Annotated in this window: 208 protein-coding genes, 2 tRNA genes and 2 riboswitches (2 of these 212 running past the window's edge); of the genes, 112 read left to right on the plus strand and 98 right to left on the minus strand. The window is 66.0% G+C overall.

The window, feature by feature from the left end; translation table 11 throughout:
• The 10 genes from NMB40_RS19290 to NMB40_RS19335 form a co-directional block, all read right to left on the minus strand.
• Positions 1-720 carry the beginning of a PAS domain S-box protein gene (locus NMB40_RS19290; protein WP_494359509.1) on the minus strand. It extends 1,260 nt beyond the left edge of the window, so 720 of the gene's 1,980 nt are visible here — the first part of the coding sequence; its start codon is at positions 718-720; the stop codon falls past the left edge of the window.
• Positions 717-1,436 carry a response regulator transcription factor gene (locus tag NMB40_RS19295; RefSeq protein WP_494359510.1) on the minus strand — a complete coding sequence of 240 codons (720 nt, stop codon included), beginning with the start codon at positions 1,434-1,436 and terminating at the stop codon, positions 717-719. Before NMB40_RS19295 ends, NMB40_RS19290 begins: the two co-directional genes overlap by 4 nt.
• A 114-nt stretch (positions 1,437-1,550) precedes the next feature.
• Positions 1,551-2,246, minus strand: a complete 696-nt coding sequence (locus NMB40_RS19300) for a VIT1/CCC1 transporter family protein (protein ID WP_494359511.1) — start codon at positions 2,244-2,246, stop codon at positions 1,551-1,553.
• A gap of 269 nt (positions 2,247-2,515) precedes the next feature.
• Positions 2,516-3,883, minus strand: a complete 1,368-nt coding sequence (locus NMB40_RS19305) for an ATP-binding protein (protein WP_494361104.1) — start codon at positions 3,881-3,883, stop codon at positions 2,516-2,518.
• A gap of 17 nt (positions 3,884-3,900) precedes the next feature.
• Positions 3,901-4,575, minus strand: a complete 675-nt coding sequence (locus NMB40_RS19310; protein ID WP_494359512.1) for a response regulator — start codon at positions 4,573-4,575, stop codon at positions 3,901-3,903.
• Between the two features lie 24 nt (positions 4,576-4,599).
• Positions 4,600-5,268 carry a tetratricopeptide repeat protein gene (locus NMB40_RS19315; protein ID WP_494359513.1) on the minus strand — a complete coding sequence of 223 codons (669 nt, stop codon included), beginning with the start codon at positions 5,266-5,268 and terminating at the stop codon, positions 4,600-4,602.
• Positions 5,249-6,085, minus strand: a complete 837-nt coding sequence (locus tag NMB40_RS19320; protein WP_494359514.1) for an SDR family oxidoreductase — start codon at positions 6,083-6,085, stop codon at positions 5,249-5,251. The genes NMB40_RS19315 and NMB40_RS19320 overlap by 20 nt, the downstream gene beginning before the upstream one ends.
• Positions 6,085-6,759 carry an iron-containing redox enzyme family protein gene (locus NMB40_RS19325; RefSeq protein WP_494359515.1) on the minus strand — a complete coding sequence of 225 codons (675 nt, stop codon included), beginning with the start codon at positions 6,757-6,759 and terminating at the stop codon, positions 6,085-6,087. Before NMB40_RS19325 ends, NMB40_RS19320 begins: the two co-directional genes overlap by 1 nt.
• Positions 6,756-8,252, minus strand: a complete 1,497-nt coding sequence (locus tag NMB40_RS19330) for an AMP-binding protein (protein ID WP_494359516.1) — start codon at positions 8,250-8,252, stop codon at positions 6,756-6,758. Before NMB40_RS19330 ends, NMB40_RS19325 begins: the two co-directional genes overlap by 4 nt.
• Positions 8,249-8,920, minus strand: a complete 672-nt coding sequence (locus NMB40_RS19335; RefSeq protein ID WP_494359517.1) for a thermostable hemolysin — start codon at positions 8,918-8,920, stop codon at positions 8,249-8,251. The genes NMB40_RS19330 and NMB40_RS19335 overlap by 4 nt, the downstream gene beginning before the upstream one ends.
• Before the next feature lie 427 nt (positions 8,921-9,347).
• Here NMB40_RS19335 and NMB40_RS19340 point away from each other — a divergent pair, with 427 nt between their 5' ends.
• The 3 genes from NMB40_RS19340 to NMB40_RS19350 all read left to right on the plus strand — a co-directional run bounded on the left by NMB40_RS19340 (position 9,348) and on the right by NMB40_RS19350 (position 12,349).
• Positions 9,348-10,253: a hypothetical protein gene (locus NMB40_RS19340; protein ID WP_494359518.1), complete on the plus strand. Its 906-nt coding sequence runs from the start codon at positions 9,348-9,350 to the stop codon at positions 10,251-10,253.
• Positions 10,250-11,929 carry a hypothetical protein gene (locus tag NMB40_RS19345; protein WP_494359519.1) on the plus strand — a complete coding sequence of 560 codons (1,680 nt, stop codon included), beginning with the start codon at positions 10,250-10,252 and terminating at the stop codon, positions 11,927-11,929. Before NMB40_RS19340 ends, NMB40_RS19345 begins: the two co-directional genes overlap by 4 nt.
• 327 nt (positions 11,930-12,256) lie before the next feature.
• Positions 12,257-12,349, plus strand: a tRNA-Ile gene (locus tag NMB40_RS19350).
• A 248-nt stretch (positions 12,350-12,597) separates the two neighbouring features.
• Here NMB40_RS19350 and NMB40_RS19355 read toward each other — a convergent pair.
• The 7 genes from NMB40_RS19355 to NMB40_RS19385 all read right to left on the minus strand — a co-directional run bounded on the left by NMB40_RS19355 (position 12,598) and on the right by NMB40_RS19385 (position 20,592).
• Positions 12,598-13,902 (minus strand): TniQ family protein, encoded by a 1,305-nt coding sequence (locus tag NMB40_RS19355; RefSeq protein WP_482994475.1) that lies wholly within the window; start codon positions 13,900-13,902, stop codon positions 12,598-12,600.
• A 7-nt stretch (positions 13,903-13,909) separates the two neighbouring features.
• The gene (locus NMB40_RS19360) at positions 13,910-14,884 is read right to left on the minus strand and encodes a hypothetical protein (RefSeq protein ID WP_494359520.1); all 975 of its coding nucleotides are present in this window, start codon (positions 14,882-14,884) and stop codon (positions 13,910-13,912) included.
• 3 nt (positions 14,885-14,887) lie between these two features.
• Entirely contained in the window at positions 14,888-16,492 is a 1,605-nt protein-coding gene (locus NMB40_RS19365) for a hypothetical protein (RefSeq protein WP_494359521.1), read from the minus strand.
• A 1,136-nt stretch (positions 16,493-17,628) separates the two neighbouring features.
• Positions 17,629-18,189 carry a hypothetical protein gene (locus NMB40_RS19370; protein WP_494359522.1) on the minus strand — a complete coding sequence of 187 codons (561 nt, stop codon included), beginning with the start codon at positions 18,187-18,189 and terminating at the stop codon, positions 17,629-17,631.
• A gap of 697 nt (positions 18,190-18,886) precedes the next feature.
• Positions 18,887-19,054, minus strand: a complete 168-nt coding sequence (locus NMB40_RS19375; protein WP_494359523.1) for an alpha/beta fold hydrolase — start codon at positions 19,052-19,054, stop codon at positions 18,887-18,889.
• Positions 19,012-19,815 (minus strand): alpha/beta fold hydrolase, encoded by an 804-nt coding sequence (locus NMB40_RS19380; RefSeq protein ID WP_494359524.1) that lies wholly within the window; start codon positions 19,813-19,815, stop codon positions 19,012-19,014. The genes NMB40_RS19375 and NMB40_RS19380 overlap by 43 nt, the downstream gene beginning before the upstream one ends.
• A gap of 27 nt (positions 19,816-19,842) precedes the next feature.
• On the minus strand, positions 19,843-20,592 hold the full coding sequence (locus NMB40_RS19385; RefSeq protein WP_494359525.1) for an SDR family oxidoreductase: 750 nt from the start codon (positions 20,590-20,592) through the stop codon (positions 19,843-19,845).
• A 104-nt stretch (positions 20,593-20,696) separates the two neighbouring features.
• On the opposite strand from NMB40_RS19385, the gene NMB40_RS19390 reads away from it, so the two are divergent.
• The gene (locus NMB40_RS19390) at positions 20,697-21,611 is read left to right on the plus strand and encodes a LysR family transcriptional regulator (protein ID WP_494359526.1); all 915 of its coding nucleotides are present in this window, start codon (positions 20,697-20,699) and stop codon (positions 21,609-21,611) included.
• Here NMB40_RS19390 and NMB40_RS19395 read toward each other — a convergent pair.
• The gene (locus NMB40_RS19395) at positions 21,604-22,491 is read right to left on the minus strand and encodes an alpha/beta hydrolase (protein ID WP_494359527.1); all 888 of its coding nucleotides are present in this window, start codon (positions 22,489-22,491) and stop codon (positions 21,604-21,606) included. The two genes, NMB40_RS19390 and NMB40_RS19395, sit on opposite strands and share 8 nt — an antisense overlap.
• Positions 22,492-22,683: 192 nt before the next feature.
• Between NMB40_RS19395 and NMB40_RS19400 the strand changes: the two genes are divergently transcribed.
• Positions 22,684-23,217: a hypothetical protein gene (locus NMB40_RS19400; protein WP_494359528.1), complete on the plus strand. Its 534-nt coding sequence runs from the start codon at positions 22,684-22,686 to the stop codon at positions 23,215-23,217.
• On the opposite strand, the gene NMB40_RS19405 is transcribed toward NMB40_RS19400, so the two are convergent.
• The 3 genes from NMB40_RS19405 to NMB40_RS19415 form a co-directional block, all read right to left on the minus strand.
• A complete protein-coding gene (locus NMB40_RS19405; protein WP_494359529.1) occupies positions 23,214-23,822 on the minus strand; it encodes a response regulator in 609 nt (202 codons plus the stop codon). The two genes, NMB40_RS19400 and NMB40_RS19405, sit on opposite strands and share 4 nt — an antisense overlap.
• 77 nt (positions 23,823-23,899) lie before the next feature.
• The gene (locus NMB40_RS19410) at positions 23,900-24,196 is read right to left on the minus strand and encodes a hypothetical protein (protein ID WP_494359530.1); all 297 of its coding nucleotides are present in this window, start codon (positions 24,194-24,196) and stop codon (positions 23,900-23,902) included.
• Between the two features lie 268 nt (positions 24,197-24,464).
• Positions 24,465-25,040 (minus strand): DUF6624 domain-containing protein, encoded by a 576-nt coding sequence (locus NMB40_RS19415; protein ID WP_494359531.1) that lies wholly within the window; start codon positions 25,038-25,040, stop codon positions 24,465-24,467.
• Between the two features lie 183 nt (positions 25,041-25,223).
• On the opposite strand from NMB40_RS19415, the gene NMB40_RS19420 reads away from it, so the two are divergent.
• The 5 genes from NMB40_RS19420 to NMB40_RS19440 all read left to right on the plus strand — a co-directional run bounded on the left by NMB40_RS19420 (position 25,224) and on the right by NMB40_RS19440 (position 34,668).
• Complete coding sequence (locus tag NMB40_RS19420) at positions 25,224-25,856, plus strand: TetR/AcrR family transcriptional regulator C-terminal domain-containing protein (RefSeq protein ID WP_448141659.1); 633 nt, start codon at positions 25,224-25,226, stop codon at positions 25,854-25,856.
• Between the two features lie 44 nt (positions 25,857-25,900).
• Positions 25,901-26,998: an efflux RND transporter periplasmic adaptor subunit gene (locus NMB40_RS19425; protein ID WP_494359532.1), complete on the plus strand. Its 1,098-nt coding sequence runs from the start codon at positions 25,901-25,903 to the stop codon at positions 26,996-26,998.
• Positions 26,995-30,060 carry an efflux RND transporter permease subunit gene (locus NMB40_RS19430; RefSeq protein ID WP_494359533.1) on the plus strand — a complete coding sequence of 1,022 codons (3,066 nt, stop codon included), beginning with the start codon at positions 26,995-26,997 and terminating at the stop codon, positions 30,058-30,060. The genes NMB40_RS19425 and NMB40_RS19430 overlap by 4 nt, the downstream gene beginning before the upstream one ends.
• A gap of 106 nt (positions 30,061-30,166) precedes the next feature.
• On the plus strand, positions 30,167-32,527 hold the full coding sequence (locus NMB40_RS19435) for a TonB-dependent receptor (protein WP_494359534.1): 2,361 nt from the start codon (positions 30,167-30,169) through the stop codon (positions 32,525-32,527).
• Between the two features lie 17 nt (positions 32,528-32,544).
• Positions 32,545-34,668, plus strand: coding sequence for a phosphocholine-specific phospholipase C (locus NMB40_RS19440; RefSeq protein ID WP_494359535.1), 2,124 nt, complete (start codon positions 32,545-32,547; stop codon positions 34,666-34,668).
• A gap of 4 nt (positions 34,669-34,672) precedes the next feature.
• Here NMB40_RS19440 and NMB40_RS19445 read toward each other — a convergent pair whose 3' ends face one another.
• The 6 genes from NMB40_RS19445 to NMB40_RS19470 all read right to left on the minus strand — a co-directional run bounded on the left by NMB40_RS19445 (position 34,673) and on the right by NMB40_RS19470 (position 40,348).
• Positions 34,673-35,092: a VOC family protein gene (locus tag NMB40_RS19445; RefSeq protein WP_448141664.1), complete on the minus strand. Its 420-nt coding sequence runs from the start codon at positions 35,090-35,092 to the stop codon at positions 34,673-34,675.
• Positions 35,089-35,559 (minus strand): helix-turn-helix transcriptional regulator, encoded by a 471-nt coding sequence (locus tag NMB40_RS19450; protein WP_448141665.1) that lies wholly within the window; start codon positions 35,557-35,559, stop codon positions 35,089-35,091. The genes NMB40_RS19445 and NMB40_RS19450 overlap by 4 nt, the downstream gene beginning before the upstream one ends.
• Positions 35,560-35,569: 10 nt before the next feature.
• The gene (pnuC, locus tag NMB40_RS19455; RefSeq protein WP_282244552.1) at positions 35,570-36,142 is read right to left on the minus strand and encodes a nicotinamide riboside transporter PnuC; all 573 of its coding nucleotides are present in this window, start codon (positions 36,140-36,142) and stop codon (positions 35,570-35,572) included.
• An 8-nt stretch (positions 36,143-36,150) separates the two neighbouring features.
• Positions 36,151-38,322 (minus strand): TonB-dependent receptor, encoded by a 2,172-nt coding sequence (locus tag NMB40_RS19460; protein WP_494359536.1) that lies wholly within the window; start codon positions 38,320-38,322, stop codon positions 36,151-36,153.
• 67 nt (positions 38,323-38,389) lie between these two features.
• A riboswitch (TPP riboswitch) is annotated at positions 38,390-38,485 on the minus strand.
• 41 nt (positions 38,486-38,526) lie between these two features.
• Positions 38,527-39,663 carry a phosphotransferase enzyme family protein gene (locus tag NMB40_RS19465; RefSeq protein ID WP_494359537.1) on the minus strand — a complete coding sequence of 379 codons (1,137 nt, stop codon included), beginning with the start codon at positions 39,661-39,663 and terminating at the stop codon, positions 38,527-38,529.
• A 46-nt stretch (positions 39,664-39,709) separates the two neighbouring features.
• A complete protein-coding gene (locus NMB40_RS19470) occupies positions 39,710-40,348 on the minus strand; it encodes a response regulator (RefSeq protein WP_494359538.1) in 639 nt (212 codons plus the stop codon).
• Positions 40,349-40,426: 78 nt separating this feature from the next.
• Between NMB40_RS19470 and NMB40_RS19475 the strand changes: the two genes are divergently transcribed.
• Positions 40,427-44,008, plus strand: coding sequence for an ATP-binding protein (locus NMB40_RS19475; protein WP_494359539.1), 3,582 nt, complete (start codon positions 40,427-40,429; stop codon positions 44,006-44,008).
• Here NMB40_RS19475 and NMB40_RS19480 read toward each other — a convergent pair whose 3' ends face one another.
• A complete protein-coding gene (locus NMB40_RS19480) occupies positions 44,009-44,398 on the minus strand; it encodes a c-type cytochrome (protein ID WP_448141669.1) in 390 nt (129 codons plus the stop codon).
• Positions 44,398-46,074, minus strand: a complete 1,677-nt coding sequence (locus NMB40_RS19485) for an electron transfer flavoprotein-ubiquinone oxidoreductase (protein ID WP_494359540.1) — start codon at positions 46,072-46,074, stop codon at positions 44,398-44,400. Before NMB40_RS19485 ends, NMB40_RS19480 begins: the two co-directional genes overlap by 1 nt.
• Positions 46,075-46,364: 290 nt before the next feature.
• Here NMB40_RS19485 and NMB40_RS19490 point away from each other — a divergent pair, with 290 nt between their 5' ends.
• A complete protein-coding gene (locus tag NMB40_RS19490) occupies positions 46,365-47,528 on the plus strand; it encodes an acyl-CoA dehydrogenase family protein (RefSeq protein ID WP_282244542.1) in 1,164 nt (387 codons plus the stop codon).
• A 94-nt stretch (positions 47,529-47,622) separates the two neighbouring features.
• Here the strand turns inward: NMB40_RS19490 and trmL are convergent, their stop codons facing one another.
• Entirely contained in the window at positions 47,623-48,102 is a 480-nt protein-coding gene (gene trmL / locus NMB40_RS19495; RefSeq protein WP_494359541.1) for a tRNA (uridine(34)/cytosine(34)/5-carboxymethylaminomethyluridine(34)-2'-O)-methyltransferase TrmL, read from the minus strand.
• A gap of 57 nt (positions 48,103-48,159) precedes the next feature.
• Positions 48,160-48,630, minus strand: a complete 471-nt coding sequence (locus NMB40_RS19500; RefSeq protein ID WP_282244539.1) for an XAC0231 family protein — start codon at positions 48,628-48,630, stop codon at positions 48,160-48,162.
• A 406-nt stretch (positions 48,631-49,036) separates the two neighbouring features.
• Between NMB40_RS19500 and NMB40_RS19505 the strand changes: the two genes are divergently transcribed.
• The 4 genes from NMB40_RS19505 (at position 49,037) to NMB40_RS19520 (ending at position 54,403) form a co-directional block, all read left to right on the plus strand.
• Positions 49,037-51,880, plus strand: a complete 2,844-nt coding sequence (locus NMB40_RS19505) for a M16 family metallopeptidase (RefSeq protein WP_494359542.1) — start codon at positions 49,037-49,039, stop codon at positions 51,878-51,880.
• A 104-nt stretch (positions 51,881-51,984) separates the two neighbouring features.
• On the plus strand, positions 51,985-52,302 hold the full coding sequence (locus NMB40_RS19510) for a DUF4156 domain-containing protein (RefSeq protein ID WP_093535545.1): 318 nt from the start codon (positions 51,985-51,987) through the stop codon (positions 52,300-52,302).
• A 113-nt stretch (positions 52,303-52,415) separates the two neighbouring features.
• Positions 52,416-53,432: a 3-oxoacyl-ACP synthase III gene (locus NMB40_RS19515; RefSeq protein WP_282244530.1), complete on the plus strand. Its 1,017-nt coding sequence runs from the start codon at positions 52,416-52,418 to the stop codon at positions 53,430-53,432.
• Between the two features lie 80 nt (positions 53,433-53,512).
• Entirely contained in the window at positions 53,513-54,403 is an 891-nt protein-coding gene (locus NMB40_RS19520) for an alpha/beta fold hydrolase (RefSeq protein ID WP_494359543.1), read from the plus strand.
• Between the two features lie 8 nt (positions 54,404-54,411).
• On the opposite strand, the gene NMB40_RS19525 is transcribed toward NMB40_RS19520, so the two are convergent.
• A complete protein-coding gene (locus NMB40_RS19525) occupies positions 54,412-54,789 on the minus strand; it encodes a YkgJ family cysteine cluster protein (protein WP_068848335.1) in 378 nt (125 codons plus the stop codon).
• 117 nt (positions 54,790-54,906) lie between these two features.
• Here NMB40_RS19525 and oleC point away from each other — a divergent pair, with 117 nt between their 5' ends.
• The 6 genes from oleC (at position 54,907) to NMB40_RS19555 (ending at position 60,993) form a co-directional block, all read left to right on the plus strand.
• Positions 54,907-56,562, plus strand: coding sequence for an olefin beta-lactone synthetase (oleC, locus tag NMB40_RS19530; RefSeq protein WP_494359544.1), 1,656 nt, complete (start codon positions 54,907-54,909; stop codon positions 56,560-56,562).
• Positions 56,559-57,569 (plus strand): 2-alkyl-3-oxoalkanoate reductase, encoded by a 1,011-nt coding sequence (oleD, locus tag NMB40_RS19535; RefSeq protein ID WP_494359545.1) that lies wholly within the window; start codon positions 56,559-56,561, stop codon positions 57,567-57,569. The genes oleC and oleD overlap by 4 nt, the downstream gene beginning before the upstream one ends.
• 61 nt (positions 57,570-57,630) lie before the next feature.
• Positions 57,631-57,786, plus strand: coding sequence for a DUF1328 domain-containing protein (locus NMB40_RS19540; protein WP_068854496.1), 156 nt, complete (start codon positions 57,631-57,633; stop codon positions 57,784-57,786).
• A 176-nt stretch (positions 57,787-57,962) separates the two neighbouring features.
• Positions 57,963-58,604 (plus strand): ubiquinone biosynthesis accessory factor UbiJ, encoded by a 642-nt coding sequence (locus NMB40_RS19545; RefSeq protein WP_494359546.1) that lies wholly within the window; start codon positions 57,963-57,965, stop codon positions 58,602-58,604.
• On the plus strand, positions 58,601-60,259 hold the full coding sequence (ubiB, locus tag NMB40_RS19550; protein WP_448141677.1) for a ubiquinone biosynthesis regulatory protein kinase UbiB: 1,659 nt from the start codon (positions 58,601-58,603) through the stop codon (positions 60,257-60,259). The genes NMB40_RS19545 and ubiB overlap by 4 nt, the downstream gene beginning before the upstream one ends.
• Before the next feature lie 11 nt (positions 60,260-60,270).
• On the plus strand, positions 60,271-60,993 hold the full coding sequence (locus tag NMB40_RS19555) for a pseudouridine synthase (protein ID WP_494361105.1): 723 nt from the start codon (positions 60,271-60,273) through the stop codon (positions 60,991-60,993).
• 44 nt (positions 60,994-61,037) lie between these two features.
• On the opposite strand, the gene NMB40_RS19560 is transcribed toward NMB40_RS19555, so the two are convergent.
• Positions 61,038-61,601, minus strand: coding sequence for a DUF2059 domain-containing protein (locus NMB40_RS19560; protein ID WP_494359547.1), 564 nt, complete (start codon positions 61,599-61,601; stop codon positions 61,038-61,040).
• Positions 61,602-61,791: 190 nt separating this feature from the next.
• On the opposite strand from NMB40_RS19560, the gene arfB reads away from it, so the two are divergent.
• From arfB to dcp, 3 genes are all read left to right on the plus strand, one after another.
• Positions 61,792-62,223, plus strand: a complete 432-nt coding sequence (gene arfB, locus NMB40_RS19565) for an alternative ribosome rescue aminoacyl-tRNA hydrolase ArfB (RefSeq protein WP_093535185.1) — start codon at positions 61,792-61,794, stop codon at positions 62,221-62,223.
• 46 nt (positions 62,224-62,269) lie between these two features.
• Complete coding sequence (locus NMB40_RS19570) at positions 62,270-62,830, plus strand: lysophospholipid acyltransferase family protein (RefSeq protein WP_282246608.1); 561 nt, start codon at positions 62,270-62,272, stop codon at positions 62,828-62,830.
• Positions 62,831-62,935: 105 nt separating this feature from the next.
• Positions 62,936-65,092 (plus strand): peptidyl-dipeptidase Dcp, encoded by a 2,157-nt coding sequence (dcp, locus tag NMB40_RS19575; protein WP_494359548.1) that lies wholly within the window; start codon positions 62,936-62,938, stop codon positions 65,090-65,092.
• Positions 65,093-65,181: 89 nt separating this feature from the next.
• Here dcp and NMB40_RS19580 read toward each other — a convergent pair whose 3' ends face one another.
• Entirely contained in the window at positions 65,182-65,625 is a 444-nt protein-coding gene (locus tag NMB40_RS19580) for a 3-dehydroquinate dehydratase (protein ID WP_494359549.1), read from the minus strand.
• 3 nt (positions 65,626-65,628) lie between these two features.
• Positions 65,629-66,033: a hypothetical protein gene (locus tag NMB40_RS19585; protein WP_494359550.1), complete on the minus strand. Its 405-nt coding sequence runs from the start codon at positions 66,031-66,033 to the stop codon at positions 65,629-65,631.
• A 171-nt stretch (positions 66,034-66,204) separates the two neighbouring features.
• Between NMB40_RS19585 and lepB the strand changes: the two genes are divergently transcribed.
• Positions 66,205-66,831, plus strand: coding sequence for a signal peptidase I (gene lepB / locus NMB40_RS19590; RefSeq protein ID WP_494359551.1), 627 nt, complete (start codon positions 66,205-66,207; stop codon positions 66,829-66,831).
• A gap of 120 nt (positions 66,832-66,951) precedes the next feature.
• Positions 66,952-68,223: an MFS transporter gene (locus NMB40_RS19595; RefSeq protein WP_494359552.1), complete on the plus strand. Its 1,272-nt coding sequence runs from the start codon at positions 66,952-66,954 to the stop codon at positions 68,221-68,223.
• Here the strand turns inward: NMB40_RS19595 and NMB40_RS19600 are convergent.
• Together NMB40_RS19600 and NMB40_RS19605 are read right to left on the minus strand one after the other, a co-directional pair.
• Positions 68,213-69,118, minus strand: a complete 906-nt coding sequence (locus tag NMB40_RS19600; RefSeq protein WP_282246596.1) for a LysR substrate-binding domain-containing protein — start codon at positions 69,116-69,118, stop codon at positions 68,213-68,215. The genes NMB40_RS19595 and NMB40_RS19600 overlap by 11 nt on opposite strands.
• A gap of 9 nt (positions 69,119-69,127) precedes the next feature.
• Complete coding sequence (locus tag NMB40_RS19605) at positions 69,128-70,096, minus strand: LysR family transcriptional regulator (RefSeq protein WP_320458358.1); 969 nt, start codon at positions 70,094-70,096, stop codon at positions 69,128-69,130.
• Between the two features lie 106 nt (positions 70,097-70,202).
• On the opposite strand from NMB40_RS19605, the gene aceB reads away from it, so the two are divergent.
• The 4 genes from aceB (at position 70,203) to NMB40_RS19625 (ending at position 76,981) form a co-directional block, all read left to right on the plus strand.
• Positions 70,203-71,852, plus strand: coding sequence for a malate synthase A (aceB, locus tag NMB40_RS19610; protein ID WP_494359553.1), 1,650 nt, complete (start codon positions 70,203-70,205; stop codon positions 71,850-71,852).
• Positions 71,853-71,871: 19 nt separating this feature from the next.
• Positions 71,872-73,155 carry an isocitrate lyase gene (aceA, locus tag NMB40_RS19615; protein WP_494359554.1) on the plus strand — a complete coding sequence of 428 codons (1,284 nt, stop codon included), beginning with the start codon at positions 71,872-71,874 and terminating at the stop codon, positions 73,153-73,155.
• A gap of 274 nt (positions 73,156-73,429) precedes the next feature.
• Positions 73,430-74,473: a GGDEF domain-containing protein gene (locus NMB40_RS19620; protein WP_494359555.1), complete on the plus strand. Its 1,044-nt coding sequence runs from the start codon at positions 73,430-73,432 to the stop codon at positions 74,471-74,473.
• A gap of 12 nt (positions 74,474-74,485) precedes the next feature.
• On the plus strand, positions 74,486-76,981 hold the full coding sequence (locus NMB40_RS19625; protein WP_494359556.1) for a putative peptide modification system cyclase: 2,496 nt from the start codon (positions 74,486-74,488) through the stop codon (positions 76,979-76,981).
• Between the two features lie 4 nt (positions 76,982-76,985).
• Here the strand turns inward: NMB40_RS19625 and NMB40_RS19630 are convergent, their stop codons facing one another.
• Positions 76,986-77,288 carry an NHLP-related RiPP peptide gene (locus tag NMB40_RS19630; RefSeq protein WP_494359557.1) on the minus strand — a complete coding sequence of 101 codons (303 nt, stop codon included), beginning with the start codon at positions 77,286-77,288 and terminating at the stop codon, positions 76,986-76,988.
• Between the two features lie 139 nt (positions 77,289-77,427).
• On the opposite strand from NMB40_RS19630, the gene NMB40_RS19635 reads away from it, so the two are divergent.
• Both NMB40_RS19635 and NMB40_RS19640 read left to right on the plus strand, forming a co-directional pair.
• Positions 77,428-78,591 (plus strand): putative peptide maturation dehydrogenase, encoded by a 1,164-nt coding sequence (locus NMB40_RS19635; protein WP_494359558.1) that lies wholly within the window; start codon positions 77,428-77,430, stop codon positions 78,589-78,591.
• Entirely contained in the window at positions 78,588-80,435 is a 1,848-nt protein-coding gene (locus NMB40_RS19640) for a putative peptide modification system cyclase (protein WP_494359559.1), read from the plus strand. The genes NMB40_RS19635 and NMB40_RS19640 overlap by 4 nt, the downstream gene beginning before the upstream one ends.
• A gap of 45 nt (positions 80,436-80,480) precedes the next feature.
• Here NMB40_RS19640 and NMB40_RS19645 read toward each other — a convergent pair whose 3' ends face one another.
• Genes NMB40_RS19645 through NMB40_RS19655 form a run of 3 tightly spaced genes read right to left on the minus strand, consistent with a single transcriptional unit; the run spans position 80,481 to position 85,280 of the window.
• A complete protein-coding gene (locus NMB40_RS19645) occupies positions 80,481-82,463 on the minus strand; it encodes an acetyl/propionyl/methylcrotonyl-CoA carboxylase subunit alpha (protein ID WP_494359560.1) in 1,983 nt (660 codons plus the stop codon).
• Positions 82,464-82,495: 32 nt separating this feature from the next.
• Positions 82,496-84,106 (minus strand): carboxyl transferase domain-containing protein, encoded by a 1,611-nt coding sequence (locus NMB40_RS19650; RefSeq protein ID WP_448141691.1) that lies wholly within the window; start codon positions 84,104-84,106, stop codon positions 82,496-82,498.
• A gap of 10 nt (positions 84,107-84,116) precedes the next feature.
• The gene (locus NMB40_RS19655; protein ID WP_068848392.1) at positions 84,117-85,280 is read right to left on the minus strand and encodes an isovaleryl-CoA dehydrogenase; all 1,164 of its coding nucleotides are present in this window, start codon (positions 85,278-85,280) and stop codon (positions 84,117-84,119) included.
• A gap of 102 nt (positions 85,281-85,382) precedes the next feature.
• Between NMB40_RS19655 and NMB40_RS19660 the strand changes: the two genes are divergently transcribed.
• The 3 genes from NMB40_RS19660 to NMB40_RS19670 all read left to right on the plus strand — a co-directional run bounded on the left by NMB40_RS19660 (position 85,383) and on the right by NMB40_RS19670 (position 88,379).
• Entirely contained in the window at positions 85,383-85,997 is a 615-nt protein-coding gene (locus tag NMB40_RS19660; protein ID WP_494359561.1) for a TetR/AcrR family transcriptional regulator, read from the plus strand.
• A gap of 105 nt (positions 85,998-86,102) precedes the next feature.
• A complete protein-coding gene (locus tag NMB40_RS19665) occupies positions 86,103-86,621 on the plus strand; it encodes a c-type cytochrome (protein WP_068848396.1) in 519 nt (172 codons plus the stop codon).
• Between the two features lie 318 nt (positions 86,622-86,939).
• Complete coding sequence (locus tag NMB40_RS19670) at positions 86,940-88,379, plus strand: ExeM/NucH family extracellular endonuclease (RefSeq protein ID WP_494359562.1); 1,440 nt, start codon at positions 86,940-86,942, stop codon at positions 88,377-88,379.
• 127 nt (positions 88,380-88,506) lie between these two features.
• On the opposite strand, the gene NMB40_RS19675 is transcribed toward NMB40_RS19670, so the two are convergent.
• Positions 88,507-89,364 carry an EamA/RhaT family transporter gene (locus NMB40_RS19675; RefSeq protein WP_494359563.1) on the minus strand — a complete coding sequence of 286 codons (858 nt, stop codon included), beginning with the start codon at positions 89,362-89,364 and terminating at the stop codon, positions 88,507-88,509.
• Between the two features lie 55 nt (positions 89,365-89,419).
• On the opposite strand from NMB40_RS19675, the gene NMB40_RS19680 reads away from it, so the two are divergent.
• The 7 genes from NMB40_RS19680 (at position 89,420) to NMB40_RS19710 (ending at position 97,976) form a co-directional block, all read left to right on the plus strand.
• Positions 89,420-90,094: an alpha/beta hydrolase gene (locus NMB40_RS19680; RefSeq protein ID WP_494359564.1), complete on the plus strand. Its 675-nt coding sequence runs from the start codon at positions 89,420-89,422 to the stop codon at positions 90,092-90,094.
• The gene (gene zapE, locus NMB40_RS19685) at positions 90,091-91,191 is read left to right on the plus strand and encodes a cell division protein ZapE (RefSeq protein ID WP_494359565.1); all 1,101 of its coding nucleotides are present in this window, start codon (positions 90,091-90,093) and stop codon (positions 91,189-91,191) included. The genes NMB40_RS19680 and zapE overlap by 4 nt, the downstream gene beginning before the upstream one ends.
• A 532-nt stretch (positions 91,192-91,723) precedes the next feature.
• On the plus strand, positions 91,724-94,108 hold the full coding sequence (locus NMB40_RS19690) for a ribonucleoside-diphosphate reductase subunit alpha (protein ID WP_494359566.1): 2,385 nt from the start codon (positions 91,724-91,726) through the stop codon (positions 94,106-94,108).
• Between the two features lie 126 nt (positions 94,109-94,234).
• The gene (locus NMB40_RS19695) at positions 94,235-95,254 is read left to right on the plus strand and encodes a ribonucleotide-diphosphate reductase subunit beta (RefSeq protein ID WP_282248382.1); all 1,020 of its coding nucleotides are present in this window, start codon (positions 94,235-94,237) and stop codon (positions 95,252-95,254) included.
• 105 nt (positions 95,255-95,359) lie between these two features.
• Positions 95,360-95,773, plus strand: a complete 414-nt coding sequence (locus NMB40_RS19700; RefSeq protein WP_068848408.1) for an acyl-CoA thioesterase — start codon at positions 95,360-95,362, stop codon at positions 95,771-95,773.
• 48 nt (positions 95,774-95,821) lie between these two features.
• Positions 95,822-96,643, plus strand: coding sequence for an NAD-dependent protein deacetylase (locus NMB40_RS19705; RefSeq protein WP_494359567.1), 822 nt, complete (start codon positions 95,822-95,824; stop codon positions 96,641-96,643).
• 226 nt (positions 96,644-96,869) lie between these two features.
• Positions 96,870-97,976, plus strand: a complete 1,107-nt coding sequence (locus tag NMB40_RS19710; RefSeq protein WP_494359568.1) for an NADH:flavin oxidoreductase/NADH oxidase — start codon at positions 96,870-96,872, stop codon at positions 97,974-97,976.
• Between the two features lie 65 nt (positions 97,977-98,041).
• Here NMB40_RS19710 and NMB40_RS19715 read toward each other — a convergent pair whose 3' ends face one another.
• Positions 98,042-98,968 (minus strand): LysR family transcriptional regulator, encoded by a 927-nt coding sequence (locus NMB40_RS19715; protein WP_494359569.1) that lies wholly within the window; start codon positions 98,966-98,968, stop codon positions 98,042-98,044.
• A gap of 135 nt (positions 98,969-99,103) precedes the next feature.
• Here NMB40_RS19715 and NMB40_RS19720 point away from each other — a divergent pair, with 135 nt between their 5' ends.
• From NMB40_RS19720 to NMB40_RS19735, 4 genes are all read left to right on the plus strand, one after another.
• A complete protein-coding gene (locus NMB40_RS19720; protein ID WP_494359570.1) occupies positions 99,104-99,373 on the plus strand; it encodes a DUF2798 domain-containing protein in 270 nt (89 codons plus the stop codon).
• Positions 99,374-99,490: 117 nt separating this feature from the next.
• Positions 99,491-99,943: a hypothetical protein gene (locus NMB40_RS19725; protein WP_494359571.1), complete on the plus strand. Its 453-nt coding sequence runs from the start codon at positions 99,491-99,493 to the stop codon at positions 99,941-99,943.
• 56 nt (positions 99,944-99,999) lie between these two features.
• Positions 100,000-100,851 carry a formyltetrahydrofolate deformylase gene (purU, locus tag NMB40_RS19730; RefSeq protein WP_494359572.1) on the plus strand — a complete coding sequence of 284 codons (852 nt, stop codon included), beginning with the start codon at positions 100,000-100,002 and terminating at the stop codon, positions 100,849-100,851.
• Between the two features lie 162 nt (positions 100,852-101,013).
• Entirely contained in the window at positions 101,014-101,652 is a 639-nt protein-coding gene (locus NMB40_RS19735; protein ID WP_494359573.1) for a LysE family translocator, read from the plus strand.
• 88 nt (positions 101,653-101,740) lie between these two features.
• Here the strand turns inward: NMB40_RS19735 and NMB40_RS19740 are convergent, their stop codons facing one another.
• The 5 genes from NMB40_RS19740 to NMB40_RS19760 all read right to left on the minus strand — a co-directional run bounded on the left by NMB40_RS19740 (position 101,741) and on the right by NMB40_RS19760 (position 108,008).
• A complete protein-coding gene (locus tag NMB40_RS19740; RefSeq protein ID WP_494359574.1) occupies positions 101,741-102,058 on the minus strand; it encodes a SymE family type I addiction module toxin in 318 nt (105 codons plus the stop codon).
• A 638-nt stretch (positions 102,059-102,696) separates the two neighbouring features.
• The gene (locus NMB40_RS19745; RefSeq protein WP_494359575.1) at positions 102,697-104,466 is read right to left on the minus strand and encodes a hypothetical protein; all 1,770 of its coding nucleotides are present in this window, start codon (positions 104,464-104,466) and stop codon (positions 102,697-102,699) included.
• Between the two features lie 417 nt (positions 104,467-104,883).
• Positions 104,884-106,170 (minus strand): hypothetical protein, encoded by a 1,287-nt coding sequence (locus NMB40_RS19750; protein ID WP_494359576.1) that lies wholly within the window; start codon positions 106,168-106,170, stop codon positions 104,884-104,886.
• 909 nt (positions 106,171-107,079) lie between these two features.
• Complete coding sequence (locus NMB40_RS19755) at positions 107,080-107,511, minus strand: cupin domain-containing protein (protein ID WP_494359577.1); 432 nt, start codon at positions 107,509-107,511, stop codon at positions 107,080-107,082.
• Complete coding sequence (locus NMB40_RS19760; RefSeq protein ID WP_494359578.1) at positions 107,508-108,008, minus strand: carboxymuconolactone decarboxylase family protein; 501 nt, start codon at positions 108,006-108,008, stop codon at positions 107,508-107,510. Before NMB40_RS19760 ends, NMB40_RS19755 begins: the two co-directional genes overlap by 4 nt.
• Positions 108,009-108,316: 308 nt before the next feature.
• On the opposite strand from NMB40_RS19760, the gene NMB40_RS19765 reads away from it, so the two are divergent.
• On the plus strand, positions 108,317-108,856 hold the full coding sequence (locus tag NMB40_RS19765) for an NMCC_0638 family (lipo)protein (protein ID WP_494359579.1): 540 nt from the start codon (positions 108,317-108,319) through the stop codon (positions 108,854-108,856).
• Between the two features lie 108 nt (positions 108,857-108,964).
• Here the strand turns inward: NMB40_RS19765 and NMB40_RS19770 are convergent, their stop codons facing one another.
• Entirely contained in the window at positions 108,965-109,972 is a 1,008-nt protein-coding gene (locus tag NMB40_RS19770) for an alpha/beta hydrolase (protein ID WP_494359580.1), read from the minus strand.
• A gap of 25 nt (positions 109,973-109,997) precedes the next feature.
• Entirely contained in the window at positions 109,998-110,894 is an 897-nt protein-coding gene (locus NMB40_RS19775; protein WP_494359581.1) for an AraC family transcriptional regulator, read from the minus strand.
• Between the two features lie 138 nt (positions 110,895-111,032).
• Here NMB40_RS19775 and NMB40_RS19780 point away from each other — a divergent pair, with 138 nt between their 5' ends.
• The 5 genes from NMB40_RS19780 to NMB40_RS19800 all read left to right on the plus strand — a co-directional run bounded on the left by NMB40_RS19780 (position 111,033) and on the right by NMB40_RS19800 (position 113,716).
• A complete protein-coding gene (locus NMB40_RS19780; RefSeq protein ID WP_494359582.1) occupies positions 111,033-111,776 on the plus strand; it encodes an SDR family NAD(P)-dependent oxidoreductase in 744 nt (247 codons plus the stop codon).
• 19 nt (positions 111,777-111,795) lie between these two features.
• On the plus strand, positions 111,796-112,200 hold the full coding sequence (locus NMB40_RS19785; protein WP_494359583.1) for a VOC family protein: 405 nt from the start codon (positions 111,796-111,798) through the stop codon (positions 112,198-112,200).
• Between the two features lie 150 nt (positions 112,201-112,350).
• Entirely contained in the window at positions 112,351-112,647 is a 297-nt protein-coding gene (locus NMB40_RS19790) for a hypothetical protein (RefSeq protein WP_494359584.1), read from the plus strand.
• A gap of 137 nt (positions 112,648-112,784) precedes the next feature.
• A complete protein-coding gene (locus NMB40_RS19795; protein WP_494359585.1) occupies positions 112,785-113,210 on the plus strand; it encodes a hypothetical protein in 426 nt (141 codons plus the stop codon).
• 47 nt (positions 113,211-113,257) lie between these two features.
• Positions 113,258-113,716, plus strand: coding sequence for a hypothetical protein (locus NMB40_RS19800; RefSeq protein ID WP_494359586.1), 459 nt, complete (start codon positions 113,258-113,260; stop codon positions 113,714-113,716).
• A 44-nt stretch (positions 113,717-113,760) separates the two neighbouring features.
• Here the strand turns inward: NMB40_RS19800 and NMB40_RS19805 are convergent, their stop codons facing one another.
• Positions 113,761-114,657: a LysR family transcriptional regulator gene (locus NMB40_RS19805; RefSeq protein ID WP_494359587.1), complete on the minus strand. Its 897-nt coding sequence runs from the start codon at positions 114,655-114,657 to the stop codon at positions 113,761-113,763.
• A 97-nt stretch (positions 114,658-114,754) separates the two neighbouring features.
• Here NMB40_RS19805 and NMB40_RS19810 point away from each other — a divergent pair, with 97 nt between their 5' ends.
• The 3 genes from NMB40_RS19810 to NMB40_RS19820 all read left to right on the plus strand — a co-directional run bounded on the left by NMB40_RS19810 (position 114,755) and on the right by NMB40_RS19820 (position 122,765).
• Positions 114,755-115,624: an SDR family oxidoreductase gene (locus NMB40_RS19810; protein WP_494359588.1), complete on the plus strand. Its 870-nt coding sequence runs from the start codon at positions 114,755-114,757 to the stop codon at positions 115,622-115,624.
• 215 nt (positions 115,625-115,839) lie between these two features.
• Positions 115,840-122,076 carry an autotransporter-associated beta strand repeat-containing protein gene (locus NMB40_RS19815; RefSeq protein WP_494359589.1) on the plus strand — a complete coding sequence of 2,079 codons (6,237 nt, stop codon included), beginning with the start codon at positions 115,840-115,842 and terminating at the stop codon, positions 122,074-122,076.
• A gap of 191 nt (positions 122,077-122,267) precedes the next feature.
• Positions 122,268-122,765 carry a hypothetical protein gene (locus NMB40_RS19820; RefSeq protein ID WP_494359590.1) on the plus strand — a complete coding sequence of 166 codons (498 nt, stop codon included), beginning with the start codon at positions 122,268-122,270 and terminating at the stop codon, positions 122,763-122,765.
• A gap of 404 nt (positions 122,766-123,169) precedes the next feature.
• Here NMB40_RS19820 and NMB40_RS19825 read toward each other — a convergent pair whose 3' ends face one another.
• Together NMB40_RS19825 and NMB40_RS19830 are read right to left on the minus strand one after the other, a co-directional pair.
• A complete protein-coding gene (locus tag NMB40_RS19825; RefSeq protein WP_494359591.1) occupies positions 123,170-123,484 on the minus strand; it encodes an alpha/beta hydrolase in 315 nt (104 codons plus the stop codon).
• A 281-nt stretch (positions 123,485-123,765) separates the two neighbouring features.
• The gene (locus tag NMB40_RS19830; RefSeq protein ID WP_494359592.1) at positions 123,766-125,265 is read right to left on the minus strand and encodes a Shedu immune nuclease family protein; all 1,500 of its coding nucleotides are present in this window, start codon (positions 125,263-125,265) and stop codon (positions 123,766-123,768) included.
• Positions 125,266-125,860: 595 nt separating this feature from the next.
• Here NMB40_RS19830 and NMB40_RS19835 point away from each other — a divergent pair.
• The gene (locus NMB40_RS19835) at positions 125,861-126,676 is read left to right on the plus strand and encodes a DUF2971 domain-containing protein (protein ID WP_494359593.1); all 816 of its coding nucleotides are present in this window, start codon (positions 125,861-125,863) and stop codon (positions 126,674-126,676) included.
• Between the two features lie 389 nt (positions 126,677-127,065).
• Here NMB40_RS19835 and pncA read toward each other — a convergent pair whose 3' ends face one another.
• The 5 genes from pncA to NMB40_RS19860 form a co-directional block, all read right to left on the minus strand.
• Complete coding sequence (gene pncA, locus NMB40_RS19840; RefSeq protein ID WP_494359594.1) at positions 127,066-127,692, minus strand: bifunctional nicotinamidase/pyrazinamidase; 627 nt, start codon at positions 127,690-127,692, stop codon at positions 127,066-127,068.
• 55 nt (positions 127,693-127,747) lie between these two features.
• Positions 127,748-128,419 (minus strand): epoxyqueuosine reductase QueH, encoded by a 672-nt coding sequence (locus NMB40_RS19845; RefSeq protein ID WP_494359595.1) that lies wholly within the window; start codon positions 128,417-128,419, stop codon positions 127,748-127,750.
• A 66-nt stretch (positions 128,420-128,485) separates the two neighbouring features.
• Positions 128,486-130,783 carry a 5-methyltetrahydropteroyltriglutamate--homocysteine S-methyltransferase gene (gene metE / locus NMB40_RS19850; protein WP_494359596.1) on the minus strand — a complete coding sequence of 766 codons (2,298 nt, stop codon included), beginning with the start codon at positions 130,781-130,783 and terminating at the stop codon, positions 128,486-128,488.
• Positions 130,784-130,997: 214 nt separating this feature from the next.
• A riboswitch (cobalamin riboswitch) is annotated at positions 130,998-131,229 on the minus strand.
• 77 nt (positions 131,230-131,306) lie between these two features.
• Positions 131,307-132,794: a hypothetical protein gene (locus tag NMB40_RS19855; protein WP_494359597.1), complete on the minus strand. Its 1,488-nt coding sequence runs from the start codon at positions 132,792-132,794 to the stop codon at positions 131,307-131,309.
• 205 nt (positions 132,795-132,999) lie between these two features.
• Positions 133,000-133,296, minus strand: coding sequence for a HigA family addiction module antitoxin (locus NMB40_RS19860; protein WP_494359598.1), 297 nt, complete (start codon positions 133,294-133,296; stop codon positions 133,000-133,002).
• Positions 133,297-133,427: 131 nt separating this feature from the next.
• On the opposite strand from NMB40_RS19860, the gene NMB40_RS19865 reads away from it, so the two are divergent.
• The 12 genes from NMB40_RS19865 to NMB40_RS19920 all read left to right on the plus strand — a co-directional run bounded on the left by NMB40_RS19865 (position 133,428) and on the right by NMB40_RS19920 (position 144,907).
• Positions 133,428-134,207, plus strand: a complete 780-nt coding sequence (locus NMB40_RS19865; protein WP_494359599.1) for a hypothetical protein — start codon at positions 133,428-133,430, stop codon at positions 134,205-134,207.
• Positions 134,208-134,277: 70 nt separating this feature from the next.
• Complete coding sequence (locus NMB40_RS19870; protein ID WP_448141729.1) at positions 134,278-134,847, plus strand: sigma-70 family RNA polymerase sigma factor; 570 nt, start codon at positions 134,278-134,280, stop codon at positions 134,845-134,847.
• On the plus strand, positions 134,844-135,611 hold the full coding sequence (locus NMB40_RS19875; RefSeq protein ID WP_494359600.1) for an anti-sigma factor: 768 nt from the start codon (positions 134,844-134,846) through the stop codon (positions 135,609-135,611). The genes NMB40_RS19870 and NMB40_RS19875 overlap by 4 nt, the downstream gene beginning before the upstream one ends.
• Before the next feature lie 94 nt (positions 135,612-135,705).
• The gene (locus NMB40_RS19880) at positions 135,706-136,665 is read left to right on the plus strand and encodes an acyl-CoA desaturase (RefSeq protein WP_494359601.1); all 960 of its coding nucleotides are present in this window, start codon (positions 135,706-135,708) and stop codon (positions 136,663-136,665) included.
• A 1-nt stretch (position 136,666) separates the two neighbouring features.
• Positions 136,667-137,947, plus strand: coding sequence for an NAD(P)/FAD-dependent oxidoreductase (locus NMB40_RS19885; RefSeq protein ID WP_494359602.1), 1,281 nt, complete (start codon positions 136,667-136,669; stop codon positions 137,945-137,947).
• Positions 137,944-138,711 (plus strand): DUF1365 domain-containing protein, encoded by a 768-nt coding sequence (locus tag NMB40_RS19890; protein WP_494359603.1) that lies wholly within the window; start codon positions 137,944-137,946, stop codon positions 138,709-138,711. Before NMB40_RS19885 ends, NMB40_RS19890 begins: the two co-directional genes overlap by 4 nt.
• Positions 138,708-139,964 carry a class I SAM-dependent methyltransferase gene (locus NMB40_RS19895; RefSeq protein ID WP_494359604.1) on the plus strand — a complete coding sequence of 419 codons (1,257 nt, stop codon included), beginning with the start codon at positions 138,708-138,710 and terminating at the stop codon, positions 139,962-139,964. The genes NMB40_RS19890 and NMB40_RS19895 overlap by 4 nt, the downstream gene beginning before the upstream one ends.
• 1 nt (position 139,965) lies before the next feature.
• Positions 139,966-140,520, plus strand: a complete 555-nt coding sequence (locus NMB40_RS19900) for a DUF2878 domain-containing protein (protein WP_494359605.1) — start codon at positions 139,966-139,968, stop codon at positions 140,518-140,520.
• Complete coding sequence (locus NMB40_RS19905; protein ID WP_494359606.1) at positions 140,517-141,311, plus strand: DUF1295 domain-containing protein; 795 nt, start codon at positions 140,517-140,519, stop codon at positions 141,309-141,311. Before NMB40_RS19900 ends, NMB40_RS19905 begins: the two co-directional genes overlap by 4 nt.
• Positions 141,308-142,381 (plus strand): SAM-dependent methyltransferase, encoded by a 1,074-nt coding sequence (locus NMB40_RS19910; RefSeq protein WP_494359607.1) that lies wholly within the window; start codon positions 141,308-141,310, stop codon positions 142,379-142,381. The genes NMB40_RS19905 and NMB40_RS19910 overlap by 4 nt, the downstream gene beginning before the upstream one ends.
• A 20-nt stretch (positions 142,382-142,401) precedes the next feature.
• A complete protein-coding gene (locus tag NMB40_RS19915) occupies positions 142,402-142,950 on the plus strand; it encodes a lipocalin family protein (RefSeq protein ID WP_494359608.1) in 549 nt (182 codons plus the stop codon).
• A gap of 73 nt (positions 142,951-143,023) precedes the next feature.
• On the plus strand, positions 143,024-144,907 hold the full coding sequence (locus NMB40_RS19920; RefSeq protein WP_494359609.1) for an RpoH suppressor: 1,884 nt from the start codon (positions 143,024-143,026) through the stop codon (positions 144,905-144,907).
• Between the two features lie 3 nt (positions 144,908-144,910).
• Here the strand turns inward: NMB40_RS19920 and NMB40_RS19925 are convergent, their stop codons facing one another.
• The gene (locus NMB40_RS19925; RefSeq protein ID WP_282247689.1) at positions 144,911-146,281 is read right to left on the minus strand and encodes a helix-turn-helix domain-containing protein; all 1,371 of its coding nucleotides are present in this window, start codon (positions 146,279-146,281) and stop codon (positions 144,911-144,913) included.
• A 113-nt stretch (positions 146,282-146,394) separates the two neighbouring features.
• Between NMB40_RS19925 and NMB40_RS19930 the strand changes: the two genes are divergently transcribed.
• The 5 genes from NMB40_RS19930 to mmsB are packed head-to-tail and all read left to right on the plus strand — an operon-like array spanning position 146,395 to position 151,944.
• On the plus strand, positions 146,395-147,900 hold the full coding sequence (locus NMB40_RS19930) for a CoA-acylating methylmalonate-semialdehyde dehydrogenase (RefSeq protein ID WP_282247688.1): 1,506 nt from the start codon (positions 146,395-146,397) through the stop codon (positions 147,898-147,900).
• A gap of 36 nt (positions 147,901-147,936) precedes the next feature.
• Positions 147,937-149,091 carry an acyl-CoA dehydrogenase family protein gene (locus tag NMB40_RS19935; RefSeq protein WP_494359610.1) on the plus strand — a complete coding sequence of 385 codons (1,155 nt, stop codon included), beginning with the start codon at positions 147,937-147,939 and terminating at the stop codon, positions 149,089-149,091.
• Positions 149,088-149,885: an enoyl-CoA hydratase gene (locus NMB40_RS19940; RefSeq protein WP_448141741.1), complete on the plus strand. Its 798-nt coding sequence runs from the start codon at positions 149,088-149,090 to the stop codon at positions 149,883-149,885. Before NMB40_RS19935 ends, NMB40_RS19940 begins: the two co-directional genes overlap by 4 nt.
• Positions 149,882-151,057 carry an enoyl-CoA hydratase/isomerase family protein gene (locus NMB40_RS19945; RefSeq protein WP_494359611.1) on the plus strand — a complete coding sequence of 392 codons (1,176 nt, stop codon included), beginning with the start codon at positions 149,882-149,884 and terminating at the stop codon, positions 151,055-151,057. Before NMB40_RS19940 ends, NMB40_RS19945 begins: the two co-directional genes overlap by 4 nt.
• Positions 151,054-151,944: a 3-hydroxyisobutyrate dehydrogenase gene (mmsB, locus tag NMB40_RS19950; protein ID WP_217537595.1), complete on the plus strand. Its 891-nt coding sequence runs from the start codon at positions 151,054-151,056 to the stop codon at positions 151,942-151,944. The genes NMB40_RS19945 and mmsB overlap by 4 nt, the downstream gene beginning before the upstream one ends.
• Before the next feature lie 163 nt (positions 151,945-152,107).
• On the opposite strand, the gene NMB40_RS19955 is transcribed toward mmsB, so the two are convergent.
• A complete protein-coding gene (locus tag NMB40_RS19955; RefSeq protein ID WP_494359612.1) occupies positions 152,108-152,533 on the minus strand; it encodes an organic hydroperoxide resistance protein in 426 nt (141 codons plus the stop codon).
• A 112-nt stretch (positions 152,534-152,645) separates the two neighbouring features.
• On the opposite strand from NMB40_RS19955, the gene NMB40_RS19960 reads away from it, so the two are divergent.
• Both NMB40_RS19960 and NMB40_RS19965 read left to right on the plus strand, forming a co-directional pair.
• Positions 152,646-153,464: a cupin domain-containing protein gene (locus NMB40_RS19960; RefSeq protein ID WP_494359613.1), complete on the plus strand. Its 819-nt coding sequence runs from the start codon at positions 152,646-152,648 to the stop codon at positions 153,462-153,464.
• Positions 153,465-153,669: 205 nt separating this feature from the next.
• Positions 153,670-154,311 carry a hypothetical protein gene (locus NMB40_RS19965; RefSeq protein WP_494359614.1) on the plus strand — a complete coding sequence of 214 codons (642 nt, stop codon included), beginning with the start codon at positions 153,670-153,672 and terminating at the stop codon, positions 154,309-154,311.
• An 83-nt stretch (positions 154,312-154,394) separates the two neighbouring features.
• On the opposite strand, the gene NMB40_RS19970 is transcribed toward NMB40_RS19965, so the two are convergent.
• The gene (locus NMB40_RS19970) at positions 154,395-155,351 is read right to left on the minus strand and encodes a cation diffusion facilitator family transporter (protein WP_494361106.1); all 957 of its coding nucleotides are present in this window, start codon (positions 155,349-155,351) and stop codon (positions 154,395-154,397) included.
• Positions 155,352-155,586: 235 nt separating this feature from the next.
• Here NMB40_RS19970 and dusA point away from each other — a divergent pair, with 235 nt between their 5' ends.
• The 4 genes from dusA (at position 155,587) to NMB40_RS19990 (ending at position 159,389) form a co-directional block, all read left to right on the plus strand.
• Positions 155,587-156,600 (plus strand): tRNA dihydrouridine(20/20a) synthase DusA, encoded by a 1,014-nt coding sequence (gene dusA, locus NMB40_RS19975; RefSeq protein ID WP_494359615.1) that lies wholly within the window; start codon positions 155,587-155,589, stop codon positions 156,598-156,600.
• Positions 156,601-156,813: 213 nt separating this feature from the next.
• Positions 156,814-157,185 (plus strand): hypothetical protein, encoded by a 372-nt coding sequence (locus tag NMB40_RS19980; RefSeq protein WP_448141749.1) that lies wholly within the window; start codon positions 156,814-156,816, stop codon positions 157,183-157,185.
• Between the two features lie 72 nt (positions 157,186-157,257).
• On the plus strand, positions 157,258-157,941 hold the full coding sequence (locus NMB40_RS19985; RefSeq protein ID WP_004136763.1) for a response regulator transcription factor: 684 nt from the start codon (positions 157,258-157,260) through the stop codon (positions 157,939-157,941).
• A 23-nt stretch (positions 157,942-157,964) separates the two neighbouring features.
• Positions 157,965-159,389 (plus strand): ATP-binding protein, encoded by a 1,425-nt coding sequence (locus tag NMB40_RS19990; RefSeq protein ID WP_068854505.1) that lies wholly within the window; start codon positions 157,965-157,967, stop codon positions 159,387-159,389.
• Positions 159,390-159,517: 128 nt separating this feature from the next.
• Here the strand turns inward: NMB40_RS19990 and NMB40_RS19995 are convergent, their stop codons facing one another.
• Positions 159,518-160,300 (minus strand): M90 family metallopeptidase, encoded by a 783-nt coding sequence (locus tag NMB40_RS19995; RefSeq protein ID WP_494359616.1) that lies wholly within the window; start codon positions 160,298-160,300, stop codon positions 159,518-159,520.
• Positions 160,267-160,536: a hypothetical protein gene (locus NMB40_RS20000; RefSeq protein WP_494359617.1), complete on the minus strand. Its 270-nt coding sequence runs from the start codon at positions 160,534-160,536 to the stop codon at positions 160,267-160,269. Before NMB40_RS20000 ends, NMB40_RS19995 begins: the two co-directional genes overlap by 34 nt.
• 133 nt (positions 160,537-160,669) lie before the next feature.
• Between NMB40_RS20000 and birA the strand changes: the two genes are divergently transcribed.
• From birA to NMB40_RS20025, 5 genes are all read left to right on the plus strand, one after another.
• Positions 160,670-161,635: a bifunctional biotin--[acetyl-CoA-carboxylase] ligase/biotin operon repressor BirA gene (birA, locus tag NMB40_RS20005; RefSeq protein WP_494359618.1), complete on the plus strand. Its 966-nt coding sequence runs from the start codon at positions 160,670-160,672 to the stop codon at positions 161,633-161,635.
• Entirely contained in the window at positions 161,632-162,369 is a 738-nt protein-coding gene (locus tag NMB40_RS20010; protein ID WP_494359619.1) for a type III pantothenate kinase, read from the plus strand. The genes birA and NMB40_RS20010 overlap by 4 nt, the downstream gene beginning before the upstream one ends.
• A gap of 9 nt (positions 162,370-162,378) precedes the next feature.
• Positions 162,379-163,179: an SPOR domain-containing protein gene (locus NMB40_RS20015; RefSeq protein ID WP_494359620.1), complete on the plus strand. Its 801-nt coding sequence runs from the start codon at positions 162,379-162,381 to the stop codon at positions 163,177-163,179.
• A gap of 39 nt (positions 163,180-163,218) precedes the next feature.
• A tRNA-Thr gene (locus tag NMB40_RS20020) sits at positions 163,219-163,294 on the plus strand.
• 137 nt (positions 163,295-163,431) lie between these two features.
• The gene (locus NMB40_RS20025) at positions 163,432-164,037 is read left to right on the plus strand and encodes a DUF3800 domain-containing protein (RefSeq protein ID WP_494359621.1); all 606 of its coding nucleotides are present in this window, start codon (positions 163,432-163,434) and stop codon (positions 164,035-164,037) included.
• Between the two features lie 304 nt (positions 164,038-164,341).
• Here NMB40_RS20025 and NMB40_RS20030 read toward each other — a convergent pair whose 3' ends face one another.
• From NMB40_RS20030 to NMB40_RS20045, 4 genes are all read right to left on the minus strand, one after another.
• On the minus strand, positions 164,342-164,881 hold the full coding sequence (locus NMB40_RS20030) for a GTP-binding protein (protein WP_068848575.1): 540 nt from the start codon (positions 164,879-164,881) through the stop codon (positions 164,342-164,344).
• The gene (locus NMB40_RS20035) at positions 164,878-165,828 is read right to left on the minus strand and encodes a hypothetical protein (protein ID WP_494359622.1); all 951 of its coding nucleotides are present in this window, start codon (positions 165,826-165,828) and stop codon (positions 164,878-164,880) included. Before NMB40_RS20035 ends, NMB40_RS20030 begins: the two co-directional genes overlap by 4 nt.
• A gap of 76 nt (positions 165,829-165,904) precedes the next feature.
• Complete coding sequence (locus NMB40_RS20040; protein ID WP_068848577.1) at positions 165,905-166,264, minus strand: hypothetical protein; 360 nt, start codon at positions 166,262-166,264, stop codon at positions 165,905-165,907.
• 77 nt (positions 166,265-166,341) lie between these two features.
• Positions 166,342-166,794, minus strand: coding sequence for a roadblock/LC7 domain-containing protein (locus NMB40_RS20045; protein WP_494359623.1), 453 nt, complete (start codon positions 166,792-166,794; stop codon positions 166,342-166,344).
• Positions 166,795-167,104: 310 nt separating this feature from the next.
• Between NMB40_RS20045 and rocF the strand changes: the two genes are divergently transcribed.
• The 3 genes from rocF to NMB40_RS20060 all read left to right on the plus strand — a co-directional run bounded on the left by rocF (position 167,105) and on the right by NMB40_RS20060 (position 168,784).
• Complete coding sequence (gene rocF / locus NMB40_RS20050) at positions 167,105-168,028, plus strand: arginase (RefSeq protein ID WP_494359624.1); 924 nt, start codon at positions 167,105-167,107, stop codon at positions 168,026-168,028.
• A 189-nt stretch (positions 168,029-168,217) separates the two neighbouring features.
• Positions 168,218-168,355 (plus strand): entericidin A/B family lipoprotein, encoded by a 138-nt coding sequence (locus NMB40_RS20055; protein ID WP_068848583.1) that lies wholly within the window; start codon positions 168,218-168,220, stop codon positions 168,353-168,355.
• Positions 168,356-168,562: 207 nt separating this feature from the next.
• Positions 168,563-168,784, plus strand: coding sequence for a CsbD family protein (locus NMB40_RS20060; protein ID WP_068848585.1), 222 nt, complete (start codon positions 168,563-168,565; stop codon positions 168,782-168,784).
• Positions 168,785-168,876: 92 nt separating this feature from the next.
• Here NMB40_RS20060 and NMB40_RS20065 read toward each other — a convergent pair whose 3' ends face one another.
• Entirely contained in the window at positions 168,877-169,704 is an 828-nt protein-coding gene (locus NMB40_RS20065; protein WP_494359625.1) for a hypothetical protein, read from the minus strand.
• Positions 169,705-169,812: 108 nt separating this feature from the next.
• Between NMB40_RS20065 and NMB40_RS20070 the strand changes: the two genes are divergently transcribed.
• The 4 genes from NMB40_RS20070 (at position 169,813) to NMB40_RS20085 (ending at position 174,185) form a co-directional block, all read left to right on the plus strand.
• Complete coding sequence (locus NMB40_RS20070; RefSeq protein ID WP_494359626.1) at positions 169,813-171,102, plus strand: tryptophan--tRNA ligase; 1,290 nt, start codon at positions 169,813-169,815, stop codon at positions 171,100-171,102.
• A gap of 43 nt (positions 171,103-171,145) precedes the next feature.
• Positions 171,146-171,475 carry a hypothetical protein gene (locus NMB40_RS20075; protein ID WP_494359627.1) on the plus strand — a complete coding sequence of 110 codons (330 nt, stop codon included), beginning with the start codon at positions 171,146-171,148 and terminating at the stop codon, positions 171,473-171,475.
• A gap of 39 nt (positions 171,476-171,514) precedes the next feature.
• The gene (locus NMB40_RS20080) at positions 171,515-172,447 is read left to right on the plus strand and encodes an MBL fold metallo-hydrolase (protein ID WP_494359628.1); all 933 of its coding nucleotides are present in this window, start codon (positions 171,515-171,517) and stop codon (positions 172,445-172,447) included.
• Positions 172,448-172,532: 85 nt separating this feature from the next.
• On the plus strand, positions 172,533-174,185 hold the full coding sequence (locus NMB40_RS20085; RefSeq protein ID WP_494361107.1) for a M28 family metallopeptidase: 1,653 nt from the start codon (positions 172,533-172,535) through the stop codon (positions 174,183-174,185).
• Between the two features lie 58 nt (positions 174,186-174,243).
• On the opposite strand, the gene NMB40_RS20090 is transcribed toward NMB40_RS20085, so the two are convergent.
• The gene (locus NMB40_RS20090) at positions 174,244-175,578 is read right to left on the minus strand and encodes an MFS transporter (RefSeq protein ID WP_494359629.1); all 1,335 of its coding nucleotides are present in this window, start codon (positions 175,576-175,578) and stop codon (positions 174,244-174,246) included.
• A gap of 178 nt (positions 175,579-175,756) precedes the next feature.
• On the opposite strand from NMB40_RS20090, the gene yedA reads away from it, so the two are divergent.
• The 3 genes from yedA (at position 175,757) to NMB40_RS20105 (ending at position 178,673) form a co-directional block, all read left to right on the plus strand.
• Positions 175,757-176,659 (plus strand): drug/metabolite exporter YedA, encoded by a 903-nt coding sequence (yedA, locus tag NMB40_RS20095; protein WP_494359630.1) that lies wholly within the window; start codon positions 175,757-175,759, stop codon positions 176,657-176,659.
• A complete protein-coding gene (gene rarD / locus NMB40_RS20100) occupies positions 176,656-177,570 on the plus strand; it encodes an EamA family transporter RarD (RefSeq protein WP_494359631.1) in 915 nt (304 codons plus the stop codon). Before yedA ends, rarD begins: the two co-directional genes overlap by 4 nt.
• Before the next feature lie 251 nt (positions 177,571-177,821).
• Entirely contained in the window at positions 177,822-178,673 is an 852-nt protein-coding gene (locus NMB40_RS20105) for a hypothetical protein (protein WP_494359632.1), read from the plus strand.
• A gap of 65 nt (positions 178,674-178,738) precedes the next feature.
• Here the strand turns inward: NMB40_RS20105 and NMB40_RS20110 are convergent, their stop codons facing one another.
• From NMB40_RS20110 to NMB40_RS20125, 4 genes are all read right to left on the minus strand, one after another.
• Positions 178,739-180,049 carry an ABC transporter permease gene (locus NMB40_RS20110; protein ID WP_494359633.1) on the minus strand — a complete coding sequence of 437 codons (1,311 nt, stop codon included), beginning with the start codon at positions 180,047-180,049 and terminating at the stop codon, positions 178,739-178,741.
• Positions 180,050-180,060: 11 nt separating this feature from the next.
• Positions 180,061-181,218, minus strand: a complete 1,158-nt coding sequence (locus tag NMB40_RS20115) for an ABC transporter permease (RefSeq protein WP_448141764.1) — start codon at positions 181,216-181,218, stop codon at positions 180,061-180,063.
• A gap of 14 nt (positions 181,219-181,232) precedes the next feature.
• Positions 181,233-181,922 (minus strand): ABC transporter ATP-binding protein, encoded by a 690-nt coding sequence (locus NMB40_RS20120; RefSeq protein WP_282246741.1) that lies wholly within the window; start codon positions 181,920-181,922, stop codon positions 181,233-181,235.
• 121 nt (positions 181,923-182,043) lie between these two features.
• Positions 182,044-183,288 (minus strand): efflux RND transporter periplasmic adaptor subunit, encoded by a 1,245-nt coding sequence (locus tag NMB40_RS20125; RefSeq protein ID WP_494359634.1) that lies wholly within the window; start codon positions 183,286-183,288, stop codon positions 182,044-182,046.
• Between the two features lie 330 nt (positions 183,289-183,618).
• Here NMB40_RS20125 and NMB40_RS20130 point away from each other — a divergent pair, with 330 nt between their 5' ends.
• On the plus strand, positions 183,619-184,809 hold the full coding sequence (locus tag NMB40_RS20130) for a sensor histidine kinase (protein ID WP_494359635.1): 1,191 nt from the start codon (positions 183,619-183,621) through the stop codon (positions 184,807-184,809).
• Positions 184,806-185,408 carry a response regulator transcription factor gene (locus NMB40_RS20135; protein WP_282246744.1) on the plus strand — a complete coding sequence of 201 codons (603 nt, stop codon included), beginning with the start codon at positions 184,806-184,808 and terminating at the stop codon, positions 185,406-185,408. The genes NMB40_RS20130 and NMB40_RS20135 overlap by 4 nt, the downstream gene beginning before the upstream one ends.
• A 70-nt stretch (positions 185,409-185,478) precedes the next feature.
• On the opposite strand, the gene NMB40_RS20140 is transcribed toward NMB40_RS20135, so the two are convergent.
• The 9 genes from NMB40_RS20140 to NMB40_RS20180 form a co-directional block, all read right to left on the minus strand.
• The gene (locus NMB40_RS20140) at positions 185,479-186,018 is read right to left on the minus strand and encodes a cytochrome b (protein WP_494359636.1); all 540 of its coding nucleotides are present in this window, start codon (positions 186,016-186,018) and stop codon (positions 185,479-185,481) included.
• On the minus strand, positions 186,015-187,109 hold the full coding sequence (locus tag NMB40_RS20145) for a catalase family peroxidase (protein ID WP_494359637.1): 1,095 nt from the start codon (positions 187,107-187,109) through the stop codon (positions 186,015-186,017). Before NMB40_RS20145 ends, NMB40_RS20140 begins: the two co-directional genes overlap by 4 nt.
• A gap of 137 nt (positions 187,110-187,246) precedes the next feature.
• A complete protein-coding gene (locus tag NMB40_RS20150; protein WP_494359638.1) occupies positions 187,247-188,614 on the minus strand; it encodes a leucyl aminopeptidase family protein in 1,368 nt (455 codons plus the stop codon).
• Positions 188,615-188,637: 23 nt separating this feature from the next.
• The gene (locus tag NMB40_RS20155) at positions 188,638-189,348 is read right to left on the minus strand and encodes an HAD family hydrolase (RefSeq protein ID WP_282246748.1); all 711 of its coding nucleotides are present in this window, start codon (positions 189,346-189,348) and stop codon (positions 188,638-188,640) included.
• 44 nt (positions 189,349-189,392) lie between these two features.
• Complete coding sequence (locus NMB40_RS20160) at positions 189,393-190,493, minus strand: AI-2E family transporter (protein WP_494359639.1); 1,101 nt, start codon at positions 190,491-190,493, stop codon at positions 189,393-189,395.
• Positions 190,494-190,592: 99 nt separating this feature from the next.
• Positions 190,593-191,057: a protein sip-5 gene (locus NMB40_RS20165; RefSeq protein ID WP_494359640.1), complete on the minus strand. Its 465-nt coding sequence runs from the start codon at positions 191,055-191,057 to the stop codon at positions 190,593-190,595.
• Positions 191,054-191,560, minus strand: coding sequence for a phage holin family protein (locus tag NMB40_RS20170; RefSeq protein ID WP_494359641.1), 507 nt, complete (start codon positions 191,558-191,560; stop codon positions 191,054-191,056). Before NMB40_RS20170 ends, NMB40_RS20165 begins: the two co-directional genes overlap by 4 nt.
• Positions 191,561-191,566: 6 nt before the next feature.
• A complete protein-coding gene (locus NMB40_RS20175; RefSeq protein ID WP_494359642.1) occupies positions 191,567-191,929 on the minus strand; it encodes a hypothetical protein in 363 nt (120 codons plus the stop codon).
• A 135-nt stretch (positions 191,930-192,064) separates the two neighbouring features.
• Entirely contained in the window at positions 192,065-193,492 is a 1,428-nt protein-coding gene (locus tag NMB40_RS20180; RefSeq protein WP_282246753.1) for a Do family serine endopeptidase, read from the minus strand.
• A 256-nt stretch (positions 193,493-193,748) separates the two neighbouring features.
• Here NMB40_RS20180 and NMB40_RS20185 point away from each other — a divergent pair, with 256 nt between their 5' ends.
• The 4 genes from NMB40_RS20185 to NMB40_RS20200 all read left to right on the plus strand — a co-directional run bounded on the left by NMB40_RS20185 (position 193,749) and on the right by NMB40_RS20200 (position 199,601).
• Complete coding sequence (locus tag NMB40_RS20185) at positions 193,749-197,030, plus strand: ribonucleotide reductase barrel domain-containing protein (RefSeq protein ID WP_494359643.1); 3,282 nt, start codon at positions 193,749-193,751, stop codon at positions 197,028-197,030.
• Positions 197,031-197,211: 181 nt separating this feature from the next.
• A complete protein-coding gene (locus NMB40_RS20190; protein WP_494359644.1) occupies positions 197,212-198,144 on the plus strand; it encodes a histone in 933 nt (310 codons plus the stop codon).
• A 58-nt stretch (positions 198,145-198,202) separates the two neighbouring features.
• Positions 198,203-198,910, plus strand: coding sequence for a TSCPD domain-containing protein (locus NMB40_RS20195; protein WP_494359645.1), 708 nt, complete (start codon positions 198,203-198,205; stop codon positions 198,908-198,910).
• Positions 198,911-198,920: 10 nt separating this feature from the next.
• A complete protein-coding gene (locus NMB40_RS20200; RefSeq protein WP_494359646.1) occupies positions 198,921-199,601 on the plus strand; it encodes a hypothetical protein in 681 nt (226 codons plus the stop codon).
• A 48-nt stretch (positions 199,602-199,649) separates the two neighbouring features.
• Here the strand turns inward: NMB40_RS20200 and NMB40_RS20205 are convergent, their stop codons facing one another.
• Positions 199,650-200,009 (minus strand): DUF1428 domain-containing protein, encoded by a 360-nt coding sequence (locus tag NMB40_RS20205; protein WP_494359647.1) that lies wholly within the window; start codon positions 200,007-200,009, stop codon positions 199,650-199,652.
• Between the two features lie 712 nt (positions 200,010-200,721).
• Between NMB40_RS20205 and NMB40_RS20210 the strand changes: the two genes are divergently transcribed.
• From NMB40_RS20210 to NMB40_RS20220, 3 genes are all read left to right on the plus strand, one after another.
• Complete coding sequence (locus NMB40_RS20210; RefSeq protein WP_282248374.1) at positions 200,722-201,294, plus strand: OmpO family porin; 573 nt, start codon at positions 200,722-200,724, stop codon at positions 201,292-201,294.
• A 262-nt stretch (positions 201,295-201,556) separates the two neighbouring features.
• Positions 201,557-201,982, plus strand: coding sequence for an NUDIX domain-containing protein (locus NMB40_RS20215; RefSeq protein WP_494359648.1), 426 nt, complete (start codon positions 201,557-201,559; stop codon positions 201,980-201,982).
• A 15-nt stretch (positions 201,983-201,997) separates the two neighbouring features.
• Positions 201,998-202,528, plus strand: a complete 531-nt coding sequence (locus NMB40_RS20220) for a hypothetical protein (RefSeq protein ID WP_494359649.1) — start codon at positions 201,998-202,000, stop codon at positions 202,526-202,528.
• 8 nt (positions 202,529-202,536) lie between these two features.
• Here the strand turns inward: NMB40_RS20220 and NMB40_RS20225 are convergent, their stop codons facing one another.
• Genes NMB40_RS20225 through NMB40_RS20250 form a run of 6 tightly spaced genes read right to left on the minus strand, consistent with a single transcriptional unit; the run spans position 202,537 to position 211,278 of the window.
• Positions 202,537-203,640, minus strand: a complete 1,104-nt coding sequence (locus tag NMB40_RS20225; RefSeq protein ID WP_494359650.1) for a sugar kinase — start codon at positions 203,638-203,640, stop codon at positions 202,537-202,539.
• Positions 203,637-204,818 carry a GDSL-type esterase/lipase family protein gene (locus NMB40_RS20230; RefSeq protein ID WP_494359651.1) on the minus strand — a complete coding sequence of 394 codons (1,182 nt, stop codon included), beginning with the start codon at positions 204,816-204,818 and terminating at the stop codon, positions 203,637-203,639. The genes NMB40_RS20225 and NMB40_RS20230 overlap by 4 nt, the downstream gene beginning before the upstream one ends.
• 29 nt (positions 204,819-204,847) lie before the next feature.
• Positions 204,848-205,603 carry an SDR family NAD(P)-dependent oxidoreductase gene (locus NMB40_RS20235; protein WP_392924373.1) on the minus strand — a complete coding sequence of 252 codons (756 nt, stop codon included), beginning with the start codon at positions 205,601-205,603 and terminating at the stop codon, positions 204,848-204,850.
• A 37-nt stretch (positions 205,604-205,640) separates the two neighbouring features.
• Complete coding sequence (locus tag NMB40_RS20240; RefSeq protein ID WP_448141784.1) at positions 205,641-206,930, minus strand: MFS transporter; 1,290 nt, start codon at positions 206,928-206,930, stop codon at positions 205,641-205,643.
• Positions 206,927-209,164, minus strand: a complete 2,238-nt coding sequence (locus tag NMB40_RS20245; protein WP_494359652.1) for an oligoalginate lyase — start codon at positions 209,162-209,164, stop codon at positions 206,927-206,929. The genes NMB40_RS20240 and NMB40_RS20245 overlap by 4 nt, the downstream gene beginning before the upstream one ends.
• Entirely contained in the window at positions 209,161-211,278 is a 2,118-nt protein-coding gene (locus NMB40_RS20250) for a polysaccharide lyase 6 family protein (protein WP_494359653.1), read from the minus strand. Before NMB40_RS20250 ends, NMB40_RS20245 begins: the two co-directional genes overlap by 4 nt.
• A gap of 481 nt (positions 211,279-211,759) precedes the next feature.
• Here NMB40_RS20250 and NMB40_RS20255 point away from each other — a divergent pair, with 481 nt between their 5' ends.
• Together NMB40_RS20255 and NMB40_RS20260 are read left to right on the plus strand one after the other, a co-directional pair.
• Complete coding sequence (locus tag NMB40_RS20255) at positions 211,760-214,648, plus strand: TonB-dependent receptor (protein WP_494359654.1); 2,889 nt, start codon at positions 211,760-211,762, stop codon at positions 214,646-214,648.
• 43 nt (positions 214,649-214,691) lie between these two features.
• Positions 214,692-215,435: a FadR/GntR family transcriptional regulator gene (locus NMB40_RS20260; protein WP_068854509.1), complete on the plus strand. Its 744-nt coding sequence runs from the start codon at positions 214,692-214,694 to the stop codon at positions 215,433-215,435.
• Between the two features lie 73 nt (positions 215,436-215,508).
• On the opposite strand, the gene NMB40_RS20265 is transcribed toward NMB40_RS20260, so the two are convergent.
• On the minus strand, positions 215,509-215,898 hold the full coding sequence (locus NMB40_RS20265; RefSeq protein ID WP_093534974.1) for a DUF6165 family protein: 390 nt from the start codon (positions 215,896-215,898) through the stop codon (positions 215,509-215,511).
• Between the two features lie 225 nt (positions 215,899-216,123).
• Between NMB40_RS20265 and NMB40_RS20270 the strand changes: the two genes are divergently transcribed.
• Positions 216,124-216,780, plus strand: a complete 657-nt coding sequence (locus NMB40_RS20270; protein WP_494359655.1) for a TorF family putative porin — start codon at positions 216,124-216,126, stop codon at positions 216,778-216,780.
• Positions 216,781-216,814: 34 nt separating this feature from the next.
• Here the strand turns inward: NMB40_RS20270 and NMB40_RS20275 are convergent, their stop codons facing one another.
• Positions 216,815-217,285 (minus strand): YehS family protein, encoded by a 471-nt coding sequence (locus tag NMB40_RS20275; protein WP_448141789.1) that lies wholly within the window; start codon positions 217,283-217,285, stop codon positions 216,815-216,817.
• A 159-nt stretch (positions 217,286-217,444) separates the two neighbouring features.
• Here NMB40_RS20275 and NMB40_RS20280 point away from each other — a divergent pair, with 159 nt between their 5' ends.
• Both NMB40_RS20280 and NMB40_RS20285 read left to right on the plus strand, forming a co-directional pair.
• Positions 217,445-217,939: a hypothetical protein gene (locus NMB40_RS20280; protein WP_448141790.1), complete on the plus strand. Its 495-nt coding sequence runs from the start codon at positions 217,445-217,447 to the stop codon at positions 217,937-217,939.
• A gap of 71 nt (positions 217,940-218,010) precedes the next feature.
• Entirely contained in the window at positions 218,011-218,760 is a 750-nt protein-coding gene (locus tag NMB40_RS20285) for an SDR family NAD(P)-dependent oxidoreductase (protein ID WP_494359656.1), read from the plus strand.
• On the opposite strand, the gene NMB40_RS20290 is transcribed toward NMB40_RS20285, so the two are convergent.
• From NMB40_RS20290 to NMB40_RS20320, 7 genes are all read right to left on the minus strand, one after another.
• Positions 218,761-219,117 carry a VOC family protein gene (locus NMB40_RS20290; RefSeq protein ID WP_494359657.1) on the minus strand — a complete coding sequence of 119 codons (357 nt, stop codon included), beginning with the start codon at positions 219,115-219,117 and terminating at the stop codon, positions 218,761-218,763.
• 144 nt (positions 219,118-219,261) lie between these two features.
• Complete coding sequence (locus NMB40_RS20295; protein WP_282245373.1) at positions 219,262-220,116, minus strand: SPOR domain-containing protein; 855 nt, start codon at positions 220,114-220,116, stop codon at positions 219,262-219,264.
• Positions 220,117-220,134: 18 nt separating this feature from the next.
• Positions 220,135-221,823 (minus strand): arginine--tRNA ligase, encoded by a 1,689-nt coding sequence (argS, locus tag NMB40_RS20300; RefSeq protein WP_494359658.1) that lies wholly within the window; start codon positions 221,821-221,823, stop codon positions 220,135-220,137.
• Between the two features lie 152 nt (positions 221,824-221,975).
• Positions 221,976-222,674: a RadC family protein gene (radC, locus tag NMB40_RS20305; RefSeq protein WP_494359659.1), complete on the minus strand. Its 699-nt coding sequence runs from the start codon at positions 222,672-222,674 to the stop codon at positions 221,976-221,978.
• Between the two features lie 203 nt (positions 222,675-222,877).
• Entirely contained in the window at positions 222,878-223,288 is a 411-nt protein-coding gene (locus tag NMB40_RS20310; protein ID WP_494359660.1) for a hypothetical protein, read from the minus strand.
• Between the two features lie 231 nt (positions 223,289-223,519).
• Positions 223,520-224,920: an ankyrin repeat domain-containing protein gene (locus tag NMB40_RS20315; RefSeq protein WP_494359661.1), complete on the minus strand. Its 1,401-nt coding sequence runs from the start codon at positions 224,918-224,920 to the stop codon at positions 223,520-223,522.
• 186 nt (positions 224,921-225,106) lie between these two features.
• Positions 225,107-225,994, minus strand: coding sequence for an aspartyl protease family protein (locus NMB40_RS20320; RefSeq protein WP_494359662.1), 888 nt, complete (start codon positions 225,992-225,994; stop codon positions 225,107-225,109).
• A 271-nt stretch (positions 225,995-226,265) separates the two neighbouring features.
• Here NMB40_RS20320 and coaBC point away from each other — a divergent pair, with 271 nt between their 5' ends.
• The 3 genes in view from coaBC to NMB40_RS20335 are tightly spaced (at most 14 nt apart) and all read left to right on the plus strand, a layout consistent with a single transcriptional unit that may run on beyond the window.
• Positions 226,266-227,522, plus strand: a complete 1,257-nt coding sequence (coaBC, locus tag NMB40_RS20325) for a bifunctional phosphopantothenoylcysteine decarboxylase/phosphopantothenate--cysteine ligase CoaBC (protein ID WP_282245367.1) — start codon at positions 226,266-226,268, stop codon at positions 227,520-227,522.
• Positions 227,519-227,992 carry a dUTP diphosphatase gene (gene dut, locus NMB40_RS20330; protein WP_448141803.1) on the plus strand — a complete coding sequence of 158 codons (474 nt, stop codon included), beginning with the start codon at positions 227,519-227,521 and terminating at the stop codon, positions 227,990-227,992. The genes coaBC and dut overlap by 4 nt, the downstream gene beginning before the upstream one ends.
• 14 nt (positions 227,993-228,006) lie before the next feature.
• Positions 228,007-228,647 carry the beginning of a phosphomannomutase/phosphoglucomutase gene (locus NMB40_RS20335; protein ID WP_494359663.1) on the plus strand. 1,702 nt of this gene lie beyond the right edge of the window, so only the first 641 of its 2,343 coding nucleotides appear in the window; its start codon is at positions 228,007-228,009; its stop codon lies beyond the right edge, outside the window.

The raw sequence follows: 228,647 nt of genomic DNA on the forward strand, positions 1-228,647 counted from the left end.
CAGCGTTGCTGCACCACACGCAAACCCCTCACCAGCTTCGCCCAGCAGTTCCAGTTGCCGATGATCAAGAATGGTGGCGCGGTCCACTGGAAGCGACGCTTCAATCAGTGCCCAGCGTGACGACAGTATGTGTTCAAGGGCCTCGCGGTTGATCTGTCCGGCAACGCGCACATCCATGGCTTGACCGTCCGACTCAGGAAAGGCCAACGCGACTGCGTCGGCCTGCAGTTCATCGATAAGCATGCCAGGCAGTGAGCGAACAAGCTGTTGCTCGCTGCCCGCGTCCAGTGCCATCTGTCCCAACCGCGCAATGAAGGCATCATAGCTGGCCCGCACCAGGGCTTGCCGAACGCGTTGACTCTCCGAGATATCGCGCACCGACGCCAAGTAGTGTCGTCCGTGTGTGGTGTCGATCGGACTCAACGCGATTTCCACCGGAAACTGCTGACCGTCCGCCTTCTGGCCGACCAGCACCTGATCGGATTGGCCCATCGGTCGGACGCGCGGAGACGACATGTAACCGAGGCGATGCTGGAGATGTCGCTCTCTCGCGTCGGCCGGCATCAGTGCTTCCACGGCGAGGCCAACGAGCCCGTCACCGCCATAACCAAAAAGACGCTCTGCGTTGCCGTTGGCACGGATGATGCGCCCCTCTGCATCCACCAGCAGCAGCGCATCAGGAACGATATCAAACAACTGTGGGAGCATCAGTGCGGTCACGGCGACACGCTGGCAGCCAACCGATAGCCGACGCCTCGGGTCGCCTGGATCAGCTGAGGCTGCGAAGGATCACGTTCGAGCTTGCGCCTTAGTCGGCCGATGTGGACGTCGATAGCACGATCGAACGGGCCCGCATCGCGCCTGTGTAGCGAATTCATCAGCTGATCTCTGCTCTGTACCTTGCCGGCGCCTTGAACCAGCGCGTAAAGCAGGTCGAACTCGGCCGAGGTCAAGCGGATCGCGTTGCCGTTACGGTCAAGCACCACCCGCTCCGAGGCGTTGAGGAGTATCCCATCGAAGCGGAAAGTATCTCTGACTGATGGCGACGGATGCTGTGCACGCCGCAACACCGAATGTATGCGGGCCAGCAGTTCGCGGTAATCAAACGGTTTGGTAACATAGTCATCGGCACCGAGCTCAAGGCCCACGACTCTATCCACCGAGTCACCTCGGCCGGTCACGATGATGACCGGAATCTGACAGGACTGATCTCGCAACATCGTCAGCCCATCCCCATCTGGCAGGCCGAGGTCCAGCAGGATCAGGTCAACCCCCCCTCGGGACAGGCATTGTTCCGCCGCCGCAACGCCTGCGGCAATGTGGCACTCGACGCCGTGATTCTGCAGGAAGCGGGCTGTGAGGCCGGCAATGGCCTCGTCGTCTTCGACCAAGAGGATGCGCGGCCGGGGGATCAGGGGTCGTTCGAGCACTGCCATCGACGCGCCCTTACGGCATAGTTTGGATGATCATACCCTTAGCTGCGACCTGCACGTGGCAAGCCCTTGATTCATCTTTGCGAAGGCTCCACTGCTTCTTCCGGAGGGTCCTGGTCATGGCGCGGTCAGCACCCCAAACCACGCCCCTATGGCGTAGGTGGCCCCCATTGCGATGGCGCCCCAGACCACAACCCGGAGCGCGCCACGCAGTTGGGACGCTCCACCGAGCCGCGCCGCAACAGCCCCGAGCGCGGCCAGGACGCATAGCGTGGTTACGACGACAACTCCCGCCAGGTTGCTATGCGCCAGGGTTGCAGCCAAAAGAACCGGGGGCAGGGCGCCGACGACAAATGATATTGCAGAGGCACCTGCTGCCTGGAGTGGCCTTGCCTTCAGGGCATCGTGAATGCCCAGTTCGTCCCTCAGATGTGCTGACAGCGCGTCATGCGCGGTCAGCTCGCGGGCAACCTCCTCAGCAAGCCGTCGCGTCAACCCTCTCTTTTCGTAGATGGTTGTCAGCTCAAGCAACTCTGCGTCCGGCTGGCTCAGCAGCTCCCCGCGCTCCTTCTCTTCGTCTGCATTTTCCGCATCTGCCTGAGAGCTGACTGAAACGTACTCGCCCGCCGCCATCGAGAGTGCACCGGCGATCAGTCCTGAGAGGCCCGCGACAAGTATCGTTAGAGTTACCGCGCCAGCACCGACCATGGCGACGACCAGGCTGCTGGTCGATATAAGTCCATCATTTGCACCCAATACTCCGGCACGCAACCAGCCGCCGCGTTGACTGCGATGAAATTCTCCGTGGCTCATGACATGTCCTTGGATTGTGTCGAGCTTTTGAAGGTACTCCCAGCCCGCTGAAGGCACTAGGCGTCTATTCGGGCGGTCCCCCCAACATTGGGTTGCGCGGATCAATAATGGTCAGCTTGCAAGTTGTCAGGTTAGATCTCATAGACCTTGTTCAGCAGAACATCTCAAAAATGTTCGTGCACTTGGATGGACGACCGCCTGTGCTATTGCCTGGGGGAGAATTCACTATGCTCTTTGAACCCGCGCCACCAAGGACGCCACCTAGGAGGCTACGCGTTGGTATGCAGTTTCACAGTCACCTTCAACCCGTTGAGGCATTGCGACGTTCCAAGGCTGATCTTCCCGCCGTGCACGTCCAATGTCTCCTGGACGATAGACAGGCCTAATCCGCTGCCCTCCGCGCCACTTCCGATCACACGGTAGAAACGGTCGAAGACGCGGTCCTGCAGGTCCTTGGGAATGCCGGGTCCGGAGTCTTCCACCGTAAGAACGCATTGCTCGCCCGTCTGTTCGGTAGATACCACCACGACCCCATGCTTGGGGGTATACCGTATAGCATTCTCGACGAGGTTGCGAACCAGCAAGCCCAACGAGAACTCGTCGCCGAAGACGTCCGCTTTGTCGAGAACGAGGTTCATGACCTGACTCTTGGAAGCCGCCAAGGCCTTGAGCTCTTCAACCTCGTTGCTCACCAGGGCGTCCAAGCTCAGCTTGCGAAACGTATCCTTGCTGATGTTGCGCTCGGTTCGGCTCAGCGACAGCAGCTGTGATACCAAGCGCTCAACCCGTTCGACCCCTCGGGAAAGCAACCGCTGTGACTCTTGGCGTTCTTCATCAAGCATGGCCAGCCGCGCGTTGTCTGCATGAACCTTCACTGCGCTGATCGGCGTGCGCAGCTCGTGTGCTGCATCGGCGATAAAGCGACGCTCGCGTGCCAAGGCTAGATCAAGCCGCTGCAGAAGCTCGTTTACCGCGCGAACCAGGCCGTGGACCTCCTTTGGGAGCTTCGTGTCATCCAAGGGTGTCATTCGATCGAGGTCACGCTCACCGATTTCGGTGGAGACTTTCTGCAACGAGCGCGTCGCCCAGGCGACCGTCAGCCAGATGACCAAGGCCATCACCGGAAGCGCAATCAACAGCGGCAGCAGCGTGCCGATGGCAATGTCCTCGGCCAGCTCCTGGCGGATGTCCGAGCGCTCGGCAGACTGAAACCAGCGACCCTGTGACGAGCGCAGCGTAAAGGTGCGCCACTGCGCCCCGTCTATGTCGACATCCGCGTAGCCCGGCGACAAGCTCGCCATTGGCGCAGTGGGCGCACTGTCCGATCGAAGGAGCAGGCGACCCTCAGGCGTCCATATCTGAAAGGCCAGCTTGTTCTCGTAGGCATGTCCGTCTTTGAAGGCCAATGCCTCGCCCACGCCCTCAGCGCGCCCGTGCCAACCGCGCAGGACGATCGGATCGCCGGGAAATGCGCTCAGATCGCTGAGCGGCTCGTCCACCAAGCTCAACAGTACCCGTGAGGACTGCACCAGCCGGGCGTCGAACATCTCTCCGGCCTCCTGCAACCCAGCCCGGTAGCTCAGGCCGGCCGCGAGCAGCATGAGCAGGGAGAGCACCCCCAGCAACACGACCAGCAGGCGGCGACGGATGGACGTCATGCAGTTGCATCCGAGGGGTCGCCCAAGGCATAGCCGATCCCCCGCACGGTGCGAATGATGCCGGGATCCAGCTTCCTGCGCAGCTGATGGACATGCACATCCACGGCATTGCTTGCCACGTCCTCATCCCAGCCATACAGGTGCTGTTGGATGGTCTCGCGCCCAAGCGGCCTGCCTTGTTGTTCCATGAGCAGTCTCAGCAGGGCGAACTCCCTGCGGGTCAGGTCCAGTGTGTGCCCTTTCCAGATAGCAGTCAGACGGGCCGGGTCCAGGCTCAGCGCACCCGCTTCCAACGTCGGTTTTGCACGGCCTAGGCTGCGGCGGAGCAGGGCGCGGACGCGGGCAAGCAGCTCGGGGGTGTCGAACGGCTTGCCCAGATAGTCGTCGGCACCCACGTCCAGCCCAAGGGTGCGGTCAGACGCCCGCTCGCGGGCGCTGAGGACCAAAATGGGCACGTTTCCGCCCGCTGCACGAACCTTGCGAATGACGTCGATCCCGTCCAGTCGTGGCAGACCCAGGTCCAGCACAACCAGGTCGATGTCGCCGTCGCCGATGGCGGTCAGCGCGGAGGCACCGTCCTGCACCCAGTCCACGGCGTATGCCGCTCGACGTAGGGCGGTCCGGATACCTTCCCCGAGTGATGCATCGTCTTCGGCGAGCAGGATGCGCATGCAGGCAGTCTCGTTGTCCCGGGCTTACTTGGCAAGGTGGCCCCGGACCTCGTTGAGCTTGGCGGTCGCTTCGGCGCGCCGGCCGGCATCGGCGACTTCCCGGCCGGGGCGGGCAGGTGCAGCAATCGCCTTCTCGAGCGCTGCCCGGGCGCCTTGCCAGTTCTTCTGGTCGCGCAGGAAATCCCCGTAGAAGTAGTTGGCATCGATACCGCTCGGGTCCACGGCCAAGCCCTTCTTGAGCATGGCCGCTGCGGTTTCGTCATTGCCGAATCCCAATGGCCACCCCGGCACCTGGTAGTAAAGGGCTCCCAGGCTGGTGTAGGCCGCACCCTGCAGTGCGTTGGGGTCTATCTTCAGGGCGGCCTCGAAGTCCGCACGTGCCTGTTTCACCAGGCTGAGCGCCCCCATGCCACCTTTCTCGCCGGCGAGGCTGGAGAGGACGATACCCTCCCAGATCAGTGCACCGGCATCACCCGGCTCGGTCTGGCGGGTCTTCGCTGCCTGGCTGGCCAAGGCCTCGAACGCGGTCTGTCGCTGCGGCTTACTGGTCTGATAGTTGATCTGGGCCCAGCGGTCGCGCAACTGGGCGACCGTCATGGGCGTTCCCGGTTCGGCGGCACAGGCAATGCCGACCAACATGACCAACGCGCTGATGAGCAGGATGAACATGGTTTTACCGTGACGTTGCTTCATGGGAGGAGTCCTCGTGGATGGGCTGCGCTTGAGCGGCGTGGCGCCTGATGATGGGAAGCTGGGCACGCAGGCTGCGGTCGACCAGCGCGGGGAACATGCCGTTGATGCGCGCGAACAGCTTTTCCGGCCAGCCGAGCTGGCGGCGCCGGTCGCCTTGGACGATAGCGTGGACAAGCGCAGCGGCGACGGCCTCCGGCGCATCGCTGCCGACCTTGAGCTCGGCATTGAGCGCATCGACGGCAGGCGTATTGAAGGCGGTGCGCGTGGCGCGCGGGGAGAGATACTGGAAGCTCAGGCCGGTGCCGTCGTGTTCCCGTGACAGCGCTTCCATGAGCCCCCGCAGGCCGAACTTGCTGGCGCTGTAGGTGGCGAAGCCGGCGAAGCCAATGCTGCCGAAGGTGGAGCCGATGGCAACAACGCTGGCCTGTTCGTGGCAGCGCAAGACCGGCAACAGGGCGTGGATCAGCAGCGCCGAGCCGACCAGGTTGGTCTGCAGCAGGTTTTCCAGCTCATCGGGGTGCTGGTCTTCAAACAGACCGAACGCGCTCTGGGCGTGGCCCAGCACCAGCATCGAGGGGGAGACATTTGCCTGTCCGATCGCAGCGATCAGGTGGGAGCGGCCTAGTGGCGCGGACAGGTCGGCGACCACGGTGTGCACGCGCCCGGCCGGTAGCGCGGCGGCAAGTGTGGTGAGCCGGCTGCGGTTGCGCCCGACGGCCATGATCGAGGCGCCGGCCTGGACCAACGCGTGGCACAGCGCCACGCCGATGCCGCCACTGGCGCCGGTGACGATGACGGTCCTCCCGGCGAGATTCATCACGCGGCCTCCGCCCAGCGCACGCCGTCCTGACGCAGCGTGCGGAAGATGTCGCCATACAGCACGTAGAAGCGCCGGGCGGCGTGGATGACGGCCTGCTGATCCGCCGGATCGTCCAAGCGCTCCATCAGCCCTTCGAAAAAACCGACATGCTCGATGTCCAGGTCGCCGTGGGACAGCAGGTAGCTGAACGCGTTTCGCGGCAGGTCGAGCGAGGTCTGGATCGTGTTGGCCGCACGGGTCGCCAGCGCCACGCTGGTTCCCTCCAGCACCAACACCATGCCGAAGAAACCGACCGGGTTGCCGCGGTGGATGGTGTCGTAGGCGTAGCTCACCATCAGCTCGGTGGCCAGTGACGGCAGGCTGGCGGCGGCTTGGGCGCGGTCAGCACCGCAGGCCGCAAGGTCGTCCAAGATCCACTCCTGGTGGCCCATCTCTTCTTCGATGTACTCACCAATGGCGGTGCGCAGCCATTCAAGCCGGGCCGGCAGACGCGCCCCGCAGGCCATCAACAGCGGGACGGTGTGCCTGACATGGTGGTAGGCCTGCCCCAGAAAGGCGACGTAATCTTCGCGGGCAATCTGGCCCCCCAGCGCAGACTGGATGATCGGCACGGAGATCAGGGTGGACCGCTCTTGCTGGGTCTGGGCGAGCAGTTCGGAATGGAAACTCATGCGGATACTCCCGTGGAAGGAACGGAGGCGGGACGGCGATAGCTCGCATCGACCTCGGCCTGGAAATGGGACAGGATGGCGTCGCGACGCGGGCGCCCATTGGCGGTGAGCAGCCCGGTACTTGCAGAGAATGGCGCCGGTGCGCGCACGATGCGCGAGACGCGGGCGTAGTCGGGCAAGCCTGCGTTGACCTCGGCTACGGCGCGGGCGAGGGCGGCATCGTCCAGGTCGGCGCGACGCGGAACCAGCACGGCGACGTTGTCGGCCTGTGCTTCGCCCCATACCACCGCCTGGGCCAGGTCTGGATGGGAGAGAAGCTCGCTTTCCACCCATTCCGGCGAGACATTACGACCAAAGGCGGTGATGAAGACATTCTTGCGGCGGCCGGTGACGTGGACGAATCCGTCAGCGTCGACGTGGCCCAGGTCGCCAGTGCGGATGGGACCGTCTGGAAGCGGTTCGGCACCGAGGTAGCCCAGTGCGCGTGCCCCATCGACCTGGATTTCATTGTCGACAATGGCGATACGAGCGTGTGGAAGCACTTTGCCGACGCTGCCATCCCGGCTAGCACCGGGTTGATTGAGGCACACCACCGAGGCACATTCGGTCAGCCCATAGCCTTCGAAGACCGGCAGGGCCAGGGCGCGCGCCCGTGCAAGCAATCCCGGCCCCACGCGCCCGCCGCCGACGGCGATATAGCGCAGCGAGGCGGGCAGGGGAGCACCGCTTTCGGCGACCATCACCACCGCCAGTAACAGCTGAGGCACCAGGATGACGCTCTCCGGCTGATAGCGGTGCAGGCACCGCAACAGCGTCGGCACGTCCAGGCCCGAGGCGCCGGTGTAACCGATCTCCGCCAGCGACGGGAGCGCGATCTGCGCGTCCGAGAGCAGCGTTGCATACAGCCCGGCGACGTTCTCCAGGAGCGTGGAGAGCGGCATCAGGCAGAGGTGGCGGCGCGGCGCAATCGCCGACGACCCTTGCACCAGTGAACTGGCCACCGTAAGCAGCGTGTCGGCCGACAGGCACACGCCCTTCGGGCGGCCAGTCGTGCCGGAGGTGTAGGTCACGCATGCGGTGCCAGTGGGAAGGTCGACCGACGTCGCCGGACAGGTCCGCCACTGGGCGAACGTCCCGCCATCCAGGGTCCCCAGTGCGCCCGTGCTGCCTGTTGGCGCAGGCGCACCGCCGGCGGTGACCACGCATTGGGCGCCGCTGGACTCAAGGGCATGGGAAATCTGTTCAGGGGAAAAGAACGTCGGCAGCGGCACATGCACGCCGCCAAGCTCGCGCACGGCAAGATCCAAGACCAGCCAGTGAATACCGTTGTCCAGCTGGCTTGCGACGCGGTCGATGCCTTGCAGGTCCAGCCGACTAGCCAATCGCAATGCGCGTTGCCGGATCTGCTCATCGCCAATTTCCGCGCTGGAAGTGAGCACACGTGCCTTGCGCCCGCCGAGACCGGCGATCAGGGGAGAGGTCAGTGCGTTCATTGCGCCCCCGCCATGGCTTGCAGAGATGGATGAGGATCCGTCTTGGCGCGCGAATCGCGTTTTCGTGCTTGATGCAAGAACGCACGTCCGGCAGCGACATTCCCGCAGACCAACTTCGGCCGGGCCTGGTAGTAGCTGCCCCACTGGGAGGCATCGCCGGTGAGTCGCTCTGGGCTTGCTTCGCCAAGTTCCACCGTCACCAGATGCAGTCGGTCGAGGGCGTTCCGCAGCTGTTGGGTGGCAGCGAGCAGCACCCAGCGCACGCGTGCGGCATGCAGCATCTCGGTCAACCGGACAATCAGCTCACGGGCTACGCCGGGGGTGGTGGCGGCAAAGTTGCCGATCTCAGCGATGCGGTCGCGGCCCACGTTGGCGATCTCCCGATGCGAGAGGATGGCCTGCACCGGTTCATCGAGATATTGCTCGACAAACAATGGACCTTCGCTGCCCACGCGCATGCCGACCGCCGCCACCAGGTGCCCATGGCTATCCCGGAACGCAAGCAGATGGGGCAGAAACGCGTGCAGGGTGGCACCGTAGCGTTCGCGATATACGTGGGCGATGAACTGCTCCACCTCGCTGCGGCTTGAGTCTTGCGGGCCCACCACCTGCGACGGCGGCAGGATCGACGGGAACTTGACAGCGAGAGAGGTGGGAATCCAGGACATGGCGAGCATGCTGGCCGGCCTGGATTAAGGACCAATTAGCCGTTAGTTAAGCAGTCATTAGCTTTTGGGAAGACTTTCGTTGAGGTGGCCCGATCGGCCTGACAACCTCCAAGCTCTCAGGAGCAAGTGCGTGTGCGCGATGTGCATCTGATCAATCGCTGGCAGCGCGGAGGATTAGAGATGTTTATCGGGGGTAGGGAGTGTGTCCGCTTCTGGCCGAAAGCGGACGCCCCGCAGGGATCGCATCTTTACGTAAGCGAGAGCGTCGGATTCCGACCCATGGCGCACATAGTGGCAGTCAAACCCAATCCAATCCCTTTAGAGACGTGCCTCGCACTTGGGGCGGGAAACGGCGGGCGAAGAGGCTTGACCGTCCATGAGATGATAGGCTAAGTCCTATGCCGTGCTGGTTGCCTTGGAGATGCCTGTGCGAGATGCCGAAGGTCTAGATATCTATCTGCAGCTGGTCGGTGGCGGACGTGCCCCGGACCTGGACGATCAGTTGCTGGCACGCCTCGCACAGCTTGCCCTTCAAACCGTGCAAGATAACGAAAGCGATCAGCTCGGTAGCTACGATATTGACAGTTGTCTGCATGCAGTTGTGCAATCGCCAGTACTTTTTCCGATTGCCCTAGCGCGCTGGCTGGTAGGCGACAGCGATATCCGACTGGGCAAGGCCCTCTTGCATCAGGCCTGCATCGCCCATCTCGCCCAACGTTTCCCGCAATCTTACGATCTAACAAGAGTGTCCGAAGCAGACGCGATCACCACAGCCCGCCGATTGTGTGCGCTCGCCGCTGCCCCGGCAATCTCGCTCGGTTGGACGTTGAGTGCGGCGCGCGAGTTTCCGAACAGCGATGCTGTTTGTATCCAGACAAGGGAGTTACTCGACTACCACATTGATCAGTTGCTTGTCAGTACGGTTGATCTTCTAGCCTCGTCGGATTCAAGCTTTCAGGCCCTCGATGCGTCCGTCGAAGCGCTTCGTAAGGCAAGTGAAGCACTGCGGATCCTCGACGGTCTGCCGCAGCTCAGAGAACTGGGCATGACGGCGGATATGCGCCTCCTGCATTCGTCGCTCAAACGCAATGAGCATCGCGATATCCACCGCCGAGCGGATGAGGCATCCGTGTTCCGTGGTGTATTCCGTGAAGTGAGGCTCAAGTATGCAAACCGTCCAGTGATCGAGGTCCAAGGTGAGGAAGGTACGCAAGAGATGGCAATCCCGATGTTCTCGCACGAGTTCTCGGTCGAGCTGCCGCTTTCAGAACTTACGGATCCGGTGATCGGGCGCTTTCGTCGCAATCGCCTCTGGCAGAGCATTCAGCCGTGAGCTTACAGCTAGTCCTTCAAAACTACATCGGCAGTCTAAAGGAGCGAAATGAGCTCGACGCTCTGCTGCCAGAGCTGCTGATCGGGATGGGACACTCCGTTCTCAGTCGGCCCCAGGTCGGTGTACCGCAGGCGGGTGTTGACATCCTGTCAAGCTACACCGACCCCGAAGGAAATGAACAGCTCTACCTCTTCATCATCAAGTTCGGCGATATCCGTCGGGAGGATCTCTTCACCGGGCAGCAGGCTATTCAGCCGTCTACGCGCGAGGCATGCACCGACTTCGCGCGCAATCGCCTGAGCGAGGGCCAGCGATCACTGCCTAAGCACGTCGTGGTTGTCTCCAGTGGAGTCGTGAAACAAGAAGCAGCCACCGGTTTCGCGGGACTCGCCGACGAGGTCAACGCCCGGCCTGGTTTTACGTTCGATTTCTGGTGCATCGACCAGCTCACGCCGCTGATCGAAAAGCATGTCTTCGACGAGACATTGCTCTTGGGGCATGGCAAGTCCGATCTTCGTGCAGCATTGGCTGGGCTTGAGGACACCCAGGCGTCAGTTCAGCGCTTCATGCACTTCATCGAGAAGGTGTTGGCTACGCCTAGCAGCGAGGCGGCCGATAGCCAGGCCACAAAGCGACGGAAGTTCCTGCGTCGCTGTGCAGCGGCCGCGATGGGCCACGGTGTTCTGGTGGTCTGGGGTGGTACTGAGAGCAACCTTAAGCCCGCAGTCGTCGGAGGGGAGTACTTGGCACTTCGCATGTGGTCGAGCGCAGTCCACTTGGGGCTGATAGGCGACGCTGAGTTCCAAGGCCGTCTCAACGCGACGCTGGAACTTCATGTCCATGCGCTGACGGAATACTTCCACAAGACCCTCCCAGCTCTGAAGAATGCCCGGGCACTCGTGCGTCAGCGACCAAACCCAGTTTTCTATGCCGACGTCGTATTTGAAGAGCTAGGTCGTCTTGCGACGCTTCTGCTGCTCCTCCAGCGAATGGAGAGAGTTGAGGCCCGACGCCGCGTGGTGCTTGGGGACATTGTTGCGGTAATCAGTACCCACTCGATCGCTCTTAGGCCGTTACTGGACGGCCAAGGCATCGACTTGAGTCTCATCTTCGCTGCGTTGATGAAGGAATGCTCCGACGATAACGTGCGGGTAATCCTGCAGGGGGTGGCTCGGCAGTTTCAGCGTGCGGTGTTGGACAGCGAACTCCTACCAGTCGACACGGACCTGCTAGAGGACGCAATTGCGGTCCATTTCACCGGCAAGTCGGGCCAGCGTGACTTCTTCAAAACAACGACGCTTGCCCCGATGCTCGCAACCGTGGCTGCTGTACTGCAGGATGAACCGACGTTAGCCCTTTTGCGAGGCCTTGAGCCCCATCTGTCGGATGTCACCCTTGAGAGATGGTATTCCACCCGGGAGATTGAGACATTTACCGGGTCGGGCCACGGACTTGATTCGATCAGCGTCTCGCGTGTTCTAGCGGGTTTCGAGAGGGACACTGCTGCTGAGCTTCGGGCATCTCTGCGCGCCCCGGAGGGTGCCGGTGATTCCACTCAACTGGGGTGGCATGCGGAGCCATGGACCGCCCTCACGGCCTTGTCGGCGCGCCTGCATCGCCATCCCCTACCAACGTGGTACATCGCCTATTGCAGGGAAGGCAGTCGCATTAACTAGCCTAGTGGCTCGGTCAGCGGCCGTGACTACTAGCGATTCGCCTGAGGAGCTGCCATTTTCTGCAGGTCCGACCCGATTGAAAGGGAGTGATGTCTCCTTTTGGCCGGTAGCAGACATGGCAGCAAGGCGACAGCGCCGGCAGTTCGTCATGCCCAGTGCCGAGGTTGGTGATGGTTCATGCCGCCAGACTATTGAGGAGGTGGAGCGAGGCGTTTTGGCACACTATGGCCAAGGCATGGAGACCAATTCCCTGATATGCTCACCAGATGAGCGTCAAGCCCTCCCAAGAGACTCACTTTCGAATATCGGCGTGATCGCAACGATCACGCCCCCGTAGCTCAATTGGTAGAGCAGCGGATTTATATCCCGTCAGCGCCAGATAAGCGGCAAGTGCCGGTTCGATCCCGGCCGGGGGCACCATTCCGCCACTAACACGCTGACCGGCGGTCATAGAGCGGCAATGCCGGACCTGTTGTCGTCTAAGGGGCAGTGGGCACGTGGAACCAAGCGTTGCCTGGGGCTACCTGGCTCGTCAATGCCGCCACTGTCGGCACCTTCACTACCTCGCAGTGGCCGGCCATCTGTGGGATGAATGCGCCTGGGAACACCCGCAATCCACCAAACGCTGTTTGACTGCCGGATGGCGGCAATTCTCCTCGGTTGGCAACCTAGCCTAGGTGCCGCAGGCAGGATTGCTCAAAGATCCGCTCGAATTCGTTCGTTGAGACTGAGGGGTACCTAAATCGCACGGCAATGCGCATCGCAGTTAGGCAGATTACTGATGTCACTTCGCTGTCCACCTTTTTCAGCGCAACCCTACCGGCTCGTATGGCCTCGTACAGGCCGCCTGACCGGCTCTTGCCATCCAATCTAAGAAGCGCTTCCCTTATCGTTTGAGGAAGCGCAGCTTCAGCTTGCAAGTAATACTTAAATCTACATCGCCGGCCATAGTCCTCATAGGCGTCCCAAGAACTGCCGCCAAGATCGTCCATCATAGAAGTCGGCATGCCGATCCCTCTGGCTATGGCAGATATCTCTGGCACGTATCCATTGGTGAGCAGCCAAGCGCCATCCATTGCAATGCTGTTAATTGCCACCTCTAGCTCAGGTGCCCGAGCTTCGACTCGTAGCGATCTCTGACTACGCCAAGGCGCGAAGAGCGGCACGGCAGCTGCCTCGGACGGCCGCTCAAGGATGTCGACTACACCGACGCCACTGCACGCCGCTAGAATCATCAACCTCCTAAGCGTGAGCGGTTCGCCTCCGACTCGTCGGGATCCAATCTTGAAGGTCGCCTGTTGCGTGGCGGTGCCAGTGCGTTGCTGCGAGAGGCCTTCAAGGAACTCCAGCAGTACGTTGATGCCTACAGCCTCCCTTCCTTGAGTAGAGCAAAATGCGATGAGCTGTTCGCTCTGATGTTGCACCCAGGTGTCATACCGAGTCGCGGCCTCAAAGTTTGGCTGGACAGCAAGACTCGACCGACACCCATGACACTGGCGCCATCTGCATGGGTCCCAGCTCCTCCGCTGAACTGCATGGCAATAGGGACACCTCTCCAGAAGCCTACAACCATGGGTCGGGCAGACCCTACATCCCTCGAGTGTGAATACCAGCGGAAGATAGTGCTTTTGCGTGGAATCGCCAGCGCAAATTGGACACCAACGAATATGTTGAGGGCTGCAACCCTGGAATCCCTTGGAAGCGATCTCGTGCAGACAACGGAAGGTTCCCCTTTTCACTGAAGCCGCGTCCATCAGCACCGAAAGGCGATCCACTGCAACTGCTCCTGCGCACGACAGGCCGTCAAAAGTGGAAGGCCAGTAGTTTCCCTCCGATAGACCTAGGGCTCGATAGATCGATTTCGGGTGACACGCACTTCGCTGTAGTTGGCGTGACAACCAGGAGTGCAGCGACTCGACCATCATTGTATCGAGGCCAATGAGCTCGTCACATGGAAGAGGCCTCCAAGCCATCAGCGCCTCATCCCAACGCTAGCCCACGCGCTTTCGCGCGCATGAGTTCATTCTCAGCAGCAGGGGCGGAGATGCGTTGGAACCTTGATACGGACTCCCATATTTGGGCAATTGAGTCAGGATGCTGTATGCCCCCCCTCAGCGACTCAACTGTGATGCGCTGAGTCCCGTGCTTGCTTGCATCCTCAAGGAGTCGCCTGCATTGACCGATAATTCCGCCGGTTGAGTCATGGATCATCCTGATTTTGCGAAGCACCTGGGCACGGTCGGACTCATAGCCTTCCAGCATTTGGGCAAATACCGAGCAGAAGACGCGTAGCTCCTCATCCGATCCAGCCCCATACGGTGGAAGCCATATCTTTGTCATCCTTCTAGAAAGCTCCACCGATGAGTTCCATAGATCCGGCAGAGTTTCGACGCCTAGCAGCACAATCTTGGTCCCGGTCCTCTCTCCCCAAGACATGAGGTTCTGGAGATGCTGGGCGGGCTTCTTGTCGCGATGGTTCCTCAACAAAGCATTTGCGTGCTCAACCACAAGAACCTCGGTTCGACAAAGTCGGGCGAGGTCAGCGGCGCACGCCCATTCGCCAGCTTCAGTGTTGTTCCTTCCTGCTGCAAGGATGAGCGATGCTGAAAGGACTTCGGCAATCTTCCGAGCTGCCCACGCCGATTCGGAAGGCCCGAACTGCAACCAACTGATGTTTGGAAAGGAGATTTCTCTCCGGATTGAGATTACGAATCCGAGGGAATTGAAGTACGCCTTATCCGGCAACATTGCCATCACTCTTGCAACGGGTGTGACGTTATCCGGCCACATAGATGATGACCCATATAGATCACTACAGACGCGGCCGACTACAGTGCTCTTTCCTACGCCACCTAGCCCCACAAGGGCAACTATGTGTCCTGGATAGACCCTTTCAATAGCATGGCGAAGCTCGGAAGCAGCTGACTCACCCAGTGGATGCTTGAATGACTTCATCGTCTATAGCTCCCCATACTCATCGAGCGTAGGCATCTCCAAATCCGCGTAAGAAGCATTCTCGGAGCTCTCTCCTTCCGAAAGTGCGGACGGGACTGTCATGCCTGATTTCTCATTTGCTGATTGCTCTTCGTTACGTCTCATTGCGCTAAGCCGCTGCCGGGCGAGCTCTTCACGATGCAAACGGTGAATCGCCCTCAGTAGTGGATCGCGGCAGTATTTGGCGATCTGCTCGACAGGGTGTAGATCAAAAATCTGCGCCGCATCGCTCCTTAGGGCTTTGAACCACTGCGCGCCGACCTGCACCCACAGAAGAGACGGGTTGACGCAATCCGCACGGATGTCTGAAGGAGTCCTCGTGCGTAGGAGGTCCTGCATTCTTGAATTAAGGTAGACGCCGTTCGTAGTCCTCACGCCGAGCTGCTCGCTGGCGGTGAACTTAAGCTGCGGCAGCGACGTTGCGATGAGAAAATCATCGTTGTAGTCGCATGGCGATCCGCCGAGACCTAGGCTAGTGAGCCTTGTATCTCGATCCTGTCGGAATGAAATGCCATCTGAGCGATGGCTGTCAGGGAACTCTTCAAATAGATAGCGCTCAACTGCGTCCCATATCCATGGAAGCGCCAGCGCAGCAGTTCGCGCACTCTTGAACCGACCGTCGACTGCTCGACCCATTCGATCATTCAGTGTGTTTCCTTTCAACCAATGCGTGACATCGTTGTTGATATGGTTAATCAGATCCTCTGCTGGCTGATTGAACCTCGCCGCAGCAGTCGGGTTGATGCTGAGCGTGTATCGTCCCAAAGCAAACCCGCGATGCCAAGTCGACTCGTTCTCGGGGCCGCGGTCGCAGTGAACCACGGTAGGCAGCTCCCCATTGCGCTTCACATAGTCACGTAGGAGGATGGCAAGACCCTGTGCTCGAGCCGAGCCTAGGATGAATGCACATGCCAAGGGCATGCCATGTGAATCGCGAGCCACGTATACGGTTCCTCGATCAACCACCGAATGAGCGCCAAGATTCAGTAGCCCTTTCACATCCAGTGGGGTTGCATCTATATGAACTGTATGCTGGGCGAGTGCCGGTGGCTCGGTTCTATCGAATGGATGTGATCGTCGCGCTTGCTTCTGATAGGCGCGCAGCCCCCCAGATCTGAGTGCGCGTTGAGCTGGATCGGTTGCTTTGAACGCTGCGTAGAGCGTGGTCTTGGATACCTGCGTAAGCGATCGTAAGATGCTTTCGTTGAGGTAGGCAGTGTAAGCATGTCCTGGCTTTGGCCACTCGCCTTTACTCCATCGATCTGCGAACTCTGCCACTAGGTTCCTCTGCTCGAGTGACAACCTACTTATGGAGTTGCCACAGTTAGCAAAGTTGGGTACCAGATGGCTTAGCTCAGTTGTTCCACGGCCAGAGCGCAGTGACCGGTTCAGTTCCCGATAGTGTCGAGTCCATTGCTGGGTTCCGTCGCGCATTCTCTCAAGTGTGGTCAACCGCTTAACTGCTCGTTCCCGCGCCTTGCCGCTGCCCGAAAGGAATTCGTCGACCACGTTGGGGTCTTCGCGTGACGACGCCAGGCCATCCATCCAGTGGCGGTCAAGTATTTGCATGGCGGTCTGCTCAGTACCAAGAGGGAGGGTCTCGTCCTCAACACGGCAGCTGGTGAGCGGGGCGTAGAGCTGGCGAGACGCCAACAGATAAATTACATGCTGGATGGTGGCGGATGGCTTGGCTTTAAGGACCGAGGCGGTCGTGCATCTTGTTCCGGGAAGTGCGACAGACAGTAGTTCCTTGCAGATCTCGAGAAAACGCTCAGAGACTGGTGTATCAATTGCCCGGGTGAGCGTCAGAAGATTGGATCTGTATCTACTAGAGTGTTCAGGAGGTGCCCACACTTGGTGACTTAGGCCGCGCTCAATTGCCCAACTACGTGAAGGAACGTGGTGGTACGTGGAGCTTTCGAGCACCCAATCCGTGGCGCCGCCTTCGACTTTTCGCTGAAGCCACTCAAGGGTTTTGCATTCCTCAGCCTGGATTCTGTCCTTGTAGAAGACAAGCAGATCGAGGCTGGCGCTGGAGACATGCCGTCTTCCGCTGGCTGTGATCCTCTGAAACCCGGACGCGGGCACCTGTGTATAGAAGGAAACTATTGCAGGGTCTAGCTCGCACTCTAGCTGCCGAAGTCTTTCGACTGAATGGCTCTCCGAGACTATCGGGCGGCTGCTCTTGCTCGAGTTCGTCAATGAGACGACATTGCGTAGTGCGCCCTTCCCCACAATGCGTGAGGGCGAGCTCAAAATAGCGCGCTCGAGCTCATCCCGGACGTGGTGAGAAATTCCGGCCCGTTCATATACCTCTCGCCGCGCGGCGAGGTCATCCTCAACGGATCTGCTACTGCTCATAGGCCCGCCCTAGTCCCCTTTTTTGAGACTTGACATTTATTTCAGGACGAGCGAGGCTAACTGCGCGAGCCGGTCAAAGCGCGCAATCTAAGGCCCGAGAGCGTCCACTCTCGGGCTTTCTTTTTTTGCCCCACTCAGTTGGATGCTGCGTTCACACATTCTCCCGCGTTAGGTCTATCCAAGACCTTACGCCCGACAATGATCGCGTTCAAGTCACTGTTTTATAAACTTTTATTGTTATATGCGAACGGAGTTGAGCTTGACCGCAAACTCGTGTTCCCACAGTCGCTCGAAGCAGTGCGTGGTCACGTGGCGTGGAAAGTTCCACTACAGTCCAGATTCGCTCATCGTTGGGGCGATCGAGGCGTCCGTTCCATCGCATTGATCGCCCATGGAGGGCATGGCACGCACGAAGTTGAGACCTGCCAAGCCAATCGCAGAGCTTCAGCGTCGACTAGAGCGTGGTGGCGCCTCGCTCGAATTTTGGGATGTGCCTCAAAGTAGGCTTCCACCAGCGTCGCTGTCGCTCTGTCGTTGAGGACCTGCATTCCCAACTTCTCCGGAAGCGGCCCGCACGCGGCGGCTTGAGAGTCAGGCAGGTCGAAGCCCGCGATCACGTACCGCAGAAGCTGAAGGTCGTTGGCATAGTCCGCATAGATCATGGGCGCACATGCAGAGTTTAGGATCTCTCGTAGCCGCATGGTCATAGAGTGGTCCGACAAAGCCGTCGTACCCCTATCCAAGAGTGGATAGACCACGGTACGTACAAAATCAGTGGGATGTGGGGGCAGAAATTCTCTTTCGGCGTACACAAAATCTACGCCATTGTCAGCAACCAATGCGATGCTGACCAGTTCGGAACCCAGATTGTCAGCCCATTCGACATCAAGAAAGAAGCGCGTCATATGATTGCTCCGACGGCAAGATGCATGTTGCTGCGCGTGAAGTGCGCGGGCGCAAGCACCGGGCTGGACTTGACCCTGGAGGGAGTCCTGCTCCGGCGTGGGTAGGAGATGGCCGCTCGAACGACAGGGGCTGCTCCGTCACGCTCAGGTCGGTATTCGGCAGTCGCGTGCTAGCTGGCGCTTGGCGTGCATCTCCAGATCTTAGCAAGTCAAGTCATCGCGTTCTCCGTGGAGACAGGCCCAGACCCATCCCGCTAGTCCATTCACAATGGGCAGCCAGACTCAGGGGAAAATCTGAACTGGTGCGCCTCTGGGCTCGATCAAGCCGTTCAGCATAAATGTTATGGACCGCTGGCCAAACACTCAGCCGCAGCATCTTTGCTGAACGGCCACGGCGCCCCAATAGGACGTGCGCTTTCCGGAAACGGACACCAAAATTGGGGCGCTGCGGGTCAAGTTCGCTTTTCCGTCTAACGAAGACGTGGTCGCTGAGCGGTAGGATCGGTTCCCAAACGATCGCCGATAGTGCCTGTGATCGAATTGACGCATGGGCCCCTGTAACCTCGTCCGTCAGGCACCGCGAGCGTCTCCGATCAGGTTCCTGCCTACGTCGCACGCGGACACCTTACGTGCAGTCGATCGGGATGCGACCCTACCGGCGGCGTCCGGGCACGGCGAGAACGTGGGGTGCCCGCTCCTATTTGTCCAGGAAGGCAACCAATGCCGGAATGGTCTGCTGCGGCGCTTCTTCCATCAGCCAATGGCCGGAGCCTTTGACGATCACGCCTTCCACGTTGGTATCCACCAGCTTGGCCTGGTCGATCAGGAACTGGCCGCCGGCCTTTTCACCGGACAGCACCAGCATCGGCATGTGCACGGGGTCTTGGCGAAGCCCGCAAAGTCCTTGGCATCCTGCTCGAAGTTCTTGAAGTACTCAAAGCCCGCGCGCATGCCGCCGGGGCGTGCGTATTCGGACGCGTAGAACTGCCGATCGGCCTCGGGCACCGAGTGGGTGCGGTCGGCGGCGAAGTCGTTCCAGAAATGCTCGAAGTAGGTGCGCTCGCGGCCATCCACCAGCTTCAGCGGGGTTTCGCCGTAGAAGTGGAAGTGCCACAGATCGCGCAGCAGCCACACGTGGGTCCAGTCGCCCACGCCGGGCAGGAATGCATCCATCAACACGATGCTGTCCACTTCGTCCGGGTACTGGGCGGCGTAGGCGTAAGCCACCATCAGCCCGATGTCATGGCCGACGATCTTGACCTTGGGATAGCCCAGCGACTTCACCAGCGCATGGATGTCCTGCGCCAGCGTCTTCTTGTCATAGCCGCCCTCGGGCTTGGAGGACTGCCCGGCACCGCGCAGGTCGGGCGCGATGACCACATGGCGGCCGGCCAGCTGCGGCATCAACGGGCGCCACATGTGGCTGGTTTCGGCATAACCATGCAGCAGCACCACCGGCGATTCATCGCCCTGGCCGGCCTGCAGGTAATGCAGGGTGACGCCGTTGACGTTGGCGGTGTGGCTCTGGATGGCCGCGCTGCCGGCGGCCTGCGCGGTGGCATGCACGGCCAGCATCAGCACCAGTGCGGTGGCGGCGCGGCGGAACGAACGGGGAAACAGTTTCATGGCGATCTCCTGGAAAGGGGTGCGGCGTTACAGTTGGCTCATGCCACCGTCGGCGATGATTTCGGTGCCGACGATGTAGGCCGATTCGGGCGAGGACAGATGCAGCACGGTGGCGGCGATTTCTTCCGGGGTGCCGAAGCGGCCCAGCGGAATCTGGCTCTGGATCTGTGCGGCGGTGGCATCCAGCGCGGCGGCGTCCAGGCCGAGCTTGGTGTAGATCGGGGTGGCCACCGGGCCCGGGCTGAGCACGTTGACCCGCACGCCGCGCGGCAGCAGTTCGGCCGAGAGCGTCTTCGCCAGCGAAATCACCGCCGCCTTGCTTGCCGCATACACGGAGGTGTTGGGCATGCCGATGCGCGCGTTGATCGAGCCGTTGATGACCACCGACGCGCCCGGGTTGAGCAGCGGCAGCAGTGCCTGCAGCTGGAAGTAGGGGCCCTTGATGTTGGTGTTGAAGATCTGGTCCCACAGCGCTTCGTCCACGTCCGGGTAGGCGGCGAACCTGGCCGCGCCGGCGTTGACGAATACGGCGTCCAAGCGCACCTCGGCGGCGGCCAGGGTCTCGGCCAGGGTGCGGGCGGCGGCGATGTCGCCCGCATCGTTCACCAGCGCCAGGGCCGTGCTGCCCACCGCCGCTGCAGCCTGCTCCAGGGTGGCGGCATCGCGGCCGGTGATGACCACGCGGGCGCCTTCGGCGGCGAAGGCCTTGGCCGCGGCCAGGCCAATGCCGCTGCTGCCGCCGGTGACGAGGACGGTCTTGTTGCTGAAACGGTTCATGCTGATCTCCTTCGATGGTGGCGTTATGCCGTGAGCCCATACTGCGCGGGCGTTCTGCTGTTTCCGTGCCACAATCGCGACGAACTCGTTCGAAGGGATCGAACATGTTGTCTGCCGACGAACTGGCCCTGCTGGAAGCCATCCGCGAGAGCGGCAGCCTGTCGCGTGCTGCGGCCCGCTTGGGCAAGGCGCCGTCCACGGTCTCGCACGCCGCCCGCCAGCTGGAGGCGCGCTTCGATGCCCTGCTGTTCGACCGCCGCCGCTACCGCCTGCAGCTCACCCCGGCCGGCTACCTGCTGGCCCAGGAAGCGGCGCGGCTGATGCTGGACGTGTCCCGGCTTACCCGCCGGGTCAAACAGGTCGCCGGTGGCTGGGAAGACCGGCTGTGGATCGTCACCGACGAAATCCTGGAGTTCGACACGCTGCTGCCGGTCATCCAGGCCTTCGACGCGCTCGGTTCGGGCGTCACCCTGCGCATTACCCATGAAGTGCTCACCGGTACCTGGGACGCGCTTCGCGATGGGCGTGCGGACCTGGTGGTGGGCGCCACCAACGAACCGCCGGTCATCCCCGGCCTGCGCTGGTTCGAACTGGGGGTGATGGAGTGGGTATTCGCGGTGGCGCCGCACCACCCGCTGGCCAAGGCCGCCGAACCGGTGGATGCCTCACTGCTGCTGCAGCATCGCGCGGTGGTGGTGGCCGATACCTCCCGGAAAGTGGACGTGCGCGGCTACGGGGTACTCGGCGGCCAGCCGTCGCTGGCGGTGCCGAGCATGCATGCCAAGATCCGTGCGCAGTGCCAGGGGCTGGGCGTGGGCTGGTTGCCGCGCGAGCGGGTGGTCGGCCTGCTGGCACGCGGTGACCTGGTGGAAAAGCGCATGGCCGATCCGCGCGAACCCAACCTGCTGTACGTGGCCTGGCGCGGTGATCACCAGGGCCGTGCGCTGGATTGGTGGCTGGCGCAGCTCAAGCAGGAGCGGCTCGCGTCGCGGCTGGTGAAGGGCATCGAGGTCACTTGAGACGCTGCTCGATCCACTGCTTGAAGTCGCGCACCACGCCGTCGCGCCCCGCATCGTTGAGCAGGTCATGCGCGTGGTCCTTGTACAGCAGCAGGGTCTTGTCGGCAGAGCCGGCGTTGTCGTTGAACACCTGGCTGCCGGCCGGCACGGTGACCTTGTCGGCGGTGCCATGCGCGATCAGCACCGGCAGGCGCAGCGTGGGGAAGCCACGGCGCAGACGGTCGATACCCACCAGCATCTGCGCCACGGTCAGCGCGGTCTGCTTCTCGGTGGCGATGAGCGGATCGGCATTCAACGCGGCCACCACCTCGGGCAAACGTGAGAATTCCTTGTTGGGCAGCTTGAGCACGCGCAGCTTCGGGAACGGGCCACTCAGCCAGCGCACCAGCGCCAGCACCGGCGCCGGTGCGGGCACCTGGAAGGCGTAGCTTTCGCAGATCAGGCCTGCCAGCTCATCCTGGTGCGCCAACGTGTACGCCGAGGCGATCACGCCGCCGGCGCTGTGCCCGAGCAGGAATACCGGCAGGCCCGGCTCACGTGCACGCGCCACGTCCAGCAGCGATTGCACATCGGCCAGGTAATCGTCGAAGTGCTCCACATGGAAGCGCTCGCCGCTGGATTTGCCGCGCCCGCGCAGGTCCACCGCGTAGACCGCCAACCCCATCGCGATGAACTGCGCGGCGGCCCACTGGTAGTGCCCGCTGTGCGAGTTGAAGCCCGGCACGATCGCCAGCACTGCACGTACCGGCCCGCCCGGGTGCCAGCTGCGGATGAACAGCTCGCGCTCGCCGCCGCTGATGAATTCCTCGCTGCGCGAGGGTCCGGTGCCACGAACGTCGTCGGTCAGGTCATGCAGGCGGGTGGGGGGAACGGTGTTCATGGCGGTTCCTCGTCACGGAGGGAAGGACGACAGGCTCACATGCGGGTGCATGCGGGGCATCGGGCGTTCGGGCGCGCGTCGATGCCCCCACATGGGGGAGTTACGGATACCCCGGGCAGCGCCGGCCACGCCGGGCTTCCGGCGCTATGCTTCGCCCCAGCACGGCACCGCGCCGTGCACCCGGAGAACGCCATGCTCGACCGCCTGGCTGTGCTGGATGAGATCCTGGAGCGCCACGCGCAGGTGCTCCGCCGGGACTTCCATCCCTACCGCAACCACACCTACCGCGTGGCCAATTTCCACTGGTGCATGCTGCCGGGCACGGTGCACGATCTGTACGCGCTGTCGGTGGCCGTGGCGTTCCATGACCTTGGGATCTGGACTGCGGGCACCTTTGATTACCTGGCGCCTTCCGAAGCGCTGGCCAGGCAGTACCTGCTCGAGCAGGACCGGCCGGAACTGGTACCGGTGGTGGTGGCGATGATCAGCGAGCACCACCGGATCTCGCGCGTACCGCCGGACCAGGACCGCCGCATCGAGGCGTTCCGCCGCGCCGACTGGATCGATGTGTCGCTGGGGCTGCTCCGCTTCGACCTGCATCCGGATGACTTCACCCGCGTCGTACAGCGGTTCCCACGGCTGGGCTTCCACCTGCGCCTGGTGCAGTTCTCGCTGCGGCATGGGCTGCGCCATCCGCTGCGGCCGCTGCCGATGATGAAGCGCTAGTCGTCCAGCCGCACCAGTCCACGACGCAGGGCGATATGGATCGCTTCGGTACGGGTGCGTGCACCGATCTTCTCGAAGATGCGCGCCAGGTGTGACTTCACCGTTTCCGACGAGATGCCCAGGTCATTGGCAATGCGCTTGTTCTCCCATCCCTGCGCCAGCGCGGCCAGGATGGACTGCTCGCGCGCGGTCAGCGGCTCCTCGCCGATGTGCTGCGCGATCTCCTCGGAGATCTCCGCCGACAGGCAGCGCTTGCCCTGCGCCACGCGGTGCAGGGCATCCACCAGTTCACGGCGCAGCGAGCTCTTCAGCAGGTAGCCGCAGGCCCCCGCTGCCAGTGCATCGCGCGCATTGGCATCGCCCCGGTAGGTGGTCAGGATCACCACGCGAGCCTGCGGAAACTCCGCGCGCAGGCGGCGGGTCAGTTCGATCCCATCCACACCGGGCATCTGCAGGTCGACCAGTGCGATGTCCGGCAGCAACCGCCGGTACTGTTCGAAGCCGTGGTGTGCATCAGCGGCTTCGCCGACCAGCTCCAGCCCCGGTTCCCCCTCCAGCATGGATGCGATGCCCTGGCGGATCAGGGGATGGTCATCGATGGTCATCGATGGTCAGGGTCATGGCGGGGTCCCGGTAAGGAGTGCACCGTGCATCGTGGCGCTGCCCAACGCAAGCGCTTTCGTCAGCGCCGGAAGCTCCGCCAGCGTGGCAGCCGCACCGCTACCCGGGTGCCGCCGGTGGCCAGTGCCTGCACCGACAGCATCCCGCCGGCCGTGGTGATGCGCTCGAAGCGCACGCCATCGAAGCGGTAAAGGCCCTGTCGCGAACCCAGCCAGAGCAGGCCGTCAGGCGTCTGCGCAAGGGAGAATATCTGCGCCGGCGCGCCATCGTCGGCGGTCCAGCGGTCATGCCGAAGCTGCGAAAGCGCGCGATCGGGCGACAACGCATGGGCCGAAGGCAGCCCGGGTAGCGCAAGCACCAGACAGAACAACAGCCGCCAGCACGCAGCGCCAGCGTGCCGGTTCGTGACGTGCACAGGAGCAGGACGAACCGGAACCCAGGACATATGCGGCAGGCCAATGGGAGTGTGGCGGGTCGCGGCCACCCCGACAGGGCAGCACGCGATGCTGGCGGAGTATGCCACGCGCCCGGCAGCACCGATTCAACGATGCAGCGTGCCCTTGATGCGCGCGTCCTCGCCGTTGACGCTTACCTTGCGGATGCCTTCCGGCAGCGCCGATACCACATCACTGCCTGACACGGCATAGCATTTCACTGGCTATCGCTACGTACTCGGAAAGGGGTCTCATGCCCATCGCTGCCCTTCGTGACTCAACGTGAGGCGCATCTTCAACTTCGTCGGGAAGCCAGGCAGTCCCAAAGCATCCCCCTTGGGTGCCGAATCGCTGAGGGATGTGCGTTCGGTCCCAGAGATAGGCGAACTGCTCGGGATCAACTTCCTTCATCTCAACCAAGGGTTGCATCAACTCCAGGGCTCGGCGCTGGAACCGCGGATTTCGATCAGCATGAAGGGCCAGTAATGCGGCAGCATCGGCTGCTTTCTTGCCGACCGCAGAGATGCGCGGCCAACCCATCGACTTCATGATTTCATTGAGCCGATGGGTGTTCTGTGCGTCAACGCTGAGCACTTCATTCACATCGACCTGTTGTGCGCTCCGCACCTCCTGGTCCCTCAACTCCATCGCCACCAATTCTTCAGCAATTCGACTTTCATCGGAAGGTGCGGCCTGGGCGACTGTACGTCCACCAAAAAACAAGATGCAGAAAGCAAGCAACACATACTTGATGACCTGTCCCAGCACACAGCCTCCTTGCCATCTGATTGCGCGATCAATTCGCCGGTGATCCGACTATAGATTGGACGGGGCACTCCAGGAATTTCGGCGCTTGGACGAAACCCAGCCACGCAGGGTGTGGCTCTACTTGCAGGATCGAGCCTAACACTGTTAGATTCGCCCCCTAACAATGTTAGGTAGAAGCCCCCAGTGCGTCAGCCCATCGCCCGGGACAACATCGTCGGTGCCGCCTTCAAGATCCTCGACGAGGCCGGCATGGAGGGCGTGACCCTGCGCAAGGTGGCCTGCACGCTGGGCATCCGGGCGCCGTCGCTGTACTGGCACTTCAAGAGTAAGCAGGCGCTGGTCGATGCCATGGCCGACGCCATGATCGTGGACGTGGCCCGCCACATCCCCGACGGCCAGCCCTGGCGGCAGACCCTGCTGCAGATCGCCCGCGAGTTCCGGGTTGCGTTCAAGGCCCGCCGCGACGGTGCGCGGGTCTACGCCGGCACCTTCCTGGCCACCGAGAACGTGCTGCGGGTGGGCGAGGCCAGCATCGCCGCGCTGGTTGGCGCCGGTGCGTCGGTGCGGTTCGCCGCGACCGCCTCGATGGATCTGGTGTATTACGCGATGGGCTTTGTGATCGAAGAACAGTCCTGGCCCGGTGACGGCAGCATGGAAGCGCTGGGCGAGGCCTTCATGGCCCTGGCCGAAGCGCGTTTCCCGCACTGCTGGGACGCCCGCGAGGTCTGGAGCGAAGTTGATTTCGACACGCGCTTCGAACAAGGCCTCGGCCTGATGCTGGACGGCATCGAACTGCGCCTTGCGCGCGCCGCTTGACCCCCTTTCCCCTGTTCCCGCTGTTCCGACACGGAAGCTCACTGATGCGCGCCTCACTTTTCCGCTGCACCTCCCTCCTGCTGGTGGCCACGCTGCTGGCCGCCTGCGGCAATAAAGACGACAAGGCAGCCGCCGATGCGGCCGCCGCCTCGGCATTGCCGGTCTCGCTGGCCACCGCCCAGCAGCAGCCCATGGCGCGCACCGTGCTGGTGTCCGGCCCGGTCACCGCGTACGAGGAAATGCAGCTCGGCGTGGAAATCAGCGGCCAGCGCGTGATCGCACTGCCGGTGGACGTGGGCCAGTGGGTCAAGCAGGGACAGGTGCTGCTGCAGCTGGACCACCGCACCCTGGACAGCGAACTGGCGCAGGCCGATGCCTCGCTGAAGCAGGCGCAGGCCTCGCAGGAACTGGCGCGCCTGAACTACGAGCGCAGCGCCAAGCTGGCCGCCCAGCAGCTGATCAGCGAAAGCAGCCTGGACGAGCTGCGCGCTTCGCGGATCAACGCCGAAGCGCAGACCGCCACCGCCCGCGCCGCGCGCGACGCGGCCAGGCTGCGCCGCGACTTCGCCGACCTGCGCGCGCCGGCGGACGGCCTGATCTCCAAGCGCCTGGTGCAGCCCGGCCAGGTGGTCTCGGCCGGTACCGAACTGCTGCGCCTGATCCGTGATGGCCGCCTGGAATGGCGCGCCGAACTGCCCGAAGACCAGCTCACCGGCGTGGCCGTGGGCAACACCGTGGAACTGCCCTACGCCGACGCGGTGGTCAGCGGCCGCATCCGGGCGGTCACCCCGGGCGTGGACGCACAGACCCGCACCGGTACGATCTTCGCCGACCTGCCCGAACCGGGCACGCTCAAGCCGGGCGTTTACGTGGAAGGGCGCATCGTCACCGGCGAAGGCCAGGCGCTGACCATTCCCACCGCCGCCATCGTGCAGCGCGACGGCCACAGCTACGTGTTCACCGTGAACGACAAGCAGCAGGCCGCGCGCCTGCGCGTGCGCACCGGCCAGGCCGTGCAGGGCCGCACCGCGATCCTGGAAGGGCTGAAGGTGGGCGACCGCGTGGTGGTGGATGGCGCCGGCTTCCTGGGTGAAGGCGACCGCGTGCGCGTGGTGGCCGATGCCAAGGCGAGCGCCAAATGAATATTTCCGCCTGGGCGATCAAGCGCCCGTTGCCGGCACTGCTGATCTTCTTCGTGCTGTGCGTGGCCGGCCTGTGGGGCTTCTACCAGCTGCCCGTGGCGCGCTTCCCCGACATCGCATTCCCGATGACGACCGTCACCGTGACCCAGCCGGGCGCTTCGCCCAGCCAGCTGGAGGCCGAGGTCACCCGCAAGGTCGAGGACTCGGTCGCCACGGTCAACAACGTCAAGCGCGTGATCTCCTCGGTCAGCGAGGGCGTCAGCACCACCACCATTGAATTCCAGCTCGAAGCCGACCTGGCCACCGCGCTGGACGATACCCGCGACGCGGTCACCCGCATCCGTACCGACCTGCCGCAGGACATCCAGGAGCCGGTGATCTCCAAGGTGGATATCGGCGGCTCGCTGATGACCTACGCGCTGGTCGCCCCGCACATGACGCCCGACGAGGCCAGCTGGTTCGTCGACCGCGATGTGTCGCGCGCGATGTACGGCGTGCCCGGCGTGGCCCGGGTCACCCGCGTGGGTGGCGTGCAGCGCCAGGTGCGCGTGGACCTGGACCCGAACGCGTTGATCGCGATGGGCATCACCGCCGGTGATGTGTCCCAGCAGCTGGCCCGCATCCAGGTGGAACGTGCCGGTGGCAAGGCCGAGATCGAAGGCGCGCAGCAGACCATCCGCACGCTCGGCACCGTGGGTGACGCGCAGGCACTGCGCGACTACTCCATCGCGTTGCCCGATGGCCGCGCCGTGCGTCTGTCCACCCTGGCCAACGTCACCGATGCTGCCGCCGACCCGACCGAGGCCGCCTTGCTGGACGGCAAGCAGGTAGTGGCGTTCTCGATGTCGCGCACGCGTGGCTCCAGCGAAGTGAAGGTCGAAGCCGGCGTGCACACCGCGCTGGACCAGCTGAAGGCCAGCCACCCGGGCATCGATTTCCGCCTGGTCACCACCGCCATCGATGAAACCCACCGCTCCTACGACTCGTCCATGACGATGCTCTGGGAAGGCGCGCTGCTGGCGCTGCTGGTGGTGTGGCTGTTCCTGCGCGACTGGCGCGCCACCTGGGTATCGGCGTTGGCGCTGCCGCTGTCGATCATCCCCACCTTCGCGGTGATGTACTTCTTCGGCTTCACGCTCAACATCATCACCCTGCTGGCGCTGTCGGTGGTGGTCGGCATCCTGGTGGATGACGCGATCGTGGAAATCGAAAACATCGTGCGCCACCTGCGCATGGGCAAGCCGCCGCTGGAAGCGGCGCGCGAAGCGGCCGGTGAGATCGGCAACGCGGTGATCGCCACCTCGCTGACCCTGGCGGCGGTGTTCGTGCCGGTGGCATTCATGCCCGGCATCGCCGGCAAGTTCTTCCGCGAATTCGGCTGGACCGCCGCCACCGCAGTGTTGTTCTCGCTGCTGGTGGCGCGCCTGCTCACCCCGATGATGGCCGCCTACCTGCTCAAGCCGCATGGCGAAGAGAAGCCCGAATCGAAACTGATGACCTGGTACCTGGGCTGGGTGGACGCCGCGCTGCGCTACCGCGGCCGGACCCTGTGGATCGCCACCGGCCTGTTCGTGGCCTCGCTGGCGCTGGTGCCGTTCATCCCGGCTACCTTCATTCCGCAGTCGGACCTGGGCCGCAGCAACCTCAACCTGGAACTGCCGCCGGGCACCCGCCTGCAGGAAACCGTGGCGGTGGCCGAGCATGCGCGCGCGCTGCTCAAGGACATGCCTGAGCTGAAACAGGTGTACACCGCCGTGGGTGCGGTGCTCGACCTGGGCGACCCCAGCGCCACCGGCGTGGGCGAAGTGCGCAAGGCCACGCTGGTGCTGGACTGGGGCGTGGCCGACGACCGTGACCGCGACCAGCGTGCGCTGGAACGCGACGCCCGCCAGCGCCTGGCGGACCTGCCCGGCGTGCGCGTGAGCTATGTCAGCTCCGAGCCGGGCAACCTGTTGCAGCTGGTGCTCTCCGGCGATGACCCGCAGCGCCTGCAGGAAGCGTCCACCGCACTGGAACGCGACCTGCGCGGCATCCAGGGCCTGGGCAGCGTGACCTCCACCGCCTCGCTGCTGCGCCCGGAACTGCAGATCGTGCCCAACGCCGCACGCGCCGCAGACCTCGGCGTGGCCACCCAGGACATCGCCGAAGCGGCGCGCATCGCCACTGCAGGCGATTACGAGCAGCGCCTGGCCAAGCTCAACCTGCCTGATCGCCAGGTGCCGATCCGCGTCGGCTTCGCCGAAGCCACGCTGGCCAACCCGGCGCTGATCGGGCAGCTGCGCGTGCCCGGCCGCGACGGCCCGGTGCCGTTGGCCGCCGTCGCCGAGATCCGCCAGGGCAGTGGCCCGTCGCAGATCTCGCGCTACCAGCGTCAACGCAACGTGACCCTCACCGCCGAACTCAACGGCCGCCCGCTGGGCGATGTAATGACCGAAGTGCAGGCGTTGCCCAGCGTCAAGCAGCTGCCCCCCGGCGTGACCTTCCTCAACACCGGCGACGCCGAAGTGTTCGTGGAGCTGTTCATCGGCTTCATGCTGGCGATGGCCGCCGGCCTGATCTGCATCTACATGGTGCTGTTGCTGTTGTTCAACCACGCGTTGATGCCGGTCACCATCCTGGCGGCGGTGCCGCTGTGTGCCGGCGGTGCCTTCGGTGCGCTGCTGATCACCCAGAACATGCTGTCGCTGCCGGCGTTGATCGGATTGCTGATGCTGATCGGCATCGCCACCAAGAACTCCATCCTGCTGGTGGATTACGCGGTGATGGCCGAAGACGAGCAGGGCATGAGCCAGCACGATGCGTTGATCGATGCGTGCCGCAAGCGTGCACAGCCGATCATCATGACCACCCTGGCAATGGGCGCCGGCATGATGCCGATCGCACTCGGCTTCGCCGGTGATTCCAGCTTCCGCGCACCGATGGCGATTGCCGTGATCGGCGGCCTGATCACCTCCACGCTGCTCAGCCTGATCGTGATCCCGGCGGCATTCACCGTGATGGATGACCTCGGCGAATGGATGTCGCGGAAGTTCCGCCACCGCTCCACGCACGGCGCGCATTGAGGGAATGACACGTGCGCGCGACGGTACGTCCGTCGCGCGCATGTCATGGGCACGTAACCCCAGCTGCCAATACTGCCGGCCGACCCCACTGCCGCGCCCATGACCGATGTCCACTGCTGGCCGTTATCCCCGCGTCTCGCTGCTCGCCCTGTTGCTGTCTGCTTCCGTACAGGCCATCGCCGCCGAACCGGCACCCGCTGATGACGCGCGCACGCTGGACCAGGTACAGGTCATCGGGCAGGCCACCAGCTTCGCCAAGACCACTGTCAGCCAGGAAACCCTGAAGCGCCAGCAGATCCTGGGCAGCGTCAACAACGCGCTCAATGAACTGCCCGGCGTGGTGGTGAGCGAAGCCGATGCCACCGGCTCCTCGGTCTGGGGTACCCAGATCAGCATGCGCGGCTTCGTGACCAACCGCGACACGCAGCAGATCGGCACCACCATCGATGGCCTGCCCAACGGTGGCTCGGGCTACGGCGGCGGTTCACTGGCCAACCGCTACATCGACACGCTGGACCTGGAGACCATCGAAGTCAGCCAGGGCACGGCGGATATCTCCTCGCGCTCCAACGAAGCGCTGGGCGGCACGCTGAACTTCCTCACCAGCGACCCGCTGCAGGACGCGCGCCTGCGCATGGTCGCCGGTGGCGGCGACAATGACGCGCGCAAGTACGACGTGCGCTATGACACCGGCGTGCTCGGTGGCAACACCCGCGCGTGGATCAGCGCCTCGTCGGCCCGCGTCAACGACTGGATCGACGGCAGCGGCCACGTCAGCAACGATCACCTGGCCGCCAAGTTCATCACCGAGCTCGACCGCTGGACGCTGAGCGGCTACGCCTCGTACAACGATGCCGACGAACCCGAGTACACCAGCGTCACCCCGGAAGCCTTTGCCACCAACCCGGACCGCGACGGCCTCACCGGCACGCTCACCGGCATTCCGTACCTGGACCAGAACTTCCGGTCCGGCTCGCGGGCGCTGCGCGAGAACACCTTTGGCTACCTGCGCGGCGCGTTCGACAGCGGCAACGGCTTCAAGCTGTCGCTCACCGGCTACGCGCACAAGATGGAAGGCCGCGGCGACTGGCTGCCGCCCTACTTGGTGCAGGCGCGCAATGACGGCGCAGGCGCGCCGGAATCGGAATACCTCGGCGGCAGCACCGTGTATGGCGGCAGCGCGCTGGGCCAGTTCTACTTCGTCAATCCCGATGGCAGCGCCGCGCAGATGCGCGCCGGCTGCGTGCCGCGCGCCGGTTTCAGCGCCGAGTACGACCCCAACTGCTACGCACCGGGCGTGCAGGGCGTGCAGTCCTACCGCCATTCGCACTACGACAACGACCGCGCCGGCTTCACCGCCGACGTGGAATGGAAGCAGACCCTGGGCACGGTCGACAACACCGTGCGTGCCGGTGTGTGGCTGGAGCAGTTCGACCGCAGCGTGCGCCGCGACTGGCACCGCCTGCTCAACGTCGGCACCGACATCAGCTTCGACCACCAGCCGTACTGGGTGCAGTTCGAAGACCGCTACAAGACCGACGAGCAGATGTACTACGTGGAGGACGTGGCGCGCTTCGGGTCGTTCAGCGCACGCGTGGGCGTCAAGCAGTTCTTCGTCGACCAGAAGCGCAACCGCGTGATCGGCAGCGCCGAGAACGTGCGCTCGGATTCGAAGTCCGACCCGCTGATCTCCGCCGGCGGCACCTGGACCCTGCCGGTGGAAGGGCTCGAACTGTTCGGCGGCTTCTCGCAGAACTTCGCTGCCATTCCTTCCGGCGTGCTCGGTGAAACCGACGCGCAGCGCTTCTCGCGGGTGGAACCGGAAACCGCCGACAACATCGAGCTGGGCCTGCGCGTAAGCCGCTGGCCCTTGACCGGCTCGCTGACCCTGTACAACATCAAGTTCGACAACCGCATCGTCTACCTGCCCGCGCGGCTGGCCGACGGCATCGATTACCTGGACGAGACCGATGGCGTCTACGAAAACTTTGGTGGCGTGGAAAGCACCGGCCTGGAAGCAGCGCTCGGCTATGGCTGGGACAACGGCTGGCGCATCAACGGTGCCTACACCTACAACCGCTCCAAGTACCTGGGCAGCGGCAACGTGGCGCGCGACACCGAACTGGGCATCGTCGACGGTGCGCAGGTGATCGGCCAGCCCAAGCACGTGCTGGTGGTCTCGGCCGACTGGCAGGGTGACAGCTGGAACTTCGGCCTGTCCGGGCGTTACCTGGGTGAGCGCTACCTGGATGCGGCCAACGACAACCGCCTGCCCTCGGCCACGGTGTTCAACGCCAACATCGGCTTCGACCTGCAGAGCCTGTCGCCGAAGCTGAAGGGCGTGGGCGCCAGCCTCGTGGTCAGCAACCTCACCGACCGCCGTTACCTGGCTGGCGTGGACGGCAGCGACTCGGCCTTCATCGGTGCGCCGCGCACCGTGGGCTTCTCGGTCCGGGTCGACCTGTGAGCCCGGCGCGCCCGCCCTTGCCCGACAGCAGCCGGCGACGGCTGCTGCAGGCGGGGCTGGCCGCAGGCATCGGCGCGCTGATGCCCAGCATCACGCGTGCGGCGGCGATCGCGCCGCATGCGCGGAGCCGCAGCCTCGAGGATGTGCAGCACATCGTGGTGTTCATGCAGGAGAACCGCTCCTTCGACCACTATTTCGGCACGCTGCCCGGCGTGCGCGGCTTCGGCGACCGCTTCGTGGTGCCGGCCGCGCCGCTGGCCGCCGGGCAGCCACGCCGCAACATCTGGTTGCAGCCGAACGCAGCCGGCACCCACGGCATCGCCCCGTTCCCGCTGGATACCGCCGCGCACTTCGGTTACATGCGCGTGGAAGGCACCCCGCACACCTGGCCCGATGCGCAGCGTGCGTGGGACCACGGGCGCATGGCGCACTGGCCGGCGGCCAAGCAGGACCACGCGATGGGCTACTACCGCCGCGATGACATGCCGTTCCAGTTCGCGCTGGCCGAAGCCTTTACCGTGTGCGATGCCTACCACTGCGCGATGCAGGCCGGCACCAATCCGAACCGGCTGTTCCTGTGGACCGGCCACAACGATCCGCACGCACGCGGCGGCGGCCCGGCCGTGGCCAACTCGCACGACAACTTCCCGGAACTGGGCGGCAACCCCGATTCCTACACGTGGACCACCTACGTCGAGCGCCTGCAACGAGCCGGCATCGACTGGCGGATCTACCAGGACATGGCCGACAACTTCACCGACAACCCGCTGGCCGGCTTCGAGCCGTTCCGCCAGGCGTGGCGCGGCGCGCCCGGGCATGACGCGGCGCTGCGCGAGCGCGGGGTCAGCACCCGTGGCCTGGCGCAGCTGCGCGAGGACGTGCTGAAAGGGCAGCTGCCGCAGGTGAGTTTCATCATTGCCGATGCCGCCGGCAGCGAACATCCCGGACCGTCCAGCCCCGCCCAGGGCGCGGCCTATACCGCGCGCGTGCTGGATGCGCTGACGGCGGACCCGGAGGTCTGGAGCCGCACCGCGCTGCTGTTGATGTTCGACGAGAACGATGGCTTCTTCGACCACATGCCGCCGCCTGCGCCGCCGTCGCGTGATCCCGCCGCCACAGGGGGTTGGGCAGGCGCTTCCGCCGTGTCCACCGAGGGCGAATACCACCTGCAGCCGTCGCCAGGCAACGAAAAGGCAGACCCGCTCGACCTGCGTGGCCGCCCCTATGGGCTGGGCCCACGCGTGCCGCTGTACGTGATTTCGCCGTGGAGCCGCGGCGGCTGGGTCGATTCGCAGGTGTACGACCACACCTCGGTGATCCGCCTGATCGAGCGCCGCTTCGGCGTGGCCGCACCCGAACTGTCGCCGTGGCGCCGCGCGGTGTGCGGCGACCTGACCGGTGCCTTCGATTTCACCGCATCCGATACGCGGCCCTTCGTTGCGTCGCTGCCGGCAACCGCTGCCGTTGCCGCGCGCGCAGCGGCCCTGCCCGGGCGCACGATGCCGGCGCTGCCGGCAGACCTTGAACCGGCGAAGCAGGAACCGGGTGTGCGCCCGGCGCGCGCGTTGCCCTACCGCCCGCAGGCGGAGATCGCGCTGGATGCGGACAACACCAAGGTGCAGCTGACCCTGGGGTCCGAAGGCGCCGCCGCGGTACTGCATGTCTACGACCGGCTACGGCTGGAGGCGGTTCCGCGCCGCTACACCGTAGCGCCCGGTGCGCCGCTGCACGATCACTGGCCGATACACGCAGGGGAAGGCTACGACCTGTGGCTGCTGGGCCCGAACGGCTTCCACCGGCAGTTCCGTGGCGAGGCCGCTGCCGCTGCACCGGTGCAGGCGTCCGTGCGCGGGGAGGGCGGGCAGCTGACGCTTCAGCTGCACAACACCGCGGCCACCGCGCAGGCGGTCAGCGTACGCGCCGCCGTCTACGCGGGCCGCATGCCGGAACGCGAGCTGCAGCTGGTGCCGGGGCAGGCCCTGGAGATCCGCTGGAACGCCGCTCCCACCGCCGGCTGGTACGACCTGGAGGTCCAGCAGCCCGGCGTGATGCAGCGCCTGGCCGGGCGCATCGAAGATGGCCGGCCGGGCAGCACCGACCCGGCGCTGGGCACCGGGGCAATGCGCTTCCTGCTCGACTGACGTCTTACGCGCCGGCGGTGGCGGCGCGTTCGATCAGCTTCCAGCCGTTGCCGGACGGATCGCGGAAGCCGGCATCCACCGTGCCGTAGCGCGCCACCGGTTCCTGCATGAATTCCACGCCGGCCGCGCTCAGCCGTTCATAGGTCGCCTGGCAGTCGGCCACGGTCAGTACCAGCGGCGGCATCGCGCCCTTGGCCACCAGCGCATTGAGCGCCTGGGCGGTGGCCGCGTCGTGTACCGGCGGGCCGGGCCGGAACAGGCCCAGCTGGAAGCCGGGCTGGTCCGGGTGCTGCACCGTGAGCCAGCGGTAATCGCCATTGCCGGCATCGGTGTGCACCACGAAGCCCAGCTTGCCGACGTAAAACGCGAGTGCTTCTTCCTGGTCGCGCACATACAGGCCGACCGTTTCAATACCTTGGTTCATGGGACCTCCGTTGTTGGTGGGTCCTTTTTACCGGTCCCGCCGCCCAGCCGCTTCTCCGAAACTGAGGTCTTGAGATCGGGCCGGCTGGCGGCGCGCGCGATGCATTCCGGGGCCTGCGCGGCGGTGCCCGCGGCAAGGCTGGCGCGCAGCTCGCCCGGGCTCTGCCCGGTGATGTCGCGGAAGATCCGCCCGAACGTGCCCAGGCTGTTCCAGCCGGTCTGCAGCGCGATCTCGGTGATCGGCAGGTCGGTGTCGCGGCACAGCGCCACCGCGCGTTCAATGCGCCGCGTAAGCAGGTAGCGGTGCGGCGGCAGCCCGAACGCCTGGCGGAACTGCCGCGCGAAGTAGGCCTCCGATACCGCGCTGACCTGCGCCAGCCGCGCCACCGGCCACGCCTCGTGCGGGGCGCGGTCCATGTGGTCCCTGGCCCGCAGCAGCCGGCGCAGCAGTTCGGGGGTCTGGTTCATCCACGCAAGCCTAGCGCGGTTTCAGTGCCGCCCCGGCATGGCCCGCCGCCGACCAGGCGCGCAGGCCCATCACGGCCAGGCCGACGAACACCAGGTACAGCCCGGCGGTGATATCCAGCGATTTGGCCAGGTACATGCCCACGTAGACCACGTCCACCACGATCCACAGCCACCAGGTGGCCACGTGGCGGCGTGCCTGCCACCACTGCGCCACCAGGCTCAGCGCGGCCAGCATGGCATCCAGCCACGGCAGCGCGGCATCGGTCCAGGTATGCATGGCCGCACCCAGCGCGATGCCGAACACGATGCCCACGGCCAGGTCGCGCAGCAGCTGCCGGCGTGGCAGCGGCACGATCACGATCGCGCCATCCTGCTCGGCATGCCGGTGCCAGCTCAGCCAGCCGTACAGCAGGAAACCACCGAAGGCGACCTGCAGCAGGGTGTCCGAATACAGCCGCGCTTCGATGAACACCACCGCATACAGGCCCACCGCCAGCAGCCCCACCGGCCACGCCAGCACGCGGCGCTGGGCCATCAGCCACACGCCCAGCAGGCTGGCGGCGACGGCGCTCCATTCGAGCATGAGCGCGCTCACAGCCCGAAGGTGACCGACAGCCGCGCCTGGCGCGGTGCACCGGCGAACAGGTAGTAGTCGCCGTAGCTGCTGCCGGTATCACGCCAGTAGAAGCGGTCGAACACGTTGTCCACCGACAGCGTCCAGGTCACCGGGTGCTCGCGCAGCGCGTGCTGGAAGCGCAGGCCGGCATCGAACACCGAATACGAGGGCGCCTTGACGCTGCCATCCACCGTCGCCGCATTGGACGAGGCATAGCGCCAGCCACCGCTCACCGCCAGGCCGGACACGAACGGCAGGGCATAGTCCACGTGCACGGCCGCACGCACCTTGGGCACGTTGACCAGCTGCTGGCCGTCGTAGAACGCGGTGCCGGCATCGCGCGCGCGTGCCTGCAGCACGCTGGCGCTGGCGGTCAGCCCCAGCCGTTCGGTGACCTGGCCATTGGCGGTCAGCTCCAGCCCGGTGTGGGCCTGGGTGCCTTCCTGCACGAAGGTGAAGCCGGCATCGCTGGCATCGGGCTTGGCGTACTGGAACGGCTGGGTGGTGCGGAACACTGCCGCGCCCAGCATCAGGCCGTCGGTGGCGGCGTACTTGACGCCCAGCTCGCGCTGGCGCGACTGCATGGCCGGCAGGAAGGTGCTGCCGTTGGAGGTCCAGAACGGCGCTTCCTGGCCCAGCGACAGGCCTTCCACGTAACTGGCGTACACGTTCAGCTGCTCCGTGGCCTGCCACACCAGCGCGGTCTGCGGCAGGAACTGCGACAGGCGGCTGTGCCGTTCCGGGGTACCGCGCTTGTCGTACGCGCGCTCATCCAGGCGCACGTAGCGGCCGCCGGCCAGCCACTGCCAGTCATCGCCGACGTGCATGCGGTCCAGCGCGAACACCGCGCGCTGCCAGCTGTCCAGGCGCCGCGCGGACGGGCCCGGCTGCAGCGGCGAGGGATCGAACACCGGCACCTGCACGTCGCCGATGTTGGCCGTGCCCACGTACTCGTTGACGTTCTGGCGCTTGTCCACGGTGCGGTGGAACGCGCTCAGCCCCACCGACAGTTCGTGTTCCACCGCGCCGGTGGTGAAGCGGCCGCGCAGTTCGCCGCGTGCCTCGTCATTGCGGCGCACATCGTCGGGGCTGCGGTAATCGTAGATGTCGTAGTCGCCGTTGGGTGCGAAGTAGTTGCCCGGCACGCTGCCATCGGCACAGCCAGCAGCGTAGTAGCAGCCGTACGCAAAGGCGACGTTGTCCTGGATCACCGAGCGGCTGTGGCCCACCGACACCCGCGACTGCCAGGCCGGGCTGAAGTCGTAGGTGTGCAGCGCGGTGAGGTTGGTGCTGTCGATCCCCACCGGCTGCTGCCACGGCTGGTGGCCCAGCATGCGGCTGCGGTCCACGCCGCGCGGCAGTTCGCTGCCGCCCAGCAGCTGGTAACCGGACGCCGAGCGCTGCGCGCTGGTCTGGTAGTTGGCATCCACTTCCAGCTTGCCGCGTTCGCCCATCAGCCAGTCGGCGGCCAGCGAATAGAAATTGCGGCGGCCATCGGCATGCTCGATGTAGGACGAGGTGTCATCCCAGGCGGCGTTGAAGCGCAGCCCGAAGCGCGGGGTCAGCCAGCCGCCCAGGTCCACCGCCGCATAGCGCGAGCCTTCCGAATCGGTGGCCAGGGTGACGTTGCGCACATCCGCGGGACGCTTGCCGACGTAGTTGATGATCCCGCCCGGCGCCATCACGCCAGCGGCCAGACCGGCTTCGCCCTTGAGGATTTCCACCTGCTGCACGTTCTCCAGCGCCAGCCGCTGTTCGCCGGCGATGGCCAGCCCGTTGAAGCGGTAGCCGGTGGCCGGGTCCAGTGAGAAGCCGCGGATGGCGATGTTCTGGTAGTAGCCCACCGGTGCGTAGCTGTCGCCCAGCGAGGCGTCGTGCCGGGCCAGCTCGGACAGGGTGCGCACCTGCAGGCGGTCCAGGAAGGCGCTGTCGAGCACGTTGACCGAGGCCGGGGTGTTCTTCCAGTCGGCGCTGCCGAAGCTGCTCGACGGTGCCAGTGGCGCGGCGGGCTTGCGCGCCTGCACGCGGATGCCGGCCAGGTCGGTGGGCGAGCGCTCGCCTGCGGCGGTGTCGGCGTCACTGGCGTACAGCGGCAGGGCGGCGCAGAGGGCGGCGGTCAACAGCGTGAGGCGGTAGCAGCGGTTCATTCGATTCGTCATCAGCCAGAGGAGACGAAGCGACGGCGCGCAGGCGCACCGGCCCGCAATGGGGGGTGCGCTCGCTGCTCAAGCTCCCTACGCCGGTGCAAACCGGATCAGGTTCCAAGGGACTCTCTCAGCCTGGCAACGCCAGGCACCCCCGCTTCAGTGGCCATTTTCACACCAATCGGCCGCCGTGGCGACCCCGGCGGCTCAGGCAGCGGCGTGCAGCGCGTCCAGCAGGGTCCGGCCGGGGCGGCTGGCGAACCAGTCGGCATGGCCCAGCAGGAACGTGTGGTAGGCCACGTCGGCGTTCGCCGGGGAGCCGGTAACCCCTTGGAAGTACTCCACTTCCGAGAGGGCGAAGTCCAGGTGCACCACCGGCAGCAGGTCGGCCAGCAGGTGTACCTGGGCGGCCGCCAGCGGGCGTACCTGGCGGTAGCCGGCCAGCAGCGCCAGCGCGATATCGGCATGCGCCACCGGGCCCTCGCCGCCGGCATCCAGCCAGGCGATGGCGTTGCGCTCGATCGCGGTGGCCAGGTCGAACAGGGCGCTGGTCGGCGAAGCCAGGCCGAAATCGAAGACGGTGCCGATCGTCGCCGTGGGGCCGTGGCCGTGCCAGAGCAGGTTCGAGACATGCCAGTCGTTGTGCCCCCACAGCACCGGCTCGGCGGCCAGCCGCTCGACCACGGCCGCGTGCCAGGGCAGCACCGCGCGCTGCAGGTCGTGTTCCCAGTGTTGTCGCGACAGGTAGCCGGCCAGCGCGGGGCGGTCGGGAAGCTCGCGCTTCAGCAGCGCCACCGGATCGTGCGCGCGGATCAGGTCGTCGCGCGCCACCAGCAGGTGGGTGCTGCGCTGGGGCGCGTGGTAGCTGGCAGCCGCAGCGTGCAGGCGGGCCAGCATCGCGCCGGCCGTGCGCGCCTGGGCGACATCGTCCAACGGTGTCCATGACGGGCTGTCGCGGTACAGATCGTGGCCATCGCCTTCGGCGTGCAGTTCCCAGGTCCAGTCGCCGTGCGCGATCGCGGTGGCGCCGTCGTGCGCGTGCAGCACCTGCACGACCGGCAGGCCGGCCGCGGCCAGGTGCGCGATGAAGCGATGCTCTTCGGTCAGCACCTCGGCCGTGCGCACACTCACGTGGTGGCGTTTGACGAAGCAGCGCCGCGAACCGCACGCCACCAGGGCTGCAGCGGAGAAGGGGCGCGGGCTGTGCCACAGCACGCGGCACTCCCCGTCCAGTGCAGGGTAGTGGCCGCGCAACCACGCCAGTTCGGTGCCGCTGATCGCCGGCCAGTCTGCAACGACGGCGTCGTTGTCCAGGCCCTGCACGCGGTGATCGGTGTTCATCATGGAAACGTATTTCTTCAGCGGCAGGCCGATGGCCTGTGGGGCAGGTTCAAAGCGGGCTGTCGCGCAGCCAGTCGAACAACTGTGCATCATTCTTCAGGCCGAGCTTGAGCATGGCATCGCCCTTCTGCCGGCTGATGGTGCTCACGCTCTTGTGCAGCTTCGCGGCGATTTCCTTGACGATCAGGCCACTGGCGAGCAGCCGCAGCACTTCCACTTCGCGCGGCGACAACGCGCGTGTGCGTTCATCGCCCAGGCTCTGCGTGCCGATGCGGTCGATGAGGTTCTTCAGCGTGCGGCTCACGTACGGCTGGCCACGGTGCACGGTCTGGATCGCCACCGGCAGTTCCTCCATCGACGAGGTCTTGTCGACCAGTCCCAGTACCCCGGTTCCCACCACCATGCGCAGGATCGCCAGGTTGTTGGAGACGCTCAGCATGAGTACCGGCAGGTCGGGATAGTGACGGCGGACCTGCCCGATCATGGCAAAACCGTCAGGCTGCGCGCCGCCGGGCATGGAGTAATCGGTCACCAGGACATCGCACGGGTTGGCCTTCAATGCGGCCAGAAGCTCGTCCACGCTGCTGGCTTCGGCCACCACATGGCCCACGCCGCTGGTTTCGATCACGGATCGGGTGCCGATGCGGACCACCGGGTGGTCGTCGGCGATGATTATGCGCAAGCTCATGGAATAGTATGGCCGGTAAGGCAGCGGCCCCTCGGGGCACGTCGCGGTGGGCGGATCACTCCTGGGAGAACTGACAGCATGCGTACCTCGGTTGTCCGCTGGCTGGTCGTGCTGGGCCTGGTGATCGCGCTGGGCGCCACCGCCATCGCGGCTCCGGCGCCTGCACCGTCGCTCTCACCGCGCCAGGCTGAATGGATCGACCGGAACCCTACCATCTTACTGGGGCTGTACGACAGCGGCTGGCCACCATTCGAATTCATGCAGAACGGCCGCCCCGATGGACTCGGCTACGACTACCTGATGTTGTTGACCCGGCAGCTCGGCGTGCGTGTGAAGGTGCGGGTGTATCGCGATTGGGCAGACGTGCTGGATGCGGCATGCCGGGGCGAGGTCGACGTGGTGATGAACATCACCCTCACCCCGGACCGCACCCGCTGCATGGTCTACACCGGCTCCTACGCCGATGCGCCACTGGCCCTGGTGGGCCGGGTAGGCGATACCCGCACCTCGAGCGACCCGGACCTGGCCGGGCTGCGCGTGGTCACCGAGCAGGAATTCCTCACCAGCAACCAGGTGCGGGCACGCTTCCCGGCTGCGCGCCAGGTCACCGCGCCCAACACACGTGCGGCGCTGGCGATGGTGGCCCAGGGCAAGGCCGATGTGTACATCGGCAATGCGCACGTCGCCAGTACCCTCATCCGCCAGCAGGGCATTGACGGTATCGCCCTGCTGCGGCCCAGCGACCTGCCGCCCGAACGCCTCCACTTCGGCGTGCCCAACGCCCGCCAGCCGCTGGCCGAAGCCCTCGACAGCGCGCTGTCCACCGTGACCGCCGCGCAGCGCGAGGCGCTGTACAAGCGCTGGCTGCCGCCGCTGCAGTGGTCGGCGCAGTCGCGGCTGATCCTGGGCGAGGCCGAACGCCGCATCCTGGCCACCCCGTTGCGCATGGGCTATGCGCCGAACGGGTCGCCCCTGTCGTTCATCGATGCGGCCGGCGAACCCAGCGGCGTGGCCGGTGACTATCTGCGCCAGCTGCGCATGGTCGGCGCGCAGTTGAACCGCGTGCCGGCGCATGACTGGTTCGAAGTCCGCGAGCAGATGCGCCGGGGCGATGTCGATGTGGTGATGGGCATGCCCAACGACGCGCACTACCTGGGCGATGACTGGGTCTTCAGCCAGCCCTTCATCAGCGTGCCCAACGTGATCGTCACCCCGAACAACAGCCGTTCGGTGCTGGGCCTGGGCGACCTGGACGGGCGCAGCATCCTGCTCTCCGACCCAGAGCGCCTGCGCGGCTACATCCTCCAGTACGCCCCCAAGGCGCGCATCGTGCCGGCGCGCAGCGTGGAGCAGGCACTGTCGCGATTGGCCAACGGCGACGCCGATGCCTACGTAGGAAACCTGGCCATGGTCGACCGCGTGGTGCGCGAGGTGTATCCGGCCAAGCTGCACGTGGCTGCGCCGGCGGGCTTCAGCGACCAGCTGTCGCTGGCGGTCAAACGCCAGTACGCGCCGTTGGCCACCACCTTCGACCGGGTGCTGGCCAACCTCACCCCGCGCGAGCACGCCGCCATCCGGGGCGACTGGCTGCTGGCCGAATACCGCACCGGGCTGGACTGGCGTTCGGTTGCGCGCTGGGCGGTGCCGCTGTCGCTGGTGCTGCTCACCGGCATCATCGTGCATGGCTGGGGCTACTGGCGGCTGCGCCGCGAGGTCGGCATGCGGCGCCGGTTGGAACAGCGGCTGGTGGAAGTGACCGACAACCTGCCGGCGATCGTCTACCAGGCCCGCCGTGACAGCGATGGCCGGGTCACGTTCCCGTACATCACCGGCGACCTGCAGTCGATGTTCGGGGTCAGCACCGCCGAAGTCATCGCCGATGAAACGCGCCTGGTCGACCAGATCGACCCGCGCGACCGCGAGGCGGTCAGCCGCGCGCTGAACGACGCCGCGCGCGATTTCTCCGCGCTGGACATGGAATTCCGCACCAGCCCGCACGGCGTGGTGCGCTGGGTGCGCACCCGCGCATTGCCGTATGCCGCCGAACACGGCGTGGTGCTGTGGAGCGGTTACTGGGTGGACGTGACCGAAGCGCGCGCGCAGGCCGATGCCCTGGCCGCCGCCAAGTCCGACGCCGAACGCGCCACTGCGGCCAAATCCAACTTCCTGGCCACCATGAGCCACGAAATCCGCACCCCGATGAGCGGCGTGCTGGGCATGGTCGAAGCGCTGTCCCACACCGACCTGGATGGCGAGCAGCGGCGCATCATCGCGGTGATCGAGGATTCGGCGCAGATGCTGCGGCAGATCCTGGATGACATCCTCGACTACTCCCGCATCGAAGCCGGCGCGCTGCCGCTGGAGCCGCAGCCGGTGATGCTGCGCAGCCTGCTCGACAACGTGCAGCAGCTGCTGTCGCCACAGGCCTCCAACAAGAACCTGTCGCTCAGCCTGGAGGTCGACCCGGCGGTCGCCCATCAGCACCTCGTCGATGGCATGCGGCTGCGCCAGATCGTGTTCAACCTGCTCAGCAACGCCATCAAGTTCACCAACGAGGGCTCAGTGACCATCGCGTTGAGCGTGGAGCGCGATGATGAGATGGCGCAGGCGCTGCGGCTGACGGTGACCGACACCGGCATCGGCATTTCCCCCGAGCAGCGCGAGCGGCTGTTCAAACCGTTTGCCCAGGCCGACGTGGCGATCACCCGCCACTACGGCGGCACCGGGCTGGGGCTGAGCATCTGCCAGCGCCTGGTGGGGTTGATGCGCGGGCGGCTGGAGATGCACAGCGTGCCGGGCGAAGGAACGCGCGTGGATGTGCTGCTGAGCCTGCCGCTGGTGCCCGGCGAGGAAACCGTGCGCGACGAGCAGCGCCCCGGCGGTGATGTCGACCCGCTGCCGCCGGGGCAGGCGCGGCGCCGGGTGCTGGTGGTCGAAGACCATCCCACCAACCAAGCATTGATGCGCTGGCGGCTGCAGCAGCTGGGCCTGCAGCATGAGCTGGCGGTGGATGGCGAAGCCGCGCTGGCGTTGCTGGCCTCCACGCACTTTGACCTGGTCATCACCGATTGCCGCATGCCGGTGATGGACGGCTACACCCTGACCCGGCACATCCGCGAGCGCGAACGTGGCAGCGGCCAGCGCATGCCGGTGCTGGCGCTCACCGCCAGCGCGCTGGCCGAAGACGTACAGCGCTGCCGCGAGGCCGGCATGGATGACCTGCTGGCCAAGCCGGTGGCGCTGGCCACGCTGCGCCAGGCGCTGCGCCGGTGGCTGCCCTCGGACGATGCGGATGACGCCGCGCGCGAAGCCACGCCGCCGGTGGAAACCGTGCGTGCGGCCGCGCCCACGCGGGCGGCGATCGTGCGCCGCTTCGGTTCCGAACACGTGGCCACGGTGCTGATCGACAGCATGCGCCAGGCCACCGCCGACGACCTGCAGCGCGGCTGGGAAGCGCGCGACATGGGCGACAGCAACACCGCGGTGGAGGTGCTGCATCGCATCGTCGGTGGGCTGGGCACGCTGGGCGCTGAAGCACTGGCCACCCAGGCGCGCGCGCTGATGCAGCGGATCCCGGAACAGGGTCTGGCGGCCAGCGCCGACGACATCCGCGCGTTCGAAGAAGCGTTGCAGCAGTACCTGATCAGCCTGGACGAATGATCAACGCGGCTGTTCCTTCAGGTATTCAATCACCAGCGCCCTTCGCTTTGGGTCAGCGGTCGCATTGACCATTCGCGAGCCCGGCACCACCGCAGCCGGCGAACGCAGGAACGCATCCAGCGTCTGCTCGGTCCAGACCAGGTCCGCGCGCTGCATCGCAGGCGAGTAGGGATAGTTGGCCACGCTGCCCGCACGGCGCCCCAGCACGCCGTGCAGGTTGGGCCCGAAGCGGTGCACGCCGCCCGCATTGACCGTGTGGCAGCCGCCGCAGATCGCGAACGCACGCTGGCGTTCCTGCTGCCGCGCCTGCTCGGGCGTCTGCGGCGTACGCGCGCACGCGCCCAGCAGCAGGCAGCACAGCAGCACCAGCAACCGGCGCGGCAACCGCATTACATCGCCGGGTAGTTCGGCCCGCCGCCACCCTGCGGGGTGACCCACACGATGTTCTGGGTGGGGTCCTTGATGTCGCAGGTCTTGCAGTGCACGCAGTTCTGCGCGTTGATCTGCAGCTGTTCGTGGCCTTCGCTGCCGACGAATTCGTACACCCCGGCGGGGCAGTAGCGCGCTTCCGGCCCGGCGTATTCGGCCAGGTTGACCCGCACCGGCACGCTCGCGTCCTTCAGGGTCAGGTGCGAAGGCTGGTCTTCTTCATGGTTGGTGCTGCTCAGGAACACCGAGCTGAGCCGGTCGAAGGTGAGCACGTTGTCCGGCTTGGGGTACACGATCCGGGTGTGCTGCGATGCCGGTTCCAGGCACTCGTGGTCGGCCTTGCTGTGGCGCAGCGTCCACGGCGGGTTGCGGATGCCCAGCTTGGGCAGCAGCCACTGTTCGATACCGGTCATCAGGGTGGCCACGCTGCGGCCCTTCTTGAACCACTGCTTGAAGTTCTTGGACTGCTTCAGCTCATCGTGCAGCCAGCTGACTTCGAACGCGGCCGGGTAGGCGCTGAGCTCATCGCGCTGGCGGTCCGCTGCCAGCGCATCGAAGGCGGCATCGGCGGCCAGCATGCCGGTCTTGATCGCCGCGTGGCTGCCCTTGATCCGGCTGGCGTTGAGGTAGCCGGCCTCACAGCCGACCAGCGCACCCCCGGGGAACACGGTCTTGGGCAGCGACAGCAGGCCACCGGCGGTGATCGCACGCGCGCCATAGGCGATGCGCTTGCCGCCTTCCAGGTGCTTGCGGATCGACGGGTGGGTCTTGAAGCGCTGGAACTCCTCGAACGGGCTCATCCACGGGTTGCGGTAATCCAGCCCGACCACGAAGCCCACGGCGACCTTGCCGCCATCGGCGTGGTACAGGAAGGAACCGCCGTAGGTATCGCTGTCCAGCGGCCAGCCGGCGGTGTGCACCACCAGGCCCGGCTCATGCTTGGCCGGGTCGATCTGCCACAGCTCCTTGATGCCGATCCCGTACGCCTGCGGGTCCTTGCCGGCATCGAGCTGGAAGCGCGCGATCAGCTGGCGGCCCAGGTGGCCGCGCGAGCCTTCGGCGAAGATCGTGTACTTGGCATGCAGTTCCATGCCGCGTTCGAAGTTGGGGCCGTGCGAGCCATCCTTGCGGATGCCCATGTCGCCGGTGGCCACGCCCATCACCGCGCCGTTCGCGTCGTACAGCACTTCGGCGGCGGCAAAGCCGGGGAAGATCGCCACTTCCAGCGCTTCGGCCTGCTGCGCCAGCCAGCGGGTGACCTCGCCCAGGCTGATGATGTAGTTGCCTTCGTTGTGGAAGCATTCCGGCAGCAGCGCATGTGGGGTGCTGCGCGCGCCGTCCGGGCTGAGGAACAGGAATTCGTCGCGGGTGACCTTCTGTTTCAGCGGCGCGCCGCGTTCGGCCCAGTCCGGGAACAGTTCGGTCAGCGCGCGGGTATCCATGATCGCGCCGGACAGGATGTGCGCGCCGGGTTCGGAGCCCTTCTCCAGCACGCACACCGACAGTTCGCGGCCGGCCTCGATGGCGCGCTGGCGCAGGCGGATCGCGGTGGCCAGGCCGGCAGGGCCGGCGCCGACGATCACCACGTCGAATTCCATGGCTTCACGCGGGGGCAGGGCGGTGGTCTCTTCGCTCATGGGGGTGCGTAACTCGTGGGTAGTGCCGTCCCGGCCGGAGCCGGCGGCGGTTGCCTGGGAATCGCGCGCGACGGGTCACTGCGCAACTGCTGGATCAATGCATCAGGGTACCGGCAGACGCCGTTTCCGCCTAGATCGCCGACGTTGGCTACCGCATGCTGCGTCGCACCAATGCAGGTAGAGCCACGCCCTGCGTGGCTTGGCGGCGGCGTGCTGCGTCCCGCCTTGGCCGCCGTCCGGGCCAGGCATCACAATGGGGGTCCTGCTACTGCCCCGCGACGTCGCCGCCCATGGCCCTCAATCCGTACGATCTGTTCGATGTCCGCTCGCTGCTCACCGAAGAGGAACGCGCGGTGCAGGCCACGGTGGCGCGCTTCACCGACGAGCGCGTGCTGCCGATCATCGGCGACGCCTTCGACCAGGGCCGCTTCCCCGATGAACTGATCCCGGAAATCGCCTCGCTCGGCCTGCTCGGCTCCAGCCTGCCCGAACAGTACGGCGGTGGCGGGCTGAACGCGGTCAGCTACGGACTGATCTGCCAGGAACTGGAGCGGGGCGATTCGGGCCTGCGCAGTTTCGTGTCGGTGCAGAGCTCGCTGTGCATGTACCCGATCTTCGCCTACGGCAGCGAAGAGCAGCGCCTGCGCTGGCTGCCGGACATGGCGGCCGGGCGGGTGATCGGCTGCTTCGGCCTGACCGAAGCCCACGGCGGTTCGGACCCGGCCGCGATGAAGACCCGCGCGGTGCGCGACGGCGGCGACTGGGTGATCAACGGCAGCAAGATGTGGATCACCAGCGGCCCGGTGGCCGATATCGCCATCGTCTGGGCACACACCGAAGACGGCATCCAGGGCTTCGTGCTGGAAAAGGGCATGGCCGGGTTCACCACCCAGGAAATCAAGCACAAGATGAGCCTGCGCGCCTCGCTCACCGGCGCGCTGTTCTTCGACAACGTGCGCGTGCCCGAACGCAACCGGCTGCCCAACGTGCAGGGCTTGAAGGGCCCGCTGGGCTGCCTCAACCAGGCCCGCTACGGCATCAGCTGGGGCCCGATCGGCGCAGCGGTGGCCTGCCTGGACGAGGCGCTGAACTACACCAAGGAACGCGTGCTGTTCGGGCGCCCGGTGGCGGCCACCCAGAGCGCGCAGATCAAGCTGGCCGACATGGCCCGGCGCATCACCACCGCGCAGCTGCTGTCACTGCAGCTGGGGCGGTTGAAGGATGCCGGCCAGCTGCAGCCGCAGCAGGTCAGCCTGGCCAAGTGGAACAACTGCCGCATGGCGATTGATATCGCGCGTGAGTGCCGCGACCTGCTCGGCGGCGCCGGCATCACCACCGAACACGTGGCGATCCGGCATGCGCTGAACCTGGAATCGGTGATCACCTATGAAGGCACCGAGACCGTGCACCAGCTGGTGATCGGCCGGGAACTGACCGGCATCAACGCGTTCTGATGGGGTCCGTGGGACACGCATGGCGTGTCGCTACGCGGTCACCTTCGGCGGGTGGGCGTAGAGACACGCCATGCGTGTCCCAGGCGATCCCACATCAAGCGCCACCAACAAACCCATTCTGTCGCCAGGCTTCGAACATCACCACGGCCACGGTGTTGGACAGGTTCAAACTGCGGTTGTCCGGCTGCATCGGCAGGCGCAGGCGGCGGCCGTGCGGCAACGCATCCAGCACGTCCTGCGGCAGGCCACGGGTTTCCGGGCCGAACAGGAACGCATCGCCGTCTTCGAACTGCTGGGTGTCATAACGCACGCTGCCGCGGGTACTCAGGGCGAACAGGCGCTTTGGGGCTATGGCCTGCAGGGCGGTATCCAGGTCCGGATGCACCTGCAGTCGAGCGTATTCGTGGTAATCCAGGCCGGCGCGCTTGAGCTGCTTGTCGCTCAGGTCGAAACCGAGCGGCTCGATCAGGTGCAGTCGCGCGCCGGTGTTGGCGCAGAGCCGGATCACATTGCCGGTATTCGGGGGAATCTCGGGCTGGAACAACACAACATGGAACGTAGGGGTGGCGGTCATGCGTACATGTTACGCCGCGACCCTGTGGCAGGTATCGACCGCTGGTCGATACCCGGGTTACGGACGGACCAGCACCGAAGCGGTTTCAACCGCGAAGGCCTGCAGGTCGTTCGGCGACGGGCGCACCTGCAGGGTCGGCAGGTTGATGATCACGTCGCGGGCGATCGTGCCGGCCGCCGTGGCCAGGGCACCCATGTAATCGGTGCTGCGGTCGTTCTGCTCGGCAGCCAGGGCTTCGCGCTGTTCGGCGGTCGGGCGGACTTCAACGGCGGCCAGGGTGGTGACGCGCTGGCTGTTGGCCAGTTCGGCACGGTATTCGGCGATCTGGCCGGCGGTCGGGCGGACTTCCACCAGCGCCAGGGTCGGGATGCTGCTGGTGCGTTCCACTTCGGCCTGGGCCAGCTGGTCGGCGGAGGGGCGGACCTGCACGGTCGGCAGGGTGGTGATGGCGGAAGCGGCATGCACGTTCGAAACAAACGCGGAGCCGGCAGCGAGGGCGATGGCAAATGCGATGGTCTTGGTGTTCATGACGGGGCCTGTTTAGTGTTGGTGAGCAGTGGTGTGGTAGTAAGGTAGTACACCGAATCTGGGAGTGCAAGAGAAATTTTCAGATTCCGTGTTGTGTTCAGCGATCAGTCAGCTTGGGTTTGATCGCGTCCTTTCCGCACGTGGATATAAGCAGGGCCCGTGCCAAATTTTAGTTATTGATTTGAAAGGGTTTTATGTGGTCCTAAGAGTGTCCGCTGTCCGGACACCTGTCCGATCCCGGGCTGCGCGACTGTCCGGACAGGGGTTCAGGTGGCGGCAGAAGGCGCCGCGGCGGTCAGCGACGCGCCCGGAAAGTTCCCTGACAAAGGGAGTGACTGTTGGCCGATGCCTTTACCCGTAGTCCCGGGCTAGCATCCCCCTTCACTTTCATGACCAAGGAAACGGAATGACCTCCCAACTTCGACCGCGTGCCGCGCTGCTGGCTGTAGCGCTTTCCGCCGCCCTGGGCAGCTTCGCCCCGGCCCCGGTGATGGCAAGGCCGGCCCAGGTCGCCAAGGTCGACATTCCGTTTGAAGAATTCACCCTGCCCAACGGCCTGCGCGTGGTGGTGCACACCGACCGCAAGGCGCCGATCGTGGCGGTGAACATCTGGTACCACGTGGGCAGCAAGGACGAACCGGCCGGCCGCACCGGCTTTGCGCACCTGTTCGAACACCTGATGTTCCAGGGCAGCGAAAACCACGCCGGCGAATACTTCGAACCGTTCAAGCAGGTCGGCGTGACCGGCCAGAACGGCACCACCAACACCGACCGCACCAACTACTTCGAGAACGTGCCCACCACCGCGCTGGACATGGCCCTGTGGATGGAATCGGACCGCATGGGCCACCTGCTCGGCGCGATCGACCAGGCCGCGCTCGACGAACAGCGCGGCGTGGTGCAGAACGAAAAGCGCCAGGGCGAGAACCAGCCCTATGGGCAGGTGTGGGACAAGCTCACCCGCTCCATGTACCCGGAAGGCCACCCGTACCACCACGGCGTGATCGGGTCGATGAACGACCTCAACGCGGCCTCGCTGGACGACGTCAAGAACTGGTTCCGCACCTGGTACGGTCCCAACAACGCGGTGCTGGTGCTGGCCGGCGACATCGACGTGGCCACCGCCAAGGAAAAGGTCGCCCGTTACTTCGGCGACATCCCGGCCGGCCCGAGCATGGCCCAGCCGGCGGTCAACGTGGCCAAGCGCGAGAAATCCACCCGCGAAACCATGACCGACAAGGTGCCGCAGGCACGCATCTACCGCGTCTGGAACGTCGCCCAGACCGGCACCACCGACATCGACCAGCTGCAGCTGTTCGCGCAGGTACTGGGCGGGGCCAAGTCCTCGCGCCTGGACCAGCGCCTGCTGCACAAGGACCAGCTGGTGGACAACATCAGCGCCGGTGCCTACACCTCGCAGCTGGGTTCCAACTTCGTGATCATGGCGACCGTGAAGCAGGGCGTGGACCCGGCCAAGGTGGAGGCGATCATCGACGAGGAAGTGCGCCGCCTGGTCAAGGATGGCCCCACCGCCGATGAGTTGAGCCGTGGCAAGACCGCCTTCCGCGCCGGCTTCATCCGTGGCATCGAGCGCATCGGCGGGTTCGGCGGCAAGGCCGACGCGCTGGCCGAGTGCGCCGTGTTCGAAGGCGACCCGGGCTGCTTCCGCCGTTCGCTGGCCAACATCGACGCCGCCAGCGCCGCCGACGTGCGCGCCGCCGGCGCCAAGTGGCTGGGCGTGGGCGACCACACCCTGGTGGTGGAACCGGGCGCGCGCGTGGCGCTGCCGGAACTGCCGTCGGCCACCCCCAAGCCGTTCACCGTGCCGGGCGCGGATCCCAAGTTCAGCGCCGGCCCGACCGTAGTGGACCGCAGCACCGGCGTGCCGCAGACCAAGACCTTCCCGGAACTGAAGTTCCCGCAGCTGCACCGCGCCACGTTGAAGAACGGTACCCAGGTGATTCTGGCCGAGCGCCATGACATTCCGGTGGTGCAGTTCAGCTATGAATTCCCCGGGGGTTTCACCGCCGACCAGGGTCGCAAGTCCGGCACCGCCAACTTCACCATGGACCTGATGGGCGAGGGCGCCGGCAAGCTGGGCGCACTGCCGTTCGCCGATGCCGCCGACGCGCTGGGCGCCAGCCTGGGCGCCTCGGCCTCGCTGGACAGCGCCGCCGTCTACCTGTCGGCGCTGAAGGAAAACCTGGCCCCGTCGCTGGCCCTGTACGCGGACATGCTGCGCCAGCCGCGCTTCGACCAGGCCGAGATCGACCGGGTCAAGGCCACCTGGATCGCCGGCATCCAGCAGGAGAAGGTCAACCCGAACGCCTCGGCCATGCGCGTGCTGCCCACCCTGCTGTACGGGGCCGGCCACCCGTACGCCATTCCGTTCACCGGCAGCGGCAACGAAGCCGACATCCAGTCGCTGACCCGCGAGGACCTGGTCGACTTCCACCGCGACTGGCTGCGCCCGGAGCAGGGCACCCTGATCGTGGTCGGTGACACCACCCTGAAGGAAATCGTGCCGCTGCTGGAGCGCCAGCTCGGCGACTGGAAGAGCAGCACCCCGGCCCCGCAGGCCAAGCCGCCGGTGGATGTCGCGCGCCCGGCCAAGGCCCGCGTGTACCTGATCGACCAGCCCGGCGCGGTGCAGGCCAACCTGTTCGCCGGCCAGGTGGTGCCCTCCACCATGGACGCGGGCGCCACCCGCTTCGACATCGCCAATGGCGTGCTCGGCGGCGACTTCACCTCGCGCCTGAACATGAACCTGCGCGAGGAGAAGCACTGGTCCTACGGTGCCCGCACCATGGCCAGCAGCACCCTGGGCCAGCGCCCGTGGATGGCCGTGGCCCCGGTCCAGATCGACAAGACCGCCGAGGCGATGAAGGAGATGCAGAAGGAAATCGCCGATTTCGCCTCCGGTGCCGAAACCATCACGCCGGCCGAGGTCACCCGCATCCGCAACATCCAGAACCTGAGCCTGCCGGGCGCCTACGAGACCGCCAGCGCCGTGCTGGGCACCATCAGCGGCATCGTCCGCTACGAGCGCCCGGACGACTACGTGTTCAAGCGCAAGGCCGAGATCGAAGCGATGACCCCGGCCCAGGTGCAGCAGGCCGCCGCCACGCTGGATCCCAAGACCCTGACCTGGGTGGTGGTGGGCGACCTGAAGCAGACCGAAGCCCCGGTGCGCGCGCTGAACCTGGGCGAGGTGACCATCATCGATGCCGACGGCAAGCCGGTGAAATAACCGCCAAGGGGCGGGCCCCTGGCCCGCCCCCGGGTTGCCTGTGCACCCGCGATTCAGCCTGTTCAGGCAGAATCGCCCCAATGACCTTCACGAGCATCCCCGCCATGCGCCTTCTGCTGCTTTCCGTTCTGACCCTCAGCGCCACTGCCTGCACCTGGGTGCCGATCGAACCGGTGGGCAAGACCGTCCGCGTGCTGCCGTCCGGCCCGGTTCCCACCGGCTGCGTGACCAAGGGCGAGGTGGTGGTCACCGTGAAGGACAAGGTCGGCTTCTACAACCGCAACCCGCTGCGCGTGCAGGAAGAACTGGAAACCCTGGCCCGCAACGAGGCCCCCAGTGCCGGCGCGAATGCGGTCCAGGCCTCGGGCCTTCCGGCCGATGGCAGCCAGCGCTTCGCTGCGTTCCAGTGCCCGCCACGCTGAACCCGTCAGGTCCGGGCCGGTACCATACGCCCGGACGTGAATTCGTAAAGGTGCGGTGAAGGCGCAGGGGGCTTACAATAGCGCCCCCTTTGCCTGAGCCTTGGCGCTAACTGATGCTCTTCAAGAATGTATCGATCGCCGGCCTGGCGCACATCGACGCGCCGCACACGCTGACGTCCAAGGAAATCAACGAACGTCTGCAGCCGACACTGGATCGCCTGGGCATCCGTACCGACGTGCTGGGCGATATCGCCGGCATCCACGCCCGCCGCCTGTGGGACGCGGACATGCTCGCCTCCGACGCCGCGACCCTGGCTGCCCGCAAGGCGCTGGACGACGCCGGCATCGGCGCCGACAAGATCGGCCTGCTGGTCAACACCTCGGTCAGCCGCGACTACCTGGAGCCGTCCACGGCCAGCATCGTCTCGGGCAACCTGGGCGTGAGCGACCAGTGCATGACCTTCGACGTCGCCAATGCCTGCCTGGCCTTCATCAACGGCATGGACATCGCCGCCCGCATGCTGGAACGCGGCGAGATCGACTATGCGCTGATCGTCGATGGCGAAACCGCCAACCTCGTCTACGAGAAGACCCTCGAGCGCATGGCCCTGCCGGGCGTGACCGCCGACGACTTCCGCAACGAGATGGCCGCCCTGACCCTGGGCTGTGGCGCGGCCGCCATGGTCATGGCGCGCACCGAACTGGTGCCCGACGCGCCGCGTTACCGCGGTGGCGTGACCCGCTCGGCCACCGAGTGGAACCAGCTGTGCCGCGGCAACCTGGACCGCATGGTCACCGACACCCGCATGCTGCTGATCGAAGGCATCAAGCTGGCCCAGAAGACCTTCCTGGCCGCCCGCGAAGCATTGGGCTGGGCGGTGGAGGAACTGGACCAGTTCGTCATCCACCAGGTCAGCCAGCCGCACACCGCCGCCTTCATCAAGAACTTCGGCATCGACCCGAAGAAGGTGATGACCATCTTCGGTGAGCACGGCAATATCGGCCCGGCCTCGGTGCCGATCGTGCTGAGCAAGCTCAAGGAGCTGGGCCGCCTGAAGAAGGGCGACCGCATCGCGCTGCTCGGCATCGGTTCGGGCCTGAACTGCTCGATGGCCGAAGTGGTCTGGTAAACCGCCACTTCAGCGCCGCTGCGCGGTTCTTCCCATACTCGAGGGCCGGTTCTACCGGCCCTTTTCACAGGTGCGCTTCCATGCCCAAGCTTCCCGGTTACCCCGCCCATCCCCAGCGCTTCGAAGTCCGCCCCGGCCTGACCATGGGCTACCTCGACGAGGGCCCGCGCGATGGCGAAGTGGTGGTGATGGTCCACGGCAACCCGTCGTGGAGCTACTACTGGCGCACGCTGGTGGCCGGGCTGTCGGACCGCTACCGCTGCATCGTGCCCGACCACATCGGCATGGGCCTGTCGGACAAGCCCGATGACGCGCACTACGAATACACCCTGCAGTCGCGCGTGGACGACCTGGACGCGCTGCTGGCGCACCTGGGCATCACCGGCCCGGTCACCCTGGCCGTGCACGACTGGGGCGGCATGATCGGCTTTGGCTGGGCGCTCTCGCACCATGCGCAGGTCAAGCGCCTGGTGGTGCTCAACACCGCTGCGTTCCCGATGCCGGCGGCCAAGCAGATGCCGTGGCAGATCGCGCTGGGCCGGCACTGGAAGATCGGCGAGTGGATCATCCGCACCTTCAACGCGTTCTCGTCCGGTGCCTCGTGGCTGGGCGTGGAGCGGAAGATGCCGGCCGACGTGCGCCGTGCCTACGTGTCGCCGTACAACAGCTACGCCAACCGGATCAGCACCATCCGCTTCATGCAGGACATTCCGCTGAGCCCGGCCGACAAGGCCTGGTCGCTGCTGGAACGCGCCGGCAAGGCGCTGCCGTCGTTCGCCGACCGCCCGGCCTTCATCGGCTGGGGCCTGCGCGACTTCGTGTTCGACCACCACTTCCTGGCAGGTTTCCAGGCCGCGCTGCCGCAGGCGCAGGTGCACGCGTTCGAGGATGCCGGGCACTACGTGCTGGAAGACAAGCACGAAGTGCTGGTGCCGGAGATCCGCGCGTTCCTGGACGCCAACCCGCTGTAATTTCCGCGTTACGCCGCGTCGGGGTGGTCCGCGCCATCCCGCCAGGCCCAGCTCTCCAGGCTCAGCGCCGGCAGCCCATGGATCGCCCGCGCCTTGTCGCACTGCGGGCTGGCCTTGCCGAACTCCCACGACGCATCCACCTCGCGGCACACGCTGGGGCGGTTGGGGTGGATGCTGCAGCGTGAATACACCCCGATCTCCGCATCCAGCGCCACGCAGCGCACCGGCTTGGAATGGGTGCCGCGCATGCACAGGCGGTGCGGGTCGAGCGGTTCGGTCAGCTGGTGCGGCACGCCGCCGGGGGTGACCTCGTCCGATTCCATCCAGTGAAAGGCCACGCGGTACTGGGTGCAGCAGGCGCCGCACGTCATGCAGGGATGGGACATGGGGGGTACCGGCCGAAAGAGGGTAGATCCACGCCTTGCGTGGATAGACGAAGGGGGCGAATTTTCCACGCCTGCGGCCGCCGCGCAAGAATTTTCTGCAGCGGCGACAATGAACGGATGAACAGCCCGATCAACATCGCCGCGCGCCTGCCCGAACTGGCCCGCGAACGCCCCGACCAGATCGCCATCCGTTGCCCCGGCCGGCCCGGCCCCGGGGGCATGGCGCGCTATGACGTGACCCTGGATTACCGCACGCTGGACGCCCGCAGCGACGCCATGGCCGCCGGCCTGGCCGCCTACGGCATCGGTCGCGGCGTGCGTGCGGTGGTGATGGTGCGGCCCTCGCCGGAGTTCTTCCTGCTGATGTTCGCGCTGTTCAAGAACGGCGCGGTGCCGGTGCTGGTCGACCCGGGCATCGACAAGCGCGCGCTGAAGCAGTGCCTGGACGAGGCCCAGCCGGACGCCTTCATCGGCATCGGCCTGGCCCACGTGGCGCGGCTGGTGCTGCGCTGGTGCCCGTCTGCCACGCGCCTGGTCACGGTCGGCCGCCGCTGGGGCTGGGGTGGCACCACCCTGGACCAGCTGGAAGCACAGGGCGCGCGCCAACCGCAGCCGATGGCCGCCACCGATGGCGAGGATGTCGCCGCCATCCTGTTCACCAGCGGCTCCACCGGCGTGCCCAAGGGCGTGGTCTACCGCCACCGCCATTTCGTCGGCCAGGTGGACCTGCTGCGCTCGGCCTTCGGCATGGAAGCCGGCGGGGTCGACCTGCCCACCTTCCCGCCGTTCGCCCTGTTCGACCCGGCGCTGGGCCTGACCTCGGTCATTCCGGACATGGACCCGACCCGCCCGGCCAAGGCCGACCCGCGCAAGCTGCACGACGCCATCGCCCGCTTCGGCGTGACCCAGCTGTTCGGCTCGCCCGCGCTGATGCGGGTGCTGGCCGACCATGGCCAGCCGCTGCCGGGCGTACGCCGGGTGACCTCGGCCGGCGCGCCGGTGCCGCCGGACGTGGTGGCCCGCATCCGCCGCCTGCTGCCCGACGATGCCCAGTTCTGGACCCCGTATGGCGCCACCGAGTGCCTGCCGGTGGCGGTGATCGAAGGCCGCGAGCTGGAAAGCACCCGCCAGGCCACCGAAGCCGGCGCCGGTACCTGCGTGGGCCGGGTGGTGGCGCCCAACGAAGTGCGCATCATCGCCATCGACGACGCCCCGCTGCCGCAGTGGTCGCAGGCGCGCGAGGTCGCCCAGGGCGTGGTGGGTGAAATCACCGTGGCCGGCCCGACCGCCACCGACAGTTACTTCAACCGCCCGCAGGCCACCGCCGCCGCCAAGATCAGCGAAGCGCGTGCCGACGGCAGCACCCGCGTGGTGCACCGCATGGGCGATGTCGGCTACTTCGATGCCGATGGCCGCCTGTGGTTCTGCGGGCGCAAGACCCAGCGCCTGGAAACCGCGCACGGCCCGCTGTACACCGAACAGGTGGAGCCCGTATTCAACGCGCTGGACGGCGTCGCGCGCACCGCGCTGGTCGGCGTGGGCCCTGCCGGCCGCCAGCTGCCGGTGCTCTGCTATGAACTGCAGCCGGGCACCGCCGATTCGCCGGCGCAGCAGCAGCGGCTGCGTGATGAAGCGGCCGCGCATGCCGGCACGCTGCGCATCGAACGCTTCCTGCTGCACCCCGGCTTCCCGGTCGACATCCGCCACAACGCCAAGATCGGCCGCGAGAAGCTCGCGGTCTGGGCCGCAACCCGAATGGAACAACCCGCATGAAGATCCTTGTCACCGGTGGTGGTGGTTTCCTCGGCCAGGCGCTGTGCCGTGGCCTGGTCGCGCGCGGCCATGAGGTGCTGAGTTTCAACCGCGGCGATTACCCGCCGCTGGCCGCGCTGGGCGTGGGCCAGATCCGCGGCGACCTGGCCGACGCCGACGCCGTGCGCCACGCGGTGGCCGGGGTGGATGCGGTGTTCCACAACGGCGCCAAGGCCGGCGCGTGGGGCAGCTACGAGAGCTACCACCTGGCCAACGTGGTCGGCACCGACAACGTCATCGCCGCCTGCCGCACCCACGGCGTGCGCACGCTGGTGCATACCTCCACGCCCAGCGTCACCCACCGCGCCACCCATCCGGTGGAAGGGCTGGGCGCCGATGAAGTGCCGTATGGCGAGAACTTCCAGGCCCCGTACGCGGCCACCAAGACCCTCGCCGAGCAGCGCGTGCTGGCCGCCAACGACGCCACCCTGGCCACCGTCGCACTGCGCCCACGCCTGATCTGGGGCCCGGGCGACCAGCAGCTGGTGCCGCGCCTGGCCGAACGCGCGCGCGCCGGCCGCCTGCGCTTCGTCGGCGATGGCACCAACCTGGTCGATACCACCTACATCGACAACGCCGCGCTGGCCCACTTCCTGGCCTTCGAACACCTGGCCCCGGGCGCGGCGTGCGCCGGCAAGGCCTACTTCATTTCCAACGGCGAACCGCTGCCGATGCGCGAGCTGCTCAACAAGCTGATGGCCGCCGTCGGCGCGCCGCCGGTGGAGAAGTCGATCAGCTTCAAGACCGCCTACCGCATCGGCGCGGTGGCCGAACGGCTGTGGCCGCTGCTGCGCCTGCGCGGCGAACCGCCGATGACCCGCTTCCTTGCCGAGCAGCTGTGCACGCCGCACTGGTACAGCATGGAACCGGCGCGACGCGACTTCGGCTACGTGCCGCAGGTCAGCATTGACGAAGGACTCACGAGGCTGAAGGCTTCATCACTCGGCGAGGAATCCATCACTTCCTGAACACCGGGGGTTGGTGAAGATGGCAGCACGCCAATCCGGCACGCACGACGCGAGGATCGACATGCTGCACTACGCCGTAATCTTTTTTGTCATCGCCATCATTGCGGCGGTGCTCGGCTTCTCCGGCATCGCCGGCGCTGCCAGCAACATTGCCTGGATCCTGTTTGTGGTGTTCCTGATCCTGGCGATCATTTCGATGTTCCGTAAGCGAGGGTAGTAGCGCAGGATCCTGCGCGCCCCCCTCTCTCCGGGCAACCAGGATCCAGCGCAGTCTCCGACGGCCCGGCGCTCGCAAGAGCGCCGGGCCGTCGTTGCATGGGGACCCCGATAGAGCCACGCCCTGCGTGGCTGCACCGTGCCCGGCCCGCAACCGGGCCGAGGTAGAATGCGTCGATGCCCCGCTCCCTGCTCTCCTCCCTCAAGCCCTTGGCCGGCAATGCGCTGCAGCTTGCGCTCAACCGTACCCTGGCGCTGGATCCCGACACCCGCCGCGCGCTGGTCGCGCTGGATGGCCGCCACATCGCCCTGACCCTGGAATCGCCCGCGCTGGCGATGCGGATCGGCGTGGAGGGCGAGCGCCTCACGGTGGGACCGGTGGACCCGCAGCAGGAGCCGGACCTGGCCGTGCGCAGCACGCTGGGCGGGGTACTGGCGCAACTGCCGTTCCTGGCCAACGCACGCCGTGGCGGCGACGCCCCGGTCGGCCGGGTCAAGGTCTCCGGTGATGCCGAACTGGCGCGCCGCCTTCAGCAGCTGGCCAGCCGTTTCGATCCGGACTGGCAGCAGCCGTTCGTGCGGGTGTTTGGCGAAGTAATGGGCGTGCAGATCGCCAATGCCCTGCGTTCGGCCCTGCAGCATGCGCGCCGTGGCGCGTCCGACCTGGCGCACAGCGCCGCCGATTTTGTCACCGAGGAGTCGCGCGACGTGGTAGCCCGAGCCGAACTGGATGCCTTCCATGACGATGTGGATGTGATGCGCGACGACGTCGAACGCATTGCCGCCCGCGTGCAGCGCCTTGCCCAGGTGCGCGCATGAAGGCCGTGTTCCGCGCCAGCCGCATTGGTCGGGTGATCCTGCGCTACCGCCTCGACGACCTGCTGGAAGGCACCCCGCTGGAAGGCTGGCTGCGCCTGGCCAAGCCGTTCGTGCCGCGCGCCTCGGCCGACATCGCCGTGCAGTCGCGCGGCGCGCGCCTGCGCCTGGCGCTGCAGGACCTCGGCCCGATCTTCGTCAAGTTCGGTCAGATCCTGTCCACCCGCCGCGACCTGATCCCGGCCGACATCGCCAACGAACTCACCCTGCTGCAGGACCGGGTCAAGCCGTTCGATGGCGCCACCGCGCAGCGCATCGTCGAAGCCGCGCTGGGCCGCCCGGTAAGTGAAGCCTTCGCCAGCTTCGACCTGGAACCGCTGGCTTCGGCCTCGATCGCCCAGGTGCACGCGGCCACGCTGGCCGATGGCCGCCAGGTGGTGGTCAAGGTGCTGCGCCCGGATATCGAAAAGCAGATCGACGCCGACATCGCGCTGCTCAAATCGGCCGCCGCGCTGGTCGAACGCACCCACCCGCGCGCCGACAAGATCCGCCCGCGCGAAGTGGTGGCCGAAGTCGAAAACACCCTGGCCGCCGAGCTGGACCTGCAGCGCGAAGGCGCCAATGCCAGCGTCCTGCGCCGCAACTGGGTGGATTCGGACGACCTGTACGTGCCCGAGGTGATCTGGAGCCACACCGCCGAACGCGCGCTCACCCTGGAACGGGTGTGGGGCATCCCGTCGGACGACATCGCCGCGCTGGACAAGGCCGGCATCGACCGCAAGGCGCTCGCGGCCAAGGGCGTGCGCGTGTTCTACACGCAGGTGTTCCGCGACAACTTCTTCCACGCCGATGCGCACGCCGGCAACATCTGGGTCGATGTCGATCCCGCGCGCCGCGACAACCCGCGCTTCATCGCGCTGGATTTCGGCATCATGGGCCAGCTGTCCGAAGAAGATCAGTACTACCTGGCCGAAAACTTCATGGCCATCTTCAACAAGGACTACCGGCGCATGGCCGAGCTCCATGTCGAAGCCGGCTGGATGCCCAACAACGTGCGCATCGATGAACTCGAAGCGGCCGCGCGTTCGGTATGCGAACCGTACTTCACCCGCCCGCTGTCGCAGATCTCGCTGGCCGAGGTGCTGATCAAGCTGTTCCGCGTGGCCCAGCGTTACGAGCTCACCCTGCAGCCGCAGCTGATCCTGCTGCAGAAGACCCTGCTCAACATCGAAGGCGTGGGTCGCCAGCTGGATCCGGAACTGGATATCTGGGCAGTGGCGCGGCCGGTGCTGGAACGCATCCTGCGCGAACGCTACAGCCCGCGCCGCGTGTTCAAGGAACTGCGCAAGCGCCTGCCGGAAATCATGACCCACACCCCCGACATGCCGCGCTTGGTGCACGCCTGGCTGCGCCAGCAGGTGGAAGGCGGGCATGAACTGTCGATGCGCTCGCAGGACCTGGTGGCGCTCAACACCAACCTGCAGAAGCTGCAGAAGCGCGCCGTGGCCGCCATTGCCGGCGTGGGCCTGCTGATCGTGGCGGCGGTGCTGTACGGCATGCAGCCGGGCGGCTGGTACTTCGGCGATGCGCCGGTGTGGAGCTGGGTGAGCGGCGCAGCGGGCCTGTTCTCGCTGGCCAGCGCGTGGTGGCGCCGGTGACCGATATCGAGATGTCCGCCGACGCCACGATCGAGGCGCCGGTGGCGCTGCCGCCGCTCCAGCTGCTGCACGTGGACGAGCGCCTGGCCGTGGTCAACAAGCCGGCCGGGCTGATGGTCCATGACAGCAAGCTGGCCCGGGGCGAAGATGATTTCCTGGCCGACCGCCTGCGCGAGCAGCTGGGCAAGCCGATCTTCCTGGTCCACCGGCTTGACCGCGCCACCAGCGGCTGCCTGTTGCTGGCCTTCGACCGCGAAAGCGCCAGCGTGCTGGGCAAATCGCTGATGGGCGGCGATGTCACCAAGGATTACCTGGCCATCTGCCGGGGCTGGCCGGCCGAAGAAGCGTTCACGGTCGACCACGACCTCGATGGCGGCCCCGGCAAGCCGGTGAAGAAGCAGGCCATCACCCATTTCCAGCGCGTGGCCGTCGGTGAAATCGCGGTGCCGGTCGGCGAATTCGCCACCTCGCGCTACGCGCTGCTGCGCTGCCAGCCGCAGACCGGGCGCTTCCGCCAGATCCGCCGGCACCTCAAGCACCTCTCACATCACCTGATCGGCGACACCAGCCACGGCGATGGCCGCCACAACCGCAGCTTCCGCATGCAGGGCATCCACCGCATGCTGCTGCACGCCGAGCGCCTGCGTTTCCCGCACCCGGACGGCACGCTGATGGATGTCAGCGCGCCGGTGGATGGGGAATTCCGCAAGGCTATGGATCTGTTTGGGTGGTAGCGGCGTGAGGCGCACGACCAACGGTCGTGCGCTACCGCGGGGCACTATTTCTTGGCTGGGGCCGGTGCTGACGCCGGCGCCGGTGCGTTGCCTTCGTTCACGATCGCCTCCAGGTCCTTCTGCAGGTCCACGAACAGCGGCTGCATCTTGTCCTGGATGGCCACCATCACGTTCTGCATCAGTTCCGGGGTCTTGTCCAGCAGGCTCTGCCCGGCCGAGCTCTCGTAGAACTCGGCCATGGCCAGCACGTCTTCCTTGCTGAAGGTCTTCTTGTAAAGGTCCACGTACATCGGCCGCAGCTGCTGCCATGACAGCGCCTGGCGGATGGTCTGGTTGGTGCGCTGTTCGATGCGCTGCAGCTGCGCCTTCTTGGCCTCATCCAGCTGGCGCTGTTCGGCCACCTGCTGGAACTGCTGGCGCTGCATCGCCTCGATCTGCGGCAGCATGGTGTCCAGCATGCTCTGCGCGCGCGACGCCGCCAGCAGGCGGTTGATGTCCGCATCCGACGGCGGCGCGGCCAGCGCCGGGGCAATGGCGGCCAGGCCCAGCGCAAGGGTCAGGGCCAGGCGGGTCAGGCCACGGCGGGCCGGCGAACGGGTCGACATCATGTAAGTGCATCCTGCGTTGCGTGGAAGCCCGAGCATACCTGCGATCCGGTCAAGCAGCCGTGCGCGCGTCGCACGGCCGCGCCCGGTGCCGACGGTTCCGGCCCGTACCCGGCTTTTATGCCCCTTATCGGCGGTATTGGTGAACATTACGGTCACCTCAGGCGGCGATCCTGCCTTTACAATGCCGCCCATGGGAAACGGGCCTGTCACCATCAACGCGCACCTGGCGATTCCGGACACGGAGATCGTCGAACGCTTCGTGCGCGCCAGCGGGGCCGGCGGGCAGAACGTGAACAAGGTGTCCAGCGCCGTTGAACTGCGGTTCGACGTGGCCGGCTCGCCCTCGCTGCCCGAGCCGCTGCGCACCCGCCTGCTGGCCCGGCGCGACCGGCGCATGACCGGCGAGGGCGTGCTGGTCATCGATGCCCAGCGTTTCCGCACCCAGGACCGTAACCGCGACGACGCGCGCGAACGCCTGGCCGCCTTCATCCAGGCCAGCCTCAGCGTGCCCAAGCCGCGCGTGGCCACCAAGCCCTCGCATGGCTCCAAGCTGCGCCGGCTGGATGAAAAGAAAGGCCGCGCGCAGATCAAGCGCGGCCGCACCACACGCAATTGGGAGTGATTGCTTGAACAACCGAAGTCCGCTGCTGCCGGCCGTGCCGCCCAACATGCCGCAGGTCAAACCGAACCGTTTCCTGCGCTGGCTGGCGCGCTGCACCCTGCGCCTGGGCGGCTGGAAGGTCACCGGTACCTTCCCGGACGTGCCCAAGCTGGTCTTCATCGTCGCCCCGCACTCGTCCAACTGGGACGGCTTCTGGGGCATGGCGGCCAAGATCGCGCTGGGCATGCAGGTGAAGGTGCTGGGCAAGGCCTCGCTGTTCTGGTGGCCGCTGTCGCCGCTGCTGCGCGCCCTGGGGGTGATCCCGCTGGACCGCAGCTCGCCGCAGGGCACCGTGGAACAGGCGGTCAGCCTGCTGCGCAAGTCCGACCGCCTCTGGTACGCCATCACCCCCGAAGGCACCCGCAAGGCGGTGACCCATTGGAAGGCCGGGTTCCTGAAGATCGCCCGCATGGCCGACGTGCCCGTGCTGGCCTGCTATTTCCACTACCCGGAAAAGACCATCGGCATTGGCCCGCTGTTCTACTCCACCGGCGACGACGCGGCCGACATGGCCGCCATCCGCGAGTACTACCGCCCCTGGCAGGGCAAGAACCGCGGCACCGCCTGAGGCAAGGCCAGGCGCCACGTCCGGCACATGCCGGGCGCGGGCAATGGGAGTAGGGTGATCGGCTGCGGTTGTGTGCCGCTTCACCTCATTCCAGGAGCCCGTTTCATGTCGCGTACCGTTATCTTGGCCGCCGCCATCAGCCTGGCGCTGGCGGCCTGTTCCGGCAAGGAGTCCACCCCCGTGTCCGACGCCCAGACCCCCGCCGCGCAGCAGCCGGCCGACGCCTCCACCAACCCCCTGTTGAGCGCCAGCACGCTGCCGTTCCAGGCCCCGCCGTTCGACCGCATCAAGGACAGTGACTACCTGCCGGCCTTCAACGAAGGCATGAAGCAGCACCTGGCCGAAGTGCGCAAGATCGCCGACAACGCCGAACCGGCCACCTTCGACAACACCATCGAAGCGCTTGAGCGCAGCGGCGAAACGTTGGACCGCGTGTCGCGCGTGTTCTTCGGCCTGGTCCAGGCCGATACCAACGAAGCGCGCCAGAAGATCCAGGAAGAAGTCGCCCCGAAGCTGGCCGAACACCAGGATGAAATCAGCCTGGACCCGAAGCTGTTCGCGCGCATCAAGACCCTTTACGACCAGCGCGCCTCGCTGGGCCTGGACCCGGTGCAGACCCGCCTGGTCGAACGCGATTACCAGCAATTCGTCCGCGCCGGTGCACAGCTGAACGACGCCGACAAGGCCGCCCTGCGCAAGCTCAACGTCGAAGAAACCACGCTGGCCACCCAGTTCCACACCCGCCTGGTCGCCGCGACCGCCGCCGCTGCCGTGGTGGTGGACGACAAGGCCAACCTGGCCGGCCTGAGCGAGGATGAGATCAACACCGCCGCCGCCGACGCCAAGGCGCGCAACCTGGAAGGCAAGTTCCTGCTGCCGCTGCAGAACACCACCCAGCAGCCGGTGCTGGCCTCGCTGAGCAACCGCGAGCAGCGCGCTGCCGTGCTCAAGGCCTCGGAAACCCGCGCCGAGCGCGGCGATGCCAACGACACCCGCGAAACGGTGCAGCGCCTGGCCCAGCTGCGTGCGCAGAAGGCCAAGCTGCTTGGCTTCGAAAACTACGCTGCCTACAGCCTGGCCGACCAGATGGCCAAGACCCCGGCTGCCGCGCTCAAGCTGCTGACCGACACCGTGCCGGCCGCCACCAACAAGGCGCGCGGTGAAATCACCGAGATGCAGAAGGTGATCGACGCGCAGAAGGGTGGTTTCCAGCTGGCCGCATCGGACTGGGACTTCTACGCCGAACAGGTGCGCAAGGCCCAGTACGACCTGGACGAATCGCAGATCAAGCCGTACTTCGAACTGGACAACGTGCTGCAGAACGGCGTCTTCTACGCCGCCACCCAGCTGTACGGCATTACCTTCAAGCCGCGCACCGACATTCCGACCTACCACCCGGACATGAAGGTGTATGAAGTGTTCGACAAGGACGGCACCTCGCTGGCGCTGTTCTACACCGATTACTTCAAGCGCGACAGCAAGTCCGGTGGCGCCTGGATGGACGTGTTCGTCGAGCAGAACGGCCTGACCGGCGCCAAGCCGGTGGTCTACAACGTCTGCAACTTCACCAAGCCTGCTGCCGGCCAGCCGGCCCTGCTGAGCTTCGACGACGTCACCACCATGTTCCATGAGTTCGGCCATGCGCTGCACGGCATGTTCTCGAACGTGAAGTACCCGTCCATCGCCGGTACCAGCACCTCGCGCGATTTCGTCGAGTTCCCCTCGCAGTTCAACGAGCATTGGGCGCTGGACCCGAAGGTGTTCGCCAACTACGCCAAGAACTACAAGACCGGCGAGCCGATGCCGCAGGCGCTGGTCGACAAGATCCTCAAGGCGCGTACCTTCAACCAGGGCTATGCCACCACCGAGTACCTCTCGGCCGCACTGCTCGACCTGGCCTGGCACACCCAGCCGGCCGACGCCAAGCTGCAGGACGTGGCCCCGTTTGAAGCGGCCGCGCTGAAGAAGTACAAGGTCGACCTGGCCCAGGTGCCGCCGCGTTACCGCACCACCTACTTCGACCACATCTGGGGCGGCGGCTACTCGGCCGGTTACTACGCCTACTTCTGGGCTGAAGTGCTGGACCACGACTCGTTCGAGTGGTTCAAGGAACACGGTGGCCTGACCGCTGAAAACGGCCAGGTGTTCCGCGACAAGATCCTCTCGCGCGGCAACAGCGTGGAACTGGCGGACCTGTACCGCGAATTCCGCGGCAAGGACCCGTCGGTAGAACCGCTGCTGGTCAACCGCGGCCTGAAGTGATCCGGTAGGTACCGACCGTTGGTCGGTACTCCGATTGAGCCGAAACGAACGGCGGGGGAAACCCCGCCGTTCGCGTATCTGGACGCCGGTTACGTCCCCACGCGACATCCCACCTCGCTGCATCCCAGGTGATCCAACGCGATCTCCAATGCATGCATGTAACTCTGCGCGCAGTACCCGTGCGCCACGCCGATGCGCTGGCCCACGTCGGCCGGCAGGCAATCCTCCGGCGCGCCTGCATCATCGTCATGCACCTCCCCGTACACGTTGTGCAGGTGCGGCAACAACCGCTGCAGCCGCGTACTGCCCACGCACGCACCTGGATCCAGCAACGTCACTTCGCCACGGCTGTGGTCGGCCACGCGCAACGCATCCAGCAGCTCCTGTTCCGACCCACACGCACGGATCGCCACCGTGGTGCCCGCATCGATCGCCCGGTGCACCAGCGCCTTGAGCACCGGTACCGGCAGCGGCTGCGCGGTACGGATCAGCTGCCCGGTCGCTTCCGGGCCACGAATGATGAAGATCGACATGGCTCAGACGCTCCCTGCAACGGCCTGCAACCGGCGCGCGGCAATCGCCAGCGACAACCGGCACGCATCCTCGCGGCCACTGCTGCACACCACCCGCGCCACCGGCGCATGCAGCGGGTGCAGATGCGCATCCAACCCATCGTCATCGTTGGCCGCCATTTCGATGTACGGCGCCGGCAACGCCTCCAGCGCCGCGCACAGCGCGCGGCCATGCGCGGCCCATTGCGCCGGCTCGGCGGCGCCGGTCTCGATCAGCACCCACGCCGGCTGGCTTTCCCGCGCCTGGCGCAGGCACTGCAGCAGCGCCGGCAGCGTGGCGCAGTCCTGGCAGTGCACGGCATGGCCGGCCAGCAGGGCCGGCACCGGCAGCGGGTCCGGCGACGGCTGCCGGAGCAACAGGATGGTCATGGAACACCTCGACAAAGCGCCCGGGGGGCGCGGTGTCGACACGATGCGCGTGGCGGCCATAAAGGGGCGATGACCCGGATGCCCGGGGCGCGTAAATAACGAGTAGCTTTTGCGGGAACTCCGGAACGCCGCAACGGTCAGACCCCACTCACGCCCGCAAGGATCGCCACCATGACCGCTGCCGCCGCCGAACCCCGCTCCAAAGGCCTGCTCTACTGGCTGAAGAAGGAAGCCCTGCCGCTGCTGGTCATGCTCGGCCTGCTCGCCGCCGCGCGCGACAGCCTTGCCAACCACTACCAGGTGCCCAGCGGCTCCATGCAGCACACCCTGATGCCCGGCGACCGGGTGGTGGTGGACATGCGCGCCTACGGCCTGCGCCTGCCGTTCACCTCGGTGGAACTGCTGCACACCGGCGTGCCGCAGCGCGGCGAGGTGGCGGTGTTCGATTCCCCGCAGGACGGCACCCGCCTGATCAAGCGCATCGCCGCCGTGGGCGGCGACCGCGTGGACCTGCATGAGGGCCATCTCAGCATCAACGGCCACCCGCTCGGCCAGGTGGGCACCGGGGACGTGGAAGACTTCGGCCGCACCCTGGCCCAGCTTGACCTGGGCCAGGGCGGCGGCCCGGACATCACCGGGCTGGCCGTACCGGCCGGCAAGGTGCTGATGCTGGGCGACCATCGAGGGAACAGCGCCGATGGCCGTTACTTCGGCCTGGTCGACGCCAAGGCCCTGTATGGAAAGGCGGCACGCGTGTACTACCGCCGCGGCCAGGGCTTTACCTGGCAGGCGTTGTAAGTTAATCGATACGCAAAACGTCTCAATCCAGACCCGTCAGGTTATGGATCGACCTGTACCCGCTGCCTATCCTGAGCGCTGATCCTTACGCACCGGCCCGCCCCCACGGGCCCAGACGCAATGAACGGCGACACCGCAGCACTGCCCGAGCACAGCTCCATCCGCCAGCCGCCCGCGCCCTCGCAGCACATCGAGCAGGGCACGCCCGCGTTCCGGCGCACGGCGGCAGCGTTGTTCCTGGCCGGCTTCTCCACCTTTGGCCTGCTCTACACCGTGCAGCCGCTGCTGCCGGAGTTCAGCCGCCACTTCGGCGTCTCCGCCGCCAACAGCGCCCTGGCCCTGTCGCTCAGCACCGGCCTGCTGGCCGTTTCGATGCTGGTGGCCGGGCTGATCTCCGACCGTGTCGGCCGCCGTGGCGTGATGATCACCGCGCTGCTGGCCTCCACCGTGCTCTCGGCCGCCAGTGCGATGGTCGACGACTGGACCACGCTGCTGATCCTGCGCACCCTGCTCGGCATCGCGCTCAGCGGCGTGCCGGCAGTGGCGATGACCTACCTGGTCGAAGAAATGGACAGCCGCGCGCTCGGCCTGGCCATGGGCCTGTACATCGGTGGCAACGCGGTGGGCGGCATGAGCGGGCGCCTGATCGCCGGCATCGTCGCCGACCACTGGGGCTGGCGCTGGGGCATCGGCGTGGTCTCGCTGATCGCCGTGCTCAGCACCGTGCTGCTGTGGGTGCAGCTGCCGCCGTCGCGCCACTTCCAGAGCCGTCGTGGCGGCCTGCGCGAACTGCCCGCGCGCTGGCGCCAGCTGTTCGCCGACCCCGGTTTGCCCTCGCTGTTCGCCACCGCGTTCGTGCTGATGGGCGTGTTCGTCACCCTCTACAACTACCTCGGCTACCACCTGCTGGCGCCGCCGTACCGGCTCAGCCAGACCGTGGTCGGCCTGATCTTCAGCGTGTACCTGGTCGGCACCTTCAGCTCGGCGTGGATGGGCCAGCAGGCCAACCGGCACGGCCGCGGCCGCGTGCTCGGCATCTGCTACGGCCTGATCGCACTCGGCATCGTGCTGCTGTCCCTGCCGTGGCTGGGCTGCATGGCGCTGGGCATCGCGCTCGTCACGTTCGGCTTCTTCGGCGGCCATTCCGTGGCCAGCAGCTGGGTCGGCAGCCGCGCGGGCGTGATGCGCGCCGAAGCCTCGGCGCTGTACCTGTTCGCCTACTACCTGGGTTCCAGCCTGGCCGGTGCCGCCGGCGGCGTGTTCTACACCCGCTGGGACTGGTGGGGCGTGTGCGCCTTCACCGCCGTGCTCACCGCTATCGGCGCCACCATCGCCTGGCGGCTGGGCCGCCGCAAACAGCCGCTGCCGGCCGCGCTCGCACTCAGCCGCTGAAGCCGCCCTGCAGCAGCCGGGTGAAGTGGGTGATCAACGGCGATGGGCCACCGCGCCGGTACGCCACGTGCACTTCCGAACTCGCCGCGCGATCGCTCAGCGGCACGAAGCGCGCGCCTTCCACGTGGATGTGGCTGCACGAGGCCGGCAGCACCGTCACCCCCAACCCGGACGCGGCCAGGCTGATCAGCGTGGACGCCTCGCCGGCTTCCTGGATGATGCGCGGGGTGAAGCCCGCGCTGCGGCACAGCGCGATGAAATGATCGTGGATGCCGGCGCCCACCTCGCGCAGGAAGCCCACGAACGGCTCATGCGCGAACTGCCGCAGCGCCACCGGCGCACCCGCCGGCAGGTCGCGGATCAGCGGATGCTGGTCATGCACCACCAGCGCCAGCGGATCGCTGAACAACTTGCGTGACATCAGCGGCGTGGGCAACGCGCGTTTGCGGATCAGCCCTACATCCAGCTCGTTGGCCACCAGCGCATCGATCTGCTGCAACGTGTTCATCTCGCGCAGCTTCAACTGCACCTGCGGGAACTGCTGGCGGTAGGCGAAGATCGCGCGCGGAATCTGCGTGGACAGCGGCGTGGCGCGGGTCAACCCGATGCGCAGTTCGCCGGTTTCACCGCGCTGCGCGCGCTGGGTCAGCTCGATGGCCTGGTCCACCCGCGCCAACGCTTCGGTGGCCTGCGCCTGCAGCACGCGCCCGGCCTCGGTCAGTTCCACCCGGCGGTTGCTGCGCAGGAACAAGCGCGCGCCCAGCAGCGTTTCCAGCTGGCGGATCTGCTGGCTGAGCGGCGGCTGCGACATGCCCAGCCGCTCGGCCGCGCGCCCGAAGTGCAGGGTATCGGCCACCGCCAGGAAGTAGCGCAGGTGGCGCAGTTCAATCGACATGGCAGCGCATCAGCGTTCGGAATGACCGCTTTCATCATAGCTGCGCGGACTGAACAGGTCCGGCTGGATCAGCTCGATGAAGGCGCGCGCCTGTGGCGACAGGAACCGGCCCCGGCGCACGATCACCCCATAGCTGCGCTCGGGGAACCAGGCGCTCATCGAGCGCGTCACCAGCCGGTCGCGGTCGGCATCGTTGAGGCACAGCGCCGGCACGATGGAAATGCCCATGCCCATCGCCACGTACTGCTTGATCACCTCCCAGCCGCCCACCTCCAGCGCCACCGTGTACGGCACGCGCTGGCGCTGGAACACCTGGTCCACCAGCCGGTAGGTGATCTGCCGTTTGGGCGGCAGCACCAGCGGGTAGGCCGAGATCGCCTGCAGGGTCAGTTCCGGCGCGGTGGCCAGCGGGTGGTCGGGCGGGGCGATCAGCACCTGCTCGAAGCGGTAGGCCGGCGCATAGCTCAGGTCGGCCGGCACGTCGGTCATCGAGCCCACCGCCAGGTCCGCCGCATCGCTGCGCAGCAGGTCGGTGCCATCGGCGCTGATCGCGTTGTGCAGGGTCAGGCGCACGTCCGGGTGGCGCTGGCGGAAGCGCTCCACGATGCGCGGCAGCAGGTACAGGATGGTGGAGCTGTTGGCGGCGATGTTGAGCTCGCCCGCATCCAGCCCTTTGACCTTGTCGCGGAAGCTGGCCTCCAGCCCGTCCAGGCTCTCCACCAGCGGCTGCGCCATTTCAAACAGCAGCTGGCCCTCGCGGCTGGGCACCAGGCGCCGCCCGCTGCGCTCGAACAGGCCCACCCCCAACTCCCGTTCCAGCGCCTGCAACTGCTGGCTGATCGCCGGCTGGCTGACAAACAGCGCCTCAGCCGCACGTGAGACTGAGCCCAATCGCACGGTCTGGCAGAACGCCCGCAGCGGCTTGAGCCGGTCAGACTTGTAGGAAAAACGCGGACTTGGCGGCTTCGGTGTGGGCATGGCGTAACGAATATAAGCGTAACTTATGTAAGGCATTGCGATAACTGTTTTGTCAAATACCACACTCCGGCGCACGGTGGCATCACCCGCAACGCAGGAGTTGGACATGTCCGCTGTCGCCGCATTCGCCACCGCCCAGCCCACCCCGGCCGATGCCCCGGCCACCCCGGGCATCGCCCTGACCACCCAGCTTGCCGGCCAGTCGGCCCTGCTGCCGGCGGGGGTACTGGCGCTGCTGGTGTCGCTGCACCGCGCGGTGGAACCCGAACGCCAGCGCCGCCTGCAGGCCCGCCGTGAGCGCCAGGCCTTCTTCGACGGCGGCGGCCTGCCGGACTTCCGCACCGACACCGCCGCGATCCGCAGCGAGGACTGGCGCGTGGCGCCGATCCCGGACGCCCTGCAGGACCGCCGCGTCGAGATCACCGGCCCGACCGACCCGAAGATGGTCATCAACGCGCTGAACTCCGGCGCCAAGGTGTTCATGGCCGACTTCGAGGACTCCACCGCCCCGGCCTGGCGCAACCTGCTGGCCGGCCAGCAGGCGCTGATCGGCGCGGTGCGCGGCGACCTCACCCACACCGCGCCCGGCGTGGACGGCAAGCCCGGCAAGCACTACGCGCTGCGCCCGCTCAACGAACAGGCCGTGCTGATCGTGCGCCCGCGCGGCTGGCACCTGGATGAGAAGCACGTGCGCATCGATGGCCAGCCGCTGGCCGGCGGCCTGTTCGACGCGGCCGTGTTCGCCTTCCACAACGCCCGCACCCTGATGTGCCGCCAGCGCGGCCCGTACTTCTACCTGCCCAAGCTGCAGTCGATGGAAGAGGCCGCGCTGTGGGAAACCGCGCTGTCGCACATCGAAGGCATGCTCGGCCTGCCGCATGGCCAGATCAAGGTCACCGTGCTGATCGAAACGCTGCCGGCGGTGTTCGAAATGGACGAGATCCTGCACGCGCTGCGCGACCGCATCGTCGGCCTGAACTGCGGCCGCTGGGATTACATCTTTTCCTACATCAAGACCTTCCGTAAGCACGCCGACAAGGTGCTGCCCGAACGCGGCCAGGTGACCATGACCCAGCCGTTCCTGAAGGCCTATTCGGAACTGCTGATCCAGACCTGCCACCGCCGTGGCGCGCATGCGATGGGCGGCATGGCCGCGCAGATCCCGATCAACCACGATGCCGCCGCCAACGAACAGGCCATGGCGCGGGTGCGTGCCGACAAGCTGCGCGAAGTCACTGCCGGCCACGACGGCACCTGGGTGGCGCACCCGGCGCTGATTCCGGTCGCGCAGGCGATCTTCGACGCACACATGCCCGGCCCCAACCAGCGCGGTGTGCTGCGCCGCGATGTGCGGGTGGGCCGCAACGACCTGATCGCCGCGCCCACCGGCACCATCACCCGCGCCGGGTTCGAGGGCAACGTCGAAGTGTGCGTGCGTTACCTGGCCGCCTGGCTGGACGGCAACGGCTGCGTGCCCATCCACCACCTGATGGAAGACGCGGCCACCGCCGAGATCAGTCGCAGCCAGCTGTGGCAGTGGCTGCACGTGCCCGGCCAGCACCTGGACGACGGCACCGCCATCGACCTGGCCCTGCTCGACGCCACCCTGGCCGCGCTGCCGGCGCGTTTGGGCGAGCGCAGCGCGCTGCCGGGCGGGGCGCGGATCGACGAGGCCATCGGCCTGCTCGGTGAGCTGAGCCGCCGCAATGAACTGACCGATTTCCTGACCCTGCCGGCCTACGACCGGATCGATTGACCCTTCCTGGAGAAACGACATGACCAAGCTGCAGACCGCCGAACAGATCCAGCACGAATGGAACACCGACCCGCGCTGGGCCGGCATCCAGCGCAACTACAGCGCCGCCGACGTGGTGCGCCTGCGCGGCACCGTGCACGTGGAGCATTCGCTGGCCCGGCTGGGCGCGGAGAAGCTGTGGAAGTACCTGCATGAAAAGGACTTCGTCAACGCGCTCGGCGCGCTGACCGGCAACCAGGCCATGCAGCAGGTCAAGGCCGGCCTCAACGCCATCTACCTGTCCGGCTGGCAGGTGGCCGCCGACGCCAACCTGGCCGGCCAGATGTACCCCGACCAGTCGCTGTACCCGGCCGATTCGGTGCCGGCCGTGGTCAAGCGCATCAACAACACCCTGCTGCGCGCCGACCAGCTGCACCATGCCGAAGGCAAGGACGACATCGACTTCCTGCAGCCGATCGTGGCCGATGCCGAAGCCGGCTTCGGCGGCGTGCTCAACGCCTTCGAGCTGATGAAGGCGATGATCGAAGCCGGCGCGGCCGGCGTCCATTTCGAAGACCAGCTGGCCTCGGTGAAGAAGTGCGGGCACATGGGTGGCAAGGTGCTGGTGCCCACCCGCGAGGCCATCGAAAAGTTGAACGCCGCGCGCCTGGCCGCCGACGTGCTGGGCGTGCCCACCCTGCTGGTGGCCCGCACCGACGCCGAAGCCGCCGACCTGCTGACCAGCGACATCGACGCCAACGACCAGCCCTTCGCCAACGGCGAGCGCACCGTGGAAGGCTTCTACAAGACCCGCAACGGCCTGGACCAGGCCATCAGCCGCGGCCTGGCCTACGCGCCCTACGCCGACCTGATCTGGTGCGAGACCGGCAAGCCGGACCTGGAGTTCGCGCGCAAGTTCGCCGAAGCCATCCATGCCAAGTACCCGGGCAAGCTGCTGGCCTACAACTGCTCGCCCAGCTTCAACTGGAAGAAGAACCTGGACGACGCCACCATTGCGACGTTCCAGAAGGAAATCGCCCGCTACGGGTACAAGTTCCAGTTCATCACCCTGGCCGGCTTCCACGCCCTGAACTACTCCATGTTCAACCTGGCCCACGGCTACGCCCGCCGCCAGATGAGCGCCTTCGTGGAACTGCAGGAAGCCGAATTCGCCGCCGCCGACCGGGGCTTCACCGCGGTCAAGCACCAGCGCGAGGTCGGCACCGGCTACTTCGACGCCGTCACCCAGGCCATCCAGCAGGGCCAGTCCTCCACCACCGCCCTGGCCGGCTCGACCGAAGAGGAACAATTCCGGGCGGCTTGACCGGCCCCCTGATAACCCCGGCCGTTGGCAGGCAAGGGCCGCCCCTGTAGGGGTGGCCCTTCTTTTATATGCCCCCGCCAGATGCTACGGTCCGCAAATAGCTCCATGCGGTAGGGGATGGCCGGTTCAAACCGGTCGCTGCGTTAGGGAAGACTGGGCCGGAGCGCCGGAGAAATCCGGGCGCCGGGGCATGGAAATGGGATGAGGCGCACACTTTTAAGGGGTGCTATCCTCATTCGCTCACCGGGGAACGCTGGGAAGCGGGTGTACGGGAATGACCGGCAAGCTTGCGACGAATGTGTGCGAACGAGCGTCAGACATCGCGCAGACCGCGATGGCTGAGATCGTGCACGCCGTTCTGAGCGCCGGCGAATTCGCCCTGTTTGCCGAATTCGGCCAGCACCGCGCGCTGCGCGCCGGCGAGCACCTGTTCCTGCGCAACCAGGCCGGCAGCACCATGTATGTCATCGTCACCGGTGCCATCGAGCTGGATTTCGGCGAAGACCTGGTGGTCAAGACGCTGGGCCAGCATGAATTCTTCGGCGAACTGGGCCTGCTGATCGGCGACCACCCGCGCAGTGCCGATGCCCGTGCCACCACCGATACGCTGGTGCTGGAACTGGACCACACCGATTTCCAGCGCCTGGTCGACCGCGACCCGGGCCTGGTGGCCTACTTCCTGCGCCGCACGATCATGCGCGTGGTGAGCAACGAACAGGTGCTGATCCGCCAGCTGCGCCGGCGCAACCACGACCTCGAAACCGCGCTGGACAACCTCTACGTCACCACCCACCAGCTCACCCACACCCGCGAGCTGGTGCGTACCGACGAGTTGACCGGCCTGCACAACCGCCGCGGCCTGGCGCTGTACCTGCAGGAGTGCCGCAGCCACGAAGACGGCGCCCCGCAGGGCCTGCTGCTGATCGACTGCGACCACTTCAAGCAGGTCAACGACGAACACGGCCACCAGGCCGGCGACCGCGTGCTGCAGAGCGTGGCCAACATCCTGCGTTCGGTGGCCACCGAAAGCGACCGCGCCTGCCGCCTGGGCGGGGATGAGTTCTGCCTGCTGCTGCGCGAAGCGGACCCCGATACCCTCCAGCACGCGGCCGAGTTCATCCTCAGCGCCGTCCACGGCCTGATGGGCCGGCCGGGCGGCCAGCCGCATGTCTGCCCGGTCAGCATCGGCGTGAGCCTGCTCGAGCCGAACAGCGACTGGAGCGATTGGTACGCCCGCGCCGACAATGCGCTGTACCAGGCCAAGCGCTTGGGCGGCAACCGGTTGCACTGGTCGCGTGCCGCGACCGCCACGCCCTGACGGGGTATTCGAATGAACGGCGACAACGGAACGTCGACCCAGTCCCCACAGCTGCGCGCGCTGCTGTTCACCGATCTGTGCGATTCGCTGATCCTGGTTGAACGCATCGGCGACAGCGCCGCAGCCGAGCTGTTCCAGCAGCACGACCGGCTGGTGCTGACGCTGCAGCAGCAGTGGCGCGGCCAGCAGATCGACCGTTCCGATGGGCTGTTCCTGTTGTTCGAGCGCGCCATTGATGGTCTTGGGTTTGCACTGGACTATCAGCGGGAACTGAAACAGCTTGGAAACGAGCACAAGCTCGAGCTGCGCGCCCGCGCGGGTCTGCACGTAGGTGAAGTCCTTACCTGGGAAAACAGCGCGGAAGCGGTGAAGGCCGGTGCCAAGTCGCTCGAAGTCGAGGGGTTGGCCAAGCCGATGGCGGCACGGTTGATGATGTTGGCAAGGCCGGGACAGATCCTCCTTTCGGCTGTAGCCGAGTCTCTCACCCATCGCGCCACGTCCAACCTGGGAGAGCGTGCGGAGCGGCTGGTGTGGAAGTCGCACGGACGTTGGCGTTTCAAAGGTATCCCTGCTACTCAGGAAGTGTACGAAGTTGGGGAAATCGGCTCGGCTCCGCTGCGCATGCCGCGTGGAACCGCCAAAGCGCGCCGTGACATTCCGTTCTGGCGCCAACCCGCCGCCATTGCAGCTGAAGCGCTGGTATTGGCAACCGTGGTGGTGGGCGGCTGGATGCTGCTCCGGCCAGCCCCGGCCATTGCATTTGCCGAGCGCGACTGGGTCGTACTGGGAGAGGTGCGAAATCTCACCGGCGAACCCCTGCTCGACGACAGCCTGGACCAGGCCTTCAGGATCAGCCTGGGGCAGTCGCGTCACGTCAACGTGCTCAGCGACATCAAGGTGCGCGACACCCTTGCACTGATGCGTCAACCGGTCGAGTCCCTGCTGGACCGGCGGACGGCGATAGAGGTGGCCACGCGCGATGGCGCGCGAGCGGTGATCATGCCCTCGGTGCTGGAAATCAACGGCAAGCTGCGCGTGACCGTTGAGGTCATCGACCCTGCCAACGGCAACACCGTCTACTCCCATTCGGCCGACGGGCGTGGATTGGAATCGGTGTTGACCTCTGCCGACCAGGTCGTTGCCGCGCTCCGCGACGACCTTGGTGAGGCCATGGAGGACATCTCGCGCGACTCGGCACCACTGCCCAAGGTAGCGACCTCCAGCATCGATGCCTTGCATGCATACGCCAAGGGGTTGGCTGCAATGTCCAATCAGGACGTCGACAGTGCCCTGATGTTCTTCAACCAGGCCGCCACTGTCGACCCTGACTTCGCATTCGCCTATGTGGGCATGATGCGCATCCAGAACGCGCGGGGTGACATTGAAGGTGCGCGCCGCCTCTTCAACATCGCTTACGGGCTCCGCGAGCGACTTACGCCGCGTGAGCAGCTGTATCTGCAGGCGTGGGGTGCACAGTTTGGGGGCGCGGCCATGCCGGCGGTCGCCGAGCAGTGGCGAATGTTGACGGAGTTGTATCCTGACGATTACGTGGGACACATGAATTACTCCAGTGCGCTGTACTTGATGGGAAAGTACGATGCCGCCCTCGTCGCAGCACGCCCGCTCCTGCTTTCCCAGAATCCCCAGAAGACACTTGCGCAGAACTTCATCGGACGCATCCACCTCGCCGTGGCCGACGTGGGCGAAGCGCAGCGCATGCTCAAGGAAACGGCAGCAATTGATCGGGGTGCCAGCGACGTGTGGTGGGCGCTGAGCCTGGCGGCGGCAAAGGACTACCCGGCCTCCGAGGAAATCTTCGCGCGCCGACCACTACGTGGCCCGGGCGAGCAGATCGAGCGCTCCAGCGCGCTCGTTGATCAAGGCCGGTTTGTGGAAGCAAACGAGCTGATCGAACGTGCACAGTCCCAGTGCAGCGAGGTGGTGGAAGTCTGCCGCGTGCTGGATGTCATCGCGCTTCATCAGCGCAGGCTGACCGGGAACCCGACGCCCAAGGAATCGTACGCAGCAATACTGGATCTGTGGCTGAAGAAGGCGGAGCAGCAGGATGCTGCCTCGCGAAGGGAAAGCGTGCTGTTCATACTATCCACGGCGTATCACGCGGTTCGCGCCGGTCACTCGGGAACCGTCCGCGCTCGGGCTGGTGTGCTGAAAGGGCTGGTCCAGAAGGACGACGAGCCTCGGGCTACCCAGCTTTGGGCACTCGTGCAGGGTGTCTTGGACGTGGAGGATGGTCGCCCGGCGGCCGCGGTGAAGTTACTTGAGCCGTTCGTCGAAGGGGATGAGCTCTACCAGGTCCACGTGGTGCTGCATGACGCCTATGAGGCACTCGACGACAAGGCCGGCCAGAAAAAGCAGCGTGACTGGTTGGACCACCAGCGCGGTCGGGCATACGCCGAGGAAATCAGTAACTACGTGCTTCAGTCTCTCAATCTTGAAGATGCAAGACGGCTGCAGAGCAGCGACACGCAAGGTGTCGCTGCTCTCTGATAGGTCAGGCATCGCCATCCAGCTGGGATGCCGCACGACCAGCTTCGAAGCAGAACACAATGCGGAACGCCGCGTTGACCTGAAGATGCTTGGTCAGCTTCTCCCGCAGCGCCTGGAACTCTTCCTTCGTCGCGAGCTTGGTGAGCGGGGCGCAACAGGTCTTCGTTGTTTCCTCATCCACGCCGAGGGTTGCCAGCGCCTTCGAAGGATTGGCGGAGAACGCCGCGCGGAACGCATCGTCATTGATCAGAAGGTCCAACAGACGCTGGACGGTATCTTCCGGCAGAGGGGTGTTCGTCGAAGTCATTTGAAAGGCCCGGTGTTGGAGGGTGACAGGAGGTTATCGGCAGCCGCGACGCTGGATTGAGCCTGCCGGAAGTTGGGTGCAAGCCAACGGACGGGCCGGCTATAGTGCGGCTCGCCCCGGTGGATCATAGACCTTCGCCATGCAGTATCGCCGCTGCCAGACCCTTTTCCTCGAGCCTCGGGAAACCCCCGGGTTCCGCCTGCAGGACCTGCTGGCCGGGGGAACCGGGTTGCACTACGAGCAGGGCGTCGTGGCCATCGCGCCCCACCTGGATGCACCCGTTCCGATCACACCGGACGAGGCCACCCTGCTGCTGGCCTGCAGTGCCGAAACCTGGCAGCCCCTGCCGACCTCGGCTGAGGCGCGTGCCCGCGTCATGCGGCTGGTGGCGGAAGGGGTGCTGGTGAGTGATTCGGCTGACCATGCGGTCCATGCGGACGCTGATACCACGCTCAGGGCATCCCACTGGTGGTCGGTAGCGGCGTTGTTCCACCGGCTGTCGCGCTGGACCGGCGTGGACAGCGTGGAGGAGATGGAGCGCAGCCAGATGGTCACGGCGCAGGACCTGGTACGCAAGCTGGGCACTCCTCCCGTGGAGGCGCCGCCGCGCCTGCCCGGCGCGGTCGCGCTGCCGCCGTTGGGCGACCGGTTCCTGGACGGGCTGCTCCTGCGCCGCACCACATGCAGGAATTTCGACACGTCCCGGCCGCTGCCGCTGCCGCTGCTTGCAGGCATGCTTGGGGAGGTCCTGCTGGCCAGCGCCCATGTGGAGCCGGAGCCTGGCGTGCGCTTCCTCAAGAAGAACGTGGCGTCCGCCGGTGGCCTGCACCCGATTGAAGCGTATGTGCTGGTCCAGAACGTCGAAGGCCTGGAGCCTGGTCTCCATCACTACCATGCCGTGGCGCACGAGCTTGCCCGCTTGCCCGTGCAACCCCCGGCGTTGCCGGCCTTTGCCCATCGGCTGCTGGCTGGCCAGGGCTGGTTCGCCGATGCGCATGCGCTGGTGATCCTGGTCTGCCGCTTTGAACGCAACTTCTGGAAGTACCGCAACCACGCCAAGGCCTATCGCGCGGTGACCCTCGACGCCGGCCACATCTCACAGGCGTTCTATACGCAGGCCACGGCCTACGGGCTGGGCGCGTTCGTCACTGCCGCCATCAACGAAGAAGAGGTGGAGCAGGTACTGGGCCTCGATCCGATGCGGGAGGGCCCGTTGGCCGTGTGCGGCTTTGGCTGGCGCTCGGATCAGATGCAGACGCCGGAGATGGATCCCGCCGGGCATATCTGGAAGACCGAACCATGAAGCCGGCTCCCCTGTCTCCGCGCTGGCGCCGACCAGCGGCGCTGGTCGTTCTGGTGGCGCTGGCGATGGTGGTCGCAGGCGCCTGGATGCTGCTGCGCCCGGAACCGGCCATCGCGTTTGCCGAACGCGACTGGGTGGTGCTGGCCGACGTGGACAACGCGAGCGGCAAGGCGTTGTTCGACGACTCGCTGCAGCGCGCGGTGTTGATGAGCCTGGAGCAGTCGCGTTACGTCAACGTGCTGTCCACCAGCAGGGTGACCGAATCGCGTGACCTGCTGCGGATACCGTCCGGGCGCGGGCTGGACCGTGAGCTGGCCAGCGACGTGGCGGCGCGCGAGGGCGCGCGCATGGTGGTGGCGCCGGCCATCCGCCAGTCCCGTGGGCACTACCTGGTCAGCGTCGACCTGATCGATCCCAACCGCCGCGCCGTGGTGCGCAGCTATCGCGCGAAGGCCGGCACCTCGTCCGAGGTGATGGCAGCGGTGGACGATGTGGTGGGCCAGCTGCGTGCCGGGCTCGGTGAATCAGTGGCGTCAGTGCAGCAGTCGGTGCCGCTGCCGCAGGCCTCCACCGCCAACCTACAGGCGCTGAAGTCGTTCGCGCTGGCAGAAAGCGCCCTCGGCCGTCGGCGCTTCTCCGAATCGGCCAAGCTGTATGAGGCGGCGATCGATGCCGACCCGGATTTCGCCATGGCCCATATCGGCCTGGCCAAGCTGCTGGTACGCCTGGACCAGCGTGCCGAAGCACAGCCGCACCTGGCGCGCGCGCTGGCGGTGAGCCAGCGCCTGCCGCACCGCGAGCGGCTCTACCTGAAGGCCTGGCGCAACGAGCTGAGTGCGGACGCGTGGCCGCTGGACGACTGGCGCGTGTTGGCCGATGTCTATCCCGATTCCTTTGCCGGCCTGTCCAACACCTCCTGGTACCTGCTGACCGACAGCCGCTACGAGGAGGCAGAACGCTACGCCGTCGCCGCCGCGATACCGCAGAACCCCATGCGTGCCTACACCATTGCGCACCTGGGCTGGATCCAGCTGGGTACCAACCGCTTTGACGACGCGCTGCGCAGTTTCAGATTGTCCGAAACGTTGACCGGGCGGGCGGCCAGCGATCCGCGTGCCGACGTGCTGATTGCCATGCGCCGGTACAAGGACGCACAGGCGCTGCTGACCCAGCTGGGCAGGCCGCGCGACGAACTGCAGGCGCTGATGAACGTGCGGGTGCGGCTGCTGCTGGCCGCCGACCAGGACGACTGCACGGGGATGCGCACGGTGCTGTCATCGGAACCGGCACCCGAGTCGGCCGATTTCCATGTGCATGCCGCGCTCATGCGGGCCGTGGTGGATACCGCGTGCGAGCAGGGCGAAACGAAGGTGCTGGCCGACATCGCCACCGAGCTGCGCCCGCTGCTGGCCGCGACCACCGATCCCAGCATGCCCGACCGCATCCTGCGCCTGCTGTCGCTGATTTACCTGGCCCAGCGCCAAGGCGACCACGCACTGGCCGACCGGCTGCTGGCCGAGTACGGCGCGCAGGTGGTGCAGCAGAAGAACCCGGTGATCGGGAAGTGGCGCACCGTGGTGCTGGCCATGCAGGAAATCGGCCGGGGTGCACCGCAGCAGGCCGTGGCGCTGCTGCAGCCGATGATGGATGGCAGCGAACCGGTGCAGGCGCATGTGGCGCTGCGTGAGGCGTACCGCCTGCTGGGCGATGGTGAGCAGTTCCAGAAGCAGAACGAATGGCTGTTCGAAAACCGGGGCAGGGCGATCGCGGAGGTGGCGAACACCCAGCTGATGCAGCCGTTGAACGTGCACGACACGGTGTCGGACGCTACGTTGCGGCAGTGAGCGTGCGTCGTTGTCCGGCACCGCGATGACACCCATGGGGTGTCACTACGTGGCGTCGAAATCCACCAATACTGCACCGTCGGCGACCTGGTCGCCGGCCTTGACCCGGTAGCCCTGCACCGTGCCATCGGCCGGGGCCTGCAGGGTGTGCTCCATCTTCATCGCTTCCAGCACCAGCAGCGGGGTGCCGCGCACCACCTGCGTGCCCGGTGCCAGCAGCGTGGCCACGATGCGGCCCGGCATCGGTGCGACCAGGCTGCCGGCATCGGCCACGGCGTGGTCGGCTTCGCTGACCGGATCATGCAGGGTGAAGCGCTGCACGCCGTCGTTGCCGAAGAGGTACAGCTCGCTGCCGTCGCGTACCACGCGGGCGCGGTGCAGGCGCTCTCCCACCTGCAGCGCCAGCCGCTCGCCCACCATCCGGCCCTGCGCCGCTACCGTGGTGCCGCCCAGCTCGATCGACCATGCCTCGCCATGGCCTTCAACGGCTAGCACCTGCTGGTGGCCACGATGCTCCAGCGTCAGCCGCCGCGCGGCACGCTGGCCCAGCCGCCAGCCATCGCGCGCCTGCCACGGGGAGTGCGGGTCACGCGCATCCACCGAAGCTGCTGCGTCGGTGGCCATGGCAGCTACGGCCGCCTGCGCCCACAGGGCAGGATCGGTATCGCCCTGGTGCGGCGCCAGCGCGGCCTGCTCGCGTTCGATCAACGCGGTATCCAGCTTCGCCTTGGCGAACGAATCGGTCATCACCAGCCGGCGCAGGAACGCCGCGTTGGTGGTCACGCCCACCACTTCGCACTCGGCCAGCGCATGCTGCATGCGGCGCAGCGCGGCATCGCGGTCCACGTCCCACACGATCAGCTTGGCAATCATCGGGTCATAGAACGGGGTGATCGCATCGCCCTGTTCCACACCCGCATCCACGCGCACGTGCGCGCTGCCGGCCGGCAGCCGCAGGTGGCGCAGGGTGCCGGTGGAGGGCAGGAAGCCCTTGTCGGCATCTTCGGCGTACAGGCGCGCTTCCAGTGCATGGCCGTTGATCTGCAGCTGTTCCTGCTGCAGCGGCAGCGGTGCGCCGCTGGCCACGCGCAGCTGCCACTCCACCAGGTCGGTACCGGTGATGCACTCGGTCACCGGGTGCTCCACCTGCAGGCGGGTGTTCATTTCCATGAAATAGAAATCGCCGTCGGGCCCGGCGATGAACTCCACCGTGCCCGCACCCACGTAGTTCACCGCGCGCGCGGCATCCACCGCCGCCTTGCCCATGGCGGCGCGGCGTTCCGGGGTCATGCCTGGCGCAGGCGCTTCTTCCAGCACCTTCTGGTGGCGGCGCTGCACCGAGCAGTCGCGCTCGAACAGGTACACCACGTTGCCGTGGCTGTCGCCGAACACCTGGATCTCGATATGGCGCGGGCGCTCCACGTACTTTTCCACCAGCACGTGCGCGTTGCCGAAGGCGGACTGCGCCTCGCGCTGGCAGCTGGCCAGCGCCTCGGTGAAGGCCGCGCTGTCGTCCACCCTGCGCATGCCCTTGCCACCGCCGCCGGCGCTGGCCTTGATCAGCACCGGGTAGCCGATGCCATCGGCCTGTTCGCGCAGGAACGCCGGTTCCTGCGCATCGCCGTGGTAGCCGGGGGTCAGCGGCACGCCGGCCTGCGCCATCAGCGCCTTGGCCGCGCTCTTGTCGCCCATCGCGCGGATCGCCGCAGCGGAGGGGCCGATGAACACGATGCCCGCCTCGGCGCAGGCCTGGGCGAAGTCCGCGTTCTCGGACAGGAAGCCGTAACCGGGGTGGATGGCCTGCGCCCCGGTGCGGCGTGCCGCATCCAGGATGGCGTCGGCGCGCAGGTAGCTTTCGCGCGCGGGTGCCGGGCCGATGCCCACGGCCTCGTCGGCCAGCCGCACATGGCGTGCGTCGCGGTCGGCGTCGGAGTACACCGCCACCGTGGCAATGCCCAGGCGCTGGCAGGTGGCGATGACGCGGCAGGCGATTTCGCCACGGTTGGCGATCAGGATCTTGGTGAACATGGAAGTCTCGTTGCGCATGCCAGGGGGCCGGATCACATCCGGAACACGCCGAAGTCGGTCTTGCGGGCCGGGGCGTTGAGGCTGGCCGACAACGCCAGGCCCAGCACGCGGCGGGTGTCGGCCGGGTCGATCACGCCGTCATCCCACAGCCGTGCGCTTGCGTAGTAGGGGTGGCCCTGCTGCTCGAACTGGTCGCGGATCGGGCTCTTGAAGGTGTCTTCGTCCTGCGCCGACCACTGCCCGCCCTTGGCTTCAATGCCATCGCGCTTCACCGTGGCCAGCACGCTGGCCGCCTGCTCGCCGCCCATCACGCCGATGCGCGCGTTCGGCCACATCCACAGGAAGTTGGGCGAATAGGCGCGGCCGCACATGCCGTAGTTGCCGGCGCCGAACGAACCGCCGATCACCACCGTGAACTTGGGCACCTTGGCGCAGGCCACCGCCATCACCAGCTTGGCCCCGTCCTTGGCGATGCCGCCGTGTTCGTACTTGCGGCCGACCATGAAGCCGGTGATGTTCTGCAGGAACACCAGCGGAATGCCGCGCTGGGTGCACAGCTCGATGAAGTGCGCACCCTTGAGTGCCGATTCGGAGAACAGGATGCCGTTGTTGGCGATGATCCCCACCGGGTAACCGTGCAGGTGCGCGAAGCCGGTCACCAGCGTGTTGCCGTAGCGTGGCTTGAATTCGTCGAAGCGCGAATCGTCCACCAGGCGCATGATCACCTCGCGCACGTCATAGGGCTTGCGCGTGTCGGCCGGGATCACCCCGTACAGCTCCTGCGCCGGGTAGCGCGGCTCCACCGGAGCCTGCACCGCCAGCGCCGGTTCGGGTTTGCGCCAGTTGAGCTGGGCGATGATCGCGCGCACCCGCGCCAGGGCCTGCAGATCGTTGTCGGCCATGTGGTCGGCCACGCCGGAAATGCGTGTGTGCACATCGGCACCGCCCAGTTCCTCTGCGCTGACGACCTCACCCGTAGCGGCCTTCACCAGCGGCGGGCCGCCCAGGAAGATGGTGCCCTGCTCGCGCACGATCACCGTTTCATCGCTCATCGCCGGCACGTACGCGCCGCCGGCGGTGCACGAGCCCATCACGCAGGCGATCTGCGGAATGCCCTGCGCCGACAGGTTGGCCTGGTTGTAGAAGATCCGGCCGAAATGGTCGCGGTCCGGGAACACCTCGTCCTGCAGCGGCAGGAACGCGCCGCCGGAATCGACCAGGTAGATGCACGGCAGCCGGTTCTGTTCGGCCACTTCCTGCGCGCGCAGGTGCTTCTTCACCGTCATCGGGTAATAGGTGCCGCCCTTGACCGTGGCATCGTTGGCCACGATCACGCATTCCACCCCGGACACGCGGCCGATGCCGGCCACCACGCCCGCACTGGGAATCGGGTCGCCATACATGCCGTGCGCGGCCAGCGGCGCGATTTCCAGGAACGCGCTGCCCGGGTCGAGCAGGGCATCGATGCGGTCGCGCACCAGCAGCTTGCCGCGCGCGGTGTGTTTCTGCCGCGCAGCTTCGGTGCCGCCCAGCGCGGTCTGCGCCAGGGTGGCGCGCAGGTCGTCGACCACCGCCTGCAACGCAGTGCGGTTGGCCTCGAAGCTCTCGCTGCCCGGTTGCAGCTGGGTGCTCAGTACCGTCATGGCATCGTCCTTACTTGGTGCGCTGGAACAGTTCGCGGCCGATCAGCATGCGGCGGATTTCCGAGGTGCCCGCGCCGATTTCATACAGCTTCGCATCGCGCCACAGGCGCCCGGTGGGGTATTCGTTGATGTAGCCGTTGCCGCCCAGGATCTGGATCGCCTGGCCGGTCAGCCAGGTGGCCTTCTCGGCCGAATACAGAATGGCACCGGCCGCATCCTGGCGCGTGGTGCGGCCCAGGTCGCAGGCGCGCGCCACCGCATACACATAGGCGCGGCAGGCGTTGAGGCCCACGTACATGTCGGCCAGCTTGGCCTGCATCAGCTGGAACGTGCCGATCGCCTGGCCGAACTGCTTGCGCTCATGCACGTACGGCATCACCACATCCATCGCGGCCGACATCAGGCCCAGCGGGCCGCCGGACAGCACCACGCGCTCGAAATCCAGCCCGGACATCAGCACGTTCACGCCACCGCCGACCGCGCCCAGCACGTTCGCTTCGGGCACTTCGCAATCCTCGAACACCAGCTCGCAGGTGTTGGAGCCGCGCATGCCCAGCTTGTCCAGCTTCTGCGCGGTGGAGAAGCCCTTCATGCCCTTTTCGACCAGGAAGGCGGTAATGCCCTTGGCGCCGGCCTCGACGTCGGTCTTGGCGTACACCACCAGCACGTCGGCATCGGGGCCGTTGGTGATCCACATCTTGTTGCCGTTGAGCACGTAGTGGTCGCCGCGCTTGTCCGCGCGCAGCTTCATCGACACCACGTCCGAACCGGCGCCCGGTTCGCTCATGGCCAGCGCGCCGACCTTTTCCCCGCTGCACAGGCCGGGCAGGAAGCGCTGCTTCTGCTCCTCGGTACCGTTCTTGCGCAGCTGGTTCACGCACAGGTTCGAGTGCGCGCCGTAGGACAGGCCGATGCCGCCGGAGGCGCGCGAAATTTCCTCCATCGCCACCACGTGGGCCAGGTAGCCCATGCCGCTGCCGCCGTATTCTTCTTCCACGGTCAGGCCGAGCAGGCCCTGCTCGCCGAGCTTGCGCCACAGCGGGTGTGGGAACAGGTTTTCCTCATCGGCCTTGGCCGCCAGCGGCGCGATCTCGGCCGAGGCAAAATGGGCCACGCTCTGGCGGAGCATGTCGATCTCTTCGCCGAGGTCGAAGTTCATGGTGGGGACGTGCATGAGGCGGCTCCGCAACGGCTGGAAGGGGTCGAATGCTCCCAGCCTAGTCCTCCCGGGGGTAAAAGTGAACACAAATTCAAAAATTGAACATAGAATCAACAAATGGCCTATAAACGCTCAGCTTTGATGGAAGAACGCCTGGCCGGGGCCCGCGAGCGGATCCTGCTGGCCACCCGGCGCCTGGTGGCGGCCGGCGGCTACCGGAATGCCCCGGTCACCGCCGTGGCGGCCGAGGCGGGGGTGTCCACCGGCCTTATCTATCGGCACTTCCCGTCCAAGGCCGAGCTGTTCGTGGAGGTGCTGACCGACGCGGTCGAACACGAACTGCGCATCTTCGAGGCCATCGCCGCCGAACCGCTGCCCGCGCCCGAGCGCCTGCGCCGGGCGATCACCGCCTTCGTGCGCCGCGCGCTGGCCGGCCCCGGGCTGGCCTATGCCTTCATCGCCGAGCCGGTGGATCCGGAAGTGGAAGCCGAGCGCATCCGCTGCCGCCGCCTGTTCGGTGACGTGTTCCGCCGCATCGTGGCCGATGGCGTTGCAGCCGGCAGTTTCCCTGCGCAGGACACCGAGGTGGCGGCCGCCTGCATCGTCGGTGCGTTCACCGAAGCCCTGGTCGGGCCCACCGCGCCCAGCCGCGATGCGCATGGCGACCAGACCGCGCTGGTCGAATCCATCTGCGTTTTCTGCCTGCGTGCTGCAGGCGCCCCCCAAGTCTGATGCTGCATTGCGGTAGTTTGCGGCGGCTTGCAGAGCGCCGCCGACGCTGGTCATACTCGGGCGACAAGCCGTGGTCCAACGACTACCAGCCAGGGGTAACAGAGAGTGCGGAATTACGACCTCGAGTTCCTGAAACGCTTTTCCATGGTCATTGCCTTATTGATGGCCATCACGCTCGGATTGATCCTGTTCGCCGCGTACCTGCACACCCGCATTCCCCCTGAAGTCTCGCCCCAGGCCGCCAAGCGCACCGAACTGCGCATTGCCCCGGCCGGTGCGGTCTATGCCGGCGCCACCGGTGCTGCCGACCAGGCCGCAGCCAAGGCCGCGGCGATGGCCAAGGCCGCCTCGCAGGTGGCCTACGGTGGCACCACCGATGGCAAGGTGATCTTCGACAACCTGTGCACCGCCTGCCACACCACCGGCGTCGGCCAGGCGCCGACGTTGGACCACGCCCATTGGGATGCACGCCTGGCCCAGGGCAAGGACACCCTCTACAAGCACGCCATTGAGGGCTACACCGGCCCGGATGGCGGGATCATGCCGCCCAAGGGTGGCAACCCCGGCCTGAGCGAAGAGCAGATCCACGCCACCGTGGATTGGATGCTGGCGAACCTGAAATAACCGGCGGGCGGGGCGGGTGCCGCGTGGCATCCGGCACCGCGTGGGACACGCATGGCGCGTCTCTACGCGGTGGGGCGCCGAGCCCCCATGCGCCCGCAACGTTGCCGGTACGCGTAGCGACACGCCATGCGTGTCCCACGGGATCCCAAGCCGTCCCGTAACCCGGCGGCACCGCTGCACACGTAGCGACACGCCATGCGTGTCCCACGCGGACCCAACCCCGCGCGGCTTTGCCAAACCCGCCCAAATCCCCACCGGCGACCGCTTCCCGCCACAATTCCGCATTACCCTGTGCACCCGTTTCCGGAATCGCCGTCGATGCGCCGTCGCACCCTCGCTCTTGCCCTGTCGCTGCTGCTGCCCGCCACCGCGTTTTCCCAGGCCCAGCCGCAGCCACACCCGACCGCATCGACCCCGGCGACTTCCGCCCCCGTCACCCTCACCGCCGCGCCTACCGACTGGCGCGCGCTCGACGGCCAGCACGTGCGCATCGCCGCCCCGCTGACCCTGGCCGGCACCGACGGCCTGGCCCGTTTCGGCGAACTCACCGTCGCCTTCGACGGCCGCCTCTGGCAGCCCAGCGAAGTGGCCGCCCCTGGCACCGACGCCCACGCCAAGGTGATCGCCGACAACCAGCGCCGGCGCCTGCTGCTCGATGACGGCAGCACCGCGCGTGACCCCGGCCCGGTGGCCTACCTCCCCGCCGGCGCCACCCTGCGCACCGGCACCGTGCTGCGCAACGTGGAAGGCATCGTCCACGTGGACGCCAAGGGCACCCCGCGCCTGCAGGTCACCACCCCGCTGAACCTGCCGGCGCTGAACCGCCCGGCCGCCCCGGTGGTGCCCGGCGCGCTCAAGGTGGCCGCCTTCAACCTGGAAAACTTCTTCAACGGCGACGGCCAGGGCGGCGGTTACCCGACCCTGCGTGGCGCCCGCACCCTGGCAGAACACCAGGCCCAGACCGCCAAGCTGGTGGCCACCGTCAACGCGCTCGGCGCCGACGTGGCCGCGCTGATGGAACTGGAAAACGATGGCTACGGCCCGCAGTCGGCGATTGCCGAACTGGTCGCCGCGCTCAATGCCAACCGTGGCAAGGGCGCGGACTGGGCCTTCATCGACGCCGGCAAGGGCCCGGGCGAGAACCCCATCCGCGTGGGCATCATCTACCGCAGCTCGCGGGTGACCCCGGTCGGCGCTCCCGCCGTGCTGGAAACCGCCCCGTTCGGCCCGCACAGCCGCGTACCGCTGGCCCAGGCGTTCCGCGCCGGCAAGGGTGCGCCGTTCGTGGTGGTGGCCAACCACTTCAAGTCCAAGGGCTGCTCGGAAGCGGCCGGCGCCGACGCCGACCAGAACGACGGTCAGGGCTGCTGGAATGCCACCCGCGTGGAATCGGCGCGCCTGCTCAACCAGTGGCTGGGCACCGACCCGACCGGCGCCGGCACCACCGACGCAATCCTGCTGGGCGACTTCAATGCCTACGCAATGGAAGCCCCGATCCGCACCCTGCACGACGCCGGCTGGCGCGACGCCTTCGCCGTGGCCAAGGTCGAACGCCCCTACAGCTACGTCTACAACGGCATGACCGGCCGCCTCGACCACGCCCTGCTCAGCCCGGGCATGGCCAAGCGCCTGCGCGGCGCGGCCGAATGGCATATCAATGCCGACGAAGCCGACGACATCGGTTACCGCGACCGCAACGAAGCCGGCCCGTGGCGCAGTTCCGACCACGACCCGTTGATCCTGGGTTTCGACAAGTAACGCCCCGACATCGCACCGGTAGGTGCCGACCGTTGGTCGGCACCGCAGCCACGCAGGGCATGGCTCTACCGGCGGTTCGTATCGCAAATGGGCCGTAGAGCCACGCCCTGCGTGGCTGCGCGCGGTCTCACCCCCACGCAATAAACCCAATCGCCACCACCGCCAACACCAACCCCGCGCGGTTCCACCGCGTGGTCGGCTCGCCAAACGCCAACACCCCCACCAACGCCCCCAACACCACCACGCCGATGTTCATCCCGGCAAACACCGTGGCCGGGCTGTCCGGCATCGCCTGGTGGGCGTGCACGTAAAACAGGATGTTGCCGCCATTGAGCAGCCCCAACAGCGCCCCCGCGCCCACGTTGCGCGCGCGCAACCGGCTGCGCCCGCTGAAGTGCCGCCACAGCTGCATCCCCAGCATCAACACAAACGCAATGCTGAAACACGCCAGCAGCGCCGCCATCGACGGCGTCCCCGACAGCGCCACCTGCTTCAGCAGCACATCCACCAGCGCAAACCCCACCCACACTGCCAGCAGCCAGCGCCAGCTGCCCGCCTCACCGGCTACCGCCGGCCCACGCGGGCGCAGGCTGATGCCCAGCATCGCCACCAGCCCCAGCCCCAACCCCAGCAGCTTGAGCGGGGTCGCCGTCTGCCCAAAGAACAGAAACGCAGCCAACAACGACAGCAACAAGGACAACCGCTGCGCCACATCCGTGCGCACGATCCCGGCCACCGCCACCGTGCGGCCCAGCACCAGGAACAGCGAAGGCAGCACCACCGCCAGCACCAGCAGCGCCGGCCACGGCGCATGGCCCGATTGCAGCGCCTCCAGCGGCGGCCGCAACACCCCCGCCGTAAGCCCGGCGGCCACCAGGTAATTCCAGGTCACCATCTGGGCGACATCCAGCTGGCGGCGCGCGGCCAGCTTCAGCAGCACCGACACCAACACGCTGCAGACCACGCTGAAAAGCAGATAGAACATGGGGTTCCAGGCAGGCGCGGCAGTGCAGCCCGCGGGGGAGCGGTATTATGACGCCATGCACAATCCCCCTTTCCCCAATGAAAGCACCACCCTGCAGCTGGCCGGCCCGGTCGGCGCGCTGGGCGTGGCGGTCGACCTGCCCAAGGCCGATGTGCCCGCGCAGCCGGTGGTGGCGGTCATCTGCCACCCGCTGTCCACCGAGGGCGGCAGCCTGCACAACAAGGTGGTGACCATGGTCGGCACCACCCTGCGCGAGCTGGGCATTGCCACCGTGCGCTTCAACTTCCGCAGCGTCGGCACCTCGGCCGGTGAGTTCGACCACGGCGTGGGCGAACAGGACGACCTCAAGGCCGTGGTGGCCTGGGTGCGCGAACAGCGCCCCGACGCCACCCTGTGGCTGGCCGGCTTCAGCTTCGGCGCCTTCGTCTCCCTGCGCGCGGCCGCCGAGCTGCAGCCGCAGGTGCTGGTCTCGATCGCCCCGCCCGCCGGGCGCTGGGACTTCGACGGCGTGCAGCCGCCGGCCAACTGGCTGGTCATCCAGGGTGAAGACGACGAAATCGTCGATCCCCAAGCCGTCTACAACTGGCTGGACAGCCTGGGCGCCCCGCACGAGCTGGTGCGCATGCCCGAAACCAGCCACTTCTTCCACCGCAAGCTGATCGACCTGCGCGGCGCGGTGCTCCACGGCGTCAAGGGCTGGCTGCCGAACCCGGAAAGCGCCACCGCATGAGTGATACCGCACTGACCCCGTCGCAGCGCTACGCCGAAGGCGTGGCCCGGGGCGAATGGCAGAACGACCCGGCCCAGCACGCCGCCCTGGCCGAGCTGGACCGCATCCACCTGGCCCTGGTCGACAGCGCCCAGGACGGCTGGCTGGACCGCCTCTCGGCCTTCTGGAAGAAGCCGGACCCGGTCAAGGGCCTGTACTTCTGGGGCGGGGTAGGGCGCGGCAAGACCTTCCTGGTGGACCTGTTCTACGACGGGCTGCCGATCGAGCAGAAGTACCGCACCCACTTCCACCGTTTCATGCGCGGCATCCACGAGCGCCTGCGCGAACACCAGGGGCAGAGCGACCCGCTGGCCCGGATCGCCCAGGAATGGCGCGCCAAGCTGCGCGTGCTGGTGCTGGACGAGTTCTTCGTCACCGACATCGGCGATGCCATGCTGCTGGCGCGCCTGCTCGAACGCCTGTTCGCCGAAGGGGTCACCCTGGTCACCACCTCTAATACGGCGGTGGAGAACCTGTACCTGAATGGGCTGCAGCGCGACAGCTTCCTCCCTGCCATCGGCCTGCTGCAGACCTACTGCGTGGAGCTGTACGCCGAGGGCACCGAAGACTACCGGATGCGCGCGCTGACCCATTCGCCGGTCTACCAGGCCCCGCGCGACGAGCACAGCGACGCCTGGCTGGCCACGCGCTGGGCCGCGCTGAGCGGCGGCCAGCCGCCCAAGCCAGGCAACATCGAGATCGAAGCGCGCAAGATCCCGGTGCGCGCCCGCGGCAAGAGCATCGTCTGGTTCGACTTCAAGGTCCTGTGCGAAGGCCCGCGCGGCCCCTCGGACTACATCGAGATCGCCCGCGAGTTCAACACCGTGCTGCTGGGCGACATCCCGCATTTCGACCGCATGAATGAAGATGCCGCCCGCCGCTTCGTGAACCTGATCGACGAGCTGTACGACCGCCACGTCAACCTGGTCTGCACCGCCACCGACGCCCCGGTAGCCCTCTACACCGGCACCCGCCTCCAGGGCGCCTTCGAGCGCACCGCCTCGCGCCTCATAGAGATGCAGAGCGCCGAATACCTCGGCACCCCACACAGGGCGTAACCGAGGCACACCCCGTAGAGCCACGCCCTGCGTGGCTGCGGTCCCAAACCGCCCGCAATTGTTACGCCCGCGTGACGCCCATCGTTCCGTTTTTCGAACGCTTGAATCGCACGAAAAGTCGCCCCCAACCCTTGACTGCGCACTCGCTTTCGACAGGTCGCGACCGTTCGTCGGACGCCCCGAACACCGAAACCTTGCGCCGCAAGGGATTAGCCTGATTCCCTACATTTGGCGTTGACGGCCCCCTACACCCCCACTATCTTGTGGCCGTCGGTCTCTTCGACCACAAGTCGAAGGGCCAAACGGGCCCAACGCCCACCGACAACCGCATGCCGTACAGGGTGCGGCGCTGGTAGCACCAGTCTCCGGGGGGAGATGACCGGTGAAGCAAGGGGAATCGTCCGCAGCGCCAGTGCGCCGGTCGCGTCCCATGCGACACCGATAGTCCACCCTGAGCGCTGAGCGCATCGGCCCCACGCCTGCCCAGCAGGCGACCCTGCACCACCCCAAATCACGCCAAGAGGAAAACGCCGTGAGCACCGAAACCAGCGCAGCCACCGACCAGGAAAGCGAATTCCTGTTGACTTCGCCGCCGACCAATACGGCGATGAGCGTCACCAAGCGCAATGGAACGACCGAGCTGGTGGATCTGAACAAGATCGTGCGCGCGGTGCAGCGTTCGGCTGAAGGCCTGCATGCAGTCGACCCGATGCGCGTGGCCACCCGCACCATTTCCGGCCTGTACAACGGCGCCACCACCCAGGAACTGGACGAGCTGTCCATCCGCACCGCCGCCCTGCTGATCGGTGAAGAGCCGGAGTACGGCCGCCTGGCCGCGCGCCTGCTGGCCAACTACATCGCCAAGGAAGTGTCGGGCCAGGAAATCCACGCCTTCTCGCAGTCGGTCGGCCGTGGCCACGAAGTGGGCCTGATCAACGACCGCCTGCTGAACTTCGTGCAGACCAACGCGCGCAAGCTCAACGATGCCATCGAAATCGGGCTGGACCTGAACTTCGATTACTTCGGCCTGCGTACCCTGTACGACCGTTACCTGCTGCGCCACCCGCACACCCGCAAGGTGATCGAGACCCCGCAGCAGTTCTTCCTGCGCATCGCCAGCGCCCTGAGCGAAGACGTGGCCGAAACCCTGGCGCTGTACAAGCGCATGGGCAACCTGGATTACCTGCCGTCCAGCCCGACCCTGTTCAATTCCGGCACCACCCACGAGCAGCTGTCCTCGTGCTTCCTGCTCGATTCGCCGCAGGATTCGCTGGAATCGATCTACTCCAAGTACGGCGACATCGCCCAGCTCTCCAAGTTCTCCGGCGGCATCGGCGTGAGCTACACCCGCGTGCGTTCGCGCGGCTCGCTCATCAAGTCCACCAACGGCCATTCCAACGGCATCGTGCCGTGGCTGAAGACCATGGATTCGTCCGTGGCCGCCGTGAACCAGGGTGGCAAGCGCAAGGGCGCGGCCTGCGTGTACCTGGAAACCTGGCACGCCGACATCGAGGACTTCCTCGAACTGCGTGACAACACCGGTGACGAATCGCGCCGTGCGCACAACCTGAACCTGGCCAACTGGATCCCGGACCTGTTCATGAAGCGCGTCGAAGCCGACCAAGAATGGTCGCTGTTCGATCCGCGCGTGGTGCCCGAATTCACCGACCTGTTCGGTGAAGCCTTCGAGCAGGCGTACCTGCAGGCCGAAGCGCAGGGCAAGGCCAACCGCACCATCTCCGCGCGCAAGCTGTACTCGCGCATGATGCGTACCCTTGCCGAAACCGGCAACGGCTGGATGACCTTCAAGGACAAGTGCAACCGCGCCAGCAACCAGACCCTGCGCGCCGGCAACGTGATCCACCTGTCCAACCTGTGCACCGAAATCCTGGAAATCACCTCGGCTGAAGAAACCGCGGTGTGCAACCTGGGCTCGATCAACCTGGGCAACCATTTCGACGCCCACGGCGAGTTCGACTACGACAAGCTGGCCGACACCGTGCGCCTGGCCATCCGCCAGCTCGACCGCGTGATCGACCTGAACTTCTACCCGATCGAATCGGCACGCCGCGGCAACCTGCGCTGGCGCCCGGTTGGCCTGGGCTGCATGGGCCTGCAGGACGTGTTCTTCCGCAAGCGCCTGGCCTTCGACAGTGCCGAAGCCCGCGCGCTGTCCAAGAAGATCGCCGAAACCATCTACTTCCACGCGCTGGAAACCTCGGTCGAACTGGCCCAGGAACGCGGCAAGCACCCGTCGTTCGCCGACACCCGTGCCGCCAGCGGCGAGCTGCAGTTCGACGCCTGGAACGTGGTGCCCGAAGACACCGCACGCTGGGATGCCCTGCGTGAGCGCATCAAGGAACATGGCCTGCGCAACTCGCTGATGATCGCCATCGCCCCGACCGCGACCATCGCTTCCATTGCCGGCTGCTACGAGTGCGTGGAACCGCAGGTGTCCAACCTGTTCAAGCGCGAAACCCTCTCGGGCGACTTCCTGCAGGTCAACCGTTACCTGGTGAACGAGCTGAAGAAGCTGGGCCACTGGACCCCGGAAATGCGCGACGCCATCAAGCTGGCCGAAGGCTCCATCCAGGGCATCGCCCAGATTCCGGAAACCCTGCGCCACGTGTACCGCACTGCCTGGGAACTGCCGATGCGTTCGCTGATCGACATGGCCGCCGAGCGTGGCGCGTTCATCGACCAGTCCGCCTCGCTCAACCTGTTCATGGAAAGCCCGAACATCGGCGCGATGTCCTCCATGTACATGTACGCCTGGAAGCAGGGCATCAAGACCACCTACTACCTGCGTTCGCGCCCGGCCACCAAGATCGCCAAGACCACCGTCAGCAGCTACACCCCGGTGGAAGCCGTGGCCTGCTCGCTGGAAAACCCGGAAGCCTGCGAGGCTTGCCAATAATCCGCGCGTGCCAGCCACCGGCTGGCACACCGCATCGGTAGCGCCGGCCGTTGGCCGGCCCTCCGCAAACCAGAATCAAGGTAGGTACCGACCGTTGGTCGGTACCTCCAAGAAGGACGAAACACCATGGCCGACAAGCCCCGTCAAATGCTGCTCGATCCCGGTTTTGAACTGACCCTGCGCCCCATGCGCTACCCGCAGTTCTATGACATGTATCGCAACGCGATCAAGAACACCTGGACCGTGGAAGAAATCAACTTCCAGATCGACATCAGCGACCTGCACGGCAAGATGTCGCCGGGCGAGCGCCACCTGATCCACCGCCTTGTTGCGTTCTTCGCCACCGGCGATTCGATCGTGTCCAACAACCTGGTGCTGAACCTGTACCAGCACTTGAACGCGCCCGAAGCCCGCATGTACCTCTCGCGCCAGCTGTACGAAGAAGCGCTGCACGTGCAGTTCTACCTGACCCTGCTCGACAACTACCTGCCCGATCCGGACGAGCGCGCCAAGGCGTTCGACGCGGTGGAGAACATCGACTCGATCAAGCAGAAGGCCGACTTCTGCTTCAAGTGGATCGACTCCATCCAGAACCTCAAGCGCATCGAAACCCGTGCCGAGCGCCGCCAGTTCCTGCTCAACCAGATCTGCTTCGCCGCATGCATTGAAGGCCTGTTCTTCTTCGCCGCCTTCGCCTACGTGTACTACTTCCGTTCGCGCGGCCTGCTCAACGGCCTGGCCTCGGGCACCAACTGGGTGTTCCGCGACGAGAGCGCGCACATGGAGTTCGCGTTCGAATGCGTGGATGTCATCCGCGAGGAAGAGCCGGACCTGTTCGACGATGAGATGAAGCAGCAGGTCTATGACATGCTCGCCGAAGCCATCGAATGCGAAGTGAAGTTCGCCGAAGACGTGCTGTCCGGCGGCGTGGCGGGCATTTCCACCCGCGACATGCGCCACTACCTGCAGCACTGCGCCGACAACCATTTCCATCGCCTCGGCATGGAAAAGAAGTACAACGTGCGCAACCCGCTGAGCTTCATGGAACTGCAGGACGTGCAGGAGCTGACCAACTTCTTCGAGCGTCGCTCCTCGGCCTACCAGGTGGGCGTGAAGGGCGAAGTGTCCTTCGACATGTCGTTCTGATCCAAGCGCACCACGCGTACCCAGAAAGCCCCGGCACTGCCGGGGCTTTTTGTTTGCGGGCGCTGCCGTATCATCCTCGTCGACCCCATCGCACGGCCCACCGCCATGACCGCCACCCCTGACGTCGTCCCGCCCACTGAAGTGCGCATGGCCGAAATCGTCTTCCCCAACCACACCAACCACATGGGCACCCTGTTCGGTGGCCAGGCACTGGCGTGGATGGACAAGGCCGCGTTCCTGGCCGCCGCGCGCTACTCGCGCCGCACCGTGGTCACCGCCCGCTCCGACCAGGTGGACTTCAAGCTGCCGATCAGCATCGGCCAGATGGTGGAAACCGTGGGCCGAATCGTGGAAGTGGGCCGCAGCTCGATGAAGGTGGAAGTGGAGCTCATCGCCGAAGACCTGCACACCGGCGAGCGCAAGCTGTGCACCCGCGGCCACTTCGTGATGATCGCGCTGGACGAGAACCACAAGCCCACCGCCGTGCCTGCGCTGCCGGCCGACATCGCCGGACCCTGAACGGGCAGGGGCGATTGCGAACCCTCCAATCGCCCCCATCTAGCTGGCATGTCTACCCCTCTGGCTGACTTCATCAATCGCGCCCGCCGCCTGTTCGTCCTCACCGGCGCCGGCTGCAGCACCGACTCGGGCATCCCCGATTACCGCGATGCCGACGGCCAGTGGAAGCGCACCCCGCCGGTGAACTACCAGGATTTCATGGGCGAAGCGGCCACCCGCCAACGCTACTGGGCGCGCAGCCTGCTCGGCTGGCCGCGCTTCGGCCAGGCCCAGCCCAACGCCACCCACGCCGCCCTCGCCGCACTGGAAGCACGCGGCAAGATGGAAGTGCTGCTCACCCAGAACGTGGACTGCCTGCACCAGCGTGCCGGCAGCGCCGCCGTGATCGACCTGCACGGCCGCCTCGACCAGGTGCGCTGCATGGGCTGCGAAACCCGCAGCGGCCGCGAGGCGTTCCAGCAGGCGCTGCTGGCCGCCAACCCCGGCTGGGACCGCCTCGACGCCGCCCAGGCCCCCGATGGCGATGCCGACCTCGACGGCGTGGACTTCAGCACCTTCAACGTACCCGCGTGCCCCACCTGTGGCGGTATCCTCAAGCCAGACGTCGTGTTCTTCGGCGAAAACGTACCGCGCGCCCGCGTCGACGCCGTACACGCCCACCTGCAGCAGGCCGACGCCGTCCTGGTGGTCGGCTCCTCCCTGATGGTCTATTCCGGCTACCGCTTCGTCCAGGCCGCAGCCAAGGCCGGCTTGCCCGTAGCCGCCCTGAACATCGGCCGCACCCGAGCAGACGACCTCCTCACCCTCAAGGTAGAGCAGTCCTGCGCAGAGGCCCTGTCGTTCCTGCTCCCAGACGCGCTCTCCGCGTAACACGGCCTCACCGTTCCACACGGGCAATCACCTGCACGCGACCCTGGTAGAGCGAGGCCCTGCCTCGCTAGCCTCACCGCCCCACCCAACAAATCGCCTGTACGCCCCCCCTCGTAGAGCGAGGCCCTGCCTCGCTAGCCTCACCGTTCCACACATACGGTTGCCCGCAAACCCGCTTCGCGGTGCAATACCACCCCTGTTTCATCTCCCCCCGAGTCGCCCGCCCGTGAGCCAGCTTTTCTCCCCCGTGTCATTCGGACCGCTGACGCTGTCCAACCGCATCGTCATCGCCCCGATGTGCCAGTACTCCTCCACCGATGGCCTGGCCAACGACTGGCACCGCCAGCACCTGGGCCAGCTCTCCCAATCCGGCGCCGGCCTGCTCATCCTCGAAGCCACCGCCGTACTCCCCGAAGGCCGCATCAGCTACGCCGATCTGGGCCTGTGGGACGACGCCACCGAAGCCGCGCTCACCTCGGTCATCGCCTCGGTCAAGCAATGGTCGCCGATGCCGCTGGGCGTGCAGCTGGCCCACGCCGGCCGCAAAGCCTCCTCGGCGCGCCCGTGGGATGGCGGCGGCCAGCTGCCCCCGACCGACCCCAACGGCTGGACCGCCGTGGCCCCCTCGGCACTGCCGTTCGCTGCCAATGGCTCCGCCCCTGACGCGCTGGACGAAGCCGGCATCGACGCCGTCGTCGAAGCCTTCGCCGTCGCCGCCCGCCGCGCCGAGCGCGCCGGCCTGGACCTGATCGAACTGCACGCCGCCCACGGCTACCTGCTGCACCAGTTCCTCTCGCCGCTCAGCAACAAGCGCCAGGACCAGTACGGCGGCTCGCTCGAAAACCGCATGCGCCTGCTCGTCCGCGTCTTCGACGCCGTGCGCGGAGCCGTCTCCGACCGCATCAGCGTGGGCGTGCGCATCTCGGCCAGCGACTGGGTGCCGGGCGGCTGGGACATTGAAGAGAGCACCACCCTGGCCCAGATCCTGGAGCTGTGCGGCTGCCAGTTCCTGCACGTCTCCAGCGGCGGGCTGGATGCGCGCCAGCAGATCCCGGTGGAGCCGGGCTACCAGGTGCACTTCGCCGCCGCCATCAAGGCCAAGGTGAAGATGCCGGTGATCGCCGTGGGCCTGATCACCGACCCCTCGCAGGCCGAATCGATCCTGCGCCACGGCTACGCCGATGCAGTCGCACTGGCGCGCGGCATCCTCTACGACCCGCGCTGGCCGTGGCACGCCGCAGCAGCACTGGGCGACTCGCTCACCCCCGCACCGCAGTACCTGCGCTGCGAACCGCGCGAAGCCCGCGGCGTGTTCATCGCCCCGTCTGCCTAAAACGCCTCATCTGGACTACGGACGAAATCGGTAGCGCCCGACCGTTGGTCGGGCGTTGCCTGATCTCATTCGAGATCCACCCGCCAAGCAGCAGGCAACCCCTCCACCACGTGCTGCATCAACGCCCGCACCTTCGGCGTCAAATCCCTTCGATCACTCACACACAAAAACAACCGCATCGGCTCCGGCGACGTCCGCGCCCCATCGCCCGACGCAAATAACACCTGCAACGCCCCGCGCGCCAACCAAGGCGTCGCCACGAACGCCGCCAACCGCGCGATGCCCCCGCCAGCGGCCGCCATTGCCGCCAACGCATCAATGTCATCGGACACCAGCGCCGGCCGCATCTCCGCCTCGAAGCGGATCCCCTCGCGCACGAATCCCCACGGCAGCAACCGACCATCCACCGGGTAGCGGAACACCAGGCAACGGTGTTCGCGCAGCTCCTCCGGTGTCGCCGGCACTCCCGCCTGCGCAAGGTAAGAAGGCGCCGCACACACCTGGAACGGCACCTGCGCAATCGCACGCGCCACCAGGCCCTCCACCAGCTGCGGCTCGATCCGGAAACTCACATCCACATCTTCATGCGCATGGTCCACGCTGCGGTCCGCCAACAGCAGCTCGATCGACAACCGCGGATAGCGCGCCTGCAGCGCCGGCAGCATCGGCGCCAGCACATGCCGGCCAAACGCGGAGGTGCTGGCAATACGCAGCCGACCGTGCGGTGTCGCCTCCGGATCGGTCACCGCCGCCTGCGCCCGTTGCAGGTCGCGCTCGATATGCCGCACCTCGGCCAGGTACAGCGCCCCGCGCTCGGTCAGCGCCAGCGTGCGCGTGGTGCGGTTGAACAGGCGCACGCCCAGATGCGCTTCCAGCCGCGCGATGTTCTGCCCCACCGCCGCCGGGCTGATCCCCAGCGTGCGCGCCGCCGCCGCCAGGCTGCCGGCATCGGCGGTGCGGATGAAGCTGCGGATTGACTGCAGAATGTTCATGGTGGCGCCAATTCTGGCCGGTCATTACAAAGAATTACTTTATAAAGAGCCAACGCCCGGCGGTCTACCCGCGCTTGGGCCCGCTGACTATCGTGCCGGTCCCGCAACCGCTGGTTGCCGCCCACTGGACCCCTGATGTCGCAACAAGCTCAAACCCTGGCCACCACCCGCTGGAAGCTCGGCGCCCGCGCCACCCCGTATGTCTTTGCCTTCTTCATGGCCTCCATCATGGCCATGCTGATGTGCCTGGTGATCACCGCCGCCAACGCCGGCATCAACGCCGACTTCCCCATGCGCGTGCTCGGCGCCTACCAGCTCGCCATGCCCACCGCGTTCTGCTGCGTGCTGCTGGTGCGCCCGGTGGTGATGCGGTTGGTCGCACTGACGGTGCACCCAGCGCGCTGATCGAAACATGCGTCGTGATTGATTGTCGTGATACCGCAATCACGCGCACACTTCAAGATCGTCGAAGACTTCACTCTCCGGATGCGGCACGCCTGCCGCGTTCGACGGGAGAAGAGAATGAAGGTCGCGATTACCGCCGCAGCGCTACTTATCGTGCTGATGCCAGCAACGGCGAAAGCGTGCAAGCCACCCGCTGTATCCGCCGCAGAGCGCTCAACGCAGGAACAGCGTGCCGCACCCATCAGCAGCGCCGCCACGCTGGCCGCCTACCTGAAGGTGCTGCCCTACGATTCGCCACTGCTTTCCCTGACTGAGCAGTCGCGCAAGCGATTCACCGAATCACTGACCTTCAGCAGCAGCGGGGTCACTGGCTTCTCGTTCGCGGATATCCAGAGCGAGCTCACGGTGAGCCAGGCACATGCCCTGCTGGAGTTGATCGATTCACAACGGGCGATAGTGCATCTGAATCGCCTCGCGATCCGAACCGACCTTGATCGCTCGATCCGGGCCGCGATAGCCACCCGCTGCGCCGGCGACGAGCCAGCCTCAGGTTCGAGCCCACGGCCCTAAAGTTTCACCTGACAGCATCGCTGCAGGGCAGGGCGCCGGTCCTCTACACTCGGGACATGCGCCCTGATTCCATCCTCACCCTCTCATGCCCGGACCGTACCGGCATCGTCTACCGCGTTTCCGGCCTGCTGTTCGAACAGGGCTGCAACATCCTGGATGCGCAGCAGTTCGGCGATGACGAAAGCGGCCGGTTCTTCCTGCGCGTGCACTTCGACCGCGACCCGCGCCAGCCCATCGACACCATCCAGACCCGCATGGCCGGGCTGGCCACCGACTTCAAGATGGACTGGCAGCTGCACGACGCCCGCCGCCGTGCGCGCCTGCTGGTGCTGGTGAGCAAGCAGGGGCACTGCCTCAACGACCTGCTGTTCCGCGCGCACAGCCGCCAGCTGCAGGTGGATATCGCCGCAGTGGCCTCCAACCACGAAGACTTCGGCCCGCTGGCCGGCTCCTACGGCATTCCGTTCCACCACCTGCCGGTGAATGCAGACAACCGGGACGTGCAGGAACAACAGATCATCGATCTGGTCGAACGCGAGCAGATCGACCTGGTGGTGCTGGCCCGCTACATGCAGATCCTGTCACCGCGCCTGTGCCAGGCACTGGCCGGCCGGGCGATCAACATCCACCACAGCTTCCTGCCCAGCTTCAAGGGCGCGCAGCCGTACCACCAGGCCCACGCGCGCGGCGTAAAGATCATCGGCGCAACGGCCCACTACGTCACCTCCGATCTCGACGAAGGCCCGATCATAGAACAGGACGTCGCGCGGGTAGATCACGCCATGACCCCACGCGACCTGGTCCGCCTCGGCAGCGACACCGAATCGCAGGTACTGGCCCGCGCGGTGCGCCGGCACGTAGAGCACCGCATCATCCTCAACGGCCACCGCACCGTAGTCTTCCGATAGCGACGAGGCCGAAAGAAAACTGGTAGCGCCGGCCGTTGGCCGGCCCTCACAATGCCGGCGGTGTGGCCACCACCGCGTGGCTGCCGCCAGCCCGGTAGTGCCGGCCCCCAGGCGGCACCGCACGGAAAAACAGAGCACCACCGCCCCACCACGGAGTCACAAGTGTTCGCACCCTACTGGGCAGAATTCCTAAGCCTGGCGATAGTCCACCTACTAGCAGTAATAGCCCCAGGCCCAGACTTCGCAGTAGCCGTCCGCCAAACCGTCCGCTTCGGCCGAAAAGCAGGCATCTACACCTCGCTAGGCATAGGCGCAGGCATCTCAGCCCACGTCCTCTACACCCTCATCGGCGTAGGCGCACTGCTGCACACAACCCCCTGGCTGATGACAGCAGCCAAGTGGCTCGGCGCGGCCTACATCTTCTACCTCGGCATCAAGTTCCTCCGCAGCACGCCCAGCACAGGCGGCGAGGCCACTCCCGACAGGCCGAGTGAAGTTGTGCAGCAAACCCCCAAGCAAGCCTTCGTCATCGGCTTCATGACCAACGCCACCAACCCCAAGGCGACGCTGTTCTTCCTGGCAGTATTCACCACACTGGTCAGCGCAAAGACACCGCTCCCTGTACAGATGCTCTACGGCCTGTGGATGTGCCTGGTCAACGCAGCATGGTTCGTCTTGGTCAGCGTAGCGCTCTCCGCAGCAGCCGTACGTCAGCGCTTCATGCGCGCCAGCCACTGGTTCGAACGGGTAATGGGCGTGCTGCTGATCGGGTTTGCGCTGAGGCTGGTGTTCATGGCGTAACACGAACTCGGCTGAGGGCAGGGCGGAGACACGCCGGCGTGTCTCCAATGCCTCGGCTAAGGCCGGACGGCAGATGCCGCGCCTCCAGCTACTCGCTCAACGCGTCCGAACGACTCTTCTTCGGCTTGTGCTTCTGATACCGGTACGGCAACGGTACCGGCGTCTCATCCAGCGTCAACGTAACGCGGCCGGGCGTCACCTCTACAAACACCCGATGCCCCGTCTTGAACCCCAACCGCTCCATCCATACCCCGCACAGCGACAGGTAGGGAATGGACAGGTCCGGCGGCAGGATGTTGCCGGCAGGGTGCCGCAGGGCGGAAATGCGTAGGCTCTTGGGCTGATACCAGCCGATGCCAACCTGCTGGCTGGGATCGTTGCATGAATCCATCTTTGAACTTTGCATGCGTCTACTCCATCGGAAGTTCCCCCTCGTCGGCGACGAGGAAGTCGGGAGGTTGATATCCGCTAAACCAACGGCGTGACTTATTTCCCAGGGGGTGTTGTATATCGCCACCCTCCCGACGCAGAACTTCGTACTTCCACTGGTTTAGAAAGGGGATATCAAGCCCCGAATCCAGACAATGCACTCCCTCTCAACTAAAGAGAAGTTGATGCTTGCCCAGCATACCGCTCTGTTCGATTAACTGGATCAATGGTGTGACGCAAGTGAGCCAGAATATTTCCGTCTGGGGAACATAGCTGGAACGACCGTCCCAAAAAACACCGGAATTCTAGCGAGCCCAGGACGCCTATTCACTGGCAGGGTGGGATCAATGAGATGTCGTAAGCAACAGGGGATGCGCTGAACGTTGCCACGCAGCACCGGAGCAGGGCTTAGCGCCGTCCGTCTGCAGTTATGCAGACGGGGCGATCCCTCACCTCTGGCCAGAAGCGGAAGTAGCTTGGGCGAATGACTCGGGATGTTCTACCCGGGGTAAAAGAGGAGGAGTCACTCTAACCTACAAAACAACAGACTTGGTTCCCGCGTCGGTTTGACCGTATAACAACTAGATTCTGCGACTAATGGCGTATCCTCCACCTTCAAGAATCACCAGTGGCGGCGGCAATGTCTTTCTCCATCTTATTGGCAAAAGTTAGTAGTAACCGAGCAAGGCCAAGAAGCTCAGCGTCGAGGATTGGCATGGGGCGCTGCACAACGATGTCGGACCTAATTCCATTCGCAAGCTGACGCGCGAATCGCGCTTCCACCCCGACGAACCTTGCCGCATTGATCACGCCAAGATGTGATCTGAAAAGAGAAGAGACACGCTGAATGGCGGGCGCACCAGAAGCCTTCAGTTTGGTCAAGAACGAACCAGCATCGGTTTCTTCCGCAAAAATGACCTGTAGGCGGTCCTGAGGATGATAACCAACGCCAGTAAGCAAGCCTTCGATCGCGGCCTCACGGTATCGCCGCTGATCGAGCCTCTTGACTGATTCGCTCACTTCGAGGGCTTCATCGATTACCAGTTTCTCGTCGGAGCTATAGTGCCCTGGCCATGCCTCGAACTCGCCAGATTCGAGCTTATCTGGATGGTCGCGCCAGTACCTCATGGTCGTCAAAACGTCTTCAATCCACTCTTCGGGCGTGAAGGAAGTGATGTGAATCTCAGCAAGGTAGTTAATCGTGCGGAATATCTGGAAGAAGCGCATCAACACCGCTGGAGCGCCATCAATGGCAGCAGCACGCAGCCGCGTGACCGCCTCCTGTACGTCCGAATCTGAATGCTCGTAGTGATGACGTAGAAGTTCAAGGTCGTCGATGGTGACCGATCCGCCGTCGCGCAGGTGAAAATCTTCTACCAAGGACATGGGGTCGAACTCCGAGCCCCGCGCAATGGAAATGAGCGTCTTGGACTCAGGCCACCCGTATGCAGCATCAGCCAATCCGAGCTCATCGAGCAGGCTTGATAGCCTCCCGACTTCATCAGATGAGCCATCGGGAGGCAGATGGGCGTTCTCAGACCGGTTCATCCTAACCATAGAAATAACTAAGCCGACGTCGCCCTGAAATGCTCGCTCGACGAGACGCGCGTTGTCAGGGGAACGTGCAATTGCTGCTGACCAAAAAAGCACTGCGGATGGAAGCGAGCTGCTCATGACTCGACCGGCCGCGTCTTCTGGAATTTCCCGAACGATGGCTTCCAGTTCAGTAAGGAAGAATCTGACGGTTCGGAGATTCACAAGCTTCGCGCCGGTAATGAGCCCTACCAACTGCTCAAGACCGGCCCCCAATACCCGTCGGGATTGCGCGTCCGAGAAGCCCTTGACAATCTCATCGCAAAAAACGCTGACGGTAGGGGTGACGACGATCGTCTTCCCGACAATTCTCTCCTTGTAGTCAGCGTAAGTTCCCAATTGAGCCACGGCCCTCCCTTCATCGGCGATCAAGATGCAGTGAATTCCGCTAGCATCCAACAGATTGACAACGAATCCGAAGAGGGCAGAAAACGGGCCCGCGAATCGCTCCACATCATCAATGCAAACGACGGACTTGCCAGGAGCGATGTCCGCTTTAAAACTGATGTCTTTCGGATCAATCTTGACCACTCTGAGGAGCGCCTTGCCGATGACCGCACTGGTCTCGCCCAGTAACGAGTTGGCGAGGGGCGCAATCGAGGCGGTAAACAATGCGTCTTCAAGATCGGCAGAACTCTGCAGTCCTGCGGCGGAAATCGTAATGGGACGCAGCCCGCTTAGATTACTCGAATAATGTGACCAGAAAAATGACTTCCCTGCGCCCCATGGGCCTGATAGAAGTAATGCGTAACCCGGCGGGACGTTACGAAGATATGCATCGATCGCTTGCATGAATTGGGCAACCTATGTAACACCAATATCCCATATGTTAGCGCGATGCTTAACACAGTAGCTAGCGCGCGAGTATTGACGCATTGGAATGCGCGGGCTCGACCGACGTAATGCTTTTGGGTGCGACGGACATTGTGCGAACGCCTGGCGGGGATAGCCCCCCCCATCTCTCCAGCGCAATGGATCAAACAAGAAAGCACTGCAAAGGTCGGGTAGACGAGCAATGCTCGCTCGGCTACCTCCCGGAATCTCGGGCGTGCCCACTGAGGCTAAGGAGCGAAATTGGCGTACCCCGCACAGCAAGTTCGAAGAAGAGATTGGTCCATGGGGCGGGTATCGCACGAGGTGCGATGAATCATAACCTCGCCGAGGCTGCTGAAATGGCTGACTTATAGGTGCTGCTCTGGTCTCGGTGCTCTAGGGCACCTCGATCCCACCTAGCCAATCGAAGTTTTCACGCGTGACGATTGGTGGGGCATGCTCGGGCGCGAGCTGGTCAAACACATGAGCAACAGCCAAGCGCAGGTTGCGCAGGTGTTCTCGGCAGCGGTTTTCGTCCACGGCGGTGAAGACTGTCGAGGTCAGCGCGACCGGATCGACTTCTTCGTCGCGCTCCTTTGCGTGCATGAACGCATTGCGCAGTTCACGCATCCGATCTAGCGAACGGTATATCGGCTGACCGGACCCGAGCGGCACGAATGCACGGCCGGCGGCATGCGCAAGTGACGCGCCAGCTTCGTTGATCTTTTGCAGCGGTTGTCGCCGGTCACGGTGGTCGGGATGAGCACCGGTCTCCAAGAAAGCGAGGCGGTTGCCGATAGCCTCGACGCAGGCCGCCATAGCTACCACACAGTACACGCCGTGAACGAACGCGGCTTCAGTGTCATTCTTAGTGGCTGCAGCCTTAAGCGATTCGAACTCGCGCAATGCCTTTTCATAGTGCAGCAGCGCGAACGACAGCTCGATCCGTGGGTTTCCTCCAGCGTCGTGGGTTAGACGGCCGTAACGGGTCAGCGTGGGCGCAACATAGTCGAACGGACTTTCAAGCGGCGCGTGCTCGCAGTGGTGCGCGGTCGCCGCGGTGAGGATCTTCTCGTTCTCCTCGAAAATAGAATCCAGCAATGCGGCCAACCGAACCATGTCGCGTGACTTGTCGCGGGGTCCATTGATGTACTCAAGATGGAAAGTCAGTACCATTGCTGCCAGTGAGTCAAAGTTGACTAGACCGCTCCTCGGCCGGCTGTAACCGTCGACGATCACCAACTCGGCAAACTGGCGCTGGTAGCTACCGTTCCCGTCGACGAAGATGTAGTGCGTGTTCAGCGCCGCGAACGGATGCATGCCAACGGCGAACGTGTCATTGAAGCTCATGATCCAATGCGCACGGGGATTGGCCATGCCCTCTACAATCACCTTTGAATCTGGAGTCAGTCCAGCATTGACGCCGCCACCCATCAATCCCGAGATCAAACGACTGCTGCCTTCCTCGGGTCGGAGGTTCTGCATTAGGCGACCGCCAGAGAAAACTGCAAAGTCACCCATCGCCTGGCAGTGCGCATCCATCCGGTTGGTATCGACAGCCAAGAATGGATAGGTATCGATCGGTACCCATACGTCGCGGTAGCGTTGCAGCACATGCTCGACTGCTAACGGCACCACTGTCGGGAGGGCTACGCCGCTAACGCCATAATATCGCTGCCTCATGCTTGGTCCTATCACCAACCTTAGATTGTTGAAGCTTAGAGCGTATCTGCTCTCGCGGCATCTCTCAGTTTGCACTTGCCGTTATGCACGAGCGCATTGCTCGTGTGAAGTCCATGCCGGGCAGTGGAGATTGCTTAGCTTCGGTCGGTTCCCGTAGAGCTGGTGGGATACCAATCATCCTCGCTATGATCGCCGGATATGGCGACAAGGGACGCATATGGCAGTCAATCATCCAAGGCGTTGCTGCGGCTTGCTGTTCGTCGCGGCAATTGCCTTATCGTCTGATCCGAGCCTTGCGGCCGGACCCAAGGACGGGATAAGCAACTACAGGATGGACGAGCTGGTACAACTGATAGTGGACGAACCGTTTCCGGTCGGATTCCCTTTGTTCTCAAGGATAGGCGCATCAGGCTTTCACCAGGAGAGCCGAAGTGATGCGGCGAACATTTCATTTCGGTCCGCTCCGATACAGAGCAAGGATGGAGGCCGAATAGAGTTCGTCGAATTCAGGGTGGCGCCAAATCTTGGAGGGGGGTCTAACTTCTTCTATGTGGAACTGGATCCAGCCGCGTGCTATCCGCTTTCTGCGCTCAAGAAGAAGTACGAAGTAACGAAGTTCATCGTCCCGCCAAACCCCCATATGGCGGCAGACCAAGGGGGGAAGGCGCCGCCGCTGTATCGTGCGCAAACTGCGGGCGCCACGTTGATCATTGGGGTTGACCAAACGCCTCGTGAGTGCGTGTCGAGTCTAGCTAGAAGCAGACTCTGATCGAGCGAATGCTCTCTTGGGTTGTGCCAGAGCGTGAGCCTGGCACGTCTGAATCCCTTCAACAGGGGGGGCGCGTTGCAGCCATCCAACGCGCGCGAGCTGTGCACTGTAGGCCATGGATGCCTACGGTACGCGCGGAATTACTCCGCCGGAATGAGAAGTGGCTTCTCTTTGTCTTTCAGAAGGAAGACAACGAACTTGGCGGGCTTGGTCTGGCTGGCATTGCGGCCCACGGTGTGAACATCGTCCGGGCCTTCATAGAACGTCTCGCCCGCTTTGATGGTCTGCTCAGGCTTTCCCCTCACCCCCATGATGATGGTGCCATCGAGCACGTACACGATGGCATGCGCATCGTGGCGGTGCACAGGATCGACCGCGCCCGGTGGGAAGTCGACGGTGATGAGCGTGATCTCTTTGCCCGGGTAGTCCTGCAGTGCCTGCGATGCCACCTCGGCAACCACCGCGTGCGGGGCATCGGTTGAGTGCGTGCCCCCGTGCGCGATGGCGGTGCCGGACAGCAGGCAGAGGCCGACGGAGAGAGTGAGAGCCGCCCACATCGCGCGCCCGTTCATTGTGCCACCGCCGGGGCGGCGGACAGGCCTGCCTTGTCCAATCCCCATGCCTTGTCGAAGGAACCGGGGACAGCGAGGAAGGCCACGTTGATGCGGTTCCACGCGTTGATGCCCGCGATCACGAAGGTGAGATCGGAGATCTCGTTCTCGGACAGCTCACCGCGAACGCGCTCGTACAGTGCGGTCGGCACGCCGTCCTTCGGAATGCAGGTCAGCGCCTCGGTCCACGCCAGGCTCGCACGCTCGCGCGGCGAGAACAGGTTGGATTCACGCCAGATCGCCACATGGTGAAGCCGCAGTGCGTTTTCACCGTGGATGGTGGCCTGCTTGACGTGCATGTCGACGCAGAACGCGCACCCGTTGAGCTGCGAGGCGCGGATATGCACGAGATGCCGGATGGACGCTTCGATGGAGCTCTTTGCTTCAGCCATGCTGAGTTCCATGAGCTTCTTGGTCAGCTCGGGGGACTGCTGCTGGTAGTCGAGACGTTGGGTCATGGTCTTGGGTCCTGGGAAGGGGCGCGGGGGGATTGCAGCGCGGTGCCACGTTATGCCCAGCCACCCCCTTCCCGGTAGACGCCTGCGGGTAACTTCGCTGTTTACTCCATCGCAACAATGAACGCGTCACACGGCCGCGCGCTGGCGCGTCTATCTTCCATGGAGTGACCAGAGGGACCGGTACCCAGATCCTGGCCTCGCAGCCTCGCTATTGCGAGGCAGAAGCCGTGATCTGGTTCGGGGTGCGGGTGTAAGTCACAATGCGGTTCCGGCTTCCCTTCAACGGCAGTAAGACTCCAGGGAGTTGTATGCGCAGCCTTCTACTTCTGATGGCAACAACCGCGGCACCGGCCTTTGCGGCAGAGAACCCGCTTCCAGACGATTTCAACGCGTTGTTCGCCACTACCTGCATGCAGTATTACTACGCGCAGGACACGCTGCGTGACCAGATGAAAAGCCACGGATTGGAGGTTCTTCCGCCAGACCAGGCTGGGTTCTTCCTCGGCGGTAAGGAAGGAACCGCCTGGATCTTTGTTGCTCCAAGCACGCGATATGTCATTTCACTCAGCAAGAATTCCGTTTGCTCGGTATTCGCCCAGCGCGGAAACCCGGAGCAGATCCAGGCGGGATTCCTGGAACTGGTGGGAACAGCGCCAGCGCCGTTGGTCGCTCAGGCGCCGGACACTGCTGGGCTGGGGCCAAACAATGATCTTGCCAAAACCGTCGCCCGCTCTTGGGCACGCCCCGCGGACAAGGAAGAGCTTCTGTTCGTGCTGACAACATCTTCGAGTGAAGAGGTGACGGCACAGGCCATGGCCTCCATGGCGCGGGTCAAGAGGGACAGGTAGTCATCAGGTCGATGCCGATCTGCTCACTCACGCGCATGGGGCAGCATGTTGCATGTGCGCGGTGCGAGGTCACCGACTCCATCTCTGGAAGGATTGAACCAAGGGCACTCACTCCGCTGGCACGGTCCCGCCATCAGGCAGTACGCCGATAGCGCCCAGCCATATGCGCGCCAGCGACGGCCAGTTCGCCAGCGCTGTGTTTGCCACTCGCAGGCCGAAGGCGTGGCCGCCACGCGGATAAAGGTGCAACTCAGCGGGAATCCCGGCCTGCTGCAATGCCAGGTAGTACGTCATCGAGTGACGAACATCATCGGTGGGGTCATCGCCTGCCTGTAGGATGAAGGTCGGCGGACAGTCCTTTGCGATTTGCACTCCCGCATCCAGCGCCAGGCCCGGCTTGCCCTTGTCCCACAGATGGCCCGGATACAGCGCCAAGGCAAAGTCCGGCCGCGTGGGCTGCTGGTCGGCCGCATCAACGGCGTCGTAACTGCGCGCTGGAGCGTTGCTGACGTCCGCCACCATGCGTCCACCGGCAGAGAACCCAATTACGCCCACCCGGTGTGGATCTACGCCCAGTTCGTGGGCCTGCGCCCGCAACAGCGCGATGGCCCGCTGCGCATCCTGCAATGCCATTGGCACCTCGGGGATGCGCCGGCAATTGCATTCGTCAGCCCAATACGGGCCGGAGCCGGGAACGCGATACTTCAGCAGCACGCAGGTGATGCCCTGCCCGACGAGCCAGTCGCAGACCTCGGTGCCCTCCAGGTCGATGGCCAGCACGCGGTAGCCACCGCCAGGGAACACTACGATGGCCGCGCCTGTATTGGCCACGACCGGCCGGTAGATCGTCATGCTGGGCCGGGAGACCAGTTGGACCATGGTGACCGGCTGGCCAGCAATGGTCCCCGGGCTGCGGCCGAAGCGTTCGGCGCCGGTCGTGGCGGGCAGCTTGATAGCCAGGGAATCCGGCCACAAGGGTTGCTCGATGGCGGGTGCCTGGGGATGCCAGGGGCGATCCTGCGGGTCGATCAGCGGCTCCGCTCCGGTGCGTGCCGCCTGGCAGGGGGCGCAGGCGAGCAAGGCGAAGAGCCAGGCCAAGGCGGTGGTCCATTTCATCCAGCGCGCTCCAAGCCCATGTCGCTTATCCACGCCGGCTTGCCATCATGCGCGCCGCATCCTGCGAGGGTGGCAGACCGAACGCACGCGCGTACTCGCGGGTGAACTGCGTAGGACTCTCATAGCCGACATCGAGCGCGGCCGCGGTAACGCTTGTTCCCCGCGTCGCCAGAATCTGGCGGGCCTGCAGCAGGCGCAGCTGCTTCTGGTACTGGAGCGGGCTCAGCGCGGTGGCGGACTTGAAGTGGCGGTGGAACGCTGACTCACTCATTGCCACCTGTTCGGCCAATGCCGCGATGCGCAGCGGCTTGGAGTAGTCGCTGCGTATACGCTGGATGGCGCTGCTGATACGCGCCAGCGCCGAATCCGGTGTGGCCAGCTGCCGCAGCATGCACCCGTGTGGTCCCTGCAGCACGCGGTACAGGATCTCGCGCTCGTAGGCCGGGGCCAGCGCAGGTATCTCGCTGGGGCGTTCCATCAGGCGCAGCATGCGTACCCACGCATCCATCAGTTCGGGGGTGACGGCAGCGACGTTGAAGGCTTCGGTCTGGGTGGAGGGCTCGCCGCGCCCGGTGGCGGCATCGGTGGTGTCGCACAGAAGCGCTGCGATGATGCCAAGGTCCAGCGTGAGGCTCACCGCCAGGTACGGTTCGCCGGTGCTGGCCGGGTGCACGGCACCCACCGCCGGCAGGTCCACGGACATGATGAAGTACGTGGCCGGGTCGTATTCGAGGGTCTTCTCACCCACGGTCATGGATTTGCTTCCCTGCAGGATCAGGTTGATCATCGGCTCGTATACGGCCGCCAGGGCATGCTCCGGGATCTCGCCCTGCACCATGGCAACGCGGGGAATGCCCGTATCGGTACGGCGATTCTCGGCATGCGCCGCGAGCCGGCGCAGTTCTTCCAGTGCGTTGTCCATGGCCACATTGGACACCCGCCACAGGGGGCTGGCAAGGCGGAAAGCAGGAATAGGCAGGAATTGGCGAGGATCAGGTCGGCGCCCCGCAGCCGGCAACCCTAGCCTGTGCATCTCCCCTCACTGCACAGGACTACCTGCATGAAACACGTACTGATCACCGGCGGCAGCCGTGGCATTGGTGCCAGCGCCGCGTTGCACTGCGCGCAGCGTGGCATGGGCGTCATCCTCACTTACAACGCCCAGCCCCATGCTGCCCAGCAGGTGGTGGAGCGCATCCAGGCAGAGGGCGGTACCGCAGTGGCCCTGCAGCTGGATGTGGGCAACACCGAAAGCTTTGCGGCATTTGCCGCAAAGGTGAAGGACACCTTGCAGGGCACCTGGGGCGCCTCCGCGCTGGGTGGTTTGGTGAACAACGCCGGGTTCGGGCTGTTCAATCCGATCGAGACGGTGACCGAGGAACAGTTCGACGGTCTGTTCAACGTGCACCTGAAGGGGCCGTTCTTCCTCACGCAGGCACTGCTGCCGCTGCTGGGTACGGGCGCGAGCATCGTCAACGTCACCAGTGCCACCACGCGCGTGGCCACCGCCGGGGTGGCGCCGTATGCCGCCTTCAAGGGTGGGCTGGAGGTGCTCACCCGTTACATGGCCAAGGAGTTCGGCGAACGCCGCATCCGCGTCAACGCGGTCGCACCCGGGGCGATCCGTACCGAGCTGGGTGGCGGGCTCAATGATGAGTTCGAAGCGCTGCTGGCCGCGCAGACGGCACTGGGCAGGGTAGGTGAGCCGGACGACGTGGGCCGCGTCATTGCCGGGCTGCTCGGTGATGAGCAGGCCTGGGTCAATGCGCAGACCATTGAAGTGGCAGGCGGCTACAACATCTAGTTCGCAACGGGAGTACGACATGCTCGACCACATTTTCCTTACTGTCACCGACACCACCCGCTCGGTTGCGTTCTACACGGCCGCACTGGCCCCGCTGGGCATCGTCAACCGGCTCGACTACGACGGCCGGCAGGGCCCACCCGGCCACCCGGACCTGAAAGGCTTCGGCGCAGGGGGCCGGGTCTTCTTCTGGCTGCGGCAGGGCGTAGCGGCGGCGCAGGCGGCACATGTTGGCTTCGTGGCAGATTCCAGGGCGATGGTCGATGCCGCGCACGCCGCCGCGATGGCCGCCGGCGCCAGCGAGATCCATCCGCCCGGACCGCAGCTGCACTACGACCCACGCTACTACGCCGCGCAGGTGCGCGATCCGGATGGCTACAGCCTGGAGTTCGTCTACAAGAGCTGGCAGCACGGCCAGGAATGATGCCGCCGACGACAGCGGAAGTCAGGACTACTTAAGCGGCCGGCCCGGTGCTAACGTTCGCTAACGGCCCAAAGCGGACATCAGCCCGGGCTCGGTGCAGGCACAGCCAACTGGCTCCCAAGGGCCCGTCTACCAAGGAGTGGAAGACTGATGATTACAGACCTCTGGCCATACTTCGCGGGATCCGGATTCATCGCGGCCCTGTTCTTCAAGTTGCGCGGCATCGCAATTCTTGCCGGCGTTCTTTTCGTAGGCGCGTTTGCGGGTCTGGCGATCACTGGCCTTGCCGGATCGAACACATGGCCTTGGATCTTCGGCATTGCACTTATGGCCTCGCCCATCATCGGTGCGATTGCACTGGCGGGAGTTCTTTTGGGATGGCTGATAAAAGCGGTCATTTGGAAAGCCACGAGCGAGCCAACGCAGTCCAGCGACGATGCCGACTAACAGTTCACCCAAGGGTGCGAACATCCGCTTCAAACCCATAACGGCGACCGGTCGGGATGTCAGGCATGCGTGACTGCAGCGAATCTGGGGCATCCGGGAGCCGTTCCAAGCCGTCACTCCTTGGGCGGATGAGTGCCATGAAAGGGTACTTGTCCTTCATGGCGGCATGTCTGTTGGCGGGCTGTACCACGTTGCCGCCGCTATCGGAGGGTGTCACCCTTTCGGTTCGCTCCTACGACCGCGCTACTGGGAACTACGTGCTGGAACTGCGCAACGAGACGGCGCGGCCGGTGCTGTACCTCAATCCGTATCTGAATTTCGACGCCATTCGCCGGCCAGACCCGGAGCCTTTCCCGGAAGGGCTGGCAGGAATGGCGGTTATGGTCCACAGCACAAAGCTTGCCGCAGGCGGGTCTGTGGTCCTTTCGGGCAAGTGCACTGCGGGTGGCCTTTGTTCCAGACCGGAAACCTACGTGGCCGTCCGCGCCTGTTGGTACGTGAGGTCCTGGGATTGCGAGCAGTACTTCCCGATCTGGTCGAAGAAGCCGTTGACCGGTGTCTGAGTGTCCGACTGGGCATAATGCAAGGACCCCAGCAAGGAACTCGGGCCATGAGTCGAGCCGACGCAATGAAGCGCACCACTCTCATCTTTCTCGCGTTGGGCCCAGTGATCGGCGGCATCTCCATTTTCGCGCAATTCCTGGTCTTTGATCATCCACTAGCGTTGGCCGAGCTCTTCAGTTTCGGAATGATCTGGATGGTGATCTTCTTCGCTATCGGCGGCTACGTTGTGGGTGCGGTCCCGGCGGCCGCCACCGGCCTGCTCTTCTCCTTCGTGGCCTCACGGCGTACGCTGAATCTCGTGGAGAGCATTCTGCTGGGGTCCGGTGCGGGCTTCCTCACCAGTGCGATGGCCGTAGTGGTTATCGCTTTGCTTAACCCCGGCGCACCCAAGTGGAACTGGATCATTCCCTTGGCCGGCGCGCTGGCTGGCACACTTTGCAGTGGCCTCTGCTGGATTTTGGAAGGCAAACGAAGCCGTTTACCCGCAAAGAGCTTCGAGGACTAAGCGACTGCTCGCAGCGGGTTGCACCGTATGTCCGCTTCTGGCCGTCAGCGGCCCCCAGCCGCGAAAGCGGCCAGCTCCTCCGCCTGACCCTCGGGGAAAGATTCCTTGAGCAGGTCGAGCAGCGCCGACACCCTTGAGCTGAGCAGCCGTCGCGACGGGTACAGCGCCCATATCTCGATGGGCGGGGCCTTAGCATCTCCCCACGACACCAATGCGCCATCCCTGAGATCGTCGGCAACCAGCGAGAAGGGCAGCATCGCCGCGCCGGTGCCTGCACGAACGGCATCGCGCACCATGGTCAGTGCGCCCAGGCGCAGCACCGGATCCACCGCGATACTTATTTCGCCACGCGGCGTCACCAGGTCCCAGCCGGTGGCATCGCTGGACGGCCGGAACACCGCAGGCGCCGTCTCGCCCATCGCGGGCAGTGGCAGGTCCGGGTGTGCCACCGCCACCAGGCGATCCCGGATCAGCACCCGCCCCACCAGCCGCGCATCCGGATCCGGATTGACCCGTATCACCAGGTCGTAGCCTTCCTCCACCATGTCCACGGCGCGGTCTTCGGTGGTGACATCGAGCCGCACCTGTGGGTAGCGCTTGACGAATTCGGCTGCGATCCTGCCCAGCGCCATCTGCGAGAACAGCATCGGTGCGCTCACCCGCAGTCGGCCACGGGGCGTATCGCCGCCGGAGGCAATGGACGTGGCCGCTTCATCCAGTTCGGTAAGCAGCGTCTCGGTGCGCTCGAACAGCGCCCGACCTTCCTCGGTGAGCTTCAACGTGTGCGAGCCACGCTCGAACAGCCGGACCCCCAGGCTGGCCTCCAGCTCACCCACGCGCCGCGAGAGTGTTGCCTTCGGGCGGTCCGCCGCGCGCGCGGCACGGCCAAACCCGCCGTGTCGCGCCACCAGGTTGAAGTCGGCCAGGGCCAGCAGGTCCATGTGTTCCACCAGCGAGACAGGTGGTCCAAGTATATGGGCTATCGGTCCGCAAGCGGATCAACAACCATGAGGCCTCACCACTCACCCGGAGTACCCCATGACCATTCTTCTTACCGGCGCCACTGGCACCATCGGCCGTCAGGTCGTCCAGCACCTCACCCAGCGCGGCGCAAACGTTCGCGCACTGGTCCGCACCCCTGCCACCGCCAACCTGCCCGCCACCGTGGAGCTGGTGCAGGGTGACATGCTGGAGGTGGATGCCCTCCGCCAAGCGATGAAAGGCGTCTCCACGCTGTTCCTGCTCAACGCCGTGGTCGCCGACGAATTCACCCAGGCGCTCATCACCCTCAATGTTGCCCGCGAGGCCGGGGTGAAGCGCGTGGTGTACCTGTCGGTGATCCACAGCGACCGCTATGCCAACGTGCCGCACTTCGCCGGCAAGTTCGGCGTGGAGCGCATGATCGAGCAGATGGGCTTCAGCGCCACGATCCTGCGCCCTGCCTATTTCATCGACAACGACCTCACCATCAAGGACGTGGTGCACGGATACGGTGTGTACCCCATGCCGATCGGCAGCAAGGGGCTGGCGATGATCGACACCCGCGACATCGCCGAGATTGCTGCCATCGAACTGCTCAACCGCGAACAGGCGCCGGGCAACAGCGCGCTGACCCGACTCAACCTGGTGGGCCCGGAAGCACTCACCGGAGAACAGGTGGCTGCCATCTGGAGCGATGTGCTGAAGCGCCCCATCGCCTACGGCGGCGATGACACGGCCGCCTTCGAGCAGAACCTGCGCCAGTTCATGCCGGCGTGGATGGCCTACGACATGCGACAGATGGCCGAGCGCTTCATCAGCGACGGCATGCTGCCGGGCGCGGGTGACGTGGAGCGGTTGATGCAACTGCTGGGTCGGCCGTTGCGTACGTATGGGGCGTTCGCGGCGGAGCAAGCGTCAGTGAGCTGAGGGCGGACAGCAGCATGTCGTAGGGCCGCCTTGTGCGGCCCTTTTTCATGGGCTGAGATCCCCGAATGCCTGCAAGCTGCTGTTTTTCTTAACCATTCACGCATGGCGCTCGGCGTCTGAAGGAAAAATTAAAGATTGGTCCCTCCCTGCCGATCATGTGATGCACCGCACACTTTCATGTTTTTTAAACATTTGCGTCATCAGGGGACCAGGGAATGAACAGAGTATTCAAGGTGGTATGGAGCAAGGCCGTGGGTCAGTGGGTTGTGACCTCGGAATTCGGGGTGGCCGCAGGTGGCCGCACCCGCCGCATGGCCAAGCGGCTGACCACCGGCCGTCTGGCGGCCCTGAGCCTGATGACCGCGCTGGCGTTGTACGGTCCCTCCGCGATGGCGGCGGCGGACATCACCAACATCGGGTTCGAAACCGGAACGCTGAGCGGCTGGACGTATTCCAAGACCGGCACCCAAGGCTCTGGCAGCTATAGCGGTGCCGGTGTCGGCGCCGCGGTGGTCACCGGCATGACCGATTTCGCGTCCAAGGACGGCAGCCATAGCTGGACGGTGACGCCCTTCGGCAACAACATGGCCTCATTGCAGGCGGGCGGCGGTTCGGACTCGTTCGCCACGGGTGCAGCCGCACTTGGGCTGAACGCTGCAAGCCAATCGCTGGTGGCAAACACGATGGCCGGGTCGCCCACGAATGCATCGTGGCTGTACCAGGACCTGACCCTCGCTGCGGGTGACTACTTCAGCATGGCGTGGCAGTACGTCTCGACCGACTACGAGCCGTACAACGATGCCTCGCTGACCTCACTGATCAACCTCGGCGACGCCTCGGTGTTCGCGACGGTGAACAACCAGAACGCGCAGTACGCACTGCTGGGCGCCACCAACCTCGGCACGGGCAGCTACTCCACCGGGAGTTACGGCGCGACCGGCTGGCAGGTCGCAACGTACCAGGTCAGCACGGCCGGCACGTACCGCCTGGGATTCATGGCAATGAATCTTGATGACACGCTGTGGAGCCCCGTTCTTTTCGTCGACCAGGCGCCCGGCCTGACCTTCGACAAGGGCGTGCCCTTCGGTCCGGTCGCGCCCAACCCGGGCAGCGGCGCGCCGAGCACACCGACTACCCCGACCGGCCCGATCATCATCGATGGGCCCAAGGGCACCGATGAGCTGGGCAACGAAGACGAGGCGTCGTTCGAGGGCGGTACGCTGGTGGTCGACAAGGACACCAACGTGGATGTCGACTTCAAGATCGACGACAAGCCCGGCACCATCGATCAGAACGGCCACGACTCGACGTTCACCGGCAAGATCGACGACGCCACCGCCGGCGTGCCGGGCTCGCTGATCGTCAAGAACAGCGGCAACGGCGGTTCGGTCACGCTGACCAACACCAACGGCTACACCGGTACCACCGAGGTCGACGAGAACGCCACGCTGGCATTGGCCGGCAATGGTTCCATCGAGAATTCGAAGAAGCTCGTCATCGACGGTACGCTGGACGTGACCCAGGCCGGTCCGGTCGTGAACATCACCTCGCTGGACGGCAAGGGTGATGTGGCGCTGGGCAACAACACGCTGTCCATCACCGACGCCAACGACGAGTTCGAAGGCACCATCGGCGGGCAGGGCGACGTGGCCATCAAGGGCGGCACGCAGGTGCTTTCGGGCAACAACACCTACGCTGGCGGTACCTCGGTCAGCAACAACGCCGTGCTGCAGGTAAGCAGCGATGAGAACCTGGGCGACGCCGCAGGCAAGCTCACGCTTGATGGCGGCACGCTGCACACCACCGGCGACGTCAATAGCGATCGCGACGTGGTCCTTGCGGGCAATGGCACCTTCATTACCGACGCCGACACCACGCTGACCAACAGCGGCGACGTGTCCGGCAATGGTGGCCTGATCAAGAACGGCGAAGGCGGCCTGGACCTGACCGGTACGGTGAGCCACAGCGGTGGCACGACCGTCAACGAAGGCGAGCTGACCCTGTCGGGCCAGAACACCTACACCGGCGGCACCACCCTCAACGGCGGCGTGCTCAACGTCAGCAGCGACGGCAACCTCGGCGATGCCGCAGGCGGCCTGACCTTCAATGGCGGCACGCTGCACACCACCGGCGACGTCAACAGCGATCGCGACGTGGTCCTTGCTGGCAATGGCACCTTCACCACCGACGCCGACACCACGCTGACCAACAGCGGCGACGTGTCCGGCAATGGTGGCCTGATCAAGAACGGCGAAGGCGGCCTGGAGCTGACCGGTACGGTGAGCCACAGCGGTGGCACCACCGTCAACGAAGGCGCGCTGACCCTGTCGGGCCAGAACACCTACACCGGCGGCACCACCCTCAACGGCGGCGTGCTCAACGTCAGCAGCGACGGCAACCTCGGCGATGCCGCAGGCGGCCTGACCTTCAACGGCGGCACGCTGCACACCACCGGCGACGTCAACAGCGATCGCGACGTGATCCTTGCTGGCAATGGCACCTTCACCACCGACGCCGACACCACGCTGACCAACAGCGGCGACGTGTCCGGTACTGGCGGCCTGATCAAGAACGGCGAAGGCGGCCTGGACCTGACCGGTACGGTGAGCCACAGCGGTGGCACGACCGTCAACGAAGGCGAGCTGACCCTGTCGGGCCAGAACACCTACACCGGCGGCACCACCCTCAACGGCGGCGTGCTCAACGTCAGCAGCGACGGCAACCTCGGCGATGCCGCAGGCGGCCTGACCTTCAATGGCGGCACGCTGCACACCACCGGCGACGTCAACAGCGATCGCGACGTGGTCCTTGCTGGCAATGGCACCTTCACCACCGACGCCGACACCACGCTGACCAACAGCGGCGACGTGTCCGGCAATGGTGGCCTGATCAAGAACGGCGAAGGCGGCCTGGAGCTGACCGGTACGGTGAGCCACAGCGGTGGCACCACCGTCAACGAAGGCGCGCTGACCCTGTCGGGCCAGAACACCTACACCGGCGGCACCACCCTCAACGGCGGCGTGCTCAACGTCAGCAGCGACGGCAACCTCGGCGATGCCGCAGGCGGCCTGACCTTCAACGGCGGCACGCTGCACACCACCGGCGACGTCAACAGCGATCGCGACGTGATCCTTGCTGGCAATGGCACCTTCACCACCGACGCCGACACCACGCTGACCAACAGCGGCGACGTGTCCGGTACTGGCGGCCTGATCAAGAACGGCGAAGGCGGCCTGGACCTGACCGGTACGGTGAGCCACAGCGGTGGCACGACCGTCAACGAAGGTGAGCTGACCCTGTCGGGCCAGAACACCTACACCGGCGGCACCACGCTCAACGGCGGCGTGCTCAACGTCAGCAGCGACGGCAACCTGGGCGATGCCGCAGGCGGCCTGACCTTCAATGGCGGCACGCTGCACACCACCGGCGACGTCAACAGCGATCGCGACGTGGTGCTTGCGGGCAATGGCACCTTCACCACCGACGCCGACACCACGCTGACCAACAGCGGCGACGTGTCCGGTACTGGCGGCCTGATCAAGAATGGCGAAGGTGGCCTGGAGCTGACCGGTACGGTGAGCCACAGCGGTGGCACGACCGTCAACGAAGGCGAGCTGACCCTGTCGGGCCAGAACACCTACACCGGTGGGACCACCCTCAACGGCGGCGTGCTCAACGTCAGCAGCGATGGCAACCTGGGCGATGCCGCAGGCGGCTTGACCTTCAATGGCGGTGTGCTGCACACCACCGGCGACGTCAACAGCGATCGCGACGTCGTCCTTGCTGGCAATGGCACCTTCATTACCGACACCAACACCACGTTGACCAACAGCGGCGACGTGTCCGGCAATGGTGGCCTGATCAAGAACGGCGAAGGCGGCCTGGACCTGACCGGTACGGCGAGCCACAGCGGTGGCACCACCGTCAACGAAGGTGAGCTGACCCTGTCGGGCCAGAACACCTACACCGGTGGCACCACGCTCAACGGCGGCGTGCTCAACGTCAGCGACGACCGCAACCTCGGCGATGCCGCAGGCGGCCTGACCTTCAACGGCGGCACGCTGCACACCACCGGCGACGTCAACAGCGACCGCGACGTGGTCCTTGCGGGCAATGGCACCTTCATTACCGACACCAACACCACGTTGACCAACAGCGGCGACGTGTCCGGCAATGGTGGCCTGATCAAGAACGGCGAAGGCGGCCTGGACCTGACCGGTACGGTGAGCCACAGCGGCGGCACGACCGTCAACGAAGGCGAGCTGACCCTGTCGGGCCAGAACACCTACACCGGCGGCACCAACCTCAACGGCGGCGTGCTCAACGTCAGCAGCGACGGCAACCTCGGCGATGCCGCAGGCGGCCTGACCTTCAATGGCGGCACGCTGCAGGCATCCTCGTCGATGACCACCGGCCGATCGATGGTGCTGGACAGCGTGGGCGCGCTGCGCAGCGGTGAAGGCAGCACCCTGACGGTCACCGGCCCGATCAGCGGCGGCGGCACCTTGGTGGCGGACGGCCAAGGCACGCTGGTGCTTGGCGCGGCGAACACCCACGCAGGTGGCACGCTGATCAGTGGCGGAACGGTCGTGCTGGCAAATGCTGGCGGCTTGGGCTCCGGCGCCGTGGCGATCAATGATGCGACCCTGCGCACGACGGTCGACGCCCAACTGTCGCAGCCGATGTTTGTGACCGGCGAGGCAACTCTGGATGTGGCCTCGGGCACCACGACGCTGACTGGCATGCTGGACGGTTCGCGCAGCACCGGCTGCTTCATCAAGAGCGGTGCCGGTCGCCTCAACATGGCAGGCACCGCGGTCCTGGCCAATGGCACGTGCGTCAACGAAGGCACCCTCAGTGCCAATGGCGTGCTGCTGAGCAATGTGCAGGTGGAACGTGGTGGCACGGTCCGTGGTACGGGCGCCATCGCCGGCAACATGCGCGTCGATGGCACGCTGGCCCCGGGCAACTCGCCGGGCACGCTGGCAGTGACGGGTACGGTCACGCTGACCGACGACGCCACGCTGCAGATCGATATCGACGGGTACGGCACCGGCGCCGGGGCCGGCAATTACTCGCGCCTGCTGGTGTCCGGCGCGGCCGGTCGCTTCGTCGCCAACGGCACCCTGCAGCCCCTGCTGCGTGGAATCAGTGGCAATGCGAGCAACACCTTCACCCCGAAGGTGGGCGACATGTTCCGCATCGTCAGCGGCGAAGGCGGTGTGACCGGTACCTTCGACAGGCTCCTGCAGCCGACCGAGGGCTTGGCCGCCAGCACGCGCTTCCAGGTGTACTACACCACCGGTTTCGACATCGATCTGTACGTGACACCGACCGCCTACAGCGCTGACCTGGTGGGCAAGGTCAACGGCAACGGCCTGGCCACGGCGGCTGCACTGGATGCCCTGGTGGAAGCCAGCGACGCCGGCACCACCACCGCAGAGCAGACCGATCTGCTGCGCACGGTGTGGCAGCAGGATGCGGTGGCACTGCCGGTGATGGTGACCGCCCTGACCGGTGAGAACCACGCCAAGCTGGCCGCGCTGGCGCAGTCCAATGCGACCGCACTGGCCGACGATGTGACCGGTCGACTCGGCCAGGGTGTGCTGGTGGATGCATCCAGCACGCGTATCGAACAGCTGCTGTGGGCCAACATCGGCTACGGGGATGTGTCGGTTGACGCGGATGCCAGCGCCGATCGCTTCGATGCGCGCCAGCGCCGTGCCACGGCCGGTATCGACGTGTACCGCTCCTCCAACGTGGCGTGGGGCGCGGGCCTGGGTCGCACGACGTCGGAACTGGAACGCAGCCCGCTGGACAACACGTTCGACAGCAACGCGTTCTTTGCCTATGGCGCAGCCAGGGCAGGTGCGGTGGTGCTGGACGGCATGCTGTCCTACTCGGCCGATCGCTGGGAAAGCCAGCGTCCGGACGTCCTGGGTGCCGACGGTGCACTGTCCGGCAAGGCCTCGGGTACTACCCGGATGGCCAGTGCCGGTGTCAGCCTTCCCTTCACTGCGGCAGGCCTGAGCTGGCAGCCCTCGCTGCGCGGCAACTGGCAGAAGGTTGAGCGCAATGCCTACCGCGAAGGGGGTGACTCGCTGGCGGCGCTGGACGTTGCACGCCTCCAGGCCGAAGGCAGCCGCGCCACGCTCGGCCTGTCGGTCGGCTCGCTGGTGAACGATCCGCTGGCGGCGCGTGCGACCTGGCAGTTCGGTCTGCAGGCGGGCATCAACCACGGCCAGGCCCGCCAGGCCACGGTGACAACCGCCTTGGCCGGCCAGCGGGTGGACCTGTCCGCCGCCGAGGCGGGCAAGGCCTTCGGTCGGGCCCAGCTGCAGGGCACCGTGCGCCTGGGAGCGTCGAGCTACCTGTACGGTGCCGTCAGCACCGAGCAGGGGTCGGGCGTGGAGAACAACAGCGTCAACGCGGGTATCCGCATCGCGCTGTGATGCCAAGCAGCGGGAGGGCCCTGCCTTCCCGCTGCCGCATGCAACCGAGGCCGCGCATCCCACTGGGGTGCGCGGCCTTTCTCATTCACTGGGTCGAAGGCAAACAGCCAGGGCGCGCCAAATACCGATCTCCGTGACCGCTGCTAACATCCGCAGCAGACCCATGAAGGTCACCGGACGGGATGTCAGGCATGCGAGATCGCAGCGAATTCAAGGCAGCCGCTGGCAATTCCGAGCGGTCACGCTTTAGGTGGATGCGCGCCATGAAGGGACATCTTTCCTTCGTGGCACTATCCCTGCTCGCAGGCTGTACTACATTGCCGCCGCTCTCCGAGGGCGTCACTCTTTCGGTTCGCTACTACGACCGCGCTACCGGGGACTACGTGCTGGAGCTGCGCAACGATACGGCGCGTCCGGTCCTGTATCTCAACCCGTATCTGAATTTCGACACCATTCGCTCGCCAGATCCGGAGCCGTTCCCGGAGTCCTCGGATGGAATGGTGCTGATGGTCCACAGCACAAAGCTTGACCCAGGCGGGTCTGTGGTCCTTTCGGGCAAGTGCACGGCGGGTGGCCTTTGTTCCAGGCCGGAAACCTACGTGGCCGTCCGCGCCTGTTGGTTCGTGAAGTCCGGGGATTGCGAGCAGTACTTTCCGATATGGTCCAAGACGCAGCTGAATCTCGTCTAGAAGCCTGGCTCGGCGTTGTTCAAACGCTGAACGTCGGCCTCTGGCCGCAAAGCGCGGCTTGGAGTCATCAATTCCATCCCTGGAAGGATTGAGCCCGAGGATACCCACTCTGTTGGCACGTTCGCGCTATCGGACAGTACGCCGATTTCGTTAAGCCACGTGTACGCCAGCGACGGCCAGTTCGCCGGCGCTGTGCTTGCAGCTCGCAGGCTGAAGGCGCGGCCGCCATGCGGGTAAAGGTGACACTTAGCGGGAATCCCGGCGTGCTGCAATTCTAGGTAGTACGTCATGGAGTGACGCACGTCATCGGTGGGGTCATCACCCGCCTGCAGGATGAAGGTCGACGGACAGTCCGCCGCGATTCGCACTCCCGCATCCAGCGCCAGGCCCGGCTTGCGCTTGTCCTACAGATGGCCCGGATACAGCGCCAAGGCAAAGTCCGGCCGCGTGGGCTGCTGGTCGGCCGCATCTACGGCGTCGTAACTCCGCGCCGGGGAATTGCTGACGTCCGCCACGATGCGTCCACCGGCAGAGAACCAGGTTACGCCCACCCGATGTGGATCTATGCCCAGTTCGTGGGCCCGAGCCCGCAACAGCGCGATGGCCCGCTGCGCATCCTGCATTGCCATTGGCACCTCGGGGATGCGCCGGCAATTGCATTCGTCAGCCCAATACGGGCCGGAGCCAGGAACGCGATACTTCAGCAGCACGCAGGTCATGCCCTACCCGAAGAGCCAGCACAGGGCGGCGGTCCATTTTATGCATTACGTTCCATAACGGCGAGCCGTGATCCGATAGCGCGGGTACAAAGGTCAGGTCCGGGGTGATTACATGGCCGTTGCAGACCGGGAGGGCAATGGCGGCGGGAACGGATTAGAAAGTTCAGCCAGGGCAACAACGTCTGCCTCTGGCTGGAACGGCGCGTAAGTGTGGAGCGGAGGATTGGGGGGTATTTTTAAAGCTAGGCGAACGTAACCTGCTGGGATAAGTACCCGAATATTCAAAAAGGATCGATTTTCATATCAGATCTGAATTCGCCGGGCCGGTTAGAGCGGGCGCCGGGTGTTACCACAGCCTCTGACTTTTCTGTCAGGAGGGAATAAAGCGATTTCAACCGTTCCAGTAGCTCGTCAAAAGTCACGATGATGACTCCATGCACAGAGTGCCGGTATCTCTCGAAAGCTTCTTTCTCGGCCTGTAGCTCGGGTGTAGTTCCCGCTATCACGAGACAGGTGAGCGCATGGGCACTGTGACCAGAGCGTGAGAGTTCTTTACCTAGAAGTAGGAAAGACTCTTTGAAGGTGTCGCGCTGAACCAGCACTTGGGCGACTGCACCAGATAGGTCGGGAGAAGGGGGGTAAACGCCCGCGCGGTATGCCTTTCCAACCAGCTTCGCTGCGGGGTCTTTAATCTCTATAAGTGCCAAGCTGCCGGTACTAGCAGCACTCGCAAGGAAATCCCCATACTTGCCCCCAGATCCGTGAAAAGACTTTCCTCCTACATATGGTTGATCGGAAATAACAAAGACCGGGAAGTGGAAAGCCATCGTAAGAACAAATGGATTTCCCGTTAGGAACGCTTGCCAAGATCGCTCAGATGCTGAAGTCGAAATAAGGCTCTGACACTTATCAATCAGCTGAAGTAATGACACGACTTCAATGTCATCTCTTAGCCGAAGCAACTCGACAGGTTCAGACTTGGCAAGGTCTTGAGCATTTCGTCGCACTAATGTCACGGCGGCGCGCTGGTCTCCCTTTGTGAGGTTGATGGCTCCCCTCGCTAGATTTGTGAGCTCCGAAAGTGCGCCTGGTGCAAGTTGAATTCTATGACGCGGATAACGTTGTGGCTCGATCTCATGCATTAGCTCGTTATGACACAGAGCAAGTTTCTCCTTTCGGGCTGCGCGCTGGTGGCGGCTGGCAATCCCACGGACGCTACTCATTAGTTCTTCGTAAACCTTCATGCTGACCGCATAGGCATCAGGAGGGAAGAGATCCCGTCGCTCCTCGCCACCAATCGGCCCGTGAAACAGAACGGTATGCACAGGCTCAGCGGCTTCTATCGCACTAACAACTACACGATACTTCCATAGGACCCCCAAGCCATGACGCCAGTTCTTGTAGAAACCGGGGGGTAATCTCTCGAGCAGATCGTCCAGCTCCTCAATGGTACTTGGTAGTGCCAAGTCGGAGTATCTACCAATCATAATGCGTCGAACGTGGCTAAAGATCGGCTGACCGTAACTAGGAAGCCCGTACTGCTGGCCGACAGGGAAAAATGCAATGTAATCGGAGCATACTTCCAGGATAGAAATCCAAGAGTCATCGCCATCCGGAAGCTCTTCAGGATTTCCACGGCCTGTGTAGAACACTTGGACACAAACTGCTTCGTCTACAGAGCTCACAGGTTCACCATCCGAACCTATCATGTGCAACACAGCCCAGGGACCTCCATCAGTACGCAGCGAGTTACGATATTCAGCGTTCGGTACGGGCGTCATGGGGAAGCATCCTCAGGGGGTATGTGGGAATGGTGCCATCGTGCCGTCAAGAGGTCGAGTGGAGCTCGCCGCCGAGTGTCGATAATTCGCGCTCACTGAAACTGTGCGCCAGTGGATACGCCGGTTCAAACTGCAAATTCCAGGGAAACGCACGACCGTGCGAGGCCCAGGCTTGCATAGCTTCGCTCCGCTCATCCTCAAGCATGGCCACGGTCAATGCCATGGTCAATACAGTTCAACTAGGAAACGAGTGGCGCCCACGCCTAGCGTGTAACGGGCTAGGAGTGGAGCAGCGGACCAAGATGATGCGTGAGGGAGTGCTGATATCCGTGGATGGACGCAGTGGCTCATCCGCCCGCAAGCGGATATCGGCTAGATTCTTTGGGATAGAACTGGCGGCTCTGGGCACAATCTGCAGGTTCGACGGCACCCCGGCAGTGGCTTTGCTTGTTGGTTGAATCCAGATGGTCCAGAATCGCCTGTGCTGAGAGTGGGTAACACGCAACGCCTAGAGGAGTGTCGCTGGGAATCCCTGCAATGTACCACGCACCGGCCATCATCTAGTCAGTCAGAAGAAGCGGCAAGAACCAAGCAAATGCTATATAAATATCTCCCTCCCGAACGTAAAAGCTACCTAAAAGATGGGCTGTTAAGGTTCACGCAACCTGCTGATCTAAATGACCCCTTCGAGCTCCTTCCTACGATGAGCATGCAGCAGTTCAAGACGGTGCGCGAAAACATAATGCTTCGGAGATTGGAAGGAATTTCGATAGCGGTGAGGGGGCGCAACGATAGACGGCTGAAGAATAAGTTGATTAAAAAGTTATCCGTCGAATCTGCGAGGCAGGCTGCGCATGATTACAAAGGCTTCCAGGAGTTCTTCTTCGAGAGCGCGAGAGATAGAATAAACTCAACTATAGGAATACTTTCGCTCTCCCGTCGCTGGGATAGCTCCCTGATGTGGTCTCACTATACAAATTCCCACGCCGGATTTTGCGTTGGCTTTAGGCGTGAGCATGAGTTCTTCGAAACTATGGGTAAGGCGAGTGACCCCGAGAAGGGGTTGCATAAAGTCGAGTACTCAACTAGTAGAGTCCCTGTTTCCCATGTTGAGGGGCAGAGCATTGACATAAAGGTTCTATGGACGAAATCAGAGGACTGGCGTTACGAGCATGAGGAACGTGTCGTCGCACTCCTTAAAGACGCCGACAAGCGGATTCCATGTGCGCCATATGATGTGTGCTTATTCAGCTTGCCTCATGAAATGATATCAGAGCTAACTTTGGGCCTGAGAGCACATGTCGATCTGATTGAAGAAGCCAAGCTGCTGGGTGAGGCCCTTAAAGTGCCCGTTTATAAGGCTGCTCTCTCTGAAGGTTCATTCGATATGATTCGCAGGGAGCTGGCCTGAAATTTTCTAAGTCGCTGGCGATAGCCATCCCCCGCAGGCATAAATCGATGGGCTGCTTGGAGTTCTGCTATGAGGTCCAAGCGGCTCAGCTATATTCTGCTTAGATGTAGTCTGGTGCGATATCAGGTCCGATCATCGTCCCGACGCATGGTGTCCTGCTTGTCCAGTAACTCAAGTAACTCGGCACGCGGGTTAGGTTGCATAGGCTATGGTGATTGGACTTAGCCGGACAGTAGTCGAGTATCTGCGCTTGGCCGAGATCCGACTTTGTATGTTGGTCAGGTAACCGCGAGTGGGAGCGGGCTCAGAACGATGATAGACGTTGCGACCATCGGTCGTGACATGTCGAAGGGTACGGCGTGCATTCGGCGGGGTGCGCGTCCTGCGGATCAGATCACCGCGATCTTCACCTTAGCCAGCGCCTCGCGCACCATCCCATCATTGGCCGCGGTCACCGGCCGCGTCAGCTCCCAAAGGAACTTCACCCGGAACCCGGCCTTCACCGCGTCCTGCGCACTCCACAGCACGCAGTAGTCGCGCGCCAGCCCGCACACATGCACCTCGCGGATGCCGCGTTCGTGCAGCCAGCCGGCCAGGCCGGTAGCCGGGCGGCTGCCATCAGGCCCATGGTTCTCGCGGAACGCACTATAGGAATCCACCTCCCGGCGGGTGCCCTTGCGCAGGATCAGGTCGGCGGGCGTCCAGTCCACGCCCGGGTGCAGCGCCGCCCCATCGGTCCCCTGCACGCAATGATCGGGCCACAGCGTCTGCGGCTGCGCATGCAGCAGGATCGCCTCGAACGGCAGCTTGCCCGCGTGCTGGATGGCAAAGGATGCATGATCTGCCGGGTGCCAGTCCTGGGTCGCCACCACCGTGCGGTACCGGCGCTCGGCCAGCAGGGCGGCAATCGGCGCCACCAGCGCATCGCCGTCTTCGCAGGCCAGCGCGCCACCGGGCATGAAGTCCGGCTGCAGGTCGATTACCAGCAGGGCGACATCGGCGGGCAGGGCGGTCATGGCAGGTCCAGCGCAACGGAGGGGGCAACCAGCGTGGCGGCCCCCTTCGCGTACGTCAATCGCCCTTGGGCGCGTCGTTGTCCTGGCCGTAATACAACAGCCCGATCTTGATCCGCTCGCGCTGGTTCTCCCGGCGGTGGCGGTTGGCATCGCGCAGCGAATACACGCAGCCGCAGTATTCCTGCTGGTAGAACTGCTCGCGCTTGCTGATCTCCACCATACGCGCCGCGCCACCACCCTTGCGCCAGTTGTAATCCCAGTACTGGATGCCGGGGTAGTGGGCCGCCGCGCGGTGGCCGCAGTCGTTGATCTGGTTCATGTCCTTCCAGCGCGAGATGCCCAGCGAACTGCTGATCACCGGAAAGCCATGCTCATGCGCATACAGCGCGGTGCGCACGAAGCGCATGTCGAAGCACATGGTGCAGCGGATGCCGCGTTCGGGCTCGTTCTCCATGCCGCGCGCCCGCGCGAACCAGTTGTCGGTGTCGTAGTCGGCGTCGATGAAGGGAACACCATGCTGTTCGGCGAAGCGGATGTTCTCCTGCTTGCGCAGCTCGTACTCGCGCGCCGGGTGGATGTTGGGGTTGTAGAAGAAGATCGTGTAGTCGATCCCGGAGGCAGTGATGGCCTCCATCACCTCGCCCGAGCAGGGCGCGCAGCACGAGTGCAGCAGCAGCTTGTCGTGGCCGCCAGGCAGGGAGAGGGTGGGGCGAACGAAATCGGTCATGCGGACATCCATCGGCCCCGCCGCCGGCAACGGCGGCGGCGGGACCCTTGTGCAACGGGAAGGGAATCAGGCGGCGTTGGCGTCTGCGCTCTCATCGCGCAGCTGCCGTGCGGCCGCCACCAGCGCTTCCAGCGCGGCGCGGGTCTCGGGCCAGCCACGGGTCTTGAGCCCGCAGTCCGGGTTGACCCAGATCTGCTCGGGGCGCAGCACTTCGGCGGCCTTGCGCAGCAGGGAGAGCATTTCTTCCTTGTCCGGCACGCGCGGCGAGTGGATGTCGTACACGCCCGGCCCGATTTCGTTGGGGTACTGGAAGCGAACGAACGCATCCAGCAGCTCCATGCGCGAGCGCGAGGTCTCGATGGAGATCACATCGGCGTCCATCGCCGCTACCGAGTGGATGATGTCGTTGAATTCGGAGTAGCACATGTGGGTGTGGATCTGGGTGGCATCGCGCACGCCGCTGGCGCTGATCCGGAATGCTTCCACGGCCCAGTCCAGGTACTCACGCCACTGCGCGCGGCGCAGCGGCAGGCCTTCGCGGATGGCCGGCTCGTCGATCTGGATCACGCCGATGCCGGCCGCCTCCAGGTCCAGCACTTCATCGCGCAGCGCCAGCGCGATCTGCCGGCAGGTGTCGGCGCGGGCCTGGTCATCGCGCACGAACGACCACTGCAGCACTGTCACCGGGCCGGTCAGCATGCCCTTCATGGGGCGGTCGGTGAGCGACTGTGCATACTGCGACCAGCGCACCGTCATCGGCTGCGGGCGGCTCACATCGCCGTAGATTACCGGCGGCTTCACGCAGCGCGAGCCGTAGCTCTGCACCCAGCCGTTCTTGGTGAAGGCAAAGCCCTCCAGCTGCTCGCCGAAGTACTCCACCATGTCGTTGCGCTCGAACTCGCCGTGCACCAGCACGTCCAGCCCGATCTGCTCCTGGATGCGCACGCAGTGCTCGGTCTGGCTGGCCAGGAACGCATCGTAGTCGGCGTCGGGCAGGGTGCCGGACTTGTTGCGGGCGCGGGCTTCGCGCACTTCCAGGGTCTGCGGGAAGGAGCCAATGGTGGTGGTGGGGAAGCGCGGCAGCTTCAGTGCGGCGGCCTGGGCCAGGTGCCGCTGCGGGTAGCGGACGTGGCGCTGTGCATCGGCCGGGGTCAGCGCGGCCAGGCGCGCGGCCACGGCGGGGTTGTGCACACGCGGCGAGCGCTTGCGGGAAGCGATGCGATCGCGCGACAGCTCCAGCGCGGCTTCGGCGCGCGCGGGCCCGTCGATGGCATCGGCCAGCACGCGCAGCTCTTCCAGCTTCTGCTTGGAGAACGCCAGCCAGCCGCGCAGTTCGTCGTCCAGCTTCTTCTCATGCGCCAGGTCCACCGGGCTGTGCAGCAGCGAACACGACGGCGACAGCCACAGGAACTCGCTGCCCAACTGGCCGTGTGCGTAGCGGGCCAGCACCAGTGCGTTGTCCAGGTGGGTGCGCCAGATGTTGCGGCCGTTGACCAGCCCTGCAGACAGCACGCAGCCTTCGGGCAGGGCCTTGATCACCGCATCCAGCTGTTCCGGTGCGCGCACCAGGTCCACGTGCAGGCCATCCACCGGCAGCGAGGCGGCCAGTTCCAGGTTGTCCTCCAACGCACCGAAGTAGGTAGCCACCAGCACCTTGGGGCGGGCGGCGGTGGCCAGCACCGCATACGCGTGTTCAAAGGCGGCGCGTGCTTCCGGGCTGAGGTCCTGCACCAGCGCGGGCTCATCCAGCTGCACCCACTGCGCGCCGGCGGCTTGCAGTTCACCCAGCAGTTGCACGTACACCGGCAGCAGCGCATCCAGCAGGTCCAGCGCCGGGCTGCCATCGGTGGTCTTGGACAGCAGCAGGAAGGTCACCGGCCCGATCAGCACCGGGCGGGTTTCGATACCCAGCGCCTTGGCCTGGCGGTACTCGGCCAGCGGCTTGTCGCCGCGCAGCGCGAAGCCTTGGCCGGCCTGCAGTTCGGGCACCAGGTAGTGGTAGTTGGTGTCGAACCATTTGGTCATTTCCAGCGCGTGGAGGTCGAAGCCATCGCGCTGCAGCCCGCGGGCCATGGCGAAGTAGCCGGCCAGCGGGTCGGCATCGGCCAGCGCGCGGTAGCGGGCCGGGATGGCATCGAACAGGAAGGCGGCATCCAGCACCTGGTCGTACAGGCTGAAGTCGTTGCTGGGCGGCACATCCACCCCGGCATCGCGCTGCAGCTGCCAATGCGTGGTGCGCAGGGCGGTGGCGGTGTCCTGCAGTGCTTCGGCGCTGCTCTGGCCGGACCAGTACGCTTCCAGCGCGCGCTTGAGCTCGCGCTTGGCGCCGATACGGGGGAAACCCAGGTTGGTAACAGTGGTCATGGAACGTGTCCTCATTGCAGTAGCGGCATTGAGGAACGAAGGAACTGCGCGGCACCCACGCCATTGCTGCCGTGTCCGCCCCGCCAGCGACCTTCGCCCCCGCGGGCGAACCGGATGCCGTGAAGCGGACGCACGGGGGCAGCGCCACGCGCAACGCATGGCGGCAGGCCCCGGCAACCTCCCCGCGGACGTTCCAGGTCGAATCAGAGGACGGTCGTGTCCTCCGGCCGGGGCCGGTATTCGGGCTGATGGACACGGGCACGGGGCCCACCTACTTCCTGCCGCTTCCCAGGCGCCAGGCCCAGTGCTGTTGGCAGGTTTCGTTTCCACTCACCGCTGCGGGGCAGCTCCGGAATGGGCGCGCAAGGCACCGTCACCGGATTCCCGTTTAAACCCATCCCTTCATCTGCATGAAGAGATGGATACCTTCGGCCCGAACAATCTAGTTCGGACCGGGCTGCTGGTCAAGGAGAACTTCTATGACGCTGCACGGATGCATAGGGGCGAGTCGACGCCTTCATCATTAGGCTTCTTTCGAGCCGTCAGTGGGCCGTGGGTCCAGATCTTCGTTTGCAGCCATACCAGCTTCGATCTTGGAGTCCTGCTCCTTTAGCAGGTTGTCGCGCTTCTCAGACAGTACCTTTGCAAGGGCACCGAAGCCGGGAATCTTTAGGAGTGCCTCAACAGATTCAGACAACTTTGCACTCTTCTCAAGAACATCCATCACAGGGTGATCGGTCTTGTTGTAGTCAGTGATCAACTTGCCAGGGTTCTCAGCACTCACTTGAAGCACGTTGAAGAGCAGCCGGGTCCTTAGCTCATTCTTCACTTCGCCGCCATCGGACAGAGATTCAATCTGGTTTGAAAGGCCTGAGAACGTCCTGCCAAGAACCGCCTTATGCGTGTACTCCTCGATGAGGCGCTTGGATAGGTTGAGTCGCTTATTTGATGAGTAGGCCAGCCAAAGAACGGGGAAGTAGAGCGGCAGAATGGAGATGACCATCTGCGGCGTGTCCCGAATAACCTCTGTCAGTAGAACGCCACGCACAAGCTGGTAGATGCCAACGGCGAATGGAATCAATGACACTGCGATCAGACCGAATACTGCATGCCTAAAGCTCTTCTCATGTAGCTTCAGGAAGGCCGATTCGTCGTCTTTCTTGCTTTCATAGGCCGCACTAAGCCCAGCAGCGAGGGCTCCTGGAAGTAGGGCCTTTAGCTGCTCGGAGACGTCCGAAAGCGATGATCTGCCGCCGTCGATGAGCGATGAGAACTCGAGCTGCTGTCCTTCCAGAACCTTGCGATGGTCCTCCTCAACTTTTGAGACAGTGCTGTCTGCCTCCTCGGAAAGCGCTGAAAGGCGAGAACTGATTGATTCATACGTCTTTTCCAGCTCGTCTCGAAGCCCGTCCACCCGCTCGGTGTTGCCGTCCTCGCCTTCAACGTTGTGCCCGAACACTTCCTTGTGAAGTTCATCGAACTCAGCCTTTCTTTTCAACGAATGATTGAGGAGTAGCTTGATGTTGTCCGCTTGGGACTTCGCATCCTGAGATTGTTTGGACAGTGCCTCAAGTTCCGTCGGAATAGCATCCGCTTGCTCCAGGAATCCGTCGACCTTCTCCAGGCGAGCTTGGGCCTCAGAAACAGAACGCTGTACGGATTCGTTGGCGGTCGACGCTTCTGTGTAGACATTAAGTGCAGCTCTTGCGGTTTGCTCAAGCGCGCCCGCATTCTCTAAGAACCTCTCCTTTTCCGAGGTGAGACTCGACATTGCATTGGAAATCTCTTGCAGTGCTTCCGATATCTGCGCTCGAGCTGACGACATCTCTGATGCGATATGCTCAACCGCCACCCGATGACCTTGGATCGCGGCTAAAGATTCCCGTGCCGCCTCCGCAGACTCAGATGTGGAAGAAACAATCTTGCGCTCCAATGCGTCAAATCGGCTGTTTACAGCCTTCTTGAAGTTTTCAAACTCTTGTGGCTCCACGCCCTTGTCAAAGATTCCCAATTTCCATCCCCCCTGAAAGATGCAGTATTGAGTGAATTATCTGTTTACTTCGGCCGGTCCCGTCAAGGCGAGCAGGAAGAAAATTATCCCTGCCTGTTGCTCGGATCGCTTCTGGTCAGGGCAGCCGCTTAATCGGCGTCATATGGTAGGCGTTTTCAAGCGGACTCCATGCCCGCAGTGCTCGTTGAGATCGTCACCGGGCGGGTCAGGTTGTTTGGTGATAGGGCACTATCTTCGATAAGACCTCGGTAAGCTCTTCGCGCGCGTTCGCAGCGTCATAAGCCATCTGCAGATTCATCCAGAACCCTTCACTGGTCCCGAAGAACTTCGCCAACCGCAGTGCGGTGTCAGCCGTGATGGCGCGACGCCCAGCCACGATCTCGCTGATCCGCGTCTGATTCACCTCGATGGACTTGGCCAGCCGGTACTGGGTCAATCCGAACGGGGTCAGGAATTCTTCCTGAAGGGTCTCGCCGGGGTGCGGGTAAGGGATGGAGCGCATGGGAGCAGTCCCAAAGATCGTTGACCAAATACTACCGTCTGACGGTAGTAGTTCAAATCGGAAGTATCTATCGGTGCATCCGCCAACCCACTTGCCGCGTATCTCTCCAGCAACCTCCCATGGAAACCGGCATGCGCCGCCTCCCCATCAGCTCGGCTGGACTGCTTCTGCTGCTGTGCCCGTTGCTGGCGCCTGCCCAAACCGTGCAGCGGCAGGAAGGGCGCGCCTTCGCTGCGGATGGCGGGGCGTTGCTTTACCGCGAGACGCACTGGCTGCAGGGGCCGCCGGAGGCGTTGTCACGGCTGGTGCTGTACCGCTGCGCCGATGGCCGGGCCTTTGCGCGCAAGTGGATGACGCCGCAGGGCAGCCCGCAGACGCCGGACTTCGCGCTGGAAGATGGCCGCGACGGCTACCAGGAAGGCGTGCGCGGCAATGGCGCGGCGCGCACGGTCTATGTGCGTGCCACTTCGAATGCCACCCCGCTCAGCCGCGCCTTGGAGGTGCCCTCCGGCGCGGTAGTCGATGCTGGTTTCGATGCGGCCGTGCGGCGGCATTGGGCAGACCTGCTCGACGGGCAGCCGGTGGCGTTCCAGTTCCTGCTGCCCAGCCGCCAGCGGCTGGTGCCATTGAAGCTGCAGCGCACCGGTGCGGTCACCTGGAAAGGCCAGCCTGCACAACAGCTGCAGATGAAACTCGATGCGTGGTTCGGCTTCGCGGTGCCCGCGGTAACGCTCATCTATGCCAGCGCCGACCAGCGCCTGCTGCAGTTCACCGGCACCGGCAACGTGCGCGACCACAAAGGGCGCTACCCGCAGGTGCGCGTGGAGTTCCCCTCCCTGCCCGTAGCCGCTACCGCGGCCGAGCTTGCCACGGCGCGGGGGCAAGCACTGGTGAAGACATGCGACCCATGAATACCCCCTTGCAGCCGCCCTCGGGAGCAACGACCATGCAGCCTTGCTACCTGCCGACCCCGAGCCTGCGATGCCCGAGCTGCATGCTTCCGATACCGCCGCGTCAGCACGCCTGGACGGCCTTCTGGTCCAGGTGGCCGAAGGCGACCGCCACGCGTTCGAGTCGGTCTACCAGCTGGCCTCGGGCCGGTTGTTCGCGATCTGCCTGCACACGCTGCGCGACCGCCGCGATGCCGAAGAGGTCCTGCAGGATGTCTTCACCACGGTCTGGCGCAAGGCCACCCAGTTCGATGCCACGCGGGCCTCGGCCATGACCTGGCTTTCGATGATGGCGCGCAACCGCGCGATCGACCGCCTGCGCTCGGCGCCGCCGCGGCCGCTGGATGACCTGTCGGTGGCCGAAGAAATTCCCGATTTCGCGCCGCAGCCGGCGCAGGCGGCCGAGCATGCCTCCGACCGAGAGCGCCTGGATGATTGCCTGGATACCCTGGAACCGCGCCGCCGCTCGCTGATCCGCAGTGCGTTCCTGCACGGCGCCAGTTATGAAGAACTGGCCCGCCGCATCGGTTCGCCGCTGGGTTCGGTGAAGAGCTGGATCCGGCGCGGGCTGGGCCAACTGCGGGTGTGCCTCGAACGATGAACATCCGCGACCTTCACGAATTAGACGACGGCCAGCCGCCCAGCGCCGACATCCTGGCCGGCGAATACGTGCTGGGCGTGCACGACGCTGCCGAGCGCCTCAAGATCGAACACCGCATCGCCACCGACCCGGGCTTCGCCCGGCTGGTCGAGCAATGGCAGGTGCGGCTGGCCCCGCTGCTGGAAGAGCTGGGCAGCGAAGCGGTGCCGGCGCACCTGTGGCCGCGCATCCGCAGTGAGCTGGGCTGGCCGGCGGTGACCGCCGCGCCGAAGCTCTGGCAACGCACCGGCTTCTGGCAGGGCATGACTGCCCTGGCGGCCGCGCTGGCATTGGTGGCGGTGTTCAACCGCCAGCCGCTGCCCACCGCGCCTTCCACCCCGGTGGCCGTCACCCCGGCGCCGACCCCGGCCGAGCCGGAGCAGGCGACCAAGCCGGTCACCCCGCTGCTGCACGACGATGGCACGCCCGGCTGGCTGGCCTCGGTCGACAAGGCACAGGGCAAGGTGTTGATGGTGCCCGTGCCCGCACCGGCCGACTCGGCTGGCCGCGCACCGGAGCTGTGGCTGATTCCGGCCGGCGGTGCGCCGCGTTCGCTGGGCCTGGTGTCGATCAACCGTGCCCACACCGTGGCGGTGCCCGACGCGCTGCGTGATGTGCTTGTGAACGGCTCGGTGCTGGCGATCACGCTGGAACCGTCCGGCGGCGCGCCGCAGGGCATTCCGACCGGGCCGATCATCGCCAAGGGCGACATCGCCAACCTGTAACGGCCACCCCTTCCGGAATTATTTTTCGGAAGGGGTGCATCCAAGCGCCGCCTGCCTGCGTATCTCCTGATGAACCGCTCAGGAGACGCGCGACATGCTGTCCCGTTCCACCCCCGACCAACCCGCCCGCGCGCCGCGCGGCCGCTGGGCCACCGTGATGCGCTGGTTCGACACCGGCGCCGCCGCGCCGGCGGCCGAGGGCAGCGGCAACCGGGTGGACTGGCTGCGGGCGATTCCCTTCGTGGGCATGCACCTGGCCTGCCTGGCGGTGATCTGGGTGGGGGTTTCCTGGGTCGCGGTGGGCGTGGCGCTGGCGCTGTACGCGGTGCGCATGTTCGCCATCACCGCGTTCTACCACCGCTACTTCGCACACCGCACGTTCCGCACCTCGCGCGTGGTGCAGTTCGTGTTCGCGCTGATCGGCGCGGCCAGTGTGCAGCGCGGCCCGCTGTGGTGGGCCGCGCACCACCGCAACCACCACCGCCACACCGAAACCGCCGCCGACCCGCATTCGCCCACCGTGCATGGCTTCTGGTGGAGCCACATGGGCTGGTTCCTCACCACCGAGGGCTTCCGCACTGACTGGGCACGCATTCCGGACCTGGCGAAGTACCCGGAGCTGCGCTGGCTGGACCGCTTCGACACGCTGGTGCCGGTTGCCCTGGCCGCTGCGCTGTACGGGCTTGGCGCACTGCTGGAGCACGTTGCGCCGGGCCTGGGCACCAGCGGCGGGCAGATGCTGGTGTGGGGCTTCTTCATTTCCACGGTGGTGCTGTTCCACGCGACGGTGACGATCAACTCGCTGGCGCACCGCTTCGGGCGGCGCCGCTTCAACACCGGCGATGACAGCCGCAACAACCTGTGGCTGGCGCTGCTCACCTTCGGCGAAGGCTGGCACAACAACCACCATTTCTTCCCGGGCACGGTGCGCCAGGGCTTCTATTGGTGGGAAGTGGACATCACCTGGTACGGCCTGCGCGCGATGGCCGCGCTGCGCCTGGTGAGTGACCTTAAACCGGTGCCGGCCTGGGTGCTGGCCAAGGCGGAGCACTGACATGCGCATTGCCGTGATCGGATCGGGCATCGCCGGGCTGGCCAGCGCGTGGTGGCTGAGCCAGCGCCATGAAGTGACGCTGTTCGAGGCCAACGACTACCTCGGCGGCCACACCCACACCCAGATGGTGCAGGTGGATGGCCGCCTGCGCGCGGTGGATACCGGCTTCATCGTGTTCAACCCGCAGCACTACCCGTTGCTGACCGCGCTGTTCGAAGACCTCAACGTGGCTTCGCAGCCCACCACCATGAGCTTTTCGGTGCACAGCGAACGCAGCGGCCTGGAATACAACGCCACCACGCTGGATACCCTGTTCTGCCAGCGCCGCAACCTGCTCTCGCCGCGCTTCTGGGGGATGCTGGCAGACCTGCGCCGCTTCTATCGCGAGGCGCCTGCGCTGCTGCACAGTGGGGAAGAGGGGCCGTCGCTGGGCGAGTACCTGAAGCAGGGGCGCTACGGCGAGGCTTTCGTCCAGGAGCATCTGCTGCCGATGGCGTCTGCGCTGTGGTCATCGCCGACGCAGGCCTTGGCCGACTTCCCGGCGCGCTACCTGGTGCAGTTCATGGCCAACCACCAGATGCTGCAGATGACCGGGCGCCCGGCGTGGCGGGTGGTGCAGGGTGGTTCGGCGCGTTACGTGGAAGCGATGCGGCGGCGCTGGCGGGTACGCGAGCGGCTGGAATGCCGCGTACTGGGCGTGGAGCGGCAGGAACATGGGGTGCGCGTGCTCACCGCCGATGGGCTGGAAGGCTTCGACCAGATGGTGCTGGCCTGCCACAGCGACCAGGCACTTGCGCTGCTGTCCGATGCAGATCCCACCGAGCGCAGTGTGCTCGGCGCGATCCGCTACCAGCCCAATGAGGTGGTGCTGCATACCGATGCCAGCCTGCTGCCACGCAACCCCAAGGCGTGGGCGGCATGGAACGCACACGTGCCGCGCGACCCGTTGGCACCGTGCACGGTCAGCTACTGCATGAACCTGCTGCAGGGCATCGAGACGCCCACGCCGCTGGTGGTGACGCTCAACCGTACCGATGCGATTGCGCCGGAGAAGATCCTGCGCCGGATGCAGTACGCCCACCCGGTGCATGACCACGCCATGGTCCGCGCACAAGGGCGCTGGGCCGAAGTGCAGGGGCGTCGCCGTACCTGGTTTGCCGGCGCCTACTGGGGCTGGGGCTTCCATGAAGACGGCATCCGCAGTGCGCGCCGGGTGGTGGACGCGCTGCAGTCGCTGGATGCCGAAGCCTACTGGCCGCTGTCGCAGGGCGTGCCGGCATGACGGTCAGTGCGATCTATCGCGGCAGGATGCAGCACCGCCGGCATGCGCCGCAGCCGCACGCGTTCGACTACCCCATCGCGCAGCTGCTGATCGACCTGGATGAGCTGGACCACCTGTTTGAGGGGCGCTGGTTCTGGTCGGTGAACCGCCGCAACCTGGCCGAGTTCCGTCGCAGCGATTACCTGGGCGCACCGGAGAAACCGCTGGCCGATGCGGTGCGCGAACGCATCACCCAGGCGCTGGGCCATGCACCTCCTGGCCCGGTACGCATGCTCGCCCACCTGCGCCATGCCGGGCACATCTTCAACCCGGTCAGCTTCTACTACTGCTACGCCGCCGATGGCACCACGCTGGAGTGCATCGTGGCGGAAATCACCAACACGCCGTGGCAGGAACGCCACGCCTACGTGCTGCCGGTGGCGCAGGCCGACGCGCACGGCCGCGCGCTGGCGTGGACCTTCGACAAGCAGTTCCACGTGTCCCCCTTCTTGCCGATGGACTGCGAATACCGCTGGCGCTTCACCGCGCCGGGCGACGACCTGCACGTGCACATGCAGGTGTGGCGCAACGGCGAGCGCCAGTTCGATGCCGACCTGGCCCTGCAGCGCCATCCCCTCACCGGCCCCGGCCTGGCCCGCGTGCTGCTGCGCCACCCGCTGATGACGGTGCAGGTGGTGGCCGCCATCCATTGGCAGGCACTGCGGCTGTGGCTCAAGCGCACGCCTGTCCACGACCACCCTTCCATTGCTGGAAAGCACCCATGAACGACATGACCCGACCGCTTGCCCTGCCCGTGCCCAGCGCGCTGGAAGCGTTCCTGCGCCGCCGCCTGCTGGCCCAGCTGGCCCCGCTGCAGGGCGGCCGACTGCAGCTGCGCGATGCATTGGGCGATGTCTCCCTCGGCGATGCCGAGGCACCACTGCAGGTCACCGTGTGGGTAGACAACCCGGCCTTCTACCGCGCCGTTGGCGCGCAGGGCAGCGTGGGTGCCGGTGAGGCCTACATCCGCGGCGAGTGGCGCTGCGACAACCTGGTGGGGCTGGTGCAGCTGCTGGTGCGCAACCGCGCGCTGCTCGATGGCATGGAGCGCGGCCCGGCGCGGCTGGGCGGCTGGCTGCTGCAGGGCTGGAACCGGCTGCGCCGCAACACCCGCGAAGGCAGCCGCCGCAACATCGCCGCGCATTACGACCTGGGCAATGCGTTCTTCTCGCTGTTCCTGTCCCGCGACCTGATGTATTCGTCGGCGCTGTATGCCGAGCCGGGCGACACGCTCGAAGTGGCCTCGCAGCGCAAGCTTGCGCGCATCTGCGAGCAGCTCCAGCTCAAGGCGGGCGACCGCGTGGTCGAGATCGGCACCGGCTGGGGGGGCTTCGCGGTGTATGCCGCGCTTCACCACGGCTGCCACGTCACCACCACCACCATCTCCAGGGAGCAGTACGCGCTGGCCACCGAGCGGGTGGCCAGCGCGGGGCTGCAGGACAAGGTGACGGTGCTGCTGAAGGATTACCGCGACCTGGAGGGCCAGTACGACAAGCTGGTCTCCATCGAGATGATCGAGGCGATCGGTGCGCAGTACCTGGACACCTACTTCGCCACGCTCACGCGGCTGCTGAAGCCGGAAGGCCTGGCGCTGCTGCAAGCCATCACCATCGAAGACGAACGCTACGAGCAGGCGCGGCGCAGCGTGGACTACATCAAGCGCTTCGTGTTTCCCGGCAGCTTCATTCCTTCGCTGCACGCCATCATGGCGGCCAAGACCCGCAGCAGCGACCTGCAGCTGATCGGCCAGCATGATTTCGGCCAGTCCTACGCGCTCACCCTGCGTGCCTGGCGGCTTCGCTTCCTGTCCCAGCTGCCGGCGGTGCGCACGCAGGGCTTCGATGAGCGCTTCATCCGCCTGTGGGAGTTCTACCTGGCCTACTGCGAGGGCGGCTTCCTGGAACGCTCCATCGGTGTATCGCAGCTGCTGCTGGCACGCCCCGGGTACCGGCCGGCACCGATCGAGGGCACGCACTGACATGCGCCACTTCTGGGCCAACGTCATCGGCAACCAGCTGGTCTGGCTGTGCGCGGTGGTCGGCGCGGGGCACGGACTGCGCTGGCCGGCGCTCTTGGCCGCTGCGGTCTACGTGGCGAGCCAGCTGATGCTGTCCGCGCAGCCGATGGTGGAGCTGAAACTACTGGTCGTGGCGGTGCTGTGCGGGCTGGTCGTGGATGGCGTGGCGGGGGGATCAGAGCAGGTGGTGTACGGCGCTGCGTGGCCCGCCCGCTGGCTGGCACCGGTCTGGATCCTGGCGCTGTGGGCCGCATTCGCGATGACCCTTACCGTCTCGCTGAGGGTCCTTCAACGGCGCCTCTGGCTGGCCGCGCTCCTCGGCCTGATCGCACCGCTGGCGTATATCTCGGCCGCGCGCGGCTGGGCAGCGGTGCAGTTTCCTGCGCCGTCCTGGCAGGGCGTGGCGGTGCTGGCGTTGGGCTGGGCCATCGCGCTGCCGCTGCTGGCCACCTGCGCACGCCACTGGCAGCGGGGCACGGCGCCTGTGGCGACGAACACCAATGGAGCGCACGCATGATGAATCTCGGATGGATCTGGCTGTATGCCGCACTGATCATGTGCTGGGGCTGGTGGTGGCAACGCCGTCACCAGAACATCGGCGTGGTCGATGTGCTCTGGGCCAAGGGCGTGGGCGCTTCGGCGCTGCTGCTGGCGTGGCTGGGTGATGGCGCAACCGCGCCGCGCATCGCGCTGGCCGTGCTGGGCGGGCTGTGGGGATCACGGCTGGCCCTGCACCTGTGGAAGCGCGTGCGCAGCGAAGACGAGGATGGCCGTTACCAGCACCTTCGCCGGCACTGGAACGGCCACCAGGGCAAGATCTTTGGCTTCTTCCAGTTCCAGGCAGTGCTGATCGTGCTGTTCGCACTGCCGTTCGTGGCGGTGTCGCAGAGCGCGACGCTGCCGGTCGGCTGGATCATCGCCGCCGTCGCGATGTGGCTGCTCAGCGTGGGCGGCGAATCGCTGGCCGACCGCCAGCTGGCCCGCTTCCGCGCCGACCCGGCCAACAAGGGCAGGACCTGCCGCAGCGGTCTGTGGCGCTACTCGCGCCATCCCAACTACTTCCTCGAATGGCTGCACTGGTTCACCTACGTGCTGCTGGCCGTGCACTCGCCGCTGTGGTGGCTGGCCTGGTCCGGACCCGTGGTGATGTACGTGTTCCTGCGCTGGGTGAGCGGCATTCCGTTCACCGAGGCGCAGGCGCTGCGCACCCGCGGCGAGGACTACCGCGACTACCAGCGCAGCACGCCGATGCTGTTTCCGTGGTTCCCCTCCCGCACTGCTTCGCCCCGCAAGGAGTCTTCACCGTGAATGTCGCCCGAGAATCGCTGCCGCTGCCCGACTACGCGCCCGGCCTGACCGGCCTGGCCGAACGCGGCCTGCTGCCGGATGCGCTGCTGCGGCTGGGCATCCGCCGCCAGTGCGAGGCGCGCCTGCGCGAGGAAAGTGCCGGCACCGTGGAAGAGCAGGCGCAGCGCTTCTCCGCGCGTATCGTGTCGCTGTCGCGCAGTCCGCTGGCGCTGCACGTGGATGCCGCCAACCGCCAGCACTACGAAGTGCCCGCCGCGTTCTTCCAGGATTGCCTGGGTGCACGGCTCAAGTACAGCAGCTGCTACTACCCCACCGGCACCGAAACGCTGGATCAGGCAGAAGAGGCGATGCTGGCCCTGTACGGCGAACGCGCAGAGCTGGTTGACGGTCAGGACATTCTCGAACTCGGCTGCGGCTGGGGTTCGCTGACATTGTGGATGGCCGAGCGCTATCCCGCCTCGCGCATCACCGCGGTGTCCAACTCCAACAGCCAGCGCGAGTACATCCTGGGCCAATGCAAAGCGCGCGGCCTTACCAATGTGACGGTGCTGACCCGCGATGTGAACGAGCTGATCCTGGAACCAGGCAGTTTCGACCGCTGCGTCTCGGTGGAGATGTTCGAACACGTGCGCAACTACGCCCGCCTGCTGCAGCGCATCCACCAGTGGCTGCGCCCGAACGGCAAGCTGTTCGTGCACATCTTCGTGCACCGCACGCTGATGTACCCGTTCGAGACCGAAGGCGATGACAACTGGATGGGGCGGCACTTCTTCACCGGGGGCCTGATGCCGGCGGCCGACACCCTGCTGCACTTCCCCCAGTACATGCAGCTGCAGCAGCGCTGGCTGCTGGATGGCACCCACTACGAGCGCACCGCCAACCACTGGCTGGAGCGGCAGGACCAGCACCGCGATGCGGTGATGGCGGTGCTGCGCGAAGGCTACGGCGAGGCTGCCGCCGCGCTGTGGTTCCAGCGCTGGCGCATGTTCTGGATGGCCTGCGCCGAGCTGTTCGGCTACCAGAAGGGCCAGCAGTGGATGGTGGCCCACTACCTGTTCGATCGCGCCTGACCCCTCGTGAGGACAACGCCATGAAGCTCCGCCCACTACTTCCCCTGCTCGCCGCCGGCATGTTGCTGGGCGGCTGCGGTGGCAACACCCGTCCCATTCCGCCGGTCGCGCACGTGGATGTTCCGCGCTTCATGGGCGACTGGTATGTGATCGCCCATATTCCCAGCCGGCCCGAACGTGAGGCGTTCGATGCCGTCGAATCCTATGCGCTGCGCCCGGACGGCCGCATCCAGACCACCTTCACCTATCGCAAGGGCAGCTTCGATGCCCCGATCAAAACCATGCACCCGATAGGGACGGTCAAGGAAGGCACCAACGGCGCGGAGTGGGGCATGCAGTTCGTGTGGCCGATCAAGGCCGAATACGTGATCGTCTATCTGGACGATGACTACCAGCAGACCATTGTCGGCCGCAGCAAGCGCGACTACATGTGGCTGATGGCGCGCACCCCGGAGATGTCCGACCAGGACTACCAGGCGGCCATGACCCGAATTGCCGCGCTGGGGTACGACCTGTCGCAGGTGCGCCGGGTGCCCCAGTCAGCCGCCACCAACCGCCCGAAACCGTAACTGCGGCGCGGTTCTCAGGCCCTGAGAAGGCCTTGGGCGATACTGCACCCCAAGGCGGACAGAGGGCGGCGACATGGCGGACAAGTACTGCGATCTGGTCATGAAGGGCGGCATCACCAGCGGCATCGTGTACCCCAATGCGGTGCTGTCGCTGGCGCGCGAATACCGCTTCAAGAACATCGGCGGTACCTCCGCCGGGGCGATTGCCGCCGCCGTGGCCGCTGCGGCGGCGCTGGGCGACCGGCGCTGCCGGGCCGGTGAACCGATGGGCCCGCAGGCGGGCTTTGCCGGGTTGGCCGATGTGTCCACCCAGCTGTCGCGGCGCGGCTTCATCTACAGCCTGTTCCAGCCGGCGTACGGCGCGCGCACTGCCTACCGGCTGCTGGTGATGCTCACCGGCAAGGCCGGCCTGCCGCGCAAGATCCTGTGCCTGCTGGCGGCGGTGTTCGCCATCGCCCCGCTGGAGCTGCTGGCCGCGCTGGTCGGGCTGCTGGGCATCGGCTGGCTGGCGGCGGGGGTGGAAGGCATGTGGGCCACGCTGCTGCCGTCGCTGCTGTGCGCGTATGGGGCCGGGGTACTGGCCTCCGCGCTGCGGGTGGCACGGGTGGCGCGGCGCAACCTGCTGGGGCTGTGCTCGGGCGCCACCCAGAGCGGTGCCGACAATCCCGCGCTGACCGACTGGTTGCACACCCAGCTGCAGGCCCTGGCCGGCAAGCCGATGGACCAGCCGCTGACCTTCGCGGACCTGCACAATGCGCCGCGTTACAGCGGTGAGCCGACCGGTGTGCACGCCATCAGCCTGCAGATGATCACCACCTGCGTGTCCCACACCGAGCCGCGCACGCTGCCGTTCAGCGCCTCGCAGTTCTGGTTCCGGCGCGACCAGTTCGAGCAGCTGTTCCCGGCCAGCGTGGTGGCGTGGCTGCTGGCGCGCGCGGGTGCGCCGCATCCTGTGGACGGCGTGGACTACTACCGCCTGCCCGAAGGCGAGCAGCTGCCGGTGCTGGTGGCCACCCGCATGAGCCTGAGTTTCCCGCTGCTGATCAGCGCGGTGCCGCTGCACGAACCGGCGCGGCGCGAACGCCGCTGTGAACCGGTGGCCGATGCGGTGGCCGCGCACGGTGATCGAAACGTGGCCGACAGCACCGAAGGCTTGACCAGTGGTGGCCACGGTGCCGGTCCGGCGATCACCGCGTTCCGGGTGTGCTGGTTCTCCGATGGCGGCATCAGCAGCAATTTCCCCATCCACCTGTTCGACGCCGCGCTGCCGCGCTGGCCCACCTTCGGCATCAACCTGGTCTATCCGCACACCGCCGAGCCACTACGCGCGTCACCGGATTCGCCCGGTGCGATCAACGCCGCGGTGTTCCTGCCTACTGAAAACCGGCACGGCTGGCAGCGCAGCTACCAGTCCATCGCACGCCCGCTGGCAGCGGCGGAAATGTCGGGCTTCCTGTTCTCCATCGTGTCGACGATGCAGAACTGGCGCGATGTGCTGCAGGCGCGTGCCCCGGGCTACCGCGACCGCATCGTGCATGTATCGCTGCAGGGCGACGAAGGCGGCATGAACCTGGACATGCCGCAGGCGGTGCTCAGCCGCATTGCCGCCAAGGGCAGTGTGGCGGGCGAGCGCTTCTGCGATTTCTCGTTCGCCAATCACTATTGGATCCGCTGGCGCAACCTGGCGTCGGCCTATCAGCGCTATACCCTTGAGGTGGCGCGCACCGATGATCCCGCGCAGCGCGTGGGTGCATGGCAGGGCGCGTACGAATCGGTGGCGCAGGGAGCGCCGTTGCCACCGTCGTACCGGTTCAGCTCGGAAGAAAAGCGCCGCGAATCGCAGCAGCTCTGGCGGTTGATGGTCGAACAGGGCCAGACCTGGGAAGACCTCGGCCCGGACCTCACCGACGGCGCACCGCGCCCGCTGCCGCAGATGAAGGTAACCCCGAGCTACTGAGCGCTACGCGCGCCCGGGCAACTGCGCGAACGCGCGCTGCATGCAGTCCTCGCGCGGGCACACCCGGCAGCCTGGGCCGATGGACACCGAGTTGCCCGGGCTCTGGATATCCAGCCCGCGCGAGTAGATCAAGCGCTCGGCATGCTGCAGGTCGCAACCCAGCGCCACCGCGAAGGTCTTGCGCGGCTGGCCATGACCGATCGGGCCGCTGCTGACCTGGCGCGCCAGCCAGAAGTGGCGGCGCCCGTCGGGCATGCGCGCGGTCTGGGTCAGCACCCGCCCCGGCTGGTTGAAGGCCTCGTATACGATCCACAGCGGGCAGGAACCCCCCACCTGCGAGAAGTGGAAATCAGTAGCCGAGTGCCGCTTGGAGACGTTGCCGGCGCGGTCCACGCGGATGAAGAAGAACGGCAGCCCCGGTGCACTGCGCCGGGCCAGCGTGCTGAGCCGGTGGCAGACCGCCTCGAACCCCACCCCGAAGCGGTGCGCCAGCGCATCGATGTCGTAGGCGCTGTGTTCGGCCGCGCGCAGGAACTGCGCATACGGCATCACCAGCGCGCCGGCGAAGTAGTTGGACATGCCGATCCGCGCCTGCGCGATCTGCTCCGGTTCGCGGAAGCCCGCGCGCGCGATCACCGCGTCAATCTGCGCCGCATACCCGAGCAGGGCCAGCTCGGCCGCCATCTGGAACGCCTGCTGGCCCGGTTCCAGGTAATCGGGCAGCCACAGCGTGCGGCTGCCGCCGTCGTACACGCGCTTCTCGCGCCCGGCCTGCAGCGGCCCCACTTCCACCAGCACGCCGTGGCGGTCGGCCAGCAGCTGGCGCAGGCGCGGCGCCACATGCCCGGCCACCAGCCCCCATTCGCCGAACAGCTGCTCGGCCAGGTCGTCCAGTTCGGGAATGTGGTTGTGCATGCGGTTGAAGAAATCCCGCACCTGGTCGCCGGCCGGAAGTGAATGCCCGGCCTGCGGGTCGCCCAGCTGGAACTCCAGCGCGGCGGCGTGCTCGCGCAGCAGCAGGTGGCGGCGGTGCAGGTCGAGCAGGGCCCGGCTGATCTGTGGCAGGTTGCCGGCCATGGCGCGCAGTTCGGTGCTGCTTACCTCGTCCAGGCCGAGGTCGCGCAGGGTCTCACCCAGTGCTTCCTGCAGCGCACCGGGCTCATCCACGTCGAACAGGTCGGTAACGTCGCCCAACACCTCGCGCAGCTTCGCCTGCACGGCGGGGGTCAGGGGACGCTTGTTGCGCTCGATCTGGTTCAGGTAGCTGGCCGACAGCCCCAGCGCCCGGGCAAGGTCGGCCTGGCTGTAGCCGCGCTGCTCGCGCAGCTTGAGCAGGCGCAGGCCGATCTGGCGGTGGGGGAGCTGGCTATTCACAGAATTAACAGAAATCGTAGCGGGCGTTGGCCAGATTAAGCGTAGACAGCCCGGAAATCGAGGGGTGGCCTGTGAATAATGCCAATCACCTTTCGCATCCCGCCGGTATTGCCATGACTGTTGCAGCGCCCCGTATCCGCATGTTGATCGATGGCCAGTTCGTCGAATCGGCCAGCTCGCACTGGCAGAACGTGGTCAACCCGGCCACCCAGGACGTCCTGGCCCAGGTGCCGTTCGCCACCGTGAGCGAAGTGGACGCCGCCGTGGCCTCGGCCAAGGAAGCCTTCAAGACCTGGCGCAAGACCCCGATCGGCACCCGCGCGCGCATCTTCCTGAAGTACCAGCAGCTGATCCGCGAACACATGAGCGAGCTGGCCCACATCCTCAGCGCCGAGCAGGGCAAGACCGTGCCGGACGCCGAAGGCGATGTGTTCCGCGGCCTGGAAGTGGTCGAACACGCCGCTGCCATCGGCAACCTGCAGCTGGGCGAGCTGGCCAACAACGTGGCCAATGGCGTGGACACCTACACGCTGCTGCAGCCGCTGGGCGTGTGCGCCGGCATCACCCCGTTCAACTTCCCGGCGATGATTCCGCTGTGGATGTTCCCGATGGCCATTGCCACCGGCAACACCTTCATCCTCAAGCCGTCCGAGCAGGACCCGATGGTCACCATGCGCCTGGTCGAACTGGCGCTGGAAGCGGGCATCCCCAAGGGCGTGCTCAACGTCGTGCACGGCGGCGAAGAAGTGGTCAACGCGATCTGCGACCACCCGGACATCAAGGCCGTCTCGTTCGTGGGTTCCACCCGCGTCGGCACCCACGTGTACAACCGCGCCTCGCTGGCCGGCAAGCGCGTGCAGTGCATGATGGGCGCCAAGAACCACGCCGTGGTGCTGCCGGACGCCAACAAGGAACAGAGCCTCAACGCCATGGTCGGTGCCGCCTTCGGTGCGGCCGGCCAGCGCTGCATGGCCGCCTCCACCCTGGTGCTGGTCGGTGAAGCGCGCGAGTGGGTGCCGGACCTGGTGGCCAAGGCCAAGACCCTCAAAGTGAGCGCCGGCAGCGTGGCCGGTACCGACGTGGGTCCGGTGATTTCCTGCGCCGCCCGCGAGCGCGTGGAAAGCCTGATCGCCTCGGGCGTGGAGCAGGGTGCCAAGCTGGTGCTCGACGGCCGCAACCCGCAGGTGGACGGCTTCGAGAAGGGCAACTTCGTGGGCCCGACCATCTTCGATGGCGTCACCCCGGGCATGCGCATCTACGACGAAGAGATCTTCGGGCCGGTGCTGGTCATCCTGGAAGCGGAAACGCTGGATGACGCCATCGAGCTGATCAACAGCAACCCCAACGGCAACGGCACCGCGCTGTTCACCCAGTCCGGTGCGGCGGCCCGCCGTTTCCAGGAAGAAATCGACGTCGGCCAGGTGGGCATCAACGTGCCGATCCCGGTGCCGGTGCCGCTGTTCTCGTTCACCGGTTCGCGTGCGTCCAAGCTCGGCGACCTGGGCCCGTATGGCAAGCAGGTGGTGATGTTCTACACCCAGACCAAGACCATCACCGCGCGCTGGTTCGACGACGAGACCCTGGGTCACGGCGTCAACACCACGATCAGCCTGAAGTAAGCGCCTGCACGGCACGGAGTGTTTATGAGCAACTCGATGACGACGGAACTCGAAGAAGCGCAGCAGGCCTATAGAGAAGCCGCGCGTGATTTCGCCCAGGCCGAACTGGCGCCGCACGCCGCGCGATGGGATGCGGAGGGCATCTTTCCGCGCGAGGCGATCGCCAAGGCAGGGGAACTCGGGTTCTGTGGCTTATACATGGATCCTGAAGTCGGTGGCAGCGGCCTGAGCCGCCTGGACGCCGCCGTCGTCATCGAGGAGCTCGCCAATGTGGACCCGTCCACGGCGGCCTATATCAGCATCCACAACATGGCCTCGTGGATGGTCAGCAGCTGGGGCCAGGAAGCGCTGCGCGCCGAGTGGGGCCAGGCGCTGTCGTCGGGCACCAAGCTGGCCTCGTACTGCCTGACCGAACCGGGTGCCGGTTCGGACGCAGCGTCGCTGAAGACCAGTGCCGTGCGTGACGGCGACCATTACGTGCTCAACGGTTCCAAGGCCTTCATCTCCGGCGCCGGTGCCACCGAGCTGCTGGTGGTGATGGCGCGTACCGGCGGCCCGGGTGCCAGCGGCATCAGCGCGCTGGCCGTGCCGGCCGACCTGGCCGGCATCAGCTACGGCCGCAAGGAAGAGAAGATGGGCTGGAACAGCCAGCCTACCCGTGGCATCACCTTCGAAAACGTGCGCGTGCCGGTGGGCAACCTGCTGGGCGAAGAGGGCAGTGGCTTCAAGCTGGCCATGAAGGGCCTGGACGGCGGCCGCATCAACATCGCCGCCTGCTCGCTGGGCGCCGCGCAGGGCGCACTGGATGCCGCACGCCGCTACATGGGCGAGCGCCGCCAGTTCGGCAAGCCGCTGGCCGATTTCCAGGCGCTTCAGTTCAAGCTGGCCGACATGGTCACCCAGCTGGTGGCCGCCCGGCAGATGGTGCACACCGCCGCGCGCAAGCTCGACGCCGGTGCCAGCGATGCCAACGTGTGGTGCGCGATGGCCAAGCGCTTCGCCACCGACGCCGGTTTCCAGGTCTGCAACGAAGCGCTGCAGATCCACGGCGGCTACGGCTACATCCGCGAATACCCGATTGAACGCCTGCTGCGCGACAGCCGCGTGCACCAGATCCTGGAGGGCACCAACGAGATCATGCGTGTGATCGTGGCCCGCCACCTGCTCAACACCGATGAGGAACTGCGATGATGGATTGGCGCAAGCATGAACACGTGGGCCTTAAGGTCGAGGCCGACGGCCATGTCGCAGTGGTCACCCTTGACAACCCGCCGGCGCACACCTGGACCGTGCACAGCCTGTCGGCGCTGCGTGACCTGGTTGGCGCGCTCAATGCGGACAAGGGCATCTACGCACTGGTGATCACCGGCGGCGGCGAGAAGTTCTTCTCCGCCGGTGCCGACCTGAAGCAGTTCGCCTCCGGCGACAAGGCCGCTGCCCGTGAAGCCGCGCGCCGCTTCGGTGAAGCCTTCGAAGCACTGTCCGGTTTCCGTGGCGTGTCCATTGCCGCCATCAACGGCTACGCCATGGGCGGCGGGCTGGAATGCGCGCTGGCCTGCGACCTGCGCATCATCGAAGAACACGCCCAGGTTGCGCTGCCGGAGGCCACCGTAGGCCTGCTGCCGTGCGCCGGCGGCACCCAGAACCTGCCGCGCTTGGTGGGCGAGGGCTGGGCCAAGCGCATGATCCTGCTCGGCGAACGCATCGATGCCGACACCGCCGTGCGCATCGGCCTGGCCGAAGAAAAGGTCGGCAAGGGCGAAGCCAAGGCGCTTGCCATCGAGTGGGCGCAGAAGGCCGGCAAGCAGAGCCCGTCCAGCATCGCTGCCTGCAAGACCCTGGTGCAGGCCACCCGCACCGGTACCCATGGCGCGGCTCTGGTGGCCGAGCGCGAGGCCTTCGTCGACCTGTTCGACCGCGCCGACCAGGCCGAAGGCGTGAACGCCTTCCTGGAAAAGCGTGCGCCGCAGTGGAAGAACGCATGAGCGCGCCGGACACCACCCAGGAGGCGCCGGTACTGTTCGAAGAGCGGGCCGCCGCCAACGGCACCCGCATCGGCATTGCCACGCTCAATGCACCGCGCACCCTCAACGGCTTCTCGCTGCCGATGGCGCACCTGCTGCACGAGCGCCTGAGCGCATGGGCCGCCGATGACGGCATCGCACTGGTGGTGCTGCACGGCGCGGGCGAGAAGGCGTTCTGCGCCGGTGGCGACCTGCACAGCCTGTACCAGAGCATGCGCGCCTACCGCGACGCCGGCGCTGACGATGTGCGCGACAACCACTACGCCTCCGAATTCTTCGACGTCGAATACCGCGTCGACTACGCCATCCATACCTACGCCAAGCCGATCCTGTGCTGGGGCCATGGCATCGTCATGGGCGGCGGCATCGGGCTGATGTCCGGTGCCAGCCACCGCGTGGTGAGCGAGCGCTCCAAGCTGGCGTTCCCGGAAATCACCGTGGGCCTGTTCCCGGACGTGGGTGGCAGCTGGCTGTTGCCGCGCGTGCCGGGCAAGGCGGGCCTGTTCCTGGCCCTGACCGGCGCGCCGCTCAATGCCGGCGATGCCATCTATGCCGGCATGGCCGATATCCATATCGCCGAGGCCCAGCGCGCCGATGTACTCAACGCGCTGGCCGACGTGCACTGGAGTGCCGACGCCAAGCGCAACCACGAACAGCTCAGCACCCTGTTGCAGCAGCACGCCAGCGATGCCGCCACCGGTCCGCTGCTGCGCAACGCCGCGTTGATCGACACGCTGTGCGAGGGTAGCGATGTGCCGGCCGTGGTGAACGCCATTGCCGCGCTGCAGACCGAAGACCCGTGGCTGCAGACCGCGCAGGCCACGCTGGCGGCCGGTGCCCCCGGTTCGGCGCGTCTGGCGTGGGAACTGCAGAAGCGCACCGCCGGTGCTTCGCTGGCTGATGTCTATCGCATGGAATACATCGCCGCGCTGCACTGCGCTGCCCACGGTGATTTTGCCGAAGGCATCCGCGCGCTGCTGATCGACAAGGACCGTACCCCGCACTGGCAGCCGCAGACCCTGGCTGAGGCCACCGTGGGCTGGGCAGACACCTTCTTCGCTTCGCCTTGGGACGATGCCACGCACCCGCTGGCCGACCTGGGCGCCACTGTTCCTGAAAGGAGCCACGCATGAGCCGTATTGCATTCATCGGGTTGGGCAACATGGGCGGCCCGATGGCCGCCAACCTGGCCAAGGCCGGCCACGCCGTGCGCGTGTTCGACCTGGTGCCTGCCGCCGTGCAGGCCGCCGTCGACGCCGGTGCCACCGCCGCCAGCTCCGCGCTGGATACGTTGACCGACGCCGAAGTGGTCATCTCGATGCTGCCGGCCAGCCGCCACGTCGAAGGCGTGTACCTGGGCGACGACGGCCTGCTGGCCGATATACCCGGCGGCGCGCTGGTGATCGACTGCAGCACGATCGCCCCGGCGACCGCGCGCAAGGTGTCCGAAGCGGCGGCCGCACGCGGCCTGCAGATGCTCGATGCCCCGGTCTCCGGCGGCACCGCCGGTGCGCAGGCCGGCACCCTGACCTTCATCGTCGGCGGCGAAAGCGATGCGCTCGAGCGCGCCCGCCCGCTGCTGCAGGCCATGGGCAAGAACATCTTCCATGTGGGTGCCAGCGGCGCCGGCCAGGTCGCCAAGCTGTGCAACAACATGGCGCTGGGCGTGATCATGGCCGTGACCGGCGAATCCATCGCACTGGGCGTGGCCCATGGCCTGGACCCGAAGGTGTTGTCGCAGATGATGGCGGTCAGCACCGGCCGCAGCTGGGCCACCGAAGTGTGCAACCCGTGGCCGGGCGTACTGGAGAATGCGCCGGCGTCGCGCGGCTACAGCGGCGGCTTCGGCAGCGACCTGATGCTCAAGGACATGGGCCTGGCCGTGGAAGCGGCGATGAGCGTGGGCGCCTCGATCCCGCTGGGCGAACTGGCCCGCAACCTGTATTCGATGAACCACCAGGCAGGCCGCGGCAAGCTGGATTTCTCCAGCGTCGTGCAGCTGGTTACCCCGGAAAAATAACCGGAACAACGAACGCATCCCGAAAACGGGATCCACTGCGGTGGGATGGGCGGATGCACGGTCAACGCGACCGGCATCCGCCCATTTTTTTGTCACGACCAACGGTCGTGACCTACCGACGTGTTGACCAGGGTAGGTGCCGACCGTTGGTCGGCACGCGGCCTCAGACCACCGTCAGCGTCACATCGATGTTGCCGCGCGTGGCGTTCGAATACGGGCACACGATGTGCGCTTTCTGCACCAGCTCTTCCACCTGCTCACGCGGCAGGCCCGGCACGCTGATCTCCAGCTTCACTTCAATACCGAAGCCGGTCGGAATCTGACCGATGCCCACGTTACCGGTGATGCTGGTCTCGGCCGGCAGCGCAACCTTCGCCTGCCCCGCCACGTACTTCAGCGCGCCCAGGAAGCAGGCCGAATAGCCGGCAGCAAACAGCTGCTCCGGGTTGGTACCCGGGCCGCCAGCGCCGCCCAGCTCGCGCGGGGTGGACAGCTGCACGTCCAGCACCTTGTCCGACGAGGTGGCGTGGCCTTCGCGGCCGCCGGTGGCGGTGGCGTGTGCGGTGTAGAGAACCTTTTCAATCGACATGGAAGAGCTCCTTGGCTGTGAATGGGGTGGGGCGGTTGGTGAGGTGTACTTTGCGCCTCCCAGGCAGACGTGTGGCAACATAAGGTCCAGAAAACTTGATCTGGAGTCCGAAATGGTCGACCGCCTGCAGTCCCTGCTCGGCCGCTTTGCGGTCAATGCCGAAGTCTTCCACGCCGGCGCCCTGTGCGGCATCAACGACCTGCCCGCCGACGGCGAGCGCGGCCAGCTGCACCTCATCCGCGAGGGCAACGTGCGGGTGGAGCACCCCGACGGCAGCGTGCTCGAGATCACCCAGCCCAGCGTGCTGGTCTACCCACGCCCGCTGGCGCACCGCTTCGTGACCGACCCGGACACCGGCGCCGACTTCGCCTGCGCCCACCTGCAGTTCGAAGGCGGCGGCAGCAGCCCGGTCGCCGCCGCACTGCCGCCGGTAATCTGCTTGCCGCTGCACGAACTCTACGGCGGCCAACCGATCCTGTCGGTGCTGTTCGAAGAAGCCTTCGCCCAGCGCTGCGGCCGCCAGGCGCTGCTCGACCGGTTGTTCGAAGTGGTGATGATCCAGATCCTGCGCGCGCTGATGGAAAGCGGCCAGCTGCGCGTCGGCCTGCTCGCCGGCATGGCCCACCCGCGCCTGCGCCACGCGCTGGTGGCGATGCACGAAGAACCCGCGCAGGAATGGACCCTCGAGTCGCTCGCCCAGCGCGCCGGCATGTCGCGCAGCGCGTTCGCCGACAGCTTCCGCGACACCATCGGCAGCACCCCCGGCCACTACCTGCAGGGCTGGCGCACGCGCCTGGTGCAGCAGGCGCTGCGGAAGGGCCAGCCGCTCAAGCGCATCGCCGTGGATGTCGGCTACGGCAGTGAAGCGGCGCTGTCGCGCGCGTTCAAGTCGCAGACCGGGCAATCGCCGCGGCAGTGGAAGCGTGGCTGAGAGCGGTGGCGCATCTCGCTGGCAACTGCTATCGAAAATTCTTGTTCAATAGATAACTTCTATTCTTGGTTGAGCGTGCTTCTCTAAAGTCTGCATCCGCGTACAAATCAGAATTGTCCGAGACCGAAATGTGATTGGGTTCCGGCTAGTTCTGTCACGCGGTCGCTACATTGCCGCCTCTTCAGTTTTTGGGAAGCAGATCGGCATGTTCAAGCAATTCGCGACATTTGCACTTTTTGTAGTTGTGAGTATTGGTTCGAGCAGCGTGGCAGCTGTCGACGAGGTGGCAGCAGGTGCAGTCAACGTGCACACACTGTCGCTACAGGTTTCCGTTCAAGGAAAGGAAGTGATGGCTCCCGTATTTGAAATGGCCTCGGGCTCACCAGCTCAGTTGTCAATCGAAGCCGGAGAGGGGAGTGACTACACCCTTGTCGTCGACATCCTGGAGAACGTGGAGTCTGCTGGTTCTAACGCAGTTGGAGCGCATTTTGTCCTTTGGCGTGGAAAATCCGAACAAGGCGTCCGACTGTTGGATGATGTGCTGTTGCTTGGTGGGGAACGGCAAAGGCATGCGAACGAGCGCTTCCTGCATTCAAGTGGGCCGGAGGCCGCCACTGTGACCGTGGTCTCGCACGCTACGCAGATGAAGTCCAAGGGTGAGAGTGGGGCCCGTACGGCTTGTGTCGGACATGCAGGCTCGCAGGACGATAACGGCCAGTCATTGCTGCCAGGATCCCGGAGCAACTGCTGCGGGGCAAAGTGCAAGGATGGGTCCGGTGCGTCGTTGAAGTGCTGCAACGTGATCAGCGGATGTTGCGGTTGTGGGGTGTGCTGCTCCATTCCCTGACGAAAGAACGGGCGACGGCTGGCTCCATGGTCCAAGCTGGATTGCAGCGCACGATGCTTCTAAGTGAGCGCTGTTGCCTGCTCTTAAATGGTCCACTCCCGATCGGTGGTGAACATGATCGTCAGCCACCGGTCGGTCGATTCCTCACCCAACGCCTCACCGATCTCGTCGCGCAGCTGGTCCCATTCGACCAGCGGGCGCGGCGGGTCGTTCGTTGGCACCACGAAGAACAGTTCGATCTGATCGCCACGCCCCACCTTGGCCACGTAGCTGCGGTGTTCGATGAAGCCGTGCTTGGCGACGATGCCGCGTGCAACCTCGTCAACGTGCGCCTGAAGGTCCACCGGAGTGATCAGCAGGATGTCCGACAGCGCCTGTCGCACGGTGCCAAGTGGTGCGACTACGACGAAAAGGCACACCACCAGCAGAATGGCCGGATCGATATAGGGCACCAGCCACGCCCAGTCCGTGCCACGTAGCAGCCAGCCGCCGACGAAGGCAACCAGATAGGCGGCCGACATGCTCGCGGCCACCAACCAGTTCTTTGCATCCAATGCGATGAATTCGGAACCGATGGAGCGGTTGGCGCGGCGCACGAACAACGCCAGGCCGCTCTCGACGATGATGGAAATCACCGCGAAGACGATGGCGGGCCCCAATGCGATCTCGCGTCCACCCGACATCAATGCGTCCACGGCATTGACCGCTGCATACAAGGCGGCACCAATCATCAGCGTGCCGCTGACCCCCAGTACGATGGGTTCCAGGTGCCAGAAGCCCATGGTGAAGCGCTGGTTCAAGCGGGACTGCAGCGCATCCACGTTGGTGGACATGCTGATCAACCGCACCACCAGCAGCGACAGCCAGGTCATCACCACATCGATCAGGCCATAGATGCCGTCAAAAATGATCAGCGAGGAGTTGGCGAACAAGCCGAAAGCCACGGCGATCGCCGCAACACCCAGGGAGGCTGCGATGGATAGACGCAGGACGCCCTGTTCGGTGTTGGAATCAAAGGCACTTGGGTGCAAAACGTTCATCCAGAGACAATGGCAGAGAGCGTAGCGAGGCCTGTGAGCATCGCTGCATAAGCCCTGGTCTGTCAGCACCTGCGTGTTTGCTCTGTTACCTCCGGGCGGGCGGTGCAGTACATGTCGCAGCCCTCAGGATCCCGCTGCCCCCTGTTGGAAGCCGTTCCCGGCCCGGTTCAGGGCGGCGGTGTAAACTATTGATCGCGCTGGCAAACCCAGCACTTCCCAGCCTGATCCGACACCCATGACCCTGCCTGCCACCCCTGCAGACCGCTACGCCGCTTCCCTTCGCCTTTCCGTCGCCCCCATGATGGATTGGACGGACCGCCATTGCCGCGTGTTCCACCGGCTGCTGGCCCCGGGTGCGCGGCTGTACACGGAAATGGTGCACGCCAACGCCGTGATCCACGGCGACCGCGAGCGCCTGCTGGGCTTCGATGGCAGCGAACAGCCGTTGGCCCTGCAGCTGGGCGGCAGCGATCCGGCCCTGCTGGCGCAGGCCGCGCATATCGCCCAGGACTGGGGCTACGACGAGGTCAACCTCAACTGCGGCTGCCCCTCCGACCGGGTCCAGGCCGGCCGCTTCGGCGCCTGCCTGATGCGCGAGCCCACCCTGGTGGCTGAGTGCGTGGCGGCCATGGTCGGCGCGGTGGACATCCCGGTCACGGTGAAATGCCGGCTGGGTGTGGATGAAGACAACGACTACGAAACCTTCGTGAACTTCGTCGATCAGTCCGCCAACGCCGGCAGCGCGATGTTCATCGTGCACGCCCGCAACGCGTGGCTGAAGGGTCTTTCGCCGAAGGAAAACCGCGAAGTGCCGCCGCTTCGCTACGACTGGGCGCACCGGCTCAAGGCCGACCGCCCGCAGCTGCAGATCGTGCTCAATGGCGGCCTGGCCACGGTGGATGCCGCCCAAGCCCAGTTGCCTGCGCTGGACGGGGTGATGCTGGGCCGCGCGGCCTACCACGACCCCTACGTGCTGCATCAGCTGGAGGCTGCGCAGACCGGTGCTGCACTGCAGCCACGCGAGGCCCTGCTGCGCGCCATGCGCCCCTACATCGAGGCGCAGCTGGCCCGTGGGCTGGCCCTGAAGCACATCACCCGCCACCTGCTGGGCCTGTTCCACGGGCAGCCCGGTGGCCGCGCCTTCCGCCAGATGTTGAGCGAGGGCGCGCACCGCCCCGGCGCCGATTGGAGCCTGATCGAGCAGGCCCTGACCATCACCCGCGACCAGGCGGAACGCGTCGCAGCGTGAACCGCGTCTCAGACCGCGCTTGACATCGGGCGACAAGTAGCCGTCAATGTTCACCTAGATGAACAAAGCGATGCGGCGGTCAGAAAAGTTCAGACCGGATTCACTGCGTAAAACCAAGAATTTGCAAAAGATTCGTAAAGTGCCGGCCCAGGCTGGCGGCTGCCGATTCACAACTTTTGAACGTTTTGACGCGCTCCGCTAGGATCAGACCTGATGTCATCCGTAACCCGCCACCGCCGTTTTGCCGTTGTCGCCCTGCTGGCGAGCGGTGCCGTTGCTGCCATTGGCAGTGCCGGCGCACAGGCTCCGCAGCCGGATCCGGCCCGGGCCGAAGCGATGGTGCGGGCCTCCCGCGGTGCTCCCCAGGAGCGTTCCCTGTCCGACGCCGTGCGCCGGGTCCAGCGGACCACCGGTGGCCATATCCTCGGCGCGGAGCGGGTGCCCTATGACGGCCGGGACATCAACCGGGTGAAATACATGGATGACAGAGGTCGCGTCCGCTACATGGACGATCCGGCCCAGCCGCGTTCACAGCCCCGCACGCCGCGTTCGGATATGTCATCACTACGCGGCGATAACCCCTGAACGGGGATAGTTGTCCGCAGTCATCTGTTAGCCACTGGCCCCAGGCCACACCCAGGACACTAGGGAGAGTTCATGCGTATCCTTCTGGTCGAAGACGAAGCCCCGCTGCGGGAAACCCTTGCAGCCCGGCTCAAGCGCGAAGGCTTTGCCGTCGATGCCGCACAGGACGGTGAGGAAGGTCTGTACATGGGCCGCGAAGTGCCGTTCGACGTAGGCATCATCGATCTGGGCCTGCCCAAGATGTCGGGCATGGAACTGATCAAGGCGCTGCGCGACGAGGGCAAGAAGTTCCCCGTGCTTATCCTTACCGCCCGCTCGAGCTGGCAGGACAAGGTCGAAGGGCTCAAGCAGGGCGCCGACGATTACCTCGTCAAGCCGTTCCACGTCGAAGAGCTGCTGGCACGCGTCAACGCGCTGCTGCGCCGCGCGGCGGGCTGGAGCAAGCCGACGCTCGAATGCGGTCCGGTCGCGCTGGATCTTGCCGCGCAGACCGTCAGCGTTGCAGGCAGCAACGTGGACCTCACCAGCTACGAGTACAAGGTGCTGGAATACCTGATGATGCATGCCGGTGAACTGGTCTCCAAGGCCGACCTCACCGAACACATCTATCAGCAGGATTTCGACCGCGACTCGAACGTGCTGGAAGTGTTCATCGGCCGCCTGCGCAAGAAGCTGGATCCGGACGGCGAACTGAAGCCGATCGAAACCGTGCGTGGCCGCGGCTACCGCTTCGCGATTCCGCGCAACGAGGGCTGAGCCGTTAGTCCGGCGATGGGATGATGTCAGGCCGTCTGTGGTTCTTTAAACGCTGGCGGCCGCGCTCCCTGCAGGCACGGCAGCTGCTGGCTGCAAGTGTGAGCCTGCTCGCCTTCCTGGCGATTGCAGGCTACGCACTGGATGCGGCGTTCGCCGACACGGCGCGCGCCAACCTGCGCGAGCGCCTGAAAAACTATGCCACCGCCTACGCGGCCGGCATCGACTTCACCCGCGACCGCTCGCTGTACATCCGCGAGCAACCGCCGGATCCCCGCTTCGACGTGCCAGGCAGCGGCCTGTACCTGCAGGTCGTCATGCCAGACGGCAAGGGCAACTCCATGTCCGCCGAAGGCCCGATGCTGCCCACCGTGGGCGGCAAGCTGCTGGCCCCGCGACAGGAAGTGTTCGAAGGCCCGCTGCCGATGATCCAGATCGACGGCAGCCAGGGCTCGGTGTACCGCTATGGCCTGGGCCTGGTGTGGGATGCCGACGCCGACCCCGCCACCGAATTCCCGTACACCATCTACGTGATGGAAGACTCGCGCGCGCTCGGTGCGCAGCTGCGCGTGTTCCGTGGCCGGGTGTGGTTCTGGATGGGCGGCGCGGGGTTGATCCTGCTGCTGTTGCAGACCGTCATCCTGCAGTGGAGCCTGCGCCCGATGCGGCGGGTGATCACCGAGCTGACCAAGGTGCAGCGCGGCGAAACCGAGCGCATGAGCGAACGCCACCCGCGCGAGCTGGAACCGCTCACCGACAGCATCAATGCCTTCATTGAAAGCGAGCGCGAGAACCTCGAGCGCCAGCGCAACACCCTGGCCGACCTGGCGCACAGCCTGAAAACGCCCTTGGCGGTGCTGCGCACGCAGCTCGACAGTGGCGCGGCCGACCAGGACCTGCGCCAGGAATTCGATGTGCAACTGCGCCGCATGAACAACCTGGTGTCCTACCAGCTGGCGCGTGCGGCATCGTCGGGCCACAAGCTGTTCTCGGCGCCGTTGCCGATCGAGTCCAACGCCGAGGAAATCGTGCGCGGGCTGGAGAAGGTGTACGCCTCCAAGGGCGTGCTGTGCGAATTCGACATCGACGACGGTGCGCGCTTCCATGGCGAGCCGGGCGACCTGCAGGAACTGCTGGGCAACCTGCTGGAGAACGCGTTCAAGTGGGCCAACCGCCGCGTGCTGCTCACCGCCAAGCCGTTCAGCGCGCCGGGAATGCGTCGCGCCGGGCTGGTGCTGTCGGTGGACGATGACGGCCCGGGCATTGCCCCGGACGACATCGCCAAGGTGCTGCAGCGTGGCGTGCGCGGCGACGAACGCGTGCAGGGCCACGGCATCGGCCTGTCGATCGTGCAGGACCTGATCAAGGACTATCGCGGCGAACTGCAGGTGAAGCGTTCGCCGGAACTGGGTGGCGCGCGGTTTGAAGTGAAGCTGCCGCCCGGGCCGTAAGTCCAGAGCGTACCGACCAACGGTCGGTACCTACCCGCATGGCCGTTTCCCGGTACATACCGACCAACGGTCGGTATGTACGCGAATGGTTGTTTCCCGGTAGGTACCGACCGTTGGTCGGTACGCGGTCAAAACGAAGGCGGCGCTCCATAAAACCGCCTCAAATGCCCGGCCACAGCCGGCATTTCCGCTTCCAGCAGATCCGGCGCCGAGAAGTGATACTCGGTCGCCACCGCAAAAAACTCATCCGGCGCTTCGGCCGCATACGGGTCAATCACCGTCTCCACCCCGGCATCCACCTGCGCGCACAGCGCATCGAAGGCCTGCTGGAAATCGGCGGCCCACTGCTGCTGCCACGCACGCGGCAGCGGCGGGGTGCCATCGAGCACGCCATCGAGCACATCGATGCGGTGCGCCATCTCGTGCACGACCACGCACGCCCCTTCGTGCGGGTGCTCCAGCTCGGCCTGCACGTCATGCCAGGACAGCAGCAGCGGACCGTTGTGCGAGACCTGGCCGATCGCTTCTTCTTCCCACTCGTGCAGCACCCCGTCTTCGTCCATCTCGCTCTGCGGCACGATGAAGCCTTCGGGGTACACCAGCACCTGCGACCAGCCGCGCAATCCCACTTCCCCTAGTTCCAGCAGCGGCAGGCAGCACAGGGCGGCGATCAGCACCGCGTCATCGTCGCCCAGCTGCAGCCCGCCAATGGGGGTGATGGTCTTGTCGTGCAGGAACGCCGCAGCCAGTACACGCAGGCGCTGCACACGTTCGGGCGGCAAGCCGCGCAGCCACGCGGTGCGCTGGCAGGTGCGTTGCCAGGCGGAATCAGGAATCGGGCGCGGTGACGAGCGCAGCCAGCGCAACAACGACTGGATCAGCGGAACATGCCCGGCAGGAAGCTGTGCCATTTCGGCGCGCGCAGGCGCGGCAACACATCGTCATCGCCGCCACCGCCGGTGCTGCCCGGCGCGGTTGCGCTCGGCTTGACCGTGGTCGGCGCGGTGCTGGTCGGCGTGGCCGCCGGGGCCGCGCGCTCTTCAGCTGCCGAATACACGCAGCCCCGTCCCGAGCTGGTCAGCCCATCGGAAGCGTGCGCGGCCATCGGGGCCAACAGCAGGAGCAGGCAATGGGCGAGCGGGCGCATCGTCAACATCCGGAAGGGCGAAGGGGGTCAATCTTCGATTCTAGCCCGATTTGCCGTCTCAATTGGAAGCCCCCGGCGGGCGCTGCCCGGCGCTTTCCCGCATAATTTTGCCGATCAACCGATGGAAGCTGCCGTGGACGACCGCCAACTGCTGGCCAAACTGGGCGCCGGGCGACTGTCCGGCGACGCGCTGGCCCGCGAGCTGGGCCAGACTCGTGCCGCAATTTGGAAGCGAATTCAAGGGCTTAGAGCGGCAGGTATCGAGATCGATGGCCGCGCCGGCGATGGCTACCAGCTGCAGCAGCACCTGGACCTGCTCGACGCCGACGCCATTACGACCCAGCTGCCCGCTGCGCTGAAGCCCCTGCTGGACGCCCTCGAGGTGGCCTGGACCGTGGGGTCGACCAATACAGAATTGTTGCGGTGCAGCGCGCCGGAGCGCGGCGCGCGGGTGCTGCTGGCCGAACGCCAGACCGGCGGCCGTGGCCGTCGCGGCCGGGCCTGGGCCTCGCCGCTGGCCGCGCATGTGTACCTGTCGGTGCTGCGCGGCTTCGCCGGTGGGCTGTCGCGGCTGGGCGGCCTGAGCCTGGTCGCGGGCGTGGCGGTGGCCGAGGCGCTGCGCGCGCAGGGCGTTGCCAACGTAGGCCTGAAGTGGCCCAACGACATCGTGGTGGACGGGCAGAAGCTCGGCGGCCTGCTGGTCGAAGGTGGCGGCGAGTTCGCCGGCCCGGCGCGCGCGGTGATCGGGCTGGGCATCAACGTGCGCATGCCGGCCGCGTTCGCCGCCGATATCACCCAGCCGTGGACCGACCTGGCCACGCTGCTGGGCGACGACATCGAACGCAACGCAGTGGTGGCCTGGCTGCTGCAGGCCCTGCTGCCGGCACTGGAAGAATTCGAGCGCGACGGCCTGGCCCCGTTCCTGCCACGCTATGCCGCGCTGGACAGCCTGGCCGGGCGCACGGTGCGGGTGGACGATGGCGGCGTGATGCATGAAGGGCAGGCGCTGGGGCTGGCCGACGATGGCGCGCTGCGCGTGCGTATCGACGGCAGCGAACGGGTGTTCCATGCCGGGGAAGTCAGCGTGAGGGCGCAATGAGCGATTGGTTGTTCGACCTGGGGAATTCGCGGTTCAAGTTCGCCCCGCTGCAGGGCATCCGCGCGGGCGATGTGCAGGCGTGGCCGCATGGCGCCGAAGCAATGCCGGCCGATGCGCTGGCGCAGCTGCCCAGCGGTGACACTGCGTATGTGGCCAGCGTGGCCGCCGCCGCGCTCACCGCCAGCATGCTCGAGGTACTGCGCGCGCGCTTCCGCCACGTTCGCGTGGCGAAAACCGAAGCCAGCTGCGCCGGCGTGCGCATCGCCTACGCCGATCCGTCGAAGTTCGGGGTGGACCGCTATCTCGCGCTGATCGCCGCCGCCGAACGACACGAAGCCGTGGTCGTGGCCGGTGTCGGCACCGCGCTCACCATCGACCTGCTTGATGCTGATGGCCAGCATCATGGCGGCCGTATTGCTGCCTCGCCGACCACCATGCGCGAAGCCTTGCATGCACGCGCGGTGCAGCTGCCTGCGCAGGGCGGCGACTACAGCGAGTTCGCCAACGACACCGCCGACGCACTCGCGTCCGGCTGCGATGGCGCAGCCGTCGCGTTGATCGAACGCAGCCGCGTGCAGGCCGCCGCCGTGCTGGGCAGGGTGCCCGCGTTGCTGGTGCATGGCGGCGGCGCTCCGGCGCTGATGCCGCTGCTGGCCGACGCACAGTTCCAACCGGCATTGGTGCTCGATGGTCTCGCGCGCTGGGCGGTGCACCAGCCACCGGCGTCGCGGTAGGATCGGCGCATGCTTACCCGTGCCCTGATCGTCGTACTGGCCATCCTCAACGTGGGCGTTGCGCTGTGGTGGATGCTGCGCGGCGAACCCGCGCCGGCTCCGCCCGCCACGCCCAGCGGCGTAGCCCAGCTGCAGCTGCTCGACACCCCCAGCGCACCGGCAGCGGCCGCAACCGCGCCCGCCGCAGCAAGCGCGCAGCCCGCTGCCGCGACCAGGGCCCTAGCAGACACCACCCCGGCACCGCCCAAGCCCGCCGCACCAATCCCGACCCCGGCTGCAACCGCCGCCGTAGAGCCGGGCCCTGCCCGGATGCCCGAAACCCCGCCGGCGCCCGCACCCGCCGCCCCCCTCCAATGCATCAGCCTCGGCCCCTTCGCCGATCGCGACACCGCCATGGCTGCCCAGGGCAAGGCCGGCGAACTCGTTCAGCGTTCGCGCCTGCGTGAAGTCCCCAAACCCGGTGCCAGCAGCACCTACCGCGTGATGATGCCGGCCGCCGCCAGCCGCGAAGAGGCCCAGGCCACGGTCAAACGCATTGCCGCGGCGGGCATCAGCGATTACTACATCATGGCCCAGGGCGAAGACGCCAACGCCATTGCCCTCGGCCAGTACCGCAACCGCGAAGGCGCCGAGCGCCGCCTGGCGGCCCTGAGCGCGGCCGGCTTCAGCGCCCGCCTGGTCGGCGGCAGCGAAGGCAGCGCGCAGTGGTGGGTGGATGCGGCCCTGGCCGACAAGGCCAGCCCCAGCGCAGCCCGCCAGCGCAGTGGCGCGGCCCAGCAACGCTCGCTGGAATGCGCGGGCTTGCGCTAGAATCGCCCTCCGCGCCGGCAATGCCGTCGCCGTGCCTTTGCCGGCATAGCTCAGTTGGTAGAGCAACCGCCTTGTAAGCGGTAGGTCCCCAGTTCGAATCCGGGTGTCGGCACCATCTTTCTCCCGCGCCATAGATGCTCTCTGTGGAAACGGGTCATCTGTCCGCCAAACTTCGATTGGCGCGTTGCGGCACCGTCACCGAGACTCTTCTGCTCATCTTTCAGTTCGCCGAGGGCGAACCAAGGGAGCAGCATGTACTTCATGTATGTGGACGAGAGCGGTGATCCCGGCATGGTGAACTCACCCAGCCGATACTTCGTTCTTTCCGGGTTGGTGGTTCACGAGCGGGACTGGCGCCTGTCGCTGGACGCACTGGTCGCTTTCCGGCTTCGTATCAGGGATCACTTCGAACTGAAGCTGAGGGAAGAAGTCCACGCTGCCCAGTTCGTACGCGGCTCAGAGGAGCTGTCGCGCATCGCTAAACATGATCGCCTCGCCATACTCCGTCACTTTGCAGATGAGTTGGCGCGATTGCCGGACGCCAACCTGATCAACGTGGTCGTAGATAAACAGGGAAAAGGCGCCGGTTACGACCCATTCGAAAAGGGTTGGCAGGCCTTGATCCAGCGATTCGAAAACACAATCGCCTTCCGGAACTTTCGCGGGACCGCCGGCCAGGAAGAAAGAGGCATGATCTTTGCCGATGGCGACCCACAGAAAAAGCTCACGCAGTTGCTCCGTAAGATGCGCCACCACAACCCAGTGCCGAGTCAGCTTGGGGGGTACCGGTCATTACAGCTGAGGCGCATCCTTGAAGATCCGGTCTATCGGGATTCCCGGCACTCGCTGCTGATCTAGTCCGCGGACCTCTGTGCGTTTCTGCTTTACCAACGGCTCGCACCGAATGGGTACATGCGAAGAAAAGGGGGCAGTCACTACTTCGACCGCTTGTCGCCGATGCTCTGCAGAGCGGCCAGTACGCAGGACCCTGAAGGGATTGTCCGGCTGTAGAAAGAAAAAAGGGCACCTTTCGGTGCCCGGGTAGATCCTACTGGGTGGACGAGCCACCGGTCAGATCTGATCCCAAAGTAACACAGTTCTCGCAAACTGGTGCTGCAGAGAAATCAATGGTTTAGGCGATATCGATAGGCAGGAGCTTGGGTCAATTCGTCTCTGCGTATCGATACGACAGCAGCGACTTCACCAAAAACGTCACCTGCGTGGCCGAACGCGCGTCCACGCGCATTACCGGCAGGCGATGGCCTGCGTCGAACAGCGCATTGCGGAATTCCGGAATCAACAGCGCCGGGTACTCATCGGTGCGCGTCACGCCCACCGCCAGGCTCGCTTCCGGCGCGATGCGCGAAAACTCCTGCAGCAGTTCCACCGTGGATGCGACCGGCTCCGGATGACCAGCGCTGACCAGCACGATCACCCCCAGTGCGCCTTCGCACACCATCGGCCACATGAAATCGAGGTAGCGCTGGCCCGGTACGCCGTACACGTGCAGCAGTTCGCCATCGTCCAGTTCGATCGAGCTGTAATCGAGGGCGACCGTGGTTTCAACCTTGTCGCCCATCGCGTCTTCGCTCATCGGCATTTCGGTGCTCACCGGCTCCACGTCCGAGATCGCACGCACCGCCGTGGTCTTGCCGGCGCCCATGCTGCCCACGAACACCAGCTTGTTGGCGGGCAGGCTCATGACGTGCTCCCCTGGAACAGGTTCAGGCCGAAACGGCGCGCCACCCACGAGAAGAAGCGCGAATCACCGGCGTCGCGGCGGCGGGAGGTTGGGGGCACGGCAGGCTCCTGGGTCAGTGCGAGGCCACTGGCTACAGCAGCACAGAAGAGGGATTGCACCGTGTTGCGCGGCATCTGGCAAGCCGCCGCCAATGCGTTGGGCTGCCACGGGCGCGCGTGCAGGCAGGCAATGGCCAACAGCCAGGTACTGGGCACATCGTCCGGGTTGAGGTCAGGCCAATGGCGCAGCTTCATCGGTGCATGCTCGGCAGGTGCCGGCAGCAGCAGGGGGCGATGCCGGGCAATGCAGAAATACAGCGCCTCGAATGAGTAGCGCTGCGGCAACCGGTACGCGTACTGGTGCTGGAACGTCGGCGCATCGATGACGCTGCCCGACCAGGCCACATCATCCAGTTGCGAAACCAGCTCCGACAGCGTGGTCGTCGGCGGCAGCGCGATGCTGCGCGTGGCGGTATCCACCAGCACGGTGATCGCGCCCCGCTGCAGCAGGTGCAGGTTTGATCCGGTGGACGAAGCCAGCTGCAGCAGCAGCGGCACACCGTCGGCGGGCCGGTCCACGCTGGGCGCGGCCTGCAGCAGGCTGGACAGCTGTTCGTTGATGTCGCGCACGGTGGCGCCGTGCGGCAGGCGCCCCGGGGCAGGATCGGCATGGCGGCGTGCGATCGACAGCGTCGGCACGTTGGCCGCATGCGCTTCGCTGAGCGCGCGCGCGGCATCGGCATGATCCAGGCCGATGACCAGCAGGTCGCAGGCATCGCCGGGCCACGGCTGCAGCACCACCTCCATGCGCTCGGCGAGCAGCATCGAACTGGCCAGTTTCAGGCGCGTCTGATGCAGCACGTCCAGCCCGATGGCGGCAATGCGGAAAGAACGGGTGGGGGTATTCATGGGGGTGTACTGCGCAACCGAAGCGACCACCGCGCCGCGTCCGGTCAGGGGCGCGGCACGGCGGCAGGGCCTGCGATCAGCTGAAGTCCAGGGTCTTCTCGAAGGCCTTCAGTTCATGGCGCGACATGGCCAGGTTGGCCTTGCTGCGGTCCATCACCACGTACAGGAACAGCAGCGGGTTGCTTTCCAGCGGGCGGATCAGGTGGTACTGCGTGGTCAGGGTGATCAGCAGGTCTTCCAGGGTGTCCGACAGGCCCAGCTGCTCGGCCACGCGGCGCTTGGCGCGCACGACTTCGGTGTTGCCCGCAGCCGCCAGTTCCAGGTTGATGTTGCCGCCGCCGACCATGGCCAGGGCCATGCCGCTGTCGCCGTCGACCAGGGCGGCGCCGACGAAACCAGCGAGCGAATTGAGCTTTTCCAGATTGAGATTGGGCACGTAAATCCTTTTTACTTCAGGCAGTGGGAGAGGCAGGCCAAGGCCTGCCGGAAGGGCACGACAAAACCGAAGGGTGCTCAGGCTGCGCGCGGGCGCAGCACGGAATCGAGGCGGGAGGCGCATTCGCGCGCGTGGAACAGCAGCACGGCCATGTTGACCTCGTGGCCGGCCACGGCGGTGAGGGTCAGCGGCTTGTCGGCCTGGATGCGGATCAGCACCACGTTGCCGAGCTTGGTGCAGATGGTGGCGTAGTCCGCCTCGCTCAGCGCCAGCTCGCGCGAGACAGTCTCGCCAAGGGTCAGGAACGAATTGGCCATGGCGGCCAGGCGGCGGCCATCCACGCCAAGCGTGGAATCTTCGGCCACGGCGCGGCCGTCGGCGGTGGACAGCATCAGCAGGCTCAGCCCGCGTTCGCGTTCGCGCGCATGCTGGAAGGCCTGTTCAATGGCGACGGTGTCATACAACTGCCGGGCCGGCTGGCTCTCGCCACTGGCATTGCGGACGATCTGGTGGATGCTGCTGCGCTGCACGTACTGCCCCCTGAAACACGACAAAACTCGGACCAACCCTGCGCGGGTTAGTCAATCAGTACTGCGAAGAAGTGTGAAATGTAGCACGTAATTTTTGCCTTCACGGCCAACGTAAGATGAACCGCAGTGTTCCTTTCGTGTGTGTCAAAGCATTGACACATAAGGTTTTCCCGCTGCGTCCGGATGCGACGTGGCGGGTCAGTGAGCGCCGCCAGCGGTCAGCCTTTCGACAGCCGCTGCTGCGTCGCCGCGAGTGGTTTGCCGGCCGGATCACTAGACTGGTGGGATTTTCCGTGTGTGTGGAGTCAGCATGAGTAATCGTCAACCTGCGGTGTCCCTGATCGGCGTGCCCACGGATATCGGGGCCGGTGCCCGGGGTGCCGGACTGGGGCCGGAGGCGCTGCGCATCGCCGGCCTGGGCGAGGCCTTGGCCGCGCGTGGCGTGGACGTGCGCGACTGCGGCAACCTGGATGGCCCGCGCAACCCGTGGACGCCGCCCGAGCAGGGCTACCGCCACCTGGATGAAGTGGTGGAATGGAACCGCGTGCTGATGGACGCCACCTATGCCGAACTGCAGGACGGGCGCCTGCCGATCATGCTGGGGGGCGACCACTGCCTGGGCATCGGCTCGATCACCGCCGTGGCGCGTTGGTGCCGCGAACAGGGCCGTGACCTGCGCGTGCTGTGGCTGGATGCGCATTCGGATTTCAACACCAGCGAGGTCACCCCGTCGGGCAACGTGCACGGCATGCCGGTGGCCTGCCTGTGCGGGCTGGGCCCGGACGCGTTGACCAAGCTGGGCGGTGATTCCCCGGCGATCTGCCCGCAGCAGGTGCGCCAGATCGGCATCCGTTCGGTGGACCAGGAAGAAAAGCGCCTGATCAAGCAGCACAAGGTCGATGTGTACGACATGCGCTACATCGACGAGGCCGGCATGAAGCGCGCGGTGGAAGCGGCGCTGGAAGGCATCGACGATAACACCCACCTGCACGTGAGCTTCGACGTGGACTTCCTCGACCCGAGCATCGCCCCGGGCGTGGGCACCACCGTGCCGGGCGGGGTGAACTACCGCGAGGCGCAGCTGGTGATGGAAATGATCGCCGACACCGGCCGCATGGGCTCGCTGGACATCGTCGAACTCAACCCGCTGCTGGACAACCGCAACGCCACCGCGGTGCTGGCCGTGGACCTGGTGGAAAGCCTGTTCGGCAAGTCCACGCTGATGCGCGACTGAGCGCCAGCAGGGTTTCCCGGCGCGTGGCTGAACGGCCACGCGCCGCGTTCACATCGATTGCACGCGCCAGACCCCAGATTGCATCTCACGCGGGGGCAGTGCCGGTAACGGCGCCGACACCTCCGTGATCTGCAAGAGGCAGGTGGGGCCGTATTTCGGTAGTGACGTTGAATCAATCAGGAGAACCCTATGAAGCGTGTAATTGCACTGATGCTGTTGTCGATGGTCTCGCTGGCCATGCTCTCCGGCTGCAACACCGTTGCCGGTGCCGGCAAGGATGTGCAGAAGGCAGGCCAGTCGGTGGAAGACGCCGCCAAGGGCAACTGATCCAACGTTGCGGGCCGGCAACCGCCGGCTCGCATTGGATGAAAAAACGCCGGGACATTCCCGGCGTTTTTTTGTTTGCGCGGTTGCGGCATGCCGCCATTCAATGAAGTGAGCACGCGCTTCATCCGCGCTTGACCCGCGCCAAACGCTCGCTGTTGCAAGCTGTTTCCACGGCGACGTTGCCGTTGTAGACGAGGACGCGAACCCATGAACAAAGACATCATTTCCGGCAAGTGGACGCAGCTCAAGGGCAAGGCGCAGGCGAAGTGGGGCGACCTTACCGACGACGATTTCAAGGTGGCCGAAGGCAATGCCGAATACCTGGCAGGCCGCCTGCAGGAACGCTATGGCTGGGCGCGCGACCGCGCAGAAACCGAGGTCAAGGACTTCGAAGCCGCCATGCGCAAGGATTATCCGGACTATCACTGACACCCCGGCGGTGGCAGGGCGACCGTAGGGTCGCAACGAGGGTATGAAAACCGGAACGGGCCGCACTGCGGCCCGTTTTTGTTTGGCCGGCGTCAGCGCCCACCGAACCTGGGCGGGTCGGGCACGAAGCCCTGCGGAAACGCCTGCGGTTCGCGCTCACCGCGCGGGTAGCGTGCCGGGATGATGCCGCGCGCCACCAGGTTGCGCTCACTGTCGTAACGCAGGTCCAGGCGCTGGGCTGGCCAGCGGCTGGCGCGCTCGAACGTGGTGCTGCCCGAGTACGACGCCTCGCGCTCGCCATGGCCGGTGCCCAGCGCGGGTGCCGGGGAGGGCGCGCGGATCCGCGAACCGGTGGCCTCCACCGATGACAGGGCGCGGTCCGCCGCTTCGGCCGCGGCCTGCGGCTGTGCCTTGCCCTGGGCGCGCGCCACCGGCGGTGCGCGCGGGGGCAGCGGCACATGGCGCGGTGCTTCGTTGAATACCGCAATGCCGATCACCCCGATGTTGTCCGGCCGCCCGGTGCGGTCGGCATAGCTGTTGCCCGGGTCGGTGAAGACGAACTGCGCCACTTCCTGGCGCGATTTGCGCCAGCCGGTGATATCCGCGCTCTGCCACGGATCCAGCACGTAGCCGGTCTGGTCAGGCGCGGCCACCTCGCCGGTGATCACGTTGAGGCCATCCACCGACAGCACCACCAGCACCCGCTCGGGGCTGTTGTTGCGCAGGCGCACCGCGTAGGGGTGGCCCTGGCGGCCTGCCACCCAGTACTGGCCACGGTGCAGGTAGGCGGGCAGTTCCAGGCGCTGGTCGCGCTCGACCAGGCTCAGCGTGACCGGGCCGGTATCGGCGCGGGGCGGGACGGCCGGCTTGAAGCCACACAGGGCCAGCACGGCAAGCAGGGGCAGGGTCAGGCGTTTCATGGCAGGGCCTTCGCGTTGGGGTAATCCGTTGAACGCGCCAGGCCGGGCAACGGGGTTGCGCGCGGGCAGGTAAACTGGGGGCGTTCAACTGTCCGTAATGATTCCCACATGACCACCCGCGTTCTTACCGGCATCACCCCCTCCGGCACGCCCCACCTGGGCAACTATGTCGGCGCCATCCGTCCGGCCATCACGGCCAGCGCAGCGCCCGGCATCGAGAGCTTCTTCTTCCTGGCCGACCTGCACAGCCTGATCAAGGCGCAGGAGCCGGAACGAACCCAGCGCTCGACCCTGGAGATCGCCGCCAGCTGGCTGGCCTGCGGCCTGGACCCGGACAAGGTCTGGTTTTACCGGCAGAGCGACATTCCCGAAACCACCGAACTGATGTGGTTCCTGACCGTCATCGCCAGCAAGGGCATCCTCAACCGTGCCCATGCCTACAAGGCCGCGGTGGACAAGAACCGCGAAGAACAGCTGGATGAAGACGCCGGCGTCAGCGCCGGGTTGTTCATGTACCCGGTGCTGATGGCCGCCGACATCCTGATCTTCAAGGCCAACCGCGTGCCGGTGGGCCGCGACCAGATCCAGCACATCGAAATGGCGCGCGATTTCGCCCAGCGTTTCAACCACGTGTACGGCAAGGACTACTTCCCGCTGCCCGACGTGGTGATCGACGAACAGGTCGCCACCCTGGCCGGCCTGGACGGCCGCAAGATGAGCAAGAGCTACCACAACACCATTCCGCTGTTCGCCCCGCGTGCGGAGCTGAAGAAGCTGGTGTTCTCGATCCTCACCGATTCGCGTGCCCCGGGTGAGCCCAAGAGCACCGAAGGCTCGGCGCTGTTCCAGATGTACCAGGCCTTCGCCAGTGCCGAGCAGACCGCTGCGTTCGCGCAGGCGTTCGCCGACGGCATCAGCTGGGGCGATGCCAAGCAGCAGCTGTTCGAGCGCATCGATGCCGAACTGACCCCGCTGCGCGAGCGTTATGACGCGCTGATGGCCGAGCCGGAGAAGATCGAAGCGCTGCTGCGCCGCCGCGGCCAGCAGCTGCGCGAGCAGTACGCCATTCCGCTGCTGAAGGAGCTGCGCCACGCGGTGGGCCTGCGCGACCTGTCCACGGCCGGTGACATCGCCGCCGAAGACGGTGGCGTGGCGCGCGCTGCCCCGCCGCTGTTCAAGCAGTACCGTGAAAAGGATGGCCGCTTCTACTTCAAGCTGCAGGCCGGCGACGGCACGCTGCTGATCCAGAGCGAAGGCTTTGATTCGCCGCGCGATGCCGGCCAGCTGATCGGCGTGCTCAAGCAGACCGAGCATGGCGATGGCCTGCAGAGCGAGCTGTTCAAGCTGGAAGCAGAAGTGGATGTGGTGCTGGCGGCATTGCAGGAGCTGCGCGGGTAGCCATCGACCGTTGGTCGATGGACACGTAAACGGAGGAAACACGATGGCCTGGTTGTCGTTGCTGTTGTTCCTGCCCTGGTTCGTGCTGCTGGGCACCCTGTACTGGGTGTTCCCACGCCACCCCCGCGACACCGCGCGGCGCCTGTTCGACAGCGCCGCGCTGCTGCTCGCTTTCATCCTGAGCATCCTGGCCATGCTCTGGGGCCACCATATCGGCGTGGTGCAGAGCGATGCCGGGCCGATCTGGCGCCAGGTATTGGCCGTGCTGTATGCCTACGGCGCCTTCCTGGCCGTGATGGTGGGTGCATTGCTGCTGCGCGGCGCCTGGCTGGCCCAGCGTGCGACCAAAGCCGCATCGAAGTCGGTGGGGTAACGCGCCTAGAATCCATCGATTGCCGCCAGGGATGCGCAGATGTCCTCCGACCCCAGCATTTTCACCATCGATACCGCGTTCCAGCGCAGTGACTTCGACGCCGCCTACCTGATCGTCGAAAACGGCCGCGCCGCCTTCATCGACTGCGGTACCGGCCTGGCCGTGCCAGCGATGCTGGCCGCGCTCACGCGCGCCGGCTGCACGCCGGAGCAGGTGGACTGGCTGGTGCTCACCCATGTGCACCTGGACCACGCCGGCGGTGCCGGCCTGCTCATGCAGCAGCTGCCCAACGCCACCCTGGTGGTGCATCCGCGCGGCGCGCCGCACATGATCGATCCGACCCGGCTCATCGCCGGTGCGACCGAAGTGTATGGCGCGGAAGAAATCGCGCGCAGCTACGGCCCGGTCCTGCCGGTGCCCGCCGCGCGCGTGGTGATTGCCGAAGACGGCCACCGCGTGGACCTGGCCGGGCGCAGCCTGCTGTGCCTGGATACGCCCGGGCACGCGCGCCACCACCTGTGCGTGTGGGACGCGCGAAGCCGCAGCGTGTTCACCGGCGATACCTTCGGCCTCTCCTACCGCGAGCTGGACAGCGCACGCGGCGCCTTCATCATTCCCACCTCCTCACCGGTGCAGTTCGATCCGGAACCGCTCAAGCACTCCATCGCGCGGCTGCTCGCGCTGCAGCCGCAGGCGGTGTACCTCACCCATTACGGGCGGGTGGAAAACATTCCCGCATTGGCCGCCGACCTGGTCGAGCAGATCGATGCGATGGTGGAGATCGGGCGCCAGTGCGACGAGCGCCCCGACCGCCACCGCTGCCTGGTGGCCGCGCTGACCGTGCTCTACCAGGAACGCGCGCAGGCGCATGGCTGCCCGCTCGACGATGCGGCAGTGGCGCAGGTGCTGGCGATGGATATCGAGCTCAACGCGCAGGGCCTGGCCTGCTGGTTGGACCGCGACCGCCGCTGAGCGCGCACGCAGGGCCTGCCCGGTAACCGGAGTGTCACGTTACACTCTGGCATTCCGTTTTTTTCTGGTACCTGCCGTGAATCCGATGCGCATGCTGCTGTTGTCGTCCTGTCTGTTCGTGGGCGGCCTGGCCCACGCGGCCAATGACCTGCCGGGCGGTGGCATCGACCCCGAAGCGCTGTCGCGGCATGTGCGCATCCTGGCCTCGGACGAGTTCGAAGGCCGCGCCCCGGCGTCGCCGGGTGAAGAGCGCACGGTGCAGTACCTGATCGAGGAATTCCGCAAATCCGGCCTGCAGCCCGGTGGCGTGGATGGCAGCTGGGTGCAGCCGGTGCCGATGGTGCGCGCCCAGGTCGATGGCCCGGTGACCGCCACGCTGCGCCAGAACGGCAAGGCCCGCACGCTGGTGAACGGCGAGGACGTGACCCTGCAGAGCCTGCGCCCGCAGGCAGCGGTGGACATCAAGGATGCGCCGCTGGTGTTCATCGGCTACGGCATCGATGCGCCCGAGCGCCAGTGGAACGATTACAAGGACGTGGACCTGCACGGCAAGATCGCCGTGGTGCTGATCAATGACGCCGATTTCGAAGCGGATCGTCCGGGCGCCTTCGACGGCAAGGCCGTCACCTACTACGGCCGCTGGACCTACAAGTTCGAGGAGGCCGCGCGCCGTGGCGCCAAGGGCGTGCTGATCGTGCATGAAACCGCCCCGGCCGCGTACGGCTGGGCCACGGTGAAGAGCTCGGGCACCTCGCCGCTGTTCGATATCGAGCGCCCGCAGGAGCAGGCACTGGCCCAGCACGTGCCGGTGCGCGGCTGGATGCAGCGCGCGCTGGCCGAGCAGCTGTTCCGCGATGCCGGCCTGGATTTCGAGGCCGAAAAGCGCAAGGCCATGACTCCGGCGTTCCAGCCGGTGGTGCTGGGCGATGCCACGCTGTCGGCACAGTTCAAGCTCAAGCGCGAGCAGGTGGTCACCCGCAACGTGGTGGCCAAGCTGCCCGGCGGCGAGCACGGCGATGAAGCGGTGATCTTCTCCGCGCATTGGGATGCCTTCGGCATCGGCCAGCCCGACGCCAAGGGCGACCGCATCCGCCGTGGCGCCATCGACAACGCCACCGGCGTGGCCACCGTGCTGGAGCTGGGCCGCGTGTTCGCGGCCGGCCCGCAGCCGCAGCGCACCCTGTACTTCGTGGCGCTCACTGCCGAGGAGAAGGGCCTGCTGGGCGCCAGCTACTACGCCGCGCACCCGCTGGCCCCGTTGGACAAGACCGCCGCGGTGATCAACATCGAGATGTTCAGCCCGGATGGCGCCACCCGCGATATCGCCTCGTGGGGCAAGGGCCGCGTTTCGCTGGAAGGCGACCTGGAGCGCGTGGCCAAGGCGCGTGGGCGCAGCTACAGCCCGGACCCGAACCTGGAAGCCGGCTTCTTCTACCGCGCCGACCACTTCGCCTTCGCCCGCCTGGGCGTGCCGGCCATCACCATCGGCCCGGGGCTGGACAAGCTGGAAGGCGGCGTTGCCGCTGGCAAGGCACTGCGCGAAAAGTACTTCGCCGACTGCTACCACCAGGCCTGCGACGCCTGGACCCCGAGCTGGGATCCGGCCGGCCATGCCGCCGACACCCTGCTGGTCTACGACCTGGGCGCCGAACTGGCCAACAGCCGCACCTGGCCGCACTGGGAAGAGGGCTCGGAATTCCGCAAGGCCCGCGAACAGACCGAAGCGGCCCGCCGCTGACGGACCAAAAAAAACGCCGGGGCATGCCCCGGCGTTTTCTTATCTGGAGCTGGCCCCGTTACTTCCGGGTGCCATCCAGGTAGTTCGGGCCCTTGTTCTTCAGGAAGAACACATACACCACCAGCGACACCGCGATGATTGCCGTGACGTAGATGGCGAAGTCGCCCACGCGATCGGTCTTCAGTGCGCCCTGGTACAGCAGCGGGGCGGTACCGCCGAACAGCGAATTGGCCAGCGCGTAGCCGAAGCCCACGCCCAGTGCACGCACGTGGGTGGGGAACAGCTCGGCCTTCACCACCGCGTTGATCGAGGTGTAGCCGGTGAGGATCACAAAGCCCAGCGCCAGGGTCAGGAACGCGATCAGCGGGTCATGCTGGTTCGGCAGTTCGGTCACCAGGTACCAGCTGTACAGCACGCCGCCCACGCCGAAGAACACCAGCAGGCTCTTGCGGCCCACGATATCCGACAGCCAGCCGCCGATCGGCTGCAGCACCATCAGGAAGGTCAGCACGCCCAGGTTGATCAGCGTACCGGTCATCACATCGGTGCCCGCGAACGCGCTCTGGATCATCTTCGGGCCGTTCACCGAATAGGTGTAGAAGGCCACGGTGCCGCCGGCGGTGATCAGGAAGCACAGCAGCAGCGGGCGCCACTGGTGCACGAACAGCTCGTACATCGAGCCGGACGCCTTGGCACGGCCTTCGCGCGCGGCTTCGATGGAGTCTTCGCCCAGCGATTCATCCATCGAGCGACGCAGCCAGAACACCACGATGGCCGCCAGGCCGCCGATGCCGAACGCGATGCGCCAGCCCCACGCGGAGATTTCGGGCTTTTCCCAGAACATCAGCATGGTGAACAGGGTCAGCTGCGCCAGCACGTGGCCACCCACCAGGGTGACGTAGTGGAACGAAGACAGGAAACCGCGACGGCCGGGAATGGCCGCTTCGGACATGTAGGTGGCGCTGGTGCCGTACTCGCCGCCGGTGGCGAAGCCCTGCAGCAGGCGCGCGAACAGCAGGATCAGCGCCGCCCAGCCCCCGATGGTGGAAGCGGTAGGGGTCAGCGCGATCAGGAACGAACAGGCGGCCATCATCGTCACCGACACGGTCAGCGCCAGGCGGCGGCCGTAACGGTCGGCGAAGCGCCCGAAGTACCAGGCGCCGATCGGGCGCATCAGGAAGGTGGCGGCGAAGATCGCCCACACGTACATGGTGGAGTTCTTGTCGGCGGCCGAGAAGAACTGGGATTCGAAGTAGACCGCGAACACCGAGTAGACGTAGACGTCGTACCACTCGACGAGGTTGCCCGCCGAGCCTTTCAGGGTGTTGGAGATCGAGCGTTTCAGCGCGGCCTTGTCATTGGCGGGCGCAGCTGGGATGGTGGAAGTGCTCATGCTGGAAAACGGTCCTCACGGTGGAGCAATGGCAATGCTGGTTTTTACCTTACCCCACGTGATGATCGGTGGGCATTGCACCATGTAACTAGGTCCAGCACGACAGCGTGCCACCACCGGGCATGCCGGGCCGCCGGCAAAGGCCTAGAATCGCCACTCCCCCGCCTGCTGGTCGCGTATGGCCGTCTCCCCCGCAACCCCGCAGGCCGCTCCCCGCGGCGGCCTGGTCGTCCTGGCCCTGCTGCTGGTGTACGTGGTGTGGGGGTCCACCTATCTGGGTATCCGGCTGGCCCTGGAGGGCGGCGCGCTGCCGCTCACCACGGTGTCCGGGGCCCGTTTCATCGTGGCCGGCACCCTGATGTACGCGGTGCTGCGCTGGCGCGGCATGGCCGCACCCACCGGCCGCCAATGGCGCAACCTGGCCATCATGGGCCTGACCATGCTGGTGCTGGGCAACGGCATGGTGGTGCTGGCCGAGCGCACCGTCTCCTCCGGCCTGGCCGCCACCGCCGTGGCCTCGGTGCCGCTGTGGATGGCCCTGTTCGGGGCCGTCCGTGGCCAGCACGCCACCCGGGGCGAGTGGCTGGGCATCGCCATCGGCTTCCTGGGCGTGGTGTGGCTCAACGCCGGCAGCAGCCTCACCGCCTCGCCGCAGGGCCTGGTGCTGCTGCTGATCGCCCCCATCGGCTGGGCCTTCGGCTCGGTCTGGGCACGCAGCCTGGACCTGCCCAGCCCGTTCATGACTGCGGCCGGCCAGATGCTGTGCGGCGGCGTGATGCTGGTCGCCCTTGGCCTGGCCACCGGCGAACGCCCCACCACCTGGCCCACCCTGAATGGGCTGCTGGCGGTGACCTACCTGTGCATGTTCGGCTCCATCGTGGCCTTCACCGCCTACGTGTGGCTGCTGCAGAACGTGCGCCCGGCGCTGGCCGCCAGCTACGCCTATGTGAACCCGGTGATCGCGGTGCTGCTGGGCGCGCTGATCGGGCACGAGCATTTCGGCCCGCATGACCTGCTGGCCATGGGCGTGATCCTGGCCGGCGTGCTGGTGCTGACCCTGGCGCGGACCCGCCGCAAATGAGCACGCTGGAAAGGACGCCCCTGCAGGAACAACGCCGTGGCCTGGCCATCACCGCCTTCACCTTCACCCTGTGGGGGCTGGTGCCGGTGTACTGGCACCTGCTCAAGGCGGTGCCCTCGCAGCAGATCATCGCCCACCGCATCATCTGGAGCACGGTGCTGGTGGTGGCCTGGCTGCTGCTGAGCAGCGGCACCGGCTGGTGGAAACAGATTGCCGCCCAGCCGCGCGCGCTGCCCACCCTGGCCCTGAGCAGCATGGCCATCGCCTTCAACTGGGGCTTGTACATCTGGGCGATCAACGCCGGGCATGTGATCGAAACCAGCCTGGGCTACTTCATCAACCCGCTGGTAAGCGTGGTGCTGGGCGTGGTGGTGCTCAAGGAGCGCCTGCGCGGCCTGCAGTGGCTGGCCGTGGGCTGCGCCGCACTGGGCGTGGCATGGCTCACCCTCGACGCCGGCACCCCGCCGTGGATCGCGCTGGGGCTGGCGTGCTCGTTCGGGTTGTATGGCCTGCTGCGCAAGATGATCTCGGTGGACCCGGTGGCCGGTTTGGGCATTGAAAGCCTGTACCTGTTCCTGCCGGCGATCGGTTTCGCGCTGTGGAGCGAGAACGGCCACGGTGGCGCGTTCTTCAGCGGCTGGGGCTGGCGCAATGACCTGCTGCTGATCCTGGGCGGCGCGGTGACGGCATTGCCGTTGATTGGCTTTGCCTATGGCGTGAAGCGCATCCCGCTCTCGCTGGTGGGCATCCTGCAGTACATCGCGCCCAGCCTGGGCCTGCTGCTGGGCGTGTTCTTCTTCCGCGAACCGTTCGACACCGCCAAGGCGATCGGATTCGCCGCAATCTGGACGGGGCTGTTGCTGTTCATTGGCGACAGTTTGTGGCGTTCGCGGGCTGCTGCGCGGGCCTGACATTCCGCAGCCACGCAGGGCGTGGCTCTACGCTTGGGGTGGTCGATCGGCCGGGGTTCGCGCTGCCACGCAGGGCGTGGCACTACGTGGGATGCGGCAATCGTAGAGCCACGCCCTGCGTGGCTGCGTGCATCGCATCATTCCGAATGACGCGTTCACCGCGTTGATATTCCAACCGTTCCGATATCCACAGCTACCCGAGACTGCTGAACTGCCATGACCCGCGTGTGCGGGCAATCAGGGAGCAGATGATGAGGAAGTTTGGATGGCTGCTGTTGGCAGCATTACCGTTCCAGGGCGCCGCCGAGGAAAGGCAGGATGACCCGATTGCACGGCCTTGCTACATGTGCAATGCCAGCGAGATGTACGAACGTGCAGAGTCGCTGGGAGTTGGCGAGCACTATGTCTACAACGGTGCCAGCTGGACCAATATCCAGGGATTCAACGTTTCGGAGGTGGGTGGAAAGCTTGTTGCCACGCACTTCGCTCCACCTGCGTGGATCCGCAAGCAGTACAACGAAATGATGAAGATCTACAGCAGCACCCGCGGCGAGTTTGTAGATCAATGGGGAACGATAGACCTGCAGCCTCCCGGGTCACCGCACACGCGCAGCAACACCGTCATGTGGGGTCACCACGTCACCGACTTGAATCCCAGGCATCTGGAGGCCCGGGAGACGGTGCGGCGGTTGCTGACAAGAAGTACTCGCTTCGCTTACCTCAATGCCGACACCGAACATGGTCGCATCCTGCGCTTCGAGTCACAGCTCAATGGTGGGGCTCCGCTTATTTCGCGCCTCAACATCCTGCATTCCTACCTTGGCTTCATTGAGTTTTTCTTCAACTACGATACCCGCCGATGGGAGTACCTTGAGTCGGGAGATCGGAGTGCGCGCATGCAGGAGAAGCCGGAAGATTTCCTGGCCCCGGATGGTGGTCCGCGCAATTTCTCGTACAGGGACTATTACGAGCTCCAGCCCTACTTCCTGGAACGCGCCAAGTGGGCAGGCGTGGAGGTGATTGGCCAGCTGCCGGTACGCCAGAACGTAGTGTTCGCCTGCAGCCGACGTGACGAGAAGATCCAGTGCCAGATAGGGGGGTAAACGATCACCCCATTCCTTCTTGAGCGTAGACCGTGCCCCTCAGCGGAGCACGGTCGTTCTGCGCATCAGGTTTCCCGCAACGCCGTGGTGATCGGCAACCGCGCCGCACGCAGTGCGGGGAACAGTCCACCCACCAGCCCGATCCCCAGCGCCCACTTCAGCCCGCTCCACAGCAGCTCCGGCGAGACCTTGAACTGGAACACCACCTGGCTGAAGTTGCTGCCGATGGTGGACACGCTGTAGCCGTTGAAGATGGCCCACGCCACCAACCCGCCAAGCAACCCGCCGATCAGCGCCAGCAGCATGGTTTCCAGCATGATCGCGGTGACCACCGGCAGCCCCCGGAACCCGATCGCCCGCATCGTGGCGATCTCACGTGCGCGGGTCGCCACCGCCGCATACATGGTGTTGAGCGCGCCGAACACCGCACCCACCGCCATGATCGCGCCGATCACCGTGCCCAGCACCTTGATCAGGGTGTTCAGGCCACCGCCCTGCTTGGCGTAGTACGCACGGGTGGTTTCCACGTCCAGCTTCAGGCGCGGGTCGGCAGCCACGCCCGCCTTGAACTGGTCGAACCCGGCTTTTCCGTCGGTGCGCACGCTGATCGACTGCCACGCGCTGCGCTGGTAGGTGTTGGCCAGTGTTTCGGCATCGGTCCACAGCTCGGAATCGTGGGCATCGCCGGAGCTGAAGGCGCCCACCACCGTCCACTGCTGGTTGCCCAGGGTGAGCTTCTTCCCTACCTCCAGGCCACGGAACTGCCCCTGCGCGCCCTTGCCGACCACGATCTCGCGCAGGCCCGGCTTGAACTGGCGGCCCTCGGTGACCTTGACCTTGTCGTGCACCGCCCAGGCCATTTCACCCACACCGCGGAACTGCGCGTTGACGTCGGTACCATCGCCCTTGGAGACCACGTTGACCACCTGCGACAGCTCCGGCGAAATCATCGGCCGGCCCTGCGCATCCTTGGCCACGCCGGGCAGGGTGGACAGCAGCGGTACCTGGTCGCGGGTGATCACCGAATTGGTTTCGGCCTGCGAACCGCCGCGCAGCACGATGGCGGTGCTGTCATCGCCGGTGCTGTTGAGCGTGGCCTGGAAGCCTTGGCCCATCGCCAGCATCGCCACCAGCACGCCGACCACGCCGGCAATACCCACCACCACCACTGACGAGGCGCCCCAGCGCTGCGGCAGGCTGGCCACGCCGATGCGCGTGGCGGCCAGTGCCAGCCGCCCGCTGCGGGTGAACAGCAGCCACAGCACCACCGCCACGGCCACCGCCAGCACGCCGGGCCAAGGCAGCATGATCCATACCACCAGCATCACCGCCAGCAGCAGCACCGACAACAGATTGCTCAACCATTGCTTCTTCATGTCGGTTCTCCTCAGCGGCCCGCCAGGGCATCGACGATCTTCAGCCGCTTGGCGCGCAGCGCCGGCAGCAGGCCCACCACCACACCGATCAGCAGGATCAGGCCCACGCCCATCAGCCAGGTCTGCGTCGGCACATGCGGTGGCAGCAGACCCTGGGTCTTGGGCGCCAGCAGCGGCAGGATGGTCGCCGCCAGCCCCATGCCGATGGCACCGCCCAGCCCGATCAGCAGCACCGATTCGATCATCACCAGCGTGAGCACGGTGCTGTCCTTGAAGCCCAGCGTCTTCAGCGTGGCCAGTTCCGGCACGCGTTCGCGCACCGCCTGGGCCATGGTGTTGCCGGTGAGCAGCAGCAGGGTGAAGAACACCGCGCCCATGATCGAGGTGACGATCAGGCCGATGTCGGCGAACTGCTTGACGAAGGCCTGCTGGAACGCCGATTCGGTCTGGGTCTTGGTTTCATGGTCCGAATTGGCCGAGATCGCATCGATGGCCTGGGCCACGCGCGAGGAGTGGTCCGGGTTGTCCAGGGTGACCGTGAACCAGCTCACCTGGTTCTTGATGTAGTCGTTGCTTTCGTCGAAGTACTTCCAGTTCATCATCAGCTGGCGTTCTTCATTTGCTGCCAGGGTGCGGTCCTTGGAGCGGAAGATGCCCACCAGCTGCAGCGGCCAGTCGTTGCTGCCGCCACGCGGGAAGATGGTGGCCTGCAGCGGAATGGTGTCGCCGATCTTCCAGCCGAATTCCTTGGCCAGCGTTTCACCCACCACCGCACCGGTGCGGGTGTCCTGGAAGGCCTTGAGCTGCTCTGGCGGCAGCTGCAGTTCGCGGTACACATCGAAGTAGTTCGGCGCCACCGAGAAGTTGGCGAAGAAGTTCTTCGGGTCCTGGTAGATGCCGCCGAACCACATGCCCGAGGTCACATCCTTTACTCCGGGTACCTGGCGCACCTGCGCATCCAGACGGATCGGCAGGGACTGGGTGATGGACAGGCGCGAGGCCACGATCAGCCGGTTGGCCCCTTCCACGCTGCCGCCCGAACTGAACGCCACGCGCACCGAATCGAGCATGCCAAACAGCAGGAACGCGGCCACCACCGAGAGCAGGGTCAGCAGGGTCCGCGTCTTGCTGCGGAACAACTGCGCCCATATGAGCGAGAAATACTTCATCGCAGTGACCTCCGTCAGTGGGCCGCAGGTGCTTCGGCGAGCTCACCCTTGTCCAGGTGCACCGTATGGGTGGCGTACTCGGCAGCCTTGGGGTCGTGGGTGACCATGATGATGGTCTTGCCGTGCTCGCGGTTGAGCTGCTGCAGCAGCAACAGGATCTCCTCGGCCGAGGCACGGTCCAGGTCGCCGGTGGGCTCATCGCAGATCAGGAAGGTCGGGTCGGACACGATCGCCCGGGCAATCGCCACGCGCTGCTGCTGGCCGCCGGACAGTTCATTGGGACGGTGGCTGCGGCGGTCGGCCAGGCCGACCAGGGTGAGCGCGATTTCGGCATTGCGCTTGCGCTGCGCCGCACCCAGGTGGGTGAGCAGCAGCGGCAGTTCCACGTTCTTCTGTGCGGTGAGCATCGGCATCAGGTTGTAGAACTGGAACACGAAGCCGACATGGTGGCTGCGCCAGGTGGACAGCTGCCCGCCGGACATGCGGTCGATGCGCTCGCCTTCGATCTCGATCTCGCCGCCGCTGGGCGTATCCAGCCCGCCGATGAGGTTGAGCAGGGTGGTCTTGCCCGAACCGGATGGGCCCATCAGGGCGACGAAATCGCCGCGCTGGATGTCCAGGTCGATGCCGTGCAGCACCTGCACCTTCTCGGGGCCGCGCTGGTAGGTCTTGGTGATGTTGCGGAGCGAAACCAGGGTGGACATGGGTGGTTCTCCGTGATGCGTTGGAAGAAGAAGCCCTGCAGGCAGCCGCGCGCATGCGCGCCGGGCCGGCACGGGAATCGCACATCGTCGGCTCGCGACCAGGTCGCGGCACCGCCTTGCTTTACTGCGCCTGCTTTTCCACGACCGCGCTGCCATCGCGCAGTTCCGGCGGCGGGTTGCTCACCACCTGCTGGCCGGCGCTGAGGCCGGCGGTGACCTGGCGGTCGTTGTTGAGTGCCACGCCCACCGTGACCGGTACCTGCTGCACACGCTTGTCATCGCCCACCACGAACGCCACCGTCTTCTGGTCGCGCTCGACCAGCGCCGCCGCCGGCACGCGAACGCCCTTGGGCGCTTCGGCCTGGGCCGGTGCGGCCGCTTCCAGGAAGCTCACCCGCACGCCCATTTCCGGCACGATGCGCGGGTCTTTCACCTTCAGCGCCACGCGTACCTTGACCGTGGCCTTGCCGCGGTCGGCGGTGGGAATGATGGCGATCACTTCGGCCGGAATCTTCCACTCCGGGTACGCATTGAGCGTGGCCTCCACCGGCATCTTCGGGTGCACGCGGCCGATGAAGGCCTCGCCCACCTCTACTTCGATCTCCAGCGAATCCATGTCCACGATGGTGCCGATACCGGTGCGAGTGAAGCCGCCACCGGCCGACAGCGGTGACACGATCTCGCCCGGCTGCGCGGCCTTGGCAGTGACGACGCCGGAGAACGGCGCGCGCACGATGTTGTTGTCCACGCCCAGGTCGGCAATGGCCAGCGCGTCGCCGGCCACCTTGGTATTACGCTGGGCGGTGCGCAGCTGCGCGCGCAGGCTGTCGCGCTGGGCCATGGCCAGGTCGAACTGCGAGCGCGAAACCAGCTGCTGGCCCACCAGCGTCTGCAGGCGCCCGGCTTCGGCATCGGCCTGGGCCACCTGCGCCTGCAGGCCGGCGAGCTGGCTGCGCGCCGCTTCCAGCTGCGAGGACGACAGGCTGCGCTGGGCGTTGGCATCGATCGGGTCGAGGGTGGCCATCACCTGGCCTTCTTCAACCCGCATGCCTTCCTCGATCATCACTTCGCGGACCTTGCCGGTGATCTTGGCCGATACCGTGGCCATGCGCCGGGCCACCACGTAGCCGCTGGCGTCGAGCACCGAGCTGCTGGCGGTACCCTGCTGGATGGCCACCACCGGCGCGGTGGTTACCTCGATCGGGCGTTCGCGGCCGAACACGACCCAGGCGATACCGCCCAGGACCAGCAGCGCGACGCTGGTAAGGACGATCCACAGGCCACGGCGTGGCGACGAAGGCGGCGGGGCCGCGGCCTTCTTGCGGTCGATGCGGAGTTCCTTGAGCAGTTCAGCGGATGCGTTCATCGTGAGTCTGGACGTGGAATCGGGCCGAGTGTGACCGCAACGGGAGTCACGGGCAAACCGGAAGGGGACCGGCTGGGGCACAGGATGCCCGCCCGGCGGGGCGGCGGGCAGTGACAGCTGTCACCCAAGTGGCGTGATGAGGTCCACTGGCGAGGCTGGGGCCGATTCCGGATCGTAGGGACACGCCACGCGTGTCTACTCTTGCCACGGGCGCCACGTAAACCCTCGCACCGCGCAGCCACGCAGGGCGTGGCTCTACGGCCGTCATCCCCATAACATCGAGAGGAAACTGCCATGATCGCGCCTCGCCCCCACGACCGGGAACCCACCATGCCGCCCCGCTGGCTCTCCTCCCTTCTGCGACCTGCCCCGGATTCGGCCGTTGCCGACAACCTGCGCGCCGGCAAGCCCGCCTGGTCCGACGCGGTGCACCTGCTGTGGACCGGCTGGGTGTTCCTCACCCCGATGTTCGGCAGCGGCTACACGCTTACGTGGCTGTGGCTGACCCTGCTGACCTACCCGGTGTTCCTGGTGCTGTACGCGCGCCAGCTGCTGTCGCCGCGCCGGCACGCGCCGCGTTACGCGCTGGCCATGGTGGCCATGGGCCTGGCGCTGCTGCCGTGGTACCCGTCGGGCATCAGCTATTTCATCTTCGGCTGCGTCACGCTGCGGGTGTGCCGTACCGGCAGCGCGTGGCGCTACCTCGCGCAGCTGGTGGTGCTCAACGCCGCCTTCGTGGCCATCGCGCTGTGGGTGGGTTACCACTGGCAGCTGGTGGTATGGATTCCATCGATGGCGTTCATCATCGGCGTTGTCATCAATGTGGAAAGTACCAACAAGGATCGCGACGCAGCCCTGCAGCTGTCCCAGGACGAAGTGCGAAGGCTGGCCGCCACCGCCGAGCGCGAGCGCATCGGCCGCGACCTGCACGACCTGCTCGGTCACACGCTGTCGCTGATCACCCTGAAGCTGGAGCTGTCGCGCAAGCTGTTCGACCGCGATCCCGAGCGCGCGCGGCTGGAAGTCAGCGAAGCCGAAGCGATCGCGCGGCAGGCGCTGTCCGAGGTGCGCAGCGCCGTCACCGGCATCCGCGCCAGCGATCTCGCCGCGGAACTGGCGGCCGCGCGGCTGCTGCTGGAATGCCAGCACGTGCACCTGCACTACAGCCCGCCGCCGCCGATGCCGGTGGAGATCGAACGCGGGCTGGCGCTGGTGCTGCGCGAAGCGGCCACCAACATCGTGCGGCATGCCGACGCGCACCAGGCCTGGGTCGAGTTCAGCCAGGACGGGCGCACCCTGGGCCTGCAGATCCGCGATGACGGGCGTGGCGATGTGCAGGCCGATGGCAACGGCCTCACCGGCATGCGCGAACGCGTGGCTGCGCTGCGCGGCACCCTGCAGGTGCACTCCCCGCGCGGGCAGGGCACCACGGTGGTGGTGCAGGTGCCGCTACCGGCCAAGACCGCCGCGGTAGCCACGACAACAAGTTCGACCCCGCTGACCAATGAGGCACTGCCATGATCCGCATCGTATTGGCCGAAGACCAGGCGATGGTGCGCGGTGCCTTGTCGGCGCTGCTTGGGCTGGAGCCGGATATCGAGGTGCTCGGCGCCGCCGCCGATGGGGAGGCCGCCTGGCGGATGCTGCAGCAGCTGCAGCCGGACATCCTGGTCACCGATATCGAAATGCCGGGGTTGTCAGGGCTGGAGCTGGCGCAGCGCATCGCCCGCCATGCGTTGCCGATCAAGGTGGTGATCGTGACCACCTTCGCGCGCTCGGGCTTCCTGCGCCGCGCGCTGGACGCCGGCGTGTGCGGTTACCTGCTCAAGGACGCACCGGCGGAGAAGCTGGCCGACGCCCTGCGCCAGGTGCAGCACGGTGGCCGTGCCATCGACCCGCAACTGGCGCTGGATGCGTGGTCGCAGGCCGACCCGCTCAACGACCGCGAACGCCAGGTGCTGCGCCTGTCTGGCGACGGCCGCTCGGCCAGCGAGATCGCCACGCAGCTGGGGCTGTCGCACGGCACGGTGCGCAACTACCTCTCCGAATGCATAGGCAAGCTGGGCGTAGCCAACCGCATCGAAGCCTACCGCCTCGCCCGGCAGAAAGGCTGGCTGTAGAGCCACGCCCTGCGTGGCTGGGCGGTGCCTGCAACCACCCGGGTAGCACACGACCGTTGGTCGTGTGGCGTTACCTGTCCTTCCCCTTCGCCATCGCCTGGAACACCCCATCGCGCCGCACCCAAAGATGGAACAACGCCGCACTCAAATGAAGCACCACCGTGGCGAACAACACATACGCCAGCAGGCTGTGCGCACTGCGCAGCGCGGCATACAGCGCCACGTCGTGCGGCAGGATCGGCGGCAGCAGCACGCCCTTCCACATCTGGATCGGGTAGCCACCGGCCGACAGCATCGCCCAGCCCACCAGCGGCATGGCCAGCATCAGTCCGTACAGGACCCAATGCGAGGCATGCGCCGCAGCGGCCTGCCAGGCCGGCAGATCCGCCGGCAGCGGTGGCGGCCGATGCCGCAACCGGTTGATCAGCCGCACCAGCGCCAGCAGCAGGATCGCGATGCCCAGCGGCCGGTGCAGGTCCACCAGCATCGGGCGCCAGTGCAGCGAGGCCACCATGGTCACGCCCACGAACAGCATGGTCAGGATCAGCACTGCCATCAGCCAGTGCAGCACCCGCGCGGTGAGGTTGAAATGCCCGGCATCACGGCTCATCGCGCCTTCTCCTTGCCGCTGGCCACTTCGCGCTCGCGGCGGTTGAACGATTCGGAATACACCGCCGAACGCGCGGCCAGGATCGGGTCATCGCTGCCGGCAATGCCGCTGGGCAGGATCAGCGGGTCGAAGTTGAGGTTGTTGCAGGCACCGCCGGCCTGCGGCTGCAGCGCGGTCAGGGTGAGCGTGCCCAGCTTCACCTGGCGGCGGTCTTCCGGCCACGGAATCGAAGGATCGTTCACCGCATCGCCCTCTGCGGCAATGGTGGCCCACATCTCCCACTGCACCGGCCCCTTGGCCAGGCGCTGCTGGAACTCCTCGCTGAGGTAATCCAGGCCGGCCTGCTTGCGCTGCTCCGCATCCATCGCTTCGAACGGCGCCAGCGGGCGCATGCTCCAGCGCACCACCTCGGTGTGGCCCTCGGCATTGGTGAAGCGGAAGCTGTTCACCCCGTTGTAGGAGGTGTTGGCCCAGCTGGTGGACCACGGTGCAGTCTTGGCCCATTCGCCGAAGGCGCGCGCAGACGGGTACTTGGCCGCGATGGCCGCCATCTTCGCCGGGTCCGGCTTGCCGGTGGCCGGGTCGGGAATGCCGGCGCGGGTCTGTTCCAGGAACGCCTCGGTGGTGGGCACCGCGAAGAACGGGAAGCTGTTCATCGCCGTGCGCCATTCCTGGCCGTCATCGCTGACCAGCTGCAGCGCCATGCTGCGTACGCGCGCGTTGGCGTCGGCACCATGCGGATCGCCGCCACCGATCGACAACCGGCCTAGCACCGGCACCTGCTGCTGGCGGAACACCCGTGCCGCGCTGAGTGCGGCCCCTTCCGGGGTGCCCTGGAAGCTGCCGCTCACGCAGGCGCCTTTGCTGTGCGCACGGCGGAACCCGGGATGGTTGGCACCGGTGGCTTCGATGGTGTCGGTGAAGGTCTGCACGGTGGCGCGGTCGCGGCCCAGCCAGCCGGCCAGCCAGGCGAAGGCCAGCACCAGCGCGCCGGCGATCAAGGCGATCAGCGCGATCCACAGCAGCGGTGAATGCGGGGGGCGCGGGGCATCCGGCTCACGGCCGGCGCGGGTATAGCGGAAGAGCGACATGGGCCGTTACCTGCCTTCTCGAACGTGAGGGGGTGGGTGCGGCCATGGTGTCAGAACCCCGGTCGCCCGGATATTCACATTTTCGACAAGATTCAACGAACGATCCCCGCCGGGGCGGGGATCTGTGCGGTTCTGCCTTACGCGTATCGCGTCTTCAACATCGACCACGCCGAGCGCAGCGCCAGCGCCTCGCCACCGGCCGGGCGGCCCGGGCGTTCGCCGTCATTCCAGGCGTACACATCAAGGTGCGCCCACACCTGGCCTTCGGCGATGAAGCGCTCCAGGTACAGTGCCGCCGTCACCGAACCGGCCATGCGCGAACCGGCGTTGGCCAGGTCGGCAATGCCGCTGTGCAGGTAACGCAGGTACGGGCGCCACAGCGGCATGCGCCAGACCGGGTCGCGGGTGGTTTCGCCGGCCTGCAGCCACTGCTGGGCCAGGCTGTCATTGTTGCTGAACAGCGCCGGCAGGTCCGGGCCGAGCGCGATGCGCGCCGCACCGGTGAGCGTGGCGAAATCCAGCACGATCTCCGGCTGCTGTTCGCTGGCGTAGGTCAGCGCATCGCACAGCACCAGCCGGCCTTCGGCGTCGGTGTTGTCGATTTCGATGCTCAGGCCCTTGCGGGTGGCGATCACTTCGCCCGGGCGGAACGCGTCCGGCCCGATCGCGTTTTCCACCGCGGCAATCAGCAGGGTGAGCTGCACCGGCAGCTCCTGGGCCATGATCAGCCCGGCCAGCGCCAGTGCGTGCGCGGCACCGCCCATGTCCTTCTTCATGTTGCGCATGCCGTCGGCCGGCTTGATGTCCAGCCCGCCGGTATCGAAGCACACGCCCTTGCCCACCAGCGCCACGTGCGGGCGGCCGGCCTGGCCCCAGCGCAGCGCGATCAGGCGCGGCGCGCGGTGCGAGGCACGGCCCACCGCGTGGATGGCCGGGAAATTCTGCTCCAGGAGCGCATCGCCGGTGATCACCTCGCACTGGCCACCATGGGCGGCGGCCAGTTCACGCGCGGCGTCTTCCAGCTGCTGCGGGCCCATGTCCTCGGTGGGCGTGTTCACCCAGTCGCGCACGCGCAGGCTGGCGGTGATCACATCGCGCACTTCGGCGGCCGGGCTGGCCACCAGCTGCGCCGGGGCGCGGTTGGGGGTGCGGTAGCGCGCGAAGCGGTAGCTGCCCAGGCCCCAGCCCAGGTGCAGCAGGGTTTCGATGTTGGTCGGCAGCGCATCGGCCAGCTGCCACACGCTGCCTTCCGGCAGCGCGAACGGGGCGTGCGCATAGGCATAGGCATCGCCCGGGTCGCCCACGCCGACGATGGCGCCGGCCAGGCCGTGTTCGCCCGGCAGCAGCACCACGCTGCCGCCGCTGCCGTTGAAGTGCTGCGCATCCAGCCAGGCAACCAGGGCCGGGCTCTGCTGGGCGCGCCACGCCGCGAACTGTTCGCGCTCCATGACATGCAGCGGCAGGGCCTTGGCCGAATCGGTGGTGAAACCGGTGATCTGGGTCATGCGGGGTCGTGCTCCGTTCGTGGTCAGGCGTGCTGCAGCGATGCGTTCGCATCGAGCCAGTCGGCCAGCCCGGTCAGGGTGTCGAACTGCAGGTCAGGCTGCAGTGAGGGATGGTGCCAGGTGTGTTCGACGCGGTTGATCCAGCAGCCGCGCAGCCCCGCCTGCATCGCGCCCACCACGTCCATTTCGATGTGGTCGCCCACGTGCAGCACCTGCGCCGGGGGCACGCCCAGGCGGTCGCAGGCGGCGTGGAAGATGCTGGCGGCCGGCTTGGCCGCGCCGTGTTCGCGCGACCCCAGCTGGAAGGCGAAGTGGTGGTCCAGCCCGATCCGGGCCAGGTCGGCGTTGCCGTTGCTCAGTGCGGCCACCGGCACCCGGGCCGCGATACGGGCCAGCGCGTCCACCGCATCGGGGTAGAACTCCACCTGGTTGCGCGCGGCGTAGAACGCCTCGTAGGCCGGTTCCAGCAGGGCCAGGTCGGCCCCGCTGTTTTCCAGCGCCTCGCGCAGGGTGAGCCGGCGCAGGGCGCTCAGGTCGTAGTGCAGCTGCGGGTTATCGCGGAAGGAGCGCTCGCGCAGTTCGCGCATCGCCGCCACCGGGTACATCGCGGCGGTGGCGGGGCTGTGCTGGAGCATCCACTCGTACAACACCTGGTCGATGCGGGCGCCGATGGGGGCGAACGGCCACAAGGTGTCGTCGAGGTCGAGGGTGATGGCTAGGACGGGGAAATTCACCCGCCCATTCTACGCCTGTGGGGGCAGCGACGCAGGGCGTCGCTCTACTCCAGGAGCTTGGCCCAGCCCTGGGTACCGTCCAGGCGGGCCAGCACCAGCTTGATGCAGACCAGCAGGGGCACCGAGAGCAGCAGGCCCACCATGCCCCACAGCCAGCCGAACACCATCAGCGCCAGGATCAGGATCAGCGGCGAAATGGCCATCTGCCGGCCCAGCACGATCGGCGTCACCACCTGGCCTTCAATGGTGTGCAGGGCCAGGTAGCACGCGGCCGGCAGCAGTGCCTTGAACGGGTCGCTGAACTCCACGAAGCCCATCAGCAACATCAGCGTCACCCCGATCAGCGGGCCCACGTACGGCGCGAAGTTCAGCAGCGCCGCCACGGTGCCCCACAGCAGCGCTTCCTGCAGGCTGATGCCCAGCAGCAACAGCACCCCGGAGAAAATCAGCCCCACCAGGGTGTTGATCACGGTGATGGTCAGTACATAGCGCGACACCTCACGCTCGATCGAACGCAGGATGTCGGTGGTGAACCGCTGCTGCTGCCGGCTGGGAAACAGCGCGATGGCATGTTTCTGCAGGTTCTGCCCATAGATCATGAAGAACAGCGTCAGCAGCACCACCGCCAGCACCGAGGCGGCCAACCGTGGCGCCCGGGTCAGCACCTTGTACGGGTCATCCAGCTGGGTGCGCACCACCTGCACCCGGCGGCTGCCTTCGCCACCGGCCACGCGCGCGAAGTTCTCCGCCGCCTGGTTGGCCTGCTGCACCGGCTTGGTCAGGTTCTGCACCTGGCGGGCCACCTTGCGCAGCTGCTGCGGGGCTTCCTGGGCCCACTCCATCGCCGGGCCCACCAGCTGCACGCCCAGCGCGGCCGTGCCGCTCAATCCCACCCCGATCACCAGCACCGCGGCCAGGAAGCGCGGAACCCACAGCCGGCCCAGCAGGCGCAGGATCGGGTTGCCGACCAGTGCGAAGAACATGGCAAGCAATATCGGCAGGATGATTTCCTGCGCGGCCCACAGGGTGAACGCCACCGCCAGCATGGCCAGCACCACCAGCGACATCGGCGCGCGCGGGCGCGGCGGGGGCGGTACCGGTACCGGCAGGGGAGCGTCGGAAGGGGAGGTCGCAGGAACGCTCATGCAGGTCGCACGCTGGAGAGGAGACGCATTATTGGGCAACCCGGGTGCGTGCGGCGTGGTGGAAAACCGGTAGCGCCCCACCGTGGGTGGGGCGTTGCATCAACGTTCGGAAAGGTCGGTGGCCGCTTCCGCGGGCTGCGGCTGTGCCGCCTCCTGCGTGGCGGTGACCCGGGCACGTGGCGCAGCGGCCGGGGCCGCGGCCCGAACCGGTGCTGCAGGTGGCGTCGGGTCGACGGCTTCATCCACCTTGTCCGCCGCCTGCTCGGCGGTATCGGCCGCCTCGCTGGCCTGCATCGAGGCGAACGCCGCCTGTGCGCTGGCCAGCAGGTTGGACACCGAACCGATCATCTGCAGCCAACGTGCACCATGGAAACGGGTCTTACCCGGCTCCAGCTTGCCGGCCAGGAAACCACCGGCCAGGCCCACGCTGATGATTCGCAGCGGCGTCCACCCCTCCCGCCAGGCCTGGCTGAGGGTGAACCAGCTGCACTGCGTTTCGCTTACCCGGATGGAAACCACCTGTTCAGCACGCTTGACCCGGTGGCGCAAAGCTTCGAACTTCATGGCGCACGCTCCGTGGCATCCATCTGGCCCTCGGGATCGTCGTCGCTGGGCTCATCGAACAGGCCCAGCCGCGACAACTGGCGGCGCGTGGCATGCATGCCGGTGTGGCGGAAGAAGAACGACACCCGCCAGATCGCGTAGCCGGTCATGACCAGACTGATCAGCGAAGTTATCAGCAGCGAATGGAACCATGACAGCCCCCAGCGCTGCATCAGCGCAATCAGCGTACCGGCCAGCAGCAGCCAGGCCGAGGCACCGAACACGATGGCCACGCCGCTCCAGGCCAGTGCCCGGCCAAATGCGCTGCGCGCCAGCGCGAATTCAAACGAGGCCAAACGGCGCAGCGAACGCAGCGTGTGCTTGGCCGAATCCACCGTCGCGCGACCGGCCTGGCCGACCTCGCGGATGCTTTCATCCAGGCGCGGCGCGCGCTGGCCGGCATCGCCATCGGGTGGAGGCGTTGCCGCTCCACCGTCGGGCGTCGACTGTGCTTGATCGCTCACGCCGACTTACTTGTCGCCGCTGCGGGCAAGCTTGGCGATGATCCAGCCGGCGGCAAACGCCACGCCGAACGAGGCCAGCGGGCGCTCGCGGATCAGCTCGGCAGCGCTGTCGACCAGGTCCTTGCCCTTGTCCATCAGCGCATCCACCTGTTCCTTCGCAGCGGCACCGCCGAATTCAGCAGCAGCCAGCCCGGACAGTGCGGTGTCGGAAAGCTCGGCCTTGACGTTGGCCTTGCCGATACGCAGTTCGTCGCCGGCCGCGCCGGTGGCGCCCTTGATCGCACCGCCGGCAGCGGTGGCCGCCGACTTCAGGTGCGAACCGGCTTCACCCAGGTGTTCCTTGAGGTTTTCGGTATTGGTGGGGCTCATCGTGTATCTCCGTAGTAAGCGATGGGGAAGGTGACCGCAGGCCATGCCGGTCGAAGCGAACTCAAGGTAATAGCACTGGCAGGGTGTAGGTGGTGTCAGCTGGCGTGATCCGGATGCGAAGGTTGCCTGACCGGTTCAGCGCATCTCCAGCTCGCCGCGCGCATTGCCGCGCACCACGCGCAGCACCAGCTGCTGGGGGCGCTGCTGGAAATTGGCGCGCCAGCTGGCCAGGTCGGCAAATTCACCCACGCTGGCCTGGATGATCAGATCGCCGGCGGCCAGGCCGGAATTCGCTGCGCGGCTGCCGCGCTTGACGTCGCTGACCATGACCCCGCTGCTGCCGGCCTGGCGCAGCGTCTCGGGCAGGTCGACGAAGGTGGCGCCGCTCAGCCGCGGGTCCAGCGATTCACCGGCAACCGCGCGGGCCTGTTCCTTCAACGTGGCCTTGAGCTGCAGCGGCTTGCCATCGCGGCGCACGTCCAGGGTCAGCGCGCTGCCCACCGGCTGCAGGCCCTCCACGTTGTGCAGCGCCACCGCGCCGTCCACCCGCTGGCCGTTGGCCGCCACCACCACATCGCCCGGCTTGAGCCCGGCGGCCGCGGCGCCCGAACCGGCCAGCACGCGGGTGATCAACGCGCCGCGCGCTTCGCTCAGGCCCAGGTTCTGCGCCAGCGCCTGGGTCAGGTTCTGCGCTTCGATGCCCAGCGTGCCGCGCACCACCACGCCGTGCTTGATCAGCTGGTCCACCACATCGCGCGCCAGGTTGGTCGGAATGGCCAGGCCCAGGCCGATGTTGCCGGCCATGCTGCCCTGCGGGTTGAAGCTGGCGGTATTGATGCCCACCAGCTGGCCCTGCAGGTTGACCAGTGCACCGCCGGAGTTGCCCGGGTTGATCGACGCATCGGTCTGGATGAAGTTCTGGTAGCCCAGCCCGCGGATGCCGGTGCGGCCCACCGCCGAGACGATGCCCGAGGTGACCGTCTGGCTGAAGCCGAACGGGTTGCCAATGGCCACCACGAAGTCGCCCACGCGCAGCTGCGTGCTGTCGCCCAGCGGCAGCGCGGTGAGCTTGTCGGCCGGAATGCGGATCAGCGCCACGTCGGTGTCGCGGTCCGAACCGAGGAACTCGGCCTTGACCGTGCGCCCGTCCGACAGCGTCACCTGCACGTCGTCGGCGTTCTCGATCACGTGGTGGTTGGTCAGCACCAGGCCTTCGGCCGCATCGATGATCACGCCCGAGCCGAGCGATTCATTGATGCGCTCCTGCGGCACTTCCGGGAACAGGCGGCGGAAGAACGGGTCGTTGAAGTACGGGTTGCGCACCCGCACCACCTGCTTGGTATTGACGCTCACCACCGCCGGCATCACCCGCTCCAGCATCGGCGCCAGCGACGGCACCGGCTGCCCGGCCACCGATGCAGGCAGCGCGGCCGTGGCCGGAATGGCCAGCGTGGCCGGCGCCGCTTCAGCACGGTTGTCCAGGTGGGCGTTGATGGCGGAAGCGACAAAGCCTCCGAAGGCGGCGGCAAGCGCGAGCGTGAGCAGGGTCGGGAGCGGTCGCATGGGAGTCCGGTGGGCGGAAAACACGTATACGGTAAATCAAGCTGAATGAGTCTGTGCGCTGACGGCTAAACCGGCGATGAAATCGACCCCGCCCGCCGCCGCCGCTGCGACCTTCCGCGCCGTTGACACGCCCCCGTGCCGGCGTAAGCTGGAACCAGGTCGGCCACTAGATGTTGCGCCGCCGATCCTGAGTGCCCCAAGGCGTTGGGTTCGCCAGCGGGCACACCCGGTGACCACGCGATGGAGCCTGCCTCGAATGCGCACGGTGCAAACGGACGTGATTCCCCCGGAGCTGGCCACCGGCGAAGTACCGCTGCAGCCTGCCTCGCTGGACATCTGTGACAAGAAGTACCGGCTCAAGACCAAGCAGGGCCAGGCGCTGGATGCCGATATCGACGCCACCTACCTGCGCGTGGCGCACGCCCTGGCCGATGCCGAACTCACCGAGGACAAGCGCCGGCACTGGCGCGAGCGCTTCACCTGGGCGCTGCGCCGTGGCGCCATTCCCGCCGGCCGCATCATTTCCAATGCCGGCGCGCAGGCGCACAAGCCGGCCACCAGCACCATCAACTGCACCGTCTCGGGCACGCTCGAAGATTCGATGGACGGCATCCTGCGCAAGGTCCACGAAGCCGGGCTCACCCTGAAGGCCGGCTGCGGCATCGGCTATGAGTTCAGCACGCTGCGCCCGCGCGGCGCGTTCGTGGCCGGGGCCGGCGCACACACCTCCGGCCCGATGTCCTTCATGGATATCTTCGACAAGATGTGTTTCACCATCTCCTCTGCGGGCGGCCGCCGTGGCGCGCAGATGGGCACCTTCGACGTCTCGCATCCGGATGTGCGCGATTTCATCCGGGCCAAGCGCGAAGACGGCCGGCTGCGCCAGTTCAACCTGTCGCTGTTGATCACCGATGGCTTCATGCGGGCCGTGGACGATGACGCCGACTGGCCGCTGGTGTTCCCGCTGAGCCGGCACGAGGCCGGCGAGTTCGACCTGGCCGATGCGGCCGCCGTGCAGTGGCGCGAGTGGCCCACCCACCGCGACTACGTGGTCCGCGAGGACGGCCTGGTCGCCTGCCGCATCTACGGCCAGATCCGTGCCCGGCACCTGTGGGACATGATCATGGTGTCCACCTATGACTATGCCGAGCCCGGTTTCATCCTGATCGACCGGGTCAACGAAATGAACAACAACTGGTGGTGCGAGGACATCCGCGCCACCAATCCCTGCGTCACCGCCGATACCTGGGTGCACACCGCGGCCGGGCCGCGCCAAGTGGCGGAGCTGATCGGGCAGGGGTTCCACGTGCGCGTGGAGGGGCAGGACCATGCCACTACCGCTGCGGGGTTCTTCCGCACGGCGCGCAAGCCGGTGCTCGCCCTGCAGACCCGCGAAGGCCATCGGCTGCGGCTGACTGCGGACCATCGGGTTCGCCGGGTCACCCGCCGCACCCGATGGGAGGTGCAGAGCGAGTGGTGCGAAGCGGGCCAGCTGCGGGCGGGGGATGAGGTACTGCTGCAGGACCACCGTGCGGCGCCGCACTGGCCGGGTGCGCTGGCGCATGAGCAGGGTTACCTGCTGGGGCTGCTGGTTGGCGACGGCACGCTGAAAGAAGAAGGTGCCGTGCTCTCGGTGTGGAGCCAGGCAGCGGTGGCCAATGGTGTGCCGGCGTCACCGGCGGCGGGGGTGCGCGCGCTGATGGACGAAGCGCTGCGCTGCGCGAAGACGCTGCCGCACCGTGCCGATTTCAGCGGGTGGTCCGAGGTGGGCGGTCGAAGCGAATGGCGCCTGAGGTCAGCCGCATTGCGCGATCTTGCCCAGCAGCTGGGCATGTCCCCGTGCCACAAACCGATCACCCCCGCGCTGGAAAAGCTCTCCAGCGATGCCTGCCGTGGCTTCCTGCGCGGCCTGTTCGACGCCGACGGCAGTGTGCAGGGCAGCCAGTTCAAGGGCGTATTCGTCCGGTTGGCACAGTCTGATCGTCCGCGCCTGGAGGCGGTGCAGCGCATGCTGCTGCGGCTGGGTATTCCCAGCACCCTCTATGCGCGCCGCGAAGCCGGGCGCTCGGTGCTGCCCGATGGTCGCGGTGGCCAGCGGGCCTACCCCACGTTGGCCCAGTTCGACCTGGTGATCAGCGGCGAAGGCGTAGCCCGCTACGACGCGCTGATCGGGTTCGCCGACACCGACAAGGCCGCGCGCCTGACCCGGACGCTGGCCGTCTACCGCCGCGCGCTCAACCGCAGCCGCTTCTTCGCCACCGTGGAAAGCGTGGACCCGGACGGGGTGGAAGACGTCTACGACGTCCAGGTACCCGGCATCCACTGCTTCGACGGCAACGGCCTGCATGCCCATAACTGCGGCGAACAGCCCTTGCCCCCGTACGGCGCCTGCCTGCTCGGTTCGGTCAACCTCACCCGCTTCGTGCGCGAGCCGTTCACTGCCCAGGCCCGGTTCGACTGGGACGAATACAAAGAGGTGGTGCGGGTGTTCACCCGCATGCTCGACAACGTGGTGGAGGTCAACGGCCTGCCACTGGAACAGCAGCGCCAGGAAATCCTGCGCAAGCGCCGGCACGGCATGGGCTTCCTGGGCCTGGGCTCCACCCTGGCCATGCTGCGCATGACCTATGGCGCGCCCGACGCCTGCGAGTTCACCGAGTCCATCGCCCGCGAGATGGCCGTGGCGGGGTGGGAAACCGGGCTCAGCCTGGCCCGCGAGAAAGGGCCGGCGCCGATCATGCAGGAGACCTTCGAGGTCACCGCCGCCATGCTGCGCCAGCGCCCGGAAATGGCCGCCGACGGCTGGCGCGCCGGCCAGCAGATCGAGGGCAAGGTGCTGCATGCCCGCTACAGCCGCTACATGCAGCGCATCGCCAGCGTGGCCCCGGAGCTGGTGGAGGAGCTGGCCGAGATCGGCGCCCGCTTCACCCACCACAGCTCCATCGCCCCCACCGGCACCATCAGCCTGTCGCTGGCCAACAACGCCTCCAACGGCATCGAGCCCTCGTTCGCCCACCACTACAGCCGCAACGTGATCCGCGAGGGGCGCAAGAGCAAGGAGAAGGTGGACGTGTTCTCCTACGAGCTGCTGGCCTACCGGCACCTGGTGAACCCACGGGCGATGCCGTTCGCCGACCAGGACGACTCCCGCCTGCCGGACTACTTCATCGCCGCCGACGACATCTCGCCCAAGGCCCACGTGGATGTCCAGGCCGCCGCGCAGAAGTGGGTGGACAGCTCCATTTCCAAGACCGCCAACGTCCCCACCGACTACCCCTACGAGCAGTTCAAGGACATCTACCGCTATGCCCACGCGCAGGGATTGAAGGGCTGCACCACCTTCCGTTTCAACCCCGCCGCGTTCCAGGGCGTGCTGGTCAAGGAGGCCGATCTGGAGAACACCACCTACCGTTTCGAACTCCAGGACGGCGCAGTTGTGGAGGTAAAGGGCAACGAACAGATCGAGTATGACGGCGAATTGCACACTGCCGCGAACCTGTTCGACGCGCTCAAGGAGGGCTACTACGGCAAGTTCTGATTACGCAGCGGAAGCTGTTTTCAAGTGGTTTCATGCGTGATTCCCACCCGCGCCGGATTAATGGCGCCGGCCTGGCAAGCACAAAGGCGGCTCACGGGCTGCGACAAGACCGTTCCACGATCGTCCGCGCCGGTATAGCATCGCCAGCGAAATCACTGACTGGCCCCTCAGGAGGCAAAACATGAGCAACGGAAATGGCGTCACCGCGACCCTGTCGCAGGGTGTGGAAACTGTGAAAGAAACCGCCGGCAACGTTGGCGAGACCATCGCCCACACCGCTGAAGAAGTGGTTGCCTCGGTGAAGAAGACCGCCAAGCGCGCGCGCAAGGCTGCCACCACCCAGGTTGCCAAGGTCAAGAAGGCCGTCAAGAAGGCCGAGAAGACCGTCGCCAAGAAGGCTGACAAGGCTGCCAAGTCGGTCGGCAAGACCCTGGCCACCGCCAAGAAGAAGCTGGAAACCGCCAAGAGCAACGCCAAGGCCGAGGCCGCCGCGCTGACCAAGAAGGTTGCCAAGAAGAAGGCTGCCGCTGAAAAGGCCGTGACCAAGACCACCAAGGCCGCCAAGAAGGTTGCCGGCAAGAAGGTCGCCACCGCCAAGAAGGCCGTGACCAAGAAGTCCGCCGCCGCCAAGAAGGTCGTGGGCAAGAAGGTTGCCACCGCCAAGAAGGCTGTCGCCAAGAAGTCCGTTGCTGCCAAGAAGGCCGTGACCAAGAAGACCGCTGCTGCCAAGAAGGTCGTGGGCAAGAAGGTCGCCACCGCCAAGAAGGCTGTCGCCAAGAAGTCGGCCACCGCCCGCAAGGTCGCTGGCAAGAAGACCGTGGCCGCCAAGAAGGTCGTGGGCAAGAAGGTTGCCACCGCCAAGAAGGCCGTCGCCCGCAAGTCGGCCGCCACCAAGAAGGCCGTGACCAAGAAGACCGCCACCGCCCGCAAGACGGTTGGCAAGAAGGTCGCTGTCGCCAAGAAGACCGTGGCCCGCAAGTCGGCCGCCACCAAGAAGACTGTGGCCAAGAAGACCGCCGTTGCCCGCAAGTCGGTCGCCCGCAAGGCTGCACCGGCCAAGCGCGCCGCCAAGACCGTGGCCCGCAAGGCCCCGGCCAAGCGCGCCCGCAAGTAAGCAGGTAATGCACGGCGCCCGCCCCGGGCGGGCGCCGTGAACACCGAGGAAACGCACCATGGCTGTCAGGATCGATCAGAAGATCACCGGGTATGCCGTCGTCACCCCCGAGGAGACGCGCCAGGCCGCGCCTGCCGCCGCCCCGCTCCCGGACGCCGCCAACGACATCGTGCAGATGCACGAGCGCATCGAGCGCCCCGACGTCCTGGTTGGCAACACCTACAAGATCAGATCGCCGATGGTGGAGCACGCCTTCTACGTGACCATCAACGACATCGTGCTCAACCCGGGCACCGAACACGAGCTTCGCCGGCCCTTCGAGGTGTTCATCAACTCCAAGTCGATGGAGCACTTCCAGTGGATCGTGGCGCTCACCCGGATCATGTCCGCCGTGTTCCGCAAGGGCGGGGACGTGACCTTCCTGGTCGAGGAAATGAAGGCCGTGTTCGACCCGCGCGGCGGCTACTACAAGATCGGCGGCGCCTACATGCCCTCGCTGGTGGCCGAACTGGGCAGCATCGTCGAACACCACCTCAAGTCGATCGGGCTGCTGCACGACCCGGAGATGAGCGCCGCGCAGCGCGCGCTGATCGCCGAAAAGCGCCGCGAGTACGAAGCGCGGGAGAGCGAAGACCTGGCCATCACCGGCGACGGCGCCAGCTTCCCGCCCAGCGCCAGCATGTGCGAGAAGTGCTTCACCAAGGCGCAGGTGTTCATGGACGGCTGCGCCACCTGCCTGAACTGCGGGTACTCCAAGTGCGGGTGAGCTGACCGCGATGCGCAACCTGGACTTCAGCTCCTGGCAGGCCATGCTCTCGACCCTGGTCGGGCTGGCGGTCATCACCCTGATCGGCGTGGGCATCCGCCTGGTGTTCATGCAGACCCTGCAGCAGCGCCGCGAGCGCGAGAACCGCCAGATCAACGAGCGGCTGCGCACCCTGATTGCCGCCTACAAGACGGTGGGTGGGTCGTTTACCGGCGCGCTGCATGTCGATCCGCGCCACCTGCGTGACCTGCGCCAGGCACCCGGCGAGGGCGACGAGACGTTGAACCTGCCACTCAGCACCGGTAGCGACCGCGCGCGCCGGATCCGCGATGCGGTGGAAGCGGCGCTCTCGGACATCGTGCTGCTGGGCACCGACGACCAGGTGCGGCTGGCCGCGCATGCGGCCAACGAACTGGCCGCAGGCCGTGCGGTGCCTACCGCCGAGCTGGTGGTATCGCTGCGCGACTTCATCCGCGAGGCGCTGGACTTGGCGCCCATTCCTGCCAGCGTGGCGATTCCGCGCCAAGGTCCGGCCCGGCCTGCGGCCGGTGGTGCGCGGGGCAAGGCCGAGGCCGGCGACCGCGCCGGGGGCAAGGGCGGCGGTGGCGGTGGCATGGGCGGCATGGGCGGTGGTGGCGCCGGGATGGGCATGGGCCATGGCCAGGACGACGACAGCAGCCACGCGCGCTGAGCGGGGCGGTGGCTGCCTGGGCCGTCGGTTCGACCGCTACATCGCCTGCTACTTCTTGAGTTCCACGATCGGTACGAAGCCGCCATAGATCATCCGCTTGCCGTCGAACGGCATGGGATTGTTGGCCGGATCCATGCGCGGGTCTTTCATCATTTTCTCCATCCCCGCATCGCGGGTGGCCTTGTCCGGCCATTCGATCCAGGAGAACACCACCGTTTCATCGTCCCTGGCTTCAACGGAGCGGAAGAAGTCGGTCTGCTTGCCGTGGGTGACGTCATCACCCCAGCACTCCACCACGCGCAGCGCGCCGAATTCCATGAACACCGAATCGCCTTCGTTGGCGTGTTTGATAAATTTGTCTTTGTTGGCGGTGGGTACGGCCAATACGAAACCGTCGATATAGGACATCTGCAGCCTCCGGTAACCGGTGCACCACGGCGGGCACCTTCAAGGAATACGACGCGTGGGGGTGCGGGAAATCGACAGTGCCCGTGCCACATGATTCAGGCGGTGATGATTCCGTTAATCCAGCGTATCTGTCCCGATAATCAAAGAGTTAAGTCACTGATTCGCTGCGCTGCAGCGTGATAAGGGTAAGAAAACCCTTAACGACGGTGAGGAACATCCTGATATTCGCGCGCCGCATTCCGCCTCACTATTCAAGCGCCGGGCAGCAGGCCACCCCAAGGGCCCTGCGGTTTGATGCCAGAGCTGCGTCAGCCGGTGCAATACGGAAGATGGACGCGTTAGCCGACTACTCCCCAAGAGCGGCTTCCCCAGCGCGTGACGCCCTGCAAGGGTATCGTCGTGACCGGATTCCCTTCGCCCTGCCGAACCATTTCGGCATGACTCCAGCGGCGACCTCTCGATCACTCCCCTCCACCTGATCCCGCGCGTTGTAAACGCGAGGTTCATCGTGCGCCGCGAACACACACCGAACACCTGAAAAATGCAGCGCGCACGCGTATGACACGACGCATCTGAATGGATGCCAAAAATTCGCGTAGTTGAAAGCGGCTCACTTCAGGGCGCGTTGTGTCGAATAACGGAGAATTTACATTCCCGATGCAGAAGCCGCTTGCGCCACTGCACGTACGTAGAACAGAAAAGGTGTACCCCCATGAAGACTTCCCTGATTGCCCTGGCGCTCGCCGCCGCTCTGCCGTTCGGCGCTTCGGCTGCTGAAGGCCTGTCCTACAACTACGCCGAAGGCGACTACGTCAAGACCGATGCCGATGGTGGCAAGGCCGACGGTTGGGGTGTGAAGGGTTCGTACGGCTTCCTGCCGAACTTCCACGCGTTCGGTGAGTACAACCAGCAGAAGACCGACATCGGCAACTTCAAGGTTGACCAGTGGCGCGTCGGCGTGGGCTTCAACCACGAAATCGCCACCAGCACCGACTTCGTGGGCCGCGTTGCCTACAACAAGTTCGACCCGAAGGAAGGCCTGGACTTCAACGGCTACAGCGCTGAAGCCGGTATCCGCACCGCGTTCGGCCAGCATGCCGAAGTCTACGCAATGGCCGGTTACGAGGATTACAGCAAGAAGCACGGCATCAATCCGGATGGCCAGTTCTACGGCCGCCTGGGTGGCCAGGTGAAGTTGAACCAGAACTGGGGCATCAACGGCGATATCAAGATGGATCGCCACGGTGACAAGGAATGGTCGGTCGGCCCGCGCTTCAGCTGGTAAGCGGCGTCTGATCGCTTCGCTGCGCGCGGCATCGGCGTAGCGGCAAGGGCCCGGCACATTGCCGGGCCTTTTTTATGCGCGCGTAGGGCGTACCGAGCAACGGTCGGTACCTACCACTGGCGCGCACATACCGTCCGCGTGCACATACCGCCGGCGTGCGCGTACCGTCGGAATGGACGTGCCACCCGAGGTGCGCGGTAGGCGACCACCGTTGGTGGTCGCGCGCCCGCAGGCGATAATGGATCAGCTTACGGAGAACCCCATGCCCGATTCCAATCCATTGCAACAGCCTCGCGTAGGCTGCGGTGCCGTCATCCAGCGTGCCGATGGTGCGGTGCTGCTGGTCAAGCGCGGCCGCCAGCCCGAGCAGGGCCATTGGGGCCTGCCTGGTGGCAAGGTCGACTGGATGGAGAAGGTCGAAGACACCGTGGTCCGGGAAGTGCGGGAGGAAACCGGGCTGCACGTGGCGGTAGTGCGCCTGCTGTGTGTAGTGGACCATTTCGAACCCGCATTGGGGCAGCATTGGGTAGCGCCGGTCTACCTCGCGCGCACGCTGGATGACACCGAAGCTGCATCGCTGGAGCCTGAGGCGATCCTCGCGCTGGACTGGTTCGCCGCTGACGCATTGCCTGCCCCGCTGACCCGGTCGGCGCGTTCCGGGCTGTCTGAGCTTTCACTGCTGCGCTGAGCTAAGCTCGGTCCCATGCTCACCCTTCCCGCCACTTTGCGGAACGAATTTGCCGATACCTCGCGCCTGCTTGAGAGAGGCTGCGCAACCCGCTCGCCGGATCAGGTACAGGTGTTGGTACAGGGCATGCCAATCCAGTTTCCGTACCGCCTGTACTGCGCGCGCGAGGACCTGCGCGATGCCTGCAGCGCTCCTGGGGTGACCGGCAAGGTTGCGCTGTGCCTGGGATCACGCCACAACGACGGCCATGTGCGGGAGGAGTGCATGCGGTCCCTGCTGCCGTCAGACGAGCCATGGGTGGTGCCGTTCGTGCTTCAGTTGCTGGGTGAATACGTCCTTGAGATCGTGACCTGCATCGACAGCGCGCTTTCTCAGCACCTTCCCGCACGGTACGTCGCGTTCGCGCGGGAGAATCCGGTGTACATGCAGCGGCTATCCCAGCAGGCCACCAGCTACTGGAACGCGTACTACCGCCGAACCTACCGGAAGCGGGACGAGTATCCGGCGCTGCGCCTGTTGGGACGTCTTTCCAACATCCCCGTGTAATCCGGTCCTTAGCGCCGCGCCGCCGCCCCATCGCCGCGCGCCACCGCTTCTACTTCCTCGCGGCTGGTACACGCGGCGTCGCCCGGCGTGGACATCGCCAATGCGCCGTGCGCCGCGCCCAGTTCCACCGCCGCCTGCTCGCCCAGGCCTTCCAGCAGGGCATGCACCACGCCGGCGACGAACGCATCGCCGCCGCCCACGCGATCCAGCAGATCCACTTCACGCGCGGCGGAGACGAACAGCGCCTCGCGGTTGCGCAGCGCCCCAGCCCACCCGTTGCGTGCAGCATTGCTGGCATCGCGCAGGGTGAAGGCCACCGCCTGCAGGTTCGGGAACCGTTCCAGCGCCCGCAGTGCGGCCGCATCGGCCGGGCCGACATCCATCGGCGTCTCGCGCTTGCCCAGGTCGGCCAGGTCCATGCCCAGGCAGGCCGCGAACGAGTACTCATCACCCACGAGCAGGTCGCACTCGGCGGCGATGGCGCAGTTGGCATGCCGTGCCGCATCCGGATCCGGGTGGCTGTTCCACAGGCTGGCGCGGTAGTTGAGGTCGTAGGACACCGCCACGCCATGCCGGCGCGCGGCGCGCACGGCGGCGATGGCCGTCTGCGCGCTGTGCTCGGACAACGCCGCAAAGATGCCACCGGTATGCAGCCAACGCACCCCGTGCACGCCGAACAGCGTGTCCCAGTCGTATTCGTCGGCTTGCAGCTGTGAGGCGGCCGAGTACGCCCGGTCGGATACCCCCAGCGGCGCGCGCACGCCGAAGCCGCGCTCGGTGAAGTTCAGTCCCATCCGTGTGTTGCGGCCAATGCCGTCGTACCCGCGCCAGACGATCTGGCTGCTGTCCACGCCGCCGGCCTGGATCAGCTGCTGGGCCAGCAGGCCCAGTTCGTTGCGCGGCAATGCGGTGAGTACCGCCGTGGCATGGCCGAAGGTGCTGCTCAACCCGCGTGCGACGTTGTACTCGCCGCCGCCTTCCCACACCTGGAACTGGCGCGCGTTGCGCACCCGGCCTTCGCCCGGGTCGAACCGCAGCATCACTTCACCCAGCGCCATCGCGGCCCAGCGTGGGCTGGCGTGCTGGGCCAGCTGGAACTGCTGCGTGCTCATCGTGCCTTGCACCCCAGCAGGGCCAGGTCCACGCCATCGGCCATGCGCCGGTAACCTTCGTCGTTGGGGTGCAGGAAATCGCGGGTGATGGCTTCCGGCAGGAATTCCGGCTTGGCCGGATCACGCAGGATGTGGTCGAAGTCGATCAGCGCATCGAAGCCACTGCGCCCACCGCGCATCCAGGTGTTGAGCGTGGTGCGGGTGTCGGCTGATACGGGCTCGTAGCGGTCCGAGCCGCCGAACGGCGTCATCGTGGCGGCAATGGCGCGGATGCCGTTGCTGTGCAGGCGTTCGGCCACCTGCCGGTAGCCCAGCACCATGTCATCGGCGTTGCGGCCGGCCACCGGCGGGGTGCCGCCGTCGTGGCGGATATCGTTGATGCCTTCGAACAGGATCACCCGGTCCACGTGCGGCAGCGCGATCACATCGCGGTCCAGCCGGGCCAGCGCGCTGTGGCTGCGGCCATGGTCCATCACCTTGTTGCCGCTGATGCCGGCATTGACCAGCACCACCTGGTCCGGGCAGGCCTGCTGCAGGCGGGTGGCCAGCAGCGAAGGCCAATCGCCGTTGCTGCCACGCGTGGCGGTGGCACCTTCGGTGATCGAATCGCCCAGCGCGACCACTACGATCGGCGTGGTGCTGCGCTCGGCCAGCACCGCCGACACCACGTTCTGCCGGTAGGCCAGCTTCACTTTGTCGGCGACCTCGGCCTGGCGGCCGTCGGCAATGCGCAGCGCAGTGCGCCGCACGGCCGGTTGTGTCGGTTCGGGGAAATACACGGTGAGGGAGACATCGGCCAGCGCCGGCACCGTCATCGGTACCGGGTCGCTGAGCAGCACCGCGCCCACCGGCACGGTGACTTCGCTGCGCCCGTTGAAGGTCACCAGCCTGGCCGGCGTGGCCGTGCCGGTGCGCTGTGCGGTGGCGCCGCCGATATGCAGCGGCGCCACGCCCAGCTCATTGGTGATGCGGAAGCGCAGCGCGGTGGCCGAGCTGGCCAGGCGCATGTCCTGGCGCACGGTCTGGTTGGCGAACTGCACTGGTGCTTCCGGCGTGCCGTCCTGGCGGTCGGGCGCCGGCGAGGCGGTCCAGGCCGGTACCCAGACCTGGGCCTGGGTGGGCAGCGCCGCGGCGCTGGTGGCAAGTGCAAATGAAAGTGCAGTGATCCAGCGCAGCATGGCGGCCCTCCCAGGCGGTCAGCGGTCTATCAGGAGAAGTAGGTGCCGCCGTTGACGTCGACGTTGGCACCGGTGATGAAGCCGGCGGCGTCCGAGGCCAGGTACACGGCGGTGTCGGCCGCTTCCTGCGGGCGGCCCTGGCGGCGCAGCGGGGTGTTGCCGGCCACGGCGGTACGCACTTCCGGCTTGGTGAACTCATCATGGAAGCGGGTGGCGATCATGCCGCAGCACAGCGCATTGACGCGGATGCCGCGCGGGCCCAGTTCCTTGGCCATGGCGCGGGTAAAGGTCATCACCGCAGCCTTGGCGGTGGCGTAGATCGACGCGCCCGGGCCACCGCCATCGCGGCCGGCCTGAGAGGCGAAGTTCACGATCGCGCCGCCTTCGGGCATGTGCGGCACCACCGCGTGGGTGGTCAGGTAGACCGAGCTCATGTTGAGGTCCATCACCTTGTGGAAGAACGCCGGGTCGATCTCGGCCAGCGGGCGGCGCTGCACCATGCCACCGGCCACGTTCACCAGCACATCGATCTGCGGCCCGAACGCGGCCTGGGTGGCGGCAACCATGCCGGCCACGGCCTGCGCATCGGTCACGTCGGCGCGGTGCACGATGGCGGTGCCGCCGGCAGCCTGCACCTGCTGCAGGGTGTCCTGCGCGCTGGCTTCGTCGTTGGCGTAGTTGATGCACACCTTGGCGCCGGCCGCGGCCAGCTTCAGCGAAATCTCACGGCCGATATCGCGGCCGCCACCGGTGACGATCGCCACCTTGTCCTTGAACTGATTCATTTGGTACTCCGGTGATGCGAGGGGGAAAGGGAAAACGTCAGCGGGAAGGCGGCGCGTCGACCTTCTCGACGCGTCCGGTCACCAGCCACAGGGCGAGCAGGGAAGCGGGCACCAGCGCCGCCACCAGGATGAAAATCGGTGCATAGGAGTCGCGGGTCATCACCGGCACCAGCCAGGTGGTGATCAGCGTGCCGGCCACGGCGGCCATGCCGCCCAACCCGGCCAGCGAACCCACGGACTTGCCGTTGAAGATGTCGCCGGGCAGGGTCTGGATGTTGCCGATGGCGATCTGGAAACCAAACAGCACGAAGGCAATGGTCACCACCGCCCACACCGGGTCGGTGGCCAGCACCGCGCCCAGCAGGGCCGGGGCCATGATCGCCCCGCCCAGGGTGATCACCCATTTGCGTGCACGGTCTACGCTCCAGCCGGCCCCGATCAACCGGCCCGACAACCAGCCGCCGCCCAGGCTGCCGATCATCGCGCCCACGTACGGCACCCAGGCAAAGATGCCGATCTGCTTGATGTCGAAACCGAAGGTGTCGGCCAGGTAGATCGGCAGCCAGGACACGAACAGCCACCAGATCGGATCGATGAAGAAGCGCGTGGTGAGGATGCCCCAGGTCTGCCGGTGCCCCAGCAGCTGGCGCACGTTCGGCACGTATTCGACCTTGGGCACCGCGGGCTGTTCGGCCGGCGCATCCAGGATCAACGCGCGTTCGGCCGCGCTCACCCACGGGTGCTTGTCCGGGCCGGCGCGGTAGATGATCAGCCACGGCAGCAGCCAGACGAAGCCGATGGCACCGATGAGGATGAACGTGCCGCGCCAGCCCAGCCACAGGAACAACACCGCGATCAGCGGCGCGGAAATGATGGCGCCGATGGACGCGCCGGCATTGAACACGCCCTGGGCCAGGGCGCGCTCGCGCGCCGGGAACCATTCGGCGTTGGCCTTCACCGCGCCGGGCCACGCGCCGGCCTCACTGATGCCGAGCATGGCGCGCACGATGCTGAAGGACAGGATCGAGTGGGTGACCGAATGCAGCGCGATCGAGATCGACCACACCGCAATCGACAGCGCAAAGCCCATGCGGGTGCCGATGATGTCGAACAGCCGGCCGAACACGAACTGGCCAGCGGCGTAGAACAGCATGAACACCGTGACGAGCAGCGCGTAGTCTTCCTTGGTGGCACCCACGTCCTTGGAAATCTGCGGCCACATCACCGCCAGTGCGTTGCGGTCGATGTAGTTGATCACCGTGGCCACCGCGATCAGCGCCACGATCAGCCAGCGCACGTAGGAACGGGTTCGGGTGGTCAGGTTCATTTGCCGTCCTTGCCGGTGGCGGTATCGAAGCGCTTCCAGCCACCGCTCCAGTTCCAGCGTTGGCCGTCGGCGCTCACCTCATGGCTGCCGCCCTTGGACGGGTCATCGGCGATGCCCAGCGCCACGCGCTGGCCACCGGCCAGGTCCAGCACCAGCACGCTGGCGTCCTTGCCACGGTAGTGGGCCAGGCGGTCGATGCGGCTGTTGGCGCCGCGCACGGTTTCGGCGGTGCCGTCGTACTGGCCATGCGGTTCCAGCACCCCGTAGAAGGTGGTGGACGCCTGCCCATCCACGCGCTGCAGCAGCAGCGGTTCGCGGCGCAGGTTGAAGGAAGGGTCGTTCGCACCGCTCTCGCCGATCAACGCCCGCGCAGGCGAGGTGCTGGCGAAGCGGTAGGTGTAGAAGCGCCCATCCAGCAGCCAGGTCAGGCTGCGCGCCTCGCTGCCCGGTTCACTGGAGGCATCCACCCACACGTGCTGGTAGCCGTTGGCCTTGCCCAGCACCGGGCGCGTGGTCACCGCCGACTGCGCCTTGAAGCCCACGTCCATGATGTGGCCGTTGATGTGCAGCGGCAGGTCGTAGCGGGCCGGCTTGCTGCCGTCCACGCGCAGCAGGTCCAGTACCACCGGCTGGCCCAGCGACGGGTGCGAGAGCAGCGCCTGGGTGCGGGTGAAGCTCACCCCGTCATACGCACCGTCCATGCGTGCCGACACGATCTGGGTGTCGTCGGTCACCGCGAACAGCAGCGGGGCAGGGGCCAGTGGCTGGCCCTTCTTCCAGTCGCCGCCGAAGTGGCTCTGCTCGTTCACCACCAGCGTGTTGTGCGCCAGCGTCTGCCGCGCCCAGCTGTTGTTCTCGGGCAGGTAGATGCCGCCGGACTTGGCTTCGATGTTGAGGAAACGGGCGGCGCCGTAATCGGTGACCACGCGCTGGCCGTTGTCGTAGAACAGCCAGTTGAGCTTGTCGAAGTGGCCGTGGCCCATGCCCTGCTTGGTGTTCTTCATCACCAGCGCCTGGCCGTCTTCCCCGCCCATGCGCAGTATGGCCAACGCACCTTCGCTGCCGTCCGGGCCATCGCGCAGCAGGGTGGGCGCGAACGCATAGGGCTTGGCCTTGCCATCGGCCAGCGCCTGGGCCACGTGCAGGCCTTCGGGCGACAGCAGCACGCGCTTCTGCGACTGGGCCACCGACAACAGCCGCGCATCGCCGGTGTTGGCGTAAGCGATGTCGATGCCGGCCACCAGTTCCTCGGTGTCCAGGCCCTTGTCCAGGATCGCGTCGTTGATCGGAATGAAGTAGCCGCCGTAGCTGCTCTGTACCAGGGCATCCACCGCCTTGAGCAGCACCCCGTCGCGGCGCTTGAAGATGCCGCGCGCCGGTTCGTTGCGCTGTACCGCGTTGGCGAACAGGATGAAGGGCGCCAGTGCATAGCGCTGGTAGTACGGGCCTTCTTCGTAATAGCCATCGGGCGAGAACAGCTGGTCCACCTGCTTGAGGAAGCCGGCGTTGCCATCGCGCTTGCTGCCCATCAGCGCCTGTTCCACCAGCACCGGGTCGCGCAGCACATAGCCGGTCATGCCGGTGGCGGCCACCGCCCAGGTGGCGTGGTTGTGGATCTTGTCGAAGTTTTCCGGGTTGCCGCTCAGGAACTGCGCCATCGGCCGGAACACGTTGTCGTCGATGGTGCGGCGCTCATCGGCGCCGAGGCTGTCGCGGATCGCGTCGTAGCCCTGCACCGCGTTGACCAGCCACACCGAATCATTGAGGGTCTGCCAGAACAGGCGGCCGGGAATCTGCCCGCGCCCTTCGGGGTGGGCGCCCAGGCCGGGGTAGAGCTTGGCGTACCCGAGGAGTACGTCGCGCGCGAAGTTCGCATACGCCTTGTCGCCGGTCAGCCGGTACAGCGCGCCCGCGGCCTGGATGGCCTGGTAATTGCGCTTGTGCTGTTCGTGGGTGTAGCCGCCGCCCTTGTCCTTGGGCACCGGCACGTCAATGCCGGCTTTCATCATCGCGCGCACCAGCTTCTCGGCACGCGCCTGTTCCTTGGCGAACATCGGGTAGCCGGCGCCATCGCGGCGCATCTGCTCCCACTGGGCGGCGGTGACCAGCACCGGTGCGCTGCTCGCTTCGGCACCGCGCGTGGCCGCGTTGGGCGCCTGGGCCTGCGCGGCGGGCAGCGCGGCGGCGCTGAAGGTGGCCGCCAGCAGCAGCATCAGGGGCGTGGTACGCGTCATGGCAAAGTCTCGGCTGGAATATCGGACTGCAGCGCCGCCGTAGCGGTGAACGTGGTGTTGCGCAGGCGCAGGTGCGGCTCGCCTGTCTGGTGGGTGAAACGCACCCGGCCGCTGCGCAGCCAGGTGGTATCGCTCAGGTGGGCCTGCTGCACGCCATGCAGGCGCAGGCTCGTGTCGCCCGCGTTGCCCACCTGTTCCAGGCGGCTGCCGCGTAGCTCGAAGGCGGGCCCGAAGGTGCTTTCATCGGTGCCGCCGCGGTAGAGGTTCACCAGCGGACCACCGATGCGCTGGAACACCGAATCGACGATCTCCACCGTTTCGGCGTTGTAGGTGCCCAGGTCATCAGTCTCGGCAGCGGCGGCGATCACGCTGCCGCTGATGTCGCTCACCGTCACGCCCTGCAGCCGGATCGACGCGGCGAACGTGCCCTTGCCGGTGTTGATCACATCAAAGGCCTTGTTGCTGCTCAGGTCGTGGATGCGGCTGTTGGCGATCTCCAGCGTGTAGTCGAAAGCCTGGCTGCCCGGCGGTACGCGGATCACCGCGTTGCCAGCGGCATCCGGTGCCAGGCTGCCGTCGATCTCCAGCCCGGCCAGGCGCAGCGAGCCGCCGGGGCGGATCTCGAACAGCGAGGGCCGCGAAAAGCGCAGCGTGGCTTTGCCCTTCGCCGGGCCAATCACGCTCAGCGGGTGGTCCACCGCCAGCACCTGGCTGATGCGGTAGTCACCGGGTTGCAGCTGCAGGCGGTCGCCCGCGGCGCTGGCCGCCACCGCCGTCACCAGGGTGTCTTCGCCCGGCGCGACGCGGTGCGCGCGGCCGCTGTCCAGCGCGGTGCGGGTGACCTGCTTGGGATACCAGCTCACGCCAACGCTATCGCGTGCAATCGGCGCCAGGTCGCGCGGCGCGCCAACCTCGATGCCGGCCGGCGGATACAGCAGGCCATTGGCCGCGCGCTGCAGGGTGAGGGTGCGGCCCTGCACGCCGTTCGGGAACCCGGGCGAGGCCGCTGGGCTCTGCACGTTGCCGCTGAAGGCAATGCCGGAAAGGTCGCCCTGGGTGCGCAGCAGCTCGCCGCTGCCATCGCCGACGAACAGGTTGTCGCTGAGTCTGCTGCGCACGGGCATCGCGTTGCGCTCGTCATCCAGCCCGGCACCCAGGAACAGGTAACGCGCCTGCACGAAGCTGTTGTGGCTGATCAGCGCGTTGTCGACCTGCTCATAGCGGTTGAGCGGCGCATCGCGGGTGCCGGCCATCACCGCCAGCGCCGAGGCGAAGCCATCGCCGGCCACCCCTTCGAAGTAGTTGTCGCGCACGATCTGGTCGCGGTTGATCACCCGCACGCCACCGGTGTGCGGCTTGCCGTTGCCCAGGAAGATGTTGCGCTCCACCACGTTGCCGTGGCCGTGGCGCAGCACCATCGAGCCGCGCGATTCCTTGAACACGTTGCCGCGGTACAGGTTGCCGCCGGACTTGTTGGAGACGATCTCCACCTCGCCATCGCAGTGCTCGAACCAGTTGTTCTCCACCACCGAGTTGGAGGCCGACTGCGAATCGTGGCTGGTGCCCACCCGGATGGTCTCGCCGCCGTTGCTGCCCAGGTTGGGGCGCGGCCCGAACCAGTTGTGGTCGATGCGGTGGCGGTTGTCCAACCCGCTGGTGGCATTGCGCACCACCACCAGGGTGGTGCCGGCGTTGGTCTTGCCCACCAGCTGGTTGTGGTCGAAGCGGTTGAATGCACCGTACATCGCCACCCAGTTATCGGACTGGGCGCGGTCGGGCTTGTTGTAGCCGTCAATCACGATGCCGGTGACCCGGCTGTGCTCGGCCCATGCTTTGGAGGAAGTGCGGAAGCTCACCACCTCGCCGCCCGGCGCCCAGCCATCGCGGAACACCAGGTTGGAGACTTCCAGATAGGCCCCGGCCAGCCGCAGCTGCGACTGCCCGCTCAGGATCACCTTCCCGGGTGTCTGCGCGGTCAGCCGAATTGGTTGACCAATTTTCCCGGTCCCCGTCAGCAGCAGATCGACATCCCGCCACACCCCATCCGCCAGGATCACGGTATCGCCAGGTTTCAGGCCCTTGGCGGCAGCAGCGTACCCAGCGGCATCATGCACCAAGTGCTCAGCAGACCAGGCAGCCCCAGGCAGGAGCGCCAGTGCCAACCCCGTTGAAAACCATTTTCCGTGTCGGGCGGCGGGTCCCGGGCGCGTGGCGACGCGCTCAACGCAATGGCGCCCGCCTTTCATGGGGCGCGGACCCCACCAACGCCAACGCTGTACCGCCCTACTCACACCCACATCTTGTTGCTGTGCCACAGGTTAACCCTCCCAGATCACCGTAGACCCCAACGCGAGTCCGGATGGTAACAGCCTCGACCGCAACGACGTCAACCGCAATCACATACCACTTTAGCCGCAGCTGGTAAGCCACTTGCGCAAACATCTGCTGCATCCGCACATAAAGTTGGCTGAAACTGGTCTAGGTGGATCACCGGGGTAGACTTTAGTACCAATTCATTGACATTGGTCCTTCAACCGTGAATCTTCCGGATCGAATCCGTGTATTCGGACGATCCATCCTGGGAGGGAGATCACGATGTTGCATGACCGCCGTACGGCCTCGCCACGAGGCCTCCGCCACACCGCGCTGCACAGCGCGCTGTTCTATGCCCTGTGCGCCACTGCGGCCCTGCCGCTGGCCCATGCACAGGACGCCGCCCCGGCCCCCGCGCCGGCGCAGGCCACCACCCTGGACCAGGTGCAGGTGACCGGCACCCGCGGCACCATCCAGACCTCGATCGACAAGAAGCGCGACGAGACCGTGGTGTCCGATGTGCTCTCGGCCGAAGACATCGGCGACCTGCCGGCGCTGTCCATCGGCGAAGCCATCGAGACCATCACCGGCGCCTCCACCCACCGCGAGAAGGGGGGGGCCTCTGAAATCTCCATCCGTGGCCTGGGCCCGTTCCTGGGCTCGTCCACCTTCAATGGCCGCGAGGCCACCAACGGCAGCGGCGACCGCTCGGTGAACTTCAACCAGTTCCCCTCGGAGCTGATCAACACCGTGGCCATCTACAAGACCCAGCGCGCCGACTTCGTCGAAGGCGGCACCGCCGGCACCGTCAACATGGAAACCGTCAAGCCGCTCGAATACGGCAAGCGCACCTTCCAGCTGGACGGGCGCGGCACCTGGCAGGAATACGACGACCGCCTCAAGGACGGCGACGGCGTGGGCTGGCGCGGTACCGCCAGCTACATCGACCAGTTCGATTTCAGCGGCGGCGGCAAGCTCGGCGTCTCGGTCGGGCTGCAGGCGCTGGAAGGCAGCAACCCGGAGGAAATGTTCTCCAGCAGCACCACCTGGGCCGCCTGCGATGGCCGCGAAGTGGTCGGCGCCACCCGCAACTGCACCCAGATCAACGGCAACGACGTGGCCAACGGCGTGCCGTACTACCTGGTGCCCGGCAGCCGCCTGTACCGCCAGTTCATCGAACACGACAAGCGCGATTCGCAGTTCGGCGCGCTGCAGTGGCGGCCCAACGACGCGGTGGAAGTGAACCTGGATTACCAGCACTCCAAGCGCGACTACACCGAAGACCGTTCGGACCTGACGTTGTCGTCGATGATGCGCAACCTCAACAACCGCGTGGTCAGCGACGATGGCGCGCTGCTCAGCCACACCGGCAGCACCACCATCGATTCCACCGGTAATTTCCTTGAACGCAAGGAGGAATACACCGGCGGTGGGTTCAACGTGATCGTGCGGCCCAGCGCGGCGTGGATGTTCTCCACGGATCTGTCCTACTCCAATACGCAGCGTTCGCAGATCGAGCGCTCCACCCGCCTGCGCGCCGGGCGTACCGACGTCAACGGCAACCCGGTGGCCGGCATCAAGAACACCCGCTATGTCGATTACACCTACGACTACAGCGGCGATGTGCCCAGCATCTACCTCGATCCGGCGTTCGACGTGAACAACCCGGACAACTTCACCGATTCGGCCCTGGTTCGCCGCCGCCAGCAGGACCGCGAACACACCATCCGCGCCGGCCGCTTCGATGCGGCGTTCACCCCGGAAAGCGGCTTCTTCACCGCGCTCAAGGGTGGCCTGCGCCGTTCGGAAGCCACCTACACCGACTTCACCGACACCGTGGATGTCACCACCACCAATGTCGCCGCGATCCGCGCCGCCAACCAGGCCTGCCGCCAAGCCTTCCCGCAGGATGATTTCCTGGCCAACGCCAGCGGCAACACCATCGACCAGTGGGCCACCTTCGACAGCCGCTGCCTGTTCAAGGCCTTCACCGGCGTGGACGACACCGGCCTCAGCGCGGACCTGCGCGATCCGGCCAACAACGATGTGACTGAGAAAACCAGCGCCATCTACCTGATGGGCGACTACAGCAGCGAGTGGTTCGGCGTGCCGGTCACCGGCAACATCGGCGTGCGCTGGGTGCACACCGACGTGCGTTCAATGGGCCTGCGCAGCGGGCTGGACGTGGTCAACAACCCCGACGGCACCGTGACCCTGCGGCCCACCGGCGATTTCACCCGGCAGGTGCTCAAGTCCAGCAACAACGAATGGCTGCCCAGCTTCAACGCCGCCTTCGAACTGCGCCCGGACCTGCTGCTGCGCGTGGGCGCCTACCGCGCGATGTCGCGCCCGGACCTGGCCGCGCTCGGTTACGGCCGCAGCTTCAACCTGGACGAGGTGGATACCGAGTTCGGCAGCGTCGCCGATGCGCTGGGCAACATCACTGCCACCGGCAACCCGCGCGCCACCCCGCTGATGTCGTGGAATGCCGATGTCTCGCTGGAGTGGTACGCCAACGCCGATTCCATGCTGTCCACTGCCGTGTACTACAAGCAGTTCAACGGCGGTTCGGTGCCGGTGGTGGTGGGCGAGAACTTCGACATCGACGGGGTGAGCGTCACCGTGCCGGTGGAGCAGTTGGCCACCAGCGACCAGAAGAGCGACCTGATCGGCTTCGAGCTTACGGGCTCGCACAGCTTCTCGTACCTGCCGGGCATCTTCGCCGGGCTGGGCGTGAAGGCCAGCTACAACTACGCCCATTCCAACTTCAAGACCGAAGACCTGCGCCTGGGCGAGTCCACCGACCCGAGCACCGGCATCTTCACCCCGGGCATCGTGGAGCCGGCCAACATCTTCGGCCTGTCCAAGCACGTGGCCTCGGCGCAGGTGTACTGGGGCCTGGGCAAGCTGGACCTGCAGGCCATCTACAAGTACCGCTCCGATTACTACCAGCAGTTCGTCGGCGACCCGGCGCAGAACCGCTACGTGCGCGACAATGGCTCGCTGGACTTCCGCGCCACCTACAAGGTGAACAAGCACCTGTCGGTCTCGCTGTCGGCCAGCAACCTCACGGACGAGCCGCGGGTGTCGGATATGCCCATCCTGGGCAGCTTCCGCGAGTACACCACCTACGGCCGGCGGTATTATCTGGGGGTACGCTACCGTTTCTAAGCGCAACTCCGGTTCCCAGCCACCGTACAGCCAGGCCTTGAAGATGTCCGAACCCCGCCTTTACCAGTCCATTGCCGCTGAAATCGTCGCGCTGATCGAGAAGGGCGAATTCCCGCCCGGCTCGCGCCTGCCCGGCGAACGCGACCTGGCCGAACGGCTGGGGGTGAGCCGGGTGACCGTGCGTGAAGCGGAAATCGCCCTGGAGGCGCAGGGCCTGATCACCATCAAGACCGGTTCGGGCGTGTACGTGAAGGCACGTCCGGCGGCCGCCCCTGGCGCGCTGCCGGATGTATCGGCGTTCGACCTCACCGCCGCCCGTGCGGTGATCGAAGCCGAGGCGGCGGCCATGGCCGCCAGCCGCATCACCGATGCGGAAGTGGAAATGCTGGAAGGGCTGATTGCGGCCATGACCGACCCGGCCTCGAGCGAGGCGGCGGCCAGCGAGGCCGACCGCCAGTTCCACCTGGCCATTGCACGCATCGCCGGCAACCCGGTGGTGGAGCACTGCGTGCAGCTGATCTGGCGCATGCGCAACGAGTTGCCGCGGGTGCGCCAGGTGTATGCCAACGTGTGCCACAACGACGGCGACACCCGCAACGACGAACACACCGCCATCCTCGATGGCCTGCGCCTGCGTGACCCGGGCGCGGCGCGCACGGCAATGCGCAATCACTTCCAGCGGCTGTTCGAATCGATGCTGGAAGCTACCGAGAATGAAGCGCTGGCGGAAATCCGCCGGCGCACCCAGCAGGATCGCGAACGGTTTTTGGCCGCTACCGCCCGTTGAGGGATCCAGCCACGCAGGGCGTGGCTCTACGAGATTCGCGCGGTAGAGCCACGCCCTGCGTGGCTGGCGCCGATCACTCCCCCTGGTACTGCTTCTCTTCCACCAGCTGTGACCCGGCAATGCGGTTGATCTCGTTCTTCACCTTCACCCGCTCGCCATTGGTGCCATACACCCCGCGCGCCAGCTGGATGAACTGATCATCGAACACCTGCGCCGCTTCCTTGTCGCGCAGCTGGTCCTGGATGTCCCACATCCGCACGTTGATGGCCTTGAGCTGGGTCTTCAGCGCCTCCAGCCCCGGCTGCGCCGCCAGCTGTTCCTGCCACAGCGGCAGCAGCCCATCCAGTTCGGTACGCACGTTGGCGACCTTGCCCGCATCGGTGATGCGTTCGGCCTTGATTTCCAGGATGGTGATCTTGTCGATCAGCTCGCCAATAGATACCGGGGTCAGGATCGCGTCCACGCCATTCTCGCTGCAGGTCAGTCAGGGCCGCCATGATAGCGCGGGCGGCCTGAAGGTCTCGTAGGCAGCTTTTACGCCGAATTTGCGCGCCACGCCGCCGCGCCGCATGGCGCCTTTACGGGCGTGCTCACCACACTGTGCGCTTCAACGGCGCGGCCGTTTTCAGCAAGGGTGGACGTGGTGGCAAAGCAGCAGAAAGGGCGCGCAGTGCGCCGGGTGAGCGGAATGGTTCTTGGCCTGGCGCTCAGCGGTTCGGCGCTGGCGGGCGTGGACGGTAATGCCACGCTGACCTCCGATTACGTCTGGCGCGGCAGTTCGCAGACGATGGAAGATCCCACCGTGCAGGCCGGGGTCAAACTCAGCAGCGAATCGGGTTGGTATGCCTCGGTGTGGGGCTCGGGCGTGTCGTTCGAACCGGATGCCGGTGCACGCAGCGAATTCGACATCGTCGCCGGCTGGAGCGGCGCGCTGGCACCGGACTGGGCGCTGGACGTCAACCTCACCCATTACCTGTACCCGTCCACCGATGTGGACCTGGACTGGACCGAGCTCAACAGCACGTTGACCTGGAAGGAGCGCTACTGGGTGAGTGTCGGAGTATCCGACGATGCCCTGGCCAGCGGCCGCACCGGCACGTACGCCCAGCTGGGCGCACGCCTGCCGTTGGGTGAGCAGTGGCGCATCGAAGGCGCGGTGGGCCAGTACTGGCTCGACAGCGCCTACGCCGACGATTACCTGCACGGCCAGCTCAGCGCCATCTGGAAGGTGCACGGCCCGTGGGAGCTGCGCCTGACCGCGCACGACACCGACCGCGCCGCCAAGCGCCTGTTCGGCAGCAACGCCGGCTCCCGCGTGGAATTCGCGATCCAGACAAGCTTCTAACGGCAGGTAGAGCCACGCCCTGCGTGGCTCCCCCTCATGCCCCGCGAACGCGCAGCGTCAAACCCTTAAGGAAATTACGCAGCAGCTGATCGCCGCACGCGCGGAAATTCTTGTGATCCGGCTGCCGGAACAACGCCGACAGCTCCGGCTTCGACACCGGGAACCCCGCGCTCTCGAAGATCGCGTGCATATCCACATCCTTCAGCTCGAAGGCCACCCGCAGCTTCTTCAGCACCAGGTTGTTGGTGATGCGCTTTTCCACCGGGCGCAGCGGCTGGCTTTCATCGCGGCCGCGGAACTGCACGATCAGCCCGTCCAGGAAGTGCGCCAGCGTGCGGTCATCGCAGGCCACGAACCCTTCCTCGTCTTCCTTGCGCAGCCAACCGGGCACATCGGCCTTGTCCACCACGAATGCCGGGTCGGCCAGGGCACAGATTTCCGCAATCTTTCCGTCGCTCAGGTCGAGCATGTAACGGATGCTGCGCAGTACATCGTTGTTGATCATGAGACGTCCAATACCGCCGACGCGGCTGCGTGGCTGGCCGCCATTTTACCCCCACCCGGCCGCCGGGCCCTGCACAGGGCCTGTCCGGCCTGTCATCTGGCTGCCATGAAAGTGAAGCACAGTGCGCTCCTCAGGCATCAACAGGCAGTGGAGCAGGCAATGCGCAGGTGGCAGGTTCTGGCGGGTGTGGGCATGGTCTGGCTGGCCGTAACGGCGTCGGCCCAGGCCCCGTATGTGGCGATTGAACAGCGCGTGGACCCGCAGCAGCTGGCCGACGTGGGGCTCACCCCCGCCCAGCTGCAGACCCTGAACCGCCTGCTGCGCGAGGCCGACGCCCGCGCCCCGGCCCCGGCCCCGGTTGCCGCTGCGGCAGTCCCGGCGCCGCTGCCCGGCGCGCCCACCCCGGCCCCGATGTTCCCCGGCCTGGACGATGGCCCCATCCATGCCAGCGTCACCGGCCAGGTGGATGGCTGGCAGCCGGGCACTGTGTTCACCCTCGACAACGGCCAGCAGTGGCAGGTACTCAAGGGCGAGATGAAGCTCAAGGCCAGCCGCAGCAACCCGCCCATCGTGGTGGTGCCGGGCATCGCCGGGCGCTGGTTCCTGCAGGTGGATGAAGACCTGCCCAAGGCCCGGGTGTTCCGCATCCGCTGATTCCGCCAGCGCCCGCCAACACAGCGCGGCGCAGGGTGCGAAAATGGTCGGGAATCCCACGGAGACCCCCGATGACCCGTACCGCTCTGATTACCGGCGCCACTTCCGGCTTTGGCGCCGCCGCCGTCCATCGTTTCGCCCAGGCCGGTTGGCGCGTCATCGCCACCGGGCGCCGTGCAGAACGGCTGCAGCCGCTGGTCGATGCCTACGGCCCCGAGCGCGTGCATGCGGCAGTGTTCGATGTGCGCGACATCGCCGCCATGGAAGCGGCCCTGGCCGCACTGCCGGCGGGCTTCGCCGACATCGACCTGCTGGTCAACAACGCCGGCCTGGCCCAGGGCACTGCCCCGGCCCAGAGCGCCTCGCTGGAAGACTGGCGCACCATGATCGACACCAACGTCACCGCGCTGGTCACGCTCACCCACCGCCTGCTGCCGCAGCTGGTGGCGCGCAAGGGCGCCATCATCAACATCAGCTCGGTGGCCGGCGTGTACCCGTACCCGGGCGGCAACGCCTACGGCGGCACCAAGGCGTTCGTCAGCCAGTTCTCGCTGGGCCTGCGCTCGGACCTGCACGGCACCGGCGTGCGCGTGACCACCATTGAACCGGGCATGGCCGAAACCGAATTCACCCTGGTGCGCACCCACGGCAACCAGGCCGCCTCGGACACGCTCTACACCGGCGCCAACCCGATGACCGCCGAGGACATCGCCGAGCAGATCTTCTGGGTGGCCAACCTGCCGGCGCACCTGAACATCAACCGCCTTGAACTGATGCCGGTCAGCCAGTCGTTTGCCGGCTTCCAGGTCGCGCGCGACTGATCAGGCCGCCGTCCATACCGCGAGCTCGTACCCATCGGGGTCGCGGAAATGGAAACGGCGCCCGCCCGGGAAGTCGAAGGCCGGGGTGGAAATGGCTGCACCGGCCGTTTCCACCCGCGCCTGCGTAGCCTCCAGGTCATCGGCGTACAGGATCACCAGCGGTCCGCCAGCCCGTACCGGCCCATCGGTGGTGAAGCCACCGCGCAGGCGGCCGTCGTTGAATTCGGTGTAGCCCGGGCCGTAATCGGTGAAGGTCCAACCGAACACCTCGCCGTAGAACGCCTTGCTGCGGGCGATGTCGGACACGTTGAACTCGATGTTGTCGATGCGGTGGTTGTTGCCTTCAGACGTGCCCATGAGCGCTTCCCGGAATGTGGAGGCGCCAGCATGCCGCATTCGGCTGCCCAAAGAAAAAGCCCCGCAGTGCGGGGCTTTTTCAAGGCTCAAGGCCAAATAGGTGAAGCTACGGGCTCGAAGGCCAATGGGGCGATCCTGCTTGGTTTACTGCGCCTTGATCGCCATCGCCTGCAATCCGGTGCCGTCCAGCTTCTGCTTGGCTTCGGCCAGCTCGCCGGCGGTGCCGTACGGGCCCATGCGCACGCGGTACACGGTCTTGCCGTTGATCTGCGCCGATTCCACCCGTGCCGCCAGGCCGATCATGGCCAGCTTGGCCTTGGTGGCTTCGGCATCGCCCGACGCCCCGAAGGCGCCGGCCTGCAGGATGTAACGCACGTTGTTGGCCGGCTCGGCCGCCGCTGTAGCCGGAGCTGCCGCAGCGGTGGCTTCGGGCTTGGGCGCAGCCGCAGCCGCAACCGGCTTCGGTTGTGCCGCCGCGGCTGCCGGGCGCTCGGCGACCGGCGCCGGCAATGGGGCCGGTGCAGTGGTGGCGGCAGTAGCCGCCGCCGTGGTCGGCGCCGGCACCGCTGCCGGTACCGGGCGGCCTTCCAGCGCGGCCTGCGCGCGCTGCGCTTCGGCCTTGGCCCGGCGCTGGTCTTCGGCGCGCGCGCTGGCGGCCAGCTCCGCATCCGACATCTCCACTTCCTTGCCCGGAAGCAGGGTGTAGAAGTCGTACTGCGTGGCGGCCGGCTTGGCCGGTTCGGCAGGCTTGGTGGCAGCACCCGGCTTGGGCAGTTCAGCGCCCACGTCGGTGTCCGCGTCGCTGACCGGGGCCGGCTGCGCGTTCGGGTCCGGCTGCGGGCCTACCCGCAGGAAGCCGTCGCCATCGTTCTTGAACAGGTTCGGTGCCGCCAGGAACACCACGGCCGCAATCGCCACACCGGCCACCAGCCACACCCATCCCGGCGTGCCTTGGCTGGTGTTGCGTCGCGCCTGGGTCTTGCCGCGTCGTGCTGCCATTTACTACTTCTCCACTGCTTACATTTTTTCCGGGGCGGAAACGCCCAGGACGTTCAGACCATTGGCCAGCACCTGGCGTGCCGCGCAGGCCAGCGTCAGCTTGGCATTGCGCTCGGCATCGTCAGCCACCAGCACCTGCGTGCCGTGATACCACGTGTGGAAGGCGTGCGCCAATTCACGCAGGTACTGCGCGATCAGGTGCGGTTCCAGGGCAATGCCGGCCGCTTCCACCACTTCCGGGAAGCGCGACATTTCCACCATCAGCCACAGCGAAGGTTCGTCGTTCAGCGATGCCAGCCCGGTCAGGCCTTCGGCCGGGGTGTACGACAGACCCTTTTCCTGTGCCTGGCGCAGCAGGCTGCACACGCGGGCGTGCGCATACTGCACGTAGAACACCGGGTTGTCATTGCTTTGCTGGCGGGCCAGGTCGATATCGAAGGTCAGCTGCGAATCGGGCTTGCGCGCGATCAGGAACCAGCGGGTCGCATCGCGGCCGGCTTCCTCGATCAGGTCGCGCAGGGTCAGGTAGCTGCCGGCACGCTTGGACAGCTTCACTTCCTCCCCGCCGCGCATCACCGTCACCATCTGGTGCAGCACGTATTCCGGCCAGCCCTTGGGAATGCCCACGTCCAGCGCCTGCAGGCCGGCGCGCACGCGTGCCAGCGAACCGTGGTGGTCCGCGCCCAGCTCGGTGATCGCGCGCTCATAGCCGCGCTGCCACTTGCTCAGGTGGTAGGCCACGTCAGGCAGGAAGTAGGTGTAGGTGCCGTCGGACTTGCGCATCACGCGGTCCTTGTCGTCACCGAAGTCGGTGGAGCGCAGCCACAGCGCGCCGCCTTCCTCATAGGTGTGGCCGGCCGCCTTGAGCTGGGCCACGGTCTCTTCGACCTTGCCATCCTTGTAGAGCGAGCTCTCCAGGAAGTAGATGTCGAAATCCACCCCGAACGCGGCCAGGTCCTGGTTCTGCTCGTTGCGCAGGTAGGCCACGGCGAAGCGGCGGATCGCATCCAGGTTGTCCGGGTCGCGCTCGCCCACCACCGAATGGCCTTCCAGCTCCACGGTGGCGCCGGCCAGGTAGGCCTTGGCCACGTCTTCGATGTAGTCCCCGCGGTAGCCGCCTTCCGGCCAGCCGGCGTCGTCGGGCTTGATGCCCTTGGCGCGCGCCTGGGTGGACAGGGCAAGGTTTTCGATCTGCACGCCGGCGTCGTTGTAATAGAACTCGCGCTTGGCGTTCCAGCCGTTCACGTCCAGCAGGCGCGCCAGGCAGTCGCCGATGGCGGCCGCGCGGCCGTGGCCCACGTGCAGCGGGCCGGTCGGGTTGGCCGACACGTACTCCACGCCCACGGTACGGCCGTTGCCGCTCAGGTTGTGGCCGTAATCGGCGCCTTCCTTGAGCACGCCGGCCGCTTCACGCTGGTACGCGCTGGGGGCCAGGTGGAAATTGATGAAGCCCGGGCCGGCGATTTCCACGCGCAGCACATCGTCGCTCTTGGGCAGCGCATCCAGCAGCGCCTGGGCCAGGGCGCGCGGGTTGCTGCGCGCCGGCTTGGCCAGCAGCATGGCGGCATTGGTGGCGAAATCACCGTGTTCACGGGTCTTCGGGCGTTCCACCACGAATTCCGGGGTCAGGGTATCGGCCGGCAGAGTGCCGTTGGCGCGCAAGGCTTCGATGCCTTGGCTGATCAGGGCGCGGAGGAGATTTTTCACAGGGCCTGCTTTGAGACTGGAGCGGCGGAATCGGCAATTTTAGCCCAGAAGCCGCCCCGATCCATTGAACCGGGGCACAGCGGGGGTGGGAAGCCGGGCGTGGGGTGGGGCGGGAGGCCTTGGGGGCAGGGGAAATGGGATGACCGGGCCGTTCAGGTGCGGGCGAACGGGTCGCGCTTGAGCCAGCCCCGTTCGGCCATGGAGACCGGCGGGCCGTCGCCCACCACGACATGGTCCACCAGCCGGACCCCGACCAGCGCCAGGGCTTCAAAGAGCTGATAGGTGATCTCCCGGTCGGAGGGTGATGGCTCGGCCCGGCCGGACGGGTGGTTGTGGCTGACGATGACGGCCGCCGCGTTGTGCAGCAGCGCTCGCCGCACCACCTCTCGCGGGTACACGGTGGCCGTGTCGATGGTGCCGGTGAACAACTCCTCATACGCCAGGGTGCGGTTGCGGGTGTCCATGAACAGCGCGGCGAACACCTCCTGCGGTCGCGCGCGCAACCGCAGCTTGAAGTAGCGCCCGGCCGAGCCGGGATCGCAGATGCTGTCGCCGCGCTCCAGGTCGGCCAGCAGATGGCGGCTGGCCAGCTCCAGTGCGGCAACCAGCTTGCAGGCGCGCGCCGGGCCGAGGGCAGGCAGCTTCCTCAGCTTGCTGGCATCCATGTCCATGAGCCTGCGCAGCGGGCCATGGTCTTTGAGCAGGCGGCGTGCACACTGCACCGCGTCCAGCCCGTTACAGCCGCTGCCGATGAACAGGGCCAACAGCTCCGAGTCGGAGAGGGCCTCGGGCCCCAGCCTGAGCAACTTTTCTCGCGGACGATCGTGCTCGTGCCAATGTTTGATTGCCATTCGGCCAGTGTCAGGTGAGACGCAGGCGAGCAGGCATAGGGAACCGCCGCGCAGCTGTGTGAGAAAGAGCAGACGCGTGGCTTAGTCCTCAGAATTCCGTGCTTTCCGCCGCTGAACTTCTTTGTGCGTCTGTACCATGCTCCACGCAGCAAAGCCGAGCGCAACGAGGGCAATCACTACGGTTGAGGCGACGAGGATTTCTGTCATGGAACGTTCTCCTGGCGAGTCAGGCCAATCTTTGAGATGCGAGTGAACAGCGTGTAGCTGAAGCCAAGCGACGCGAGGGCGATGATCGCCACGCAGTACATGATTGCCTGCCGGTCAACCGCGTCGCCTCCAATCAAGGTCAGGCAGAGAAGAACGCCATGAACGGCGATCAAGCAGGCCGATATTCCGTTCTGCGCTGTCTTCCACGACCTGTCAGCTGCGACAAGGTGTTCCATCTCATTGATATTGGAAATGAGCAGAACGAGTCCAAATGCGATGAAGTCCTGCGGCACAAAGGGCTCGATGCTTCCTTCCTTGGTCACCAACCAGACAAGGAACCTGGAGAAGATAGGGAAAAGTCCGATGAGGACGGTGTACGCAAGCCATTTGCTCTTGACTGTCTGCATCTCCTGCTCCCGCGTCGATTCTGCGTTGAACCTTGAGGGTGCGAAGTCTATGGCCGGAAAACGGCTGAAGTTGAATAGCTCGTCTCAGTTTTGGAAGTATCTATGGATCGAATACACCCGATGTCGGTACTGGCGTAGTTGAGCGGGTAGGCAGCGACAACAGGCTCGCAGTGGCGTCGCAGTTCAAGCAGATCGCCGGCTTCGATCAATGCTTCCCGCCCGCTGGAAGGATCAGGCGGGCAACTTGAAATAGCGGGAAGTCATGCCCCCCACCGCTTCCGCCACGGCATCGATGCCGGGCTGCTGCTCCGGCGACATCGGCATGACGACCTCCTCTCTGCAGACCAGGTCATCTGCATCAAGCTGCGCGTAGCTGATACGCAGGCTCCCCCAGGTCACGATGTCCGGCTGCACCGTCACCACCCCGCTGCGGCTGATCCAGTCTTTGGTCTTCGACAGGCGAAGCGTGCGTAGCGCGTCGGTGTAATCGGCGTACAGCAGGTTTACCGGAATGGCCGGGTGGCTGCCGCTGGCCAGGTGTTCGAACAGTGCCTTGTTATAGGCGCAGAACCACGCAGGGCGCTGCCATGCATCAGGGTGGTTCATCTCCTGGCGCGCGCGGTCCCACGACGCGGCCTGCGCGGCACCTTCCGGCTTGGTCTGCTTCCTGGGAGTCTTGCTGGTGCGGCGGCTGGTGGCCAGTGCCGCTACCTGGGCCTCGAACTCCGTGCCCTTGAAGCGTCGTACATCCGTTTTCAGCAGCTTGCCCTGCTCGGCAAGCGCTTCGGCCACCACGGCCGCCACGTCAACATTGCCGGCGTTCAACGCCAGCGTGAGCGGCGTGCGGCCGCGCTCGTTGGCAGCGGCCGGGTCCAGGCCCCATTCGATCAACAGCCGGGTAACGGCCACCGGGTCGCCCATCCGGTGCCATGTGGTTGAGATGCCGCCGCGGCTGGCCTTCAGCCCGTCCACGTCGCCGGCCGCATACATCAGCGCAGTGGAACCGGCGGGATTGACTACGTGCACGTTGGCGCAGCGCTCTGCCAGGAACCGCAGCAGCGGCACACTGCCCAGGTACGCGCCGATCAACACCGGTGTGTACATCTGCCGGTGGTCCATGGCTTCAATGCTGGCACCGGCCTGCAGCAGCGCGTCGACGGCGTCGAAGATGCAGCCCATCTCCGCCGGATCCGCATCTGCATCAAACGCGGAGTTCCAGACTTCGCCGCGCATCTCGCGCAGGCCGAGCACGGTACAGATCGGCGAATCCTTGGTCAGGCGCGGGTTCGCGCCGGCGGCGAGGAGCCGCCGCAGTTTTTCCACCGCCCACGCGGCCGGGCTGAAGATGAAGTCCCGGCAGGTAATCGAAAGGGGCGTGGCACCACGGCCGGCCGCCTTGTTGGGGTCTGCCCCCGCCGCCAGCAGCAGGGAGATCAGCGCCAGGTGCGCCTCGATGCGCCGCGCAATCGTGGCCTCGTCCGGACCGTCATGGTCCAGCATGCTGTTGTTGCACACCCAGTACAGGGCGCGCTCGTTATGTCGCAACCGGATGCGGTCGGGATGCACGCCGGCACGAACGCGTCGTTCGATGTCAGCGAAGGCATCGTCGCAGGAAACGTGGGAATCCAGCACAACAGGGGACGTCGAGTTCGGCACAGGAAGTTGGCATTCATTGATTCATTGCAATGAATGCTAACAATCCCATCGCGTCGCGGACTGGACAAGTTGTCAAGTCGTCCGCTGTCCCCCCTTGTACCCTACGCCAAGGTGGTCACCCGTTTGGCGGGTCAGCGTGCCGCCCTGCGGGCGGCCTTTCGCTCAACGGCATACCGCTACGACCTGGCTGCGCGAGTCGATCATCACCACCGCGTCCTGTAGTGCATGGGCACCTACCAGAAGCTCGGGATACTTCGGCGATACGCGCACCTCCATCTGGGCATGGCTCACCTGTCCTACCCGGATCGGTCCGTTCACCACGGCGCGCCAGCTTTCCAGCTGTCCATTGGTCAGCTGCGAGCGGACCGACTCGCCGAGGGGCTGGTCGGATACCTGCTCGAATACAGTCTGCGGCAATACGAAGCCGATGTTGGCGCCAGTATCCAGCTGGGCAACGAAGGGGTGCCCATCTACCGTTACCGGTATGCGGAAGGCGCGCGTATAGGGCAGCGCATTGGCTGAGGAGGCGCCCAGCTGCTCTGTCCGCGAGAAAGTCAGCATCCTGTTCGGATAGTCGATCCGCAGCAGGCCATCGGCAAAGAAGTCGCGCGCGAGAATCCCGTCGAACGCAGCTTCTGGCGCATTGCGCGCATTGTAGTCGCGGGCGATCACTTCCACGTCGCGATGTACCAACTCACCCAGTTGCAGCGCTTCGATTCGCGCCGTTTCCACCCGGGCCTTGGAGACGCCGTCCGACGTGGTGGTCTCCCCGTGCAGGGACAGGCCGAGCGCCGACACCAGGCGCATGTCAGCGCGGCCGATGCCGCTGGCCCCGGTATCCACGGCGAACCGATAGGGTTCACGCCCGTTGACGCGCGCCTGCACATAGATGCGTCCATCGACGCTCTCGAAGGGCATCTGAACCAGCGTGCCGGTCAGCGGTTGGTGGGCAAGGCTGCAGGCATCGCTCGGCGCAGGCGGCGGAGCGGCCCCGGCCGACGCCATCAGCAGGAACAAGGCAGAGAATAGTCTGGGGAGTGCAGGTGTCATGGCGCGTTCCTTGCGGGTGGATGGATCTGGTCCGCGCCATACTGGGCTGATCCCCTGTCGTCTGCATCCGCGCTGCGACGAATCAACACTGCTGCCGATGGAACCCAGGCAGGGCGGGGTGAAACGATGGCGTGGGGTAGCCCGGCCGCCGCCGAGAGCGACACGCGCCAGGCCTTCATGACCAAAAACCCACTCCTTATGCCCCTGGGGCATCAGCCCCGCACACCCCATCGGGTAAGCTAATCGCCTCAGTTCGACAGGAAATTCGCAGGTGGCTGACTCCCCCCAGGCTTCCCCGGCGCAGGCGCGCCCGCTGGCAGGCCAGAAGCTGTTGTTGTGCGTGGGTGGCGGCATCGCGGCCTACAAGTCGCTGGAACTGGTGCGCCGCCTGCGCGACGCCGGGGCCCAGGTGCAGGTTGCCATGACCGCCGGGGCCCAGCAGTTCGTCACCCCGCTGAGCTTCCAGGCCCTGTCCGGCCAGCCCACCCGCACCACCCTGTGGGATAGCGCGGCCGAACAGGCCATGGGCCATATCGAGCTGGCCCGCTGGGCCGACCGCATCATCGTCGCCCCGGCCACGGCCGACCTGCTGGCCCGGCTGGCCAACGGCCATGCCGATGACCTGGTCACCACCCTGTGCCTGGCCACCACCGCGCCGCTCACCGTGTGCCCGGCCATGAACCACCGCATGTGGCTGCACCCGGCCACCCAGGCCAACATCAGCCTGCTGCGCGAACGCGGCGCGCAGGTGGTCGGCCCGGAAGACGGCCCGCTGGCCGAAGGCGAATCCGGCCCCGGCCGCCTGACCGAACCGCACGCCATCGTGGCCGCGCTGGCTGCCCTGCAGGGCCCGGCCGACGCGCCCGAAGCCACGCAGGAGCTGAAAGGCCTGCGCGTGGTGATCAGCGCCGGCCCCACCTATGAAGACCTGGACCCGGTGCGCTACGTGGGCAACCGCAGCAGCGGCAAGATGGGCTACGCGCTGGCCGCCGCCGCCGTGCGCCAGGGCGCGCAGGTGGTGCTGGTCAGTGGCCCGGTGCACCTGGCCACCCCGGCCGGGGTGCAGCGGGTGGACGTGCGCTCGGCCGCGCAGATGCGCAGCGCCGTGCTGGATGCGCTGCCGGCCGACATCTATATAGGCGCCGCCGCCGTCTCCGATTACACCCCCCGCCAGGTGGCCCCGCAGAAGCTGAAGAAGACCGCCGGCACCCAGACCCTCACGCTGGAGCTGGTGCGCACCCAGGACATCCTGGCCGAGGTGGCCCAGCAGACCAACGCGCTGAAGCTGGTGGTCGGCTTTGCCGCCGAAACCCACGATGTGGAGAAGTACGCGCGCGGCAAGCTGGTCGACAAGCGGCTGGACCTGGTGATCGCCAATCAGGTGGGCATCACAAACGGCGGCTTCGAAAGCGATGAGAATGCAGCAACCGCCTATTGGCAGGGTGGGGAACAGGTGTTCCCCGGTACCACCAAGGCGCTGCTGGCCGAACAACTGTTGTCCCTGATTGCCCAGAGGTTGCACGCATGACCCAAGCCCCGTCCCTGCACGCGCTGCAGGTGAAGCTGCTCGATCCCCGCTTCGGCGATAGCTGGCCCCTGCCGGCCTATGCCACCGAAGCCAGCGCCGGCATGGACCTGCGCGCCGCGCTGGAAACCGAGCTCACCCTGCAGCCGGGGGATACGGCGCTGATTCCCAGCGGTATCGCCATCCATATCGAAGATCCGAACCTGTGCGCGGTCGTGCTGCCGCGCTCCGGGCTGGGCCACCGCCACGGCATCGTGCTGGGCAACGGCACCGGCCTGATCGATGCCGATTACCAGGGCCCGCTGCTGATCAGCGCCTGGAACCGCGGCCGCGAGGCCTTCACGCTGCAACCGGGTGACCGTATTGCACAGTTGGTTGTGCTGCCGATTGCACGCGTGGGCCTGCAGGTAGTGGATACTTTCACCGACAGCGCCAGGGGAACGGGTGGATTCGGCCATACCGGGGTGCGCTGACAGGGGGAACATCAATGAGCAAGGCAACGGCGGAAGGACAGCCACGATTGACAAGCAAGCGTAACGGGCTGTTGTTGGTGGGGTTGCTGACCCTGCTGGCGGCATGGTTTGCCTGGAGCGGGGTGCGGCAATGGCGGCAGGCCTCGGTAGGGCAGGCGCTGGAACAGTCCCGCGACCAGATTGTGCAGGGCGTGGACGCCGCCCTCAAGGGGCAGAGCACCCAGCTGGGCACCCTGGTGAAGAGCGAGCGGGTCAGTACCGCGCTGGCCGCCGGCGATGCCGATGCCACCGCGCTGGCCGTGCGTGAAGGCTGGCCGGGCACGGAAGACGTGCAGGTGCTCACCGCCGACCTGGACCAGGCCTACGCCGATCCCAAGGCCTTCGGGTACGCCCGCCTGGGCCTGCTGGAAGCCGCCATTGCCGGCGATACCGTGGTGGCGCGCGTGGTGCGCGACGCCGGTGGCCAGCGTCTGGGCCTTGCGGTTCCGGTGCAGCTGGGCACCACGGGCCCGGCGGTGATCTACGTGCGCCAGCCGCTGCTGCGCCTGACCGGCACCTTCGACCAGGTGCGCGTGCCGTCCGCGGGCTACCTGGCGCTGCGCCAGGGCACCCACAACATCATCGAACAGGGCGACAGCAGCCTCTCCCAGAGCGC

It is taken from the genome of Stenotrophomonas sp. FBCC-B152, from assembly GCF_059134105.1.

Coding starts and splice junctions, on each gene's coding strand:
- NMB40_RS19650 (WP_448141691.1), bottom strand. CDS start 84,106: ATGACGGTACTGAGCACCCAGCTGCAACCGGGCAGCGAGAGCTTCGAG.
- NMB40_RS19820 (WP_494359590.1), top strand. CDS start 122,268: ATGCGAGATCGCAGCGAATTCAAGGCAGCCGCTGGCAATTCCGAGCGG.
- NMB40_RS19380 (WP_494359524.1), bottom strand. CDS start 19,815: ATGAAACTGTTTCCCCGTTCGTTCCGCCGCGCCGCCACCGCACTGGTG.
- NMB40_RS19740 (WP_494359574.1), bottom strand. CDS start 102,058: ATGCAAAGTTCAAAGATGGATTCATGCAACGATCCCAGCCAGCAGGTT.
- NMB40_RS19645 (WP_494359560.1), bottom strand. CDS start 82,463: ATGTTCACCAAGATCCTGATCGCCAACCGTGGCGAAATCGCCTGCCGC.
- dcp (WP_494359548.1), top strand. CDS start 62,936: ATGTCGCGTACCGTTATCTTGGCCGCCGCCATCAGCCTGGCGCTGGCG.
- NMB40_RS19920 (WP_494359609.1), top strand. CDS start 143,024: ATGGCGGACAAGTACTGCGATCTGGTCATGAAGGGCGGCATCACCAGC.
- NMB40_RS19375 (WP_494359523.1), bottom strand. CDS start 19,054: ATGCTGGTGCTGTCCGGTGAAAAGGCCGGCGGCCAGTTCCTGATCGAC.
- NMB40_RS19605 (WP_320458358.1), bottom strand. CDS start 70,096: ATGCCCACACCGAAGCCGCCAAGTCCGCGTTTTTCCTACAAGTCTGAC.
- NMB40_RS20270 (WP_494359655.1), top strand. CDS start 216,124: ATGGTTCTTGGCCTGGCGCTCAGCGGTTCGGCGCTGGCGGGCGTGGAC.
- NMB40_RS19750 (WP_494359576.1), bottom strand. CDS start 106,170: ATGAGGCAGCGATATTATGGCGTTAGCGGCGTAGCCCTCCCGACAGTG.
- NMB40_RS19560 (WP_494359547.1), bottom strand. CDS start 61,601: ATGATGTCGACCCGTTCGCCGGCCCGCCGTGGCCTGACCCGCCTGGCC.
- NMB40_RS20185 (WP_494359643.1), top strand. CDS start 193,749: ATGCGCACGGTGCAAACGGACGTGATTCCCCCGGAGCTGGCCACCGGC.
- NMB40_RS19765 (WP_494359579.1), top strand. CDS start 108,317: ATGCGCAGCCTTCTACTTCTGATGGCAACAACCGCGGCACCGGCCTTT.
- mmsB (WP_217537595.1), top strand. CDS start 151,054: ATGAGCCGTATTGCATTCATCGGGTTGGGCAACATGGGCGGCCCGATG.
- NMB40_RS19660 (WP_494359561.1), top strand. CDS start 85,383: ATGGCCTATAAACGCTCAGCTTTGATGGAAGAACGCCTGGCCGGGGCC.
- NMB40_RS20065 (WP_494359625.1), bottom strand. CDS start 169,704: ATGAAACGCCTGACCCTGCCCCTGCTTGCCGTGCTGGCCCTGTGTGGC.
- NMB40_RS19500 (WP_282244539.1), bottom strand. CDS start 48,630: ATGAACACCAAGACCATCGCATTTGCCATCGCCCTCGCTGCCGGCTCC.
- NMB40_RS20235 (WP_392924373.1), bottom strand. CDS start 205,603: ATGAATCAGTTCAAGGACAAGGTGGCGATCGTCACCGGTGGCGGCCGC.
- NMB40_RS19635 (WP_494359558.1), top strand. CDS start 77,428: ATGCAGTATCGCCGCTGCCAGACCCTTTTCCTCGAGCCTCGGGAAACC.
- NMB40_RS20125 (WP_494359634.1), bottom strand. CDS start 183,288: ATGAACGCATCCGCTGAACTGCTCAAGGAACTCCGCATCGACCGCAAG.
- NMB40_RS20255 (WP_494359654.1), top strand. CDS start 211,760: ATGTTGCATGACCGCCGTACGGCCTCGCCACGAGGCCTCCGCCACACC.
- NMB40_RS19655 (WP_068848392.1), bottom strand. CDS start 85,280: ATGCACGTCCCCACCATGAACTTCGACCTCGGCGAAGAGATCGACATG.
- NMB40_RS19970 (WP_494361106.1), bottom strand. CDS start 155,351: ATGAACGTTTTGCACCCAAGTGCCTTTGATTCCAACACCGAACAGGGC.
- NMB40_RS20275 (WP_448141789.1), bottom strand. CDS start 217,285: ATGATCAACAACGATGTACTGCGCAGCATCCGTTACATGCTCGACCTG.
- NMB40_RS19775 (WP_494359581.1), bottom strand. CDS start 110,894: ATGGACAACGCACTGGAAGAACTGCGCCGGCTCGCGGCGCATGCCGAG.
- NMB40_RS19430 (WP_494359533.1), top strand. CDS start 26,995: ATGAATATTTCCGCCTGGGCGATCAAGCGCCCGTTGCCGGCACTGCTG.
- NMB40_RS19370 (WP_494359522.1), bottom strand. CDS start 18,189: ATGACGCGCTTCTTTCTTGATGTCGAATGGGCTGACAATCTGGGTTCC.
- NMB40_RS20055 (WP_068848583.1), top strand. CDS start 168,218: ATGAAGCGTGTAATTGCACTGATGCTGTTGTCGATGGTCTCGCTGGCC.
- dut (WP_448141803.1), top strand. CDS start 227,519: ATGACCCAAGCCCCGTCCCTGCACGCGCTGCAGGTGAAGCTGCTCGAT.
- NMB40_RS20160 (WP_494359639.1), bottom strand. CDS start 190,493: ATGAGCGTTCCTGCGACCTCCCCTTCCGACGCTCCCCTGCCGGTACCG.
- NMB40_RS19630 (WP_494359557.1), bottom strand. CDS start 77,288: ATGACTTCGACGAACACCCCTCTGCCGGAAGATACCGTCCAGCGTCTG.
- pnuC (WP_282244552.1), bottom strand. CDS start 36,142: ATGCTCGAATGGAGCGCCGTCGCCGCCAGCCTGCTGGGCGTGTGGCTG.
- NMB40_RS19325 (WP_494359515.1), bottom strand. CDS start 6,759: ATGAGTTTCCATTCCGAACTGCTCGCCCAGACCCAGCAAGAGCGGTCC.
- NMB40_RS19870 (WP_448141729.1), top strand. CDS start 134,278: ATGCCCGAGCTGCATGCTTCCGATACCGCCGCGTCAGCACGCCTGGAC.
- NMB40_RS20090 (WP_494359629.1), bottom strand. CDS start 175,578: ATGAGCACTTCCACCATCCCAGCTGCGCCCGCCAATGACAAGGCCGCG.
- NMB40_RS19825 (WP_494359591.1), bottom strand. CDS start 123,484: ATGACCTGCGTGCTGCTGAAGTATCGCGTTCCTGGCTCCGGCCCGTAT.
- NMB40_RS20115 (WP_448141764.1), bottom strand. CDS start 181,218: ATGAAGTATTTCTCGCTCATATGGGCGCAGTTGTTCCGCAGCAAGACG.
- NMB40_RS19805 (WP_494359587.1), bottom strand. CDS start 114,657: ATGGACCTGCTGGCCCTGGCCGACTTCAACCTGGTGGCGCGACACGGC.
- aceB (WP_494359553.1), top strand. CDS start 70,203: ATGTCCGCTGTCGCCGCATTCGCCACCGCCCAGCCCACCCCGGCCGAT.
- NMB40_RS19335 (WP_494359517.1), bottom strand. CDS start 8,920: ATGTCCTGGATTCCCACCTCTCTCGCTGTCAAGTTCCCGTCGATCCTG.
- oleC (WP_494359544.1), top strand. CDS start 54,907: ATGAACAGCCCGATCAACATCGCCGCGCGCCTGCCCGAACTGGCCCGC.
- NMB40_RS20175 (WP_494359642.1), bottom strand. CDS start 191,929: ATGAGCCCCACCAATACCGAAAACCTCAAGGAACACCTGGGTGAAGCC.
- NMB40_RS19790 (WP_494359584.1), top strand. CDS start 112,351: ATGATTACAGACCTCTGGCCATACTTCGCGGGATCCGGATTCATCGCG.
- NMB40_RS19695 (WP_282248382.1), top strand. CDS start 94,235: ATGGCCGACAAGCCCCGTCAAATGCTGCTCGATCCCGGTTTTGAACTG.
- NMB40_RS19755 (WP_494359577.1), bottom strand. CDS start 107,511: ATGAACGGGCGCGCGATGTGGGCGGCTCTCACTCTCTCCGTCGGCCTC.
- yedA (WP_494359630.1), top strand. CDS start 175,757: ATGGCCGTCTCCCCCGCAACCCCGCAGGCCGCTCCCCGCGGCGGCCTG.
- trmL (WP_494359541.1), bottom strand. CDS start 48,102: ATGACCGCCACCCCTACGTTCCATGTTGTGTTGTTCCAGCCCGAGATT.
- NMB40_RS19580 (WP_494359549.1), bottom strand. CDS start 65,625: ATGTCGATCTTCATCATTCGTGGCCCGGAAGCGACCGGGCAGCTGATC.
- NMB40_RS19480 (WP_448141669.1), bottom strand. CDS start 44,398: ATGCGGTTGCCGCGCCGGTTGCTGGTGCTGCTGTGCTGCCTGCTGCTG.
- NMB40_RS20290 (WP_494359657.1), bottom strand. CDS start 219,117: ATGGGCACGTCTGAAGGCAACAACCACCGCATCGACAACATCGAGTTC.
- NMB40_RS19505 (WP_494359542.1), top strand. CDS start 49,037: ATGACCTCCCAACTTCGACCGCGTGCCGCGCTGCTGGCTGTAGCGCTT.
- NMB40_RS19785 (WP_494359583.1), top strand. CDS start 111,796: ATGCTCGACCACATTTTCCTTACTGTCACCGACACCACCCGCTCGGTT.
- NMB40_RS19320 (WP_494359514.1), bottom strand. CDS start 6,085: ATGAATCTCGCCGGGAGGACCGTCATCGTCACCGGCGCCAGTGGCGGC.
- NMB40_RS19435 (WP_494359534.1), top strand. CDS start 30,167: ATGTCCACTGCTGGCCGTTATCCCCGCGTCTCGCTGCTCGCCCTGTTG.
- NMB40_RS19800 (WP_494359586.1), top strand. CDS start 113,258: ATGAGTCGAGCCGACGCAATGAAGCGCACCACTCTCATCTTTCTCGCG.
- arfB (WP_093535185.1), top strand. CDS start 61,792: ATGGGAAACGGGCCTGTCACCATCAACGCGCACCTGGCGATTCCGGAC.
- NMB40_RS19385 (WP_494359525.1), bottom strand. CDS start 20,592: ATGAACCGTTTCAGCAACAAGACCGTCCTCGTCACCGGCGGCAGCAGC.
- NMB40_RS19895 (WP_494359604.1), top strand. CDS start 138,708: ATGAACGACATGACCCGACCGCTTGCCCTGCCCGTGCCCAGCGCGCTG.
- NMB40_RS19460 (WP_494359536.1), bottom strand. CDS start 38,322: ATGAACCGCTGCTACCGCCTCACGCTGTTGACCGCCGCCCTCTGCGCC.
- NMB40_RS19485 (WP_494359540.1), bottom strand. CDS start 46,074: ATGAGCGAAGAGACCACCGCCCTGCCCCCGCGTGAAGCCATGGAATTC.
- NMB40_RS19815 (WP_494359589.1), top strand. CDS start 115,840: ATGAACAGAGTATTCAAGGTGGTATGGAGCAAGGCCGTGGGTCAGTGG.
- zapE (WP_494359565.1), top strand. CDS start 90,091: ATGAGTGATACCGCACTGACCCCGTCGCAGCGCTACGCCGAAGGCGTG.
- NMB40_RS19905 (WP_494359606.1), top strand. CDS start 140,517: ATGATGAATCTCGGATGGATCTGGCTGTATGCCGCACTGATCATGTGC.
- NMB40_RS19390 (WP_494359526.1), top strand. CDS start 20,697: ATGTTGTCTGCCGACGAACTGGCCCTGCTGGAAGCCATCCGCGAGAGC.
- NMB40_RS19720 (WP_494359570.1), top strand. CDS start 99,104: ATGTCGCAACAAGCTCAAACCCTGGCCACCACCCGCTGGAAGCTCGGC.
- NMB40_RS19520 (WP_494359543.1), top strand. CDS start 53,513: ATGCCCAAGCTTCCCGGTTACCCCGCCCATCCCCAGCGCTTCGAAGTC.
- NMB40_RS20260 (WP_068854509.1), top strand. CDS start 214,692: ATGTCCGAACCCCGCCTTTACCAGTCCATTGCCGCTGAAATCGTCGCG.
- NMB40_RS20165 (WP_494359640.1), bottom strand. CDS start 191,057: ATGAAGTTCGAAGCTTTGCGCCACCGGGTCAAGCGTGCTGAACAGGTG.
- NMB40_RS19930 (WP_282247688.1), top strand. CDS start 146,395: ATGACTGTTGCAGCGCCCCGTATCCGCATGTTGATCGATGGCCAGTTC.
- rarD (WP_494359631.1), top strand. CDS start 176,656: ATGAGCACGCTGGAAAGGACGCCCCTGCAGGAACAACGCCGTGGCCTG.
- NMB40_RS19295 (WP_494359510.1), bottom strand. CDS start 1,436: ATGGCAGTGCTCGAACGACCCCTGATCCCCCGGCCGCGCATCCTCTTG.
- metE (WP_494359596.1), bottom strand. CDS start 130,783: ATGACCACTGTTACCAACCTGGGTTTCCCCCGTATCGGCGCCAAGCGC.
- NMB40_RS19810 (WP_494359588.1), top strand. CDS start 114,755: ATGACCATTCTTCTTACCGGCGCCACTGGCACCATCGGCCGTCAGGTC.
- NMB40_RS20010 (WP_494359619.1), top strand. CDS start 161,632: ATGAGCGATTGGTTGTTCGACCTGGGGAATTCGCGGTTCAAGTTCGCC.
- NMB40_RS19985 (WP_004136763.1), top strand. CDS start 157,258: ATGCGTATCCTTCTGGTCGAAGACGAAGCCCCGCTGCGGGAAACCCTT.
- NMB40_RS19595 (WP_494359552.1), top strand. CDS start 66,952: ATGAACGGCGACACCGCAGCACTGCCCGAGCACAGCTCCATCCGCCAG.
- NMB40_RS19475 (WP_494359539.1), top strand. CDS start 40,427: ATGCGTACCTCGGTTGTCCGCTGGCTGGTCGTGCTGGGCCTGGTGATC.
- NMB40_RS20190 (WP_494359644.1), top strand. CDS start 197,212: ATGAGCAACGGAAATGGCGTCACCGCGACCCTGTCGCAGGGTGTGGAA.
- NMB40_RS19670 (WP_494359562.1), top strand. CDS start 86,940: ATGCGCCGTCGCACCCTCGCTCTTGCCCTGTCGCTGCTGCTGCCCGCC.
- NMB40_RS19885 (WP_494359602.1), top strand. CDS start 136,667: ATGCGCATTGCCGTGATCGGATCGGGCATCGCCGGGCTGGCCAGCGCG.
- NMB40_RS19400 (WP_494359528.1), top strand. CDS start 22,684: ATGCTCGACCGCCTGGCTGTGCTGGATGAGATCCTGGAGCGCCACGCG.
- NMB40_RS20035 (WP_494359622.1), bottom strand. CDS start 165,828: ATGAATACCCCCACCCGTTCTTTCCGCATTGCCGCCATCGGGCTGGAC.
- NMB40_RS19300 (WP_494359511.1), bottom strand. CDS start 2,246: ATGAGCCACGGAGAATTTCATCGCAGTCAACGCGGCGGCTGGTTGCGT.
- lepB (WP_494359551.1), top strand. CDS start 66,205: ATGACCGCTGCCGCCGCCGAACCCCGCTCCAAAGGCCTGCTCTACTGG.
- NMB40_RS19935 (WP_494359610.1), top strand. CDS start 147,937: ATGACGACGGAACTCGAAGAAGCGCAGCAGGCCTATAGAGAAGCCGCG.
- NMB40_RS20240 (WP_448141784.1), bottom strand. CDS start 206,930: ATGAACCTGACCACCCGAACCCGTTCCTACGTGCGCTGGCTGATCGTG.
- NMB40_RS19780 (WP_494359582.1), top strand. CDS start 111,033: ATGAAACACGTACTGATCACCGGCGGCAGCCGTGGCATTGGTGCCAGC.
- NMB40_RS19845 (WP_494359595.1), bottom strand. CDS start 128,419: ATGACCGATTTCGTTCGCCCCACCCTCTCCCTGCCTGGCGGCCACGAC.
- NMB40_RS20000 (WP_494359617.1), bottom strand. CDS start 160,536: ATGCGCCCGCTCGCCCATTGCCTGCTCCTGCTGTTGGCCCCGATGGCC.
- NMB40_RS19525 (WP_068848335.1), bottom strand. CDS start 54,789: ATGTCCCATCCCTGCATGACGTGCGGCGCCTGCTGCACCCAGTACCGC.
- NMB40_RS19700 (WP_068848408.1), top strand. CDS start 95,360: ATGACCGCCACCCCTGACGTCGTCCCGCCCACTGAAGTGCGCATGGCC.
- NMB40_RS20220 (WP_494359649.1), top strand. CDS start 201,998: ATGCTCACCCTTCCCGCCACTTTGCGGAACGAATTTGCCGATACCTCG.
- NMB40_RS19965 (WP_494359614.1), top strand. CDS start 153,670: ATGTTCAAGCAATTCGCGACATTTGCACTTTTTGTAGTTGTGAGTATT.
- NMB40_RS19405 (WP_494359529.1), bottom strand. CDS start 23,822: ATGACCATCGATGACCATCCCCTGATCCGCCAGGGCATCGCATCCATG.
- NMB40_RS19585 (WP_494359550.1), bottom strand. CDS start 66,033: ATGACCATCCTGTTGCTCCGGCAGCCGTCGCCGGACCCGCTGCCGGTG.
- NMB40_RS20230 (WP_494359651.1), bottom strand. CDS start 204,818: ATGCTGCGCTGGATCACTGCACTTTCATTTGCACTTGCCACCAGCGCC.
- radC (WP_494359659.1), bottom strand. CDS start 222,674: ATGGCAATCAAACATTGGCACGAGCACGATCGTCCGCGAGAAAAGTTG.
- NMB40_RS19625 (WP_494359556.1), top strand. CDS start 74,486: ATGAACGGCGACAACGGAACGTCGACCCAGTCCCCACAGCTGCGCGCG.
- NMB40_RS20085 (WP_494361107.1), top strand. CDS start 172,533: ATGCGCATGCTGCTGTTGTCGTCCTGTCTGTTCGTGGGCGGCCTGGCC.
- NMB40_RS19715 (WP_494359569.1), bottom strand. CDS start 98,968: ATGAACATTCTGCAGTCAATCCGCAGCTTCATCCGCACCGCCGATGCC.
- NMB40_RS19395 (WP_494359527.1), bottom strand. CDS start 22,491: ATGAACACCGTTCCCCCCACCCGCCTGCATGACCTGACCGACGACGTT.
- NMB40_RS19445 (WP_448141664.1), bottom strand. CDS start 35,092: ATGAACCAAGGTATTGAAACGGTCGGCCTGTATGTGCGCGACCAGGAA.
- NMB40_RS20285 (WP_494359656.1), top strand. CDS start 218,011: ATGACCCGTACCGCTCTGATTACCGGCGCCACTTCCGGCTTTGGCGCC.
- aceA (WP_494359554.1), top strand. CDS start 71,872: ATGACCAAGCTGCAGACCGCCGAACAGATCCAGCACGAATGGAACACC.
- NMB40_RS19360 (WP_494359520.1), bottom strand. CDS start 14,884: ATGAAGTCATTCAAGCATCCACTGGGTGAGTCAGCTGCTTCCGAGCTT.
- NMB40_RS19875 (WP_494359600.1), top strand. CDS start 134,844: ATGAACATCCGCGACCTTCACGAATTAGACGACGGCCAGCCGCCCAGC.
- NMB40_RS19600 (WP_282246596.1), bottom strand. CDS start 69,118: ATGTCGATTGAACTGCGCCACCTGCGCTACTTCCTGGCGGTGGCCGAT.
- NMB40_RS19890 (WP_494359603.1), top strand. CDS start 137,944: ATGACGGTCAGTGCGATCTATCGCGGCAGGATGCAGCACCGCCGGCAT.
- NMB40_RS19705 (WP_494359567.1), top strand. CDS start 95,822: ATGTCTACCCCTCTGGCTGACTTCATCAATCGCGCCCGCCGCCTGTTC.
- NMB40_RS19995 (WP_494359616.1), bottom strand. CDS start 160,300: ATGGCACAGCTTCCTGCCGGGCATGTTCCGCTGATCCAGTCGTTGTTG.
- NMB40_RS20210 (WP_282248374.1), top strand. CDS start 200,722: ATGAAGACTTCCCTGATTGCCCTGGCGCTCGCCGCCGCTCTGCCGTTC.
- NMB40_RS20140 (WP_494359636.1), bottom strand. CDS start 186,018: ATGAGCCGTGATGCCGGGCATTTCAACCTCACCGCGCGGGTGCTGCAC.
- NMB40_RS19570 (WP_282246608.1), top strand. CDS start 62,270: ATGCCGCAGGTCAAACCGAACCGTTTCCTGCGCTGGCTGGCGCGCTGC.
- NMB40_RS19680 (WP_494359564.1), top strand. CDS start 89,420: ATGCACAATCCCCCTTTCCCCAATGAAAGCACCACCCTGCAGCTGGCC.
- NMB40_RS20025 (WP_494359621.1), top strand. CDS start 163,432: ATGTACTTCATGTATGTGGACGAGAGCGGTGATCCCGGCATGGTGAAC.
- NMB40_RS20145 (WP_494359637.1), bottom strand. CDS start 187,109: ATGTCGCTCTTCCGCTATACCCGCGCCGGCCGTGAGCCGGATGCCCCG.
- NMB40_RS19940 (WP_448141741.1), top strand. CDS start 149,088: ATGATGGATTGGCGCAAGCATGAACACGTGGGCCTTAAGGTCGAGGCC.
- dusA (WP_494359615.1), top strand. CDS start 155,587: ATGACCCTGCCTGCCACCCCTGCAGACCGCTACGCCGCTTCCCTTCGC.
- NMB40_RS19620 (WP_494359555.1), top strand. CDS start 73,430: ATGACCGGCAAGCTTGCGACGAATGTGTGCGAACGAGCGTCAGACATC.
- NMB40_RS20320 (WP_494359662.1), bottom strand. CDS start 225,994: ATGACACCTGCACTCCCCAGACTATTCTCTGCCTTGTTCCTGCTGATG.
- NMB40_RS19310 (WP_494359512.1), bottom strand. CDS start 4,575: ATGCGCATCCTGCTCGCCGAAGACGATGCATCACTCGGGGAAGGTATC.
- NMB40_RS19990 (WP_068854505.1), top strand. CDS start 157,965: ATGTCAGGCCGTCTGTGGTTCTTTAAACGCTGGCGGCCGCGCTCCCTG.
- NMB40_RS19515 (WP_282244530.1), top strand. CDS start 52,416: ATGCTCTTCAAGAATGTATCGATCGCCGGCCTGGCGCACATCGACGCG.
- NMB40_RS19545 (WP_494359546.1), top strand. CDS start 57,963: ATGCCCCGCTCCCTGCTCTCCTCCCTCAAGCCCTTGGCCGGCAATGCG.
- NMB40_RS19960 (WP_494359613.1), top strand. CDS start 152,646: ATGGTCGACCGCCTGCAGTCCCTGCTCGGCCGCTTTGCGGTCAATGCC.
- NMB40_RS20205 (WP_494359647.1), bottom strand. CDS start 200,009: ATGTCCTATATCGACGGTTTCGTATTGGCCGTACCCACCGCCAACAAA.
- NMB40_RS19355 (WP_482994475.1), bottom strand. CDS start 13,902: ATGGCTTGGAGGCCTCTTCCATGTGACGAGCTCATTGGCCTCGATACA.
- NMB40_RS19945 (WP_494359611.1), top strand. CDS start 149,882: ATGAGCGCGCCGGACACCACCCAGGAGGCGCCGGTACTGTTCGAAGAG.
- NMB40_RS20195 (WP_494359645.1), top strand. CDS start 198,203: ATGGCTGTCAGGATCGATCAGAAGATCACCGGGTATGCCGTCGTCACC.
- oleD (WP_494359545.1), top strand. CDS start 56,559: ATGAAGATCCTTGTCACCGGTGGTGGTGGTTTCCTCGGCCAGGCGCTG.
- NMB40_RS19770 (WP_494359580.1), bottom strand. CDS start 109,972: ATGAAATGGACCACCGCCTTGGCCTGGCTCTTCGCCTTGCTCGCCTGC.
- NMB40_RS19365 (WP_494359521.1), bottom strand. CDS start 16,492: ATGCAAATACTTGACCGCCACTGGATGGATGGCCTGGCGTCGTCACGC.
- NMB40_RS20060 (WP_068848585.1), top strand. CDS start 168,563: ATGAACAAAGACATCATTTCCGGCAAGTGGACGCAGCTCAAGGGCAAG.
- ubiB (WP_448141677.1), top strand. CDS start 58,601: ATGAAGGCCGTGTTCCGCGCCAGCCGCATTGGTCGGGTGATCCTGCGC.
- NMB40_RS19425 (WP_494359532.1), top strand. CDS start 25,901: ATGCGCGCCTCACTTTTCCGCTGCACCTCCCTCCTGCTGGTGGCCACG.
- NMB40_RS20295 (WP_282245373.1), bottom strand. CDS start 220,116: ATGGCAGCACGACGCGGCAAGACCCAGGCGCGACGCAACACCAGCCAA.
- NMB40_RS19835 (WP_494359593.1), top strand. CDS start 125,861: ATGCTATATAAATATCTCCCTCCCGAACGTAAAAGCTACCTAAAAGAT.
- NMB40_RS20120 (WP_282246741.1), bottom strand. CDS start 181,922: ATGTCCACCCTGGTTTCGCTCCGCAACATCACCAAGACCTACCAGCGC.
- NMB40_RS19510 (WP_093535545.1), top strand. CDS start 51,985: ATGCGCCTTCTGCTGCTTTCCGTTCTGACCCTCAGCGCCACTGCCTGC.
- pncA (WP_494359594.1), bottom strand. CDS start 127,692: ATGACCGCCCTGCCCGCCGATGTCGCCCTGCTGGTAATCGACCTGCAG.
- NMB40_RS19880 (WP_494359601.1), top strand. CDS start 135,706: ATGCTGTCCCGTTCCACCCCCGACCAACCCGCCCGCGCGCCGCGCGGC.
- NMB40_RS19760 (WP_494359578.1), bottom strand. CDS start 108,008: ATGACCCAACGTCTCGACTACCAGCAGCAGTCCCCCGAGCTGACCAAG.
- purU (WP_494359572.1), top strand. CDS start 100,000: ATGCGCCCTGATTCCATCCTCACCCTCTCATGCCCGGACCGTACCGGC.
- NMB40_RS19900 (WP_494359605.1), top strand. CDS start 139,966: ATGCGCCACTTCTGGGCCAACGTCATCGGCAACCAGCTGGTCTGGCTG.
- NMB40_RS19450 (WP_448141665.1), bottom strand. CDS start 35,559: ATGAACCAGACCCCCGAACTGCTGCGCCGGCTGCTGCGGGCCAGGGAC.
- NMB40_RS20180 (WP_282246753.1), bottom strand. CDS start 193,492: ATGCGACCGCTCCCGACCCTGCTCACGCTCGCGCTTGCCGCCGCCTTC.
- NMB40_RS19465 (WP_494359537.1), bottom strand. CDS start 39,663: ATGATGAACACCGATCACCGCGTGCAGGGCCTGGACAACGACGCCGTC.
- NMB40_RS19745 (WP_494359575.1), bottom strand. CDS start 104,466: ATGCAAGCGATCGATGCATATCTTCGTAACGTCCCGCCGGGTTACGCA.
- NMB40_RS20130 (WP_494359635.1), top strand. CDS start 183,619: ATGCCGCCCCGCTGGCTCTCCTCCCTTCTGCGACCTGCCCCGGATTCG.
- NMB40_RS20070 (WP_494359626.1), top strand. CDS start 169,813: ATGACCACCCGCGTTCTTACCGGCATCACCCCCTCCGGCACGCCCCAC.
- NMB40_RS19795 (WP_494359585.1), top strand. CDS start 112,785: ATGAAAGGGTACTTGTCCTTCATGGCGGCATGTCTGTTGGCGGGCTGT.
- NMB40_RS20110 (WP_494359633.1), bottom strand. CDS start 180,049: ATGAAGAAGCAATGGTTGAGCAATCTGTTGTCGGTGCTGCTGCTGGCG.
- NMB40_RS20015 (WP_494359620.1), top strand. CDS start 162,379: ATGCTTACCCGTGCCCTGATCGTCGTACTGGCCATCCTCAACGTGGGC.
- NMB40_RS20075 (WP_494359627.1), top strand. CDS start 171,146: ATGGCCTGGTTGTCGTTGCTGTTGTTCCTGCCCTGGTTCGTGCTGCTG.
- NMB40_RS19490 (WP_282244542.1), top strand. CDS start 46,365: ATGGCCCTCAATCCGTACGATCTGTTCGATGTCCGCTCGCTGCTCACC.
- NMB40_RS19830 (WP_494359592.1), bottom strand. CDS start 125,265: ATGACGCCCGTACCGAACGCTGAATATCGTAACTCGCTGCGTACTGAT.
- NMB40_RS20200 (WP_494359646.1), top strand. CDS start 198,921: ATGCGCAACCTGGACTTCAGCTCCTGGCAGGCCATGCTCTCGACCCTG.
- NMB40_RS20135 (WP_282246744.1), top strand. CDS start 184,806: ATGATCCGCATCGTATTGGCCGAAGACCAGGCGATGGTGCGCGGTGCC.
- NMB40_RS20215 (WP_494359648.1), top strand. CDS start 201,557: ATGCCCGATTCCAATCCATTGCAACAGCCTCGCGTAGGCTGCGGTGCC.
- NMB40_RS20150 (WP_494359638.1), bottom strand. CDS start 188,614: ATGACCCAGATCACCGGTTTCACCACCGATTCGGCCAAGGCCCTGCCG.
- NMB40_RS19330 (WP_494359516.1), bottom strand. CDS start 8,252: ATGAACGCACTGACCTCTCCCCTGATCGCCGGTCTCGGCGGGCGCAAG.
- NMB40_RS19540 (WP_068854496.1), top strand. CDS start 57,631: ATGCTGCACTACGCCGTAATCTTTTTTGTCATCGCCATCATTGCGGCG.
- NMB40_RS19675 (WP_494359563.1), bottom strand. CDS start 89,364: ATGTTCTATCTGCTTTTCAGCGTGGTCTGCAGCGTGTTGGTGTCGGTG.
- NMB40_RS19865 (WP_494359599.1), top strand. CDS start 133,428: ATGCGCCGCCTCCCCATCAGCTCGGCTGGACTGCTTCTGCTGCTGTGC.
- NMB40_RS20280 (WP_448141790.1), top strand. CDS start 217,445: ATGCGCAGGTGGCAGGTTCTGGCGGGTGTGGGCATGGTCTGGCTGGCC.
- NMB40_RS19555 (WP_494361105.1), top strand. CDS start 60,271: ATGTCCGCCGACGCCACGATCGAGGCGCCGGTGGCGCTGCCGCCGCTC.
- NMB40_RS20030 (WP_068848575.1), bottom strand. CDS start 164,881: ATGAGCCTGCCCGCCAACAAGCTGGTGTTCGTGGGCAGCATGGGCGCC.
- NMB40_RS19640 (WP_494359559.1), top strand. CDS start 78,588: ATGAAGCCGGCTCCCCTGTCTCCGCGCTGGCGCCGACCAGCGGCGCTG.
- NMB40_RS20310 (WP_494359660.1), bottom strand. CDS start 223,288: ATGCAGACAGTCAAGAGCAAATGGCTTGCGTACACCGTCCTCATCGGA.
- NMB40_RS20105 (WP_494359632.1), top strand. CDS start 177,822: ATGAGGAAGTTTGGATGGCTGCTGTTGGCAGCATTACCGTTCCAGGGC.
- NMB40_RS19860 (WP_494359598.1), bottom strand. CDS start 133,296: ATGCGCTCCATCCCTTACCCGCACCCCGGCGAGACCCTTCAGGAAGAA.
- rocF (WP_494359624.1), top strand. CDS start 167,105: ATGAGTAATCGTCAACCTGCGGTGTCCCTGATCGGCGTGCCCACGGAT.
- NMB40_RS19315 (WP_494359513.1), bottom strand. CDS start 5,268: ATGAAGCAACGTCACGGTAAAACCATGTTCATCCTGCTCATCAGCGCG.
- NMB40_RS19470 (WP_494359538.1), bottom strand. CDS start 40,348: ATGAGCTTGCGCATAATCATCGCCGACGACCACCCGGTGGTCCGCATC.
- NMB40_RS20080 (WP_494359628.1), top strand. CDS start 171,515: ATGTCCTCCGACCCCAGCATTTTCACCATCGATACCGCGTTCCAGCGC.
- NMB40_RS19980 (WP_448141749.1), top strand. CDS start 156,814: ATGTCATCCGTAACCCGCCACCGCCGTTTTGCCGTTGTCGCCCTGCTG.
- NMB40_RS19915 (WP_494359608.1), top strand. CDS start 142,402: ATGAAGCTCCGCCCACTACTTCCCCTGCTCGCCGCCGGCATGTTGCTG.
- NMB40_RS19955 (WP_494359612.1), bottom strand. CDS start 152,533: ATGTCGATTGAAAAGGTTCTCTACACCGCACACGCCACCGCCACCGGC.
- NMB40_RS20245 (WP_494359652.1), bottom strand. CDS start 209,164: ATGACGCGTACCACGCCCCTGATGCTGCTGCTGGCGGCCACCTTCAGC.
- NMB40_RS20225 (WP_494359650.1), bottom strand. CDS start 203,640: ATGAGCACGCAGCAGTTCCAGCTGGCCCAGCACGCCAGCCCACGCTGG.
- NMB40_RS19725 (WP_494359571.1), top strand. CDS start 99,491: ATGAAGGTCGCGATTACCGCCGCAGCGCTACTTATCGTGCTGATGCCA.